Annotated in this window: 153 protein-coding genes, 1 tRNA gene and 6 pseudogenes (1 of these 160 only partly in view); 73 read left to right on the top strand and 87 right to left on the bottom strand. The window is 63.9% G+C overall.

Translation table 11 applies throughout. The features are described from left to right. Positions 1-164: 164 nt before the first annotated feature. Positions 165-1,628, bottom strand: a complete 1,464-nt coding sequence (gene dacB / locus ACODS9_RS05110) for a D-alanyl-D-alanine carboxypeptidase/D-alanyl-D-alanine endopeptidase (RefSeq protein WP_401105700.1) — start codon at positions 1,626-1,628, stop codon at positions 165-167. A gap of 185 nt (positions 1,629-1,813) precedes the next feature. Here dacB and ACODS9_RS05105 point away from each other — a divergent pair, with 185 nt between their 5' ends. Then, the gene (locus ACODS9_RS05105; RefSeq protein WP_046856427.1) at positions 1,814-2,158 is read left to right on the top strand and encodes a YggL family protein; all 345 of its coding nucleotides are present in this window, start codon (positions 1,814-1,816) and stop codon (positions 2,156-2,158) included. A gap of 30 nt (positions 2,159-2,188) precedes the next feature. Here the strand turns inward: ACODS9_RS05105 and ACODS9_RS05100 are convergent, their stop codons facing one another. The 6 genes from ACODS9_RS05100 to ACODS9_RS05075 form a co-directional block, all read right to left on the bottom strand. Next, positions 2,189-5,821, bottom strand: a complete 3,633-nt coding sequence (locus ACODS9_RS05100) for a transporter substrate-binding domain-containing protein (RefSeq protein WP_489093420.1) — start codon at positions 5,819-5,821, stop codon at positions 2,189-2,191. A 1-nt stretch (position 5,822) separates the two neighbouring features. Then, positions 5,823-6,443, bottom strand: coding sequence for a response regulator transcription factor (locus tag ACODS9_RS05095; RefSeq protein ID WP_031315749.1), 621 nt, complete (start codon positions 6,441-6,443; stop codon positions 5,823-5,825). Between the two features lie 279 nt (positions 6,444-6,722). After that, positions 6,723-8,054 (bottom strand): deoxyguanosinetriphosphate triphosphohydrolase, encoded by a 1,332-nt coding sequence (locus ACODS9_RS05090; protein WP_367856613.1) that lies wholly within the window; start codon positions 8,052-8,054, stop codon positions 6,723-6,725. Between the two features lie 78 nt (positions 8,055-8,132). After that, positions 8,133-8,459, bottom strand: coding sequence for a hypothetical protein (locus ACODS9_RS05085; RefSeq protein WP_489093419.1), 327 nt, complete (start codon positions 8,457-8,459; stop codon positions 8,133-8,135). Continuing rightward, entirely contained in the window at positions 8,456-8,830 is a 375-nt protein-coding gene (locus ACODS9_RS05080; RefSeq protein WP_102683128.1) for a phage holin family protein, read from the bottom strand. Before ACODS9_RS05080 ends, ACODS9_RS05085 begins: the two co-directional genes overlap by 4 nt. Positions 8,831-8,839: 9 nt before the next feature. Beyond that, complete coding sequence (locus ACODS9_RS05075; protein WP_367856612.1) at positions 8,840-9,151, bottom strand: ElaB/YgaM/YqjD family protein; 312 nt, start codon at positions 9,149-9,151, stop codon at positions 8,840-8,842. 303 nt (positions 9,152-9,454) lie between these two features. On the opposite strand from ACODS9_RS05075, the gene ACODS9_RS05070 reads away from it, so the two are divergent. The 4 genes from ACODS9_RS05070 (at position 9,455) to ACODS9_RS05055 (ending at position 12,285) form a co-directional block, all read left to right on the top strand. Continuing rightward, positions 9,455-10,663 carry an ammonium transporter gene (locus ACODS9_RS05070; RefSeq protein WP_489093418.1) on the top strand — a complete coding sequence of 403 codons (1,209 nt, stop codon included), beginning with the start codon at positions 9,455-9,457 and terminating at the stop codon, positions 10,661-10,663. 73 nt (positions 10,664-10,736) lie between these two features. Beyond that, positions 10,737-10,973 (top strand): glutaredoxin family protein, encoded by a 237-nt coding sequence (locus ACODS9_RS05065; protein ID WP_046856422.1) that lies wholly within the window; start codon positions 10,737-10,739, stop codon positions 10,971-10,973. 67 nt (positions 10,974-11,040) lie between these two features. Beyond that, a complete protein-coding gene (locus tag ACODS9_RS05060; RefSeq protein ID WP_046856421.1) occupies positions 11,041-11,349 on the top strand; it encodes a hypothetical protein in 309 nt (102 codons plus the stop codon). A gap of 51 nt (positions 11,350-11,400) precedes the next feature. After that, positions 11,401-12,285 (top strand): pseudouridine synthase, encoded by an 885-nt coding sequence (locus ACODS9_RS05055; RefSeq protein WP_046856420.1) that lies wholly within the window; start codon positions 11,401-11,403, stop codon positions 12,283-12,285. Between the two features lie 55 nt (positions 12,286-12,340). Here the strand turns inward: ACODS9_RS05055 and ACODS9_RS05050 are convergent, their stop codons facing one another. The 3 genes from ACODS9_RS05050 to acnA form a co-directional block, all read right to left on the bottom strand. After that, a complete protein-coding gene (locus ACODS9_RS05050) occupies positions 12,341-13,906 on the bottom strand; it encodes a methyl-accepting chemotaxis protein (protein ID WP_489093417.1) in 1,566 nt (521 codons plus the stop codon). A gap of 200 nt (positions 13,907-14,106) precedes the next feature. Continuing rightward, on the bottom strand, positions 14,107-14,883 hold the full coding sequence (locus ACODS9_RS05045) for a CPBP family glutamic-type intramembrane protease (protein ID WP_401105705.1): 777 nt from the start codon (positions 14,881-14,883) through the stop codon (positions 14,107-14,109). A 165-nt stretch (positions 14,884-15,048) separates the two neighbouring features. Further along, complete coding sequence (gene acnA, locus ACODS9_RS05040) at positions 15,049-17,790, bottom strand: aconitate hydratase AcnA (protein WP_489093416.1); 2,742 nt, start codon at positions 17,788-17,790, stop codon at positions 15,049-15,051. A 219-nt stretch (positions 17,791-18,009) separates the two neighbouring features. Here acnA and rlmM point away from each other — a divergent pair, with 219 nt between their 5' ends. The 3 genes from rlmM to pdxB all read left to right on the top strand — a co-directional run bounded on the left by rlmM (position 18,010) and on the right by pdxB (position 20,614). Next, positions 18,010-19,074, top strand: coding sequence for a 23S rRNA (cytidine(2498)-2'-O)-methyltransferase RlmM (rlmM, locus tag ACODS9_RS05035; RefSeq protein ID WP_038705734.1), 1,065 nt, complete (start codon positions 18,010-18,012; stop codon positions 19,072-19,074). A 107-nt stretch (positions 19,075-19,181) separates the two neighbouring features. Beyond that, positions 19,182-19,424 carry a sulfurtransferase TusA gene (gene tusA / locus ACODS9_RS05030; protein WP_023632607.1) on the top strand — a complete coding sequence of 81 codons (243 nt, stop codon included), beginning with the start codon at positions 19,182-19,184 and terminating at the stop codon, positions 19,422-19,424. A gap of 47 nt (positions 19,425-19,471) precedes the next feature. Continuing rightward, complete coding sequence (gene pdxB, locus ACODS9_RS05025; protein WP_489093415.1) at positions 19,472-20,614, top strand: 4-phosphoerythronate dehydrogenase PdxB; 1,143 nt, start codon at positions 19,472-19,474, stop codon at positions 20,612-20,614. A gap of 95 nt (positions 20,615-20,709) precedes the next feature. On the opposite strand, the gene ACODS9_RS05020 is transcribed toward pdxB, so the two are convergent. Beyond that, positions 20,710-20,880: a PA1571 family protein gene (locus ACODS9_RS05020; protein WP_173862435.1), complete on the bottom strand. Its 171-nt coding sequence runs from the start codon at positions 20,878-20,880 to the stop codon at positions 20,710-20,712. Between the two features lie 248 nt (positions 20,881-21,128). Between ACODS9_RS05020 and ACODS9_RS05015 the strand changes: the two genes are divergently transcribed. Further along, positions 21,129-22,901 carry an ABC transporter transmembrane domain-containing protein gene (locus ACODS9_RS05015; RefSeq protein ID WP_489093414.1) on the top strand — a complete coding sequence of 591 codons (1,773 nt, stop codon included), beginning with the start codon at positions 21,129-21,131 and terminating at the stop codon, positions 22,899-22,901. A 309-nt stretch (positions 22,902-23,210) separates the two neighbouring features. Further along, positions 23,211-24,776, top strand: a complete 1,566-nt coding sequence (mqo, locus tag ACODS9_RS05010) for a malate dehydrogenase (quinone) (protein WP_489093413.1) — start codon at positions 23,211-23,213, stop codon at positions 24,774-24,776. A gap of 97 nt (positions 24,777-24,873) precedes the next feature. Here the strand turns inward: mqo and ACODS9_RS05005 are convergent. Both ACODS9_RS05005 and ACODS9_RS05000 read right to left on the bottom strand, forming a co-directional pair. Continuing rightward, a tRNA-Pro gene (locus ACODS9_RS05005) sits at positions 24,874-24,950 on the bottom strand. 82 nt (positions 24,951-25,032) lie between these two features. After that, positions 25,033-25,254, bottom strand: a complete 222-nt coding sequence (locus ACODS9_RS05000; protein WP_023632528.1) for a YgdI/YgdR family lipoprotein — start codon at positions 25,252-25,254, stop codon at positions 25,033-25,035. Between the two features lie 180 nt (positions 25,255-25,434). On the opposite strand from ACODS9_RS05000, the gene moaB reads away from it, so the two are divergent. Continuing rightward, positions 25,435-25,974, top strand: coding sequence for a molybdenum cofactor biosynthesis protein B (gene moaB, locus ACODS9_RS04995; RefSeq protein WP_401105715.1), 540 nt, complete (start codon positions 25,435-25,437; stop codon positions 25,972-25,974). Continuing rightward, the gene (locus ACODS9_RS04990; RefSeq protein WP_489093412.1) at positions 25,958-27,178 is read left to right on the top strand and encodes a molybdopterin molybdotransferase MoeA; all 1,221 of its coding nucleotides are present in this window, start codon (positions 25,958-25,960) and stop codon (positions 27,176-27,178) included. The genes moaB and ACODS9_RS04990 overlap by 17 nt, the downstream gene beginning before the upstream one ends. Here ACODS9_RS04990 and ACODS9_RS04985 read toward each other — a convergent pair. Both ACODS9_RS04985 and ACODS9_RS04980 read right to left on the bottom strand, forming a co-directional pair. After that, the gene (locus tag ACODS9_RS04985) at positions 27,167-28,402 is read right to left on the bottom strand and encodes a glycosyltransferase family 4 protein (protein ID WP_046856410.1); all 1,236 of its coding nucleotides are present in this window, start codon (positions 28,400-28,402) and stop codon (positions 27,167-27,169) included. The genes ACODS9_RS04990 and ACODS9_RS04985 overlap by 12 nt on opposite strands. Before the next feature lie 63 nt (positions 28,403-28,465). Continuing rightward, positions 28,466-29,923 carry a mannose-1-phosphate guanylyltransferase/mannose-6-phosphate isomerase gene (locus tag ACODS9_RS04980; RefSeq protein ID WP_401105719.1) on the bottom strand — a complete coding sequence of 486 codons (1,458 nt, stop codon included), beginning with the start codon at positions 29,921-29,923 and terminating at the stop codon, positions 28,466-28,468. A 273-nt stretch (positions 29,924-30,196) separates the two neighbouring features. Between ACODS9_RS04980 and yegS the strand changes: the two genes are divergently transcribed. Beyond that, positions 30,197-31,084, top strand: coding sequence for a lipid kinase YegS (yegS, locus tag ACODS9_RS04975; RefSeq protein WP_367856602.1), 888 nt, complete (start codon positions 30,197-30,199; stop codon positions 31,082-31,084). Here the strand turns inward: yegS and ACODS9_RS04970 are convergent. The 3 genes from ACODS9_RS04970 to ACODS9_RS04960 all read right to left on the bottom strand — a co-directional run bounded on the left by ACODS9_RS04970 (position 31,068) and on the right by ACODS9_RS04960 (position 33,505). Beyond that, positions 31,068-31,730, bottom strand: coding sequence for a response regulator (locus ACODS9_RS04970; RefSeq protein WP_046856407.1), 663 nt, complete (start codon positions 31,728-31,730; stop codon positions 31,068-31,070). The two genes, yegS and ACODS9_RS04970, sit on opposite strands and share 17 nt — an antisense overlap. Then, positions 31,720-32,616 carry a sensor histidine kinase gene (locus ACODS9_RS04965; protein WP_401105722.1) on the bottom strand — a complete coding sequence of 299 codons (897 nt, stop codon included), beginning with the start codon at positions 32,614-32,616 and terminating at the stop codon, positions 31,720-31,722. The genes ACODS9_RS04970 and ACODS9_RS04965 overlap by 11 nt, the downstream gene beginning before the upstream one ends. Before the next feature lie 376 nt (positions 32,617-32,992). Continuing rightward, on the bottom strand, positions 32,993-33,505 hold the full coding sequence (locus tag ACODS9_RS04960; RefSeq protein ID WP_046857857.1) for a hypothetical protein: 513 nt from the start codon (positions 33,503-33,505) through the stop codon (positions 32,993-32,995). A 338-nt stretch (positions 33,506-33,843) separates the two neighbouring features. Between ACODS9_RS04960 and ACODS9_RS04955 the strand changes: the two genes are divergently transcribed. Then, entirely contained in the window at positions 33,844-34,779 is a 936-nt protein-coding gene (locus ACODS9_RS04955) for a chemotaxis protein CheV (RefSeq protein WP_367856600.1), read from the top strand. 55 nt (positions 34,780-34,834) lie between these two features. Further along, complete coding sequence (locus tag ACODS9_RS04950; protein WP_489093411.1) at positions 34,835-35,638, top strand: MOSC domain-containing protein; 804 nt, start codon at positions 34,835-34,837, stop codon at positions 35,636-35,638. Positions 35,639-35,718: 80 nt separating this feature from the next. Here ACODS9_RS04950 and ACODS9_RS04945 read toward each other — a convergent pair whose 3' ends face one another. Further along, a complete protein-coding gene (locus ACODS9_RS04945; RefSeq protein ID WP_489093410.1) occupies positions 35,719-37,647 on the bottom strand; it encodes a transglycosylase SLT domain-containing protein in 1,929 nt (642 codons plus the stop codon). A 207-nt stretch (positions 37,648-37,854) separates the two neighbouring features. On the opposite strand from ACODS9_RS04945, the gene ACODS9_RS04940 reads away from it, so the two are divergent. After that, the gene (locus tag ACODS9_RS04940; RefSeq protein WP_489093409.1) at positions 37,855-39,786 is read left to right on the top strand and encodes an ATP-binding cassette domain-containing protein; all 1,932 of its coding nucleotides are present in this window, start codon (positions 37,855-37,857) and stop codon (positions 39,784-39,786) included. A 58-nt stretch (positions 39,787-39,844) separates the two neighbouring features. Here ACODS9_RS04940 and ACODS9_RS04935 read toward each other — a convergent pair whose 3' ends face one another. The 7 genes from ACODS9_RS04935 to ACODS9_RS04905 form a co-directional block, all read right to left on the bottom strand. After that, positions 39,845-40,828, bottom strand: a complete 984-nt coding sequence (locus tag ACODS9_RS04935) for a fatty acid desaturase family protein (protein WP_094009906.1) — start codon at positions 40,826-40,828, stop codon at positions 39,845-39,847. Positions 40,829-40,847: 19 nt separating this feature from the next. Then, complete coding sequence (locus ACODS9_RS04930; protein ID WP_489093408.1) at positions 40,848-41,915, bottom strand: GNAT family N-acetyltransferase; 1,068 nt, start codon at positions 41,913-41,915, stop codon at positions 40,848-40,850. A gap of 426 nt (positions 41,916-42,341) precedes the next feature. Further along, positions 42,342-43,637, bottom strand: coding sequence for a histidine decarboxylase (locus ACODS9_RS04925; protein ID WP_489093407.1), 1,296 nt, complete (start codon positions 43,635-43,637; stop codon positions 42,342-42,344). An 81-nt stretch (positions 43,638-43,718) separates the two neighbouring features. Beyond that, positions 43,719-44,501, bottom strand: coding sequence for a 2,3-dihydro-2,3-dihydroxybenzoate dehydrogenase (gene dhbA / locus ACODS9_RS04920; protein ID WP_489093406.1), 783 nt, complete (start codon positions 44,499-44,501; stop codon positions 43,719-43,721). Next, positions 44,468-45,334, bottom strand: coding sequence for an isochorismatase (locus tag ACODS9_RS04915; protein WP_023632374.1), 867 nt, complete (start codon positions 45,332-45,334; stop codon positions 44,468-44,470). The genes dhbA and ACODS9_RS04915 overlap by 34 nt, the downstream gene beginning before the upstream one ends. A 17-nt stretch (positions 45,335-45,351) precedes the next feature. Next, positions 45,352-46,953, bottom strand: coding sequence for a (2,3-dihydroxybenzoyl)adenylate synthase (locus ACODS9_RS04910; protein WP_489093405.1), 1,602 nt, complete (start codon positions 46,951-46,953; stop codon positions 45,352-45,354). 26 nt (positions 46,954-46,979) lie between these two features. Further along, positions 46,980-48,152, bottom strand: a complete 1,173-nt coding sequence (locus ACODS9_RS04905) for an isochorismate synthase (RefSeq protein WP_489093404.1) — start codon at positions 48,150-48,152, stop codon at positions 46,980-46,982. Positions 48,153-48,280: 128 nt separating this feature from the next. Here ACODS9_RS04905 and ACODS9_RS04900 point away from each other — a divergent pair, with 128 nt between their 5' ends. Together ACODS9_RS04900 and basC are read left to right on the top strand one after the other, a co-directional pair. Further along, positions 48,281-52,573 carry an amino acid adenylation domain-containing protein gene (locus ACODS9_RS04900; protein WP_489093403.1) on the top strand — a complete coding sequence of 1,431 codons (4,293 nt, stop codon included), beginning with the start codon at positions 48,281-48,283 and terminating at the stop codon, positions 52,571-52,573. Between the two features lie 75 nt (positions 52,574-52,648). After that, the gene (gene basC / locus ACODS9_RS04895) at positions 52,649-53,968 is read left to right on the top strand and encodes a putative histamine N-monooxygenase (protein ID WP_489093402.1); all 1,320 of its coding nucleotides are present in this window, start codon (positions 52,649-52,651) and stop codon (positions 53,966-53,968) included. Between the two features lie 66 nt (positions 53,969-54,034). On the opposite strand, the gene ACODS9_RS04890 is transcribed toward basC, so the two are convergent. Further along, positions 54,035-56,143 (bottom strand): condensation domain-containing protein, encoded by a 2,109-nt coding sequence (locus ACODS9_RS04890; protein WP_489093401.1) that lies wholly within the window; start codon positions 56,141-56,143, stop codon positions 54,035-54,037. Between the two features lie 218 nt (positions 56,144-56,361). Here ACODS9_RS04890 and ACODS9_RS04885 point away from each other — a divergent pair, with 218 nt between their 5' ends. The 10 genes from ACODS9_RS04885 to ACODS9_RS04840 all read left to right on the top strand — a co-directional run bounded on the left by ACODS9_RS04885 (position 56,362) and on the right by ACODS9_RS04840 (position 67,407). Further along, positions 56,362-56,880 (top strand): sigma-70 family RNA polymerase sigma factor, encoded by a 519-nt coding sequence (locus ACODS9_RS04885; RefSeq protein ID WP_038706138.1) that lies wholly within the window; start codon positions 56,362-56,364, stop codon positions 56,878-56,880. A 120-nt stretch (positions 56,881-57,000) separates the two neighbouring features. Then, positions 57,001-58,788, top strand: a complete 1,788-nt coding sequence (locus tag ACODS9_RS04880; RefSeq protein WP_489093400.1) for an ABC transporter ATP-binding protein — start codon at positions 57,001-57,003, stop codon at positions 58,786-58,788. 2 nt (positions 58,789-58,790) lie between these two features. Further along, complete coding sequence (locus tag ACODS9_RS04875; protein WP_489093399.1) at positions 58,791-60,560, top strand: ABC transporter ATP-binding protein; 1,770 nt, start codon at positions 58,791-58,793, stop codon at positions 60,558-60,560. Beyond that, positions 60,557-61,501 (top strand): ABC transporter permease, encoded by a 945-nt coding sequence (locus ACODS9_RS04870; RefSeq protein ID WP_046855604.1) that lies wholly within the window; start codon positions 60,557-60,559, stop codon positions 61,499-61,501. Before ACODS9_RS04875 ends, ACODS9_RS04870 begins: the two co-directional genes overlap by 4 nt. Beyond that, positions 61,501-62,436 carry an iron chelate uptake ABC transporter family permease subunit gene (locus tag ACODS9_RS04865; protein ID WP_031315945.1) on the top strand — a complete coding sequence of 312 codons (936 nt, stop codon included), beginning with the start codon at positions 61,501-61,503 and terminating at the stop codon, positions 62,434-62,436. The genes ACODS9_RS04870 and ACODS9_RS04865 overlap by 1 nt, the downstream gene beginning before the upstream one ends. Further along, positions 62,433-63,215, top strand: coding sequence for an iron ABC transporter ATP-binding protein (locus ACODS9_RS04860; protein ID WP_023631946.1), 783 nt, complete (start codon positions 62,433-62,435; stop codon positions 63,213-63,215). The genes ACODS9_RS04865 and ACODS9_RS04860 overlap by 4 nt, the downstream gene beginning before the upstream one ends. Further along, positions 63,212-64,174, top strand: a complete 963-nt coding sequence (locus tag ACODS9_RS04855) for a siderophore ABC transporter substrate-binding protein (RefSeq protein ID WP_401108734.1) — start codon at positions 63,212-63,214, stop codon at positions 64,172-64,174. The genes ACODS9_RS04860 and ACODS9_RS04855 overlap by 4 nt, the downstream gene beginning before the upstream one ends. Before the next feature lie 225 nt (positions 64,175-64,399). Further along, complete coding sequence (locus ACODS9_RS04850) at positions 64,400-66,637, top strand: TonB-dependent receptor (protein ID WP_489093398.1); 2,238 nt, start codon at positions 64,400-64,402, stop codon at positions 66,635-66,637. Between the two features lie 222 nt (positions 66,638-66,859). Then, positions 66,860-67,132, top strand: a complete 273-nt coding sequence (locus ACODS9_RS04845) for a CopG family ribbon-helix-helix protein (RefSeq protein ID WP_489093397.1) — start codon at positions 66,860-66,862, stop codon at positions 67,130-67,132. Continuing rightward, a complete protein-coding gene (locus ACODS9_RS04840; RefSeq protein ID WP_050705773.1) occupies positions 67,132-67,407 on the top strand; it encodes a type II toxin-antitoxin system RelE/ParE family toxin in 276 nt (91 codons plus the stop codon). Before ACODS9_RS04845 ends, ACODS9_RS04840 begins: the two co-directional genes overlap by 1 nt. A gap of 32 nt (positions 67,408-67,439) precedes the next feature. Here the strand turns inward: ACODS9_RS04840 and ACODS9_RS04835 are convergent, their stop codons facing one another. Next, complete coding sequence (locus ACODS9_RS04835) at positions 67,440-68,336, bottom strand: LysR substrate-binding domain-containing protein (protein ID WP_489093396.1); 897 nt, start codon at positions 68,334-68,336, stop codon at positions 67,440-67,442. A gap of 120 nt (positions 68,337-68,456) precedes the next feature. Between ACODS9_RS04835 and ACODS9_RS04830 the strand changes: the two genes are divergently transcribed. After that, on the top strand, positions 68,457-69,788 hold the full coding sequence (locus ACODS9_RS04830) for a serine hydrolase domain-containing protein (RefSeq protein ID WP_489093395.1): 1,332 nt from the start codon (positions 68,457-68,459) through the stop codon (positions 69,786-69,788). A gap of 39 nt (positions 69,789-69,827) precedes the next feature. Here the strand turns inward: ACODS9_RS04830 and ACODS9_RS04825 are convergent. Together ACODS9_RS04825 and ACODS9_RS04820 are read right to left on the bottom strand one after the other, a co-directional pair. Continuing rightward, positions 69,828-70,442: pseudogene (locus ACODS9_RS04825) on the bottom strand (methyl-accepting chemotaxis protein); the annotation flags it as partial. A gap of 246 nt (positions 70,443-70,688) precedes the next feature. Then, a pseudogene (locus ACODS9_RS04820) lies at positions 70,689-70,868 on the bottom strand (HAMP domain-containing protein); the annotation flags it as partial. 815 nt (positions 70,869-71,683) lie between these two features. Between ACODS9_RS04820 and ACODS9_RS04815 the strand changes: the two are divergent. Next, a complete protein-coding gene (locus ACODS9_RS04815; RefSeq protein WP_489093394.1) occupies positions 71,684-72,421 on the top strand; it encodes a PA3715 family protein in 738 nt (245 codons plus the stop codon). Positions 72,422-72,797: 376 nt separating this feature from the next. On the opposite strand, the gene ACODS9_RS04810 is transcribed toward ACODS9_RS04815, so the two are convergent. The 11 genes from ACODS9_RS04810 to ACODS9_RS04760 form a co-directional block, all read right to left on the bottom strand. Continuing rightward, positions 72,798-73,583: a hypothetical protein gene (locus ACODS9_RS04810; protein WP_489093393.1), complete on the bottom strand. Its 786-nt coding sequence runs from the start codon at positions 73,581-73,583 to the stop codon at positions 72,798-72,800. 119 nt (positions 73,584-73,702) lie between these two features. Beyond that, entirely contained in the window at positions 73,703-74,752 is a 1,050-nt protein-coding gene (locus ACODS9_RS04805) for a DUF3800 domain-containing protein (protein WP_489093392.1), read from the bottom strand. 32 nt (positions 74,753-74,784) lie between these two features. Further along, positions 74,785-76,542, bottom strand: coding sequence for an SIR2 family protein (locus tag ACODS9_RS04800; protein ID WP_489093391.1), 1,758 nt, complete (start codon positions 76,540-76,542; stop codon positions 74,785-74,787). Positions 76,543-76,605: 63 nt separating this feature from the next. Continuing rightward, positions 76,606-78,357: a UvrD-helicase domain-containing protein gene (locus tag ACODS9_RS04795; RefSeq protein WP_489093427.1), complete on the bottom strand. Its 1,752-nt coding sequence runs from the start codon at positions 78,355-78,357 to the stop codon at positions 76,606-76,608. Continuing rightward, positions 78,357-80,261 (bottom strand): ATP-dependent nuclease, encoded by a 1,905-nt coding sequence (locus ACODS9_RS04790; RefSeq protein ID WP_489093390.1) that lies wholly within the window; start codon positions 80,259-80,261, stop codon positions 78,357-78,359. The genes ACODS9_RS04795 and ACODS9_RS04790 overlap by 1 nt, the downstream gene beginning before the upstream one ends. A gap of 160 nt (positions 80,262-80,421) precedes the next feature. Then, a complete protein-coding gene (locus tag ACODS9_RS04785) occupies positions 80,422-80,973 on the bottom strand; it encodes a YdeI/OmpD-associated family protein (RefSeq protein WP_489093389.1) in 552 nt (183 codons plus the stop codon). A gap of 22 nt (positions 80,974-80,995) precedes the next feature. Beyond that, the gene (locus ACODS9_RS04780; RefSeq protein ID WP_489093388.1) at positions 80,996-82,129 is read right to left on the bottom strand and encodes a pyridoxal-phosphate-dependent aminotransferase family protein; all 1,134 of its coding nucleotides are present in this window, start codon (positions 82,127-82,129) and stop codon (positions 80,996-80,998) included. A 142-nt stretch (positions 82,130-82,271) separates the two neighbouring features. Further along, positions 82,272-83,795, bottom strand: a complete 1,524-nt coding sequence (hutH, locus tag ACODS9_RS04775) for a histidine ammonia-lyase (RefSeq protein ID WP_489093387.1) — start codon at positions 83,793-83,795, stop codon at positions 82,272-82,274. Positions 83,796-83,807: 12 nt separating this feature from the next. Beyond that, positions 83,808-84,641, bottom strand: coding sequence for a quaternary amine ABC transporter ATP-binding protein (locus tag ACODS9_RS04770; RefSeq protein WP_052752609.1), 834 nt, complete (start codon positions 84,639-84,641; stop codon positions 83,808-83,810). Next, positions 84,638-85,489 (bottom strand): ABC transporter permease, encoded by an 852-nt coding sequence (locus ACODS9_RS04765; RefSeq protein WP_489093386.1) that lies wholly within the window; start codon positions 85,487-85,489, stop codon positions 84,638-84,640. The genes ACODS9_RS04770 and ACODS9_RS04765 overlap by 4 nt, the downstream gene beginning before the upstream one ends. 76 nt (positions 85,490-85,565) lie before the next feature. Continuing rightward, a complete protein-coding gene (locus ACODS9_RS04760) occupies positions 85,566-86,534 on the bottom strand; it encodes an ABC transporter substrate-binding protein (protein WP_489093385.1) in 969 nt (322 codons plus the stop codon). Between the two features lie 102 nt (positions 86,535-86,636). Here ACODS9_RS04760 and ACODS9_RS04755 point away from each other — a divergent pair, with 102 nt between their 5' ends. The 4 genes from ACODS9_RS04755 (at position 86,637) to ACODS9_RS04740 (ending at position 89,136) form a co-directional block, all read left to right on the top strand. Then, on the top strand, positions 86,637-87,551 hold the full coding sequence (locus tag ACODS9_RS04755; protein WP_489093384.1) for a LysR family transcriptional regulator: 915 nt from the start codon (positions 86,637-86,639) through the stop codon (positions 87,549-87,551). A gap of 201 nt (positions 87,552-87,752) precedes the next feature. After that, complete coding sequence (locus tag ACODS9_RS04750) at positions 87,753-87,995, top strand: DUF7660 family protein (protein ID WP_052895951.1); 243 nt, start codon at positions 87,753-87,755, stop codon at positions 87,993-87,995. 104 nt (positions 87,996-88,099) lie between these two features. After that, on the top strand, positions 88,100-88,549 hold the full coding sequence (locus ACODS9_RS04745) for a hypothetical protein (RefSeq protein WP_234560955.1): 450 nt from the start codon (positions 88,100-88,102) through the stop codon (positions 88,547-88,549). 272 nt (positions 88,550-88,821) lie between these two features. Further along, a complete protein-coding gene (locus ACODS9_RS04740; protein ID WP_489093383.1) occupies positions 88,822-89,136 on the top strand; it encodes a hypothetical protein in 315 nt (104 codons plus the stop codon). Between the two features lie 240 nt (positions 89,137-89,376). Here ACODS9_RS04740 and ACODS9_RS04735 read toward each other — a convergent pair whose 3' ends face one another. The 3 genes from ACODS9_RS04735 to ACODS9_RS04725 form a co-directional block, all read right to left on the bottom strand. Beyond that, positions 89,377-90,777, bottom strand: coding sequence for an MATE family efflux transporter (locus ACODS9_RS04735; protein WP_046855582.1), 1,401 nt, complete (start codon positions 90,775-90,777; stop codon positions 89,377-89,379). 234 nt (positions 90,778-91,011) lie between these two features. Next, positions 91,012-92,157 (bottom strand): AAA family ATPase, encoded by a 1,146-nt coding sequence (locus ACODS9_RS04730; protein ID WP_489093382.1) that lies wholly within the window; start codon positions 92,155-92,157, stop codon positions 91,012-91,014. Positions 92,158-92,171: 14 nt separating this feature from the next. Continuing rightward, entirely contained in the window at positions 92,172-93,032 is an 861-nt protein-coding gene (locus ACODS9_RS04725; protein WP_489093381.1) for an RNA ligase family protein, read from the bottom strand. 298 nt (positions 93,033-93,330) lie between these two features. Here ACODS9_RS04725 and ACODS9_RS04720 point away from each other — a divergent pair, with 298 nt between their 5' ends. Beyond that, positions 93,331-93,549 (top strand): hypothetical protein, encoded by a 219-nt coding sequence (locus ACODS9_RS04720; protein WP_023630431.1) that lies wholly within the window; start codon positions 93,331-93,333, stop codon positions 93,547-93,549. A 38-nt stretch (positions 93,550-93,587) separates the two neighbouring features. Here ACODS9_RS04720 and ACODS9_RS04715 read toward each other — a convergent pair whose 3' ends face one another. Next, the gene (locus ACODS9_RS04715) at positions 93,588-94,043 is read right to left on the bottom strand and encodes a PACE efflux transporter (RefSeq protein ID WP_489093380.1); all 456 of its coding nucleotides are present in this window, start codon (positions 94,041-94,043) and stop codon (positions 93,588-93,590) included. 116 nt (positions 94,044-94,159) lie between these two features. Between ACODS9_RS04715 and ACODS9_RS04710 the strand changes: the two genes are divergently transcribed. Then, the gene (locus ACODS9_RS04710; RefSeq protein WP_489093379.1) at positions 94,160-95,062 is read left to right on the top strand and encodes a LysR substrate-binding domain-containing protein; all 903 of its coding nucleotides are present in this window, start codon (positions 94,160-94,162) and stop codon (positions 95,060-95,062) included. 71 nt (positions 95,063-95,133) lie between these two features. Here the strand turns inward: ACODS9_RS04710 and ACODS9_RS04705 are convergent, their stop codons facing one another. Next, complete coding sequence (locus ACODS9_RS04705; RefSeq protein WP_489093378.1) at positions 95,134-95,514, bottom strand: termination factor Rho; 381 nt, start codon at positions 95,512-95,514, stop codon at positions 95,134-95,136. 194 nt (positions 95,515-95,708) lie between these two features. Between ACODS9_RS04705 and ACODS9_RS04700 the strand changes: the two are divergent. Next, positions 95,709-95,979: pseudogene (locus tag ACODS9_RS04700) on the top strand (short chain dehydrogenase); the annotation flags it as partial. 243 nt (positions 95,980-96,222) lie between these two features. On the opposite strand, the gene ACODS9_RS04695 reads toward ACODS9_RS04700, so the two are convergent. Then, positions 96,223-96,411 carry a hypothetical protein gene (locus ACODS9_RS04695; protein WP_489093377.1) on the bottom strand — a complete coding sequence of 63 codons (189 nt, stop codon included), beginning with the start codon at positions 96,409-96,411 and terminating at the stop codon, positions 96,223-96,225. Between the two features lie 294 nt (positions 96,412-96,705). Between ACODS9_RS04695 and ACODS9_RS04690 the strand changes: the two genes are divergently transcribed. Further along, positions 96,706-97,806, top strand: a complete 1,101-nt coding sequence (locus ACODS9_RS04690; RefSeq protein ID WP_038706149.1) for a mechanosensitive ion channel family protein — start codon at positions 96,706-96,708, stop codon at positions 97,804-97,806. Positions 97,807-97,823: 17 nt separating this feature from the next. Here ACODS9_RS04690 and ACODS9_RS04685 read toward each other — a convergent pair whose 3' ends face one another. Next, positions 97,824-98,348 carry a cupin domain-containing protein gene (locus tag ACODS9_RS04685; RefSeq protein WP_489093376.1) on the bottom strand — a complete coding sequence of 175 codons (525 nt, stop codon included), beginning with the start codon at positions 98,346-98,348 and terminating at the stop codon, positions 97,824-97,826. Between the two features lie 145 nt (positions 98,349-98,493). On the opposite strand from ACODS9_RS04685, the pseudogene ACODS9_RS04680 reads away from it, so the two are divergent. After that, positions 98,494-99,121, top strand: a pseudogene (locus ACODS9_RS04680) (thiamine pyrophosphate-binding protein); the annotation flags it as partial. 77 nt (positions 99,122-99,198) lie between these two features. Here ACODS9_RS04680 and ACODS9_RS04675 read toward each other — a convergent pair. The 3 genes from ACODS9_RS04675 to ACODS9_RS04665 form a co-directional block, all read right to left on the bottom strand. Continuing rightward, the gene (locus tag ACODS9_RS04675) at positions 99,199-100,206 is read right to left on the bottom strand and encodes a hypothetical protein (RefSeq protein WP_489093375.1); all 1,008 of its coding nucleotides are present in this window, start codon (positions 100,204-100,206) and stop codon (positions 99,199-99,201) included. 504 nt (positions 100,207-100,710) lie between these two features. Continuing rightward, positions 100,711-107,337: a DUF3320 domain-containing protein gene (locus ACODS9_RS04670; protein ID WP_489093374.1), complete on the bottom strand. Its 6,627-nt coding sequence runs from the start codon at positions 107,335-107,337 to the stop codon at positions 100,711-100,713. Between the two features lie 241 nt (positions 107,338-107,578). Next, positions 107,579-108,010, bottom strand: coding sequence for a response regulator (locus tag ACODS9_RS04665; protein WP_489093373.1), 432 nt, complete (start codon positions 108,008-108,010; stop codon positions 107,579-107,581). A gap of 36 nt (positions 108,011-108,046) precedes the next feature. Here ACODS9_RS04665 and ACODS9_RS04660 point away from each other — a divergent pair, with 36 nt between their 5' ends. Beyond that, a complete protein-coding gene (locus tag ACODS9_RS04660) occupies positions 108,047-108,982 on the top strand; it encodes a cyclase family protein (RefSeq protein ID WP_489093372.1) in 936 nt (311 codons plus the stop codon). 78 nt (positions 108,983-109,060) lie between these two features. Here the strand turns inward: ACODS9_RS04660 and ACODS9_RS04655 are convergent, their stop codons facing one another. Continuing rightward, a complete protein-coding gene (locus ACODS9_RS04655) occupies positions 109,061-109,951 on the bottom strand; it encodes a LysR family transcriptional regulator (RefSeq protein WP_489093371.1) in 891 nt (296 codons plus the stop codon). Between the two features lie 127 nt (positions 109,952-110,078). Between ACODS9_RS04655 and ACODS9_RS04650 the strand changes: the two genes are divergently transcribed. Then, positions 110,079-110,909, top strand: coding sequence for an oxidoreductase (locus ACODS9_RS04650; RefSeq protein ID WP_489093370.1), 831 nt, complete (start codon positions 110,079-110,081; stop codon positions 110,907-110,909). Here the strand turns inward: ACODS9_RS04650 and ACODS9_RS04645 are convergent. The 4 genes from ACODS9_RS04645 to ACODS9_RS04630 all read right to left on the bottom strand — a co-directional run bounded on the left by ACODS9_RS04645 (position 110,883) and on the right by ACODS9_RS04630 (position 114,887). Next, positions 110,883-112,538, bottom strand: a complete 1,656-nt coding sequence (locus ACODS9_RS04645; RefSeq protein WP_489093369.1) for an MFS transporter — start codon at positions 112,536-112,538, stop codon at positions 110,883-110,885. The genes ACODS9_RS04650 and ACODS9_RS04645 overlap by 27 nt on opposite strands. Next, the gene (locus ACODS9_RS04640; protein WP_489093368.1) at positions 112,535-113,605 is read right to left on the bottom strand and encodes an HlyD family secretion protein; all 1,071 of its coding nucleotides are present in this window, start codon (positions 113,603-113,605) and stop codon (positions 112,535-112,537) included. Before ACODS9_RS04640 ends, ACODS9_RS04645 begins: the two co-directional genes overlap by 4 nt. 69 nt (positions 113,606-113,674) lie before the next feature. Continuing rightward, entirely contained in the window at positions 113,675-114,103 is a 429-nt protein-coding gene (locus ACODS9_RS04635; RefSeq protein WP_401108635.1) for a cupin domain-containing protein, read from the bottom strand. Between the two features lie 40 nt (positions 114,104-114,143). Then, a complete protein-coding gene (locus tag ACODS9_RS04630) occupies positions 114,144-114,887 on the bottom strand; it encodes an SDR family oxidoreductase (protein ID WP_489093367.1) in 744 nt (247 codons plus the stop codon). A 236-nt stretch (positions 114,888-115,123) separates the two neighbouring features. Between ACODS9_RS04630 and ACODS9_RS04625 the strand changes: the two genes are divergently transcribed. Next, positions 115,124-116,692: a winged helix-turn-helix domain-containing tetratricopeptide repeat protein gene (locus ACODS9_RS04625; protein WP_489093366.1), complete on the top strand. Its 1,569-nt coding sequence runs from the start codon at positions 115,124-115,126 to the stop codon at positions 116,690-116,692. A gap of 44 nt (positions 116,693-116,736) precedes the next feature. Here the strand turns inward: ACODS9_RS04625 and ACODS9_RS04620 are convergent, their stop codons facing one another. Continuing rightward, positions 116,737-117,618, bottom strand: a complete 882-nt coding sequence (locus tag ACODS9_RS04620; protein WP_489093365.1) for a MerR family transcriptional regulator — start codon at positions 117,616-117,618, stop codon at positions 116,737-116,739. Positions 117,619-117,761: 143 nt separating this feature from the next. Here ACODS9_RS04620 and ACODS9_RS04615 point away from each other — a divergent pair, with 143 nt between their 5' ends. The 7 genes from ACODS9_RS04615 (at position 117,762) to ACODS9_RS04585 (ending at position 123,269) form a co-directional block, all read left to right on the top strand. Beyond that, the gene (locus tag ACODS9_RS04615; protein ID WP_217865889.1) at positions 117,762-118,208 is read left to right on the top strand and encodes a PAS domain-containing protein; all 447 of its coding nucleotides are present in this window, start codon (positions 117,762-117,764) and stop codon (positions 118,206-118,208) included. Between the two features lie 104 nt (positions 118,209-118,312). Then, positions 118,313-118,735 (top strand): nuclear transport factor 2 family protein, encoded by a 423-nt coding sequence (locus ACODS9_RS04610; RefSeq protein WP_489093364.1) that lies wholly within the window; start codon positions 118,313-118,315, stop codon positions 118,733-118,735. Then, the gene (locus tag ACODS9_RS04605) at positions 118,732-119,484 is read left to right on the top strand and encodes an SDR family NAD(P)-dependent oxidoreductase (RefSeq protein WP_489093363.1); all 753 of its coding nucleotides are present in this window, start codon (positions 118,732-118,734) and stop codon (positions 119,482-119,484) included. The genes ACODS9_RS04610 and ACODS9_RS04605 overlap by 4 nt, the downstream gene beginning before the upstream one ends. A gap of 6 nt (positions 119,485-119,490) precedes the next feature. After that, complete coding sequence (locus tag ACODS9_RS04600) at positions 119,491-120,738, top strand: NAD(P)/FAD-dependent oxidoreductase (RefSeq protein WP_489093362.1); 1,248 nt, start codon at positions 119,491-119,493, stop codon at positions 120,736-120,738. Beyond that, positions 120,735-121,544: a DUF1365 domain-containing protein gene (locus ACODS9_RS04595; RefSeq protein ID WP_489093361.1), complete on the top strand. Its 810-nt coding sequence runs from the start codon at positions 120,735-120,737 to the stop codon at positions 121,542-121,544. Before ACODS9_RS04600 ends, ACODS9_RS04595 begins: the two co-directional genes overlap by 4 nt. Beyond that, complete coding sequence (locus ACODS9_RS04590) at positions 121,519-122,778, top strand: class I SAM-dependent methyltransferase (protein ID WP_489093360.1); 1,260 nt, start codon at positions 121,519-121,521, stop codon at positions 122,776-122,778. The genes ACODS9_RS04595 and ACODS9_RS04590 overlap by 26 nt, the downstream gene beginning before the upstream one ends. 2 nt (positions 122,779-122,780) lie before the next feature. After that, the gene (locus ACODS9_RS04585) at positions 122,781-123,269 is read left to right on the top strand and encodes a DUF2878 domain-containing protein (protein ID WP_489093359.1); all 489 of its coding nucleotides are present in this window, start codon (positions 122,781-122,783) and stop codon (positions 123,267-123,269) included. A 12-nt stretch (positions 123,270-123,281) separates the two neighbouring features. On the opposite strand, the gene ACODS9_RS04580 is transcribed toward ACODS9_RS04585, so the two are convergent. Further along, positions 123,282-123,818, bottom strand: a complete 537-nt coding sequence (locus ACODS9_RS04580; protein WP_489093358.1) for a DUF3833 domain-containing protein — start codon at positions 123,816-123,818, stop codon at positions 123,282-123,284. 2 nt (positions 123,819-123,820) lie between these two features. Further along, positions 123,821-124,360: a chalcone isomerase family protein gene (locus tag ACODS9_RS04575; protein ID WP_489093357.1), complete on the bottom strand. Its 540-nt coding sequence runs from the start codon at positions 124,358-124,360 to the stop codon at positions 123,821-123,823. Between the two features lie 112 nt (positions 124,361-124,472). On the opposite strand from ACODS9_RS04575, the gene ACODS9_RS04570 reads away from it, so the two are divergent. Next, positions 124,473-125,243: an SDR family NAD(P)-dependent oxidoreductase gene (locus ACODS9_RS04570; RefSeq protein ID WP_489093356.1), complete on the top strand. Its 771-nt coding sequence runs from the start codon at positions 124,473-124,475 to the stop codon at positions 125,241-125,243. Positions 125,244-125,255: 12 nt separating this feature from the next. Here the strand turns inward: ACODS9_RS04570 and ACODS9_RS04565 are convergent, their stop codons facing one another. Both ACODS9_RS04565 and ACODS9_RS04560 read right to left on the bottom strand, forming a co-directional pair. Then, a complete protein-coding gene (locus tag ACODS9_RS04565; protein ID WP_489093355.1) occupies positions 125,256-125,582 on the bottom strand; it encodes a putative quinol monooxygenase in 327 nt (108 codons plus the stop codon). Between the two features lie 113 nt (positions 125,583-125,695). After that, positions 125,696-126,550, bottom strand: a complete 855-nt coding sequence (locus ACODS9_RS04560) for a helix-turn-helix domain-containing protein (RefSeq protein ID WP_489093354.1) — start codon at positions 126,548-126,550, stop codon at positions 125,696-125,698. Between the two features lie 158 nt (positions 126,551-126,708). Between ACODS9_RS04560 and ACODS9_RS04555 the strand changes: the two genes are divergently transcribed. Next, positions 126,709-127,275 (top strand): GNAT family N-acetyltransferase, encoded by a 567-nt coding sequence (locus ACODS9_RS04555; RefSeq protein ID WP_489093353.1) that lies wholly within the window; start codon positions 126,709-126,711, stop codon positions 127,273-127,275. Here the strand turns inward: ACODS9_RS04555 and ACODS9_RS04550 are convergent. From ACODS9_RS04550 to ACODS9_RS04510, 9 genes and pseudogenes are all read right to left on the bottom strand, one after another. Next, a complete protein-coding gene (locus ACODS9_RS04550) occupies positions 127,272-127,883 on the bottom strand; it encodes a dTMP kinase (RefSeq protein ID WP_489093352.1) in 612 nt (203 codons plus the stop codon). The two genes, ACODS9_RS04555 and ACODS9_RS04550, sit on opposite strands and share 4 nt — an antisense overlap. 52 nt (positions 127,884-127,935) lie before the next feature. Next, positions 127,936-128,358: a PA0061/PA0062 family lipoprotein gene (locus ACODS9_RS04545; RefSeq protein WP_489093351.1), complete on the bottom strand. Its 423-nt coding sequence runs from the start codon at positions 128,356-128,358 to the stop codon at positions 127,936-127,938. Between the two features lie 76 nt (positions 128,359-128,434). Next, the gene (locus ACODS9_RS04540; protein ID WP_489093350.1) at positions 128,435-129,280 is read right to left on the bottom strand and encodes a hypothetical protein; all 846 of its coding nucleotides are present in this window, start codon (positions 129,278-129,280) and stop codon (positions 128,435-128,437) included. A gap of 52 nt (positions 129,281-129,332) precedes the next feature. After that, positions 129,333-134,918: a YadA-like family protein gene (locus tag ACODS9_RS04535; RefSeq protein WP_489093426.1), complete on the bottom strand. Its 5,586-nt coding sequence runs from the start codon at positions 134,916-134,918 to the stop codon at positions 129,333-129,335. Positions 134,919-135,041: 123 nt separating this feature from the next. Next, a pseudogene (locus ACODS9_RS04530) lies at positions 135,042-135,125 on the bottom strand (ESPR-type extended signal peptide-containing protein); the annotation flags it as partial. A gap of 326 nt (positions 135,126-135,451) precedes the next feature. Continuing rightward, positions 135,452-136,654 carry an EAL domain-containing response regulator gene (locus ACODS9_RS04525; RefSeq protein WP_489093349.1) on the bottom strand — a complete coding sequence of 401 codons (1,203 nt, stop codon included), beginning with the start codon at positions 136,652-136,654 and terminating at the stop codon, positions 135,452-135,454. 111 nt (positions 136,655-136,765) lie between these two features. After that, on the bottom strand, positions 136,766-140,446 hold the full coding sequence (locus tag ACODS9_RS04520) for a transporter substrate-binding domain-containing protein (RefSeq protein ID WP_489093348.1): 3,681 nt from the start codon (positions 140,444-140,446) through the stop codon (positions 136,766-136,768). Then, positions 140,447-141,073, bottom strand: a complete 627-nt coding sequence (locus tag ACODS9_RS04515; RefSeq protein ID WP_367858921.1) for a response regulator — start codon at positions 141,071-141,073, stop codon at positions 140,447-140,449. A gap of 131 nt (positions 141,074-141,204) precedes the next feature. Beyond that, entirely contained in the window at positions 141,205-142,344 is a 1,140-nt protein-coding gene (locus ACODS9_RS04510; protein WP_489093347.1) for an EAL domain-containing response regulator, read from the bottom strand. A gap of 277 nt (positions 142,345-142,621) precedes the next feature. Here ACODS9_RS04510 and ACODS9_RS04505 point away from each other — a divergent pair. After that, a pseudogene (locus ACODS9_RS04505) lies at positions 142,622-142,962 on the top strand (amidase); the annotation flags it as partial. A gap of 108 nt (positions 142,963-143,070) precedes the next feature. On the opposite strand, the gene ACODS9_RS04500 reads toward ACODS9_RS04505, so the two are convergent. The 10 genes from ACODS9_RS04500 to ACODS9_RS04455 form a co-directional block, all read right to left on the bottom strand. Further along, positions 143,071-145,638 (bottom strand): fimbria/pilus outer membrane usher protein, encoded by a 2,568-nt coding sequence (locus ACODS9_RS04500; RefSeq protein WP_489093346.1) that lies wholly within the window; start codon positions 145,636-145,638, stop codon positions 143,071-143,073. 84 nt (positions 145,639-145,722) lie between these two features. After that, positions 145,723-146,475, bottom strand: a complete 753-nt coding sequence (locus ACODS9_RS04495; protein WP_489093345.1) for a fimbrial biogenesis chaperone — start codon at positions 146,473-146,475, stop codon at positions 145,723-145,725. 74 nt (positions 146,476-146,549) lie between these two features. Further along, the gene (locus ACODS9_RS04490) at positions 146,550-147,152 is read right to left on the bottom strand and encodes a fimbrial protein (RefSeq protein WP_489093344.1); all 603 of its coding nucleotides are present in this window, start codon (positions 147,150-147,152) and stop codon (positions 146,550-146,552) included. 105 nt (positions 147,153-147,257) lie between these two features. Beyond that, entirely contained in the window at positions 147,258-147,905 is a 648-nt protein-coding gene (locus ACODS9_RS04485; protein ID WP_401108579.1) for a response regulator, read from the bottom strand. 57 nt (positions 147,906-147,962) lie between these two features. After that, positions 147,963-151,172, bottom strand: a complete 3,210-nt coding sequence (locus ACODS9_RS04480) for a hybrid sensor histidine kinase/response regulator (RefSeq protein ID WP_489093343.1) — start codon at positions 151,170-151,172, stop codon at positions 147,963-147,965. Positions 151,173-151,253: 81 nt separating this feature from the next. After that, a complete protein-coding gene (gene pvrR / locus ACODS9_RS04475; protein WP_489093342.1) occupies positions 151,254-152,447 on the bottom strand; it encodes a response regulator cyclic di-GMP phosphodiesterase PvrR in 1,194 nt (397 codons plus the stop codon). Continuing rightward, on the bottom strand, positions 152,434-155,259 hold the full coding sequence (locus ACODS9_RS04470) for an ATP-binding protein (protein WP_489093341.1): 2,826 nt from the start codon (positions 155,257-155,259) through the stop codon (positions 152,434-152,436). The genes pvrR and ACODS9_RS04470 overlap by 14 nt, the downstream gene beginning before the upstream one ends. Before the next feature lie 56 nt (positions 155,260-155,315). Next, positions 155,316-156,275 carry a fimbrial protein gene (locus ACODS9_RS04465; RefSeq protein ID WP_489093340.1) on the bottom strand — a complete coding sequence of 320 codons (960 nt, stop codon included), beginning with the start codon at positions 156,273-156,275 and terminating at the stop codon, positions 155,316-155,318. Positions 156,276-156,511: 236 nt separating this feature from the next. Continuing rightward, positions 156,512-157,411: a proline iminopeptidase-family hydrolase gene (locus ACODS9_RS04460; RefSeq protein WP_489093339.1), complete on the bottom strand. Its 900-nt coding sequence runs from the start codon at positions 157,409-157,411 to the stop codon at positions 156,512-156,514. 99 nt (positions 157,412-157,510) lie between these two features. Then, positions 157,511-158,272: a LuxR family transcriptional regulator gene (locus ACODS9_RS04455; protein WP_401108872.1), complete on the bottom strand. Its 762-nt coding sequence runs from the start codon at positions 158,270-158,272 to the stop codon at positions 157,511-157,513. A gap of 172 nt (positions 158,273-158,444) precedes the next feature. On the opposite strand from ACODS9_RS04455, the gene ACODS9_RS04450 reads away from it, so the two are divergent. From ACODS9_RS04450 to ACODS9_RS04425, 6 genes are read left to right on the top strand one after another with little or no spacing between them, the layout of a single operon-like run. Beyond that, positions 158,445-159,335, top strand: coding sequence for a proline iminopeptidase-family hydrolase (locus ACODS9_RS04450; RefSeq protein WP_023631947.1), 891 nt, complete (start codon positions 158,445-158,447; stop codon positions 159,333-159,335). A gap of 3 nt (positions 159,336-159,338) precedes the next feature. Further along, positions 159,339-160,286, top strand: coding sequence for an ABC transporter permease (locus ACODS9_RS04445; RefSeq protein WP_401108561.1), 948 nt, complete (start codon positions 159,339-159,341; stop codon positions 160,284-160,286). Then, positions 160,283-161,137 (top strand): ABC transporter permease, encoded by an 855-nt coding sequence (locus ACODS9_RS04440; RefSeq protein ID WP_489093338.1) that lies wholly within the window; start codon positions 160,283-160,285, stop codon positions 161,135-161,137. Before ACODS9_RS04445 ends, ACODS9_RS04440 begins: the two co-directional genes overlap by 4 nt. Then, positions 161,134-162,120: an ABC transporter ATP-binding protein gene (locus tag ACODS9_RS04435; protein ID WP_489093337.1), complete on the top strand. Its 987-nt coding sequence runs from the start codon at positions 161,134-161,136 to the stop codon at positions 162,118-162,120. Before ACODS9_RS04440 ends, ACODS9_RS04435 begins: the two co-directional genes overlap by 4 nt. Further along, complete coding sequence (locus ACODS9_RS04430) at positions 162,117-163,091, top strand: ABC transporter ATP-binding protein (RefSeq protein ID WP_489093336.1); 975 nt, start codon at positions 162,117-162,119, stop codon at positions 163,089-163,091. The genes ACODS9_RS04435 and ACODS9_RS04430 overlap by 4 nt, the downstream gene beginning before the upstream one ends. Before the next feature lie 34 nt (positions 163,092-163,125). Then, positions 163,126-164,667, top strand: a complete 1,542-nt coding sequence (locus ACODS9_RS04425; RefSeq protein WP_401108550.1) for an ABC transporter substrate-binding protein — start codon at positions 163,126-163,128, stop codon at positions 164,665-164,667. A gap of 36 nt (positions 164,668-164,703) precedes the next feature. Here ACODS9_RS04425 and ACODS9_RS04420 read toward each other — a convergent pair whose 3' ends face one another. From ACODS9_RS04420 to ACODS9_RS04405, 4 genes are all read right to left on the bottom strand, one after another. Next, complete coding sequence (locus ACODS9_RS04420) at positions 164,704-166,851, bottom strand: hypothetical protein (protein ID WP_489093335.1); 2,148 nt, start codon at positions 166,849-166,851, stop codon at positions 164,704-164,706. Next, a complete protein-coding gene (locus tag ACODS9_RS04415) occupies positions 166,838-168,040 on the bottom strand; it encodes a DUF3142 domain-containing protein (RefSeq protein ID WP_489093334.1) in 1,203 nt (400 codons plus the stop codon). The genes ACODS9_RS04420 and ACODS9_RS04415 overlap by 14 nt, the downstream gene beginning before the upstream one ends. Positions 168,041-168,115: 75 nt before the next feature. Next, a complete protein-coding gene (locus tag ACODS9_RS04410; RefSeq protein WP_401108543.1) occupies positions 168,116-168,523 on the bottom strand; it encodes a hypothetical protein in 408 nt (135 codons plus the stop codon). A gap of 40 nt (positions 168,524-168,563) precedes the next feature. After that, on the bottom strand, positions 168,564-169,049 hold the full coding sequence (locus ACODS9_RS04405; protein ID WP_160291250.1) for a DUF2846 domain-containing protein: 486 nt from the start codon (positions 169,047-169,049) through the stop codon (positions 168,564-168,566). Positions 169,050-169,696: 647 nt separating this feature from the next. On the opposite strand from ACODS9_RS04405, the gene ACODS9_RS04400 reads away from it, so the two are divergent. From ACODS9_RS04400 to ACODS9_RS04330, 15 genes are all read left to right on the top strand, one after another. After that, positions 169,697-171,559, top strand: coding sequence for a 3-dehydroquinate synthase (locus ACODS9_RS04400; protein ID WP_489093333.1), 1,863 nt, complete (start codon positions 169,697-169,699; stop codon positions 171,557-171,559). Then, complete coding sequence (locus ACODS9_RS04395) at positions 171,556-172,446, top strand: UbiA family prenyltransferase (protein WP_489093332.1); 891 nt, start codon at positions 171,556-171,558, stop codon at positions 172,444-172,446. The genes ACODS9_RS04400 and ACODS9_RS04395 overlap by 4 nt, the downstream gene beginning before the upstream one ends. Beyond that, positions 172,443-173,204, top strand: coding sequence for an EboA domain-containing protein (locus ACODS9_RS04390; protein WP_489093331.1), 762 nt, complete (start codon positions 172,443-172,445; stop codon positions 173,202-173,204). The genes ACODS9_RS04395 and ACODS9_RS04390 overlap by 4 nt, the downstream gene beginning before the upstream one ends. 36 nt (positions 173,205-173,240) lie before the next feature. After that, a complete protein-coding gene (locus tag ACODS9_RS04385) occupies positions 173,241-174,125 on the top strand; it encodes a TatD family hydrolase (protein ID WP_489093330.1) in 885 nt (294 codons plus the stop codon). Further along, positions 174,122-175,354, top strand: a complete 1,233-nt coding sequence (gene eboE, locus ACODS9_RS04380) for a metabolite traffic protein EboE (RefSeq protein WP_489093329.1) — start codon at positions 174,122-174,124, stop codon at positions 175,352-175,354. Before ACODS9_RS04385 ends, eboE begins: the two co-directional genes overlap by 4 nt. Beyond that, positions 175,344-176,789: an alkaline phosphatase family protein gene (locus tag ACODS9_RS04375; RefSeq protein WP_401108528.1), complete on the top strand. Its 1,446-nt coding sequence runs from the start codon at positions 175,344-175,346 to the stop codon at positions 176,787-176,789. The genes eboE and ACODS9_RS04375 overlap by 11 nt, the downstream gene beginning before the upstream one ends. After that, positions 176,768-177,910, top strand: coding sequence for a hypothetical protein (locus ACODS9_RS04370; RefSeq protein ID WP_401108526.1), 1,143 nt, complete (start codon positions 176,768-176,770; stop codon positions 177,908-177,910). Before ACODS9_RS04375 ends, ACODS9_RS04370 begins: the two co-directional genes overlap by 22 nt. Before the next feature lie 10 nt (positions 177,911-177,920). Continuing rightward, the gene (locus ACODS9_RS04365) at positions 177,921-180,314 is read left to right on the top strand and encodes a hypothetical protein (protein WP_401108523.1); all 2,394 of its coding nucleotides are present in this window, start codon (positions 177,921-177,923) and stop codon (positions 180,312-180,314) included. Between the two features lie 57 nt (positions 180,315-180,371). Continuing rightward, on the top strand, positions 180,372-181,295 hold the full coding sequence (locus ACODS9_RS04360) for a hypothetical protein (RefSeq protein ID WP_489093328.1): 924 nt from the start codon (positions 180,372-180,374) through the stop codon (positions 181,293-181,295). 19 nt (positions 181,296-181,314) lie between these two features. Further along, complete coding sequence (locus tag ACODS9_RS04355) at positions 181,315-182,607, top strand: hypothetical protein (RefSeq protein ID WP_401108520.1); 1,293 nt, start codon at positions 181,315-181,317, stop codon at positions 182,605-182,607. A gap of 3 nt (positions 182,608-182,610) precedes the next feature. Continuing rightward, positions 182,611-184,416: a hypothetical protein gene (locus ACODS9_RS04350; RefSeq protein ID WP_489093327.1), complete on the top strand. Its 1,806-nt coding sequence runs from the start codon at positions 182,611-182,613 to the stop codon at positions 184,414-184,416. A 40-nt stretch (positions 184,417-184,456) separates the two neighbouring features. Next, the gene (locus ACODS9_RS04345) at positions 184,457-185,512 is read left to right on the top strand and encodes a hypothetical protein (protein ID WP_489093326.1); all 1,056 of its coding nucleotides are present in this window, start codon (positions 184,457-184,459) and stop codon (positions 185,510-185,512) included. 84 nt (positions 185,513-185,596) lie between these two features. Beyond that, on the top strand, positions 185,597-186,115 hold the full coding sequence (locus tag ACODS9_RS04340) for a GNAT family N-acetyltransferase (RefSeq protein ID WP_401108511.1): 519 nt from the start codon (positions 185,597-185,599) through the stop codon (positions 186,113-186,115). 3 nt (positions 186,116-186,118) lie between these two features. After that, positions 186,119-187,153, top strand: a complete 1,035-nt coding sequence (locus ACODS9_RS04335) for a GSCFA domain-containing protein (protein WP_489093325.1) — start codon at positions 186,119-186,121, stop codon at positions 187,151-187,153. Further along, entirely contained in the window at positions 187,122-187,811 is a 690-nt protein-coding gene (locus ACODS9_RS04330) for a hypothetical protein (RefSeq protein ID WP_489093324.1), read from the top strand. The genes ACODS9_RS04335 and ACODS9_RS04330 overlap by 32 nt, the downstream gene beginning before the upstream one ends. Here ACODS9_RS04330 and ACODS9_RS04325 read toward each other — a convergent pair. The 3 genes in view from ACODS9_RS04325 to ACODS9_RS04315 are tightly spaced (each overlapping or abutting the next) and all read right to left on the bottom strand, a layout consistent with a single transcriptional unit that may run on beyond the window. After that, positions 187,808-188,677, bottom strand: a complete 870-nt coding sequence (locus ACODS9_RS04325) for a TauD/TfdA dioxygenase family protein (protein WP_401108505.1) — start codon at positions 188,675-188,677, stop codon at positions 187,808-187,810. The genes ACODS9_RS04330 and ACODS9_RS04325 overlap by 4 nt on opposite strands. Then, positions 188,659-189,342, bottom strand: a complete 684-nt coding sequence (locus ACODS9_RS04320; RefSeq protein ID WP_489093323.1) for a hypothetical protein — start codon at positions 189,340-189,342, stop codon at positions 188,659-188,661. Before ACODS9_RS04320 ends, ACODS9_RS04325 begins: the two co-directional genes overlap by 19 nt. Further along, positions 189,332-193,102, bottom strand: partial view of an amino acid adenylation domain-containing protein gene (locus ACODS9_RS04315; RefSeq protein WP_489093322.1) — the end only. It continues 5,256 nt past the right edge of the window; only the last 3,771 of its 9,027 coding nucleotides appear in the window; the start codon falls outside the window, past its right edge; the stop codon is at positions 189,332-189,334. Before ACODS9_RS04315 ends, ACODS9_RS04320 begins: the two co-directional genes overlap by 11 nt.

Genomic DNA, 193,102 nt, shown 5'->3' with positions numbered 1-193,102 from the left:
GAAAAGTGTCAACCATGTCTCCGCACACGTGTCCACCATGTGTCCGGTCCATACACCCGCGCAAAAGAAGGTCGCCGTAAAGGCGAAAAGGTGACTATGCGTCGCCCTCGCCAATGCATGTGCTTACATCAATCAAAACCCACACTTTGAGGACCCAAGCCCGGTCAGGGCATCACCCCAACAGTCCCATTCCCCACCTTCGGCTGCCGATAAAGATCCAGCAACACCTGATCCAGCACCTGCGAAGCCCCCCAAGGCTTTGGATCATTGAGAATGGCCGCCACCGCCCAGGTGTGCCCGTTGCTGTCCCGGCTGAACCCGGCAATCGCCCGCACGGTATTCAGGGTCCCGGTCTTGATATGCCCTTCGCCCGTCATGGCGGTGCGCTTGAGCCGCTTGCGCATGGTGCCGTCCATGCCCACCAGCGGCATCGAACTGATGAACTCGGCCGCGTACGGGCTCTTCCAGGCCGCCTGCAGCAGCGCGGCCATCTCGCGGGTGCTGACCCGCTCGGCACGGGACAGGCCCGAGCCGTTCTCCATCACCAGGTGCGGCGCGGTGATGCCTTTCTTGGCCATCCACTGACGCACCACACGTTGAGCGGCGCGGGCGTCGTCGCCGTCAGCGTCGGTGCGGAACTGCGCGCCAAGGCTGAGGAACAACTGCTGGGCCATGGTGTTGTTGCTGTACTTGTTGATGTCGCGGATCACTTCCACGAGGTCTGGTGAGAAGGCCCGAGCCAGCAGGCGTGCGCTCTTGGGCACGTTCTCGATGCGGTCGCGGCCCTGGATGTTGCCACCCAGCTCGTTCCAGATGGCCCGTACGGCACCGGCGGCATAGGTCGGGTGATCCAGCAGCGCCAGGTAGGTCTGCGAGTTGCAGCCATCGGCGAGCTGGCCACTGACCGTGACGCTGACACCATCGGGCTGCACTACCGGGTTGTAGCGCACTTCGCCGGTGCACTGCTTGCCCGCCACCGCCTTGACCTGGTTGTCGATGCGGATGCTGGCGATCGGTGGTTCGACCGACACGTTGACCTTGCCACCGTCGTTACGGGCGACGAAGCGCAGGGCCTTGAGGTTTACCAGCAACGAGTCCGGCTTGACCAGGAACGGCTTGTTGTCGTCACCGCCGTCGTCGTTGAACTGCGGCAGGTTGGGTTGCACGAAGTGGCTGCGATCCAGGATCAGGTCGCCGGTCACGGTGCGCACACCGTTGGCGCGCAGGTCGCGCATCAGCAACCAGAGCTTTTCCATGTTCAGCTTGGGGTCGCCACCGCCCTTGAGGTACAGGTTGCCATTGAGCACGCCGTTGCTCAGGGTGCCGTCGGTGTAGAACTCGGTTTTCCACTGGAAGGTGGGGCCCAGCAGCTCAAGCGCGGCATAGGTGGTGACCAGCTTCATGGTCGAGGCCGGGTTGACCGACACGTCGGCGTTGAACACGGTCGCTGCGCCCGGTCCGTCCAGCGGCAGCATGACCAGCGACAGGGCCGAGTCCTGCAGCTTGTTGGTCTTGAGCGCCTGTTGCACTTTCGGTGGCAGATTGGTGTTTACGGTGGCGGCCTGCACGGACAGCGACAAGGGCAGGAACAGGCCGGCGAACAACAGTGGGCGGAGCGTCTTGATCATAAATGGACAAACCCTGCGGGCGAGGGAAAAAGATACTGGGGCTGTATGAAGTGATGGCCCCAAGACGAATATAGTGCGCATTATGCCCCAAGCGTGCCCTGCATGGGCCTCGTTCGACGGAAAAGCGCCGTTGTGCGCCGGAAACTGGTAAAGTGCCGCGCGTAATTAATTGAGAGGATTGTTTCATGGCTACCAACCGTTCCCGTCGCCTGCGCAAGAAACTGTGCGTGGATGAATTCCAGGAGCTGGGTTTCGAACTGAACCTGGGCTTCAAGGAAGACCTGTCCGATGAAGCCATCGATGCCTTCCTCGATGCTTTCCTGGCTGATGCCATGGATGCCAACGGCCTGGACTATGTCGGCGGCGATGACTTCGGTCTGGTCTGCTCCGTCAAGCGTGGCTCGGTCAGCGAAGAACAGCGCGCCGCTGTCGAAGCCTGGCTCAAAGGCCGTAGCGAACTGACCAGCATCGAAGTCAGCCCGCTGCTGGATGCCTGGTACCCGGAAAAGCCGATCAACCCGGCTTCCTGATCGATGTCGGCGGTACGCCCTGTACCGCTCTCATCCCGCCTCGGCCAGGTGCTCAAGCTGCCTGGCCAGGGCTTTCTCCACGCGGCGCATGTGCCGCGCCAACGCCTGACGGCGCCTTAGCAGTTCGGCCTGGGGTACGTCCGTTCCCTCCAGTGCCTGGCAAGCCTCGATCAACGACCGTGCATTCAGCATCCTTCCCGCGCTGAGGATCTTGTGTGCCTGCAGCGCAAGCTCGTCACCTTCGTGCCGCGGATCGATGGCCATCAGGATCTTCAGGTCCTGGCGCAGGCTCAGGAGCAGGGTTTCGAGGATACGGTCGCGGTCGGCTAGGTTGTCGCCAACGATCGTGGACAGGCCTTTGAGGTCGAAGCGTGGTGCCGAGCCAAGGCGGCCGTCGCACTGCCGGGCAATGGGTGTGATGGCCCTCAGGCGTTGCCCCAGTACCTGCAGGCCGATGGGCTTGAGCAGGCAGTCATCCATGCCGGCATCGAGGCATTGCTGGCGAACCTCGGGCTGGGCGTTGGCGGTATAGCCGAGAATGGTAGAGCGCGGCCGGTCATGCAGGCGTTCCTCCGTGCGCACTGTCCGCGCCAGCTCGTAGCCATTCATCTGTGGCATGTTGCAGTCGACGATCAGCACATCGAAACAGCCTTCGCGCCATATGCGCAGTCCTTCACCACCATCCTCGGCGCTTTCCTGTTTCAGCCCCAGGTAGTTCAACTGCTGGGCCATCAGCAGCAGGTTTGCCGGGTGGTCGTCGATCACCAGAATCCTCAATTGCTCATCCGGTGGCAGGATTTGCGCCATGGGCCGCGGCAGGGCCGCGACCGGCTCGACGCACTGCAGCGGCATCACCAGGCGCACGCGGGTGCCGACACCTTGCAGGCTTTGCAGGGTCAGCTCGCCGCCCATCATCGCGCACAGGTCACGGCTGATCACCAGCCCCAGCCCGGTGCCGGCCCGGGCGCCGTCGCTGTAGGGGTTGGCCTGCACGAAGGGGGAAAACAGGCGCTGCAGGTCCTGCTCGTGTATCCCGATACCGCTGTCGCGGACCTCCAGGTCGAGCGCCGGCAACGCCGATTCGCCGTCGTTGCGCAGCTTGACGGTGATGCGCACCTGCCCCTGTTCGGTGAACTTGATCGCATTGCTGACCAGGTTCGACAGGACCTGCTTGAAGCGCAGCGGGTCGAGCAGCGCATGGCAGCGTGCCTCGCGGGCAATCACCACATCCAGCACCAGGCCCTTGTGCCGAGCCAGGCCGTCGAAAACCCGACCGACCGACTCGACCAGCGCCGCGAGGTCGACGGGTTCGGGTGCCAGGGACATCTGCCCGGATTCGATCCGGGCGATATCCAGTATGTCGCCGATCAAGCCCAGCAGATCGTTGGCCGAATGGTGGGCGACTTCCAGCGCGGGACGGTCCAGTTTGCCCTGCTCGGCGCGCTTCAAGGCCAGCTCCAGCATGCCGATGAGGGCGTTCATCGGCGTGCGGATTTCATGGCTGATGGTGGCCAGGAACGTGCTCTTGGCCCGGTTGGCGTCATCGGCCTGCTGCTTGGCCAGGCGCAGGTCCTGGACCAGGTTGCGGCGTTCGCTGATGTCGATCCAGCCGCCGATGATTCCTTGCATTTCGCCTACCGAATCGCGGTAGGGCAGGATCCAGTGATAGATCGTCAGGTCGCGGTCTTTCAGGTGCAAGGGGCGATCGAGAATCAAGGGTGTTCCCTGCGCCATCACCCGTTGGTAGTCGTCCTGCACCTGCTGGGTATAGTCACAGTCGCTGTAGGGGGCGTCTTCCAGGCGTTTGCCCAGCACCTGTTCGCGGCTGGCGCCGACGGCTTGCAGATAGCTGTCGTTGCAGCTTTGCAGGCGTCCCTTGCGGTCGCGTACATACATGGGATGGGGCGTGCCATTGAGCAGGGCGCCCATGAATTCCAGCTGGTCGTTCAGCGCCCGTTCGGCCCGCTGACGTTGCTTGATCTGACGACGCAGCCGGGCATTCCATACCAGTGCGAGCACCAACAGGACGGCGATCACCCCGACCACCTGCAGGATCACCCGGCGGTAGCTGCGCCAGTAGGCGTCGTCACGCAGGCCGTGGTCGCGCCAGCGGCTGTTGATCACCCCCAGTTCCTCCGGCGAGATGCTCAGCAACGCTTTGTCGAGGATCGAGCCCAGCTCGCTGGCGTCGGGGGCTGTGGCCATGGAAAAGGCTGCGGGCTCCGTGCCGACCGTGCTGCGGATGACCAGGTCGTTGCTGGTGGCGAGCATGTGGTTGGCGTCGATCAGGGTGGCGATCGCCGCATCCACCGCGCCGCTGCCGAGCAGCACCATGGAGTAATAGGTACTTTCGGTGGTGACCTGGTGGATCCGCGGGTGGCGAGCGGCAAGCAGGGCGGCCACGCTGCTGTCGCGGGGTACGGCGACTCGCTTGCCCTTGAGTTGCTTGAGGCTGTTGGGTTGGTCGGTGCCGGTATGGGTGACCAGCACATAGGCGCTCTCCAGATAGGGGCGGCTGACCTGCAGCGGGTTGCTCCGGCGTGCCTCGGTGGACAGGCTGGCGATGATGTCGGCACGCCCGGATTCGAGCTGGTCGATCATGTCGCCGTCGCCACTGGCGCGGTGGATCTCGAAGCGCAGGCCGGTGCGCAGACGAATGAGCTCGAGCAGGTCGGCGACTATCCCTCGCAGGCGATCATTGCTGTCGAAGAACGTCAGTGGCGCCGCCGTGTCGTTGACCACCACGCGCATGATCGGGTGTTGGCTCAGCCACTGTTCCTCGCGTGTCGACAACTGCAGCTTGCGGTCGGTCAGCAAACTGCCGCTACTGGCGCTCCAGCGTTTGAAGATATCGTTGCGGGTGGCGCTGGACTGCGCGTCAAGCGCGGCATCCACCAGGGACTGGAGGGTAGATTCACCTTCGCGCATGGCAAAGCTGAAGCCCACGGCCTCATGCTTGCCGAAGTTGGCCATGCGCACATGCGGCAGGTGACCCTGGCTGATCAGGTAGTGAGTGGAGATGGTATCGCCAATGAACACGTCGGCCTGTTCGAAGGCCACCGCATTCAGGGCCTGGGTGGAAGACTCGAAGGTCAGCAGCTCGGCCTTGGGGTAGTTGGCGTGGATTTCCCCGGGCGGCAGGTAGTGATACAGCATGCTCAGACGCATGCCCGGCAGGCCGGTGTCCAGCGCGCGGCTCTCGTCCTCGCGGGTCACCAGCACGGGCTGGTCAATGGCATAGGGGCGTGACAGCGCCAGGCCCTGGGTGACGGCTTCATAGCCGTTGGCGCTGCCCAGCAGGTCGATATGGCCGCTCTTGAGTGCCGCGACCGCCGCCGGGCGGCTGGGAAAACGCTGCACACGGACAGGCAGGCCCAGGGCACTGCCGATCAAGCCGGCGTAGTCGGCGGTCAGCCCTTGGTATTCGCGCCCGCCCGTGGCGATGTCGAAAGGGGGATAGTCGGGCGCCGAGGTGCCCAGCACCAGCTCTTTGCGCTCTGCGAGCCAGTCGCGCTGGGCTGCTGTCAGGGGCGGCCGGACCGACTTCGGTGTCGAGCGGCTGAGCAAGGTGTAGGTGCGGCCCAGGTCGACGGTCATGCCGCCACCTTGCAGCGGCGTGCCCAGGCAGAGCAGCAATACAGCGATGTACCTCCACGTCATCATTTCAGACCAGTGCGTTGCGCTTGGCGACGTCGATCAACTCTACCAATGTGCTGGCGCGCAACTTGTGCATGAGGCGCTTCTTGTAGGTGCTGACGGTCTTGTTGCTGAGGAACATGCCCTTGGCAATTTCCTTGTTGCTGCGGCCCTGGGCAAAAAGTTGCAGGACCATCAGTTCCCGGTCGTTGACCTGGCGGAACAGTTCCAGCTCCTGGTTGCTGCCTGTCGGCGGTGGATTGAGTGCCTGGCTGGGGAAGTAGTTGTAGCCGGACAGCACGGCCTTGATGGCGCTGAGCAGCTCACTGAGGTCTTCCTGCTTGCACACATACCCGGCCGCGCCGGAGTGCATGCAGCGCACGGCAAACAGCGCCGGCGATTGCGCGGTCAGCACCAGGACCTTCAGCGGGATGGCCATGGCCTGCAGGCGCGAGAGCATTTCCAGGCCATCGAGCTTGGGGATGCTGATGTCCAGAATGACCAGGTCGGGTGGGGTTTCGCGGATCAGCTGCATGGCGTCAACGCCATTGTCCGATTCACCGACCACCCGGTATCCCTGGTTTTCCAGCAACATCCGTATCGCCAGGCGTATAACGGGATGGTCATCAACAATAAAGACTGAGTGCATATTCAACATTCCAGGCTGCAGGTGAAGGCAGCCGGCACATTAGCTCAGTTGCATGGCGACGGGCAGGGAAGTAGGTGCCAAATACGGGATATAGGAATTAACTTACAGCGCCCGCGAAACTTTGCTACGAGAGATGTAGATATTGGCAGGGTCTTATCAGGAGTTGATAACTTTTGCGATGGTAGGAGGCTGGCCAGTTTATTTACAAAAAAATAGCATAGGAAATTTCATACAAATTAAACATGGGTGGCAAACATTCGTCTGCCACCCTCGGTTTTCCTACTTCGGGCTGGAGCGCCCGGTCATTTCCTGGGCCATTTCACTGGCGTAGCTGTCGGTCATGCCGGCGATGAAGTCGATCATGCGCAGGAATGCGCCATGCAGCGAGCCATGCGGGTCGGGGGCATTGTTACCGATCAGGTCCAGCACACGGCGGCTCTTGAACGACGGCGTGCGCCCACCGTGCTGCTCAAGGGCCGCGCCACAGAAGGTGTTGAGCAGGATCTCCAGGGTCGTGTAGGCGCCGATCTCGTGCAGGGTCTTGCGCTTGTCCTGGAAGATCTTCTTGCGTGCCATGTCCTTGGCCTGGAGCACGCAGCGTTGCGCCGGTCCGTGCATGTGCTCCACCAGGTCACCGGCCAGGCGGCCGGCAAGCAGGGCTTGCTGTTGTTCGACGAAGGCCTGGGCGGCGGCATTGGTCAGGTGCTCGATGGCCTTGCCGCGCAGGATCGCCAGCTTGCGCCGGCGTGACTCGCCCGGGCCCAGCAGGCGGTAGGTTTCCGGCAGGTCGTCACCCACCAGGTCCAGCAGCAGCGCCTCGACCTCGGCGTACTGCAGCAGGTCCATCTCCAGCCCGTCCTCGAGGTCGATCAAGGCGTAGCAGATGTCGTCTGCGGCCTCCATCAGGTACACCAGGGGATGGCGCGCCCAGCGCTGGTGTTCGAGCTGGGGCAGGCCGAGCTTGCCGGCGATCTGCTCGAGCAGCCCCAGTTCGCTCTGGTAGCAGCCGAACTTGTGCTTCTTGTAGCCCAGGGCATCGGCGTGGCGCGCGGCCCAGGGGTACTTGAGGTAGGCGCCGAGGGTCGCGTAGGTCAGGCGCATGCCACCGTCGAACTGGTGGTATTCGAGCTGCGTGAGCACGCGAAACCCTTGGGCGTTGCCTTCGAAATTGAGGAAGTCGCCGCGCTGCTCGTCGCTCATGTCGTCCAGCCAGCCACGCCCGGCCGCCTGCTGGAACCAGTGGCGAATGGCGTCCTCGCCCGAGTGGCCGAACGGCGGGTTACCGATGTCGTGGGCCAGGCAGGCCGACTGCACGATCATTCCCAGGTCGCTGGGTTCGCACCAGTCCGGCAGTTGGTCGCGCAGGGTCTCGCCGACACGCATGCCCAGCGAGCGGCCGACACAGCTGACTTCCAGGGAGTGGGTGAGGCGGGTGTGGATGTGGTCGTTGCTGGACACCGGATGCACCTGGGTCTTGCGCCCCAGGCGGCGGAAGGCGCCGGAGAAGATGATGCGGTCGTGATCCTTGTGGAAAGGACTGCGCCCGAGCTCCTCGGGGCTGTAGAGGGCCTTGCCCAGTCGTTCGCGGGTCAGCAGGGTTTGCCAGTCCAAGGCGTGTTCTCCCATCGTAGAGTCGGGATAGCTTCCTGTGTCCGGCGCGCCCGCGCAAGGGCCGGGCGCGCTCGGGCTTCAGCGGCGGCGGCTGCCGAGGAGCAGGCGGATCAAGGGAGCCAGGCTGGCGCCCAGGCGTACCAGGCGGGTCAGGTTGCCGCTGCGTACGCCCTTGCCGGTGAGAAAGCCCAGGGCGACCACGGCGCCAATGCCCCACAGCGAGCCGTGCTTGACCCCCAGGCCTTCACCGAACGAGCCGCCCATGCCGCGCAGACGGCGGACCGGTTCGAGCAGTTGCCCGGATTCGTGGCGGATCTCCTGGCGGTGCATTTCCATGCGCAGGCGCAGCAGCGCCTTGCGCAGCTCCCGTGGATTACGCGTGTTGGGTAGTTCTGGCAGGCTCATGGCAGCAGGCGCTCCCGATCCTTGGCCAACTCCTCGAGGGTGGCATTGAACGGCGAGGACTCGTCGAACACCGCGGCCTTCAGGCGCAGGCCACAGTACAGCGCGGCGACCCCGTAGAACACGCAAAGGCCGATGATCCCGGCCAGGCGGTAGCTGTCCCACAGCAGCACCAGCACCAGGCCCGACAGGGCGGTCAGCAGCAGCAGGGCGAACACCAGCGCCAGGCCGGCGAACAACAGCAGGCTCAAGGTACGGGCCTTCTGCTCCTGCAACTCGATACCGAACAGCTCGATATGGCTGTGCAGCAAGCCCAGCACGGCCGCGCCCAGGCGCCTGCCGGAGGCGCCCGTGCCGATGGCTTCGTTGTCCATGAAGGTTCCTCAGCGCTTGGCCAGCAGGCCGATCAGCAGGCCGACGCCGGCGGCGATGCCGATGGCCTGCCACGGGTTCTCCTGCACGTACTGCTCGGCGTTGCCCAGGGCCGCCTGGCCACGGGCACGCACCGAGTCCTGGGTCAGTTGCAGGGTTTCACGAGCCTGGACCAGGCGATCGTGGATCTGTTCGCGCAGTTCATCGGCCTGGTCGCCGGCCAGGTTGGCCGTGTCGGCCAGCAGTTTTTCGGTGTCGCGGACCAGGGCCTGGAAGTCAGCCATCAGTATGTCTTGTGCAGTCTTTGCCGATTTGCTGGCCATGAGTGGGCCTCTCCCTGTGGATGTGTGTGGCTATTTCGAGTGATCGGTGGCGCGGAAGGTTCAGCGGGATGTGTTGGTACAGCGCTTGCTAAAAAGCGGTGCGTGTCCGCCGAGGCCTGCGCCGAAATCATGCGCGCTTGATGCGGATACCGCTAAACCTTAACCCAATCCACGACAAACCCAAGAAAAAACCACGCAGGCACCGCCCGGGTCACCGAAACGGGGCAGGGGCCTGGCACCGATGCGGTGCATGGATGCCGGTTCTTGAACTGTCCTGGTGCCTTTTTGCAGGTCTGCCACTACATGGAAAACACTCACAGCGCGATGGACTCCCTGGTCCACGGCTCCAACACTTTGTTTATCCTCATGGGCGCGATACTGGTCCTGGCCATGCATGCGGGGTTCGCCTTTCTCGAAGTCGGCACAGTGCGGTACAAGAATCAGGTCAACGCCTTGTCGAAGATCCTCAGCGACTTCGCCATCTCGGCGCTGGTGTACTTCTTCGTCGGTTACTGGATCGCCTATGGCGTGAGCTTCCTGCAGCCGGCGGCGGCGCTGGCCAGCGACCATGGCTACGCGCTGGTCAAATGTTTTTTCCTGCTGACCTTCGCCGCCGCGATTCCGGCAATCATTTCCGGCGGCATCGCCGAACGGGCGCGCTTTGCGCCGCAACTGTGCGCAACGGCGTTGATCGTGGCGTTCATCTACCCGTTTTTCGAAGGCATCGTGTGGAACGGCAACTTCGGCCTGCAGGCCTGGTTGCAAACGCGTTTCGGTGCGCCGTTCCACGACTTCGCCGGCTCCGTGGTGGTGCACGCCATGGGGGGCTGGCTGGCGCTGGCGGCGGTGCTGCTGCTAGGCGCGCGCCGCGGCCGTTATCGCGATGGCCGGCTGGTGGCGTTTGCCCCCTCGAGCATTCCGTTCCTGGCGCTGGGGTCGTGGATCCTGATCATCGGCTGGTTCGGCTTCAACGTCATGAGCGCGCAGACCCTGCAAGGGGTGAGCGGGCTCGTGGCGATCAACTCGCTGATGGCCATGGTCGGTGGCACCCTGTCGGCCCTGCTGGCCGGGCGCAACGACCCCGGCTTCCTGCACAACGGCCCGCTGGCCGGCCTGGTGGCGGTGTGCGCGGGTTCCGACCTGATGCACCCGGTGGGGGCGCTGGCCACCGGCCTGGTGGCAGGCGGGCTGTTTGTCTGGTGCTTCACTGCCGCGCAGAACCGCTGGAAGATCGACGACGTGCTGGGGGTATGGCCGCTGCATGGCCTGTGCGGCGTGTGGGGCGGCATCGCCTGCGGCGTGTTCGGGCAGGTGGCCCTGGGTGGCCTCGGCGGTGTCAGCCTGGCCAGCCAACTGCTGGGCAGCTTGGCGGGTGTGCTGGTGGCACTGGTCGGCGGCTTTGCCGTGTACGGTCTGCTCAAGGCGCTGCATGGCTTGCGCTTGAACCATGAACAGGAGTTCCAGGGCGCGGACCTGGCGGTGCATCGAATCGGCGCCACCAGCCAGGATTGAGGCAGGTCAGGTGCACGCAGGCGCAGGCGGACCTAGAATGAGCATCCCTTCCTGCGATTTTGCGGATAGACGCATGCTGCCTGAAACCCAATTGTTCGGCACCCTCGGGTGCCATCTGTGCGAAGTGGCCGAAGCCGTGCTGATGCCGTTCGTCGAGCACGGCTTGCTGGTCGAGCTGGTCGACATCGCCGACAGTGAGGCGCTGTTCGAACGTTACGGGCTGATCATTCCGGTATTGCGCCGTTGCGATACCGGGGCCGAGCTGGGCTGGCCGTTCGATGCCGAGCAGGTAGTGGCCTTCCTCGGCTGAGTCGCGCATTGACGGCCCAGGCTTCGCTTCGTATGCTGTATATAAATACAGTATCCCGAGGTAAGCCATGCTCAATGTCGAGCAACTCAAGTACAGCATCAATCACATGGCCCCCGAGCGTGTGTGCGAGGCGGTGCTGGAACTGCGCCTCGATGGCATCGTCACCGACGAGCGCACACCGTTCGGCAAGGTCCATTTCAATACCTGCTTCGCCGAGATCGAGGCGCTGTTCCAGCGCGCCGGCTTCCACCGTCCGCTGGATGTCGTGGGCTACCAGGGGCTGAGCTATGCCCTCTATGATCCGGGCCGCTGGGACGCGGTGCAGGTGCTGCGCTGGCTCAAGGCGCGCTGCGAGCCAGCCTGCGAGGCTGGTTGACGTACGCCGGGTAGGGGATAATGCCCGCCCCCTGCTTGACCGAGCCTGATGATGACCACGCCTTTCGACCCCGCCCAGCAACAAGCCAGCACTGTCTGTCTGCCTCCAGGGCCCTGGGCTACGGTGCTTGATTGCCTGTGCGAGCATTTCAAGGGCATCAGCCGTGAGCAATGGCTCGACCGCTTCGCCCGAGGGCGGGTGTTGAATGCCGAAGGCCAGCCCATTGCAGCGGACACCCGCTATCGTCGGGGCATGCGCCTGCATTATTTTCGTGAAGTACCCAATGAAAAGGTGATCCCTGTGCAGGAAGAAATCCTGCATGTGGATGAGCACCTGGTGGTAGCGGACAAGCCGCATTTCCTGCCGGTGACGCCCACCGGCGAGTACGTCGAGCAGACGCTGCTGCGTCGGCTGATCCGGCGCCTGGACAACCCGCACCTGGTGCCGCTGCATCGCATCGACCGACACACTGCCGGGCTGGTGCTGTTCTCTGCCAACCCGCAGAGCCGTGGCGCCTATCAACGCCTGTTCCCCGAGCGGCGTATCGACAAGCATTACCAGGCCATCGCCGCGGCCATGCCGCAGCATGATTACCCGTTGGTGCACCGCAGCCGTCTGGTGCACGGTGAGCCGTTCTTCCGCATGCATGAGGTGGAAGGGGTCGATAACAGTGAAACTCACGCCTGTGTGCTGGAGAAAAATGGCGATCTGTGGCGCTATGGCCTGTCGCCGGTCACCGGCAAGACCCACCAGTTGCGCGTGCATATGGCGGCGCTGGGCGCGGGGATCTGCAACGATCCGTTCTATCCCCAACTGGTCAACGAGCAGGATGATTACGCACGGCCACTGAAGCTGCTGGCCCATAGCCTGCGCTTCGAGGATCCGTTGACGGGTGAGGTGCGTTACTTCGAGAGCCGGCTGGCGCTCGACTGGTAAAAGCATCGGGGGCCAGTCGCCGCTGCGACTGGCCCCCCGATGGCGTCTACCGATTTCAGCGGTTGAAGCGCTCCACCAGCGAGTACTGGGTACCCGCCGTGCTGGTCAGCTCTTCGCTGAGCAGCGCCGAGCGCTGGGCCTGGCCGGCGGTCTGGTCGGCGAGGTCGGCGATGGTACTGATGTTGCGGCTGATCTCCTCGGCCACCGCACTCTGCTCTTCGGTGGCCGCGGCGATCTGGGTCGCCATGTCGGTGATGTTGGCCACGGCCTCGCTGATGCCCACCAATGCCTCGTCGGCCTGCATGACCCGCTCGACACCTTCCTGGGCCTGGCGATGGCCGGTCTCCATAGTCTGCACCGCGTTGTTGGCGGTCTGTTGCAGCTTGGCGATCAGGGTGTGGATCTGCCCGGTGGATTCGGCGGTGCGCTGGGCCAGCTGGCGGACCTCATCGGCGACCACGGCGAAGCCGCGGCCCATCTCACCGGCACGCGCCGCTTCGATGGCGGCGTTGAGCGCCAGCAGGTTGGTCTGGTCGGCGATGCCCTTGATCACATCGACCACGCCGCCAATCTCGTCGCTGTCCTTGGCCAGCTGGGTGACGGTCAGCCCGGTTTCACCCACGGCAGCCGACAGCCGCTCGATGGCGTCACGGGTTTCGCCGGCGATATTGCGGCCTTGGCTGGTCAGGCGATTGGCCTCCTGCGTCGCGTCGGCGGTGCGCTGGACATGGTTGGCCACTTCCTGAGTGGTGGCGGCCATCTGGTTGACGGCGGCGGCCACCTGCTCGGTTTCCACGCGCTGGCGCTCCAGGCCCGAGGAGCTCTGGTGGGCGAGGGTGTCGGACTGGCGGGCTTGGTCGCTGAGCTGCTCGGCGCTGTCCTGCAGGCGGGTCAGGCAGGTCTTCATCCGTGCGTCCTGGCTGAGCATGGCCATTTCCAGGCGTGCCTGGACGCCGCGGCTGTCGGTGTACATCTGCGCGATCAGCGGGTCGGAGGTGGTCTGTTCGGCCAGACGCAGCAGGCGCTTGAGGCCGCGTTGCTGCCAACCCAGCCCGAGCAGGCCGAGCGGCACCGACAGGCCGGCGGCCAGGGCGAAGCCCCAGGAGTGGCCGAGCCAGTTGCCGATCAGGAAACCGACCTGGCTGACCAGGATGAACGGCAGCCAGTCCTGCAGCACCGGCAGCCACTTGTCACGTTTCGGGATGGCCGACCTGCCCTGGTTGATGCGCTGGTACAGCGCCTCGGCGCGGCGGATCTGCTCGGCGGTGGGCTTGACCCGCACCGACTCGTAGCCGACCACCTGGTTGCTGTCGAAGATCGGCGTGACGTAGGCATTGACCCAGTAGTGGTCGCCCGACTTGCAGCGGTTCTTGACGATGCCCATCCACGGCAGGCCCTGCTTCAGGGTCTGCCACATATGGGCGAACACGGCTGGCGGGACGTCGGGGTGGCGCACCAGGTTGTGCGGCGCGCCCATCAGGTCCTCGCGGGAGAATCCGCTGATTTCGATGAAGGCATCGTTGCAGTAAGTGATCACGCCTTTGGCGTTGGTGGTGGAGATCAACCGCTGCTGGGCAGGGAAAGTCCGTTCTCTCTGGGTAATCGGCTGGTTGTTACGCATTGGCTGTTCAATCCGCAAGGCTTTCGACGGGTATCGGCAAGCCTCTGGTTTTATTGAATGAATATTTAACTGTCTTGATCTGGAGCAATGTGCCGTCAGTGCGGTTGAGCTATCGCAGCCGACCTGATCGCAACCATTGCCTTCAATATTGCAGTTTTTCTTACAAATGATGACGGATAAGTCTGATCATGACGGATTGCTCAGCCCGGGGCCAGCATCGGGTAGCTGAACAGGGCGAAGTGCGCCAGGTTGACGCAGGTGTGGCACAGCACCGCCGCTGCCAGCCCGCCATGGCGATAGGCCAGACCGTATCCCACCCCGGCCAGGGTGGCCAGGTAGAACCATTGCCAGCCACCGGCCAGGTGCGCGAGGCCGAACAACAGCGCGGCCAACAGCAGCGCCAGCCCCTCATGCTTGAACAGACGTTGCAGGCCGCCCTGGATGTAGCCACGGAACAGCAGTTCCTCGGTCAGGCTCACCAGCAGCAGGTTGTTGGCCAGCCATAGCCAGGCCTGGTCCGGCCATTTCGGCGCCCAGGCCACCATCCCCAAGGCCCAGGCGCCGCCCAGGCAGGCGAGCAGGGTAAGGGGCAGGATCAGCGCCAGGCTCATGGCCAGGCCGCGACCGCGCAGCATTACCAGCCAAGGGCAGGCCAGCAGCAGCCACAGGCCGATCAGTGGTTTGTCGAGGTTCAGGTACATGGAGAAGGGCACCGCGCCTTCGCTGAGGACGGCCTTGTCGATGACGCGGGCGCCATGGAAGCCGGGCAGCCAGTGCAGCGCCAAGGCGACGGCGAGAACGACGAAGAGCAGGTGGCCGAGGGTCTGTTGCCAGCGGACCTGGCGGCGCGCCAGCAGGCCGCTGCAGAACAGGGCGAGCAAGGCGGGCAGGGCGATCAGGCCGATACTGCCGTGGGTCAGTGCGAGGGTGTAGCCGAGGCCGAGCAGGAGCAGGGCGATCCAGTGGAGACGGGGCATTGGGTTTCCTTGTGCCGGTGGGTCCATGGAAGGTAGGACTCAGCCAAGCGGCTTCAGGACACCATGCTCTGCAGGAACAACGATATGAAGGCGCAGGCATGGGTGCGGGGCAACCCCGCTCCCACGACAGCCCGCACCAAAGGCGCGGGCGCGAGCAGTGAATTCCTACCCTGCGATCAATTGCCGCAGCACATAATGCAGGATCCCGCCCGATTTGAAGTATTCCACCTCATTGAGCGTATCGATCCGGCACAGCACCTCGATCTGCTCCTGGCGCCCATCCTCGCGGGTAATGCGCAGCGGCAGGCTCATGCCCGGGCGGATCTGCGCATCGGTCAGCCCCAGCACATCGATGCGCTCGCTGCCGGTCAGCCCCAGGCGCTTGCGGTCGTCCCCCGCCTTGAACTGCAGCGGCAGCACGCCCATGCCCACCAGGTTGGAGCGGTGGATGCGTTCGAAACTTTCCGCCAGCACCGCCTTGACCCCCAGCAGGTTGGTGCCTTTGGCCGCCCAGTCGCGGCTGGAGCCGGTGCCGTATTCCTGCCCGGCGATCACCACCAGCGGCGTGCCATCCTGCTGGTAGCGCATGGCGGCGTCGTAGATCGACAGTTTCTCGCCCGTGGGTACAAACAAGGTGTTGCCGCCTTCCTCGCCACCGAGCATTTCGTTGCGGATGCGGATGTTGGCGAAGGTGCCGCGCATCATCACCTCATGATTACCGCGCCGTGAGCCGTAGGAGTTGAAGTCGCGCGGTTCCACGCCCTTGCCGCGCAGGTAGCGCCCGGCCGGGCTGTCGGCCTTGATGTTGCCGGCCGGGGAGATGTGGTCGGTGGTCACCGAGTCGCCGAGCAGGGCGAGGATGCGTGCGTTGCGTACATCACCGATCTCCGGCAGCGGGCCGCCGATGTCATCGAAGAAGGGTGGGTGCTGGATATAGGTGGAATCGTCCTGCCAGACATAGGTCGCGGCCTGGGGCACTTCGATCGCCTGCCATTGGGCGTCGCCGGCGAACACCTCGGCATATTCCTTGTGGAACATGCGGGTGTCGACATTGCTGACCGCCTCGGCGATTTCCTGCTGGCTTGGCCAGATGTCGCGCAGGTACACGGGCTTGCCGTCCTTGCCGGTGCCGAGCGGGTCCTGGCTGAGGTCGACGCGCACGCTGCCGGCCAGGGCGTAGGCCACCACCAGCGGCGGCGAAGCCAGCCAGTTGGTCTTGACCAGCGGGTGTACCCGGCCTTCGAAGTTGCGGTTGCCCGACAGCACCGAGGCGACGGTGAGGTCGGCGCTGCCGATGGCTTGCTCGATGGCCTCGTCCAGGGGGCCCGAGTTGCCGATACAGGTGGTGCAGCCATAGCCGACCAGGTCGAAACCGAGCTGGTCGAGGTAGGGTGTCAGGCCTGCGGCTTTATAGTAATCGGTGACCACCTTGGAGCCGGGGGCGAGCGAACTCTTCACCCAGGGCTTGCGTTGCAGGCCTTTCTCCACGGCTTTCTTCGCCACCAGCCCGGCGGCCATCATCACGCTGGGGTTGGAGGTGTTGGTGCAGGAGGTGATGGCGGCGATCACCACCGCGCCGTCGCGCAGGGTGTGGGTCTGGTTTTCGTGGGTGTAGTCGATCTCGCCTGCCTGGTCGGCATTGCCCACCGCCACGCCACCGCCGCCTTCGCTTTCCAGGCGGCCGACTTCCTTGGCCAGCGGTTTGGGCTGCAACTCGATGAAGTGGTCGAAGGCCTGGCGCACCTGGCCCAGGGCGACGCGGTCCTGCGGGCGCTTGGGCCCGGCCAGGCTGGCCTCCACATCGTTCATGTCCAACGCCAGGGTGTCGCTGAACAGCGGCTCCTGGCCGGGCAGGCGCCACAGGCCCTGGGCCTTGCAGTAGGCCTCGACCAGTTGTACGGCTTCCTCGGGGCGACCGGACAGGCGCAGGTAGTCGAGGGTCACCTGGTCGACCGGGAAGAAGCCACAGGTGGCGCCATACTCGGGGGCCATGTTGGCGATGGTGGCGCGATCGGCCAGTGGCAGGTCGGCCAGGCCGTCGCCATAGAACTCGACGAACTTGCCCACCACGCCCTTCTTGCGCAGCATCTGCGTGACCGTCAGGACCAGGTCGGTGGCGGTGATGCCTTCGCGCAGCTTGCCGGTGAGCTTGAAGCCGATCACCTCGGGGATCAGCATCGATACCGGCTGGCCGAGCATGGCCGCCTCGGCCTCGATGCCGCCCACGCCCCAGCCGAGCACGCCGAGGCCATTGATCATGGTGGTGTGCGAGTCGGTGCCGACCAGGGTGTCGGGGAAGGCATAGGTGCGGCCTTCCTCCTCGCGGGTCCATACCGTGCGGCCCAGGTATTCGAGGTTGACCTGGTGGCAGATGCCGGTGCCCGGCGGCACCACCCGGAAGTTGTCGAAGGCGCTCTGGCCCCAGCGCAGGAAGGCGTAGCGTTCGCCGTTGCGCTGCATTTCGATGTCGACGTTCTGGGCAAATGCGGCCGGGGTGGCATAACGGTCGACCATCACCGAGTGGTCGATCACCAGGTCCACCGGCGACAACGGGTTGATCCGCTGCGGGTCGCCGCCGGCCTTGGCCATGGCCGCGCGCATGGCGGCCAGGTCGACCACCGCCGGCACGCCGGTGAAGTCCTGCATCAGCACCCGCGCCGGGCGGTACTGGATCTCGCGGTCGGAGCGGCGCTCCTGCAGCCAGGCGGCCAGGGCCTTGAGGTCGTCGCCGGTGACAGTCTTGCCGTCTTCCCAGCGCAGCAAGTTCTCCAGCAGCACCTTGAGCGACATCGGCAGGCGCTGCAGGTCGCCGAGCTGGCGGGCGGCGTCGGGCAAGCTGAAATAGTGGTAGGCGCGGTCGGCCACCTGGAGGGTCTTGAGGGTTTTCAGGCTATCGAGCGAGGGCATTTACAACTCCTTGTGCTCCGGTGCCCGGCGACTGCGGGTCGCTCGCCGGTGTCACCGCTCTGGACCAGTCCGCACGGCACGGACCTGGCTGAACAGTCAGGTTAGACCGGTTTGCCGGTCCCGACCCTTTTCTGGACCGATGGGGCGTGTCGCTGGTTCCCGACTTCCTTTATCATTCGCCGCCCTGGCGCCGTCTGCGTCAGTGATGTGGAGTGAGAAATGAATACCCTGTTCATGCATTGCCGGCCCGGCTTCGAGGGCGAGGTCTGCGCCGAAATCAGCGAACACGCCGCCCATCTGGGCGTGCCCGGCTATGCCAAGGGCAAGCCGCAGAGTGCTTGCGCCGAGTTCGTCTGCACCGAGCCCGGTGGCGCCGAACGCATGATGCAGGCGCTGCGCTTCTCGCAGCTGATCTTCCCGCGCCAGTGGGCCCGCGGCACGTACGTCGAGCTGCCTGAGACCGACCGCATCAGCGTGTTGCTTGAGCACCTGGCCGCGCTGCCGGTGTGCGGCAGCCTGTGGCTGGAGGTGCTCGACAGCAACGAGGGCAAGGAGCTGTCGACCTTCTGCCGCAAGTTCGAGGTGCCGCTGCGCAAGGCCCTGGAGAAGGCCGGCCGCCTGGTCGATGACGCCCGCCGTCCGCGCCTGCTGCTGACTTTCATCAGCGGTCGCCGGGTGTTCCTCGGCCTGGCCGAGGCCGACAACTCGGCGCTGTGGCCCATGGGCATCCCACGCCTGAAGTTCCCCCGCGAGGCCCCGAGCCGCTCGACCCTCAAGCTCGAGGAAGCCTGGCACCAGTTCATCCCGCGCGAGCAATGGGACGCGCGCCTGAACGACGACATGACCGGTGTCGACCTGGGCGCCTCGCCCGGCGGCTGGACCTACCAGCTGGTCAAGCGTGGCATGCTGGTGACCGCCATCGACAACGGGCCGATGGCCGAGAGCCTGATGGATACCGGCCTGGTCACCCATCTGATGGCCGACGGCTTTACCTGGCAGCCGAAGCAGACGGTGGACTGGATGGTCTGCGATATCGTCGAGAAGCCGGCGCGCACCGCTTCGCTGATCGAGACCTGGCTGGGCGAAGGGCTGTGCCGCGAAGCGGTGGTCAACCTGAAACTGCCGATGAAGCAACGCCATGCCGAGGTTCGCAAGCTGCTGGACCGCATCGAGGCTGGGTTCAAGGCGCGCAAGGTGAAGGTGTCGATCGCCTGCAAGCAGCTGTATCACGACCGTGAGGAAGTCACCTGCCACCTGCGTCGGCTGGACCTGAAGCCGCGCTGAGGCCATCGCGGCGCAAGCCTGCTCCCACGGTACCCGGCCCTTGTGGGAGTGGGCTTGGCGCCCTTCGGCCGATACGCCACAATGACGAGCATTTTGCGGAGCCTTTCATGACCGATTTCACCCACGACGCGATCCTCGACGCCACCGGCCTGAACTGCCCGGAGCCGGTGATGATGCTGCACAAGCATGTGCGCGAGCTGGTATCCGGCGGCGTGCTCAAGGTCATCGCCACCGACCCGTCGACCCGCCGCGACATCCCCAAGTTCTGCATCTTCCTCGGCCACGAGCTGCTCGGCCAGGAAGAAGACGCCGGAACCTACCTGTACTGGATCCGCAAGAAGGCCGACTGAGCCCGCCGCGATCGCGCTACACTGCGCTCCCCTGACAGGAGAGCGCCATGCTGATAGTTGCCGACGAGAATATCCCGCTGCTCGATGCCTTCTTTGCCGGTTTCGGTGAAATCCGCCGTTATCCAGGCCGGGCCATCGACGCCGCCTGCGTCAAGGAAGCCGACGTGCTGCTGGTACGCTCGGTGACTCGCGTCGATCGGCAACTGCTCGAGGGCAGTCGGGTACGCTTCGTCGGCACCTGCACCATCGGCACCGATCACCTCGACCTCGAACATTTCGCCGAAGCTGGTATCCACTGGAGCAGCGCGCCGGGCTGCAACGCCCGTGGCGTGGTGGACTACGTGCTGGGCAGCCTGCTGACCCTGGCCGAACTCGAGGGTGCCGACCTGGGCAAGCGCGTCTATGGCGTGGTCGGCGCGGGTGAGGTCGGCGGGCGGCTGGTGCGGGTGCTGCGCGGCCTCGGCTGGAAGGTGCTGGTGTGCGACCCGGTGCGCCAGGCCAGCGAGGGCGGCGACTTTGTCGATCTCGACAGTGTCCTCAAGCAGTGTGATGTGATCAGCCTGCACACGCCGCTGCAGCGTGGCGGCGAGCACCCGACCTGGCACCTGCTCGATCAGCCGCGCCTGGCCCGCTTGCGCGCAGGCGCCTGGCTGATCAACGCCAGCCGTGGGCCTGTGGTGGACAACGCGGCCCTGCGCGAACTGCTGCTGGATCGCGAGGATGTGCATGCGGTGCTCGACGTGTGGGAGGGCGAGCCGCAGGTGGACCTGGCGTTGGCCGACCTGTGCACCCTGGCCACGCCGCATATCGCCGGCTACAGCCTGGATGGCAAGCAGCGTGGCACGGCGCAGATCTATCAGGCGTTCTGCCGCTGGCAGGGTTTGCACGAGCAGGTGCGACTGGCCGACCTGCTGCCGGCGACGGGCTTGGCGCAGATCGAGTTCGATGCCAGCGCGGAGCCGGCGTGGACATTGGCCACACTGTGCCGCGCGGTGTACGACCCGCGTCGCGACGATGCGGATTTTCGTCGCAGCCTCAGCGACGACCCGGCCGAGCAACGCGCCGCGTTCGACCTGCTGCGCAAGCATTATCCGGTGCGCCGCGAGATCGAAGGGTTGGCGGTGCGGGTGCGGGGGGAGGCACCGCAGTTGGCGCAGGTGGTCAGTGCATTGGGGGCGGTGTTGGTCTGAGGGCCGTGGTAGCGCGGGGCAAGCCACAGGTGAGGGTGAGCTTCGCGGGCAAATAAAAACCCGGCGCGGGCGCCGGGTTGCACGCAATTCAGGGGTCAGGTCTTGCGGGTTTTCTCGGCCCGGCTGGCTTCCAGGTCCTTGCAGGCCTTCTGGATCATCTGCTCGGTGATGGGTACCTCGCGGCCCTGGGCATCGATGATCGAGCCACAGACCTGATGTTGCGCAGGGGGCTGGGTCTTGGGCGTATCGGTGTGCTGCAAGCTCATGTCCTGTCTCCTCTTTCAGGTTCAAGCTCAAGGTAGCGCTTCGCCGTGACTGGTCTGTGACAGTTTCTTCGGCGTCATGCCGGATCAGTCCAACAGAAACCACGGTAAACCTCCAGTCGCAGGTTAGAACGAATGGGCATAGTCACTATCGTCCTGTTCGATCATGGGACGGCGTCGCATTCCCAGACGTTGCACAGGGTCGACGAGTGGTAGTCTTGGCCTGACCTCAGCACAGAACGACTTTCGCCATGCCCGAGCCGATCTCCCCCCGCCAACGCCGCGCTCTACACCTGGGCTGGCAGTTCGTGCGCCCCTATCGCCGCCAGGCGCTGCTGGCCTTGCTGGCGCTGGTGGTCACCGCCGCCATTACCCTGTCCATGGGGCAGGGCATCCGCCTGCTGGTCGACCAGGGCTTCATGACCGGCTCGGCGCACCAGCTCAACCAGACCATCGGCCTGTTCATGCTGCTGGTGGTGGCGCTGGCGGTGGGGACCTTCGCCCGTTTCTACCTGGTGTCGTGGATCGGAGAGCGCTGCGTGGCCGATATCCGCCGGGCAGTGTTCGACCACCTGGTCTGGCTGCATCCGGGGTTCTTCGAGGACAACCGCAGTTCGGAGATCCAGTCGCGGCTGACCGCCGACACCACCTTGCTGCAGTCCGTAATCGGCTCGTCGCTGTCGCTGTTCCTGCGCAATGCGCTGATGGTGGTCGGCGGGGTGATCCTGCTGTTCGTCACCAACCCCAAGCTGACCAGCATCGTGGTGCTGGCCCTGCCCTTGGTGCTGGCGCCGATCCTGCTGTTCGGGCGGCGCGTGCGCAGCCTGTCGCGGCAGAGCCAGGACCGGGTGGCCGATGTGGGCAGCTATGTCGCCGAGACCCTTGGCCAGATCAAGACGGTGCAGGCCTACAACCACCAGGCGCGTGACCAGGCACTGTTCGGCGACACCGTGGAGGCGGCGTTCGACGTGGCGCGGCGGCGCATCGCCCAGCGTGCCTGGCTGATTACCCTGGTGATCGTGCTGGTGCTCGGTGCGGTCGGGGTGATGCTGTGGGTCGGCGGCATGGATGTGATCGCCGGGCGCATCTCGGGCGGTGAGCTCGCTGCGTTCGTGTTCTACAGCCTGATCGTCGGCAGCGCCTTCGGCACCCTGAGCGAGGTGATCGGCGAATTGCAACGGGCCGCTGGTGCCGCCGAGCGCATCGCCGAGCTGCTGGCGGCGCAGACGGCGATCCTGGCGCCGTCACAGCCGGCGGGGTTGGCGCACGGGCGCGCCAGTGGCGACATCGAACTGAGCGAGGTGCGCTTCGCCTACCCGTCACGGCCCGCGGTGGCGGCCGTCGATGGCCTCAGCCTGCATATTCGCCCCGGCGAGACCGTGGCGCTGGTCGGGCCGTCGGGGGCCGGCAAGTCGACCCTGTTCGACCTGCTGCTGCGGTTCTACGACCCTCAAGGTGGCGCGATTCTGCTCGATGGCCAGCCGATCACCGGGCTGGCGCCGGTCGACCTGCGTCGCCAGTTTGCCCTGGTAGCCCAGCAGCCGGCGCTGTTTCGCGGCACGGTCGAGGCCAATATCCGCTACGGTCGGCCCGAGGCCAGCCTGGCCGAGGTCGAGGCGGCAGCGCGCGGTGCCCATGCCCATGAATTCATCATCCAGTTGCCCCAGGGTTACCAGACACCTTTGGGCGAGGGGGGCGTGGGCTTGTCCGGTGGCCAGCGCCAGCGCCTGGCGATTGCCCGGGCGCTGCTGGTGGATGCGCCGATCCTGCTGCTGGACGAAGCCACCAGCGCGCTGGACGCGCAAAGCGAATATCTGATCCAGCAGGCATTGCCACAACTGATGGCCGGGCGCACCACTCTGGTCATCGCCCACCGCCTGGCGACGGTGCAGCATGCCGACTGTATCGCGGTGATCGACCAGGGGCGGCTGGTGGCGGTGGGCACGCACCGGCAGTTGATCGAGCGAAGCCCGCTGTATGCGCGCTTGGCGGCGCTGCAGTTCACTGCGGGCGACACGCTCTGACCAACGCGCAGCCAGGGGCGCGCACATGCCCCGTCGAAGTGGTAAAGGTGGGGAAATCCGCCATCTTTGCAGGTTGCACCCGGCGACTGTGGCGGATTGTCGCCATCCGTCCGCTCACCTGATGTTGTCCGGGCGCCATGGACCGGGGGCAAGACCATGCTGGCACACTCCCTGCTTTACGGCGCCCCGGGCCAAGGCCCGAGGCGATCGTGCCCCGATTTCGCGAAACTCCTGCCAACCACAACAACAACCGGGCGTGCACACCGGGGGCAACGACTGCCAATCCTTCACTTCAATTGGATTGAGCTAATGAAAAAAATCCTGCTGACGCTCCTGTGCCTGAGTGTCATCGGCTGCTCCAAGCCCGCGGAGCCACAAAAGTCCGTCGATGTCCTGCTGATCGGCGGCGGCATCATGAGCGCAAGCCTCGGGACCTACCTCACCGAACTGGAACCGAACTGGAAAGTCGACGTCTACGAGCGCATGGACCAGGTCGCCGAAGAGAGTTCCAATGCCTGGAACAATGCCGGTACAGGCCACTCTGCATTCTGCGAGCTGAACTACACCAGCGTCGGCAAGGACGGCAGCATCGACATCAGCAAGGCGGTCAACGTCAACGAACAGTTCGAGGTGTCCAAGCAGTTCTGGGCTTACCAGGTCGAGCAGGGCGTGCTGAGCAACCCGCGTTCGTTCATCAACAACGTGGCGCACATGAGCTTCGTCTGGGGTGACGAGAACGTCGCCTTCCTGCACAAGCGCGTCGAGGCCCTGCGGCACAGCTCACTGTTCCGCGGCATGGAGATCACCGAGGACCACGAGCAGATCCGCCAGTGGGTGCCGCTGGTGATGGAAGGCCGTGACCCCGGGCAGAAGGTGGCTGCGACCCGCATGGCCATCGGTACCGACGTGAACTTCGGCGAGATCACCCGGCAGCTGTTCGCCGCCATGACCCGTAACCCGAACGTGCAACTGCACCTGGGCCATGAAGTGCGCGACATCGTGCGCAACGACGACGGCAGCTGGAACGTGGTGGTGGCCGACCTGGCCAAAGGTGGCAAGGAGACTGCGGTCAAAGCCAAGTTCGTCTTCATCGGCGCCGGTGGCGGCGCGCTCAAGCTGCTGCAGAAGTCCGGCATCCCGGAGGCCGAGGGCTATGCCGGCTTCCCGGTCGGTGGCCAGTTTCTGATGACCGACAATGCCGACCTGGTCGCCCGCCACAAGGCCAAGCTGTACGGCAAGGCCTCGGTCGGCGCGCCGCCGATGTCGGTGCCGCATCTGGACACTCGGGTGATCGATGGCAAGGAGGTGCTGTTGTTCGGTCCGTTCGCGACCTTCTCCACCAAGTACCTCAAGCACGGCTCGTTGCTGGACATGCTCAGTTCGCTGACCACCCACAACATCAGCCCGATGATGCATGCCGGCATCGACAACATCGACCTGAGCACCTACCTGATGGGCCAGCTGATGCTCAGCTTCGACGACCGCATGGCGGCCCTGCGCGAATACTTCCCCAACGCCAAGAACGAAGACTGGCAGCTGCTCCAGGCCGGCCAGCGCGTGCAGGTGATCAAGAAGGACCCCGTGCACGGTGGCGTGCTGCAGTTCGGTACCGAAGTGGTGGCCGCCGAGGATGGCAGCATCGCCGCGCTGCTGGGTGCCTCGCCCGGTGCCTCGACCGCCGCGCCGATCATGCTGACCGTGCTGGAGAAGACCTTCAAGGATCGGATCAAGAGCACCGAGTGGCAGGCCAAGCTCAAGGAAATCGTGCCGACCTACGGCCAGAAGCTGAACAACGACCTTGAGTTGACCAACAAGACCCGCGAATGGAGCAGTGCGCGCCTGCAGCTGCTGCATGTGCCGGTGTTGCCGGAGTAAGCGCACAAGCGTGGGAGTAGGCTGGCCTGCTCCCACCGGTGACTGGCCTTTTCGCAGGCAACAAAAAACCCGCGCAAGGCGGGTTTTTTGCAGGATTTGGTCGGAGAGACAGGATTCGAACCTGCGGCCTTCTCGTCCCGAACGAGACGCGCTACCTGGCTGCGCTACACTCCGATGTCCGAAATGCTACTGCATCGATTTTTTCAACGCAACCCCTTGTTGCAAAAAGGAGTTGCGCCAAAAACACAGGGCTGGATCACAGCTCCTTGACGGTACGGATCTGATCTTTGTTGATGCGTGTGCGCTTGCCGTCGAGCTGTTCGAATTCGTAGAAGCCGGAGTCGTCGTCATACGACGGGGTGTCCACCGCCTGGATCTCGCGGCCGTCGTTCAGGGTGATGACGGTTGGCGAGGCGCAGCCGGCGAGGGCGCCCAGGCCCAGGGCAAGCAGGAAGGCGGGAAGGGTCCGTTGGATCATCGTGTTTCTCCAGTGCGATGGTGCTAGATGTCATTAAGACGCAGGGCGTCCACGCAAGTTCCTTGCACAGTGCAGCATAGCGCCATCGCACCGGCATTGACCAAGAACAACGTCGCGGTCGGGGTGCCGTGGCCTGTGATATAACAGCGCACATTCCCTGTTCCCCTGCGACGGACTCCCATGAAAGCCAAGGCAGATACCCCTTTTGTAGCGCTGAACATCGCCGTGCTGACGGTCAGCGATACCCGTACCTTCGACACCGATACCTCCGGCCAGCTGTTCGTCGATCGCCTGAGCGCCGCCGGCCACCGCCTGGCCGAGCGCATGCTGCTCAAGGATGACCTGTACAAGATCCGCGCCCAGGTCGCGACCTGGATCGCCGATGACCAGGTGCAGGTGGTGCTGATCACCGGTGGCACCGGCTTTACCGGACGCGACAGCACCCCGGAGGCCGTGGCGTGCCTGCTGGACAAGCAGGTCGAAGGTTTTGGCGAGCTGTTCCGGCAGATCTCGGTGGCCGACATCGGTACCTCCACCGTGCAGTCCCGCGCCCTGGCAGGCCTTGCCAACGGTACCCTGGTCTGCTGCCTGCCGGGCTCGACCAATGCCGTGCGCACCGGTTGGGACGGCATCCTCGCCGAGCAGCTGGATGCCCGTCACCGGCCGTGCAACTTCGTGCCGCACCTGAAGCAGGCAGCGGCCTGTGACAGCCGTGGTTGAGGTGGCCCGGCCGTTGATGCCGGTGGAAGAGGCCTTGGAGCGCCTGCTGGCGCTGGCCGAGAAGGCGCCCATCGCCGAGACCGAGCACGTCGCGCTGGCCGAAGCCGAAGGGCGCGTCCTGGCCCATGAGCTGGTGGCCGGCCTCGACCTGCCGCCGTGGCCCAACAGCGCAATGGACGGCTACGCCCTGCGCCTGGCCGACTGGCAGGGCGAACCGCTGCGGGTGACCCAGCGCATTTTCGCCGGCCATGCGCCACAACCCCTGGAGCCGGGCACCTGCGCACGGATCTTCACCGGCGCGCCGCTGCCCGAAGGCGCCGATTGCGTCGAGATGCAGGAAAACACCGAAGTGCTCGAGAATGGCCGGATACGGTTCCTCGAACCCCTGGCACTGTCACAGAACGTTCGCCCCAAAGGCCAGGAAACCCGTGTTGGCGAACAGGTGATGAGCGCCGGCACGCGGCTGGGGCCGATCCAGCTCGGGCTGGCCGCGACCCTGGGTTTCGGCACCCTGCAAGTGCGGCGTCGGCCACGGGTAGCGGTGCTGTCGACCGGTGACGAACTGGTCGAGCCGGGATTGCCGCTGGGGCCCGGGCAGATCTACAACAGCAACCGGCGCCTGCTGGTCAGCTGGCTGCAACGCCTGGGCTGCGAGGTGGTGGACGCCGGGATCCTGCCCGACGACCTCGAACGCACCCGCCAGTGCCTGGCCGGGCTGGGCGATGTCGATCTGATCCTGTCCACCGGCGGTGTGTCGGTGGGCGAGGCCGATTTTCTTGGCCTGGCCCTGCGCGAAGCGGGCGAGCTGGCGCTGTGGAAGCTGGCGATCAAGCCGGGCAAGCCGCTAACCTTCGGCCATTACCAAGCTGTGCCGGTGATCGGCCTGCCGGGCAACCCGGCCTCGACATTGGTCACTTTCGGCCTGCTGGCGCGGCCCTACCTGCTGCGTCGGCTGGGTGTGCACAGTGTCGCGCCACTGCGTTTCAGCGTGCCAGCGGGTTTCGATTGGCCCAAGGCCGGGACGCGGCGCGAATTCCTGCGCGCGCGCATCGAGGATGGCCGGGTGCGCATCTACAAGAACCAGAGCTCCGGTGTGCTGCGCAGCGCGGCCTGGGCCGACGGGGTGGTGGAGGTGCTTGAGGGCAGCACGCCACGGCAGGGCGACCCCGTGGCATTCATCCCGTTCAGCGAGCTACTTGGCTAGCACGCCGCCGGGGGCGCCCGCGCCTGCCGGTGCCAGCTGGGTCAGGCGCATGTGCACGTTCTCCAGTTGCTGGGCGGCAACGCTCCAGTCATGACGCTGGCGGGCGAACTGGCGCCCGGCCTCGCTGAGCTGGCACATGCGCCACGGCTGGTTGAGCAGTTGCGTGACCAACAGCGCCAGCTGGCCGCTGTCGTCGCTGCCCAGGTAGTGTTCGCCGTTGTTCATGGCCAGGCCCGAGGCGCCCTTGCTGGTGGTGATGACCGGTAGCCCGGCGGCCATGGCCTCGAGGATCTTCACCTTGGAGCCACCGGCATGGCGCAGTGGCGCGAAGAACAGCGCCGAGCGGCGCTGCAGCTCACGCAGGTCGGGGCGGTAACCTACCCACTCGATGCGTGGGTCGTTCCAGTGCAGCTTCCAGCTGGCCGGCAAAGCGTGCCCGGCAATGGCTAGGCGCACCGCCGGATTGCTCATCCATACCTGTGGCAGGATCTCCTCAAGCGCCCATTCGATGGCCTCCAGGTTGGCGCCGTACTCGAAGTTGCCGACAAAAAGCAGGCGTTGGCTATGCGCGGTAGGGCGCACGTCCTGGTAGTGGTCGCAGTCCACGCCATTGACCACCACATTCACCGGGCGGCCGCTGATCTGGCCGATCAGCTCGGCATCCTGGGCGCTGACCGCCACCACCTCGGTGGGCTGGCGCAGCACCCGTTGTTCCCAGCGCCGATAGCGCCAGCGGTCGAAGGCGTTCAGCGGGCGCAGCCACAAGGGCAGGCGGTCATGGCAGGCGGCGCCCATCACCGACTCCAGGTAATGCTCGCTGAGCATGTAGGGCAAGCCCCGGGCCTGCAGGGCCCTCTCGAACGGCTGGAAGCTGTAGCTGTGCTCGATCTGGATCACATCCCAGGGTTCGTCCAGCAGTTGCTCGAAGCGATGCCGCAGACAAGGCGCCAGGCCGTTGATGATGGCCCGCATGGGATAGTCGATGATGGGGGAGGCGAGCAGGTTGAGCGGGCTGTTCAGGGCTCGCCTGGGCAGTACGATCAGGCGCTCCACCAGGGGCTCCAGGGCTTCGCGCGCGGTGTCGCTCAAGGGGACCTTCGACTGCACCAGCAAGGTGATCCGGTGGCCATGCTGCGCCAGGGCGCGCAGCAGGTGGTATTGCCGGGTCTTGCTGCCGCTGGTGGTGGGCCAGGGCAGGTAGGGCAGGGTCCAGAGTATGCGCATGAGCCCGAATCCTCGCGGTTGGCCGGGTGTCGGCCCTGGATGACAAAACGCGCCCTCTGGCAGTCAGGCAGGTGCTGCTGCCGCCGGGGCGCGTCCATAGATATCAGTAAAGCGTACGATGTCGTCTTCGCCCAGGTATTCGCCGCTCTGCACCTCGATCATCACCAGGTCGATGACCCCGGGGTTGGTCAGGCGGTGGTTGCGCCCGGGCTTGATGAAGGTGGACTCGTTGGTGTCGAGCAGGAACTCTTCCTGGCCATTGGTCACGCAGGCCATGCCGCTGACCACGATCCAGTGCTCGCTGCGATGATGGTGCATCTGCAGCGACAGCGATTCGCCGGGGCGGACCATGATGCGCTTGATCTTGAACCGTGGCCCTTCCTCGAGCACCGTGTACAGGCCCCAGGGGCGGGTCACGGTGCGGTGCAGGCGGTAGGCGTCATGGCCCTGGCGCTTGAGCTGCTGGGCAATCACCTTGACGTCCTGGCTGCGCGCGGCGTCGGCGATCAGCAGGGCGTCGGGGGTGTCGATGACGATCAGGTTGTCCAGGCCGACCGCGCCGACCAGGCGCCGAGGCGAGTCGATGTAGCAGTTGCGCACGTCTAGCAGCACGGTTTCGCCGTTGCAGTGGTTGCCCTGGCCGTCGGCCGGGCGCAGCTCACGTACCGCTTCCCAGCAGCCGATGTCGCTCCAGCCGATGTCGCATGGCACCACGGCCACCTGGGCGGACGGTTCCATGAGGGCATAGTCGATGGAGATATCCGGTACCAGGGCGAAGCGTTCAGGGTCGAGTTCCACCTGCAGGCCACCCGTGCCTTCCTTGACCTGGCTCTGTTCCAGGCAGTCGGCCACGCTGCGCAGGACCTCAGGGGCATGGGCCTGCAGCTCCTGTAGCACGGTGCCGACGCGCAGGCAGAACATGCCGGCGTTCCACAGGTGTCGGCCACCGTCGAGGTAGGCCTGGGCGGTGTCGGCGTCGGGCTTTTCGACGAAGCGGGCGACCTGGTAGCCGCCGTCAGCGATCGGCTGGCCCTGCTCGATATAGCCGAACCCCGTTTCGGCACGGGTCGGTTGCAGGCCGAAGGTGGTCAGCCAGCCTTGCCCGGCCAGCGCCATGGCCTGCCGGACGGCTGCCGCGAAAGCGTCCTGGTCCTGAATCAAATGGTCAGCGGGCAGCACGAGCAGCAGGCTGTCCTCGCCGTGCAGGAGGGCGCAGTGCAGTGCTGCGGCGGCAATGGCGGGGGCGGTGTTGCGGCCCAGGGGTTCGAGAATGAAATCGAGGGCCACCCGTGCAGCGCCGACCTGGCGATATTCGTCCTGGGTGCGGAACACCACTTCGCGGTTGGTCACCGTGAGCACCCGCTCGACCCCGGGCAGGCTGCTGGCGCGGCTGAAGGTCTTCTGCAGCAGGCTCATGCCGTCGGGCAGGCGCATGAAGGGCTTGGGCATCGTTTCTCGCGAGACTGGCCACAATCGGGTGCCGGCGCCGCCAGCGATGATGCAGGGGATCAGAACGCTCATAGTCACAGCCTCGAATCGGTGCGCTGGGGGTAGCGCAATGCAAGGGAATCACGACCTGTCAGGCGTCTGGCGGCGCAAAGTCAATAAAATGACTCTTTCGGGCGGCATCTTCCATGAAGGCCAAATATTTGTCGAATGATGCGCCTGTCGCGAGCGGCTTTCAATGGCAATTGCGGGAAACGGCGGTTTTTGGGCGGGGCATGCAGCAATCCGGGCGCGTTCATGGTCGAGATTGCAGTAGGGCATTTCTGTGCATTTTTCCGGGAGGGCGACATGAGCGAGCGCAAGGCATTGCTGATCCTGCATGGCAAGCAGGCCACCAACGAAGACGTGCGGGCCGCGGTGGGCCAGCTGCGTGAGCGTGGCTGGGAGTTGGACGTGCGCCTGACCTGGGAGGGCGGTGATGCCCAGCGCCTGGTCGGGGAAGCACTGGCGGCGGGCTATGCTCACGTGGTGGCCGGCGGTGGTGATGGCACGTTGCGCGACGTGGCCGAGGCCATGGGCCTGGCGGCTACCCAGGCCAGCCTGGCGCTGCTGCCGCTGGGTACGGCCAACGACTTCGCCAAGGCGGCCGGTGTGCCGCTCGAGCCGCAAGCGGCCCTCGACCTGCTGGACGTACCGGCACGGCCGATCGATCTGGGCCGGGTGGGTGACCAGCTGTTCCTGAACATGGCTACCGGCGGATTCGGCACCCAGGTCACCGCCAATACCTCTGAAGACCTCAAGAAAGTGCTGGGCGCCGCGGCCTACCTGTTCACCGGGCTGTCGCGCTTCAGTGAGCTGCAGGCGGCCTCGGTCGAGCTGCAGGGGCCAGGGTTCCAGTGGCAGGGCGAGTTGCTGGCGCTGGGCATCGGCAATGGTCGTCAGGCCGGCGGCGGGCACGTGCTATGCCCCGAGGCGAGCGTGGACGATGGCCTGCTGGACGTCGGCATCCTGCCGGCGCCCCAGGAGATGGCCGGGGCCTTGCGCGATCTGTTGGCCGGTGAGGGGCTGTTCGTGCGCGCCCGCTTGCCGTGGGTGGAGATCAAGAGCGCCCAGGGGTTGGACATGAATCTCGACGGCGAGCCCCTGCAAGCGGCCAGCCTGCGGTTCGAGGCCGTACCCAAGGCGCTGCGCGTGCACCTGCCGGCGGATTCGCCGTTGCTCAGTCGTCCAGGCTGATGATTTTCTCGCGCACGGCGAACAGCACCAGGCCCGCGACATCGTAGATCTGCAGGCGCTTCATGATCTGCGAGCGGTGGGTTTCCACGGTCTTGATCGACAGGCCCAGGCCGCCGGCGATCTCCCGGGTGGATTTGCCGCGCACGATCAGGCGCAGGATCTCCAGCTGGCGGGCGGTCAGGTTGTGATGGCCTTCGTTGTTCGCTTGGCGGCCGCTCTGGGCGCGCAACAACGCCTGGTTGATCACGGTGTGGGCGATAGCCGGGCTGAGGTAGCGTTCGTCGTTGCGCAGGGCGGTCAGTGCCTGCTCCAGTTCGGTGGCCGTGGTGTCCTTGAGCAGGTAGCCATGGGCGCCGCTCTCCAGGGCGCGCATGATCAGCTCCGGGTCGGTGTGCATCGACAGGATCAGCACCTTGCAGGTGCAACCGCTTGCACGCAGCTGCGTGAGGGCGTCCAGGCCGCTGGTCGAGCGCATGGAAATATCCAGCAGGACGATGTCCGGCGCGAGACGCCGGACCTGCTCCAGCAGCTGGCTGCCATCGTCGGCTTCGCCAATCACGGTATAGCCGGGAATATCCGTTACCAGTGCCCTGACGCCAGCGCGAATCAGGGAATGGTCGTCCACCAGCAATAATCTACAGGTCATCGGGAGCGGGAGTCCTGGCACGTTCTTGGTTGCGGGGTGGCCATGGGAAGAGGGCGTCGATGCGGGTGCCCTGGCCGGGCTGGCTGGTGATGCTCAGGCTGCCCTGCAGCGCCGTCACCCGTTCCTGCATGCCAGCCATGCCGCGCAGGCCGCTTTCTGCTGGTGCCTGCGCCGGCACGAAGCCGCCGCCGTCATCCTGGATCGACAGCGCCAGGCCGGCCGAGGTGCGCTGCAGGCGGACCACCAGGTTGCGTGCGTGTGCATGGCGGAGCATGTTGGTGACCGCCTCCTGGGTGATGCGAAAGGCCGCCATGGTCACTTCTTCGCTGATGCCGCCCAGGCGTTGGTTGCATTCAAGGCTCCAGTGCACCTCGGTATTTTCCAGGGTGCGCAGCAAATGCGCGCGCAGGCTCGCCTCCAGGCCCAGGCTGGCCAGTTGTCGAGGGTTGAGAATGGTGGAAACGTCGCGCACGTTGCCCAGCGTATGGTCCAGGGTGCTGCGCAAGGTAGCGCAGTGCTCCTGCAGGTCCGCCGGCACCCGGCGTTGCAGCCAGTCGACCTGCAGCTTGGCGGCGGTCAGCAGTTGGCCGATATCGTCATGCAGTTCACGGCTCAGGCGCTGACGCTCGCTCTCTTGCACCTTGAGCATGCGCGTGGCCAGTTCCGCCGGGCGCAGGTTGATCGAGCGCGCCCAGTGGCGCAGGTGCCAGCCGACGCCGATCATCGCCAGCAACTGGAGCAACAGCAGGCTGGCCGACAATGGCAGGGTGCGCAGGTACACCACCAGGTTTGCCACCAGCGATGCAATGCACAGCAGCGTGGTCGTCCAGCGGAGCAGGGCAACTCTGGAGCGGCAACGCTGGAGGAACTTCAAGCGTGGGAGCATAGATAGGGAAGCCACTGAGTTATTGCAGTTGAGGGCATTGCACATGCCTGGCCAGAGGTGCTGGTGCCGTGCATTCAATCAAGCACCGGGCACGTATCCAATCACCCGATAATCTGGGTGCGCATGTTCGAATGTGCGCATGTTATCACTTTGATTGAATTTGGTCGCGGGGGGATAACTGCTTGAAACCTCGGATTTTCCGGGCTGTGGCGGGTCTGGCGGGCGAGGCGCTGGCTAGCAGAGTGCCATTATTAAAAGATGTTTCCAGTACGCCTCGATCAACTAAAAAACCCAGCGGGCAAAAACATTTGGAAAAACTTGCCAAACTTTGCAAGTTAAACACTGAGTGGGTTTAGTTGCCGCGCAATTAGTCAGGTTAATGTTGGCGGTCGGCTGCGCCGAGGCTTTGCTCCGCAAGTGCATCCTGGGCGTGGGGGTGGTCGCAGAACGTGCCGGTTTCCTGGCAATCGGCGCACAGTTGCGCTGTCGGTTGGCCCAGGGTGGTGGCAAGCTCGGCCAGCAGTCGTCGTTGCTCTTCGGTGTCCATGTCCAGGCGGCCGGTCTGCGGGTCGAGCAGCTCCAGTTGCCAGTCCAGCAGGGTCAGGCAGGCCGCAAGCGCGGGCAGGCTGGTGCCGTGCAGGTGCTGCTGGGCGCACGCGGGCGCGAGCAGTCGTTGCAGGGCCAGGGCATGGTGGGCCACTTCGAGCAGGTCGAGCGCGACCGCTCGCCGGGCGAGGGTGTCGAGTGCGGCATTGAGGCTGTGGCAGGCATCCGGATCGTTGGTGATCAGCTCCAGGTGCTGCAGGCATTCCTGGGACCTGGCCAGCAGGACCTGCGCATCCTGCAAAAAGGCCGCCACGGCGGCGTTGTGCAGTGGAGTGCTATCCATCATGGCGCCCCGTCTTCAGGGATTGGCCGTACCAAGATGATCGCTCGCAAAAGCCTGACTCCGTTCATGCAGTGAGAATGGCGTCACATTAATGGCTAATGGATATTGCGAACATCAGGTTGCACCCGATTGCTACTAGGGGTTTCCCTGATGCGGTTTCAGGCGGGTCGTTCGTTGCGCACGACGGACGTGGCGGGATGTGGCAGCAGTAAAGCATGATGGTAAAGTGATATCAATCACCCCGGATGGCTTTTTCCATCAGGGGTCAAGCTGTGCCCGTGTCCGCCGATACAGGGGGATGCATTCACTTTTTCCCGACTCACGCCTGGGGGCTTCCAATGGCTGGCATTCTCGACACGGTAGACCAACGCACGCAACTGGTGGGTGAGAACCGCCTGGAAATCCTCATGTTCCGGCTGGCTGGCCGGCAGTTGTTCGCCATCAACGTGTTCAAGGTCCAGGAGGTGCTGCAGCTGCCCAAGCTGACCCTCATGCCGCAACGCCATTCCTTCGTCTGTGGCGTGGTCAACCTGCGCGGCCAGACGCTGCCGGTCATCGACCTGTCCCAGGCGATCGGCATGCGTCCGCTGCAGCCGGGGCCGAACAGCACCATCATCGTCACCGAGTACAACCGCTCGGTGCAGGCGTTCCTGGTGGGTGGCGTGGATCGTATCGTCAACATGAACTGGGAAGCCATCATGCCGCCGCCGGCCAGCGCTGGCCGCCAACACTACCTCACGGCGATCACCAAGGTCGACGAGCAGCTGGTGGAGGTCATCGATGTGGAGAAAGTGCTGGCCGAGATCGTGCCCTACAACGCCAAGGTCTCCCGCGACAAGCTCGAAGACCCGGTGCTGGCCCGCGCACGTGGTCGCGAGGTGCTGTTGGTGGACGACTCCACCGTGGCCCTGGCGCAATTGCGCGATACCCTCTCGCAACTGGGGGTGAAGCTGCACGTGGCCAGCGACGGCCTCAAGGCCCTGCGCCTGCTCAAGGGCTGGGCGGACGCAGGGGAGAATGTCTGCGAGAAGTTGCTGATGGTCTTCACCGATGCCGAGATGCCCGAGATGGATGGTTACCGGCTGACCACCGAAATCCGCAACGACCCGCGCCTGCGCGGCCTCTACGTGGTACTGCACACCTCGCTGTCGGGCAGCTTCAACGAATCCATGGTCAAGAAAGTCGGTTGCGACAACTTCCTTTCCAAGTTCCAGCCCGATCGCTTGGTCGATGTGGTGCGTCAACGCCTGAGCCTGGACAACGCCACGGTGTAACGGCGGTACCGGTCCGGTATAAGCTTGGTGTTTCGACTGGCGCAAGGTGGCAGGGATGTTTCTGAGTGCGTTGTATCGGTACCCGGTGAAATCGGCCCAGGCCCAGTGCCTGCAGGCGTCGGTTGTCGGCCATATGGGCCTGGACGGTGACCGGCGCTGGCTGGTGGTGGAGCAGGAGAACGGCCGCTTCCTGACCCAGCGCGCCTGGCCCCGGCTGGGGCAGGTTGGCGCCAGTTATGGCGAGCAGGGCCAATTGCTGCTCCAGGCGCCGGGGCAGGCACCCTTGGAGGTGCCGGTACCGCCCGCCGACGAGGCCCTGCGCGGCGTCACCATCTGGCGCGACACCTTGCGCGTGCCCGATGCCGGCGATGCCGCCGCGGCCTGGCTCAGCGAGCTGCTGGGCAAGGCGGTAAGGCTGGTGTACTGCCCCGAGCAGCGTGCCCGCTACCTGCCCAGCGGCTACGGCCTCAACAGTGACCGGGCCGCCTTTCCCGATGGTTTTCCACTGCTGCTGATCGGCCAGGCCTCGCTGGATGAGTTGAGCCGTCGGGTGGGGCGCCCCATGGAGATGCTGCGTTTTCGCCCGAACCTTGTGGTCGAGGGGGCCGAGGCCTTTGCCGAGGACCGCTGGAAGCGCATCCGTATTGGCGACATGACCTTCCGCGTGCTCAAGCCGAGCGTGCGCTGCATCCTCACCACTCTCGATCCCGCCACGGGCGAACGCAGCTCGGACCGTGAGCCGTTGACCACGCTCAAGACGTTCCGCGAGAAGGAAGGCGATGTGCTGTTTGGCCAGAACCTGGCGGTGGATGGCGAGGGGGCGCTTAAGGTGGGGATGGCGGTTGAGGTTATCGAGTAAGGCAAGGTGCTGGGCGATAGATCGAGCGCCGCCCGCGCGGCGCTTGATCTCATAGGCGCTGCAGCGCCATTGGCGAACGATCACATATCGTCGAAATACCGCTCATGCCAATCCACCAGCGGCTGCGGTGAATTGAGCTTCTGCCCGTAGATGACCGAATACGACAGCACGTTCTGCACGTACTGGCGCGTCTCGTCGAACGGAATCGATTCGACCCACACATCGAAACTCAGGTGCTTGGCGCCCTTGAGCCACTGGCGTACACGCCCGGGGCCGGCGTTGTAGGCGGCCGAGGCCAGCACGCGGTTGCCGTTGAACTGACTGTGCACCTGGCTCAGGTAGGCAGCACCGAGCTGGATGTTCTTGTCCGGGTTGAACACCTGGGCCGGCGAAGCCAGCGGGATGCTGAACTTGCGCGCGGTTTCCTTGGCGGTGCCCGGCATCAGCTGCATCAGGCCGCTGGCGCCGACGCTGGAGCGGGCGTCTTCCATGAAGGCGCTCTCCTGGCGGGTGATGGCGAACACCCAGCTCGAATGCAGGCCGCGAACCTTGGCCTCGCGCACCAGGGTGTCGCGGTGGGCCATCGGGAAACGGATGTCCAGGTCGTCCCAGTACTGGGCCTGGCTGATGGTGCGGATGGCCGGGAAGTACCAGCGCATGTCGTAGGCCAGGCGGGCCTGGGCGACCATTTCGTCACGGTTGAAGTGGCGGCTGACGTGGTACCACTCGCGGCGCCCTTCGACGATCTGGCCACGGGCGTGGAACTCCAGTGCGCGACGGATGCCGGGGGTGTTGCGGACCTTGTTGGTCACCGCCTGGCTCAGCGCCAGCGGCTTGTTGTTCAGCTGATAGGGCGTCTGCGCCCGGTCGGCGGCGAGGAAGCCATAGAAATCACGCTCGCGGGCGACGGTCTTGTACAGCAGCGGGACCTGCGGGTTGTTCGGCTGGGCCAGCTCCAGGCTGCGCGCCTGCCAGTACTTCCAGCGGTTGCTGCTGGCCAGGTCCTGGGGCAGGCGCTTGGTCAGTTCGTAGGCTTCTTCCCAGCGGGCCAGGCGCAGCAGCAGGCGCAGGCGCCATTCGCTGACGGTGTTGTCGCGCAGTTCCGGGTCGTAGCGGGTCATCAGGTCGAGGGCGCGCGGGTCGTAGCGGCGAGCCAGGGTCAGGCCGATCTCGCGGGCGATGGCGACCTTCTCGTCGCGGGAGAAGTGCATGCGCTGGGCATAATCGTCGAGCAGCGCCATGGCCTGCTCCGGATTTTGCCGGGCCAGGCGACGAAGGCCCAGGCTGACCACGTCGGACATGGCCTCGTTGACCGGTGTGAAGCGCGAAGGCTGGTTGAGCAGCTCGGGCTTCTGCGCCACGTCGATCAGCAGCTTGCCCTGGGGGGCGAGGGTGGTGAGGGTTTTCACCAGGTTGTTGGCCAGGCCGTAGTTGCGCGCCTGTGCCGCAAGCTTGGCGCGCTGCCAGCGCTTGGCCTCGGTCAGCTGGCCTTCGGCGGCCCACATGGCGAACAGGGTGTCGCAGGCAGTGGGCTGGGATTTGCCGACGTTCCACAATTTTTCGGCGCTGGCGAAGCCTTCGGCGCGCTGGCCGTGGGAGAGCTGGTACTGGCCGTTGAGGCAGTCCAGTTCGGTGAAGTTCAACTTGGGGTCGTAATAGCGGGTGAAGGTGTTCCATTCACCGCGCTCGGCCAGCCAGCGCAACCAGCGCAGTTTCATCCAGTTGGCCTGGGGCAGGTCGCCATGGGCCTTGAGGAAGCCCTCGACCTCTTCGTTGCTGGCGCTCTTGAGGCGGGCAGTCAGCTCGTCGTAGGTGAGGTAAGGCGTGAGCGGGTAATCGCGCAGCGCCTGCGCGTAGCGCAGGTAGGGGCCCTTGTCGCCCTTGGCCAGGGCGCGCTTGGCCTCGTCGTAGTATTGACGTTGCTGGGTGATGTCGGCGGCCTGTGCGACGCTCGCGGCGAGGGTGGTCAGCAACAGGCAGGAAGCAATTTGTAACAGGCGGCTGCGCATGATACGTCCGGGCAGTGGAACCATGGAAAGTGACGGCGGAGCCAGCACTGTTGGGTATTACTGCTTAGCTTAGCCGTTTGCCGGTGGCCGGCGAAAGCACTGTGCTTGTATCGAGTTGTTATCCGACGCCCTGTCGCTGCAACGGGCTTTGTGGTGCCCTGAAGGGGTAAGTCAGGTAGAATGCGCGCCCGGTTTTTGGAGATGATCATGACCCTGCTCAAATTCAGCGATGTGTCCCTCGCGTTCGGCGCCATGCCGCTGTTGGACAAAGTGTCCTGGCAGATCGCCCGTGGCGAGCGGGTGTGCATCATCGGCCGCAACGGCACGGGCAAGTCGAGCATGCTGCGCCTGGTCAAGGGCGAGCAGAAGGGCGATGACGGTGATATCTGGCGTGCCCCCGGCCTGAAGATTGGCGAGCTGCCGCAAGAGCTGCCGGTGGCCGACGAGCGTAGCGTATTCGATGTGGTAGCCGCTGGCCTTGACGGCGTCGGCGAGCTGCTGGCGCAGTTCCACCACCTGAGCCAGAACATCCACGGCGACGAGGATCTGGAAAAGCTCATGCACGTCCAGCACGAGCTCGAAGCCCGTGACGGCTGGCGCCTGCAGCAGGTGGTCGAAAGTACCCTCAGCCGCCTGCAGTTGCCGGCCGACAAGACCCTGGCCGAGCTGTCCGGCGGCTGGCGCCGGCGCGTGCTGCTGGCCCAGGCGCTGGTGTCCGAGCCCGACCTGCTGTTGCTGGACGAACCGACCAACCACCTGGACATCGGTGCCATCGCCTGGCTGGAAGAGGCGCTCAAAGGCTTCGGCGGCGCGGTGCTGTTCATCACCCACGACCGTTCCTTCCTGCAGAACCTGGCCGCGCGCATCCTCGAGCTGGACCGTGGCGGGCTGATCGACTGGAACGGCGACTACGCCAGCTTCCTGGTGCACAAGGAGGCCGAGCTGGCCGCCGAGGCCACTGCCAACGCACTGTTCGACAAGCGCCTGGCCCAGGAAGAAGTGTGGATCCGCCAGGGCATCAAGGCCCGACGCACCCGCAACGAAGGCCGCGTGCGCGCGCTCAAGGCGCTGCGCGTGGAACGTGGCGAGCGCCGCGAACGCCAGGGCAAGGCCAATATCCAGATCGAGGTGGCGGACAAGTCCGGCAAGCAGGTGATGGTGCTGGAGGACGTCAGCTTCGCCCACCAGAATGGACCGAAGCTGGTCAAGGACTTCTCCATGGTGCTGCAGCGCCAGGACCGTATCGGGCTGCTGGGTGCCAACGGCACCGGCAAGACGACCCTGCTCAAGCTGATGCTGGGCGACCTGGAGCCCACCAGTGGCAAGGTCGAGCGTGGCACCAAGCTGGAAGTGGCTTACTTCGACCAGATGCGCCATCAGCTGGACCTGGAAAAGACCGTCATCGACAACCTGGCCGAAGGCCGCGATTTCATCGAGATCGATGGCCAGAACCGCCATGTGCTCAGCTACCTCGGCGACTTCTTGTTCAGCCCGCAGCGTGCGCGCACGCCGGTCAAGGCGCTGTCCGGGGGCGAGCGCGCGCGTCTGCTGCTGGCCAAGCTGTTCAGCAAGCCGGCCAACCTGCTGGTGCTGGACGAACCGACCAACGACCTCGACGTCGAGACCCTCGAGCTGCTCGAAGAGGTGCTGTCCAACTACAAGGGCACGGTGCTGATGGTCAGCCACGACCGGGCCTTCCTCGACAACGTGGTGACCAGCACCCTGGTGTTCGAAGGTGAAGGGCGCGTGCGCGAGTACGTCGGCGGCTACGAGGACTGGATCCGCCAGGGCGGTTCGCCGAAGCTGCTCGGCGTGACCGAAAGCAAGGGCGGCAAGTCCGAACTCAACAGCGCCGTGGTACAGGCGCCGGTGGAGGAGGTGGCGCCTGTTGCCGCCGCTGCGCCTGCGGCCGATGCCAGCAAGAAGAAGCTCAGCTACAAGCTGCAGCGTGAGCTGGAGATGCTGCCGGGGCAGATCGATGCGCTGGAGCAGCGGATGGCCGAGGCGCAGGAAGAAGTGAGTGCGGCGGGCTTCTACCAGCGGCCGATTGCCGAGACAGCGGCGGTGCTGGCCAAGATCGAGAAGCTGCAGGGCGAGCTGGACGTGCTGGTGGAGCGCTGGGCCGAGCTGGAAGGCTGAAGCCATCGCGGGGCAAGCCCGCTCCCACGCAGCCCCGTGCTACTTCAGAGGGGGCAGCTCAACCCCGCTGATCGAAGAAATGCCCCATCAGCTGCAACAACGGCCGGCGCCGGTTCTTCACCGCGAACTCCCATTCATGCGTCTGCGACGGCGCATGGCCGAGCTCATGCTCGCCCAGCAGCTTCTGCACCTTGGCCAGGCGGTACCAGGGCACCGAGGGGAAGGCATGGTGGACGATGTGCAGGTTGAAGTTGAGGATCACGAAGCGCGACCACAGCGGCAGGCTCTTGCAGTCGTGGGACACGCCGTCCTGCTCCCAGAACTGCAGGCGATCGGCATCGCGGGCGAGCAGCGGGGCCTCGGCGTGGTGGGGCAGGTTGAGCAGCTCGACCATGAAGAACAGGAACACCCAGGTGATCAGGTAGAACAGCACCAGGTCCAGCAGGTGCCCCAGGCTCCAGGCCAGCACAGCCGCCGCCAGGTAGCCGGCCAGGTACAGGCGGGCGAAGCGGATCTCCTTGAGGATCCGTGGCGAACTGTCGCCCTTGGCCTTGGCGATGAAGGGCGCGCGCCAGTTGAGCAGGAAGTGGTTGGCGGCGATCATCGGGATCCAGTGCTTCCAGACGAACTCCAGGGTGCGCTCCTGCTTCTTGGTCATCACCGAGAAGCGCTCGATCATGCCGCGGTTCTCCGGGTCGTTCAGCGGGTGCGCGGTCCAGGTGTGGTGGGCCATGTGGAAGCGCCGGCGGACCAGGAACGGCAGGGCGATAAGCCAGCCGTTGCAGTGGCCGATGAAATCGTTGAACCGGCGGTTGGCCGAGGCGGCGCCGTGGGTTGCCTCGTGCATGATCAGGTAGAGCTGCACGGTGGCCAGACCTGCCAGCGCCAGGCCCAGCAACTGCAGGGCGGTGGAGTCGGCGAGCCAGAGGTTCCAGGCCACCGCCAGCAGCAGCAGGTCGGCGACCCACAACATCACGGTCCAGGGTTCCCGGGCGCCGTCGGGGATCTGTTTTCTTACACTAAGCCATTGGTCCTTGGTCACTTGCTGAAACTCCGATCGGTTAGCTGGCGGCCCGGGAAGCCGGGGCCGCGGGAAGGCTGCAGAGGTTGTTGGCCAGGTGCGCGTAGGCCAGGTCGAAGCGGGCGATGTCGTCATCGAAACCGTGGCTGCGCGGCGCCACGGCGAAGTCCTGGAACACCAGCTGGATGCAGTCGTAGCGGCTGCCGTTCTCCAGGTGCCAGGCCGGCAGGTAGGCGGTGATCGCAAAGCCCAGGCGGCGCAGGCTGGCCAGCAGCTCCAACTTGTCGGCCAGGATCACCAGGCCGACGTACTCGGCCTGGGAATACTGACGCAGCAGCGCGCCCAGCTCGGTCAGCACGGCATGGGTCGAGACGTAACGGCCGCATTGGCCCGACAGCATCAGCGCGGCGGCCTGCGGGTCGTGGCTGTAGCTGAGTTGGCCATGGCGTTCGGCGCCGGTCGGGCCGCTGAGGTAGGTGTCCGGGTAGCTGCCGGGGGCAACGGCAAGCTGCAGGGCGGGGTAGAGCAGCCTGCGGATATAGTCGGCGGCGCGGGTGGTCACGTACCAGGGGGCGACGTGCGCGAAGCCGGCCTGGGGTACGGGGTGGATGGCGGTCAGGTGATACTCGCGCAGGCCATCGACCTTGTCCGGGCCGCCGTCATGGCCCACCAGCACGGCGGGGCGGATCTTCTTCATGACACCGTGGCTGGCGATGTTGCGGGTAATGTAGAAGCCCAGTTCCATGGACGCTGGCCGATGCGTCTCGAAACCGAGGCGGACCAGGCTGGAGATGGCGCCGGTCCTGCGCGCGTCAGGGTGAATCACACCGTGGCACACCTCCCACGACTGGTTCCACGGGCGGCGGGCGATGCAGCAGCAACCGGCCAGGTTGCCCTCGGCCTCGGCGACGAACCACTGCTGTTGCCCGCTGCTCATCGAGTAGCGGATGTAGGACGCGCTCTGGCAGGGGTGGGTGGTCTGCCCATAGACCTGCTGGAACAGCGCGGCGAGGGCTTCGATATCGGTGGGGTTGGCTGGGCGATAGCGCAGTGTTTCGGTTTCCGGCAACGGCGCAACGGCCGTTTGCGGCGAACGGGTCGCAGTCATGACGCACCTTTTGTCTTTATTGAAGGCGAACGAAGGCAGTGACCGCCCAGGGCAGGTCACGGGCACGTGTCGGTTTTGGCGCTGCGGTCAGTGGCGGGGATGTCGTCGGTTGACGGCGAAGCAGGCGGGGGCGAGCAAAAGGGGTTTGAACGGAGTGTCATCCGTGAGCATGGCCATTACGCAACTCCTGTACATGGCGAGGTTCTTGTCCGAGGCAAACAGAAATCCTTCCCGTTGCCAGGAAACGGACTATAGAGCCACGCCATGGGCTGTCAAACGCGCACGGAGGGTCGCCTGCGCGGCGGCCCGTGTGGGTAGGCCAAGGGGCGGATCAACCCACCCCCGGTTTTTCGGCACGCCAGCTTCCAGGGTCGCGCGTTGTAGGCACAGGCTTACATGCAAACGCCCGTAATGCCGACTCGGCGTTCAGCTATCGCTGCCCTTGGGATGGGCAATGATGCGTACCGGTTCGGCTTTTCCCAGGCCCGGCGCAGGCGCCCGCAGAGGCTGGCCGGCAGTGCTGTAGACCTGGGTGCGAGTGGCCAGCCCATCTACCAGAGCGCCTTGCAATGGTTGCCTGGTCGGTGACTTGCCACGGGCCTTGAGATCGGCGATCACCTCGTCGACCAGGGCATCGATCTGCGTGCTGTCCCGGTGGTGGGCGGTGGTGATCAGGTGCGCGGTGTCGCCCGAGGTGGCCAGGCAATGACGCTTCCACACGCTGGCCGAGGGGCAGGGGAACACCACGGTGATCGAGTTGGGGTTGCGCCAGGCGTCGATCCCCGCCGCCCGCAGCCGGTCCACCGCATGCTGGGCCAGGTCCAGGCAGCGCTGGATACGTTCACGCCAGTCGTCCATGGAGCGGCTGCGCAGGGCTGCCCACATCATCAGTGGCGTGTGGCCGTTGCGCGAGCCGCTGATGGTCTGGTCGCGGGCGCTGATGTAGTCGACCTCCACCGAGATGCGTTCGACGTTGGCGCGCCGCGCCACGACGATGCCGCAGGGCATCGGCGAGCCGATCATCTTGTGCCCCGAGACGCAGATCGAGTCGATGCCGTCGGCGAACGAGTAGGGCTCGGGGGCGTCGACGAAGGGCAGGATCATGCCGCTGAGTGCCGCGTCGGCATGCAGGTAGTAGTCCTCCCGGCGGATGCCGGCCTGGGCCAGGCGTTGCTGGATGGTGGCGATGTTGTCAGTGGCGCCGCGCAAGGTGGTGCCGATGTTGGCGAAGATGATCGGGTGGCGCTCGCCGTCGGCCGCGATCCGTGCGACCAGGTCGTCGTAGTCCATCTCGCCGTTGGCCTGGGATGCCACCACCTGGGCCTTGATGCGCAGCAGGCGGACGATCTTGGCCACCGAGTAGTGGGTGTCCTGGGAGTAGTAGAGCGTGGCGTCGGGGAACAGCTCGCGGGCCAGGTAGCAGCCGAACATGTTGCCTTCGGTGCCGCCGTTGGTGACGTAGCCCCAGCTGTCCTCGAAGGGGATGTGGAACAGTTCGGCGAAGAAGCGCATCACCTCGCGCTCGAAGTCGAAGGAATTGAGCAAGTAGTTGCTGTACTCGTTCCAGTCGCCGCAGTTGTTGATGGAAAAGCGCATGAAACGGTGCAGCAGGCTGTAGTCGAAGTCGGCGGATTCGGGGTAGCCGACATTGAAGTACTGGTGGGTGAGGCAGTAGCGCCAGAACGCCTCGAGGCGTGTGTGGTCGGCAGGTGAGAATGTCATGTCCAGCTCCATGGAGCGCGCCCGGCCGACCAGGGCCGGGCGCGTTGCGGGTGAAAGTCCTTGTCGGTGGCCGCGTCGGGCTCAGGCGGCCAGGGTGGCGCCGCCGTCGACCACGATGTCCTGCAGGGTCACGTGGCCGGCCTGCTCGGAGGCGAGGAACAGCACCACATGGGCGATGTCATCGGGCGTGGCGATCTTGCCCAGGGGCACGCCGAGCTTGAACTGCTGCGGCAGGCCGTCGATCAACTGCCGTTCCGCCGCCGGATCGCCCAGCATGCCGGCCAGCATCGGCGTGCGCGTCGAGCCCGGCGAGACCACGTTGCAGCGCACGCCATAGGGCGCAAGCTCCAGGCCCACGCAGTGGCTGAGGCTGACCAGCGCGGCCTTGGAGGCGCAGTAGGCGGCCATGTTCAGGCGCGGCACATGGGCGGCGTTGGAGGCGACGTTGACGATGGCGCCGCGGCGCTGGCGGCGGAACACCGGGGTCCACTGGCGCATCAGGTAGAACGGCGCGCTGGCGTTGACGTCGAGGCAACGCTGCCAGTCATCGCAGGACACCTCGTCGCTGAGCCCGAGTCGCAGCACGCCGGCCACATTGACCAGCACATCGAGATACTGCGCCTGTTCCTTGAGCCGGTCGCAGACCCGTTGCACGTCGGCCGGGTCGGTCAGGTCGACATGCAGCAGCGGGAACGGCACGTCGGCCTCCTCGCAATCCAGGCCGATGACCTCGGCGCCTTCCTCTGCAAAGCGCTGCGCCACGCAGCGGCCGATGCCGCTGGCGGCACCGGTGACCAGCACGCGCCGGCCAGTGAAGCGGGCCATGGCCATCAGGCGGCCCCCCGCGCTTGCACCAGCGACCACCAGCCATCCAGGGTCGGCGCGTTGGCCAGTTCCTCGAAGCTGACGGCGATGCCGCGCTGCTTGAGCTCGGCGGCCAGTTTCATCACCTGCAGCGAGTCGAGGCCGTAGAAGATCAGGCTTTCCTGGGGATCGAGCTCGCTGTCGTCCTCGATCATCTGGCGCACCCGGCCGTGCAGCCAGTCACGGGTGGTCACGCCCGCCGGCTGGGTCAGCAGGGTGGCGGTATCGGTGACATGGCCGCAGCGGGTGGCCACGTACTTCAGGGCCAGGCGGTGCTCTTCCTCGGAGAAATCAGCCACCGCGTCGCCCACCAGGAAGGCCTGGATATCGTTCATGAAGGCGTCGGCGGCGGTGATCATGCAGCCGATATGGGCGTACACGCCGCCGATCAGCAGTTGGTCCCGCTGCCAGCCGCGCATGCGTTCGAGCAGGTCGGAGCGCTGGAAGGCGCTGTAGCGCCACTTGGTCAGCACGGTATCGCCCGGCTGCGGTGAAAGCGCGTCGATGATCGGTTGCTGTTCGGGGCTGGCCGCGGGCAGCCCTGGGCCCCACATGGCGTTGAGCAGGGCGCGGTCCTCGGGCGGCTGTTCATGGGGCTGGGCGGTGTAGACCACCGGGATGCCTTGCGCGCGAGCCCACTGGATCAGCCGCGACAGGTTGTCCACCAGCGCGGTGAGCAGGGCGCCGTCCGGCTGGTAGAAGCGCAGGAAGTAGCGCTGCATGTCGTGGATCAGCAGCACGGCGCGGGCCGGGTCGGGTTGCCAGGTGGTCTTGTTGGCCGGGTAGCTGGCCGGTTGCGGCATGGGGTAGTCGTGGATGGTTGGAATGGTCATGTCGGGTCCTTGGACGGTCAGGCGGTCGGGGCGACGGCGAGCAGCGCGCGCAGTTGCTTCTTGTCGATCTTGCCCACCGCGGTCAGCGGCATGGCGTCGATCAGCCGGATCCGGTCCGGGAGCTTGTATTCGGCGATGCCCAGGCCCATCAGGTGGCGGCGCAGGGCGATCGGCTTGAGTTGCGGGTTGCGCGAGACGATGAAGGCGCAGCTCTTCTCGCCGAGCAGTTCGTCGGGCAGTGCCACCAGGGCGGCATGGGTCACGTCGGGGTGCATGACGATCAGGTTCTCGATTTCTTCCGAGGCGACCTTCTCGCCGCCGCGGTTGATCTGGTCCTTGACCCGCCCGACGACCCGCAGGTTGCCGTCGGTGCTGCGCTGGACGATGTCGCCGGAATGGTAGAAACCGTCCTGGTCGAACACCTGGGCGTTGTGCTCGGGGCTCTTGTAGTAGCCGCAGAAAGTATAAGGGCCACGGGTCGCGAGCATGCCCGGCTCGCCGTCGGCGACCGGCTGGCCCTGCTCGTCGAGGATGCGCACCTCATCCAGCTCGCTGATCGGCCGGCCCTGGGTGGTGAATACCTGCTCGTCGCTGTCGTCCAGGCGGGTGTAGTTGACCAGGCCCTCAGCCATGCCGAATACCTGCTGCAGCTTGCAGCCCAGCACCTCGGGAACCTGGCGCGCCAAGGCCTCGGCGAAACTGGCGCCGCCGACCTGCAACAGGCGCAGGCTGCGCAGTTTGGCAGCGTGTCCGGGGGCGGCCTGCAGCCACAGGGCCACGGCGCTGGGCACCAGGGCGGCCATGGTCACGGCATGGCGCTCGATCAGGGCGAAGCAGTGCAACGGCTCCGGGTTGGCTGCCATGACGATGCAGCCGCCGGCGTGCAGCACGCCCAGGCCACCGGGGGAACTGAGGGTGTAGTTGTGCGCCGCCGGCAGCGCGCAGAGGAAGCGCGTGTCGCTGTCGAGGGCGCAGATCTGCGCGCTGGCCCGCACGCTGTAGGCGTAGTCGTTGTGGGTGCGCGGGATCAGTTTGGGGGTACCGGTGCTGCCGCCGGACAGCTGGAACAACGCCACCTCGCCGGACGGGCTGGGCGCGTAGTGGGTGCCGCGCACATCGGCGCTGGCGCTCCAGTCGTCGAGGGCATCGAGCATCAGCGTCAGCTTCGGGCGCAGGCCTTCCTTGGCCAGGTCGTCGAGGAACGCGTCATTGCGGAATACCTCATGCTCCGCCGAAGCGATCAGCAGGGCCGGCTGGATCTGCCGGGCAAAGGCGCCCAGCTCGTGCTGGCGGTGGCTGTACAGCGCATTGACCGGGGCGATGCCGGCCTTGAGCAGGGCAAACAGCACGATGTAGAACTCGGCGACGTTGGGCAGCTGCACCAGTGCGGTGTCGCCCTGGCCCAGGCCGTGGGCGGCCAGGCGCGATGCCAGGTTGGAGGCACGGCGATCCAGTTCGCCGTAGCTGATGCGGCGCTCGCCGCAGAGGATCGCCGGGGCTTGCGGCTGCACGGCGGCGCGAGCGATCAGCAACTGGCTGAGTGGCTGGTCGTTCCAGTAGCCGGCGGCGCGATAGCGCTGCGCCCGGTCCGCGGGCCAGGGGGTGAATTCGATGGTCATGGGCATCTCGGAAAGCGGGTTTGAGGTCAATGGTCCAGGCCACAGGCACGCAGCATGGTGCCGAGCTTGGTCTGTACTTCGTTCCATTCGCTGTCGGGGCTGGAGGCCTCGACGATGCCGGCGCCGGCGAACAGGCGCACGCGCTGGCCGTTGAAGGTGCCGCAGCGGATGGTCACCACCCACTCGCCGTTGCCCTGGGCGTCGCACCAACCGACCATGCCGGTGAACAGGCCACGCTCGAAGGGCTCGACGAAGCGGATCAACTGGCGGGCGCGCTCGGTGGGGTAACCGCAGACGGCGGGGGTCGGGTGCAGGCGGCAGGCCAGTTGCAGGGCGTCGATATCGGCCGAGGCCAGTTCACCGTCGATGCGCGTGGACAGGTGCCACAACGCGGCGGTGCTGATCAGCGAGGGCCGCTCGGGGACCTGCAGGCGGCTGCACAGCTCGCCGACGCGCTGGGCGATGTCCTCGGTGACCAGGCGGTGCTCGTAGTGATCCTTCTCCGACGCCGCCAGCCATTGCGCATTGGCGCGGTCGGCCTCGGGGTCGGCCATGCGTCGCACGGAGCCGGCCAGCGGGTTGCTGACGAAGGCGCTGCCTTGCTTGTGCACCAGCAGTTCCGGGCTCACCCCCAGCAGGGTGGAACCGTCGGCCAGGGGCACGCGGAAGTGGTAGCCCTCGCGGTTCAGTGCCTTGAGGTTGGCCTGCACCTGGGCCGTGTCCACGGGCGCGGCAAAGTGCAGTTCGCGCTGCACCGAGAGCACGGCCTTGCGCACATCGCTGTGCTGGAAGTTGACGATGGCGTGACGCACGGCGCGCTTGAAACCGTGTTCGTCGGGGATGTTGGCCTGGTTGAGCAGAGCAGGCAGCGAGCCGGGCTGTACAGGAACCGCGGCGCGCGCCTGCCAGGTATAGGCCTCGGGCACGTACAGGCTGGAAGCCTGGGTGGTGTCGAACGGGATCGCGCCGACCACGATGGGATTTTCCTGCCCGGCCTGGCGGGCGCGTTCGAAGGCCTGGTCAATGCTGCGGCGCAGTGCGCCACTGGCCAAATGGCTGCCGTGGGCCGCGATGTCGATGCGCTCACGCAGGCCGCTGACGCTCAGCTCGCGCTCGCCGGATGTGAATGAAAAGCTCGAATCCTCTTGGTTGAGCGGCATGGTGTCCCTGTCTTGCAAACGCAGGGTGCCTGTCTTCATGGGTTGCCTCCTTGGCGATGGGTGAGAAAGAAAACCTTGAAATATAATCATTCTCGTTAGTAAATATGAGGACGCGAAACACATGGATTTGTCAACTACGCGGGTAAGCGATGAGAGAGTTAACTTCGATGCAGGCCGCCTGTTGGATCGGGCGGGATGCACATGCGGCACTGGGTGGCGTCAGCGCGCACCTGTACGCCGAGTTCGATGGCCGGGCCATCGATGTGGCGCGGCTTGCCAACGCACTTGAGGGGCTGTACCGGGCGCATCCGATGCTCAGCCTGCGCATCGACGGGCAGGGGCTGCAGGCCATCGACGAAGCACAGCGCGCCCAACTGGAGCTGGAGGACTTCAGCGATCTGGATGGTCCAGCCGTGGAGCGGCGCCTGCTGGAGAAACGTCGCCAGTGGAGCCACCAGCGCCTGGACCTGGGTGCTGGCCAGGGTGCGCGCTTCGGCCTGAGCCTGCTGCCGGGCAATGCCAGCCGGCTGCACGTGGACACCGACATGATCGCGGTGGACCCGTCGAGCTTCCGGGTGCTGATGGAAGACCTGGCTCGCCTGTACGATTCGCCTGAAAGCGTTCTGCCGACCACGCCGAACTACTTCGACTGGCTGGACCAGGTGCGTGCCGATGCCGACCTGCGTGCCGCCCGCAGCCGCGACCGCGCCTGGTGGCGAGCACGCCTGGCGCAGATCGCCCCGGCGCCCTCGCTGCCCTTGCTCCCTGCGGGGCCGGCACGCAGCGAGCGCTTTGCCGCTCGCCTTGAACCTGCGCAGTATCGTGCCTTGCAGCACGCGGCGCGCGCACAGCGGATCACCTCGTCGGCGTTGATGCTCGGGCTGTTCGCCACCGCCCTGGGTGAGCACACCGGCGATCGGCGCTTGCGCCTGAACGTCCCGGTATTCTGGCGCGAACCGCTGCTGGAGCCTGTGCAACGCATCGTTGGCGAGTTCGCCAACCTGGTGCTGGTGGACGTCGACTTCACCGGTGTCGCCAGCCTTGCCGCGCTGTGCCGGGACCTGCATCGGCAACTGGTGGAGCGTCTGGCGCACAGCGCCTATCCGGGCGTGGACCTGATGCGCGACCTGTCGCGCCATCACGGTACGCCGCAACTGGCACCAGTGGTGTTCACCGCAGGGCTGGACCTGCCTGGCGGCGAGCTGTTCTCCGAGCGGGTGAGCCGGGTGTTCGGGCCGATGGACTGGGTGATCTCCCAGGGCCCGCAGGTGGCCCTGGACGCACAGGTGGCGCGGGCCGACGGTGGCCTGCTGATCAATTGGGACGTGCGTCTGGACGCATTGCCCGCTGACTGGGTCCAGGTACTGTTCGAGCGCTTCAACGCCCTGGCTGTGGCGGTGGCTGCCGACACGGGCGCGCTGCACCAGCCATTGGCGATCGCGGCGAGCCGGGATCGACCACTGAACGCCCTGCAACAGGCCTACCTGCTGGGGCGTGGCGAGCATCTGCCGCTGGGCGGCGTGGCCATGCAGGAATTCCGCGAGTATCGCGGGCGCATGGACCTGGCGCTGCTGCGCAGCCGCCTCACGGACATGGTGCGCCGCCACGACAGCCTGCGCACCCGTATCGATGCCCAGGCATTGATCCAGTCGACAAGCGACCAGGTGCAGGTCAACCTGGAGGTGATCGACCTGCACGGGTTGACGGCCGACCAGGCTCAGGCGCAGCTCGAAGTCCGTCGCGAGGATTATGCCCATGCGCTGTTCGACCTGGTCGGGCCGCCCTGGAGTGTCACCGCCTTCCAGTTGCCACAAGGCGAGTTGGTGGTGTTCGTGCGCTTCGATGCGCTGATTCTTGATGGACGCTCCATCGCGACCTTGATGGTCGAGCTGTTCGACGGCCACTGCCAGCCGCTGACGGCCAGCGAGCCGACGGCGGCCGGCATCGACCAGAGCGAGGTGCGCAAGGCCGATGCCGAGTATTGGAAGGCAAAGCTCGCCGAGGTCGACGGCGCGCCAAGGCTGCCGTGGCGCCAAGCCTTGGACAAGGTCGGCGTGGCCCGATACGCCCGCCAGCGCCAGGTAATCCCCGCCCAGGCGTTCAAGGCATTGAGCCGCGCCGGTGCGCGTGAGGGGCTGTTCAAGAACTCGACGATCATGGCCGTGGTGCTGGAAGTGCTCGGCCACTGGCTCGACGAAGGCAGCCTGTGCGTGGCGGTGCCGGTGGCGCCGCCGCAGGACGGCGCGTTTGCCAACCGCTCCAGCTTCATCGCCATCGATTGGCAGCGCGGCCTGCCCAGCCTGGCCGAGCGCGCCAAGCGCCTGCAGGCCGATGTGCTGGAAGGCTTGCAGCATCTGGCGTTCTCCGGCGTGGACCTGGCCCGCCTGCTGTACGACAGCAACGGCCCGGGCCCGGCGCTACCGGTGGTGCTGACCAACGGCCTGTCCTGGCCGGTGGGCGCGGTCGATGGCCCGATGTCCCTGAGCGCGGGCCTGACCCAGACGCCGCAGGTAGCCATGGACATCCGTTTCTGCAACACCGCCGAGGGCGGGTTGGCGTTCGAGATCGACTATGCCCGCGAAGCAGTCGATGGCCGCTGGGTCGGGCGGTTGCTCGCGGCCTTGAACCAGGCGGTGGCGCAATTGGCCGGGCAGGCTGCATTCGAAGTCCACGCACGGCAGTTCATCGACCTTGGCCACTACCGCCTGAACAGCAGCGAGGCGCAGGCCGAGCCGGTCGATTTCCTTGGGCGCATCGCCCACAACCTGTTCGGCCCGGACAATGGACGCATCGCCTTGCTGCATGGCGAGCGGCGCATCAGCTATGCCGAACTGGGGGAGGGTGTGAAGCGCATTGCCGGGGCATTCCAGGCCCGCGGGCTGCGCTCCGGTCAGGTGGTCGCCATTTGCCTGCCACGCGGTCCTGAGCACACCATGACGACCCTGGCCTGCGCGCTGAGCGGGTTGGTCTGGGTACCGATCGACGCGGCGGCGCCCGAGGAGCGCCTGCGCTATCTGCTGGACAACTGCCAGCCGGCACTGGTGGTCGACGCCGTCGCGCCACTGCTGGCCAGCCCTCCGGCAGCCCTGGACCTGACGGGGCTGGCGGCCTTGTCGGCGAGCACCGCGCCGGCCTACTACCTGTACACCTCCGGCACCACCGGCAAGCCCAAGTGCGTGGTGCTGAACAACCGCGCCACCGCCAACGTCATCGGCAGCACCTTGGCGCAGTGGCAGGTCAGCCGCGACGATGTGTTCATCTCGGTGACCCCGCTGCACCACGACATGTCGCTGTTCGACGTGTTCGGCAGCCTGTGCGCCGGGGCGGCGCTGGTGCTGCCCGAGCCCGGCGAGGAAAAGGATGCGCTGCGTTGGAACCAGTTGGTCAGGCAGCACGGCGTGAGCCTCTGGTGCTCGGTGCCGGCCATCCTCGAAATGCTCCTGGCCTGCCGTCAGGGTGATGGTCTGCGCAGCCTGCGCCTGCTGGCCCAGGGCGGCGACTACATCAAGCCGGCGGTGATCGCCGAACTGCGCGAACAACTGCCCGAGGCGCGGCTGGTGTCCCTGGGTGGCCCGACCGAGACCACCATCTGGAGCATCTGGCACGAAATCGGTGAACAGGACCGCGACAGGGTGCCCTATGGTCGGCCACTGCCGGGCAACCGCTACTGGCTGCTGGACGAGCACGGCGCGCATTGCCCGCAGGGCGTCGCCGGGCGTATCCACACCAGTGGGGTGGGCTTGGCCTTGGGCTACCTGGAGGACGGCGAGCTGGTGCAGAACGACTTCGTCAATGTGCTCGACGAGCACGGCGCGCCAGTGCGTGCCTTCCGTACCGGTGACCGTGGCCGCTACCGCGAGGACGGCGTGCTGCTGTTCGACAGCCGGGTCAATGGTTACGTGAAGGTACGCGGCGTGCGGGTGTCGCTGCCGGACATCGAGATCGAGCTGATCCGCCATCCGGCGGTGCAGCAGGTGTTGGTAGTGGACTATGGCGACACGCAACAGGGCGAGGCCTGCATCGGCGCGCTGTATGTAAGGCGCCATGCTGCGCCGCCCGGCGCCGTGGCGTTGCGCGAGCATGCCCGGGCCCTGCTGCCGCAGTCCCATGTGCCCACGCGGTTCGTCGAGGCCGACGCCTTGCCGTTGACCGCCAACGGCAAGCCGGACCGCAGGCTCGCCCGCGCCTTGCTTGAAGGTGACAACGAGCAGGCGCCTATACCGGCGGCTGTGCCCAGCGACCCGCAGCGTCATGCCCAGGTGCTGGCGATCTACCAGCAGGTGCTCGGCGCCACGCAGCCGGCCAGGGATTTCCTGGCCATGGGCCTGCGGCCGCAGCACCTCAAACCGCTGGCGGCGCGCCTGGGCGAAGCCTTCGCGGTGCGCCTGTCGCCCGCGCAGTTGCTGCCGTGCCGCACGGTGGAAGAGGTCGAGCGCCTGCTCGTCACCGCCCCCGTGTGAAACCAGCGGGCTGAATCAATCGCCCCGGGCCTGGCCCGGGGCGCCAATCATCGTTCTTGGGAAATCATCGAGCATATGGACATCGCACACCTGGATATCGCCGGCATCGGCATCGGACCGTTCAACCTGGGCCTGGCCGCGCTGCTGTCACGCCACCCGCACCTGAGCTGCGCGTTCCTCGAGCGCAAGGCGCAGTTCCGCTGGCACGAGGGCCTGCTGCTGCCCGGCACCACCTTGCAGGTGCCGTTCCTGGCCGACCTGGTGACCCTGGCCGACCCCTGTCACCCGCTGAGCTACCTCAACTACCTGCACCAGCACGACCGCCTGTTCCAGTTCTACTACTACGACCACTTCCAGGTGCCCCGGCGCGAGTACGACCACTATTGCCGCTGGGCGGCGGGCCAATTGCCGGGCTGCCATTTCGGCGAGGAGGTCACGGGCGTGCGCTACGACAACGCCAGTGAGCGTTTCGTCATCGACAGCGTGTCGGTGTCGGGCCTGGAGCGGCGCTACAGCAGCCGCGACCTGGCCATCGGCCTCGGTACCCGGCCATGGTTGCCGGCCTGGGCGCAAACCCGCACCCAGGCGCCGTTGCTGCACTCGGCGGAGTTCGGCAAGCGTCAGGGCGAGCTGGAGCAGTGCCGGCGCGTGGTGGTGGTCGGTTCCGGACAGAGCGCCGCGGAGTGCGTGCTGGCACTGTTCAACGCACTGACCCCGGAGCAGGTGGAGGCGGGGGCGTCGATCCACTGGATCACCCGCTCGGGAGGCTTCCACCCCATGGAGTATTCCAAGCTCGGCCAGGAGTGTTTCACTCCGGCGTACATGAACTACTTCCACACCCTGGCGCGGGACAAACGCCGGGAGATCGTCGCCCAGCAGGGCCTGTTGTACAAAGGCATCAGCTTCTCGACCATCGGCGCGATCTACGACCTGATCTACGAACGCTCCATCGGCGGGCGCGAGCCTGGGCTGACGCTGCTGTCCAGCTGTGACGTGGAGACGGTCGAGGACCTGGCCTCGGCGGGGCTGCGCATGACCTTCCGGCACAGCCAGCTGGAGCAACGGGCAACGCTGGAAGCCGACGCGGTCGTCGCGGCGACCGGCTACGCCCATGCCTGGCCGCAGTGGTTCGAGCAGCTCAAGGGTTCGGTGCTGGCCACCGACGCGCACGGCGACTGCATCGTCGGCGAGGACTTCACCGCGCAGCGTTGCGATGGCGGCAGTGGTCGGGTGTTCGTGCAGAACGCCGAGATCTTCCAGCATGGCGTCGGCTCGCCGGACTTGGGGCTGGGGCCGGTGCGCAATGCGGTGATCGTCAACCAGTTGCTGGGGCGGGCGCAGTACCGGGTGCCGCAACGCTCGTCGTTCCAGCGCTATGGGTTGCCGGAGACCTGAGAGGGCGCAACCACGGGCTTGACCTGCTCCCATGCTTGGGAGCGGGTCAAGCCCGCGATGGGCGCGTCAGGCCAAGCTGATCGAAGCCAAAGCCCGCCGGCCGCCATCCGCCTCGGCCAACACCCCGAACGCCGCCGAAATCATCGCGCACAGGCGCTCGACCTGAGCACCGCTGTAGCGATCGCTGCGGTAGGTAATCACCAGGCGCAGCGAGCGCTGGCCATCGAACACATCTTCCATGATCTCGAACTGCAGGCCGAACATCGACTCGCTCTTGTCCGGATCGATCTGCTTGTAGCGGATAGCCCGGCCATGGGGTGCCTGCAGCGCGCCATTGAGGGCATTGTTGGCATGGATCTGCACATACACATCGAACATCAGGCCCTCGGCGGGGGTCATGCCCAGCGCCTGCTGGATGGTCTCCATGGGTACGTCGGCATAGGCCATCGAGTCGTTGATCATCCGCGTCACCTCGCCCAGCAACCCGGCCAGCGACTGTTCGGGGGCGAACTGCACGCGGTGGGCGACCATGGTGGTGAAGTAGCCGACGGTGTCGAAATACGCAGGGTCGGTGCGCCCGGACGCCGAGGTGCCGATCACCAGGTCCGAGAGGTTGCCGAGCTTGTGCAGCGACAGGGCGATGGCGGTGTAGATCACGCTGAACAGCGATGACTGATGCAGTCGGGCACTGGCGCCCAGTTGTTCCAGCATGCCGGGTTCGGGACGCAGCTCCAGCCAGCGCGCACGCGTGGTCGCCTGGTCGGCGGGCAGCAGCGTGGCGTCATCGCAGGCGGGCAGGGCGAGACCGCGGGTGGCGTCGCGCAGCAGCTCGGTCCAGTACGCCAGGTGGCGCGGGTTCGGGCCCTGGGCACTCTGGGCCAGGGCGAATTCGTGGAAGGTGCGCGCCGCCGCGGGCCATTGCGGCGCCCGGTCCTGGGCTCGGGCCAGGTAGGCCTCGGCCAGTTCGGCCATGATCACGTTCAGCGACCACTCGTCGATGGCCATGTGGTGGACCAGGAACGACAGCACCTGGTGGCCACTGTGCGGGTCACGCAGCATGCGCAGCCTGAGTGGCAGTTCGCGGGCCAGGTCGAAGCGGTGCTTCGCCTCGCTGGCCAGGCTCGCGCCGGCGCTTTCGGCGCTGTTCCAGAACCACTTGAAACGGCCCAGCTCGGCCAGCGGCACGATGCGCTGGCAGGCGTCGTCGCCCTCGCCATGGTAAGTGGTGCGCAGGCTGGCATGGCGCTCCAGCAGGTCGGTGAAGGCCTGCTGCAGCAGCGCTTCGTCCACCGGGTCATGGAAGTCCAGGGCAAAGGGCAGGTTGAAGATGGTGCCGTAGTCGAAGGCCGCGCAGGCGCGCCACAACGAAGCCTGGGCCAGGGCCATCGGCGCCTGCTGGATATCCCCGGTCTGAGCGCTGGCCTGGCTGGCTTGCCCTTGGCTCAGCTTCGCGCGGCTGGCCAGCGCCGATGCGCTGGGCGAGGCGAAGAAGTCGCTGAAGCGCAGTTCGATGCCATGCTCGCCCTGCAAGCGCCCGATGATCCGGGTGGCCAGCAGCGAGTGGCCGCCCATGTCGAAAAAGTCATCGTCGAGGGTCATGCCAGGCTCCGCCAATGCCTGGCGGAACGCGTCGAGGATGCGTTGCGCGATGTCCGCCGAGGGCGCCTGCGACAACGGTTCGAGCACCAGTGGTTGGTCGCCGGCCTGGGCGTCATAGGCGGCGCGGATGCGTTCGAGCAGGGCTTGCGGCGACTGACGCAGCACCGCATGGCAGAGCAGACCGAGCGCAGCCTGGTGATCGCCGGCCAGCAGCAGGGCCTCGAACGGCGGCTGCGTGGTGGAATCCCAGGGCGCCGCCTGACGCGCCCGCAGCAAGGCGTCCATGCCCTCGGCCGTGCTCCGTTCGATACGCAGGCACGGGTACCAGCCGGGTTCCTGGGTCTTGTACAGGTCGCCGTCGTCGCTGAAGTGGTAGCGGCTGTTCAGGCCCGGCGTGGCTTCGACCACCGCCTGCACGGCCAGGGCCAGCAGCGAAAGGTCGGCCGTGGGCCCAAGGCGCCAGGCGCCCAGTTGCCGGTGCAGTTGCTCGGGTTGCTGCTGCTGGGCGAACCAGGCGAGTTCTTCGTGTTCATCCAGGACCTGGGGCGAGGGTAGGGTGGTGTTGCGTTCCAACATGGTTAGCTTCCTGCTGTTCGATCGATCAAGGCCCGCGTCGGCCTTCACTGCCATCCGTGGATCGCGGTGAGTGGCCGCGCAGAGGGTTCGCACCACCGGGGTGCATTGCGTGAATCCCGAGGATTCGTTATGGTGAGAAAGATGCAAATAATTATCATCTAGATTGGCGTACGTCAAAGGAAGCCGTCTGGAATGCACCACGCTCAGGGAGAGGTACCGTGGACAACGGAACGTTCGCGCTTCGTCAACAGCTGCAACAGCTGTATCAGGATCATCACGGCTGGTTGTGCGAGCTGCTGCGCCGCAAGCTGGGCAACGCGGTGGACGCGGCGGACCTGGCCCACGATATCTACCTGCACCTGATGAACAAGGGCCAGGTGCCGACGGCGGAACAATCGCGCTGCCACCTGACGCAGATCGCCAACGGCAAGGTCATCGACCTGTACCGCCGCCGCCAACGTGAAACCCGCTACCTCGAGGACCATGGCCTGCAGCCCGAGCCGCGGGTGCCGTCGGAAGAGGCGCGGGCGCTGGTGGTCGAGGCCCTGGGCGCGATCGACAGCGCCCTGCAACGGCATTCGCCCAAGGCCCGCCAGGCCCTGCTGCTGTGCCGGCTCGACGGCATGGCCCATCGCGCCATCGCCGCCGAGTTGCGGGTATCGGTGTCCTCGGTCGAGAAGTACATCGCCGCCGGCGTGCGCACCTGCAGGCGCTATCGCACCGGCAGTGGCGCCTGAGCGTGGGCATTCTTTTTTGCGGGTTTGCCCGCCTCGTGCGGAATACAGGTTGAGAAGGACTGGCGGGCTGGGCGCCCAAGTGGCTGCCCGGCCTGCTCTTCGTGCTGAAAAGGAGCATTCATGAGTGTTGAACAAGGGGTGGCGGTGCAGCAGCCCGCCAAGGGGCCGGTCGCCGCAGTGCTGGCACCGATTCGCGGGCGCTTGATCGTCGCCGGGTTGCTCGCCGCGCTGGGCGCCATGCTCAGCCTGGCGCCCCTGGCCGCGATCGCCGAGGTCGCCCGGCTGGCGTTCGCCGAAGGACAGGGCGTCGCGCAGGCCTGGCCGGTGATCGTGCTGGGGCTGGGCTGCCTGTTCGTCGGCATGGCCCTGATTTCGCTGGGCGACCTGGTGGCCCACCTGGCCGACAACCACATCACCGGCACGCTGCGCCTGGCAATCATCCGCCGCCTGGCACGGGTGCCGCTGGGCTGGTTCACCAGCCGCGCCTCCGGCGAGGTGAAGCAGGCCATGCAGGACGATATCGGCATCCTGCACAGCCTCACCGCGCACTTCTACACCACCCTCGGGCGCAGCGCCGGGGCAGTGCTGGCATCGATCGTCTACCTGTTCGCCATGGACTGGCGCATGGCGCTGGTGTCGATGCTGCCGTTCCCGCTGTTCTTCCTGTTCTTCGCCCGTGCCCACCAGGCCAGCGCCCGCAACATGCAGGCCTTCGGCGCCGGCATGGGGCGGATCAACCAGGCGGTGGTCGAGTTCATCAACGGCATCCCGGTGGTCAAGGCCTTCGGCGGGCAGCGCAAGGCCCATGGCAGCTACCGCGAGGCGGTGGACGCCTTCGCCGCGGCCTTCACCGACTTCACCCGGCCGCTGGTCAGCGCCATGGCCAATGCCAACGCGATGATCGCGCCGGTGTCGGTACTGGGCGTGGTGCTGGCGTTCGGCACGCTGTTCGTCGGCCTGGGCTGGATCACCCCGGTGCAGGTGCTGCCGTTCGCCCTGGTGGCGCCGGGCATCTGTGCGCCGCTGCTGTTGCTGGCCTATATCACCCACGACCTGAACAACGCCACCGGTGCCGCCCAGCGCGTACAGGCGCTGCTGAACACGGCGGTGCTGGAGACCGACGGCCAGGGCGCCGGCAAGCTGCCGGCCGATGCGCGCATCGAGGTGCAGGGCCTGGGCTATCACTACGACCCGCGCAATCCGCTGCTGAGCGAGGTGTCGTTCACCCTGGAACCGGGCACGGTCACGGCGGTGGTCGGCGCCTCGGGCGCCGGCAAGTCGACCCTGGCGCGCCTGCTGCTGCGCTTCTTCGACCCCAGTGCCGGGCGTATCACCCTGGGCGGGGTCGACCTGCGACAGATCGACAGCGCGCAACTGTACCGGCGCATCGGCTTTGTCCTGCAGGACGTGCGCCTGATCCATGCCAGTGTGCGCGAGAACATTGCCCTGGGCCGGCCTTCGGCGAGCCAGGAGCAGATCGAGGCGGCGGCGCGGATTGCCAATATCCATGAGCGCATCCTCGCCCAGCCGCGTGGCTACGACGCGGTGATCGGCGAGGACGTGCAGTTCTCCGGCGGCGAGCTGCAACGGCTGAGCATTGCCCGCGCGGTGCTGCTCGACCCGCCGGTGCTGGTGCTCGACGAGGCCACCGCGGCGGCCGACGCCGAGAACGAAGTCAAGCTGCAACAGGCGCTGTCGCGCTTCGCCCGGGGGCGCACGCTGCTGGTGATCGCCCATCGGCTGGATACGGTGATGCACGCCGACCAGATCCTGGTGCTGGACCAGGGCACCGTCGCCGAGCGCGGCAATCACGACGAACTGCTGGCCCGTCGCGGGCTGTATGCCCGCTTGTGGGCCGCCGGCGGCTATGCGAAGACGCGGGCGACCGCGCAGGTGGAGGAGCACTGATCATGTTGGGGACTTTCGTTCGACTGCTTGGCGACGACGCCGTGTTCCTGCGCCGCTACATCCGCCTGGCGCTGGTGTATGGCGTGCTGTGCGGGCTGACCATCGTCACCCTGGTGCCGATCCTGCGCCACCTGCTGGGCAACCAGCTGGAGGCCGCCGGCCAGTGGCTGGCACTGCTGGCCTTGGGCGTGGTGGTGTGCTGGTACCTGCGGCGCCGGGTGGAGAAGGCCGGCATCGCCGTGGGCATTGCCGTGCTGCGCGGTGGCCGCCAGCGCCTGGGCGAGCATGTCGGCACGCTGCCGGTGGGCTGGTTCAATGCCGCCAACACCGCGCGCCTGAGCCATGTCACCACCCAGGGCATGATGGAGATCGCGCAATTGCCGGCCCATGTGTTCACGCCGCTGTTCACCGGGGTGGTGACGCCGTTGGTGATCCTCGTTGCGCTGTTGCTGGTCGACCTGCGCCTGGGCCTGGTGGCCCTGGTCAGCCTGCCGCTGCTGGCCCTGGTGATGCTGGCGACAATGCGCCTTGGCCAGCGCGCCGACCAGCGCTACCAGCGCGACACCGCGCAGACCAGCCAGCGCATGGTCGAGTTCGCCCAGGCGCAGTCGGTGCTGCGTGCCTTCAATGGCGAACAGGGCGGAACGCGCTTCCTGGAGCAGGCCGTGGCCCAGCAACAACAGGCGGCACGCAAGCTGATCCAGCTGTCGGCGCTGTCGTCGGTGCTCAACGTCTGGGCGGTGCAGGCCAGCTTCGCCGCGTTGCTGGTGGTCGCCACGCTGTGGCTCGGCGAGCAGGCCGGCGCGGGCTTCGACAACGCAACGGTGATCGGCACCCTGGTCGCGCTGGTGCTGGCGACCCGTTTCATCGACCCGCTGCTGGATGTGGCTGGCTACAGCGAGGTGCTGCGCGGCACCCGCGGCCAGTTGCAGGCGGTGGCCGAGCTGCTGGCCGTCGAGCCGCTGCCCGAGCCCGCCGCACCGCAGGCGCCGGCCGACGGTTCGGTGCAGCTGGAGCAGGTCGGATTCCGCTACGGCGACGACCAGCCAGAGGTGCTGCGCGAGGTCAGCCTGGACATCGCGCCCGGCAGCATGACGGCGCTGGTCGGCGCATCGGGTTCGGGCAAGACTACCCTGGTGCGCCTGATCGCCCGTTTCTTCGACGTCACCCAGGGCCGGGTCAAGGTCGGCGGGGTGGATGTGCGGCAGATGTCCGCCGAACAGCTGGCCGGGCAGATCAGCCAGATCTTCCAGGACGCCTACCTGTTCCAGGGCAGCATCGCCGACAACATCCGCCTGGGCAAACCCGACGCCAGCGAGGCCGAAGTGCTCGAGGCGGCGCGGCTGGCCGGGGTGCAGGAGATCCTCGAGCGTCTGCCCGAAGGCTTGCACACGCCGGTGGGCGAGGGCGGTGCGCGCCTGTCCGGCGGCGAACGCCAGCGCATCTCGATTGCCCGCGCGCTGATCAAGGACGCGCCAATCCTGCTGATCGACGAGGCCACCGCGGCGCTGGACGCCGAGAACCAGGCGGCCATCGCCGAAGCGCTGGCGCGGTTGCGCGGCAAGCGCACGCTGATCGTCATTGCCCACCAGCTGTCGACGGTGGCCATGGCCGACCAGATCGTGGTGCTGGACGAAGGGCGTATCCGCGAACAGGGCGCCCATGCCCAGCTGGCTGCCGAGGGTGGCTTGTACGCGCACTTCCTCGAGCAGCGCCGGGCCGCCAAGGGCTGGCGCATCGGTGAGGCCGCAGGCGATGGAGTGACCGCTTGAGTCGGTTGTTGCTGCCAACACTGTTGTTGCTGCTGTGTGGCGTTTCACTGATGGTCGGGGCCAGCCAGATGTCCTGGTCGGCCTTGCTGTCGGCCTCCGACGATGCCTGGCTGACCCTCACCGCCAGCCGCCTGCCACGCCTGGCGGCACTGGTGCTGACGGGTGTCGGCCTGTCGATCTGCGGGGTGATCCTGCAGCAGATCGTGCGCAACCGCTTTGTCGAACCGGCCACCTGCGGCGGACTCGACGCGGCCAAGCTGGGCATCCTGGTGGCCCTGACCGTGCTGCCGGGTGCCGGGGCCACCGGGCGCATGCTGTTTGCCCTGGTGTTCTGCCTGCTGGCGAGCCTGGCGTATGTGGCAATCATTCGCCGCATACGCTTCACCAACCTGGTGCTGGTGCCAGTGATCGGCCTGATGTACGGCAGCGTGCTCAGCGCCATTGCCGAGTTCTATGCCTATCGCCACAACATCCTGCAGAGCATGCAGGGCTGGCTGCTGGGCGATTTCTCGCGGGTGATCGAGGGCAACTACGAGATCATCTACCTGATCCTGCCGATCGTCGTGCTCACCTATCTATATGCCCAGCGCTTCACTGTGCTGGGCATGGGCGAGGGCATGGCTACCAGCCTCGGCCTGAACTACGCGGCCACCGCGATCCTCGGCCTGGTGCTGGTGGCGGTAACGGTGTCGGCCACGGTGATCACCGTGGGCGCGATCCCCTTCGTCGGCCTGGTGGTGCCGAACCTGGTGGCACTGCGCTACGGCGAGAACCTCAAGCGCACCTTGCCCATCGTCGCCATGTGCGGCGCGGCGCTGCTGCTGGCCTGCGACATTCTTGGCCGGTTGTTGATCCACCCCTACGAAGTGCCCATTGGCCTGACCGCCGGCAGTGTCGGCGGTGTGCTGTTCCTGGTACTGATCCTGTGGAAGTGCAAATGATGCGCCGCGCCGCCTGGTTGTTGCTGCCGGCCCTGGTGCTGGCGTTCCTGTTGCTGGGCTCGGGCCTGGACTTCAGCTACGTGATCCCCAAGCGCCTGGTGCGCCTGGGCGCGATCGTGGTGGCCGGGGTGTGCATCGCCTTGTCCTCGGTGATCTTCCAGACCCTGGCCGGCAACCGTGTGCTGACCCCGGCGATCATGGGCTACGAAGGCATCTACCTGCTGTTCCAGGCCGTGCTGGTGCTGTGGCTGGGCACCGGCAGCGTGGCGCTGCTCGGCGCGCAGGGCAACGCGCTGCTGTCGATGGCGTTGATGCTCGGCTACTCGTGGCTGCTGCAGCGCTGGCTGCTGCGCGAGGGACGCGGGGATGTCTACCGCCTGTTGCTGCTGGGGTTGGTGCTGACCATGGTGCTGGGTACCTTCACCCAGTTCATCCAGCTCAAGACCAGCCCGGGGGAGTTCTCGATTCTGCAGAGCCTGGGCTACACCAGCTTCAACCGCGCCCAGCCGGCCCAGGTGCTGTACTCGGGCCTGCTGGTGGCGGCAGTGGCAGTGCTGGTGGCGCGCGGCACGCGGGTGCTTGACGTACTGGCGCTGGGCCGCGACCAAGCCATTGCCCTGGGCCTGGACCATGGCCGCTGCCTGCGCCTGCAGATGGCGCTGATCGCCGTGCTGGTGGCGGTGTCCACCAGCCTGGTGGGGCCGACCGCGTTCATGGGGGTGTTCGTCGCCAACATCGCCTACGCCCTGGCACGCAGCGCCCGGCACCAGGTGACACTGCCACTGGCCTGCGCCGTGGCCATCGGCATGTTCCTGCTCGCCCAACTGCTGGTCGAGCATCTGTTCAACTACCGGACCAGCGTGAGCATCCTCGTCAACCTGGTGTGTGGCGCGTACTTCCTCGCGCTGATGGTCCGTACCCGAGGCACCCCATGATCACCCTCGAACACCTGCACAAGGCCTATGGCGACAAGACCGTGCTCGAAGACGTGAGCCTGGCTTTCCCGGCTGGCCAGGTTACCTCGCTGATCGGCCCCAACGGCGCCGGCAAGAGCACCTTGCTGATGTGCATGGCCCGGCTGCTGCCGGCAAGCCGCGGGCGCATCCTGCTCGACGGCCAGGACATCGGCCGCATCGCCATCGCCGACTACGCCCGGCGTGTGGCCACCCTGCGCCAGGTACTGGACTTCAACCTGCGCCTTACCGTCGAGGAACTGGTCGCCTTCGGCCGCTTCCCCTACAGCCGCGGCCTGCTGACCGCCGACGACCACCAGGTAATCGACGAATCCCTGGATTTCCTGGGGCTGCAAGCGCTGCGCCGCGCCTACCTCGACGAACTCAGCGGCGGCCAGCGGCAGATGGCCTTCCTGGCCATGACCATCGCCCAGCGCACCGACCTGCTGTTGCTCGACGAGCCGCTGAACAACCTCGACATGAAACACGCGGTGCAGATCATGCAGGCGATCCGCAGGCTCTGCGACGAGCAGGGGCGCACGGTGATCCTGGTGGTGCACGACATCAACTTTGCCGCCAACTATTCCGACCACATCGTCGCCATGAAGCAGGGCGCGGTGCACAGCCACGGGCCGGTCGCCGAGGTGGTCACCGAGGCCAACCTGCGCGCGCTGTTCGGCCTGGCGTTCGAGATCCTGCCCAGCGCGCAGGGTTTCGTCTGCAACTACTTCAACCCATCACTATCGAGAGAGCTGGTATGAACGGAATCTGCAAGATACTCCTGGCCGCCGCCGTGGCGGCCGCGTTGCCGGGCTGCGACCAGGCCCCGCCGGAGCAGGCGCGCGCCGCCAGCGCCGACTACGCCCCGGTGAAGATCGAGCACGCCCTGGGCACCACGCTGGTCGAGCACCAGCCGCAACGCGTGGTGGCCTTCGACATGAGCGAGCTGGACACCCTTGACCAGCTCGGCGCGCCGGTGGTCGGTATCGCCAAGGACTATGTGGCGGGCTTCCTGGCCAAATACCGCGATGACCCCAAGGTGGCGGACGTCGGCACCACCATCCAGCCTAACCTCGAACGCCTGCACGCGCTCAAGCCCGACCTGATCCTTATCTCGCCGCTGCAGGCTCAGAGCTACCAGGAACTGAGCCAGATCGCGCCGACAGTGCACTACGACATCGACATGGACAATCGCCAGGGCAATGTCATCGACACCGCCAAGCAGCACCTGCTGACCGTCGGGCAAATTCTCGGCAAGCAAGACTTGGCCCGGGAAACCGCCGCGCGCATCGATGCCAAGGTGGCCCAGGTGCGCAAGGTGACCGACGGGCGCCCGGAAAAGGCGCTGGTGGTGCTGCACAACAACGGCGCGTTCACCGCCTACGGTGTGCGTTCGCGCTACGGCTTCATCTTCGACACCCTCGGGGTCAAGCCGGCCAGCGACGATATGCAGGCCGGCCTGCACGGCCAGCCGATTTCCAACGAGTTCATCCACCAGGCCGACCCGGACATCCTCTACGTGATCGACCGCACCGCCGTGATGGAGCGCCGCGCCGCGCTGGACCGCGAGACCCTGGACAACCCGCTGCTGCGCCAGACCAAGGCGTGGAAGAACGGCCATGTGGTGTTCGTCGATCCGCAGACCTGGTACCTGTGCACCGCCAGCGTGACTTGCCTGGAGCGGGTGGCGGACGAGGTGGTGAAGGGATATCAGGGCTGACTTCCTGAAAGGGGGCTGCTGCGCAGCCCATTCGCCGGCAAGCCGGCTCCCACAGAAACTGCAGCCAGGCGCGATTCCTGTGGGAGCCGGCTTGCCGGCGATGAGGCCGGTACAGATGTGAAACCGATAGTGGCCAAGTGACTGTAATTTCTGTTGAGGGATTCGCCGACTCGTACGGAATGACTAATGAGAAACATTACCATTCTATCCCGAAAGGAATCCCTCATGCCTCCACTGCAACATCCCCAGGCACCGAAACTGCCCCGCAGGGCCTTGCGCATGGCCGTGCTGCTGGGCATGGCCGCCATCGCCGGCAACGCCTTCGCGCAACCGCCACGCAGCACCTCCTCGGCACAGCAGCAAACCCCCGATGTAAAGGAAGAGGGCCTGACCCTGCCGGAAACCCTGGTGCAGGAAACCCGTGACGCCCTCGGCGCCCCGCCACCGGAATATGCCGGGGGCCAGGTCGGCTCGGGCAGCCGGGTAGGGCTGATGGGCAACAAGGACTTCAGCGAAACCCCGTTCAACGCCATCAGCTACACCAAGGAATACATCGAGAACCGCCAGGCCCAGGACATCGGCTCGGTGATCGGTGCCACCGATCCGTCGGTCTACGTGCCGAGCAAGCGCGGCATCTTCGAGACCTTCTTTATCCGCGGCCTGTACAGCACCGGCAACGACATCACCTTCAACGGCCTGCCGAGCATGGCGCCGAACATGCGCGGCTCCACCGAGCTTGCCGAGCGCATCGAGGTGCTCAAGGGCCCGTCGGCGCTGCTCAATGGCATGCCGCCAGACGGCAGCGTCGGCGGCAGCATCAATATCGTGCCCAAGCGTGCCGGCGACGAGCCCCTGGCCCGGTTGACCGCCTCCTACGAGTCCGATGGCCTGGCTGGCATGCATGCCGATATCGGCCGCCGCTTCGGCGACCAGAAACAGTTCGGCGTGCGCTTCAATGGCGTCTACCGCGACGGCGACACCCCGGTGGACGACCAGCAGCACCGCATGCAGCTGTCGTCGCTGGCCCTTGACTGGCGCGGCGAGCGGGCGAGGGCGTCGCTGGACTACTACCACCAGCGCGAACGCATGGACGGGGTCAACTATTTCGGCATTGCCTCGATCAGCCCCGGCGTGACCCACCTGCCCAAGGCCAAGAAGGGCGATCACTCGCTGGCCCCGGAGTGGGGCTACACCGTCAACGACACCGACACCGTGGTGCTGCGCGGCGAGTACGACCTCAACGACTCGCTCACCGCATTCGCCGGCTGGGGCCATCGGGAAGGGGGCTACAACGCGCTGATGACCAGCGGCATGCTGCTCAATGATGCCGGCGACATCTCCGCCACACCGATCCGCTCGGCTCGAGATGGCGAGCAGAAGTCCGGCGAAGTCGGCCTGCGCGGGCGCTTCGCCACCGGCACGGTCGACCACGCCTGGTCGCTGGCGGCAACCCGCTACGACTCCGAGAACAGTTTCAAGGACAAGCGCCTGTCTTCGAACATCCGCACCAACTACTACAACCTGGACTATGGCCCGCGCCCGGAGATCGGCGAGTACGGCAACGTCACCTCGCGCATGCGCGCCCGGCTGAGCAGCGAAGCCTTGCTCGACACGATGTCGTTCCTCGATGACAAGGTGCAGTGGACCGTCGGCGCTCGCCACCAGAACGTGCGCGCGTCGAACTACAACGGTAACCACCAGCGTACTTCCAAGCCCTACGATGAAAGCCGGGTTTCACCGGCCACGGCCTTGCTGGTCAAGGTCACCGACGAACTGTCGCTGTACGGCAACTACATCGAAGGCCTGAGCCAGGGTGGCATCGCCCCGGACAACGCGCGCAACGCCGGCGCGATCATGGCGCCGTACCAGACCAAACAGTACGAACTGGGCGCCAAGCTCGACCTGGGCACCTTCGCGCACACGGTCAGTGTCTACCAGGTGAAGAAACCCAGCGCCTATACCGATCCGCTGACGCAGATCTACGGCGTGTACGGCGAACAGCGCAACCGTGGCCTGGAATGGTCGTTCTTCGGCGAGCTCGAACCGGGCCTGCGCCTGCTGGGCGGTGCGTCCTACACCAAGGCTGAGCTGACCAAATCGATACGCAAGGAAAACGAAGGCAACCAGGCCACCGGCGTACCCAAGGTGCTGGCCAAGCTCGGCGTCGAGTATGACCTGCGCGAGATGCCCGGGCTGACCCTGACCGGCAACGCCAACTATGCCGGCCGGCGCTACGCCACCGATGCCAACAACCTGTCGCTGCCGTCCTACACGATTTTCGATCTCGGGGCCCGGTATACCCTGAAGATCTCGGACAAGCCGGTGACCTTCCGCGCCACCGTGCAGAACGTGACCAACAAGGCCTACTGGATCGGCTCGTGGAACGGCGGCGACGGCAGCGGCCTGTCCGGTGGGCTGGGCACGCCGCGGTCGTTGTTGTTCTCCACCTCGGTGGATTTCTAGCCAACTCCACACTGGCTGCGTGGGAGCGGCGGTGAGCCGATGTGACTTGCCCCGCGACCACCAGCGCAGCCGGTGCCAAACTTTCCAGAACCTTGACGACGTTAAACTATTCACTATGATTAACTTTCAATCGAAATGCTGAGCAACTGCTGAGTCCGGACACCCATGGAGGTGCTCATCACCGGCGGAGCTTTCAGCCAAATCCAGTGAGGAGCGCCCATCATGGCGAGCACCGTCAAAACCCGCTCTGTCACGGCTCACGTGCCCGTGCAACTTGCCGAGAAGGTGGATCTGCTGGCCGAACGCCTGGAACGTTCCAAAAATTGGATCGTCAAGCAAGCCCTGATAGCCTGGATCGACCAGGAAGAAGAGCGTAGCCGGCTGACCCGCGAGGCCTTGGCTGACGTTGATGCCAACCGTGTGATCGACCATCAGGCCGTTCAGGCCTGGGCCGATAGCCTCGGCACGGATACATCCTTGCCCGTGCCCCGCTGATGGACTTGAAGTGGACCAGCAAGGCGCTCTCCGATATCGCCCGACTGTACGAGTTTCTCGCCGCAGTCAACAAACCGGCTGCCGTGAGAACCGTCCAACAACTCACCGGCGCTGCCTCAATGCTATTGGCCAATCCGCGTATCGGTGAACGATTGGAAGAGTTCGAGCCACGGGATGTGCGCCGGATACAGATCGGCCACTATGAGATGCGTTACGAGATCGCGGACTCAACGCTCTTCTTGCTACGCCTCTGGCACACCCGTGAGGATCGGTAGCCCCGCGACCACCAGCGCAGCCGGTGCCACGTTCACAGTGCGTCCGGAAACTCTTCGCGCAGGCTGCTCCCCAGCCAATCCATGAACCACAACGCATCGGCACTCGGCGGCTGGGGTGGCGTCAGCAACTGGTAGCTCTCCAGCGCCACGGCCTGGTCCACGCAACGCACCAGGCTGCCTTCGCGCAGTTCACGTCCGACCAGCACGTCGGTGGCCAGGGCGATACCGTGGCCGCGCTGGGCAAGGTTCAGGACGATATCGTTGCTGATATGCGAAGTATCGGCCTTGACCCGCACCCTCAGGCCATTGGCGGCGAACCAGCTGTTCCACCAGGTGCCGTCATCGACATGGATCAGCCGCAAGGCGGGCAGGTCGGCAGCGCTCAGCCCTGCGGGCAATTGCGCCAGGTAGCTCGGCGCGCAGACCGCGAACACCTTCGGACGGATCAACACCTCGCGTACACCACTCAGCTCACCCGGCAGGCCGAAGGCGATGCCCAGGTCCGCCTGGCGGGCATCCACGCTGGTGAACGTGGCATTGGGCTCGATGGCGATCCTCAGGTCCGGGCGCAGGCTGCGCAAGGTGTCGATGCGTGGTGTCAGCCAGCGTGAGGCGAACGCCGGCACACAGAGGATGCGCAGCCAGCGCTCGTCACCACGTTGCCCCAGGCGCGCACCGGCGTCGGCGAGGATCTGCAGCGCCTGCGCTGCGGCCTTGTAGTAATGGGCGCCGGGCAGGGTAAGGGTCACCCCGCGCGGGGAGCGTTCGAGCAAGCGTACACCCAGCCAGTCCTCGAGGTTCTTCACATGCCGGCCGATCGCCGGCTGGGTCACGTGCAGCGCCTGGGACGCCGCGACATAGCTGCCCAGGCGGGCAGCGGCCTCGAACGCACGCACGGCGTTGAGCGGGGGCAGGCGATCTTCGGCCATGGGCATTCCTTGGTTGTTAGTTTTTTTAATAGTGAAGGCAAATTTATTGTGCTTTTCCCGCTGGCTCAAGTTGCAGACACTCGGGGCAGCGTATTTCCGCGCTTTTCGAGGAGCCCTCCGATGCGGCCAATAACAATAAAGAAGTCGTTCAACGGTCTTTCCATCCTGGCATTGGCACTCGCCGCACTGGCCGGTGCGGCGCAGGCGGCCGACAGCCAGGGGGCCTGCGGCGTGCCGGGGCTTGAGCCTTGCCCGCAGCCTTTCGACAAGGTGCTGCCGGCGGCCAAGGACATGCTCACCTGGGACCAGGACACCCGGGTCGTGGGCTTTCGCAACACCTATCGCCTGTACGGCGGCGATGTTTTCGCCCCGCGCGGCGCCACGCCATACCCCTTGCCGCAGGCCAGTCACAAACTGAGCGACGTGCAGTACCAGTTGGCCGGCAAGACCCACAACCTGGCGGACTACCTGGCCAACCAGAGCGTGACCGGCCTGCTGGTGCTCAAGGATGGCAAGATCGCTTATGAGCACTACGGCAAGGGCAACACCCCGCAGACCTTGTGGACATCGCGCTCGGTGGCCAAGTCGGTGGTCAGCGTGCTGGTGGGCATCGCCGTCAAGGAAGGCAAGATCCATACGCTGGATGACAGGATCAGCCGCTATGTCCCGGAGCTGGAAGGTTCCGAGTGGCAGGACGTGACCCTGCAGCAGCTGTTGCAGCACACCTCGGGCGTCGTCTGGGACGAGAACTATGCCTCGAAGGATTCGGACTTCTCGCACATGACCCAGTGCGAGGCCACCGCCGATCCCTATCACTGCGTGCTCGACCTGGTGCGTTCGGTCAAGCGCAAGCCCGGGGTCAAGCCGGGCGAAGTCTGGTCGTACAACACCGGCGGTGCCTGGCTGGTGGGCCGGGTGCTGGAAAACGCCACCGGCATGACCATTGCCGAGTACCTGCAGAGCCGCGTGTGGAGCCGCTATGGCATGCAGCAGGCCGGGGTCTGGCATGCGCTGGTGCCCGGCAAGGTGGACATGGGCGGCCACGGTTTCAATGCAACATTGCGTGACTGGGGACGGTTCGGCCAGTTCGTGCTGAGTGGTGGACAATTGCCGCAGGGCGAAAAGCTGCTCCCGGACGACTGGATCGCGCGTTCCACCCACTGGACCCAGGCCAAGGGCTCAATGACGGCCGCCGCGCCCAAGGGTCAGTACGGCTACCAGTGGTGGTACAACGCCCCGGCCCCGGACAGCGATGCCGAACCCAAACGCACTGCCACCAGTGACCAGACGTTCTGGGCCCTGGGCATCTTCGGCCAGAGCATCGCCATCAACCCGGCGGAGCGCCTGGTGGTGGTGCAGTGGTCGACCTGGAAGAACGCCGAGAGCCCCGGCTCGCTGTATGACGAGCAGGCGGTGTTCGTCAACGCGGTGGCCAAGGCGCTGAGCCAGTAGCGCCGGGCGAGGGCAGGGCGCCGGCAAGCGCCTGCCCAGTCACACCCGAAACCGCGACACGCTCGCCTGCATGCCCTGGGCAATCTCGCCCAGGCGCTGCGCCGCCGTGGCCAGCTGCCGCGTGGTGTCGGTACTGTCCCTGGACATGCGGGCGATCAGTTCTACCTGATGGGCGACATCCTGGCTGGCCCGGGTCTGCTCGCCGATGGTCTGCGAGATTTCTTCGACCACCGACGCGGCGCGGCGGGCGCCTTCACGAATCTGCTGGATCGAGTCGCCGGCCTGGGTGGCCAGCTCCACGCCAGCGCGGACCCGGGTGACGCCGGTCTGCATGCTGTCGACGGCGTTGCCCGTGCTTTGCCGGATGCGTTCGATCATGCCGGTGATCTCCCGGGTCGACTGCGCCGTGCGCCCGGCCAGGCCGCGTACTTCATCGGCGACCACGGCAAAACCGCGCCCGGCCTCGCCGGCACGAGCGGCTTCGATGGCCGCGTTCAAGGCCAGCAGGTTGGTCTGCTCGGCGATGGTGTTGATCACCTGGATGATCGAGTGGATTTCTTCCGAGCTTTGCCCCAGCACGGTGATGGTTTCAGAGGAACGGTTGACCGCTTCGTCGATCCCCTGCATGCCGCCGACCACGTTGAGGATGACCTCGCCGCCGTCGCTGGCCAGGCGCTCGGACTGCCCGGAGATGGCCTGCGCATCGCGGGCGTGGTCGGCGATCCGCGCCAGGTTGGCAATCATCTGCTCGGTGGCCGAGGCCATGCTCACGGCGCTGTCGGACTGCTGGCTGGTGCGTTGCACCAGGCTGCTGGAAGCCTGGCCCAGTTCATCGGCCACCTCGCGCAGCAGCAAGTTCTCTTCATGGATGGCCTTGATCATGTTGCCCAGGCTGTCACGCATGTCCGCCAGCGAACGCAACAGATGCCCGGTTTCGTCACGGTCGTGGACCTCGATCGCGGTGGTGAGGTCGCCCTGGGCGATCCGCTCGGCAACCGCCATGGTCTGGCTCAACGGCCGCAGGATGGAACGCAGCAGCAGGAAGGTGCACAGCGCCAACACCAGGGTTGCCAGGATCATCCCGCCCACCAGCACGCTGATACCCTGGTGCAGGGTGGCGGTGCTCTGTTCGCGGCTCTTGTCGGCATTGCCGGCGATCAGGTCGCTCAGGGTGCTGTTGCGCTGCTCCAGCTCCTTGAAAGCAGTGACAAAGGCCGGCAACTGAGCCTGGGCCTGTTCAGGCGACTGTAACGCCAGCTGGATGATCGACGTGGCGCTGGCGATGTAGTGGTCGAGGAGGGGGCCCAGGTCACTGATAGCCTGGTGCAGGTCGGCGTCCAGGGGTAGCTCAAGGTTGCTTTGCACGACACTGCGGAACCACTTGGCGTGCTCGTCGAGGTCGGCCAGCACCTGGTTGGCGGTGTCGGTATCGCCCGGCTTGACCAGCAGGGCGGCCAGCACATCGGCGCGCAGCGCATCGTGCATCATGTCGCCTTCCATGTGGTTGCGCAGGGCGGCCATGCTGGCCTCGCTGCGCTGCAACGCCTGGTTCTGGTCATGCTCGGCGAGCAGGCCGCTGCCACCGAGCAACAGGGCGGCGAGGATGCTGACAAGACCGAACCCGATGGTTTTCTGGCGAATGTCCATTTTCGAACAGGCTCCGTGGGGTGGGTTTGGTGAGCATAGATGGTTGGAGGTATTTCGCAGGGGGAAAAGGACGGCGCTGAGGTGCGTTGAGGAGATGCTACATATAACTCAACTAAATGAATATTTAGTTGAGTTATATGTTTTTGCCATAAAAAAGTCGGGCAGGGCGTACGGACGTTTGCTGACGTCAGAGACCCTGTGTAGTGTGCATCCAGCTCACTTACCCTCAAAGGAATGAGACATCGACCATGCGTAGATTCACCGCTTTACCGTTGTTGTTTGCCCCCATGATCGCCTGGGGCGACTGCACGCAGAACCTGCAAACCTGGGCCCAGGCCTTGCACCCAACACTTGAGCTCGCCAGCGACTTTGCAGTCTGCAAGGTCAATCCGGCAGATACCAGCCAGGTCTTGGCAGCCTTGCCGTTGAAGGTGAACGTTGATGAATACGGGCAAGGCGATTACAGCCTGGATGTACTGGTGGCCGATGCCGCCAGCGGCAAGATCATTGCCCACCATTACCAGGAGGCGGCGATCGTCTCCGACGCAGTGCAGTTTTCAGGCCTGACGCTGGACACTGCGCGCTATCAGGTGGCACCAGGGCTACGAGCATTTGGCGTACGCATTCGTCACACAGGCTCGTCACGGGTCAATCCGTTCAGCAGTGAAACCCTGAGCCTGTACGTGAACGACGGTTCGCAACTGCGGCAGATCATGGGGCACTTGGTTGTGAGCGAGAGTCACGGCGAATGGGATGGTGTCTGCGCTGGAGAATTCGGTGAGATCAAACGGACGCTGGCAATGGGAAAACCCGGCAAGGACGGTTTCAGCGGATTGCGGGTTACCGAGATATCGACCGGGAGCCAGAGCATTCCCAAGAGCACTGATGACTGTCAGGAAATCGAAGGCGTCACGCAGACGAAAAGGTTCAGCCTGGATTATGACGGCGGCCGGTATGGAGTGCCGAAAGGGTTGAGGTTCGAGTGAGTGGATTGAAAATGGGCTTGGTGGAGGCTGGAATCTGGCCTCCCTCTGGGCGTACTGCTCAGTGCGAACCTGCGCATAATGTATATTATGTTAAATTGCGTATTACGGGAGGTGACCTCCTAAGTCGATCACCTGTGGTTTGTGCCTGCCATCAAGCTCGAGCTGCCGGCGCTATCTCGACAACTGCACAGCGTCCCTTCGTTCGTACCTTCTGCACCAGTCGCGCCCTGTTGATGAACACATCGATCTGACAGCTGCCTGTCTGACTGACCCTTTCGGTTCACCCGGCGCTCATCAGAGCGTCGGTGATGTTCAGTGGTCGGCGGCGGCTTCCTGGTTCTTGAGTTCGTGAAACCGCAGCTCCTTCGCTTCTGCATCAGAGCGCTAAAGCTCTCAGCAGCAACGCAGACCATTTTATTGAGTCATAGACGAGTGCGGTGATGACTGGCTTTGTCCCGTGAACATCGCCCATATCGGATCTCAGCTTTTGCATCACATATGCAGCTTGATTCAGCGAGCCTTCGATGTTGGCAGCAAGCGGCTTGTAGTCAGCTTCAGACCAGCCGATTTCCACTAGCTCTTGAACCAAGCGATTCTTCACATTGAGTGCATCCACCGATCGTTTCACTCTCTCCTGGAATGAGGCTTTACCAGCATCCCCCAGGTTGTACCTGTCGTAGATGTTGGCGGTTACCGTGTCCAAGGCGCCACAGGCGGCCGATAGCGCCCCGCTTAGGTCTCCATCACGAAGTCTGCTGGATGCCTTTTGGATATCTGCCCTAGCCTGCTCAGGAATTGACGCGAGCTCTGCAGTGTCGAAGATCTCAACGGGAATCAAAGCTGTCCCAGAAAACTTCCATCCAACTCGGGAAAGCACGCGTTCCAGCTCTGCAACCACATCATCCTTACGACGCATCATTTCCTCGCAGCAGATGGAAACAAACGCACCACGACGCGTTTCGTCCATCCTACCCACCTGCTTGTCGATCTCGCTCAACAGCTGAGACTTTGTCGCGCCATTTTGTTGCTTTTGTTCCAGATGCGCTAATAAGGACATGTCGATATCCCCATATCCAACGATCTGTTTGATGTCACCAAAGCTGAATCTTTCAGTGAGCGTTGAGCGAACAGGCGCCCAGGGGATCGTGCTGTTTGTTGTCATGTGAACTCTCGACTGTTAAGTAATTTTAAGTTTCCGGAGCTTCGCTAGAGCATCATACGACTAGTAGAAATCATTGAGCATAGAGTTGATAGACAGCAGATCGATAGGCCCTCTGTTTTTCATCTGGGAAAATGCTTGGCGTAGTAATCAATTAAAGCTGACGCTTGTGTGCTTTTACGAAAAGCCATTTGTCCCTCAATGTCTAGTGAGGGAAGCATGTAGATGATCTGATCCTCAGCATACAAGGCCATCACTGTCTGAGGATCAAGACCATCGCTTATACGATTGCTCAATCGTTGGGTCATCTCTATCGCCGCACCGATCATGATGTCGGCAAGCTGTACAGCTGGGCTCCTCTTGGAGTCAACTTGGGTGACTGCGGTGAGCTTCAGCGGAAATCGGATACTCGCAATTTGTGACTGACGAAACTCTGCATCCCCAACGTGATCGATCTGTCGCTGCAGAATATCGTGGTAAGTCAGTAGGTTTTTTGACTGATCATGCTCCACTCGGTATGGGCCGTTACTCATGGCTTCCATTCGGGTGATGAGGGCGATCAAAATTACCAATGCGATGTCCGTAGTTACGCCCGGTGTAGCTATCGCTCCCAAGCATTCTGGTGCGCCAAAGCGGGCCAATGGCCCCATTACTTCGGGAAACTCCTGCCACTTTGTTTGTTGGGCACACGCAACAAGCTTGGCCAGTGCCGCGGGAGTCTTCAGCTTCATTGCATCCTGGAAAGCTCTCTCCAAGGACGCCATTGCCTGATGGCCTAGAAGTTGTGGACCGATGTAATAGAGGATAGAAGCTAACGAATAGTTTTGACCATTCTCGTAAAAGTCAATGCCTCTCTCGTAGTAAAAAGGCTCCACTGCGTAATCGAGAAATTTAAGCAGCAGCAAAAAGCGTTTATCGCACACATGAGTGACGCATTTGTGATGATTCAGGATGTCGCGCATCAGGGCCAACAAGCGAGGATGATTGCCCTTACGTCGAGACAGTGCTCGGTACTTTAACTCAGCCGCTTGTAGCCTTGGGAAATGTTCGCGAATCAGTCGAGCAGCCTCATCGTCTTTGATCGCTGTGGCTGTGGCTCCTTGGAAAGGTTGCTCTTGGTTCAGCAGGTCGAAACCTGTGTAGCCACTCTCGTCAATGCGGTAACATTCCATTGCTTACCTCCCTGGTAGCTAAATCGTAGGAACTAGTAATGCACTCGCTGGAGCGCTTCAAAGAATTTTTCCAGATAGGCGTCACTGCCGAATCCAAATCCAGACTCGGCTAACGGGGTACGGAATTCAGCAATAGCCATCTCCTCAGACAACCGCCTTCTGGCCGACGAAACCATCCCTAAGCGTCCGTAAATCCAGCGCCGGAATTGATTCGCCTTGATCCCATCACTCAATGACATCTCATCAATGTCTCGGTACTTAAGAAACTGAAGGAGGCAGAACAGCTCGAAACGCTCATACAACTGGGTTGGATCTGCAACGCCGGCAAAACTTGTAGACCAGGATGGTACGAGTATTTCCGCGAGTCGATCATACATTGATCTCGAAACTCTCCCGCCTACAGACGTCCATGACCGGGAGCCGGTAAGGTCTTCTAGGTGGTAAGGTGAGAGCTCCTCCGTGAGGGGGATCCTTACGTTTGTTCGATTGGCTATGGGATGTTCCATCAGTGCATACAAGTCAGTTAAGCGCCCTGCCCTTGTGAGTCCCAGACCGTATCCGTAAAAGACGAGAGCAGCCGGGTAGCGCTTTAGCTCGATCCAGTCTTGATGCCCTACACGTCTCTCGTAGGCCTTAGATAGCAGAGTCTGGATCACCTCCAGCATTAGGCGATGTTCATGCTGGTAGCCCCAGCGTCCAACGACACCGGCGATACGTACCAACGGATCAGATGCGGCTTCGTAGCGCAGCACCCAGTCTCCAAATTCCCCAGGCCCGTCACCGTCTGAATTGTACATCTCAGCCAAATGAGTTGTGGCGCGCTCGACCTCGTTGACGACTAGGTCATCGAACTGAATGCGATAATCAGGTTTGGACAGGTATCGCTTCGCCATGGAAACCGTAAGCTCCACGCTGGACGGGTTGGGCTGACGGGATTGTGTGATGGTTGAGACTTTTGAGCTGAGTGCCTGGAAGAAGGTGTCAGCGTCCGGGGCAATCGCCGTATTAGCCTTTCGATGGGAAACCAACTCTTGGGCGCGCTCTGACAGCTTCCCTCGAGTTAGCCAGAAGGAGGAGTAGCGTCTGTTAGGCGCACGCAGTATTGCCGCACGAAGAGCTCGATCCCATTCCCCCGACCAGCCGGCAACGATCAGGCCGAATTCATCAAAAATTCTATCGAGCAAGCCATCGAAGACTTGGGGATATTCGCTTAGCTCGGAGTCTGTGTTGAGAATGCGAGCATCCTTGAAGTCGCCGTGAAGCTTAAGTATGTAGCAATCCGTGTGGGTCAGTGGTTCAGCGCCAGCAAAACCATCAGCCGAACTCACGACGGTTGGCTCTATACCCACATCACGCAGCGCATTCTCCATTAAACGATCGAAATTAGTTGTGATGATCACACGCACGTGGCCGGTCTTCACCAACTCTGCGATCGCACGGTGAGCCGGCGTTGGCAACTTGAGGCCTTGCTCTCGCTCAACTTCGGACGGTTTGAGAAAACTCTCAATGATGGCTTGCCGTTCTTTAGGCGTACTCGCCAGCTCTTCCAGCAACGTTGAATAGTTAGGCTCCCGATCGCGCTGCTCGACGTACCAGCGATGCCAGTCATCTTGCTCTCCAGCACCAGCGGCAATCCCCGCCCGCCTGACTAGCTCCAGGGTTATTTCCCAGCCTGTAGGGATTCCCGCACTCCGTGAAACTCCCGACCCCAATAGCACCGCATAGACGCCGGGATTCTCAAACATCGAGAAAGCGAGCTGGGTGGTGGAGTCCGTGTTGGTGATGCTCATTTGAAAATCCTTGATCAGTAAGCGTCGGGTTTCGCACTACGCTTGCGCTAGTCAGCACCGGTTTTAGGCGAGTTCAAACCCCAACCCAGTAAGCCTTTCTTTCTCTGCAGCCTTCAGTTTTTTCACCGCCCAGATGAGCATATGGCGTGGACGTGAGCTCGCCACGTATGCAAACCTCGCGCCTTCGGAAGCTGGGTCGGCGAGCCACTCTAGCCAATGGGAAAGGTGAATGCCTTTTTGAAGTGATGACACGACCACAGTGGCATCATGGGATTCGCCCTTGACTTGGTGGATGGTCTCGTAACGCAAACCATCTACAGTGGCTTGCTGAGCAACTCCTTCGCGCAGACGTACACTAAGGGTTGTGTCTCCTTGATTAGGTGGAGCTCTGAGGCTAAGGTCTCTCAGCGACTCAAGCTCTGTTGTAATTTCAGATAATACGAAGGACTGGTCTGGGAGAGATCGCATGGCTCGTTTAGCGACGACTGCCCACTGTTTCCAAGTCAGTTCCAGATTGCAAGCGCCAGCAGCCACTAAATGCTTTAAGCATTGGTGAATGAATTTCCGCCAGGCAAGCTTGGATTCGATCGCTACCGGGCAGTGGAGGCCTGATCTCGTTACTTGCAGGGAAAGCTTATCTGAAAACCATTCGGCAAATAGTGCTACAGCGACGTTCAACTCCTTTTTGCTCCCGCTGCTGGCGGCGACGCATGCCAGTGCCAGTACTTCAACGCCCTTGAAATTGTCGCCTTTGCGAAAGCGTTGCAGCGTACTGTGCCCGCGAGCGACAACGACAACTTCTTTGTAACCACTGGTGATCTCGATGATTCTCGGAAGAAGCTCTGAAGGACATTTCGCATATTGCAGCAGAAGTGGCTTAACTGGAGCAATTTTGGAGTTGCCCGAGATACGATCGATTCGCAGCAAGTCACAGCAGAGATCCACGATGGGTTGCCCGCTTCTCCAATTCGCTGAGAGTGGCAGCTCCGCAAAACCGAGCTCGGCAAGGAGCGCCTTCACATTGTTTGGATTAGATTTTCTAAACCCGTAGATCGATTGGTTTAGATCGCCTACGAAATGGAATTTAACGCCAAGCCCGTGGAGCTTCCGTACCATCGCTAGTTGCTCTGCTGACAGGTCTTGACACTCGTCGACAATGACCAGTGGAAATCGCTTCGCCAGACGCTGGAAATAGCTAGCGAGAGCGGGCCTCTGAAGCGCTGCCAAGGCAATCATGTCCACATCTTTGTAAGTCGCGAAACCCGCCGCCCAGAAACGCTTCTTCGTGTCTATCAGCTCTTTCCGAGCAATCTTACTGATTGCAGCGGCGTTGAGCTGTTTATCTCTAGTCCGTTCGCCGGTCGAGAACGTGAACCCTTTGGTCTCTAGGTCGTAGTTATACTTACAGGCGGAGATCGAACGGCCACAGATCTTACCGCGAGTATGGAAGATGTCTGCTTTGTTTTCCAAGATCCTGATCCGACTGTCCCCCTCCTTCCCTGGAAATTCAGTAACCTCGCTTGCGATGTTTGCGACCATTCGCGAGAGGACAAAGCTGTCGAAGGTTGATACCAAGTGAGGAAAACCCAGCGGTTCTCCTAGGTACCGTACCAATCTATCCTTGAGCTCGTCCGTTGCGCTATTGGAGAAGGTCAAAACCGCTATCCCAGCAGGGAAGCCAGTCCACTCCTCAACGACCTTGGCTACCATGGCCGCGACGACCTCTGTTTTGCCACTGCCCGGGCAAGCGTTGAGATACACATGCTGGTCGAGAGGTGCGCCAATGTAAGCTTTCTGCTCGACAGTCAGCTTTATCATTGAGCGGGGGCCTCCTCGAGTCCGCAAGCCCAGAGAATGGCATCACGGATATAGGCCGGTACGACGAACTCGCCTTCCTGCTTCTCAAGCTCTTCGGCAAAAGCCTGCGCATATATCCCTTTGCCGATACTTTTGGAGTCGATGCGGCTTAGCAGCTCAGCTGCATAGCCCGCTCGTTCGAGGCTTGTCATCTCGTCAAAAATGAGCTTCGCGGTTTTCCGTAACTCTGGAGCCACTGTTCCCTCCTGGGCGGGCCAGAGGTCGGCGGCTATGGAGAGCATCATCCCCAAGTTCGCGCCTTCCATGGCGATATCGTATTCAAAGGTTTTGTACCTGCCGGCGTAGAGACGACCGAACTGCGATTGGCCAATTTTGGCGGTATAGACGAGAGCATGGTTCTCGCCATCCCGTAGGTCGTCGTCATGCGGCACGTAATCAACCGTCACCCTCTTACCGCCTTCACCGTCGACCTCGATCGTTTTGGGTGGATCTTTGTCGGTTAAGCCCGCGCAGCGTACCGGCACATTTTGACCTGCGCTCTCCTCGCTCACGTCACAGAACAACTGCATGAAGTGCTTGAAATAAATTCCGCCTAGGTTGATAACAGATACACCGTAATCCTCCAGCGTGTTCTTGCCATCACCGTACTGGGCGAGCACCCTGCGCGCCAACACTGGGATTACCATCGCCTCAGCTATGCCTTCAACCAGGATGGAGCCTTTGGAAAAAAGTAGATTGGATTTGGTGACATCGAGCCACCGATCGATAAATTTCTGGCTGGGCTCTTGAAGTCCGCATTTCCGCAACGGGGTTGCGACTGGAGTGCCTGCATTTGAGAGATGGATGATTTCGTTAACTGACACTGCCGATGAGATAACCGTGGAGTGGGTAGTGATAATCACCTGGATGCCTTTTTCTTTGGCCACAGTGCTGAGGTGCTTCAGCAGACGTATCTGAAGTTGGGGATGTAAGTGAGCCTCGGGCTCTTCAATCAGCAGGAGGCGCAGGTAGGTTTCTTCCCCCCGCTCCTCCTCCACTTCTAACGTCAGCTCAGCCAAAATCGAGGCAATGTAGAGCAGGTTGTTGTAGCCAAGACTGTTTTCTTCCAGAGACCGGAACTGGGTAGCCTCGGCCGCGGCCAAATTCGGGAAGTAGAGTAATCGTAGGCCTTCCACGATGCGAGAGAAGCTCACCTCCGAGAACTGAATGAGTGTGTTCTGGGACAGATGCATCCCTAACGCTGCCTTCAGGCTTTTGCCAATTCGTTCGTTGGCTTGCTTGATGGCGTACTCGTCGCTCTCGGAGAGCTCCTGGTTGAACGCGGCAACTCGTTCCTCCAGGGGATGCAGTTTCCCCTCCTTACGAGCTGTTTCAAGCTCCTTGCGGCAGAGCGCCTTCAAAAGTCGGGCTAGCCGGGACTGGCGCCCATCTCGGAGTTTTGTTTCTGCATCTCGCAGAGGTGGTAAGTAAATGCAATGGATGAGATCAAGGGTCTCTGTTTCCAGCGCTGTAGCTCGTGCAAAACCGCCGTAAAGTTGGCTTTTGAATCGCCCCCGAGATTCGAGATTGAGCGCGCTGAACGTGAGTTTTGCTTCCTCTTGATTGCCGCACCAATCCCTGAAGGCGATGAAGTCATTCTCATCTAGGTCAGAAAAAGTGGCTTGGATATCAATCCTTGGTGCCGCTACTGCTGCCTCGTGAAATCCACGATGAAAATCTCTTTCGTTGATCAGACGTTTGCCTGATTCGGAATCATTGAAAAGCTGGCGGACGGCAGCAATGACCCCTGTCTTGCCCGCGCCGTTCTCGCCAACAAGGACATTGAGACCGTCGTGGAATTCGATCGTGAAGGGCTCTCCAAAGCACTTGAAGCCATGAATGTCTAACGTACGTAGATACATGAGAATCCTTTCTTAATCCTAAAGTTTTTGCTCGTCGCAACACGATCAACTACGCAGGCATGCAGGTGACGTATCGACTCCACATTATCTATAAAATGGCGAGCCATTAGGCACGATGGCGCTGGTTGTGCCCCTGGATATTCCCTAGCTGCATCACAGGTCAATTTTCCGCCTCAGGCGCCCGAAATGCTTTGCTGTAGTAACCAGATGAGTCGAAACAGCAAACCGCCTTCTTACCGGCCGCAAGCATCTCGCAGGCATCCCCAATTCGCTTTTCACGCGTCTTGAGTTGCTTCGCTGAAGTAATCCAGTGGATCCAGTCCACCCGCGCGAGGGTCGTCGTAGTGTTCCAAACCTTTTGAGCCTCAGGTGTGGCTGCCAAGGCTTTCTCGAAATCCGCTGGCATATCAGGCTCGGGCTCCTTCTTCACCGGGACTAGTTCGAGGGTAACGATATCGCCAACAGCCACCCCCGCCGCATCGAGCAACTCGCTACTGACCTTCAACCAATGGCTCAGCTGCCCGTCTGGCTCAAGGGTAGCCCGGAAAGGATGCCCATTGATCGTGCCGTCAACAGTCGCCCTTCCCCGCCTCGGAAGCCGTTCACTCGCATCCCTCGGAAGCACTACGAACGCCCACAACCTGCCATCACCGGGCTTTGCCGGACGAAGAAGCTTAGCTTCGAATCGCGACCGCGCATCCTCTGCTGTCATGGCAGGTTCTCCAACCGTGCGCTCAGTTAACCATCACCTCGTCCAGCGCCTGCTCCAGGGTGCTGATCGTACGCTCGATATTGTGCAGCTTTTCCAGCCCAAACAGGCCGATACGGAAGGTCTGGAAGTCGGCCGGCTCGTCGCATTGCAACGGCACGCCAGCGGCTATCTGCAGGCCGTGGCTGGCAAACTTCTTGCCACTCTTGATATCGGCATCATCGGTATAGCTCACCACCACACCAGGGGCCTGGAAGCCTGCTGCGGCCACGCTCTTGATGCCTTTGCGGGTCATCATTGCGCGTACCCGATCACCCAAGGCCTGTTGTTCGTCGCAGACCTTGTCGAAACCGTAGGCCTGTGTCTCTTTCATCACTTCGTTGAATCGCGCCAGGGCATCGCTGGGCATGGTCGCATGGTAGGCGTGGCCGCCCTGCTCATAGGCCTGCATGATCTGCAGCCACTTCTTCAAGTCGCAGGCGAAGCTGGTGCTTTGCGTCGACTCGATGCGCTCGAGGGCCAACGCGCTGAGCATCACCAGGGCGCAGCAAGGTGAGGCGCTCCAGCCTTTCTGCGGTGCGCTGATCAGCAGGTCGACGGCGCATTTGTCCATATCAACCCAAATCGCGCCGGAGGCGATGCAGTCCAGCACGAACAGGCCACCCACCGCATGCACGGCGTCGCCCACGGCTCGCAGGTATTCATCGGGCAGGATGATCCCTGATGAGGTTTCAACGTGGGGGGCGAAGACAATCTGCGGTTTCTGCGACTCAATGGCCGCCAACACTTCTTCCAGAGGGGCCGGGGCGTAGGCAGCGTGGCGCCCCGCTTCAACCGGGCGGGCTTTGAGCACCGTTGTGGCCGCCGGGATATTGCCCATCTCAAGGATCTGGCTCCAGCGATAACTGAACCAGCCGTTGCGTAGCACCAGGCATTGCTGGCCGGTGGCAAACTGCCGGGATACCGCTTCCATGCCAAACGTGCCACTGCCCGGGACCACCGCAACCGCCTGGGCGTTGTAGACCTGTTTCAGGGTGGTTGAAATGTTCTTCATCACACCCTGAAACGACTGGGACATGTGGTTGAGCGAGCGGTCCGTGTAGACCACCGAATACTCGACCAGCCCCTCGGGATCGATACCGGGATATATCTTCGACATGGTGTGGCTCCTTTGGCAGAGTTGTCCTTGGCATCGACCCTGCCCTAAGCCATTGCAAATGACAAGATGCATTGAGAGCCCGGCGATAAGGCCCTCAATTACATACCAGCCTTCTGAGCGCCGCTCCTGCTGCCTCCATCGCTCATAGCAGCTCGGGGAAGGCCACGCCAAGCAGGTCGGGATCTTTCAGGATCGATGCACTGCTGGCGATATCCGGTGCCAGCCAACGGTCCTGGGCATAGGCCGGGACCCGCTCGCGCAACAACCGCCAGGCAATGCTGGTACCGGCGCCGAAGCGCTGCTCCTTGAGAAACTCGAAGGCCTGGGCCGCCAACAGGTACTCGATGGCGAGGATCTGCGTGCAGTTCTCCAGGGCGCGGTGCAGCTTCAACCCGGCATTGGTGCCCATGCTCAGGTGATCCTCCTGCAGGCCGGAGGTGACGTAGTTGTCGATGACGGCCGGTTGAGCCAGCTGACGGTTTTCGGCACACAGTGAAGCGGCCACGTACTGGACGATCATCATCCCCGAATTCACCCCCGGCTGACTGACCAGGAAGGCTGGCAAACCGCTGACCAGCGGGTTGATCAGGCGATCGAGACGGCGCTCGGCAATCGCCCCAATTTCGGCCACCGCAATCGCCAGCAGGTCGGCCGCCATGGCTACGGACTGGCCGTGGGGATTGGCCTGGGAAACCACCCGATACGACTCGGGTGTACCCAGCAACATCGGGTTGTCGGTGGTGGAGTTGAGTTCGGTCTCGATCTGCCGCGCCGCGTGTTCCAGTTGATCGCGCGCGGCGCCATGCACCTGCGGGATCGAGCGAATGCTCAAGGCGTCCTGGGTGCGGATGCCATGGCTGCTGGCAATGATTTCGCTGCCCTCGAGCAGGCGCCGCAAGTTCCTGCCCACGCGCTGCATGCCAGGGTGCGGTTTCATTGCGATGATTTCAGGGTCGAAGGCATCGAGCTGGCCGCGCAGGGCCTCGAAGCTCATGGCGCCGATCACATCCGCCCATTGGCTCAGCCGAGTGGCATCGTCCAAAGACAGGCAGCTAAGGCCGGTCATGCAAGGGGTACCGTTGACCAGGCACAGACCATCCTTGGCACCCAGTTTGATCGGCGCCAGGCCGACCTCGGCCAAGGCTTGCTGCGCCGGCACGATCTGGCCGCGATAGCTGACCTGGCCGACGCCCAGCAAACTGATGCTGATATGGGCCATGTGGGTCAGATACCCCACCGACCCCTGTTTCGGCACCTGCGGGGTGATGTGCTGGTTGAGCAAGGTCAGCAGCGCCTCGACCACCTTGCGCTGAAGGCCGGAACGGCCCTGGCAGAAGTTGATGATCGCCGCGCACATGATCGCCCGGGTCTGCTCGTCCGACAGCGCGGTACCCACGCCGCAGGCATGGCTGAGCAAGGTGTTGTGCGACAGCTGGCTGAGCTGTTCGTCCTGCAACGAGACATTGCACAAGGCGCCAAGCCCGGTGTTGACGCCATAGGCGCGGTCACCGCTGGAAACGATGCGCTGGACAATCGCCTGGGCGTTCTCGATCCGCGCCCAGGCCGACGGGGCCAGCTCAAGCTTCGCGCCATGCCGGGCCACAGCCACCACGTCCTGCCAGCGAACGGGCGTGTCGGCGATGATGATCTTTTCGGCAAACGACATACACGCGGGTCCTTATAGCGAAGCTACGCGACGCTGCACGAAACGATCGACGTATTCGTCCGCAGGCTGGTAGAGGATTTCTTTCGGCGTGCCAACCTGGATCAGGCGGCCGTCCTTGAGAATGGCAATGCGGTTGCCGATGCGCACCGCTTCGTCCAGGTCGTGGGTGATGAAGACGATGGTCTTGTGCAGGGTCTTTTGCAGTTCCAGCAACTGGTCCTGCATTTCGGCGCGAATCAGCGGGTCGAGCGCACTGAAGGCTTCGTCCATCAGGATGATGTCGGTGTCGGCAGCCAACGCACGCGCCAGGCCCACACGTTGGCGCATGCCGCCCGACAACTGGTGCGGGTACGATTTTTCGTAACCCTTCAGGCCCACGGTATTGATCCAGTGCAGGGCACGCTCCGTGCACAGGGCTTTGCTCTCGCCACGTACTTTCAGGCCGTAGGCGACGTTGTCCAGCACGGTGCGGTGCGGCAACAGGCCGAAGCTCTGGAACACCATGCTGATCTTGCGCCGGCGGAATTCGCGCAGGGCCTGCATGTCGTACTGCAGAATGTCTTGGCCGTCGACCAGAATCTGGCCGCTGGTGGGGTCGATCAGGCGGTTGAAGTGACGCACCAGGGTCGACTTGCCCGAGCCCGACAACCCCATGATCACGAAGATCTCGCCGCTGCCGATGGACAACGACAGATCGTTTACCCCCACCACACAACCGGTTTCGGCCAGGACCTGCTCTTTGCTTTTGCTCTGGCGGATCAGTTTCAGGGCATCTTCGGCACGCGCACCGAAGATCTTGAAGACGTTTTTGACTTCGATCTTGTTCATCGTCTGCTTGGCGCTCATTTGCCCACCCCATGCCGTGGCCGGCCATAGGCCTGGGTAATGCGGTCGATCACGACCGCCAGAATCACAATGGCCAGGCCCGCTTCGAGGCCGCGGCCCACGTTCAGGGTCTGGATGCCGACCAGAACGTCTTCACCCAAGCCACGGGCACCGATCATCGAGGCGATGACCACCATCGACAGGGCCATCATGGTGGTCTGGTTGATACCGGCCATGATGCTCGGCAACGCCAGTGGCAGCTGCACGCCGAACAGTTGTTGCAGGCGATTGGCACCGAACGCGTTGATCGCCTCCATGACCTCGCCATCCACCTGGCGAATGCCCAGGTCGGTCAGGCGAATCAGCGGCGGTGCGGCATAGATGACGGTGGCAAAGATCGCCGGCACCTTGCCCAGGCCGAACAGCATCAGTACCGGGATCAGGTACACGAAGCTGGGCATGGTCTGCATGATGTCGAGCAGCGGCATCAACACCGCCCGCAGGCGGTCGTTGCGCGCCGACAGGATACCCAGCGGAATGCCGACCAGGACCGAGATCAGCGTGGCCACCAGCATCAGCGCCAGGGTCTGCATCAGCTTGTCCCAGAGCCCTACCGCACCGACCAGGAATAGCAAGCCGACGATTATCGCGGTGGGTACGATTCTGCGGGTGGCGTGCCAGGCAATACCGCCGACGATGGCCAGCATCAGCCACCAGGGTGTAGCGCGCAGTAAACCTTCGAGATTGACGATGGCCCACAGCAGGGTGTCGGAAATGTGCCGGAACACGTCACCGTAGTTGGTGACCAGCGCATCGACCCAACCATTGACCCAGTCGGCAATGGAAAACGTGAAGTCTTTGGGAAACATGGAGTTCTCTCGAGCAAGTGCGTGAAGCGGACTGCTGTGTGGCATGCCCGGCAGGCGCCGGACCGGCCCACACCCTTCAGAGTGCCGCGTCTACCTTTTTGGCTGCGTCTTCGCTGACCCAGCTATGCCAGACTTCGGGGTGCTCCTTGAGGAACGCCTTCGCCAGGTCCGCCGACTCGATGCGGTCCCTGGTCATGCGCGCCAGGTTCTGGTTCAGCAGATCGATCGGCAGGTTGACCTTTTCCAGCACCGCCACCAGTTCCGGTGCCTGCTCGTGGAAGGTCTTCGACACGCCCACCTTGATGGTCACGGATTTGTCCACGCCTGGCATTTCGTCCAGCTTGACCAGGTCGGCCTGGCCCATCAGCGGGGTTGGCGACCAGTAGTAGAAGAGGATCGGCTCGCCACGCTTGTAGCTCGAGAGCACGGCGGCATCCAGTGCCGGGCCGGTGCCCGGGCGGAAGTTGGTGTAGGTGTTTTCCAGGCCATAGCTCTTGAGCATCTGGCTGTTGTCCAGCTCGCAGGTCCAGCCGGCCGGGCAGTTGTAGAAGCGCCCCTTGTCCGGTTCTTCCGGGTCCTTGAATACCTGGGCGTATTGCCCCAGGTCGGCAATGCTCTTGAGGTTCGGTGCCTTGGCTTCGAGTTTGCGCTTGGCATCGCCTTCGATCACATAACGCGGCACATACCAGCCTTCGACCGCGCCAACCACCGGCGAGCCGACACCGACGACCTTGCCTGCGGCCTGCGCCTTGTTCCAGACCTCGCTGCGCCCTACCCACTCCTCGGCGAACACCTGGATATCGTTGCTGCTCAGGGCGTTCTCCATGGAGATGGAGTTACCCGGCAGGCTGTCGGTGTCACAGCCATAGCCATTTTTCAGCACGAACTGCATCACCTCAGTGAGCAGCATCCCGCTTTCCCAGTTCAGACCGGCGAATTTCACCGGCTTGCCAGACTCGCACCAGCCGGCGGCCTGGCTGGCGCCAGCGCACGCCAAGAGCCCTAAGGAAAATGTCGTGGACAGCAGAGCTTTTGTAATTGTCATTGTGACGCTCCCAAACAAGATGATCACTGCGCAGGAGAAATATTTCACAACGATAAAAAAGGATAAAATAATAAGTCCTGATGCATCACCACGGAAAAAACTATGAAGTTCACGCTCAGGCAGCTTCGCTACGCGCTCGCAGCGGCCAAGCACGGAAACCTGACCACTGCCGCCATGGAGCTTCATGTATCACAGCCTTCCATCTCGGTGGCCATCACCGAACTGGAGGAAGTGCTGGGCCAGGCAATCTTCATACGCCAGCGTGGTCTTGGCATATCGCTGACTCCCTTCGGTCGTACCGTCATGGTGCAAGCGCGTCGCGTGCTGGCAGAGGCCCAGACCTTTGCCGAGATCAATGCCGATGCAGGCGAGTGTGTCGGGGAACTGGTGGTGGGCTGTTTTGAAGATCTGGCGCCCTATTGCCTGCCGCAGATCGTGCGACGGATGCAGCAGTCCTGCCCAAGGGTCACGGTCGATATGCGCGATGGCAGCTTCGATTATGTGGGCAAGCGGCTCAGTGAGGGCGCGATAGAGCTGGCCATCACCTATGACCTGGGTTTACCGCCAAACACCCAATGCACCCAGCTGTGTCAGCTGACCGCCCAGGTGCTGCTGTCGGCCGATCACCCGTTGGCCAAGGCGCCGCGCGTCAGTCTCAAGGCGCTGGCCGAATACACCCTGGTCGTCACCGATCAGGTCCACAGTTGGCAGCATGTGCTGGATCTGTTCAGCTTCTACGACATTTCACCCGCGGTTGTGCACCGTGTACGCACTTTTGAGTTGCAGCGCAGCCTCGTCGCCAATGGCTTTGGCGTGGCGCTGATTTATACCCGGCCATTTGGTGACCATAGTTACGATGGCCAAGCGCTGGTGTGTCGGCCGACTCAGGAGAAACTGCCAACCCATAGCATCGTACTGGCGCATGACCAGCGCTACCCGCTGACGCCTTCGGCCGAGGCGTTCAAGGAGCTGGCGGTGGCATGGTTCGCCGAGCGACCGTCGTTTGCATCCGAATGAACAACAGCTGGGGCGCATGTCACAGGAGGACGGCTGATACTCAGCTGAGGAGTGTCTTCATTGGGTCGATTGCGGTCAGTCACGACCGGCTGCTTTCGACCCATAACTGTCATCGGTGAATGGCCGCAACCGACCCTTAGCGGCCATTCATAATCTGAAAGACAATGCCTACCTGCGTATACCTTAGTGAGGGAGAAACTTGTGGACCTTCATGAACAATTGGCCGAGGTCATGGACGCGACGACCTTCTTGGCTTTCGTCCACGCCCTAGCGGCTGATAAACGCGCAAGCAACGATTGGGAGAATACCAGCGTTGAAGCCTTCCTGGATGCCGCAATAGCTTGGGCCGAAGTCAGTGAATTTGGTATCCGCCAAGGGCTTTCACCTTCCAACCCGTGGGCGCAGTTCGCTACATTTCTTTACTGCGGAAAAATTTACGAATAAGTGAAGAGCAATTCCGCTTCTGTTGTGTGTTTGCGAGTGGTCTATCGCCAGGACGCCTTGAAAGCTCTCTGGTAGGCTTCAAAGCCTTGATTAAAGGAGCCAGTATGCGTATCACCCAAGATTTACGTGCAAACGAAATCCTCAGGCTTGAGCATCTCTTGGAGGGTTTTAACTATTCGGTCTGGGTCAACACCTATGGGCCCTTTGACCTGGATAGGACGCTTGAAGAGCAACTCGCTTTTTCCACCGGTAACGAAGTGATCATCGGCGGGCAGTCCTGCGTGACCGCAAGCGAGGCTCGCAGTGAGGTTACCGAGCAACTGCTGCACGCCGGGGATGGCGGTTACGGCCCACTGGATTTGGATGCAAAACGCTCCGAAATCCTGAGTCTTCTTGAGGACCTGTTCACGCATGTGCGCCTAGACCAGGCCAGCACCCTAACTTCATTTTGGCTAACCAAGGGCCATCCGGCATACCCAGTGTTCTGGGACTTCGCTTTCGATATTCAGCAGGGTGGGAAAAGATGGATTCTGATGGGCAGTAGCAGCGACTAGGCTGGGATAGCTAAGCTTTCTGAAGACTTGGCCAAGCTTGCTGCTATGACCGCCATGGGCCGATAGCGGTCATCCGCAACTGCTGCTTCCTACCTAAAGCGACCCTACATGGAGGGCGGCAATCGGCCAAACTCAACCGGTGGCAACGGGCAAAAAAACATCCAGCTGGAGTCACTGGACACGTATGCCGTCAGTCGCTAGCCTCGACGCTACCGACATTCCGGTGTTTCACAAAGACTTCACATAGCTAAAAGTCAGGAGCCGACACAACTTTGGCCTACGAAATTCACATTGTCCGATCGACGGAAATAGCTCTTGAAGAATGGCGATTATTTTGCGCCACTGACCCATCATTGAAGCTAGAAAACGAGTTAACTCGCAGAAATCCTGTGACCGGTGAGACCATTGTTTTCAGCGGGAAGAATACGGCAACTTGGACCTCTCCACTAACACATCAACAGTATCTCTTTGACTATCGAAGGGGGATGATTTCCTTCGTTTACAGTGATGCAGCGATCATAAAGGGCAAGGAAATTGCGGAAGCACTTGCAGCCAGTGTTGAAGGCGATGAAGGCGAGGAATATTGAACATATGCTTGATGTCGCATCTCTCGCCTCCTATCAGCGAATTTCACCTGCTAGCTGCTGACAGGCAGCTTTGGGTCGGAAGCTGCCATTCAGTGCAGACGAAAAAGCTTCAAGATCAAGCCTGACGCCTTCTCACCGTCTGCTTCGTAAAGGTTACACAATGCAGCCTGATCGGCGAGTTTGTGCAGGTTAAAGTGGTTGTAGAACGCTTGGCCTAGTCGCTGATGCTCGCATTCAGGCTCACAATGCGTTCTCGCTAGCTGAATGAGACTCCAGGTGAAGACGGTTTTCGGCCCCCCGAATGGCTTTGGCGATTCGCCAGAAGTAAATTAAGCCAATCAAAAGTTCGAACACCGAACCAATAACCCAGCAGGTTATTAGCGACGACGGGGCGTCACGATTGCTCATGGCGACGCAATAGATCAACGGAATGCTCATGCACCACATCAGCGTCAGGCGCACGACCAGTGAAAATCGGGCCATGCCAATACTCTCCAGGACGGCGGCCCCGGTCATCGAGAAGACAAAAGCGGTGGAGAATGTCCACAGCACGCGTTGTGTATCGATGGCCAGGGCCATGGTCTGCGCGTTTTGTCCCAGGTCACCAAATGCCCTGAGCAAGACTTGCGGCACAGTGATTTGAACGGTGGAAACCAGCAGGACGTAGAGCAGTTCAATGATCACCGTGACCCGCAGGATCATTGCCAACTCGGTGTAGCGCCCCTTGCCCACTGCAGTGGCACACAGAATGCTGCAACCAATGCCTAAACCAATGATTGGGATGATGCCTAGGTAATTCACGGTTAGGTTGACGTTGTTTGCCGCTAGTGCACTGGCACCCAGTACCGCCACAATCCAGATGAACGCAGTGTTTCCAAGCTGATCCACTCCGGCGGATAGGCCACCGGGAACACCTCTACGCAACCGGAAAAACAGCTGCGGCACTAGGTGCTCGCTGCGGGCAATGAAGATGTTCATCACCTCAAGCCAGACTTCTCGAGGCAGCATTACGGCATAGCATGCCAGCATGGACAGCGTGCCGATCAATGTACCTACAGCGGCCCCAGTCATGCCCATTTCGGGCAGCCCGAACTTGCCGAAGACCAGGCCGACAGTGAAGATCGAGTCGACTACTTGACCGATGATTCCCACTATAAGTGTTTCGCGGGTGCGACCAACACCGTTGAAAAACGAGGACAGCGCCGTGTCGATCGTCATTACGCCACCGAAGAGCGCCGCCCAGAGCATGTACCGCGACTCCAGGTTGACAATCTGCGCTGGTCGAGAGCTGAGTTGTGGAATCATCGCGATCAGCGGGGCTGCGATGAACAGCAGGGCCCCACAGGCCATACCAAGGAGCAGCCCCAGTGCAGCTTCACGCGAAGCTGCACTGAGCCCTGATCGACCATGCGCCTGCGCAATAAAGGAACGTGCCACCCCCACGGTGCTACAGAAAAACGCGATGATCGCCATGCTTGTGAATACCGCTGGTCCAGACGCGGCCAGCGTATCTTGTGAGTAGTGCGCCAGGCATAGTCTGTCGACCAGCATCATCAGTAAATTGCCGACCATCGTTCCCATCAACGGAAACGAGACAGTGAAGATTCTTTTCGCCACTCCTGAGTCAAACCAGTGCCGCATATTCACATTCCTTTGTTTAGCAGCTACCGCGAGGGCACTTAGTCAGCGCTACGCCAGTGTTAAATAATACCTGACCGATATACCCCCGCCTGTGGCGATTTTCCCACTAGAGCGGACAAGCTGCCAACTGATCGCTTTTCGCCGTTAAGACAACTCCGAACAAGCCCGTCAGATCGAAAAGGCGAACTAAAGTCAGAAGAGTGCGAAACTTGTCAATAATCTTCTGATCGATGCTCAGCCCGTCACCACCTCATACCTCACCCGATGCGCCTCGGTCGGCAACGGCACCTCCCACTTGAACATCATCCGCCGTATATCGTCATTACGCAGCGACGTATCGCGTCGCTGGTTCCGCCGCATGATCTCGTCCTCCGGCCGCTCCAGGTAGACGATCTCCACCTGCGCCCCATAGCCGTACAGCAAGTCCAGCGTCCGGCTGCGCATCTGCGCCGACAGGTGCGTCGAGTTCCACACGAAGGGTCTGCGCTCGCGCAACAGCGCCTTGGCCCGGTCGATGGCGTAGTGCGCGGCCGCGCCTTCGTTCTGGCCGTGGCGCAGGCCCAGGGCCTGGCGCGCGTCGTCGAACGACACCACTGGCAGGTCCGGGTGGTGTCGGGCGGTCCAGGTGTCCTTGCCGCTGGCCGGCAGGCCGGAGAGCATCACCACCTGGGAGCCCTGGGGCTCGTGCAGCGCATAGTCAGGGTGCACGCGGGCGCCACGCAGGTACTGAATGCGCGTGTAGTCGTCGGCAAACGGCCGTGGGCCGTACAAACACCCCTCCTCTGCGGCCAGTTCGCGCCACAGTTCGATAGCGGTCAGCACATCGGCCTTGCCGGCATAGTGGCGGCCCTGCATGTCGGCCTCAGCCACCGCGCAGAGCATCCACACCGGCAGTTCCCACGACAGCTTGTGCAGCAGAAACTCCGCGCTGCGTCCGCTGCGGTCGCCCTGCAAGGCAAAGAACGGCAGTTGATGCACCGTGATGATCCGGCAGATCTGTTCGCGCAGCGCGAACGGCACGCCGGCGCGCCACAGCAGCAGACGCGCATCCACCGCGCCCCGGCGCGAGTGGCCGGGTTGGCCGATACGCCCGGTCTGCGGGTCGATGACCGTGGTATCGGGCTTGGCGATGTCATGCAGCAGGGCTGCAAAGAACAGCACGAAGCGCTGCTCGGCGCTGGCGTCGCGGTAGGCGCTCTGCGCCAGCAACGCTTCGACCACCAGGCGGGTATGGACCCACACATCGCCCTCGGCGTGATAGGTCGGATCCTGCGGGGTGTCGGCCAGGCGTGCCAGGGCCGGGATGGCCGCCAGGCAGGCGGCGCAGTCCATGTCGTGCCCGGGGTCGGGCACCAGTTGTAGCAGTTGGCGAATATCCATCTCAGGAAGCTCCTTCAGTAGCCGCGGCGTTCGCCGTGCCAGTCCAGGGACAGGCGCGGTGCGTAGAGATCGACGCCGGCGGCCAGTTGATTGGGTATGAACGGTTGGTTGGCATGGTGCTGGTCGGCGTCGAGGATGGCCTGGACAAAGTCCTGGCGCACCCACTTGAGCCGGCCCAGGGTCTGGCGCTCGTCTTCGAGCTTCAGGTACAGCCCCTCCATGCGGCTCGAGCGGTCGCATTGGCGCCAGGCGCGGGCCAAGTCGAGGCCTTCGCGGCGTACCACCTGCTCGAACACTTCGCGCCAACGCACGGTCTTGGCCAGCGAGTCGCCGAGCAACGCCATCAAGTCGGCGTAGCGGCGCGGTGCCGGGCCTTCGTACAGCACCGGCACCGAAAGCACCGGGCCGTCCGCGAGCAGGTGTCGGCGCGCCGCGGTGGACAGGAACTGGCCTGTGGCGCGGTCCCACACGTCGAACTCGCAGAAGTAATGCGGCAGATGGTCGTAGAACACCGAGTGCTTCTTGTGCAGCCACTCGCCATACAGCACGAAGCGGTCTTCAAGACGCTCGAGCAACCAGTGCTCGTGGGCCACGGCCCACTGCTTGAACAGGTTGAACTGGCGCTCGCGGCCGCCGCCGCTGAGGTAATGGCCACGCGATTGCAGGCGTAGCTCGCCACCGTTGGTAAAGCTGATGCCGGCGTTGGCGCCGTCGAGTTTCTCTTCCACCACCAGCCATTGGCCGACCAGCGAGCCATAGGCCACCTGGCCGGCATCGCTGTCGCCGTCCTGCAGGCGCGAGCCTTGTAGATGCGCTGTGCGGGGGTATTTGAGCAGTTCGAGAGGATGTGCGTCGGCACGAAAATCCATGTTCATGGGTTTCTCCTTGGAAATAGGGAAAAACCGACGACAGGATCAGGCAGGTACGAGGATGAAGCGCCGCCGCGCGCAAGAACGGGCAGCCATCAGGCACGATGGACCGTCGTCGGTATCAGGCGTGTTTGATGGCGCAGGGCACTGGCTTCACCACTTTGGCAAAAGGTTGCGGGGATTCGAGGGCGCATATTCAACAGCAGGTATCGGTCGCGGGTCAAGCCCTCGATAGCAGCAATGTGATAGCATCTGCGCGCCCCTGGAGGGGCAATCTTCTGATATCCCGCAAGGAATACGCTTCGTGAAAGACTTCGTCATCAGCGTCAACAACATCGTCCTCTACGTCTCCCTGGCCGTTATCTGGCTGTTCGCCCTCATCACCCTGTTCACCGGCGGATTCCTGCCAGCCCTGGGTGTGTTCGTGGTCGGCAGCCTCGGCTGGTGCATCGTCTCCGGCTTCTGGTTCGTCCAGTCGGCCACCTACGAAGAGCTGCGCAAGCTCAACGCCAGCAAGGACTGACGCATCCGGGCGGCTCGGCACCTCGCCTCGCAGCCGCCCTACCCTCGCCCCGCACAAGCCTCGGCCGATACCTCGCCCTGCGCCGAGACTGGCACATCGAACACGCGGTCGAACGCCCACTGAAACACCAGCGCATAAAAGAAGAAGAACACGAACAGCCCCAGGTCGGTCACCAGCGCCGCCCACCAGGAAATCTGCAGCCACCAGGCCACCAGTGGCACCAGCAACAGCACCAGCCCGCCTTCAAACCCTGCCGAGTGCAGCAAGCGCCTGCCGAGGGTGCGGGCACGGTTCGGCTGACGGCGCTCCCAAAACTCGAACAGATAGTTGTACACCACGTTCCAGGCCAGCGCGCTGGCGGACAGCATCAACGACAGCGCGCCGGCATGCGCCAAACCGTTGTCGTAGACCATGGCGATGGCCGGTGACAGCATGGCGACGGCGATCGCCTCGTAAAGAACGGCCTGGACGATCTTGCGGGCGGGACCTTGCATGACAGTGCACCTGTGGGCGGTGAAAGCGGATGCCGCCACGTTAGCGCTCGGTGAACGCCACGAAAAATGAGATAAATTGAGCGGGCATCAATCCAATTCATCCCACGAGGTGGTCGGTGTTCTCTTCGCTTCCGCTCAACGCGTTGCGCAGCTTCGAGGCCGCGGCGCGCCTCACCAGCTTCAAGGCCGCGGCCGAGGAGCTCTCGGTCACGCCGGCGGCCATTTCCCACCAGGTGAAGGTGCTGGAGACCCGGCTTGGCACTTTGCTGTTCGAGCGCAGCGCGCAGGGCGTGAGGCTCACCGAGCAAGGCGAGCGGCTCTATCGCGAGGTCCATGGCGCACTCCTGGATATCAGTCGTAGCCTGGAGCACTTCCTGCCCGGCACCGCATCACAGTCCCTGACCCTGTCCACTACGCCCGGGCTGGCCGCCGCCTGGCTGATTCCGAGGTTGGGCGATTTCTACCGTGCTTTCGAGGCGTTCAACCTGCGCATCGACACCGGCAACGAACTGGTCGACCTGCTGCGCGATTCGAGCATCGACCTGGCGATTCGAGCCGTCAGCCATACCGACCCGAAGCTGTTCAACCTGCCGCTGATGGAGGAGCGTTTCGCGGTCTATGCCGCACCTGAGGTGCTCGCCACCATGGCAGTTGAACAGCTCCAGTTGATCGACCTGCGCTGGCAGGTCCCGCAAGGCTGCTCGATCAGTTGGCAGCTTTGGTGTGAGGCGGCGGGCTGCCAAGACTGGCTGGGGCGTGCACGCATGCGCGAATTCGATGACGAGCATTTTGCCTTGAGTGCCGCCGTTGCAGGCCAGGGCCTGGTGCTCGCGAGCAATGTACTGGTGGCCGATAGCGTGCAACGTGGCGAACTCGCGGCCTTCCGTCCCGACGTCAGCCTGCCGGGGCCGCGCTACATGGCGGTCTGCGTACCGGGCCGGGAACGGCAGCCACACATGAAGGCGCTGCTGGCCTGGTTGGCCGAAGTGGCCGCAGCGACGATGACGGATGTGCGTTGAGTGACGCCTGTGGATCAAGCATGGCCGCCCTCCTCCAAGCCCGGAACCGTCACTGGCCGGTAAGCGCCGCATCAGCCTTTCCTGCGCAACGCCTCGACCAGTTGCGCCTTGGTCATGCGCGAACGCCCCTTGATATCCTTGCTGCGCGCCTCTTTCATCAGGCTTTCCTTGGTCTGAGTCTCCAGTGACGCACCTGACTCACGCGCATGGCCCTGACGCGTTTTCGCCGCCCGCTTGGCCGAGTCGGAGCGTGCGGTCTTCTTTTCGCTCGACGAAGTCTTGCTGCCCGACCCACCGGCCTTGTCGCCGCCGCCGGACTGCTTGTTGACGGTAGCCCAGGCGCGGGACTCGGCCTCGTCCTTGGACAGGCCCTTGTGGTCGTAGCTTTGCTCGATGTGTTCGGCCTTGCGCTTCTGTTTCTCGGTGTACTTGTCTTTGTCTCCACGGGGCATGTCGCTCACTCCTGAGTGGGTTTGGCTGAACGGTTGAAGCCACTGCCGCTAGCGAAGTGCGATTGACAGGACGAGTGGTCGGTCACCGCAAGGCAATGCCACTGGTGATCTGCGCCTGAACTTTCGCGCGCTCCCTGGCTTCCCCTGCATAGACCCGTCACCACAGCGTGCAGGAGATCCAACCCATGAGCGCTTTGATCGATCCCGCCACCGGTATGAAACCGGGAGAACGCTATGCCGTGGAAAACCTCGAGCGGGTGCATCCGTTCACCGGCTTCTTCCTCGACGGCAAGTACTATCTGGGGCCGGAACTGCTGACTGCCGTGGGGTGGTTGGAGGGGCGGCGATTCATCTATGACAACCTCGATGCCACGGGCGAGCCCATGTTCGCGGATCGCTTCGCCGGCGAGATCAAGGACCTGGTGTTGACCTTGGTCGATGGCACTCCCCTGGAAGTGGCGCGCCTTGAACATTGGCCTCCCGACGAGGGGGCCGGTGAAGTCGAACCGTACGGGCAGCGGCCATCGACACCTGAAACTCCAGCCTTCGCAGTGACGCAGGGGCGGCGTTTGGTAGCGGGTGTCGAGCGCCTGCAAAGCCACCCCGCAGCCGTCCTGGCGAGCGCCCTGGCTCTGGGATTTCTGGCGGGGTGGGTGCTGGCGGCAATTGAACGCAGGCGTCGCTAAGCGTACCAGGCGCAGGCGCGCCCTACCCCGGTCTGCGCCTGTCGCTGACAGCCATCTCAGGCTTGAAGATCAGGGTAAAGCTGCCGGTCAGGCGCGCACGCAATTCCTTGGGCATGGTGTATCCGAAATGGATCAGCCATACGCCGTCCCCCAGCAGAAAGGTATCGCCCCGATACCGCTTGACCTCGGTTTCGCTGATGCCGATTTCCATTGCCACTTCCAGATCGGTAGGGGTGGTCACCATTTACAAAGGCCTCGGGCAAAATTTTTATTGGAAGGTAAACAGCGCGTGTTCGACTTGAATAAGGGCGCTTTACCCCCCGGGTGTTCAGGCCAAGTCGCAAGTGTCGGACGAATGGCAGCTGTTGTGACGCGGTTGAGCGCTGGCAGGGTCAAGACGTTCCGAAAACCCGGTCGTGAAAATCCGATCGACCTCTGGCCGTACCTCGAAGTCCCATGAAAGGACGCTGCACATCACCGAGGGCAACCAGGAGGCGAGCCACTCATGAATGACCGCATCATTGAACTGTTCACCGATACCACACTGTTCGGTATTTCCATCCTCAATCTGCTGCTGGCGTTGGGCGTCGCCACCCTTACCTTTGTCGCGGCGCGGGCGGCGATCAGCTTCGTGCAGCGGCGGGTTCGGCGCTGGTCGGAACACGACGGCGCGTTCAGCCAGGTGCTGGCCAAGGTGCTCGACGGCACCAGCAATGCCTTGCTGCTGCTCGCCTCGCTGCTGGTGGGCCTGGGCATGCTCGATTTGCCCGAGCGCTGGCTGGCCCGGGTCGGCAGCCTGTGGTTTGTGGTGGCGGCGCTGCAGATCGGCCTGTGGGCCAACCGCGCCATCGCCCTGGGCCTGCGCCGCTATTTTGCTCGGCACGGCGGCGACGGGCTCAACCAGGGCAGCGCGCTGGCCACGCTGTCCGCCTGGGGCGCGCGGGTGCTGCTGTGGTCGGTGGTGGTGCTGGCCATGCTGTCCAATCTCGGGGTGAACATCACCGCCTTCGTCGCCAGTCTCGGGGTGGGTGGCATCGCCGTGGCGCTGGCGGTGCAGAACATCCTCGGCGACCTGTTCGCTTCGCTGTCGATCGCCGTGGACAAGCCCTTCGAGGTGGGCGACTTCATCGTCGTCGGCCCCCTGGCCGGCACCGTGGAGCATGTCGGGCTGAAGACCACGCGCATCCGCAGCTTGGGCGGCGAGCAGATCGTCATGGCCAATGCCAGCATGATCAGCAGCACCATCCAGAACTACAAGCGCCTGCAGGAGCGACGCATCGTGTTCGAGTTCGGCTTGTCCTATGACACCCCCACCGATGCCGTGAAGAAGGCACCCGGCATCATCGAGGAGGCGATCAAGGCACAGGGCCAGGCACGCTTCGACCGCGCCCACCTGCGTGGCTTCGGCAAGGAGGCGCTGGAGTTCGAGTGCGTGTATATCGTCAAGGACCCCGGCTACAACCTGTACATGGATATCCAGCAGGCCATCAATTTCCACCTGCTTGAGCGTTTTTCCAGGATCGGTGCCAAGTTTGCCGTGCCGGTGCGGGCGATCAAGGTCACCGCGCTACCCCAGGAAGACATGCTGCGCTTCAAAGAGGCCTGAATGCCGTTCGCTGGTGATCAGCGCCATAGCGTCATCAGGGCGCCTCGTGCGCCGGTCACAGGATCTTGCGCTGGCCTGGGCACGGCGGCGATGCGCGCCAGCGCCTGGTCGTGCGCGCCGTCTTCGGGCCGTTGGATGGCGTACTTCTCCTGCCCCAGCGGGTAAGCCCCCACCACCAGGAAGTCCTCGCTGTGCTCGACACAGCAATGGCCGGTGCCAGCCGGTAGGACCAGGACATTGCCCGCTTTCACGGTTAACGTCTGCCCATCCGTGCCGCCCAGTCTCACCCGCGCCTGCCCGCGGGAAACACCCAATACCTCATGGGCATTGGGGTGGAAATGCTGATAGTCGAAGATGCCGTCGCGCCACAACGGCGTCCATTGGTGAGCGGCGAACAACGCCTCGAACGCGCTGGCGTTGTCATCGGCCGGTGCAAGGCGCAGGCGGTAGAGCAATACGGCGAAGCGGCTGTTCGGCGTCGCGCCGTCATCGGCGAAATGCAGCGTCCTCTGCGGCTGGGTGGTGCTGTCGAGGGTAAACATGAGGGCCTCGCGATGAAGTTGGGCAATACCCTTGAGAATGCGCTGCCAGTGTCGAGGTTCCTGCCGGGCGACCAGGTACACCCAGTGAAACTTTCGCCTTCGCGATCCAGTCCAGACCCTATCCATCACTGACAGGGACACGACGATGACAACGACGGTAGGTGACTTCCTGGTCGAGCGTTTGTACCAGTGGGGCGTGCGGCGTATCTATGGTTACCCGGGCGACGGCATCAACGGTGTGTTCGGCGCGTTGAACCGGGCCAACGGCAAGATCGAATTCATTCAGGCCCGCCATGAGGAAATGGCCGCGTTCATGGCCAGCGCCCACGCCAAGTTCACCGGTGAGCTGGGTGTATGCATCGCCACCTCGGGCCCTGGTGCTTCGCACCTGCTTACCGGGCTGTACGATGCGCGCATGGACCACCAGCCGGTGCTGGCCATCGTCGGCCAGCAGGCCCGGGCGGCGCTGGGCGGGCACTATCAGCAGGAGCTGGATTTGCTGTCGATGTTCAAGGACGTCGCCGGGGCGTTCGTGCAGCAGGCTTCCACTCCTGCCCAGGTACGCCACCTGCTCGACCGCGCCGTGCGCACGGCCGTGGGCGAGCGCCGGGTAACCGCCATCATCCTGCCCAATGATCTGCAGGACCTGCCCTATGAAGCGCCCGCCAGGGCCCACGGCACCGTGCACTCCGGCGTCGGCTACAAAGCTCGGGGCGGGCGTGGCCAAGGCGCTGCTGGGCAAGGCCGTGCTGCCGGACACCCTGCCCTGGATTTGATGTGAAATCTCCCCAGCGTCGTCGAAGGCTTCGCGACAACCCAGCTTACGCTAGTGCCCTAGACCTCTATGACATCACGCGTCTACACGAGCAAAGCGCTGTGCGCCTAGAGCCGGCACTGCCGAAAACCCGCCACTTTTCTTAAAGCTCATGTTGTGAACAAAATTCTTCATCGCGTCTGATGGATCAATCGCCTCAAGGTTCAGGCCATCCACTGTGGCCCGGGAAAATGCAACGCTGAGGATAGGCTGATCTTCCATGTGCCCTGTTGAACTGTTGAGCACGTTATCCATCGCAGTGACGATGACCAGGTCGTCCGGGAGGATGGCCAGTAGCTCACGACCGACTCTTAGCGCGCAGCTGCAGACATAATCCTGGTGAAGCTCATTGAAACGTCCCGCGGGCATCGCCTTGGTTGAAAGCTTGCCGCTTTTGAGCAGCGATTTGATCTCGCTGGGGATGACATGCGAGCCGTGGATGGCAAGCTTGGCCTCCAGTACTCCACCTTCATGGACGGTCATCTGAATTGATGAGCCGAGGTGGGAAATTTCCTCGAAGGACTCGAAAGCTTCAATAGCATCGAGTTTCGCCTGGCGATCGCCATCAAGGATTCGCAGTGCAATGTCGCGTTCTTCGGCCCAGTCGGTGTGGGCAGCCTTCCACTCATCAAAATTCGCTTGGAACACTCTCTGGTCTTCAGCTGCTGCAGTAGCGATTTTGGCTACCAGAGCTGCACGCTGTCGGTTCTCCAGCTTGAAGAGCTTGGCCCAGAAGTTAGGACTGTAGGTCTCAGATGCGTGCTGCGCAGCTTGCTCAAGCGCTCCAGTTTTCAAGGGCTGCTTGGGCTCTGGCTTCGATAGGATTTTCTTCCATCTAACTGGTTCGGCGCATTCTTTGTGCATCGATAGAAGGAGGTCGATGTGGTTTTCATAAACCTCAACCTCGTACGCCGCTTGTTCCAAGGCCTCCATTTTGGCGAATGCCTTTCGGCGACTCTCGAGCTCACGCTGCCGGCGATGGGCATTGCGCTCCGCCCGCCTGGCCGATGCCTGCAAAGATCGCACTGTTCCCTTCCATCCCATCACGATGCTCCATTTCGTCTGAATGATGGCACATTAACATAAACACTAGCCCGGTCTGAACCGACCTCCTACGTGGATCCAAACTACTTGCGCTAACAAGCGAAGCGCATTATGTTGTGTTATGACAGAATTCATAACACCATATGATGTGTTCTGACTGTCTGTATGTTTTGCGGCTTATCAAAACCTCTTGTACCTTTTAGTGCAGAACGAAGGAGATTCCGTATGACAGATCGCCGCCCTCTCAACCCTAACGTGAACGTTCCAAAGCCTGGCGGTGGTGAGCAACCACGGTCTCGCAACAAGGACGGTCAAGTCCGCGATAAACGGAGCGATGCAGGCAAACCGCGCGGAAAATGACGGCTTACAGGTCAGCAGCATGCGGCCTCACTGCTGACCTGCTCTGTTTTCTCGAACCTGCCGGGTGTGTGCAGTAACGCAATCCGGAGCGCCACTCCTAAACGCCGAACAAAAAAAGGGCGCCATCACAGCGCCCCTCAGGTATCACTCAAAGTTTCGCGCTATCGCCCTTTCGATACGCTGACGGCCTGCATGGGCGAGCTTACCGACTCCTGCTTCCTTGGCCACCGCATACACCAGCCCCTCACCAACGTGCCCGTGCTTGGTCATTTCCTCTACCAGGGCACATAGTTCCGGCAAACAAATCTCTGCAAGCGGGCGAGTCGAATCGTCATCACCCGGCCTGCGGAAGACGACGCTAGCGTTAGAATGGAGATGAGCAGGCCAGAAGAAGGTTCCAGACTGCTCCTCTTCATGGGAGCGGAATCGTGCCCTTGCTATTTGATCGACGCGATCTCGGATGCGGGAGCCCGTTCTGACCCACCCATGAGCGCGCGCGATACGCCGTGCGAGCGCCATATCCAGCACAGGCCCCTCTTCTGCCACCACGTGGGCAATCATCTTCTCCAAAGTAGCCGTGTAGCTCGCTTCGAAAAATTGGTCTGGATCAACTCCATCAACAGCCTCGGTAGGATCGGCCTCCTTGTATACCAAGTGCTCCACCTGAATATGAGGAGTGATCACCTCCTCAATGACTTGAGCCGTGGCTGCTCTGGCGTACCTCAATTCAGGCAACGCGCCAGTAGGATCATTGGCTTCCGCGGAATGGCTCGAAGCGACAACAGCAACCTGATCCACCACCTCGATAACTTCAGCCATAGCGGCATCGACTTTCAGACGCTCCGCCTCTTGCGCTGCATCAATAACTGCTTGCTTGGCCCTCGACTCAGCGAGCAGCTCCATCAATCGTTGATGAACATTTTCCGCAGTCCCGACAGCATCTACCCACCAGTCGGTAGACCAGATCCGAACGATCTCCCACCCAAGCCCACGCAGCACAAACTCTCGCAGCTTGTCACGATCACGCGCGGTAGCACTTCGGTGGTAAGTAGCGCCATCGCATTCGACGCCGGCGAGGTATCGCCCTGGAGAATCTGGATGTACAACCCCCAAATCTACTCGGAAGGAAGAAACGCCGATCTGGGTCTGAACCTGCCAGCCCTTTTTGGCCAAGGCAGCAGCGACCGCTTCTTCGAACGGACTGTCGAATCCACCTACGCTGCCAAAGTTAGCCTCTGCCAAGGCCCGTGGCCCCCGCTCCGCGAACTCAAGGAAATGCTTCAGGTCACGTACCCCAACAGCTTGCGTGCGGGCGAGATCAATGTGCTCCGGGCGCAGAGTCGAGAACAGCACCAGCTCCTGACGAGCACGCGTGATGGCAACGTTGAGTCGGCGCTCGCCACCCGGACGGTTCATCGGGCCAAAGTTCATCGACATAACGCCAGCAGCATCTTTCCCATAGGTGGTCGAGAAATAGATGATGTCTCGCTCATCGCCCTGCACACTTTCCAGGTTCTTCACGAACACAGGCTCGAGCTCAGATTCAGCGAAATACGAGTCGAGCGACGGATCTTTCCGGCATGCCTCATCCAGCATGTCCATGATGAGTTTCTGCTGCTCGCCGTTGAACGTGACTACACCTACGGTGCGCCGACTCTCGCGGAACGCTGGCGACTGAAGCCGAGTTACGAGGTCAGCGACAAGCGCTCTGGCCTCGATGAGGTTGGTACGTGAACCGCCCTTGTCGTATACACCTGCCACTGGGCACAGCCGCACGGCCTTGTCAGCAGTGAACGGCGATGGGAAAGTCACCAGCTTCGAACCATAGTAACGCTGGTTCGAGAACGCGATGAGGCTCTCATGGCGGCTGCGGTAGTGCCAGTTCAGGTTGCGCATCGGGAGGTTAGCGCTGATGCATTCATCCAGGATGCTCTCGAGATCGGCTTCGACATCCTCATCATCAGCCGTAGACTCGGCACGGTCGAAGAACGAGGTCGGCGGGAGCTGTTTCGGGTCGCCCACCATCACTACCTGCTTTCCTCGCGCCATCGCACCAATCGCATCCCAGACCGGAATTTGAGAGGCCTCATCGAAGATCACCAGATCGAACGGAGTCGAAGCCGGCGGTAGGTACTGAGCGATCGAAAGCGGGCTCATCAACAAGCAAGGGGTCAGCTTCGTCAGCGCTTCGGGTGCTCGAGTCATCAGCTCCCTTAACGGAATGTGCTTAGTCTTCTTGCCCATTTCGTGGCGCAGCAGGCCCCACTCAGAAGAACGGCTCACGCTGTCCTGGCTCGGCAGGTCGGCGCACAGCCGAGCGCGAAGCCAGTCCTTCGTCAGCTCGGTAAACTTGTCATCCAGTGCGCGGAAGTCGCGAATGCGCTGTTCGTGCTCGACGCTGACGAACGTCCGAATGACCTCCTCATTGTCGACAGTGGTATTCAGCCACCAGCGAGCGTAATTCACCTCCAGGACGCGGCGGACTTTTCCAGAAGTGATTGCCCCGCTTTCCATGGCCTGAACAATCGGCGCCATACCAACGGCGAAAGCCTCATCGCGCACCTTCCGCCAAGCGCACCATGCCTTGAGTCGGGCCTCGGAAGAAACCACGGTTTCGCAGTTTTTCTTGAGGTCATTCAATGACAGGTGAGCGGACTCATCTGCACCTGCTTCAGTGAAGTGGCCTATCGAAGTCAGATGCGATGATCGCTCCTGAAGCAGCTCAAGTTTGTCACGCAGAGCAACACCAGCAAGTGCGATCGCGCCTTCCGGCTCCAGAAGCGCGTTGCCATCACCCAGGAGTGTTTGCAGGGGAGCTTTGTATGCAGCAATCTGCTCCGGGTTGAGCGCAAGCTTCGCAACAGCAGTCGCTAACTGCCCCTGGAACGCCACGGCCTGGCGGGCTATCTCGAGCTTGGTCTTCAGGTCAGTCCAGACCGGCACCAACTCCCGCAGGTCAGCCAAGTCGGAAAGATCACGCTCAACCGCTGCTCGCTGCTTCAACAAATCGAAGTCACTCTTCAACAACGATCCACAGCGACCCTCTTCTACTTCGGGGTGATCATCAACAAGGCGACCGCGCTCTTCGATATCCCGACGCTCGGCCTGGAAGCGCAGCGCTGCGTTAAGGTGATCAATGTTAGTACCCTGACCGCTCCATAGCTGTTGCGTGCTCGCTTTAAGGTCGGACAACGCGGCCATATCCCGATCAAGGCGAGTCAGCGTGCGAAGCCGCCGGAGCTCCTCCTTCAATGCATCTCCCAGCTGGCCTTGCTCGACCAACTGGAATCCATCATCGATCCAGTCCGAGTCTGCTTGCTGGAGCCGAATGGCCTCTTGAAGCTTGATCGACGTCGAGAGCTGCTCAGCGTCAGACTTTGAGCCTTGCCAAACGGCAACGCACTCATGCCCGGGCTCAAGCTCATCAATAGCGCGGCGGAGGGCGCGGATTTCTGCCCAGGTGGCCAAATCTTTACCGTGATCGGCCTCGCCTGCAGTGGTTTGAGACGGGGCTAGCAAACCCGCGATACGACGCTTTCCGAACCAGGACTTTGGCCAGAACGACTCCTCAGCCTCCTTCCACTCACGCAGCAACAGATCGATGTCGAGCGACTCGATCGTATCGCCATATGTCGCACTGAGCTGCTGCTTGAGTTCCACTATTTGGCCAAGCAATGCCACCGCCTGAGCAAGCACATCGATCACACTCTCCGGCCAGGCTGGGCTGAGCTCACCGAAGGTGGTACGACGTTGCTGCAGAAGCTCGATACCCTGCTTGGCATCGGCCACAACGCGAGAAGGCCAGAGCGGCGAAAGCTTAGCGTTGAGCTCTCGGTGTTGTTCAATCCACGTACAGCCATCGCTCAGCCTTTGAGAAATGGAGCGGGCATCAGGCCGCAGCGCGAAGCGCCAATCTTGTCCTGCTGCCGCGGGTAGTGTCTGGGAAAGAACTGACAGCCCCTCAAGTGCAGTCGGGGTGTATTCCGAAGCTGGAAGCCCAGCCAACTCAACGAACCGATCAGTCGCCCGCTGCACATCCAGTACGGCAGGCAACACATCGCGAGCTGCCTGCACGAACTGTTGTTGCCAATGGGGTGACCATTCCGCCTGACCAACCGCGGCTAACGCATTGCCAGCAAGCTGACTGTATCCCACAGCCTGCGCGTTCACTTCGAGGCGATCGCCCAACTCACGAAGCTCTAGCATGGCTTTCTGGTCGTGGGTGTCAGGCGAAGCCCAACCAACAGGCGCGACAGCTTCATCGCCACCCGAGGTGACCGTGCCAATCGCATCGTAGATGGTGTAACCGTTGCGATGGCGCCGGTGCAGTCGCTCGACGTAAATGTTCAGACTATCGCGCAGCGTGGCAAGGCGCTGCGCTTCAACCTCCCATGCCGCGGAATCTACTTGCCCCTTGGCTTCCCAGGCTGATTGCAGTTGGGCGAGAACGTCGGTTTTTCGAGCCTTGCTCGAGTGAAGCTCAAGACAGAACTCACCCAGGCCAATCTCACGCAGTCGGCGGTACACGACATCCAGCGCCGCGATCTTCTCCGAGACAAACAGCACGCGACGCCCTTGGGCAATCGACTGAGCGATCATGTTGGAGATCGTCTGGCTCTTGCCAGTACCAGGCGGGCCGATGAGCACGAAGTCTTTGCCTTTAGCTGCTGCCATCACTGCCGCGAGCTGAGACGAGTCGGAAGGCAGCGGACAGAAAACATCCGTTGGGCCGTAATCACGATCCAGCGACTGCGCTTCTGGGAACGCGGTGTCCGAAACGAACGAGTCGCGCGGTGTATCAAGGAGGTGCTGAACCACTGGGCTCTGCCGCAGGTGCTCGGCGTTCTCTGCCAAATCCTTCCACATGAGGTACTTAGCAAAAGAGAACATCGACAGCACGACATCCTCGTTCAGCTCCCAGCCAGGAATGTCCTTGATAGCATGACCAACCTTGTTCCAGATGCCGGAGATATCCAGACCTGAATCGTCCCGCGGCAGCTCGTGCTCCAGGGAGCCCAATCCCAACTCGAAGTCTTGGCGGAGCATCTCAATCAGCGTCGGGTTGAAGCGTGGCTCATCATCATGGAGCACCATGGTGAACCCGGATCGAGCACTCCTACGCTCCAGCGTGACGGGAACCAGAACCAGAGGGGCCTTGTACTTCTGCCCTGCCCTGTCTTCACGCGTCCAACTCAAGAAACCGATGGCCAGGAAGAGGGTGTTTGAACCACCTTCCTGCAGAGCTGTACGAGCTCCCCGGTAAAGCTCAGTGAGTCGCATATCCATTTCGTTGGATTTCAATGCAACGAACACCTCTCTACGCTTGAGGGCGTCTTCCGCATGCCGGCGGCGAACATCCTCATGTTCACGTTGCTCGTAAATTGCAAGCTCCCGCGGATCAGCGCCATCCATGAGGTCTGGACGGGTTAGCAGCTTCAACGACTGACCACTGGCCAGTACGTCCTCAAGAGCACCAGGATCTGGCGACTCAAGCTTCAGCGCCCGCTTGCCCGTCTTGAAGTTCAGGAGGTTGTTTCGAAGCGAGAGATCCAGGAGTTTTCGCTGCCACCGGCCAAGCCGATCTGCAGGATCGAGTTTTGAAAGGTCTTCGACTACCACCTCGTGGACTTCATCTGGAATTCCGGCCCCGTCCTCGACTAAGAGGGCTGGAGAATCATCCGCAACCTCATCAGCAATCCGTGCGATTTGAGCTTCAGCACTTGCAAGCGGTTTGATCCGCTGCAGCCGAGCCCGGCGAATGTCGAGCAGCATTTCAAATTCGCTGTCCGCGTCTTCGGCAATCTGTTTTTCCCCCCTCTCGACTGCATAGGAGAAGGTCGGGACAAGATTCTGGGTACTGAGCGTTGTTTCAAAAAGAACGAGTTCCCGCAGCCTCACCCGCTTGCGTACCGCCGTTACATCATCGACAAGGGCGGTAGTGAACTCCTCTGGCTTCATCCACAGCCCCGCGAAGGCGTGACCGCGGGTGAAAACGATGACGGGATTGAGCCCGATTTGCTCCAGGGCAGCGCAGAACAACAGGGTAAGATCCATGCAGGTAGCCAAGCCGGTATCGGCAATCTGGCTTGGGCTTCGCACCTTTTGACCGGACTGTTCAAAACTCGCCGGCGGCAATGCATAGTCGAGCTTCATCCGAGCGACGGCGCTCCAGACCGCAGACGACAGCTGCCAAGCTCGCTTCGCGCCACCCTCATAGCCATTCAGCGAAGAGGACAGTTCACTTTGGCGAAGCAACTCAGCCGTCTGCTTCAAGAGTCGTTCAACTGCCGGATCATTCGGCTGAACGAAAGCAGCCGTCATGTCAGGAATATGCCGCAAGCCACCCCACTGATTTCGGGGCAGAAGATCGACGACTTGCTCAAGACGGGAGACCTCTTTTCTGCCTCTCTCGGCTTCTTTGTCATCCACCTCGAGGACGAAGGTGAATGTCGACAGCTCAGCTTCGGTCAGACGACTAAGCAACGGGCCATCCAGAACCAAGTCGAGTCCAGGAATGATCCGGAAGCTATCTGCCGCAATTTCGTCGATCCGCCAGAGCTTGGCCTTGAACACCTCAGGCTCTGAGGTCAATGTCAGGGTTGCATTGACGAACCTGTCTTCGGTCTCGTTCGCGATACGAAGTTCGCGAATCACGGGAACGGCGTTCTGGAAGTCGGCAAGGTTTAGCTTCGCCACCAAGGTGGCCAGGATCTTGACTTCTTTAGGCGGGATTTCTTCTTGAGCTGTGAGGGGCTGAACGATGTCGTCCATGCGCAACCTTCCTTGTCGTTATGCCCAAGGGAGTGCCGGAATTGGCCGGCCAGAGGGCCCCTCTTGAGCTAGTGGCGGGATGATAGCGCTTCCAGCTACAGTCGTAATGAGCCTTTGGTCGCGCTTAGACGATCGCTAACCATTGAAAGGTTTCAGCAATAAACAAAATGGCCTATCGGTGTGCCGGATCGCTTCCCTGAAAAGGCACTGAGCGTTTCGAGCCGGTTGCGCATATCTGGGCTCAGCGCAAGCAGTCATGGCTGTACTTGCGGAGTAGGTTATTCACGTTCAGCGCCAGCGCCTCAAGTGTGAAGGGTTTTGTTAGTACCGCTATGATTCCTCCGGGGAGGCCAATGTCTGTTACAAGCAGATCGATGCGGGTATCTGAGCGGAGTAGTTGAAGACCGGTAAGGCTGTCAGTCGCCTCAATGACAATGTACCCGCAGCTACCCAAGGCCTCACTCACAAATATGCGCACTGAGTGTTCGTCGTCTACCACCAGTACCGTCTCGCCTGACGAAACCATTGCCGACTCAGGCAGTGGCTCAGAGCGAGTTACAGCATCGATCTCGGCATCGTGAGTAGGTAGTTGAAGATACACCCGGGCACCACGTCCCTCCTCCGACTTTATCCTGACCTGCCCTCCTGATTGTTTGGCGAAGCCATAGATCATGCCCCTGACATCCCAACCCGTTCAGGAGCCCACAAATTGCACTATTTCAAACCCCTACTACTCACCCTGGCCCTGGCCAGCACCGCCCAAACCACCCTGGCCGCCGATTGGCAATCCTCTCCCTACGGCCCAAACGACGAAATCGGCGCCGCCAACCTCCTCACTCCCGAGGTGGTCAAGCAAGCCATCAGCCTGGTGAAAACCGGCAAGACCTACTCCCTCGCAGTCCCCGTCAGCAAGGACTTGCCCGCCTTCCGCCACCGTAGCTTCCACCTCTACAACATCCAGCCCGGCGAACAGGCCGGCCAGACCCTGGGCAAGAACAAGTTCAGCTTCAACGATGAACTGGTCAACGGCTGGACCGGCGTCGGTACCCAGCTCAACGGCATCGGCCATATCGGTATCGACAACGTCTACTACAACGGCAACAAGGCCGCCGACTTCGTCACCGTCGAAGGCGTGACCAAGCTTGGCGTGGAAAAAGTGCCGCCGATGGTCACCCGTGGCGTGGTGCTGGACATGACCGCGTACTACGGCAAGGCCATCGTGCCGGGCGGTACGTCGTTCACCGTCAATGACATCAAGACGGTGCTGAAGCAACAAGGCATCACCCTGCGCAAGGGCGACGTGGTGCTGTTCAACACTGGCTGGCTGGAACTGATCGGCAAGGACAACCAGCAGTTCCTCGCCACCGAGCCGGGCATTGACCTGCCGGCGGCCGAGTGGCTGGCCGACCAGGGCATCGTCGCCTTCGGCGGTGACACCTGGGCCTCGGAGGTCTACCCGAACCCAACCGGTGAAGAGTTTCCGGTCAACCAGTACATGCTGGCCAAACGCGGCATCTACAACCTGGAGCTGATCGATACCCGGGCGCTGGTGCGCGACAAGGCCTTCGAGTTCCTGTTCGTACTGGGCCAGCCGCTGTACAAGGGGTCGACCCAGGTCAATATCAACCCGGTGGCCATCCACTGAGTGCGAGCCGTTGCACGCCCTGCCCGCTGCCTGCCGCTGCCAATTACGCTGTGAAAGCCCGTTCTGCAAAAACAGCTATCAGCGCTGCTCCCGTGCGAAGTCGATGAACGCTTTCAACGCCGCGGGCACCTGGCGCCGGCTCGGGTAGTACAAGTGCAGCCCTGGGTAGTAGTGACACCAGTCGTCCAGCACTTGCAGCAGTTGGCCGCGTTCCAGCTGTTCCTTGACCATGTCCTCGAAGACATAGGCCAGGCCAAGGCCTTGCAGGGCGGGCGCCAGCATCAGGCTCAGGTCGCCCAGGATCAACGGCCCCTGGACATCGACTTCCAGTTGCATGCCGCCACGTTCGAACTCCCACCGATAGAGCGCGCCACTGGGAAAGCGATGCCCGATGCAGGGCAGGGTTTTCAGGTCCTGCGGGTGGTGAGGGATGGGATGACGCTCGAAGAACGCGGGTGAGCCGACCACCACCGAGCGCAGGTAAGGGCCAATGGGCAACGACACCATGTCGGCCTGCAGTCGCTCACCCAGCCGCACTCCCGCATCGAAACCGGCTCCGACCATGTCCACGAAGGCGTCGTCACTGACGATTTCCAGCCTCACATCCGGGTAGGCGATCAGGAAACGGTTGGCCAGGGGCAGGAGTGCAAGTTCGGCAGCCGCGCGGCCCGCCGTTATCCGCAGGTTGCCCGATGGCTTGTCGCGAAAGGCATTGAGGTCCTCCAGCGCATCGGCAATGTCGCGAAACGCAGGTTGCAGCCGGGCCTGGAGGCGTTCTCCTGCCTCGGTCAAGGCCACGCTACGGGTCGTGCGGTTGAACAAGCGCACACCCAGACGTGTCTCCAGCTGCCGCAAGGCGTGGCTCAGCGCCGAGGGCGTGAGCCCTAGCTCCAGCGCGGCGCGGCTCAGGTTGAGATGCCGGGCAATGCACAGAAACAACGACAGGTCAGCGGTACTGGTCGGTTTCATTGATGAATGCAGCTCAAAGGCCCATGAAAAATTAGTGGGATTATCACATGAATGGCCGGGGTTTAAAGTTCGTTCAACTCATCGAGAAGGCCCGCATGGTGCAGGGTCGGATACAGGAGGAGTTGAAATGCGTACCTGGCTCATTACTGGCGCTTCCCGTGGTTTCGGCACCTTGATCGTCCAACAAGCCCTGGCGGCTGGCGACGCGGTCATTGCAACGGCACGCAACCCTGACGACATCGAGGCTCGTCTGGGCAAGCACGCCAACCTGTTGGCAGTGCGCCTGGATGTGACCCGCGAGGAGCAAGCCCACGCAGCCGTCGCTGCCGGCATCCAGCGTTTCGGCAAGATCGATGTGCTGGTCAACAATGCAGGGTTCGGCGTATTGGGCGCGGTCGAGGAAACCAGCGCCAGCGAAACCGAGCGGTTGTTCGCCACCAACGTCTTCGGCCTGCTTAACGTGACCCGCGCCGTGCTGCCCCATATGCGCCGCCAACGCAGTGGCCACGTCATCAACATCTCGTCGCTCGGTGGCTACCACGCCTACATGGGCTGGGGCGTGTATGGTTCGACCAAATTCGCCGTCGAAGGCATCAGTGAAGCGATGCAGCAGGAGCTGGCGCCCTTGGGCATAAAGGTGACGGTTGTCGAGCCCGGCTTCTTCCGTACCGACTTCCTGGATGAACACTCCCTGGTGAAAACGGCGCTGGAACTGCCGGACTACGCCACCACCGTCGGCGCCATGCGTAGCCATGCACAAGCCGCCAACCATGCCCAGCCCGGCAACCCCGAGAAGCTGGCCGAAGCCCTGATGGCCCTGGCCAATGCCAGCCAACCACCGCTGCGCCTGGCCCTTGGCAGTGACGCCGTCGCACGTATCGAGGCCAAGAACAGCGCAGTCGAACGGGAGCTGGCGCAATGGCGGGAACTGTCACTTTCCACTGATTTCGCTTCGTAGGTCGTTGTGGTCGCGCTGGACCTGAACCGGATACTTCGCTTCAGGTCCAGTGGCATGACGCGCAAGCAGAACCTTGATGCACACCAGCAAAGGCGCCGCGACAGCGAACAGCAGTACCACGGCAGTGAACGCCACATCGAAGGCGATTACCGCCGACTGCCCCGACACGGCGCGCCCCAGCAGCGCCAGCGAAACCCGGCCGGCCGCGAGGGTGTCCAGCCCCCTGCCCTGCAGCATGGCAACCGTACTGCCGAGCCGTTCGATGACCGTGGCGGCGCCGGCCGTGACATGGGCGCCCAGCACTGCCGCATTGTGCGCCAGCTGCTGGTCGATGAGCGTCTGCAAGCCGGCGACGCCCATCAGCCCGCCCAGTTGGCGCCCGACGTTGAACAGGCCGATCCCGCTGGCGAGGTTTTTAGGCGCCAGCTTGCCGAAGGCGATCAGAGTGATGGAAAGGAACAGAAAGCCCAGCCCCAGCCCGCGCAACAGCACGCCGGCCATCATGTCCGGCGCGCCACTTTCACTGGTCGAACCCGAGAGCATCCACATCGCCCCCATGATCATCAGGATGCCGAAGGGCACCGTGGCGAATGGCGCCACGCCACGGGCCTGGATGAGATAGGCCGCCAACAGCAGCGCGCCGATGAAACACGCGCCACTGGGCAACAGCAGCAAGCCGGCGTCGGTGGGGGTGAAGGCCAGCACCGACAGGGCAAATGCCGGGATCAGGTAGGCACTGCCGAACAACGCAGCCCCTGCGACGAAACTCACGATGAACGCAAAGGTGAAGTCGCGGCAGCGGAACAGGCTGAAGTCGAGCAGGCCCTGGCGGTTGCTCAACAACTGATGACCGAGGAACAGCAGCAATACCGCGACGCCGACTGCCGTGGCCCCGAGGATGTGCGGTTCTGCGAACCAGTCCCAGCGGCTGCCCTGGCTCAGCACGTAGGTAAGGCAGCCGAGGCTGGAAAACGCCAACAGCATGCCCACGGCGTCGGGCCTTGGGGCGGCAGGCAGCGCGACGTTTGGCACGCCCGCGACCAGGAGCACGCCTGTCGCGGCCAGGGCCAAGGGCAGGACGCTGAAGAAAATCCAGGTCCATGACTGGCTGTCGATCAGCCATCCTTGCAAGGCTGGCGTCAGGGTGGCGGGCGCAACCACCGCGCCCATGGCGAAAAACGCCTGGAGTACAGGCTGCTGGCCTCGTGGGCAGACGAGAAAGATCAAGGCCTGCCCGCCCACCAGCAACACGCCGCCGGCAAGCCCCTGGAGCACGCGAAGCACAGTCAGCAAGTCAAGGCTGGCGGTGAAGGCAGACACACCGCAGGCCAGCCCCACGACCAAGGTCGCGACGATGATCACGTTGCGTGGCTGGATACACGCCAGAAACCAGGCCGCACTCATGAAGCCGATGAGCTTGCAGGCGGTGTAGCCGACATCCAGCCAGGCGAATTCGTCCGGCGTTGCGTGGGTATCGCCCAGCATGTCGTTACGGCCAAGTACCAGGACGCTGCTGGCGAAGGCCTCGGTCAGTACGGCAAGGATGATCCCGACGATCAGCAGCAGCCCCTGCAGCGATCGGCCTTCGATCGATGCAGCGTTCTGTGCGCCAGGGCCGGGAGCGCTCACGAGCCGCCTCCGGCTGCAACCTCGACCCGCGCCGACAGCCCGGGCACGATGCGCCCCGGCAACGGGTTGTGCACCAGGCGAATTTTCACCGGCACGCGCTGCACCACCCGCACGAAATTGCCCGTTGCGTTGTCCGCCGGCAGCAGGCTGAACGCTGCGCCGCTGCCTGGTGCGAAGCTGTCGACCACGCCTTCGAGCGCGCCGTCCGGATAACCGTCGATCGTCACCTGCGCCCGCTGCCCCGGCTGAATCTGCGCAACCTGGGTTTCCTTGAAGTTCGCCACGACCCACACATCCTCTACGGGGACAAGGTCCAGCAGTGCCCCGCCCGGGGTAACGAAGCGCCCGACGCGCACCTGGCGGTTGCCGACGACACCCGATACCGGCGCGCGCACCACCGTGTGTTCCAGCTCGAGCCTGGCCAGGTCGCACGCGGCCTGGGCCTGGGCGATCGTCGCCAGGGCCGACTCACGCTGGGCCATCAGCACGGCAATGCGTTGCTGCTGGGCCTCGAGCGTGGCCGACGCGGCCGCTACCGTGGCCTGGGCGCTGCTGCGTGCAGCATCGGTCTGGTCGACCACCGACTGGCTGACGGCACTGAACACGATCAGCTTGCGGCTGCGTTCGTGGGTCTTGTTGGCCAGCCCGCGCTGCGCGAGCGCCGACTGCACGCTGGCCTCTGCCTCGCGGATCTGCGCGCGTTGCAGCTGGGTCTGGGCCTCGACATTGGCCAAACTCGCCCCGGCCGCCTTGAGGTTGGCCTCGGCCTGCGCGAGCTTTGCCCGATAGTCGCGGTCGTCAATCCGAAACAGTACCTCCCCCGCCTGCACGCGTTGATTGTCCTCGACCTCGACCGCCACGATATAACCCGCCACCTTGGCGGCCAGCGAGGTGACATCGCCGCGCACATAGGCATTGTCGGTGTACGTCGCACTGCTCGAGCGGGCAATGGCCCACCCTGCGGCCAGCACCGCCAGGGCGACGATGCACAGAACGATGCCAATGCGCCTTCTGTTGTCGGGCCTGGTGCTGTCGCCCGTGGAGACTGGCTCCTCGTGGGTGTTCATCATCCGGGTTCCTGTGCGCTGCCCCCGGCGACTTGCCAGCCACCGGGGTGCCTTGAGTGGTGACGTCGCTTACTTCGCGCTGGGGGTCACCAGCACGGTCTCGGTGGTGTCCAGCACGAACACCGCCATCAACCGAGCAGGCCGGGTGTCACTGGCATTGGCACTGACGGCGTGGAACGCGCCGGGTGCCTCGTACCAGTTCTCGCCTACCTTGTAGGTTCTTTCCGGCTCGCCGTTGACGCTGCTGCGTATCTCACCTTCGAGCACGGTTGCGTAGATGAAGGCGGACTTCGGATGCCGGTGGGAGGGTGACGACGCCCCCGGGGCGTAGTCGACGATCACGCCGCGCATGCTCTTGCCGGGGACATTCGGCAATGGCTTGTCGAACACGACAGTGACCTTGCTGGCCGGGCGCTCGTCGGCCAACGCCGGGTTGATGGCTGCCGCGGTGAGTGACAGTGCCGCGACTACCACGGCGCCGAGGATTCGACTGGACATGATGGACTCCTGGGTTGTTTGAAGTGGGAACAGCTGTCTGTCAGGAACGCGCTAGCCAGTCCTCGAAGCGAGTCTTGCCCAGGCGCGCCGCGCTACCCGGTGTCAGCGACTGGTCATCGAGCTCGGCGCCGAAATAGCGGGCATGCACGTCCGGGATGACTTTGCGCGCATCGCCGGTCAGGCGCAGGAAGCGTCGGACCAGCTCGTCAAGGGGCATGGCCTCTGGGCCGGCCACCTCGACGGTGTGGTTGGCCGGCGCCGCCAGTACCACCTCGAGCAGCGCCGCCGCCACGTCGGCCGAGGCCATCGGCTGGATCAGCGCCGGCGACAGGCGCACCTCATCAGCCACGGTGGCCGCCTGGGCGATGCCGCCGACAAATTCGAAGAACTGCGTGGCCCGCAGCACGGTGTAGGGGATGCTCGAGCCCTTGATAATCGCCTCCTGGGCGACCTTGGCGCGGAAGTAGCCGTTTTCCGGCAGGCGCTCGCAACCGACGATCGACAACGCGACATGGTGGCGAACCCCGGCCGCCGCCTCGGCGGCCAGCAGGTTGCGGGTCGATGTCTGGAAGAACTCCAGCACGGCCTGGTCTTCCCAGGACGGCGCGTTGGCGACATCGACGACCACGTCCGCACCGTCCATGGCCGCGGCGAGCCCTTCGCGGGTAATGCTGTCGACCCCTGTACTGGGCGCCGCCGCCACGGCTTCATGGCCGCGCTCACTCAGGCTTTTGACGAGTTTCGAGCCGATAAGGCCGGTGCCTCCAATGACAACGATCTTCATGGGGTCTCTCCTGTTCTCGACCGCAACCGTTGCCGTCGATGCAGGATCAAGATGCGCTCCGGGCCCTTGGGAGTCTTTGCAGGGAGGCTGTATTTACCTTCAAGAAAGCTTGGTTTTGCGTCCAAGCCCGTGCGGACAGTGCAGGCCGTTTCGCGCTGCCGTATCATCGACGGCGACACTTATGAAGCAATCGCCTCGGACACGATGCCTAAGGCGCTCGGCCAGGGGACAAGACGTTGCAATTCGTGTTTGAAGACTACGTGCTCGATCAACAGCGCCGGGAACTGGCCCTGCGCGGCCAGGTGGTGACCATCGGCCCGCAGGTCTTCGATCTGTTGTTGCTGCTGGTGAGCCAGCGTGACCGGGTGATCAGCAAGGACGAGTTGCTGCAGAAGGTCTGGAGCGGGCGGGTGGTCTCCGAGTCGACGGTCACCAGCCATATCAATGCCGTGCGCAAGGCCATCGGCGACTCTGGCGAGGCCCAGCGCCTGCTGCGCACGGTCGCCCGCAAGGGCTATCGCTTCGTCGGTGAAGCCCGGGAAGTTCCTGGCCTCGAACAGCCCCCCACTGAGCCCGCCGGGCAGACCGCGGAGCAAAACCTCAGCCTGCCGGACAAACCGTCCATCACCGTCCTGCCCTTCCACAACCTGAGTGGCGACCCCGGGCAGGACTACTTTGCCGATGGCATCGTCGAAGACATCATCGTTGCCCTGTCGCGCATCCGTTGGCTGTTCGTCATCGCCCGCAACTCCAGTTTTACCTTCAAGCACCGCCCAGTCGACATCATCGAGGTGGGGCACACCCTTGGAGTGCGCTATGTGCTCGAAGGCAGCGTGCGCAAAGTGGCGAACAGAGTCCGTATCACCGGCCAGTTGATCGACGCCACCAGCGGTACGCATATCTGGGCGGAACGCTTCGAAGGCCTGCTCGACGATATCTTCGAACTCCAGGACCAGGTTGCCGAAAGCGTGGTCGGGGCGATCGCGCCACAGCTCGAGCGCGCCGAGATAGAGCGGGCCAAGCGCAAGCCCACCGACAGCCTATGCGCCTATGACTACTACCTGCGCGGCACCGCGAAGCTGCACATCGGCACGCGCGAGGCTGTGGAGCAGGCATTGGCGCTGTTCTACACCGCCATCGAGCTGGACCCGGACTTCGCCTCGGCCTACGGCATGGCTGCCTGGTGTCATTTCTGGCGCAAGCTCAACGGCTGGATGGCCGATCGCCCGCGTGAGATTGCCGAAGGCGCGCGGCTGGCCAGGCTGGCAGTCGAGCTCGGCCGCGACGACGCCGTTGCCCTGACTCGCGGCGGCCATGCGCTGGGCCACCTGGCCAGGGACCTCGATCAAGGTATCGCCCTGCTCGACCGCGCCCGCCTGCTCAACCCCAACCTGGCGCCGGCCTGGTTCCTTGGCGGGATCCTGCGCGCGCTGCGCGGCGAGGCCGAGGTGGCCATCGCCAACCTGGAACACGCGGCACGCCTGAGCCCCCTGGATCCGGAAATGTTCCGGATGCACGTGGGCATGGCCCTGGCCCATTTTTTTGCCGGGCGCTTCGACTACGCCCTGGGCTGGGCCGAAAAGGCCTTGGGCAATCTGTCCAGCCTGCTGGCCGCCACCGTGCTGGTCGCGGCCAGCCAGGCGCACCTGGGGCGGGAGGACGAGGCCAGACAGGCCATGACCAGGCTGCGTGAGCTGGACCCGAACCTAAGGGTTTCGCAACTCAGGGACTGGCTGCCGATCTATCGGGATGAAGATCTTGCCCTGCTGGCTGAGGGACTGCGTCGGGCAGGGTTGCCGGAGTAGGTGCCGATACCGGATCAAGCGCTTGCTGGCCCTGCGCCCTGCTTTCAGAGATCCAGGGCTCCCCTGAGCAAGGCGTTGAGCATCCCCGCCACATCATCCCCCTGCTCGTCCAGCACACGCAGCGGGATGCCTTGCAACGCCGCTTGCGAACCCGCCACCCCGGTCAGGGCCAGCGGGCAGGCAATCTCCATCTGCAACGTGCGCAGTCGCCTGGCCAGGCCGGCGCTCACCGGCCCCTGCACCGTGATTACCAGCGCCGCCGGCTGGGTCGCCGCGCACACCAGGGGAAGCTCCTCCAGCGGCTGCCCGCAGCCGAGCACGTCGACGCGCTGTTGCTCGGTGCTCAGCAGCAGGCCGGTACACAGCAACGGCAGTTCGGCATGCCCCTCGGTACCGGCCAGCAGCACCCTTGGCGCATCGGCCTGGTTCATCTGCAGGCGTAGTAGCAGCCGGGCGCGCAGGAAGGTGTCGAGGAACACCCATTGGCTGCGTTCCCCGAAAGCCCTGCCTGCCGCCATTTCCTGCCACACCGGCAGCAGCACCTCACGCAGCACGGTGGCCTTGGGCAGGAGCGTGAACAGCTGGCCATGGACACCTTCCAGCGCCCGTGCATCGAATGCCATCGCGGCCCGTTTTACGGTGGCGCGCCAGTCGTGGAAGGCCGAATCCTGCTGCACGGGCACCTGGCGCTGGGCGGCGAGCATTTCGCCGACCTTGCTGATCGGCAGGCCGTTGGCTGTCCAGTGCAGGATGTCGCGGATACGCTGAACGTCGCCGGGCGTGTACAGGCGATGGCCGCCTTCGGTGCGCTGCGGGCGGATCAGCCCGTGGCGCCGCTCCCAGGCACGCAAGGTCACCGGATTGATGCCGGTCAGGCTGACCACGTCGCGCATGGGCAGTAAATCGGGTGAGGTGGCTTCGGTCATCACGAGGGTTCGTCGCAGAGGTGACACATTCTAAACCCATAGGCTCTTTCTGCGGGGAGCGCAGGTAGGCCATTATGTAGCGAATCGCGCCGGCGCTTCGCACAGTACCGGCTTACCGTTCAGGCTTTTTACGGGTGGCCGCAATGATCAACGCAAAACTCCTGCAACTGATGGTCGAGCACTCCAACGATGGCATCGTCGTCGCCGAGCAGGAAGGCCACGACAGCATCCTGATCTACGCCAACCCCGCCTTTGAGCGCCTCACCGGCTACTGCGCGGACGATATCCTCTACCAGGACTGCCGCTTCCTCCAGGGCCAGGATCAGCAGCAGCCGGGTATCGCCGCGATCCGCGAGGCGATCCGCGCGGGCCAGCCCTGCCGCCAGGTGCTGCGCAACTATCGCCAGGACGGCAGCCTGTTCTGGAATGAATTGTCCATCACCCCGGTGCGCAACGAGGCCGACCAGCTGACCTACTACATCGGCATCCAGCACGACGTTTCGGCGCAGGTCGCCGCCGAGCAAAGGGTGCGCGAGCTGGAAGCCGAGGTCGCCGACCTGCGTCGTCAACTGGAGGCGGCTGGGCGCTGAGCAAAATATCTGTACAAGAACGTTGACTTGTACAGATTTAATCGTAGGCTTCCAATATACCTGTACAGAAATACCAAGTTGTACAGGATTGCCCGGAGCCGAGCATGTCAACGTACTTGCAGCAATTCGCCGAGCGCTTTGCCCAGCTCGATGGGGACCACCTCGATGCGCTGGAAAACCTGTACAGCGCAGACATCACTTTCCGCGACCCTCTGCATCGGATCGATGGGCTGAAGGACCTGAGGGCCTACTTCGCCCAGCTGTACGCCAACGCCCATGACATCCGCTATGTCTTCGCCGGTGCCGACGAGGTGATGTCCGGGCAGGGCTACTTGCGCTGGACCCTGCAGTTTCGTCACCCGCGGCTGGCCGGCGGTCGCCCGGTTTCCCTGCAAGGCTGCAGCTACCTGCAATGGCGGGACCGGGTGTATTTCCACCAGGATTTCTTCGACGCCGGCGCCCTGCTCTACGAGCATATTCCGCTGATGGGCGGGGCGATTCGCTGGCTCAAGGGGCGGTTGGCATGAGCCGCTGCTGGTTGACCGGTGCCAGCAGCGGCATCGGTGCGGCGCTCGCGCAGTGCCTGCTGGAGCAAGGCCACCAGGTTGCCCTGGGCGGGCGCCGGACCGAGCAACTGGTGCCGTTCGCCGAGCGCTTTCCCGGGCAGGTGCTGCTGGCCAACGGCGATCTGGACGATCCGGCGCAGGTCGCGCAGATAGCAGACCGCATTCGCCAGGCCTGGGGCGCCCTGGACATGGCGATCTTCAACGCCGGTACCTGCGAATACCTGGAGCCCGGGCGCTTCGACCCGGCGCTGGTCGAGCGCGTGATGCGCACCAACCTGCTGGGCCTCAGTCATTGCCTGGCGGCCGCCCTGCCCCTGCTGCGGGCCGGCGCACGTCCTCACCTGGTGGTGATGGGCAGCTCGGTGACCTGGCTGGCCCTGCCACGGGCCGGTGCCTATGGCGCGTCCAAGGCCGCCGTGCGCTACCTGGTGGAGTCGCAGCGCATCGACCTGGCGCAAGCCGGCATCGACGTCACGCTGGTCAATCCAGGCTTCGTCGACACGCCGCTGACCCGGCGCAACGATTTCCCGATGCCGCAGCTGTGGTCGGCCCAGCGCGCCGCCCGGCATATCGCCAGGCGGCTGCCGCGCCGGCCGCTGGAAATCAACTTTCCGAGCCTGTTCACCTGGGGATTGCGCCTGTTCGGGGCGCTGCCGGCGCGGGCGCGCCTGGCATTGGGCCGGCGTCTGGCGCGCCGAGAAGCGGACTGAGCAACCATGCGTATAGCCATCATCGGCAGCGGTATCGCCGGCCTGACCTGCGCCTACCTGCTGTCGCGCAAGCACGAAGTGACGGTATTCGAGGCCGCCGGCTGGGTCGGCGGCCACACCCACACCGTCGACGTGGTGTGGCGCGGTGAGCGGTATGCCATCGACACGGGGTTCATTGTCTTCAACGACTGGACCTACCCGCATTTCATCCGTTTGCTCGAAGAGCTCGGGGTCGCCTCGCAGCCGACCCAGATGAGTTTCTCCGTGCATGATCCGCGCAGTGGCCTGGAATACAACGGGCACGACCTGAACACATTGTTCGCCCAGCGCCGCAACCTGCTGTCGCCGGGCTTCTGGGGCATGCTGCGCGATATCCTGCGTTTCAACCGGCAGGCCCTCGCCGACCTCGAACAACAGCGTATCGACGCCACCACCACCTTGGGCGCGTACCTTCACGAGCGCGGTTACGGCCCGCGTTTCATCGAACATTACATCGTGCCCATGGGCTCGGCGATCTGGTCGATGTCCCGTGCCGACATGCTCGGCTTCCCGCTGGCGTTCTTCGTGCGCTTCTGTCGCAACCACGGCTTGCTGTCGGTGAACCAGCGCCCGCAGTGGCGTGTCGTCGCGGGCGGTTCGCGCAGTTATGTCGCCCCGCTGTGCCGCCCCTTCGCCGAACGCATCCGCCTTGACTGCAAGGTGCACCGGGTCGGCCGCGACGAAGGGGGTGTCACCCTGGTCAGCGACGCCGGCACCGAGCGCTTCGACAATGTGGTGTTCGCCTGTCACAGCGACCAGGCGCTGGCGTTGCTGGAAGCGCCGAGCGTGCACGAACGCTCGGTGCTGGGTGCCATCGGCTATGCCGACAACGACGTGGTGCTGCACACCGATACCCGCCTGCTGCCGCGCCGCCGCAACGCCTGGGCCAGTTGGAACTACCGCCTGGGCGGCCCGGAGCAGGCGCCGGCCGCGGTGACCTACAACATGAACATCCTGCAGGGCCTCCAGGCAGCGACAACCTTCTGCGTCAGCCTGAACCAGACCGCGCTGATCGACCCTGCGCAGATCCTCGCCCGCTTCAGCTACGCCCACCCGCAGTACAGCCTGGCGGCATCCGCCGCGCAGGCCCGGCAGACACAACTGCAAGGCCAACAGCACAGCTACTTCTGCGGCGCCTACTGGGGCAACGGCTTCCACGAGGACGGCGTGGTCAGCGCGTTGCAGGTGGCCAGGCATTTTGGAGAGCAGCTGTGAACAGTGGCCTGTGCCTGGGCTGGCTCAGTCATCGGCGCCTGAGTCCGCGGCCCCATGCCTTCCGTTACCGGATCGGCTTGTTCTACCTGGATCTGGACGAACAAGCCTGGCTGATAGGCTTGTCTCGCTGGCTGGGGCGTTGGCGCCTGGCCCCGCTGTGCTGGCGGGAAACCGACTACCTGCCGGCGCTCACCCGCCAAGGCCAGCCGCTGGCCCAGGCCGCGCGCCTGCTGGTGCGCCAGGCCACGGGGCAAATGCCCGACGGGCCGGTGCACCTGCTGACCCAGCTGCGCTGCTGGGGGCTGTCGTTCAATCCGGTGAGCTTCTACTTCTGCCATGACCGCGCCGGGCACCTGGCGGCGATTCTGCTGGAGGTGCGCAATACCCCGTGGCGCCAGCGCTTCCACTATGTGCTGCCGGTGCAAGGCGACCTGGTGAAAACCTTCGCCATGGCCAAGCGCTTTCATGTGTCGCCGTTCATGCCCTTGGACATGGACTATCGCGTGGGCTTTCACCTGGGCCAGGCACAGGTGCGCATCCACATGGAGAACTGGCAAGGCAGCCAAAAAGTGTTCGAGGCCGACCTGGCCCTGAAGCGCCAGCCGCTGGATCGCAAGGCCGTGCGCGACTACGTGCTGGCCTTCCCCTGGATCAGCCTGCGCACCGTCTCGGCCATCTACTGGCAAGCCCTGCGCCTGTTCATCAAACGCACGCCCATTCACGACCACACCGCCAGCCGGGGCAACCTGGCGCTCGGCCACCCTTGCGAGGACCCCGATCATGTCGACTCCCACCCTGAGCGTTAGCAAGTCCGCGGGCCTGGCGCCACTGCTCGGCGGCTTGGCGCGCAAGGCCGTGCTCGCCCAGCTGGGCAAGCTGCGCCATGGCCATCTGCGCCTGCTTTGCCACGGTCGGCAGTGGGCGTTCGGCGACCCCGGCAGCACGCTGCAGGCAGAGGTAGAGATACTCGATGACGCCACCTGGAGCCTGGTCGCCGGCAATGGCTCGATCGGCGCGGGCGAAGCCTACATCCATGGTTATTGGCGCAGCCCGGACCTGGCATTGGTCACCCGCCTGTTCGTGGCCAACCTCGATGTGCTCGACGCCCTCGAGGGTGGCCTGGCCCGCCTGGGCCACCCTGCCCTGCGGCTGCTGCACCGGCTCAACCGCAACAACCGGCGTGGTGCCCGTCGCAACATCCTGGCCCATTACGACCTGGGCAATACCCTGTTCGAGCAACTACTGGACCCGACCATGATGTATTCGGCCGCGCAGTTCGAGCATCCTGGACAATCCCTGGAGCAGGCGCAGCGGCGCAAGCTGGAGCGCATCTGCCAGAAACTCGAGCTGAGCCCGCAGGACCACCTGCTGGAAATCGGCTGCGGCTGGGGCAGCCTGGCGATCCACGCCGCCACCCGCCACGGCTGCCGGGTCACCACCACGACCCTGTCGCAAGCGCAGTACACCTACACCCTGCAACGGGTGAAGGCCCTTGGCCTGGAGCAGCAGGTGACGGTGCTGTGCGATGACTACCGCGACCTGACGGGCACGTTCGACAAGCTGGTCTCCATCGAGATGATCGAAGCGGTGGGCCACCGCTACCTGCCGGTGTACTTCCGCCAGTGCGCGTCACTGCTCAAGCCCGATGGGCTGATGTTGCTGCAGGCCATCACCATTCGCGACCAACGCTATGCCCAGTCGCGGCGCTCGGTGGACTTCATCCAGCGCTACATCTTCCCCGGCGGCGCCCTGCCTTCGCTTAGTGTGTTGCTGGACACCGCCAGCCGCCGCACCGCGCTCAACCTCGTGCACCTGGAAGATTTCGGCGCCGACTACGCGCTGACCCTGCGGCATTGGCGCGACAACTTGCGCCACGGGCGCAGCACGTTGGCTGCACTGGGCTACGACGAAACGTTCCAGCGCCTGTGGGAGTTCTACCTGTGCTATTGCCAGGGTGGTTTCGAGGAACGGGCCATTGGCGTGGCGCAACTGCTGTGGGCCGCGCCCCAGGCGCGGCGGGCACCGTTGCCCGGGCAATGACGATGCCTTCTGGCTGGCTGATCACCAATGCGCTGTGGCTGCAGATCGGCTGGTGGGCTTGCGTGCTGGGCGCAAAGGCTCCCTGGCTATTGTTGCTGGTGCCGCTGGGGCTGGCCGTGCACCTCAAACTGTGCCCGGCCCGCGGCGCCGAAGTCGGCGCACTGTTACGCGTGACCTTGGCCGGTTGCATGCTGGATGGCCTGCTGGGGGCGATCGGCTTGTTTCGTTTCGAGGCATGGCCACTGCCCTTGTGGCTGGCGCTGCTGTGGCTAGTGCTGGCCAGCGGCTTGCGCCACAGCCTGGCATGGGCGGGGTGGCCGTTTTGGCGCGGTGCGGCGGTCGGTGCGCTGGGTGGGCCGCTGGCGTACGTGGGCGGTGCCAGGCTGGCCGATGTCGCCTTGCCCCTGGGGCTCGTGGTCACGGGTTTGCTGCTGGTGCCGGTCTGGGCCCTGGCCCTCCCCTTGCTGGTGCGTCTAGCGGTGCGTCGTTGAGCGCCTGCGGAATCACCGCGCATGCTCCGGCAGGCGCCGGAAGAACAGGGTTATCTGGCCGATCTCCACGCCCAGCTTGCTCATGCGCGAGCGGTTGATCAGGGTGTCTTCGTCCATCAGGTACATCCAGTCGTCCAGGTCCACTTGCCAGTGTCTCCCGTCGACCGGCAGGTCCAGCTGGTAACGCCAGCGCAACGCATTGCCGGCCACCTCGCCGCGGGCCTCGCCGATCACGTCGCCCGCGGTGCCACGCCAGCGACCAGGACCATCGGGCACCAGCGTCCAGGTGCGCTGCTGTCGGGTACCGTCGCTGTAGAGAAACTGCTCGTCGAGGATCAGCCGCTCGCCGTCGCGGCGGCTGTCGATACGTACATGGAAACGTTTCACTACCTCCCCGGAACGCTTCTGGAACATGCCCCAGGCCTCTACCGGACGTGAGAAGAAAGCCGCCAGGTCCAGCTTGGGTTGCTCGCCGGCGTAGTGCTCGACGCCGACGTTGCCGCAGCTGCCCAGCAACAGGCACCCGGCCAACAACAATGCTTTGTACATGTTCAGTGTCCTCGATCGTTGCCGGCCAGGCCGAGCAGGCGCTGACGCAGTTGCGGATCCCGGGCCCGCGGGTCCAGCCAGATGGCGAAGAAGGCCTGGGCAAAAGCCACGTCGGCCACTTCATGGCGCAGCCGGCCATCGATGTAGAAGCGGCAGCCCTTTTGCGGGAGATACACCCCCGTGATGCGCATACCGGGACGCACATCCACGAATGCCGCTTGCATCTCACGGGACCATGCGTCGAGCTGTTGCGCCGTGACGCTGCCGGCGCCAAGACGGCGCATCTCTTCCACGCTGGCCTTGACCAGCGTTTCACGGGACAACGACCGGTGGTAGGTCAGCTCCAGGGCGAATGGCCGGCTCCAGTCCAGCACCGGTCCGTCGGCCCACAAACGGGCGCTGTACAGGCGCAGGCCGAACCAGGTGAACTCGCCTTCACCCAGACGTTGCGCCGCCGGAAGCGTGGCTCGCCAGTCCGCGCCGACCGCGGCGAGCGACATCAGCAGCAGGCAGAGGCAGGCCAATCGTCCGGTAGAAACCATGACAAACCTGTACAGAAAACAAATTCTGTACAAGATTATGGCTTTGTACAGATAAATTCCAATGCTGTATAGAAATTAAGGGCAGCTCGACTCATGTCAGGGAGCACCTCGGATGAGCCTCATCACCAACTTCCCCAGCCCCGCAAATGTGCTGGTCTGCGGCGCCAGCCAAGGCATCGGCCTAGCCCTGTGCGAACAACTACTGGCACGCGAAGACGTGGGCCTGCTGATCGCCGTGTCGCGCCAGGCAACCCGCAGCTCCCTGCTCGATACCCTGGCCCTGACACATGGCCGCAGGTTGATGCGCATCGACTGCGATGCTCGGGATGAACAGGCTTTGCAAGCCCTGGCGGCGCAGGTCCAGGCCAGCTGTGCGCAGCTGAACCTGGTCATCAGTACCCTAGGCGTGCTCCACGAGCCTCCGGCACGCGCCGAGAAGTCGCTGGCGCAACTGGACATGGCAGGGTTGCAGGCCAGCTTCGTCAGCAACTGCTTTGCCCCTGTCCTGCTGCTCAAGCACCTGCTGCCATTGCTGCGCCAGCAGCCGGTCACCTTCGCCGCCCTGTCGGCCCGGGTCGGCTCGATCGGCGACAACCACCTTGGCGGCTGGTACAGCTATCGCGCCAGCAAGGCCGCGCTCAACCAGCTGTTGCGCACGGCCAGCATCGAACTCAAACGGCTTAATCCCGCGTCGACAGTCCTGGCCTTGCACCCCGGGACTACCGACACCCAGCTCTCGCGCCCCTTCCAGGGCAATGTGCCAATCGAAAAGCTGTTCACGCCAGCGTTTGCCGCCCGTTGCATCCTCGAACTCGTCGGCCGCCATGGACCATCACAGACCGGTACCTTCTGGGCTTGGGACGGCCAGCCGATTCCCTGGTAACTCGCAGGCTTGTCAGGGATGGGGCGCAACGACGCTGGACACTGGGTCAAGGAAGATCAGTTGCAATGGCTCCGCCAGCAGTTGGTCAGCCTGCTCGGCAAAACGTTGAAAGTGTTCGGTGGCCAGGTGGGTGTCCAGGGCCTGTTGATGGTCGAACGCTTCGCGCATGTAAAACGTCCCGGGCTCATCGCTGCGCTCGAACAACATGTAGTCACGGTTGCCGGGCTCGGCCCGGGTCGGCTCGATCAAGGCCAGCAAGGCCTCTTTCAGCGCTCCCGCCTGGCCTGGCTTGGCCTTGAGGATGGCAAGGGAAACGAGGGGATGGTCTTGTGTGTTCACGTCAAGCTCCTGGTCAGTTGATTGCCAGCCAGTCTGGCGTGCCCGGCGCCTGGGAAAAACCGGCTGTACGCGTGAACACTTTCCTTACAACAGTGAAAATGCCCGGTCTCGATTCACGCCTGCCCTGCTTCCTTCTGTTCCTGGAGGCGATAGCGAGACAGCGAAACACCGGTTTGCCGCTTGAAGTAGCGGCACAGGTAAGAGGCATCGACAAAGTTCAGCTCGTCGGCGATCTGGCCGATCGCCAGATTGCTGTAGGAAAGCAGTGCCTTGATTTCCTGGGTCACCTGCCGATCTATCAGGCCTTTGGCGGTGTCGTTGAAAAACGCTTTGGTCAGCTGTGACAGGTAGAACGGCGTGATGCTCAGCGCGTCGGCATAGAACTTCACATCCCGGTGCCTGGTGCAGTGCTTGCCGATCAAGTCCCAAAATTGCCAACTGAGCATTTCCTTGCGGCTGAACGCCCTGCTGCCTTTGTATGTAGCTGGAAGCTGTTCGGCAATCTTCAGGAAAAGGTTCTGCAGTTGGTTGCGCAGCATGACGTGCCGGTAAGTCGGGCAGCACTTCACGATATCCCGCATCTGCGCCAGCCATCCTTCTATCAACGGCCTGTCATCACTGGCCGGGACGCAATGTGGATTTTCATGCAAGAAGATGAACAGGGGGTTGGGCAGTTGGTAGGCGACCTCCGCAGCGAAACCTTTTGGCATCAGGCAGAAAAATACCTTGAATCCGCGTGAGCGACGTTTGAGCAAGGCAATAGTGTCTTCGGCCACCAGCAGCACATCACCGCGCCGGAGCGCATGCTCCTTGAAGTTGAGCGTGAAGCGGGCGCTCCCGGACAGGCAGACCAGCAGCGTCAGGTAGGTGTGGCCGAACGAGAGTGGCACTCCCAGCCCTTCGGCCAGGGTGGTATCACCCATGCGCGGGGGATCGTCAGCAGTAAAAAGTTGCGGAATATGCTGCATAACCTCTAGATGCCAGGACCTGAAACGGGATAAATCCTATCACCCATTGGTCATCCAGTTTCGAAAAGTACCGAAATCACCGAGGTACTGATGTGTACCGAACCTGCCTTCCTCCCTACTCTCTGCTCCCCACTTGATCAGCCAACAGAGAACATGAGATGAGCCTGGAAACAACCCGACTGCTGCTGCGCCCTTGGCGGGACACCGACGCTGCGGATCTGTACGAATTCGCCAAGGACCAGCGAGTCGGCCCCATCGCCGGTTGGCCCCAGCACACCAGTGTGGAAAACAGTGCCGAGATCATTCGCACGGTCTTCAATCACCCTGAGGTCTATGCCGTCGAGTTGAGGGAAAATCGCCGTGCGGTAGGGTGCGTCGGTATCCTTATCGGTGGCGATAGCAACTTCGAGATCAGTGCGCAGGAAGGCGAAATCGCCTACTGGATCGGAGTACCGTACTGGGGCCAGGGCCTGATTCCCGAAGCCGTGCGGGAAGTGATGCGACACGCCTTCGAACCCCTGAAGCTCAAAGCGCTGTGGTGTGGTTACTTTGCCAACAACAGCCAGTCCTTTGTCGCACAGTCGAAGTGTGGTTTCCGTCATCACCATACTGAAGAGAACAAGTACAACCCGTTCCTCCAGGACTACCGCACAGAACACATCAGCCGCATTACCTATGAGCAGTGGCTCGAGGATACGAAAGAAGGCACTTTCCGAGCAGGTTAATCAAACAGGCTACGGATCTCTGATACCAACGCCTGTGTCGCCTCTTCAAGGGTTCCTTCGTTACGACATAAAACCCACCCTTGATCGGCAACCACCCGCTCGAACGCTTGGGTGCACGCGACATGCTCTTCCAGTGCGTGCATCACCGTGCTGCTCAAGCCGCGCGATCGCGCCGCTGCCCTCCTCCACGAGACTTCAGGGTCGGTGACAACGCCTACATGCAGGTCCGGCACCCGCACGTTGCGTTCGATGTTCAACCGCAGGATCTCGGCAAACGGCACCAGCCGGCGAAACGCCGCATCGGACGGGTACCAGCGATCGATCAGGATGATGCTGTCCGTCGGCTGCTTGGCCAGCACGTGCCGGGAAATCCAGGCACGGCTGTCCGCCAGGCGCTCACAAACCTTCATTTCCAGGTCCCGGCAGGGATTCCTGACGAACTGGTTGACCAGGACCATGGTTTCGCCCCGGTAGGGATCGCTTTTCTTCTCGCAGATGCGGATCACCTTCCTGTTGTCCGCCCGCAGCGCTTTGGTGACGGCTTCCAGCAGCGTGGTCTTGCCGGTGCCCTTGGGGCCATCCAGGGAAATGAACAGCGAACGACTCATGCTTCACACAACGGTTGAATTCCTTCACGAACAGTCAATGAACCGGGCTCGGTCACATCAGGCAGTAGAACTCACTGACCTCTGCGACGATCTCCCGGGCGGCATTGTACAGCCTCGCCTCGGGTGTCAGGGCCATGGAGCGGGCTTCCAGCACATAGCGCTGGCCGGCCTGGAAATGGGCGTAATCGAGGGTGAGGTAGCATTGGCGAACGGTGGTGCCGCCCAGCATGCTCATGCCTCCTCCACCGTTCGTTTCATAGTCAAAGCGCACCACCAGTTCGTGGCTGCCAGGGCTGACCTGGAAGAAGCGGCCTTCCTCCAGGCGCTGCTTGTCCAGGCGTTCGGCCAGCAGCACGCGGTCGTTGGGGAATGGCAGCGAAAGGTCGACCCAGGCCATCTCGGGGTTGGCGGCTGGCATGGGGGCCTGGCAGCCCGGGATGACGGTGATCAGCAACAGCAGTAGCAGCCGGCGCATGGTGGCGGCTCCTTTGGGGCATGGATTAAGGATAGCGCCCTAGCCGATGAAGCATGCGCTCACCTGCTCACCCCTGTCATCCGTCATTGCCCGTCCCCACTTGAAGCGGGTATTCCTGGCCCATCAACCTGCCCTTGCCATACCAGACAATTCCGCCCTGACTCAGTACCAGTCCGTTGGGGCCAAACTCGAAGACACTGCCAGTAGAGCTGTTGAAGACGAAGCGACTGTCATCCATCTGCATCAGCCTGTAGTGGGTGTTGGCAGGAGGCAGTTGTTCCTTGATGCGTTGCAGGTAAGTCGGCGCCAGGCGAGTAAACAATTCCGCAGCCTGGGCACGAAATTGCGGGATCGTCTGGCCTGGGCTGCGCTGAAGCTCCACGGCGATCAAGGCGAAGATATCGGCGTTGGCACGGGCCACGGCCAACTTGATCGACAGAGCCGAAGTCAGCAAGGCGTTATCGATCTGCAGCGCTGACTTCTCGGGTTGTCCGATGGCCGCCGGTACCGTGACGGGGCGCATGAACTCGGCCACGTTGACCGCCGACAGCGCGGTGACCGCCAGGTACGCGGCACAGGCAGAGGCTTGTCCAGGCTGATCGCCGTTGACCAACAGTGAGAAGGGACTGCCCTGGCGAGGCAGTGACTGTGCATCGATCCCCTGCTGCTTGAGCAACGCGTTGACCTGCTCCTGTCTGACTTCGCCTCGGGCCAAGGCGCAAAGTTGCTCCATCATTAGAGCCTTGCGCGGCTCGTCGAACCTGGGCGATAGCTGGAAAATGGCATCCTGGATCACCGGTAACGCCGGAACGCGAAGCGAAACACGGGGGGTAGCGGTCGACCTGTCAGCCACGAACCTGTCGTAACCGGCCAGCGCCACCAGCACGATGACAACGGCAACGAAACTGGACTTCATATTCATGATAATCGCCTTCAGAAGTTGAATTGAGACGTGTGCAAGCCCGATCGACGGGTTACCACTGATAACCGACACCCAGCGCCACCCCCACTTTGCGTTGGGTGTCGGTGCTGCCCTGTAGCTTGGTCACCCACCTGCCGTTGCTCGACATGTGCGACACACCGAACGCCAGTGACGCTTGGCCTCGGTAGCTGCTCACCGCCGCTACCGTCATGCTCGAGCCTGGTGAGTAGGACTGCGGCAGGCTGGCCATGGCCATCGCCCCGGCAATCCCCGCACTGAGAATCTCGTCCTGTTGCTTGAGGTCGTTCTTCAGCTCCATGTAGCGCTGGTCGGTGTAGGCGTTGGCGCCACTGGTGATGTCCGCCACGGATGCGCTCAGCTGATCGAGGTTGACTGCATCCGTGCCGCGAGTGCCGGCCGCGACGTTGGTGATCTGACGTTCGTCTCCCACACTGCCGACCGAGACGCTGTTTTCGCGGTCCGCCACCGCGTTCGTGCCCAGTGCCGTGGCATTTCTGGCCGACGCCTTGGCCCCGTTGCCCACCGCCACGGCGTTTTCCGCGAGGGCCTGGGACCGGGTGCCGAGCGCCGCGCTGTTCTTGCCCGAAGCCACTGCCTGCGCACCACCGGCGACTGCATCGACACCCGCTGCCTTCGGCTTGGCAGGCGCGCCGGTGTTGTTCACCTGGAACATCCCGTCGGTACCGTTCTGGAGGCTGGCGACATCGTTTGCCACGGCGGTGATGCGGCCATCCTGCTGTCCCGCACTCACACTCAGGTTGGCGATCGAGTCATCCGTGTATTTGTTGGCTTGTGCGACCGCGCCGTCGAGCTGGCGCACGTTGACCGCGTCATTGGCGTTCCTGCCGTCGGCGACGTTGCTGACCGTCCGGGTTTCACCGTTGGCAGCGTTGCCCACCGAAACCGTGCCCGAGGTCACATTGCTGGCCCCCGAATAGACGCCGCTGTAGGTTTCAGCGCCGCGCCCGCCATCGCTGGAGCCGCTGCCAAGGGCAACACTGCCATCGGCTGAAGTGGTGGCGCCGTTGCCTACCGCCACCGCGCCATTGCCCGATGCCTGGGCCTGGGCACCCAACGCCATCGCATCAGTACCGGTGGCCGCGGAGTCGGCCTTGATGGAATTGACGTGCAGGTACTTGATGCCGCCGCCCGAGCCGATCAGGGTTTCCAGCCCTCCGACACGACCGTCCAGATTGCTGATAGCCGTGGTGTTCTGGTCCACCTGGTCGCCGACCTGCTTCAGTTGCGCCACGTTGACCGCGTCGTTGTCCTGCGTACCGGCGGCCAATCCGGTGAGTTTGCGGCTGCCCGTTGCCGTGCCGATGCCAATCTCGCCCACCGACGTCTGCGCTGCGGCCAATCGGTAGGCGCTGTAGCCCGTCTCGGAGCCTACGGTCGTCACCGAGCTCGAACCCAGGGCGACGCTCATGGCCTGGCTGGCATTGGCGCCCGCCCCCAGGGCGACCGATTGTTCCGCCCCGGCCTGGGCCGTGCTGCCCATGGCGATACCGGAAGCCATCAGCACCTGGGCGTTGCGACCGATAGCGATGCCGCCGGCGGCGGCCTGGCCGACACTGGCCTGGTTGCCCATGCCGATGCCGTTGTCACCGTTGACCACGGTGGCCGGGCCGACAGCGATCGACTCCGCGCCGCTGGCGAGGGAATCCACCAGGTTTGTCGAGTTGGCGTGGAAGTACTGCGTACCTGACACGCTCAACGAGCCCATCGCCCCGATCAACTGGCGCAGGGTCACGGCGTCATGCGCTTCGGTGCCGTCCGCCACGTTGGTGATCTGTCGATAGTTACCGGCCTTGCCTACGGACACCGAGCCCAGCAAGGTGGCGTCCGATGTGTCATAGACGATCGCCCCGCTACCGGCGGCGATCGTGCCGGTAGCGGGGGCCAGAGCGCGATCTGCAATCGAGCCCTCCCCCAGCGCAACGCCGCCCGCCACCTGGGCCAGAGTCGAACGCCCCAGTGCCAGGCTGCCCTGTCCTGCAGCGTTGGCGCCCGAACCGACAGCCAGTGAACTGGCGCCTGCGGCGACGGACTGCGGCCCGATCGCCACGCTGTCCAGGCCGGTTGCGCGGCTGTCGGCCAGCGTCGAGTTGGCGTGGAAGTACTTGATGCCGGCGCCGTTGTTGACGAGGTCGTCTACCTGGGTCGACAGCCCATCGACGGTGGTGTTGGTGGCAAACAACTGTGAGCCGTTCACGGCGTCGGTGCTGGTGGCGTTCAGTGTGCCAGCCGCGACATTGGTCAACTTCACCGCAGTGCCTGTCGGGTTGAAGGTCACTTGGGTTTTAGTGGTGGCATCGTCGTACTTTACGGCTACGGCGGCAGTATTGGTCACGCTGGTGTCGAGGTTGGCCAACGCCGCGCCGACGTTGCTGCTGACCTGGGTACCGGCGTTGGCACCGGTGACACTGATGCTGTTGGTGGCATAGCTGGGCGCGGTCCAGACGCCGGTGTTCGCGTCCAGGAGCGCGCCGCCACCCAAGGCCAGTGCGGCGCTTTGGCCGACCTGGTTCAGCTGGCTGACGTTCACTGCATCTGTCGCGGCGGAGCCGGCGGTAAGCCCGGTTATACGCCGGCCATCGGCACCGTTGGCGATGTTCACTTCGCCGCCCGTCGCCGCACCGCCGACGCCATAAGCCATGTTGGCCAGCGTCGTGCCAGTGGCCGATGAGCCTGACCCCAAGGCAATGCTGTTGTCGACGCTGGCCATGGCGCCATTGCCCAGTGCAACACTGCTGGCGCCTGCGGAGAGAGCTGCCGGCCCCATCGCCACGCTGTCCTGACCGGTTGCGCTGCTGTCGGCGAGAGTCGAGTTGCTGTGGAAGTATTTGATGCCGGCACCATTGTTGACGATGTTGTCGACGGTCTGGTTGGTGGCGAACAGTTGGCTACCGTTGACGGCATCGGTACTGGTGCTGTTCAACGCACCGGCCGCGACATTGGTCAACTTGACCGCAGTGCCCGCTGGGTTGAAGGTCACCTGAGTCTTGCTGCTGGCATCGTCGTACTTCACCGCAACCGCCGCCGTGTTGGTCAGGCTGCTGTTGAGATCGGTCAATGCTGCGCCGACACTGCTACTGACCAGCGGCCCAGTATTGGCACCGGTCACACTGATGCTGTTGGTGACATAGCTTGGCGCGGTCCAGGCACCGGTGTTTGCATCAAGCACTGCGCCGCCACCCAGGGCTGTAGCCATGTCCTGGCCGGCTTTGTTCAGCTGGCCAACGTTGACGGCGTCCGTTGCCGAACTGCCTGCGGCCAAGCCGGTGATGCGACGGCCATCGGCCCCGTTGGCGATGTTCACTTCGCCGCCCGTCGCCGCACCACCGACGCCATAGGCCGCGTTGGCCAGCGTCGTGCCGGTGGCGGATGAGTTGGAGCCCAGCGCCACGCCGTTTGCCACGGTCGCGCTCGCAGTCGGGCCGATGGCCACGCTGTCGAGCCCCGTCGCGGTGCTGTCGGCAAGCACAGAATTGCTGTGGAAGTATTTGATGCCGGCACCGTTGTTGACGATGTTGTCGACGGTCTGGTTGGTGGCGAACAGTTGGCTACCGTTGACGGCATCGGTACTGGTGCTGTTCAACGCACCGGCCGCGACATTGGTCAACTTAACCGCAGTGCCTGCCGGATTGAAGGTCACCTGGGATTTGGTACTGGCGTCATCGTATTTCACCGCAACCGCCGCCGTGTTGATCAGGCCGGTGTTGAGATTGGTCAATGCTGCGCCGACGTTGTTGCTGACCAACGGCCCTGTGTTGGCACCGGTCGCGCTGATGCTGTTGATGGAATAGCTGGGCGCTGTCCAGGCACCGGTATTTGCATCAAGGGTTGCGCCTGCGCCCAGAGCAGTCGCCGTGTCCTGACCTGCTTTGTTCAACTGGGCAACGTTGACGGCGTCTGTCGCCGAGCTGCCTGCCGCCAGTCCGGTGATGCGGCGGCCATTCACGCCATTTGCGATGTTCACTTCGCCCCCGCTCGCCGCACCGCCAACGCCATAAGCCGCGTTAGCCAGTGTCGTGCCGGTGGCGGATGAGTTGGAGCCCAGCGCCACGCCGTTTGCCACGGTCGCGCTCGCAGTCGGGCCGATGGCCACGCTGTCGAGCCCCGTCGCGGTGCTGTCGGCAAGTACAGAATTGCTGTGGAAGTATTTGATGCCGGCACCGTTGTTGACGATGTTGTCGACGGTCTGGTTGGTGGCGAACAGTTGGCTACCGTTGACGGCATCGGTACTGGTGCTGTTCAACGCACCGGCCGCGACATTGGTCAACTTGACCGCAGTGCCCGCTGGGTTGAAGGTCACCTGAGTCTTGCTGCTGGCATCGTCGTACTTCACCGCAACCGCCGCCGTGTTGGTCAGGCTGGTGTTGAGGTTGCCCAGCGCCGCACCGACAGTACTGCTGACCAATGGGCCGGTATTGGCCCCGGTCACGCCGATGCTGTTGGTCGAATAGCTTGGCGCTGTCCATGCCCCCGTGGTCGTGTTCACTGCCGCGCCGCCCCCCAGAGCAGCCGCCGTATTCTGGCTGTTGGCAAACAACTGGCTGCCGTTCACTGTATCGGTACTGGTGGCGTTCAGGACGCCGGGCGCGACATTGGTCAACTTCACCGCAGTGCCTGCCGGGTTGAAGGTCACCTGGGATTTGGTACTGGCGTCATCGTATTTCACCGCCACAGCCGCGGTGTTGGTCAGGCTGGTGTTGAGGTTGCTCAGTGCCGCACCGACGTTGCTGCTGACCAGCGCGCCGGTATTGGCACCGGTCGCGCTGATGGTGTTGGTGGAGTAGCTGGGCGCTGTCCACGCCCCGGTGGTCGCATTGAGAGTCGCACCGCCGCCCAAGGCTGTAGCCGTATCCTGGCCGGCTTTGTTCAGTTGACTGACGTTTACGGCATCCGTCGCGTTGGCTCCGGCAGCAAGGCCGGTGATCCGGCGGCCATTGGCGCCGTTGGCGATGTTCACTTCACCGCCCGCTGCCGCCGAGCCACCGACACCATAAGCGAGCGTGCCCAGCGTCGAACCTGTGGCTGATGCGTTCGAGCCCAATGCCACACTGTTGGCGGTGGCGACGGATGCCAGTTTGCCGATCGCCACACTGGAAGTAGCGCTTTCCTCTGCCGTCGATTGAGCGCCAAGCGCGATTGAATTGTCCGCTTTCGCCTGGGCTCCACGGGTTGTATTACTCCCGATGGCGATCGCACCTTCGGCCGAAGCTTTCGTCGAATTGGCCACAGTAAGCGCGGAGGTGCCAGTGGCGTTGGCGGCGGAGCCACCGATAGCCACGCTATTGAGGCCGGTCGCATTGCTCCCGAATCCCGCCGCGGTACTTGCGATGCCCGCTGCAACGGACTCCAAACCCAACGCAGTGCCCCACTTCGCGGCGCTGGCGAGAAAGCCGAATGCGGCTGCACCTTCCCCGCTGGCTTTGCCAAAGGCCCCATAAACAGTGCCCCCACGGGAATCACCGCCATCGGCACTACAACCTGCAATGGCTGAATAAGTACCAGTGCCATTCACAGGTTCAGTGGTACCACCTGGATTGGTTCCCCGGCCGATAGTGACTGAGGAGCCGCTGACACAGCTACCAGTTGACGCGTACGTCATTGCATGCCCTGGCTCAGACCATCCGAGACTCACGGCGAGTACCACCACACCGAGAGTATGTACCTTTCCCTTCAATGGAGAATACGAGCCTATTTTCCGCTTAGAAGGTTCCGAAGTTCCTCCTCTTGTAGACTTGCCGGCAAATTCCGAAGCAACAACCCAGCAACAGATCGATCTATTCCAGACAACCGAAAATACTTTATTCATTACAATACTGGCGGCAAGCCAGCCTCCGACACCCGCGTCATCAATGGCGTGACGACGTTCGCGCTCAATTCGATTGCGGGTAAGAGCAGGCATCACAACGGAATCAAGTGAGTGTATTGTCTCGGCTTGCTCAGTGAATAAAGTTAGGAAATTTCCCGCTATTTGTAGGAAATTTCCTGCAGAAAACGCCGCCTATCTTAAATAGTTGGCCAGCACGGAAACACCTGAGGCAGGCGGTATAGGTTACTTATCATCATAACAGTCGAGTCATAAGCGCACTTATGACTTGGTTGAGAACACAATATCGCGCTTGTTTGGCGACCCACTCAAGATCCGGATGTAACGCCTCTCTGCAGCCCCAGCCAGTTCAAAAGACTCGCCGCCGACATTGGCCGCGCGCACAAGTATCCTTGCCCTTGAGTACAGCCAAGCTCCACCAGTGCCTTGCGCTGCTCTTCGGTTTCAATCCCCTCGACCACCACCGCCATGCCCAATGCCTCGCCCAGCGCCAGCGTGCTGCTGATAACGGCGCGGCGGCGTGGCTCGCTTCTCAAGCCGCGGACGAATTCGCCGTCGAGCTTGATTTCGTTGAAGGGCAACTGACACAGCCGCTGCAGTGATGAGAACCCCGCGCCAAAATCGTCGATGGACAAGCCACACCCCATCATGCGCAGACGCACCAGGCATTCCAGGCTGATCGCAGGCGCTTCGAGCAGCCCTGTCTCGGTCAACTCGAACGTCACCCCGGTGCCGGGCAAGTCATGCTCAACCAACAAGGCCTGGATCCTGCCCGTGAGTGTCGGATTGACCAACTGGCTCGCATGCAGATTGAAGGCAACATTCAGGGCAAACCCCTGGTCGATTGCCTGGCGCTGAAGTTGCAAGCCTTGTTCCAATTGCTGGAACAGCAAATCGTCCATCCATCCGCATCGTTCGATAACCGGCATGAACGCCGATGGCGGCAGTACGCCCTTGAATGGATGGTGCCAACGGGCCAGGGCCTCGATGCTGCACACGACGCCCGTCTTGAGATTGAACTTGGGTTGAAAGTACGCATGCAATTGATGGCCAGCGAGTGCCTGGCGAACTTCATCTTCGGTGGCCGGTACAACAGGCAGTACGCCCGACTCATTGATGGGCTCATTCAAGTGTCTGGCCAGCAGAAGTTTTAGCGCCCCAGGTTGCAAAGGCTTGTTGACATCGCCCCTCAGCGCCATGCCCAGCAGCGAAACCAATTGCCCGAGTACGGCGTGGGTATCGGCTGACAGCGCACTGCTGATGATGATCGACCCCGCCCGCCCGGTTCTGCCCAGATCCTGCAAGAAATCCATGGTCCCCGTACTTTCCATGGGCAAGTCACACAGCGTGATATCCAATGGACCGTTCTTTTCGAGCACGTTCAGTGCGTGCGCGCCATCGGCGGCCACGAAGACGTTCTGGCACCCCGATTGCCGCAGCCTGTTGGCCATCGTTGAAGAACGGGAGAAAGACTCGCCAAGAACCAGAATGCGCAACGGAAGCATGGGCATGGGCGCGGCTCGCAAGGAAAGTAATGAGCCAATTATCCGTACCTGGTTGACTGACTTCTTTAGGAAACGTCCTTGGCAATGTAGGAAATTTCCGATGGCGACAACCCATTTCTAATCAATGACGTCGCCCACATGCCCGTCGACAGCTGGCGGGGCAGCCATGTTTTGCTCCAACTCAAGCGCCAGTCGTTCCATTGCCTGCTGCACGGCATCCACCGCCTCAGTCAGCCCATCAGCCGCGGGGCTCACACAGATGGCCTCCAACTGCTCGCAGCACAGAATCAGGTTGCCCGCCTTGATGATACGTGCGCCCCCCTTGACCCGATGGGCGAGAGCGGACAGCCCCGACAGGTCGTGCTCACCGAACAGTTTGATCAGCTGCAACATATCCTCTTCATTGCTACTGGCCAGGTCACTCAACAGCTTGCTGATCACGACATGATCGCCACGGGTCAACTGCCGCAGGCTGCTCAGGTCGATGTCGCGCTCGACATCAAGGCTCAGGGTGCCATGCACCGATGATTCGAAGGTGGTCTGCACCGAAGCCAGCCTGGCACTCAGATCCCCTAGGCTGATCGGCTTGAACAGACAATCGTCCATGCCCTCGCCCAGGCAGCGGTCTTTTTCCTCAGGCTGGGCATTGGCCGTGAGGCCAAGGATCAAACAAGGCTTGGCACCCGAGTACTTTTCTTCGTCACGAATGGCCCGTGCCAGTTCGTAGCCGTTCATCACTGGCATATTACAGTCGGTGATCACCACATCGAAGTGACCTTTGCGCCAGGCACGCAGACCATGGGCACCATCCTCGGCATCGCTGACGCCATGCCCCAGGTAGGACAACTGCTGGGAGAGCAGCAGACGGTTGGCCGGGTAATCGTCGATCACCAGAATGTTCAACACACTCGCCTGTGCTGTCAGTTCCGCCGCAGGCTGCTCGTCAACAGGCATGGGTTGCAGAATCAAGAGATCGAGCTGGATGTCCACTTGCGTGCCTTTGCCCGGCACGCTGATCAGATGCAAATGCCCATCCATCATTTCACACAGCGTACGGCTGATGACCAGACCTAGGCCCGAACCGCCCCGGGCCGACTGATGATTGTTGCGGGCCTGGCTGAATGGGTTGAACAACAGTGCCTGATCTTCGCTGGAAATGCCGATACCGGAATCCTTCACCTGAACATGAAGCGCCAGGCGCTCACCACCCGCTCCAACCACAGCCTGCACACTCAAGCGCACTTCGCCTTCGTCGGTGAACTTGATCGCGTTGCTCAACAGATTGGACAGGATCTGCTTGAAGCGCAGGGGATCGATAAGCACATCGCGGCAGGCCTTGAGATCGAAATCCAGCAGCAGTTGCACGCCCTTCTGTCGTGCCACCCCTTCGAACATGCGCACCACCGACTCCACCAGTTCACGCAGACTGGCCCGCTCCGGGATCAGGGACAGACGGCCGGATTCAATCCGTGCGATATCGAGAATGTCGCCGATCAGGTCGAGCAACCCGCGTGCCGCCCCCGAGGCGACCTCGATTGCGAAGCGGTCCATGACGCCCTGGTCCGCCTTTTTCAATGCCAGTTCGAGCATGCCGATCACGGCATTCATCGGTGTACGGATTTCATGGCTCATGGTCGCCAGAAAGGTGGTCTTAGCCCGATTGGCGTCGTCGGCACACTGCTTGGCATTTTGCAGCTCGTCCAGCAAACGCTGACGATCGCTGATGTCGATCCAACCAGCGATAATGCCCATCACCACGCCTTCACTGGTGTGATACGGCAGCATCCAGTGATACACCGTGTGGACCACGCCGTCGCTGTGGATGTAGGTGCGGTCCTTGATCCACCGCGTTCCACTCTCCATGACCTTGACGTACTCGGCCTGGAATGTCTCGGCGTCGGCGCGGCCAACCACCGAGCTGTCGCTGAGCCGCTGGCCCATCACGGCTTCGCGTGGAAGCCCCAAGGCTTCAAGGTAGGCCGTGTTGCAACTGATCAGGCGTCCTTCACAGTCACGGACGTAGATTGCGTGGGGCGTGCCGTCGATCAACGCGCGCATGAACTCCATCTGGTCGTTGAGCGCCAGTTCGGTCTTTTCGCGAATGGATACCAGTTTGCGCAGATGAACGATCCACATCAGTGCCAGCATCAACAACAAGGCGAAGATGACAAAACCCTGGATGACCGCCGAGCGACGATTGCGCCAGCTGTCGTTGTCGATCACCACATCGTGACGCCAACGGCGCGTCAATTCATCCAGTTCCTCCGGAGGAATGCTGCGCAGCGCCTTGTCCAGAACGGAGTACAGCTCAAACGCCCCCCGGTCGGTGGCGAAACTGGTCTGGACCGATTGCGCACCGACAACATTGGCCACTCGCAGGCGCTCCCGGTACTGACGCAGAATCAGGTAACGCCCGTTGATCAGGGCATTGATGGCGCCGTCCGCCTCACCGCTATCCACCAGCGCCATGGCCTCGGCGGCAGTTGCCGTATCGACCAACTGGATGTCCGGAAACTTTTCGCTGATAAATCCCCGTAGCGCGTTACCGCTGCGCAGCGCCAGGCGTTTGCCGGCCATGTCTTCCAGGGAACGCGCGCTGCCCGCTTCGTCCCGGGTGATCAGGACGAACGGGCTGGTCAGGAATGAGCGGGTAAAGCGCAGTTTTTCCTCACGAACGGCAGTAGGCGTGAACGCCGCGATAAGGTCCGCCTTGCCCGCCTGGATCAGCCCCACCAGCTCATCCATCGAGCTCCCGCGCAGAACATCGAATTGCAAGCCCGTGCGCTGGCTGACCTTGGCCAGCACGTCGGCACTGATGCCCCGGAACTCACCCCGCCCATCAAAAAAGGAGACCGGTACAAGGCTGTCGTTGACCGCCACCGTCAGGCGGGGATGCGCTTGCATCCAGCGTTGTTCGGTCGCCGTGAACTGCAACGGATCAAGGCCGACGACATTCAGGTCTCCTGCCCCCCAACGGTGCAGAATCGTCATGCGCTCAGTAATCGGGATCGCCTCCAGCGCGGCATTGAGGATGTAGCGCAATTGGTTGTTGCGCTGATTCACGGCGAACGAAAAATGCGTGCTGTACGCGCCCGGCAAGGTCGTCAGCAGGACATCATTGAGGAAGTACTTGCCAGCCACGTAGTGCGTGCTGATGGCATCACCCAGATAGGCCTCAGCCTGATTGAACGCGACAGCGCCGATCCCGTTCTGCGCCAGTGTGTGGAGCTGCAACTGAGCCCTGGGATAGGCGGCGCTGACCATTTCCGTCGACTGACCGTTATCAAGCATCGCCAGGCGGCTGTCAGCCAGGTCCGCAGCCACAGCCCCAGCGGAGCCGCTGCGCGTCACCAGCACGGACGGCGTCTGCACATAGGCGCTGGTGAGCGCCAGCTCCGGATCGGTTCCATCGAAGCTGTTGACGGTGCCTACCAGGTCCAGGTCGCCATCCCTGAGTGCCTGCATCGCCTCGGCGCGGGATTCATAGCGAAACACTTCGATCCTGATGTGCAGCATGCCGGCCAGCAGCGCGGCATAATCGGCCGTGATGCCCTCGTAGTCCTGGCCATTGGTGATGATGTCGAAGGGGATGTATTCCGGCACCGATACGCCCAACCGCAGCGTGCTTTTGTTGCGTAACCAGCCCCAGTCCACCTCCTCCAGCACCACCGAAGGCAGTTCACCCTTCGAGCGGCCAAAGAGGTTCAAGGTTTGCTGAGCGGCTTGCGCCGGCGCAAGGCTCCCCAGCAGGCCGAGCAGGCAGCCAGTCAGTGCGAGGCAACGCAGAAGCGTGCTCATTCAGATCAGGTTGTTGCGTTTGGCGAAATCGGCCAGGTACACGACCGACTTGACGTTGAGCTTTTCAATGAGACGGGTTTTATAGGTGCTGACGGTCTTGTTGCTCAGCAACATGGCATCACCGATCTCCTTGTTGCTCAGGCCCCTGGCCAGTTGCTGCAAAATGATCAGTTCTCGATCTGACAGGCCGCGGATCATCTCTAGTTCCGTGGCATCGATATCACTGCGGCGTACCGAATTCCCTGCCAGGTTGGGAAAGAAGGTGTAGCCGGCCATCAGCGCCTTGATCGCCTTGCTCAGCTCGCTCAGGTCATCGGTTTTCGAGATATAGCCGGCAGCCCCCGCCTTCAGGCAGCGCATGGCGTAGAACGTCGCGGACTGTGAGGTCAGCACCAGGATCTTGCTCGACAGTTTCAGGCCGCAGATCCGGTTGATGACTTCAAGTCCGTCCAGGCTGGGCATGGCTATATCCAGCAAGATAAGGGCAGGCTCATGCTGGCGGGCCAGTTGTACGGCATCGACACCATTGGCGGCCTCTGCCACGACTTCGAAATGCTCACGCTCAAGCAACATCTTGACGGTCGCCCGAATGAACGGGTGATCGTCTACAACCAACGCTTTATGCATTTGAACCTCACTGCAGTACGCACAGAAAATGTTCGCGACAAAAGGGCCATGCATCCTGAAATTATGGACCACACCACTGACTTGCGCCCGGCGTGCTGGCTGTCATGTCGAGCTGTCTCGAAAAGCGAAACCTAGCGCTCAGGCGGTGAATCAGGCGCTTGCAACCAGCGTAGAAACCGCGGGGCTTCCATCGGGTCCGCCAGATGGAAGCCTTGCCCGAACGAACACCCCATCTCCAGCAGCCCATCACGGATAACCTGGCTGCCGACACCTTCGATGACCAGGCTCATGTCCAGTACCTGGGCCAACGCGACAGTGCTGGAGACCATTGCCCGAGTGCGAGGGTCCTCGATGGCTCGGACAAGCTGGCCGTCGAGCTTGAGCTGGTTGAACGGCAGCTGGCAGAGCAACATCAACGAAGAAAAGCCCATGCCAAAGTCATCGATCGACAAACCGCATCCCAGCCTGCGCAAGCGCAAGAGGTTCTCCCAGGTGGCGCGCGGGATATCAAGCAAGCCGTTTTCCGCCACTTCGAACAACAACGTCGCGCCAGGGAAATCGTGACATTCCAACACCTGTCCAATGTGCTCGATCAGGCCATCACGGGCCAATTGCGAGGCGTGAAGATTGAATGCCAGCTCCAGGGTCAGACCCTGCCGGCGCAAGGTACACAGCAGGGCCATCCCTTGCTCCAGCAGTTGCTTGAGCATCTCATCGAGCAGGTCGTAGGCCAGCACCGCGGCCAGAAAATCCTTGGGCAACAACAGCCCTCTGGCGGGGTGTTGCCAGCGAACCAGTGCCTCTGCCCCGGCTAACGCGGCTGTCTTCATATTGAATTTGGGCTGAAACCATGCCTTGAACTCCCCCCGAGCCAGCCCCTGTCGCACATCCCTTTCGCTGGGTAGCCGAGCGTGAGGTGACGGTTCGGCCCGCGGCGGTTGCTGCCGATGGGCATAGCGACCTAGCAGGTCCTGCAACCTGTGCACCTGTGTGGGTTTGCTCAGGGCTCCCAGCATCTGCAACCCGGACAGGCAGCTCAACTGCTCGAGTGCTCGACGTATTTCCGGCTTCATTTCGCCGCACAGCACAACCGCACGAGCCAGGCCACTCTCTCCTGACCGGGAGAGGAATTCCAGGCAGTGGACGGCGCGATTGCCCAGGCCGCAGAGGACAATGTCCACGCCGCCATCCCGGGCTATCTGGGCCAGGGCCCGCTCGCTGTCATCCGCCTGCAGAATGTCGTGGATGCCCAGATGCCGTAGCGCCTTCACCAACGCGTCACGCTGAGACGATTGATGTTCCAGGACCAGGACGCTAAGGGAGCCCATCTTTCCAGTTACTCTGCTAATGGCTTGAGATGAAATGTTCGCGATTCCGCATCATTGAAAACGAAGGACTTTTCTCGGCAATTTGTAGGAAATTTCCTAGGCGCAAGCTTGGATGGATGCAGGAGTGCTTTCTGATAGTAGTGTTCGAAACCTGAATGATTTCCAGTAAGCCACAAAGCCTTTTCACCGTATCCAGCAACGGCACAGCAACCAAGGGGATTGGATGGATGGACTTGAGCTGGATGCAGTGCTCTTCCCGACCGTTGCCGACGTCGGGCCGGCGAATGCCGACATCGATCCGCAGTCAGCGGACATTGCATGGCGCAATGGCACTTGGGTGGCCAACGGCAACCTGGCGATCCGCTCCTGGACGTGCCGACCGTGACCGTACCGATGGGTATCATGGCAGACATAGGCATGCCGGTTGGGCTGACCTTTGCAGGTCGTGCCTATGACGACTCCAAGCTGCTGCGCCTGGCCTCGGCATTCGAATCCACCGGGACCAGGCGCATGGGCCCGCCTCGCCCCCCCGCCTTATCTGCGACCGGTCAAGGTGTCTGACAACGCCGCCCAAAAAACTCAGGCCTGCCGGGCAAAACCCGGACAGGCCTGAGGAAGGGAAAACTATCGGTCGTTCCTAGTGCTGTCGCCTTGCCCGCTCGTCGTCGACTATTTGCCGCAGCGCAGCGGCATCCGCTCGTAGTGCAGGGCCTTGTCTCGCTCCGGCAGGACATACGCAGCCTGGCACTGCTGATTACCCCAGCGAATGGTCAGGGTGCCCTGCTCCTGTTCGACCAGCGCCAGTGCCTTGCCGCTCGGGTCGGAGATGGCCAACTGCTTGCCGCTGGCATCCTCCAGCGCGGCGCCGAACGGAATCCGCTCACCCTGGCCGTCGAGCAACTCGAACTGCACCCTCCGCCCGGTCTTGCCGGCATAGCGGGCCACCACCACGGCGCCGCGACGCGGGACCAGCTGCTGGGACGCGTTGTCGATCTCGATGTCGGCACCCAGGTCTCGGGTGTCCAGGCTGATCCAGTTGACCCGGTACGGCTGCGCGCTGGGAATCACCGCATAGCCGTTACGCCCGGTCTTCACGCCGCTGTAGCTGCTGACCTTGGCACCGCGTACGCCTGGCACCTCTACCAGGGCAAAGGTCTCACCCACGCTCTGGCCCAGGTTGACCCCGCCCGGGTGGGCCACCACTGCTCCGGCCAGGTTCAGACTCTGCGAGTCATAGCCCCGGCCCTGGCTGTAGCCCAGGCTGACATCGGCCACCGCGGTACGGGTGCTGAGGTTGGCCGAGGCCGAACGGCCGCCACTGTCGCTGCTGCCCGCCTGCAGCGAATAGGAGGTGTCGGCGCTGTCACTGAGATAGCCGTTAATACCGGCCTGGATGCTGCTGCCGCGCTGCTGCGAGCTGGTGGTGACGAAGGCGCGTGGCGCCCGCGGGCGGCTGCCCAGCGGGAACGACACCGACAGGCTGAGCTGGTTGTCGCTACTGGCCCGGCCGTCGCCCAGGTCGCGGCTACGGCTGAGGGTGAGGTTGTAGCTGGTGTCGCCCCAATTGTTGCTGTAACCGGCGGAGAAGCTTTGCGCGCCACCGCGATTCCAGTAACGCTGGTCACTGGCGTTGAGGTAGACGCTGCCCAGTTGGCGGTTGCTGCCCAGGCTCTGGTTGATGGTGAGGTCGGTGCGGGTCTTGGAGTTGCCCGTGCGCCACAGCAAGTCGCTGCTCAGGTCCTCGACATGGCTGGCGAGGCTGCGGTAGCCCTCGGTCGAATAGCGGTAGGCGGCCAGGGTGAAACTGGTGGCCGTGCCAGTGAACGTCTTGGCGTACAGGGCCCGCAGGCTGTTGCCGGTGTTACGCACGCCCTGGGCCTGGCTGCTGGAGTGGGTCACATCCAGCGACACCGCGCCCAGCGAGGTATTGCGCCCCACGCCAACAGCCAGCGCGCGGTACTGCTCGGTGGCCTGCACGCCGAGGATACCGGTCAGGTTGCTGTCGATGCCATACGCCAGGTTGGCGCTGAGCATCTGCGGCGTTGCCAGCCCCTCGCTGTTGCTGTTGTAGCGCCCTGCCGAGACGCTGTAGCGCACCTGTCCTTCGCGGACCATGATCGGCAGGCTGGAGAACGCCTGCTGGCTCGTCCGGCGGCTGCCGTCGGCCTCGATGATGGTGATCTGCAGGTCGCCATTGGAGCCGCTGGGGTAGATGTCGCTGATCTCGAACGGCCCAGGTGGCACGTTGGTGGTGTAGAGCAGGTAGTTGTCCTGGCGGATCTCCACCGTGGCGTTGGTCTGCGCCACGCCGCGGATGATCGGCGCGTAGCCGCGCTCGCTGTCGGCGCGCATGCCGTCGTCGGACTCGAGCTTCAGGCCACGGTAGCGGACGCTGTCGAACAGCTGGGCGTCGCTGAAGATATCGCCGGCGCTGAACTGCCCCTTGAGCCCGATGACGTCGTGCTGCAGGTAGCTGCGGTTGCTGCGAAACGTACTCGCGCGGCCACTGCCACTGCTGAAGTTGGACTCGTTGCGCAGACGCCAGCCACCGAGGTTGAGGCCGTTGCGCAAGCCCAGGTTGCCGTTGTAGCGGGTGCTGGACGCGTCGGCGTTGCGGCTGCCGCTCAGCTGGTAGTTGATGAAAGCCGCGGGCACGCCGTTGTCCCACAGCTGCGGGTCGACGTAGCCGCGCAGGCCGCGCTGCATGGCGACCTGCGGCACGCTGACAGCCAGGCGCAAGCGGCTGGCATCGAAGCTGACCACGGCCTGATCGATCAACGCCGGCAGATCCTGGCAGGCCTGATCGGCGCTCAGGTCGAGGCGGCCCTGGGCGTGCAACTTGTCCATGTCGATGCCCAGCTGCTTGAGCAGCTCCAGGTTCAGGCAAGGCTCCACGCGGCCGCTGCCTGGCTGGCGCTGGAAGTCGATATCGCGCCGTCCCACCAGCACCTCGTTGCTGTACAGGTCGACCCGGTAGTTGCCAGGCAGTACACGGGCACCGGCCAACAGCAGTTGCAGGTCCACCGAGGATGGCGCGCCTTGCAGGAACGTGGTGTTGAACGCCAGCAACTGAGGGTCTGCATCGGCCTGCACCACCGTGTCGGCCTGCGCGCCGGCAGCCTGGATGGCCAGCGACAGCGCGGCGAACTTCAGCGGTGCGGGCGCGTTGAAGCGCCCCCGAACGCGCACAAGGGGGCCCGCACCAAGGTCGGGGCGCTTGTCGAACGGCAGAAACATGCGAGGAAACCTTAATCATCCGTGGCGAACAGCGGGCACGGCAAAAGCGCCTGCGCCGACGTGCGTTGACGTTGCTCGGGGGCTTTACAGCGAAGCGGCGGGTTCGACGGCCGTGGCCTTGCTGGCGCTTTCCGGCAGCAGCTCTGCCCGATACTCGCTTTGCGCGCCATAGTCATTGATGCTGTGGAACGTCAGGCGCGCAGCGCCAGCCGCCAAGCCCTGGGCCAGGGCGAAGGTACGGGCCTGGCCGGGGGCGATCATCGCCGAGTCGGCCGCCAGCGTTTGCTGGCCGTTGGCGGTGACAGTGATGTCAGCCATCGATACGTGGTACGCACTGGGGTTGCTGACCGACAGCACGGTGGCGCTGCCCTGGCGCGTCAGGCGCCAGTCGAGCGCCTGCGGTGCCTCGAGCGCATCGCCTTGCAGCCCGACGGGCCGGAAGAACACCTTGATGCGCTGGCGCACCGCCAACTGCAGGGTGTTGGCCTGCTGGCTGGCTTGCGGGATTTCCTGGACATTGAGCCAGACCACCGATTCGCGGTCCTGGGGCATGCCCGCACCTTCATACAGGATGCGCAGCAATTGCTGTTGCTTGGCCGTGACCCTGGCCAGCGGTGGCGTCACCGCGAAGGGTACGCTGCGATCCAGTCCGGCATCGGTGTCGATCCAGGACTGGACCAGCACATCCTGGCCACCATTGCGCACGGTCACGTTGGCTTCCTTGTGGGTGCCGTCGAAAACCACGCGGGTAGCGCTCAGGGAGATACCTGCCAGCGTCGGGAAAGCCAGGCACATGCCCAGCACACCCAGGCAGGCGCTGAATTTAAAAGGCAACATGGCGTTTCGTCCCTCGTGTCTAAGTGGACGCCGAGGCCCGCGGGCCTCGCACGTACTGAACCCTGGGTGACGAATTACTCGTACTGCAGGATAAATGGCAGGGTCGCATCACCGCGGCCGGCGGTGGCGCTGCCGGCGGCGCCAGTGGTCACGTAGGCTGCGGAGAAGGTCAGGCTGGTGTCGCCACCTGCGGTACCGGCACCATGCATGCCGCCCTGGATGGTGGCGGAGGTCTTGCTGCTCAGGTCGATTTTCGCGCCGGTGCTGTCGAGCAGTGCAATGCCGACGTTCTTCGCCGCGCCGCTGCCCGGGGTCAGCGCCAGCACGCCCTTGCCGGTGACGATGCCGGAGCCGCCGAGAATGGTCGGGTCAAAGACCATGGACACCTTGGTGCCCTGGTTGCAGTTGACATTGAGGTTGAACGGCTTGCTGGTCACACGTCCCGCAGCCGGCGCTTCGGCGGTGCCCATGTCCTTGATCGAAACGCTGCCCATGTCGACTGCAATCATGCGATCGGCATCGGCGCCGTCGACCGAGCAGGCATCGTTGTTGATAATGCCGCTGAACGTGATCTTGCCGCTGCCGCCCTGCACGGGAGCGGGCGCCTCTGCGGCGAAGGCGCCAATCGAAGTAATAAGGGCGGAAAGTGCAAATGCGGAGAAGGAATAATTTTTCATGCTGATGTCCTGGTTTGTAAGGTGCTGCAGTCAGTTGCCTACGCACATTAATGGCACCAGGCCTGCATCAACATCAGACGATCCTTATAACCCATCTGGCGCAGTTCAATTGAACACGCGTCGCTCCAGGCAATAAGCCAGGAGTGCCTGGTCACTGTCCACTTCAAGTTTGCGCATGGCCGAAATTTTTTGCGCGCTGATGGTCTTGGGGCTACGGTTCAGGCTTTCGGCAATATCACCCACCGTTTTGCCGGACACGAACAAACGCAACACTTCGCGCTCGCGCAGCGACAAGGTATCCAGGCGTTGATCGGTATCCAGCCCGGAGTCGATCACCGATGCCTTGGGCGGTTGCGGGCTCAGGTACGGTCGCTTGCGCTGGATGGCCTTCAAGGCCCGTTCGATCTCGGTATGCAGGTGGTTCTTCTGGATCACCCCCACTACGCCAAGTTCATGCAGGCGGTCGAGAATCATCGAGCTGGAAATCATGGTCAATACCAGCACCTGCACCGCCGGATAATGCCGCTTGAGATAGTCGATCAACTTCAAGCCGTCACCATAAGGTGAATCGTCCGGCATGTTGTAATCGGTAATAACCAAGTCCACGGGTTGTTGTTGCAACAGGGTGATCAGCGCTTGCGAACTCACGGCCTCACCCACCACGCAAAAGTGCGGATCGCGCTCGACCAACTCACGCACGCCAAACAAGACGATCGGGTGATCGTCGGCGATGATGACCTTGAGTTTTTCCATATAACCTCGGACCTTTTGAATTGACGGCGCCCGCTTGGCAAGCAGCGTGGCGTGATCTTACTTGAGGACGTCAGTCATTGCTTGCAGGCGTTGGACCACCTGCGCTATGTGCTGGTGCATCAATTCATCGAGTGCCTCGCTGGCCAGTCGTACTTCGAGTGCGTTGCAGCGCTGCGCCAGGTTGGCCGCCTGCACCGCGCCCAGCGCTCCGGCCACGCTGTGCAGCTGCCTGCCCAGAGCCTGGGCGTCGCCCTGCTTGAGGGCCGCCAGCAGGGCCTGGATATCCTGGGTCATCGTCTCGACGAACAGGTCGCGCATGGCCGGCGACAGGCTGAGCGGCGCATCTTCGCCATCCGGCAGCGCCGTGGTGGCTGGCACCGGCTCGGCTTCGGGCATCGCGCCTTGCCAGGTGGGCAGGCACAGCTTGAGCAACTGGCTGCGCAAGGTCTGCAAGCTCAGCGGTTTGACGATCCAGGCGCTCATGCCCACTTCCAGGCAGCGCGCGCCCTCCTCGCGCATGGCGTTGGCGGTGACGCCGATGATCGGCAGCGCCGATGCCTGCTCACGCAGCGCGGCGGCCAGCTCATAGCCGTTGAGCACCGGCATGTTGACGTCGGTCAGCACCAGGTCGAACAAGCCTGGTTGCCAGGCCTGCAGGGCCTGTTCGCCGTTGCTGGCAGCCACCACGGTGCAGCCCAGTGCTTCGAGTTGCTCCTTGAGGATCGCCTGGTTGATGGGGTTGTCCTCGGCCATCAGGATCCGCAGCCCCAGGTCGGTGGCGATGCCCGGCTGGCGGTCCGGCGTCGGCGCACCCTGGCCCTTGGCAATGCGGGTCACCGCCTGGGCGATGGCGTGTACATCGTGCATGTTCATCAGCCAATCATTGTGATGGGTTTCCACCGATCCGGTCCCGTGGCAGCGAATGCGCGGGCCCGGCCAACTGAACCCCGCCGCGTCCGGCAGCACATCGACCAGCACCGCCCCAGGCGGGACCGCGCCTGACGCCGCCGGAGCCAGCTGCGCCTCCAGGCCCAGGCGATCGAGCCAGTCGCAGTAATGCTGGGCCAGCTCCGGTATCGGCGCGCGCACATACACCGGCAACGGCAAGGCCTCGCCGCGCGGTAGCGCGGGCAAGGCCGGCTCGACCACCGGCAGGGTCAGGCGCAGCGTGAAGCTGCTGCCCAGGCCCGGTTCACTGACCACCTGCAACTGGCCGCCCATCATCTCGCCGAGCCACCCGCAGATCGGCAGGCCCAGCCCCGCGCCGCCCTCGTTGGAGGCCTCGTGCACCTGATAGAACAGCTCGAACAACCTGGCCTGCTGCGTGCCGGACAAACCGATACCGGTGTCCGCGACCTGCCATAGCAGGCTGACCTGGCCATCGGCGCAGGCCAGTACCTGGGTACGCAATACCACCCTGCCGCTGTCGGTGAACTTGATGGCGTTGCTCAGCAGGTTGTTGAGGATCTGGCGGATGCGCATCGGGTCGCCGAACACTCGCCGTGGCAGCGTGGCGTCGCAGCAGCCATACAGCAGCAGCCCCTTGCGCTCGGCGAAGGCAGCATAGGTGCGCAGGGTGTCCTCGATCAGCTCCAGCGGGCAGAACGCCACGGGTTCCAGGGCCATCTGGCCGGACTCGATCTTGGACACATCGAGCACGTCGCTGATCAGCTGGAACAGCGTCGCCGAGGAGCGCTGGATGGTTTGCAGGTACGCTTGCTGGCGTGGCGCCAGTGGCGTCAGGCCGAGCAGTTCGAGGGTGCCCAGCACGCCATACAGCGGTGTGCGGATTTCATGGCTCATGGTGGCCAGGAACAAGGTCTTCGCCTCGTTGGCCGCGGCCGCCTGGCGCCTGGCATCCTCCAGCGCACGCGCATCCTCGACGTGTCGCGTCACATCATTGAAGGCGTACAGGCGTACATCCTGGCCTTGGTAGCGGGTAGCGACGAAGCCGACTTGCAAGTGCCGCCCTTCGATCTCCAGTGCATGCTCGCCGGCCTCGCCGCCGTCCTGGTCGTAGTCCAGCGCCGCGACCAGGGCCGCAGTACCCTGCCATTGCTGGGCAAGCTGGTTCTCCACCAGCACCTGGTGATCCGCGCGACGCACAACACACAGGCCCGTCGGTGCGGTGTCGATTACCACCCGGCTGAATGCCTCGCTCTCGGCGATGGCGGCATGGGCACGGTGCGCCGGCAGGATGACCTGGCGCCGGTACCAGCGGCTCGCGCCCCAGCCCAGGCCGGCCAGGCAGGCGATGCCCAGACCAAGCCCCAGCAGCGACCCCAGCGCGTAGTGAAAGAAACTCTTGTAGCCGATGGTGTAGATCGCCATCCAGGCCGGCCCCTGGTGGTTGACCAGCTTGAATACCAGGCCGTCGGGCCTGAGGCTGAACCCCTCGCGCAGGTACGACTCGGGGCGCAGCATGCCCGAGAGGACCTGCCCGGAAGGTGTGACCAGGGTGAAACGGTCATACACCGACCAGTCCATGGTGCGCTGGAAATCGTTGGCCTGAGCCAGGTCAATCACCACCACGGCCGTGGCTTGGGTACCTGCGCCCTTGATGTGCAAGTGCCCAGGTAACAGGTTCAGGTGCGCATAGGCCATCACCCGGGCGGCGACCACGCCGTTGCCGGGATGGTCATAGGGGCGCCACTTTACCGCCGTTTCATCGCTGTCGGGGGCCTGCGCCCTGATGATATCGAGCATCTGCCCCAAGGGCTCGTGCATGGGCGTGTTGGCGCTGCGTTCACCGATCGCCGGCACAGCAACATCGAAGCCGCCCCGGCGGTTGAACAGAAAAGCCTGCGGCGACTGGAAGTGCGAAGTCGACCAGAACGCGCTGTAGTAGGCGCTCAGGTGCGCGCCCAGGGTGAGCACCTTGGCACTTTCGCCGCCGTCCCCGGCCTGGCTGCCAAGCCTGATATCGAACGGCAACGCAAACGGGCTCTCCTGGCCGCGGAACAGGCTGGCGCCCTCCCCCGTGCCGGGTTCCACCCGCCACACCTGTGCGATGTCATGGGTCAACAGTTCGCCACGCAGGCTGCGCTGGCGCAGGCTGGTCAGAAACAGCTCCTGCTCCTGGACGTTCTCCATGAGCCGGGCAAAGTGAAAGCGCACCATGTCATGGTGCTCCTCGATCAGCCGCTGCAGCGACCAATAGGTGGTGGCCACCAGCAGCACCGCCACCCCGACCAGCACCATCATGCCTTTGCTCAGGCGTGACGAGCTGCGGGCAAGGTTTTCCAGAAGTACATTGGACTGTTTCATCAAGGTTTCCGTAGGCCGGCAGGTGCGGATATGGGTGGAATTCTACCTCCATGGCAAGGCACTGACCTTGCGTCAGTTCGATCAGTAGCCCGTCGCCGGGCCATCGGCTATCAACAGGTGCAGGAACTGCTCCGGCGACACCGCAGGGGAAATCAGGAAGCCCTGCACATGACTGCACTCCAGGCGGCGCAGCACCGCCAGCTCCTCGGGCATTTCGACCCCTTCGGCGACCACGTTGAGGCCGAGTCGACGACCCAGGGCGACGATACTGGCCAGGGCCGAGGCCAAGGTGTCGTTCTGATGGCAGCCCTGCACCAGGGCGCGGTCGATCTTGAGCTCGGTGAACGGGGTCGACACCAGGTTCATGTACGAACTGTAGCCTTGGCCGAAATCGTCCTGCGACAGGCCGAAACCCTTGATGCGCAGGCGGCAGGCGCCGGCGTAGTAGTTGCTGACTTCATCGGGCACGGAGCACTCCATCAGTTCGAAGCAGATGCTTGCAGGGATGCCCTGGTGGTGCAGGACGAACTCCAGCAGGCGGTCGGCCAGGTCATGGCTGTTGAGCAGATGCGTCGGCAGGTTGATCGACACCGGGATGTCGTAGCCACGCTCGCGCCAGTGGGCCTGGGCGTCCAGGCTCTGCTTGAGCATCAGCCATAGCAGGCGCTCCTCCAGGGTGAAGGCCTTGAGCGCGGGCAGGAACGCCCCCGGCAACAACACCCCCTGCTCGGGATGTATCCAGCGCACCAGGGCTTCGGCGGCGACGATGCGGCCATTGCCCAGGGACTTCTTGGGCTGGAACCAGGCCTGCAGGGCGCGACTGTTGAACGCCTCGAGCAGTGCCGGGCGGTCGCGCTTGACAAGCGGCGGTAGCGCCTGCGCCGGGGTGCGGTGCTGAGCCCTGAACCGCGTGACCACGGCGCGCAGTGCCTCGGGAGTCAGCGGCTTGGACAACAGTCCGACCACGTTCACCCCCAGGTGCTTGGCCGCCAGGCTCGCAGCCATCAGCATCCGCCGCGACGTTGCGCTCATGATCGCCAGGCCCGTGCGGCCCGGCAATGCCGCCAGGTTCTGGATGAACTGCACGCCATCCATGCCCGGCATCAGCAAGTCGGTGAGGACCAGGTCATAGTCACGCTGGCGCAGGCGCGACAATGCTTCGTTGCCGTCGCGCGCGGTGTCCACGCGCAACTCGCCCAGTTCGTGAAACAGTTGCTGCAGATACCGGCATTGGAACGGATGGTCCTCGACGATGAGGATCTCAAGGGCATTCATGGGCGTTTCCTTGGTAGGCGGCCAGGCAATGGAACAGCGCCTGCAGGGTGAAAGGCTTGACCAGGCAATGGTTCATCCCGGCAGCCAGGCACAGTTCTTCCTCGCCGCGCAGGGCATTGGCCGTGGCGCCGACGATAGGCGCCACGCAGCCCTGTCGACGGAGGAGCCTGGCCAGTTCATAGCCGTTGAGGCGCGGCATGTTGATGTCGCTGAGGATCACGTCGAACGCGCCCTGCTCCCAGCAACGCAGCGCCTGCTCGCCATCGCTGGCCAGCACCACGCTGCAGCCGAGCTCCTCGAGCTGGTCGCGCAGGATCAGTTGGTTGATGATGTTGTCTTCGGCCACCAGGATGCTCAGGCCGAGCCGTCGGGTGCGCGGACTCGGGGTGCCCGCCTCGTTGTGGGTCAGCCAAAGACCCTGGGCCTGGCGGACCGCCTGATGGATCGCCGCAAGGTGGCTGAGGTTGACGTACCAGCAGTCGCCTTCCTGGCGCGGCTCGCTGCATCCGTCGGCGCTGGCCAGTATTCGCCGCCCGGGCCATTCGGGCTGCAACACGGCGCCTAGCTTGCCGGGGTGGGCCTCGAGCAACAGCCCGCTACCGGTCATCACGGCCACCGGCCCGGCCTGGGCTCGCGCGCCCCAGCGGCGCAACCAGCCGGCCAGGCTTTCGGCCAGCTCAGGCAATGGCGAAACCACATGGATGCGTTCGGCCAGCAAGTTGCATGGCAGGCTATCATCGATGTCGCGCAGGGTTTCCTCAAGCGGCAGCAGCAAGCTGAAGCTGGTGCCCAGGCCGCGCTCGCTGACCATGCGCATCTGGCCGTTCATCAACTGGGTCAGGCGCTGGCAGATTGGCAGCCCCAGGCCGGTGCCGGCCACCACATGGGTATTGCCCCCGGCCTGGTAGAACGGATCGAAGATGAACGGATGGTCCTCCTGGGCGATGCCGCGGCCGGTATCGGCCACCTGCCAGGACAGATACGAACGCTCGGCGTCGCGGTGCGAAAGGCGCACCCGCAGCACCACGCGGCCATGGTCGGTGAATTTCACTGCGTTGCTCAGCAGGTTGTTGAGGATCTGGCGGATGCGTGCCTGATCCCCCTGCACGCGCAACGGCAACTTCGGGTCGAGGCAGGCGTGCAGTTGCAGGCCCTTGCCCAGGGCCGCCGCGCTGTACCCCTGGATCACTTCGTGGACCAGTTCCAGGGGCGAAAACTCGCTCAGTTCCAGCACCAGTTGCCCGGCCTCGATCTTCGAAACATCCAGCACATCGCAGATCAACTGCAGCAGGGCCGCCGACGATCCTTCCAGCGCGCGCAGGTAGTCACGCTGCTGGCCATCGAGGGCTGTGCGCGACAACAGCTCCAAGGTGCCCAGCACGCCATAGAGTGGCGTGCGTATTTCATGGCTCATGGTCGCCAGGAACAGGGTCTTGGCCTCGTTGGCCGCGTCGGCGGACTGTCGGGCCGTTTGCAGCGCCGCTTCCACCTGCTTGCTCGCGCTGATGTCGTTGAACGCGCACAACAGCACGTCCTCGCCTTTGTAGCGGGTCGGCACGCTGCTGCGGTGCAGGTGCCGGCCAGTCGAGGTCATGAAGGTTTCGTCATGGGTGGCGTGCGGGGCGTCGAACGCCTGGCGGATCCAGCCCGGGCACAAAAGCGCACGGTCCAGCTCGCTGCCCAGCCATTGCTGCGCCAGGTGGTTCTCCAGGACCATTCGCCCGTCGCTGCGGCGCAGCACGCACAAGGCCACTGGCGCGGCCTGGATGACATCCCGGCTGAACGCCTCGCTTTCGATCAAGGCCTGGATGCGGTGCAGAGTCGGGGTGATCAGGCGTTGCTCGAGGCGGCGCAGCAGTAACAGGATCAGCGTGATGCTCAGCATGCAGAACGACAAGGCGCCGAGTAATTGCTGCCACAGCCCCTGGAGCACGTCGAGCAGGTCGATCGAATACACCAGCTGCCAGTCCGACGACATCAGCTTCTTGCGGATCACCAAGCGATCCGGCAGCAGGCCGTCCCCCACGAAGCCAAAGAAACTGTCACCCTGGTAGCCCGGCAGCGAGCGGCTCAGGCGGGCGTTGGGCATGTTGCTGAACACCAGCATGCCGTCGGCGTTGAGCATCATGAACTCCCCGGCGCTCTGCTCCCTGAGGGCCATGGACACCGCCCGGCTGTCCATTTCCAGGCCCAGCCAGCCGGACTGCGGGTCATGTTCGTCCAGGCGTTTGAAGATGTACAGGTGTGGCGCCTGCGGGTCGCGATCGGTCAGCCACAGCTCCTGCAGCACCGGGCCATCGCGTTCGTGCAGCGCCTGCAGTTGCTCGAGTACGCGGCTCGACAGCGCCGAGGGGCGGTTGCTGGCACTGAACAGGCGCAGCTCCTGGCCATGCGCGCCACTGCCGACGTACAACAGGCTGACCTGCTGGGCCTTGAGGTAGTCACACATGCGCCGCGTCAGCCAGAGGCTCCATTGGTTGCCCGGCCCCGCCCCCACCTGCAGATGCAGCTCGGCGAACGATGGCACGTAGGCCAGGGGCTCGGCTTGCCAGCCCTTGCGCACGGCGGACAGGCTCAGGCTTTCGAGCAGCGCTTCGCGGGTGGTGAAGAAGGTATGCGCTTCGGCGATCGCACTGCTCATGTAGCCGCGCCGCTGGGAGATGTCATTGTTGAAGGTGAACAACAAGAAGTTGTAGGCGCCACCGAGAATGCCGGTGGACAACACCAGGGCGAACACCCGTAGCAGGCGTCGCACGGCTTCGGGGCTGGAAAGCAAGGGGCTGATCTGCAACAGGTAGCTTTTTAATCTCATCCGCCGAATCTAGGGCCCGGAGTGGCGAATGGACATCAGACGATCCTTAATGGCGCCTACAGGTAGCTCATGATGAAGGTCACTTCGCTGTTGGCGCTGCCCGGGCGCAGCGATTCGGTCGCCAGCCGATAGTAGCTGGCCGTCAGGGGAATCACGAAGTTGCCGCCATTGACGTTGTAGCCGCTGAAGGTGCGCGAGGTGTTCAACGGTACCGGCACGCCATTGTCGTCCTTGATCTGCAGGGCGATGCCCGCGGCGGACGAAGCGCTGTTCAGTCCTACCACGCCTTGGCCGGCGTTGATAATCGGGGTCAGTGCCTGCAGTTGGTAGTTGACCTTGGCAATACCCTTGGGGCAGTTCTCGAGGCGGATATTGAAAGGTACCGCACGGCTGCTGGTACCGGGGGGGCCAAAGTCGGCCAGCTTGTAATCGTCACCCATGGCCACGTTCACATTCGGCGTTTCACAGGAGGCCGCCACGACATTGATGGGTTTGGTCAATGAAAAGTCGACGTACGTCTGGGTACCCCAGAAAATGCTCCCCAGTGCACCCGACTTGACCAGGTTGCTGGGCGCCAGGGTGCCAGCCTTGACGACTTCCAACACGATGTCGCCTTCGATCAAGTATTCGCCGGCGTCCATTGGAGTCGACGCCCGCACGTAGGCGAGGCCATTCGACATTACATACTTTACCCTGAATGCCAGCCCGGAGGTGCCGATTGGAAACACCGATGCCTCCGGAGCCGGCGCTGTACCGCGGCCTGCGGCTAGCTTCAGCCCCCGCAGTTCGTTGGTGGTACAGGAGAAAACGGTACGGGGCACCGTCTGGGTTTCTGTATAGAGCAACGTATTATCGGGTGCGTCGCGCGGCAGGGTGATAACACCGGGGCCGCTAAAGGTGATGTAACGCAGGGCATCCGAGGCGCAACTGGCATGGGCCAGCCCTGTTACTGCGCAAAGAAAGGCGAGGCCCAGGCCGGTGGCTGCCTTGGCGAAGGGAAAAGTGCCGTGGTTCATGCTGGTTGTGTACCCCGAAGGACTGTTGCGCAAAAGTCCTAGGTTAAAGGGCTTGCCCTCGGATACCCCATCAGACGAATCCTAATGCGCCAACTGCCCCGAGGTCGCATCCAGAGCAAGGGATCCGACGCGCGCACTGAAGACCCTGGTACTCCCAGAAAAAACTCAGGCCCGCCGGGTTGAACCCGGACAGGCCTGAGGAAGGGAAACTGTCGGCCGGCTGGCGGCCGTTGAAGCTACAGACTCTCGTCGAGGAACTTGACCACGGTGCCCATGCACGCCACCCGTTCTTCCACATGCGGCATGTGGCTGGAGTTTTCGAACAGCGCCCAGCGGATGCCCGGGATCAGGTCCAGGTACGGCTTGACTACCAGCGGCGTCGCCTCGTCATAGCGCCCGGAGATCAGCAGGCTCGGCACGTTGATCCGCGGCAGGCGGTCGACGATGGTCCAGTCCTTGGTGCTACCGATGATGTGGAATTCGTTGGGCCCGGTCATCGCGTGGTACACGGTCGGGTCGGCCTCCACCTGGGCGAAGGTGCGTGCCACCTCTTCCGGCCAGGGCTTGAGCCGGCACACATGGCGGTCGTAGAACACCTGGGTGGCGGCGATGTAGTCGGCTGCGGTGTAGTCCCCTACGGCCTCGTGACGCAGCAGGGTTTCCTGGACGTCCTTGGGCAGTTCCTCGCGCAGGCGGTTGGCCTCGCGCACCCAGGTGCGCATGTCGGCCGGCGAGTTGGCGATCACCAGGCAGCGCAGGCCCCTGGGCTGGCGCACCGCGTGCTCGCTGGCGAGCATGCCGCCCCAGGACTGGCCCAGCAGTGCGTAGCGCTCGCTGATGCCCAGGTGCTCGAGCAGGTTGTCGAGCTCATCCAGGAACAGCTTCACCGTCCAGAACGACGGCGGCATCTGCGGCAGGTGAGTGGAACGGCCGTTGCCCAGTTGGTCGTAGTGGATGACCGGGTAGCCACCAGCGGCAACATCTTTATAGGCATCGACATAGTCGTAGGTGCAGCCCGGGCCGCCGTGCAGGATGACCAGCGGGGTGCGGCCACAGGCCAGGTCGCCGGTGACGCGGTACCAGGTCTGGTAGTCGCCAAAGGGGGCAAAACCTTCACGCGATTGGGTGAGTTCCATTTCATCCGGCTCCATGTGAATCATGGAACACACGATAACCCTATGCGCAATGCGGCATAACTAGAGAGTTCGCTAGGTTTTCGGTTTTTTTTGCCCCTTTCACGGGTCGAGCAGGCGGTAATGCACCGCCCGGGCGACCGCCTGGACGCGGTTCTTGGCCCCGAGCTTGTGCATGGCCGAGGTCAGGTGCAGGGAAATCGTCGCCAGCGAGCGATTGAGCTTGTCGGCGATCTCCCCCGCCGTCAGGCCCTCGGCGGCCCAGCGCAGGCACTCGGCCTCGCGACGGGTCAGGCGGATGGCGCGGGTGGCCGACTCCTTGGCCAGCAATGGGTGGGCGGCCTCCTGCAAGGCATGGGCGATCAGGCTGAAATCGGCAAGGTGTTCCCGGGCGTCGTCCAGGTCGCGCTGGCTGGCCTGCGGGCGCAGGCCGGTCAGGGTCGCCAGGCCGCCGCGCGGCAGGTGGATGGGTACGGTTACCCCGCAGGTCAGTTGCGCATCGTGCAGGTAGCCGACCACCGGGGCATGGCGCCTGTCGATCAAGCGCTGCAGGACGGTCTCGCCCTTGGGCAGGTACGACCAGACAAAGGGGGCGATGGAGGACACGGCCACCTGCTGCACCGGATCGATCTGGTAGAAGCCCTCGGAGCACCACAGGTCCTGCCAGTCTTTCGGGGTCTGGCGCAGCCTGACCACGGACGGGGTGATCAGCTCGCCGGTGTGGTCCAGCGGTACCGGGCTGTAGTCATACACCAGGGCGTCGAAGCCCAGTTGCGCCGCCAGGTCGGCGACGCTGTCCATCTGTTCGTCCAGGCTGTTGCCTGACGCCAGACGCGAATTGAGTTCAGCCACCTTGGCCTGCATACCTGACACTCCCTGTGATTCCTTTTGGATTTCCATCTCGAAGTCCGGCACGTAGAATGCCACGGCTTGGCGCGGGACTGCCATACAAAACCTATAGGAAACACTAGCTTGTAGGCGACGAAATCTCCTGCGCTAGTTATAGCCCCAAGCCATGGCCAACAGGAGAGTAGCGATGTGGCGTGAGATGCAACCTGACCAGCGGTTCGATGTAGAGGTCGATGGCCACAACGTCGTGGTGTACAGCTTTGGCGAAGGGGACGAGGTGCTGTTGTGCCTCAATGGCGGGCCGGGGCTGCCCTGCGACTACCTGCGCGACGCCCATGCCTGGCTCAAGGACAAGGGTATCCGCGTGGTCGCCTTCGACCAGCTGGGCACCGGCGCCTCCGACCGCCCGGATGACGACAGCCTGTGGAACATCACCCGCTACGTGGCCGAGGTCGAACGTGTGCGCCAGGCCCTGGACCTGGGTCGCGTGCACATGCTGGGGCATTCCTGGGGCGGCTGGCTGGCAATCGAGTACGCCATTCATCACCCGCAGTCGCTGAAAAGTCTGATTCTCGAAAACACCGTCGGCGATATCCCGCACCTGATCACCGAGCTTGAACGCCTGCGCGGCGCCCTGGGCAGCGAGACCGTGGCGATGATGCAGCGCCACGAGGCCCTGGGCACCCTCGACCATCCCCAGTACCAGGCGGCCATCACCCTGCTCAACTACCGCCACGTCTGCCGCCTCGAGCAGTGGCCGGCGCCGATCCAGCGCTCGCTGGGTGACTGGAACATGGGCCCGTACAGCACCATGCAGGGCCCCAACGAGTTCCTTTATATCGGCAACCTCAAGGACTGGAACCGCCTCGAGCAGATGGGCGAGTTCCGCATGCCGGTGCTGATCACCACCGGCCAGCATGACGAACTGACCCCCGCCTGCGCCATGCGCATGAACCTGGCCCTGCACGGCCGCGCCGAGCTGCACGTGTTCCCCAACAGCAGCCACATGCCGTTCTACGAAGAACCCCAGGCCTATTTCCCGGTGTTGCTGGACTTCCTGCAGCGCAACCGGGGTTGATCGATGAGCCTGGCACGTTATCGGTTCGTCCTGATCCGCCCGTTGCAACTGCTGCCGGTACTGCTGGGCATCAGCATCATCACCTTCGTGCTGGTGCGCTCGATCCCCGGCGACCCGGCGCGGGTGCTGCTGGGCGCGCGCAGCACGCCGGATGCGATCGCGAAGATTCGCGCCCAGTTCGGCCTCGACGAGCCGATCTGGGTGCAGTACCTGTATTTCCTCAAGAACCTGCTCAACGGCGACCTGGGCAAGTCGCTGCTGTACAAGGTCGATGCCCTGCCGCTGATTGCCGGGCGTATCGAGCCGACCGTGTTGCTGGTGCTGGGCAGCGTGCTGCTGGCGTTGCTGATCGCCGTGCCGCTGGCCACCCTCGCCGCCCGGCACAAGGGCGGCTGGGCCGACAACCTGATCCGCCTGTTCACCACCGCCGGGCTCGGTCTGCCGGCCTTCTGGCTGGGGCTGATGCTGATCTTGCTGTTCAGCGTGCACTGGGGGCTGTTCCCGGTGTCCGGCTATGGCCGCACCTGGCCAGACAAGCTGCACCATTTGGTGTTGCCGTGCCTGACCATCGCCCTGGCACTCTCGGCGGTGCTGGTGCGCAACCTGCGCGCGAGCATTCTCCTGGAGCTGCAGGCCGACCACGTCACCGCCGCCCGCGCCCGCGGCCTGGGCGAAGGGGCGATCCTGCGCCGACACGTCCTGCCCAACGCCATGTTGCCCACCATCAACCTGCTGGCGGTCAACATCGGCTGGCTGATCAGTGGCACCGTGGTGATCGAAAGCCTGTTCTCGCTGCCCGGCGTCGGCCAGTTGCTGGTGCGCGGCATCTTTACCCGCGACTACATGGTGGTCCAGGGCGTGGCCATGGTGCTGGCCTGCGCCACGGTAGGAGTGAACTTCATCGCCGACGTGGTGACCACCGCCCTCGACCCGCGGGTGAATATCCAATGAGCCAGAGCCCCGCACTGGCGGTGCGCTGGCGCCTGGCCTGGCACCTGGGCAATGGCCGCCTGACGCTGTACTGCGGCCTGGCGATCGTCCTCGGCTGGTGCCTGCTGGCCTTGTGCGCGCCGTGGATCGCGCCGTTCGACCCACTGGCGCAGAACGCCGACCTGCGCCTGGCCGCGCCCAGACTTGGTCACCCGTTCGGTACCGACAATTTTGGCCGCGACATCCTTTCACGGGTGATCTGGGGCGCGCGCATCGACCTGCAGATGGCGCTGATCGGGGTGATCTTCCCGTTCCTGCTGGGCACCTGCATCGGCGCGGTTTCCGGCTATGTCGGCGGGTTGCTGGACAACGTCTGCATGCGCCTGGTCGATATCGTCCTGGCCTTCCCGTTCCTGGTGCTGATGCTGGCGATCATGGCCATCCTCGGCCCGGGCCTGGGCAGTTTCTACATCGCCATGGCCCTGGTGGGTTGGGTGTCCTATGCGCGGTTGATCCGCTCGCAGATCCTGGTGCTCAAGCAAGGCGATTTCGCCCTGGCCGCCAGGAGCCTGGGGTTCAGCCACCGACGCGTGCTGTTCGGCCACCTGCTGCCCAATGCCCTGTTCGGCTCGGTGGTGTTCTGCATGTCGGATGCCGTGCTGGTGCTGCTCAACGGCGCGGCCGTCAGCTACCTGGGCCTTGGCGTGCAGCCGCCCACTCCGGAGTGGGGCACCATGGTGGCCGAGGGGCAAAGCTTCATCACCAGCGCCTGGTGGATCTGCACTTTCCCGGGCCTGGCCGTGGTGACCCTGGCCATGGGCTTCAGCCTGCTGGCCGACGGCGTCGCCGAGCTGCTGGGAGACCGCACATGAGCCCTGCCCTGCTCCAGGTCCGCGAACTGAGCGTCATCGCCCGCGCCGGCCAACGCGATGTCACTCTGGTCGATCGCCTGTCGTTCGACCTCGGCGAGGGCGAGATCCTCGGCCTGGTGGGCGAAAGCGGCTCGGGCAAGACCCTGGCCTGTCGCGGCCTGATGCGCCTGCTGCCATCGCCCAATCTGCGCCTCGAAGGCCAGGCCGTGCGCCTGGCCGGCAACGACCTGCTGCGCCTGGACGAAGCCGGCATGCGCCGTATGCGCGGTCGCGAGCTGGGCATGATCTTCCAGAACCCCAGTAGCCACCTCGACCCGCTGATGCGCATCGGCGCGCAGATCGCCGAGGGCATCCGCCTGCACCAGGGCGCCTCGCGGCGCGAAGCGCGGGCCGAGGCCATCGAGGTGCTGCGCCAGGTCGGCATCCCCGACCCGAAAACCCGCGTCGACAGCTATCCCCACGAGTTCTCCGGCGGCATGCGGCAACGGGCGATGATCGCCGTGGCCCTGGGCTGCAACCCCAAGGTGCTGATCGCCGACGAGCCGACCACGGCGCTGGACGTCACCGTGCAGGCGCAGATCCTGCGCCTGCTGCTCGAGCTGCGCGACCGCCGCGGCCTGTCGATGATCCTGATCAGCCACGACCTCGGCGTGGTGGCGCAGACCTGCGACAGCATCGCCGTGATGTACGCCGGGCGCCTGTGTGAACACGGCGCCAAGCAGGCCCTGCTGAGCCAGCCGCGCCACCCCTACAGCGCCGGGCTGCTGGCCTGTCACCCCGCGGCGCGGCGCCACGCGGGGCTGATGAACACCATTGCCGGGCAACCGCCGCTGCTCGACGCCCTGCCCGCAGGGTGCCGCTTCGAACCGCGCTGCCCGCAGGCCACGCCTGACTGCCGGGCACAATTGCCGGAACTGCGGGTGATCGGCCCCGGCCATCGCCTGGCCTGCCATACCCCGCTGCTGACCGGAGGCCTGTCATGACCACGCTGTTGCAGGTCAACGACCTGCATGTGCAGTTCCCCGCCCCGGGCGGCGGCCTGTTGAACCTGCGTCCACGCAAGGTCAACGCCGTCAACGGCGCGTCGCTGAGCCTTGCCGCCCACCAGGCCCTGGGCCTGGTGGGCGAGTCGGGTTGCGGCAAGAGCACACTGGCCCGGGCCATCCTGCAACTGACCCCGGCCAGCAGCGGCCAGGTGCTGTTCGACGGCAGCGACATGCGCCAGGGCAACCGCCTGGATATCGAGCGCCTGCGCCGCGAGACCGCGATGATCTTCCAGGACCCGTACAGCGCGCTCAATCCACGCCAGCGCATCGGCCAGATCCTCGCCGAGGTGCTGCAGGTGCAGCGCAAGGTGCCCGCCGCGCAGATCCCGGCCCGGGTCACCGAACTGCTCGGCCTGGTCGGCCTACGCGCGGAACTCGCCGAGCGCAAGCCCGGTTCGCTCAGTGGCGGCCAGTGCCAGCGGGTCGGCATCGCCCGGGCGCTGGCCGTCGAGCCCCGGCTGATCGTCGCCGACGAGTGCGTTGCCGCCCTCGACGTGTCGATCCAGGGGCAGATCATCAACCTGCTGCTGGAACTGCGCCAGCGCATGGGCCTGGCCCTGCTGTTCATCACCCACGACCTGGGCGTGGTACGCCACCTGTGCGACCGGGTGGCGGTGATGTACCTGGGGCGGATCGTCGAGGAAGGCCCGGTGGCCGAGGTCTTCGACGACCCGCGCCATCCCTACACCGCCGCGCTGGTGCAGTCCATCGCCGACATCGACCCGGCCCGGCGCCTGCCGCAGCACCCGCTGGCCGGCGAGCCGCCGAGCCCGCTGCAGCCACCGTCCGGCTGCGCCTTTCACCCTCGTTGCCGCTACGCGTTGCCCCAGTGCGGCGCAGATATTCCCCCCAGCCACGCAGAAGGTGGCCGCTACCATGCATGCGTCCACCCGCGCCTGCCGTGCTGACCCACCCCACATGACCATCAAACGGAGCTTGAGCATGAAACCCACCGCATTGAAGTTACTCACCGCCGCCGTGCTGGCCGCCAGCACCCTGGCCGGTGGCATGGCCCAGGCCGCCGGCGTGCTGACCATCGGCTGCCGCGAGGAGAGCACCACCTTCGACCCGATCAAGAGCGCGCAGAACCGCGACAGCTGGGTCTTCGCCAACGTCTACGACGTGCTGGTGCGCGTCGACAACAGCGGCACCAAGCTGCTGCCGGGCCTGGCCGAAAGCTGGAAGGTTTCCGACGACGGCCTGACCTACACCTTCAAGGTCCGCGCAGCCAAGTTCTCCGACGGCTCGCCGCTGACTGCCAGCGATGCGGCGTTCTCCCTGCTGCGCATCCGCGACAACCCCGGCTCGCTGTGGTCCGACTCCTACAAGATCATCGACAAGGCCGAAGCGCCGGATGACCGCACCCTGGTGGTGACCCTGAAGAACAAGTCGGTGCCGTTCCTCGCGCAACTGGCCACCGCCAACGTGTCGATCCTGTCGAAAAAGGCCATGGACGCCATCGGTGAAGAGGCCTACGCCCAGGAGCCGGTGACCTCCGGCGCGTTCAAGGTCAAGGAGTGGCTGCGCGGCGACCGCGTGATTCTGGAGAAGAACCCCTACTTCTGGGAAGCCGACAAGGTCAGCCTGGACGGCGTGGAGTGGATCTCGATCCCCGACGACAACACGCGCATGCTCAAGGTCCAGGCCGGCGAGCTGGACTCGGCGATCTTCGTGCCGTTCTCCCGCGTCGACGCGCTGCAGAAAGACAAGAGCCTGACCATCCACATCGACCCGTCGACCCGCGAGGACCACCTGCTCATCAACCATGAGAAAGGCCTGCTGGGCAAGGTCGAGGTGCGCGAGGCCATCGACCTGGCGATCGACAAGAAGGCCCTGGTGGAAACCGTGACCTTCGGCCATGGCGAGGCGGCCTACTCGTACATTCCAAAAGGCGCGCTGTACCACAACGCCAACAACCCGCAACGCCCGTTCGACCCGGCCAAGGCCCGTGAACTGCTGAAGAAGGCCGGTGCCGAGGGGCTCAAGGTCAACTACGTGGTCAACGCCGGCAACGAGGCCGACGAGCAGATTGCCGTGCTGGTACAGAAGCAGCTGGCCGATGTCGGCATCACCGCCAACCTGCAGAAAGTCGACCCGACCCAGAGCTGGCAGATGCTGGTCGATGGCGACTACGACCTGTCGGTGATGTACTGGACCAACGACGTGCTCGACCCGGACCAGAAGACCACCTTCGTGCTTGGCCACGACACCAACCAGAACTACATGACCCGCTACCACAACGACAAGGTCAAGGACCTGGTGGCCGCGGCCCGGGTGGAGACCGACCCGGTCAAGCGCGGGCAGATGTACCAGGACCTGCAGAAGCTGGCCAAGCAGGACGTGCACTGGATCGACCTGTACTACAGCCCGTACATCAACATCTCGCGCAGCAATATCCAGAACTTCCTGCAGAACCCGTTGGGCCGTTTCACGCTTGAGGAAACGGTGAAGCAGGATGCTGGGGTGAAGACTGCACAGAAGTGAAGGTCAGGGGGCGGCTGATGGCCGCCCCTTTTTGTTTCACACCTTGGCCTTGCGCCGCCGCAGCCACACCCAGGCAACCCCCGCCAATACCACCAACCCCACCGGTAGCGCTTGCGCCTTGTACGGCCGCAACGCCGCCCGCGCGGCATCCAGCTTCTCTGTCACGTAGCGTTTGTTGGCCTGGTCGAACCGGGGCGCTTCGCACTGGTTGCCGAAATCCTCTGCCCACTGCACAAACGGCCCCTGCTGGACGTAGCGCTTGTACAGCGCGCTTTCCTGCTCGGTGCCCGGCACCCAGCCCGCCGCCGTGCACAGCACCGCGGCGAAGGCCTGGCTGCTGCGCGGCAATTGGTCCGCGGCCTGGTTGGCCAGGTCAGCGGCGACATAGCGGTAGTGGTAGCGCTGGTCGGGCTTGGCTTCGGTCGCCAACTGGCGCTGCACCTCGCCGGCACCGATGAACGGCCCGGGCTGCAGGGTGGCGCTGCCCAGGCTGAAGCTGCCGCCCAGCCAGGCATAGTCCGGCGCCATTTCGTAGCCGAGGATCTCCATGCCGGCGCCGCGTGCCAAGGTGGCCGCGGCAAACAGCGCCTCGGCACGGCCCGTGGGTGTCCAGCGCGAGACGGCCTCCTGGCGGTGCTGGCCGTAGGCCTTGGCATCAGCCTGCAACTGCGCCGTGGCGAAGTAGCCGGGCGCCTCGTCGTAACGGCCCTCGCGCAGCAGGCGCCGGCCCAGCAGCTCGCGCAGCTGCGTCGCCACCGGTCGCGGTACATAGCCGCCCTCTTCCACCTTGGGTGCCGGTGGCGCCGGCACATGGGCATCGACATAGCCCTTGAGCTCGTCCAGGGTCAGCACGCGGTCGGCCACGTTGGCCGTATCCTGCCAGTAGATCTCCTGGCTGCGGTACAGCAAGTCGAAGGCCTGCAGGTAGTCGCCACGCTCCAGCGCCAGGATTGCGCCCTCGCCTTCGACCCGGCAACCGGGCTTGACGCTTTCGTAGTCCCAATCGGGTGTCTGTCTCGAGCCCCACGACTCTTCGCGGGGGAACGCCGCGGCGGCCTTGGCGTAGGCAGCGGCTGCCTGGGCCTTGTCGCCATCGCGCAAGGCCAGCTTGGCGCGCAGCCACCAGGCAAGGCCGGTATCGCCAGCCTGCTGCAGATAACTCCTGGTCGCGGCATAGTTGCCTTGCTGGTAGGTCAATGCAGCCAAGCGGTCGGCGTCTTCCAGCTTGTCGCCGACACTGGCCTGCAGCAACCCGGGCAGGCGCCGGGCCTGGGTTGGCGGCTGGCCGTCATAGTCCCAACCGAGATGGCTGAGCAGATAGGCGGTGAGCAGCTTGCGTGGCATCGGTTGTGCCAACTGCGTCTTCAGCTGTTCATCGGGCAGGCTCACCAGTTCGTTGGCAAGCTGCCTGAGCGAGCTGTAGCCACTGCCCGAGCCCAGACGGCTCTGGCTGGCATACAAGCGGATGGCGTTGTTCCAGTCGCCGGCGAGCTTGGCCAGGCGGGCCTCCTCGCCAAGGCTGGCAACCCCCAGTTCCAATGGGTCGCTGAAGCCTTCGGCGCTGAGCGCGCGGGCTTGCTGGAAAGCCTCGCGCGCCTGGGCTTGCAGGGCCTGCGGGGTCTGTTGCGGGTCATCACTGGCCTCGAAGCTCCGGGCCATCAAGGCCCGCCCCTGCGAGTAGGCCGCCCAGGTGCTGCGCAGCTTGCGTTGTTCAGCTGGCAGGGCCAGCACCTTGGCGAAATAATCCGCGGCCAGGGCGTGCTCGTCTGTGTCGAAAGCCACCGCGCCGGCAATGTACAGGCGCAGTTCATCCGGCAGTTCGGCGCCCTGCTCCAGCACTTGTTGCGGATCCGCCAGGGCACGCAGTTGCGCGACCTTCTCGCGCAGCGATTGCGGTAGCTCGCTTGCCTCGATACGGCTGCGCTGCTCACGGTAAGGTCGGTCGTTGTCGTCACTGTCCCAGTAAGGCGTCAGGGTCACATCGGTGGCGGGCTTGAGGCCTGCGATTTGCTCGCCGAGGCGATTCACCTCGAAACCGAAATTGCCTTCCGGCAACTCGGCCAGGGTGTGCGCTCGGTCGCCGAGCAACTGCATCGGGAAGTCCGGGCCACAGGCCAGCGCCGGAACGGCCGGCACGCTCAGGGACAGGTACAGCAGGTGCCGGGGCCAGTTACGGGTAGACATTCCATGCTCCTTGATCGATTCCATGGCAGCGCGCCCAGCCGAGGACGCGCCGGCCGCCAGCGGCAAGACGCGCGCTGGACTGGCGGTTGAAGGTGAGTTGTTGCGGGGGTTGCTGCAAGCGGTAGCCGTTGAGCCCGTCGGCGGCGTCACAGGATGCGACGTCCAGTTCCACCCGCGCAGGTATCGGCAGGTCGAGATTGCCGACGTTGACCAGCGTGATGTCGCGCAGCGCCGCCTGCCCGGACAGTTCCACCCGCCAGTGGCTGGCGAGCGCGTCGCCTCGCGCCACCGCCTTCAACGTGGTCAGGCTCCAGGCGCGGCGGTCGCCGGGCAACGGCAGGCGGAACCAGATCAGCCCGGCCAGGTGCGCAGGTGGCTGGTTGCGCAATTGCCTGCCCAGGTCCGCCAGTTGTTGTGGATCGGCCAGCAGTTCGCGGCGTTCGCCACCACGGTTCAACGGTGTTTCGCTTTCCACAACGGGCGCACCGCCGGTATCAGGCAGCAACGCGACGCCATAGGCGGGCAAGGCCAGGTAGAACGGTTTTTCGCTGACTTGGCCCCAGCGTTCGGCCCATTGCCTGGCCTGCGCCGGATCGAACAGGCCGCGACGCGGGTCGCTCACTGCGTGCACCTGCAAAACACTGCTGTCCACCGCCTGCAACAGCGCCGGCAGCTGCGGGCTGTCGAGCCAGGCGGGCAATGCGGTGATGCTCAGCTTCAGGCCCGGCGGCAGTTGTGCGCGCAGTTTCAGAAGAAATTCGCCATAGCCCGCAAGGCGGACGCTGCCGCTGTCATGGTCGATCTCCAACCCCTCCAGGGGCACACCCGCGGCCTGCCAGTCCGCCAGCAGGCGCGCCATTTGTGGGCCTGCCTCCTGCAGGTTGAGCGTCGGCAACTGGCCGTCCAGGCGCACAACGGCGATCACCGGCCTGCCATCGGCCTTGAGCCGTGGCAGGTCGACCAGCGCCCTGCTCCACCCGGCCTTGGGCTGCGCTTGCAAGGCCAGCACGCGCAAGGTCGAAAAGTCGGCGCGGCTGTCCGCCAGGGCCTGCTCGTGGGCGGGTTGCCATTGGCGTTGCCAGATATAGAGCTGCTGGTCGAGCGGCGGTGCGGGCTCAGGCCGGCAGCCGGAGAGCGCTCCGAGCACGACACAGAAGAACAGGTGACGCAGGGACGGGGTGGCGGGCATGCAATCCTTTGTCTGGCGCGTTGGGCTGCCGGTGGCGAGGTGGCGATATTACCTCAACCCGGCACGCTATCGCGCTCAGCGCCCGCCAATCAAGCTATCGACCCGTTCACCGGTCGCCAGGTCTTCGATGACGAAACCGAACCAGTCATCGCTCTCCACACGTTTCATGCCGTACTCACGCCCGGCAACCAGTGTGACATCCCGGAAAATCGACGGCGTGGCCCGGGTGTCGATCCAGCGCTTCACTTCCAAGCGATGGGGCCCGGGCGTGAGGCGATACTCGCGGCGGGAGGTGTAGACGATCCACCAGGTGTCCACGCCATCCACCGTGGCGATGGTGAGGAACTTGTCGATCGCGCGGATCTTGGCCGTTTCGTTGTCCGCCAGCCCTTGCGCGCCTTTTTCGACATAGGCCGCGCAGCCGCTGGCGATCGCGCAGGTCAGTAGCAACAAGCCGTTGCGGGCAAGACGCAGACATTGCATAGGGACATTTCTCACTCGTAGGTTTCCAGGCGGCTGCCTGTCACTGCGCCTGCAGCGCGTTGTCGATGTACATGCTGTCGCGCATTTCCCGCAGCGCGGTCGGCGCCGGCACCTGGCCAAGGTTCGAAGACACCCCCACATTCAGCCCACCGGGGCCGATGCCCGGGGCGAATTGCATGCCACCTCCCAGCCTCAGGTAGTAGGCCTGGCCGTTGCGCAGGTCCAGGGTGCCGTTGACGTTCAAGGGGTAGAGGTCCAGGGCCCAGCGGGTGGCAACCTGGTGCTGGCCTTGTGGCAGGTAGAAGTAGGTGAAAGAACGGTTCTTCACTTCACTGACCTCCTTGCCATCGATGACCAGCGTGGGGCTGCGCCAGTAAGGGGCAACACCGGTACGGTAGAGGTAGACCAGCGCCGCGTCTTGCTTGAGGGGTGCGACCTCGGCGAACTCGGCACCGTTGTGCAAGGTGGTGCAGGCACCGAGAAATAGCGTTGCAGCTAAAGAAGCGGCGGTTTTCAAGCGTGCCATGGGGTTCCTTGGAGGGCGTGCGGTCCGTCGGGGGGTGGCAATCTAACATCGCACGGCATCGGCGACAACGCTGGGTGGCGCACCTCGCTCGAACTACAGATGGTGTCCTGCCAGGGGTGGAGTACGGATGTACTCCTTGCTCGAATGGGCTGAGATTGCCATCGTTCAGCGGGAAACGAGATCTGACGCTTTTGTCGGTAATCGCTGTGCAGGTTGTATGAAGACTGTAAGTAAAACGTTTTGTGTAACTACACATCATTTTAATTAGTTGCGCACTAGTTAGAATACTATCTAGTCCCCACCTCAACTTAAAAGCCGGAGAATACAAGCAGCGGATAAAAATAAAATGATTATCATTCAGTCAGTGAATATCCATAACCATTCCGGTTAATCATTTATATATATTCACGATTAATAATTCGCAAGCATTCTAATGCACGCCTAAAAATCACGAGTTTCATCTAACCCTTCGCCCCACATTTACTTGCAAAAGCGAAGTGGCCGACTAGTTTTGTGTTTGTCTTCGCCAACATCATAAATACAACTCCCCCGCCATTTAGTTCAGAGGAGTCCATGTCCTCGCGTCCATGGGGCGTGACGTTCGATTGCTGAAACGGAAATCAGTCAAATAACAAGAGGGACGCTTGATGAAGCGCAGCCGCGGGTATCGTGCGCTCTCGCAAAGAGGGCCGGGCAAACATTTCTGGTTGTCAGTACTGTGCTTCTCAGGCCTGGTGATCGCCAGCTTTGTATTATTCGAACAACAGATCCAGAACTTCCTCTCCCACCTCGAACACTTCCTGCCTTCGACCCCCGCCCAGATGCTGACCCTGGCGTTGCTGCTGATCAGCTTACTGGCGCTGGACGTGGTACTACCCGTGCCGTCGAGCATGGTCGCGCTGCTTGCGGTGGCGACGCTTGGCAGCGTTGGCGGCTACCTGGTGATCTTCATTGGCCTGTGCCTGGGTGCCGGGCTGGGGTATGCGCTGGGGGCCGGGTATTTTCGCCTGCTGTCCAGCCGCCTGGGCTTGCACCAGCGCCAGCCGGGGCAACTGGCGTATCGGCTGGGCACGCTATCGTTGATCTGCCTGCGTGGCGTGCCGGTGCTGGCGGAAACCTCGGTGGTGGCGGCCGGCATGCAGCGCTATCCGCTGCGCGCCTTCATCCTCGTCACTACCCTGGCCAATGCCGGCCTGGCACTGGCCTACAGCGCCATCGGCAGCTTCCTGGTCGCGCAGAACGCGCTGCTGGTGACCCTGCTCGCCGGCATGGTCCTGCCCGCGCTGTTCATCGCCGGGTACAGCCTGTTCAAGGCCTTGCGCAAGGGTGAACCACTGCGCGGACGTTTCACCGTCAGTTACGACTACCCCGTGGTGTTCACCGAGCACCTGTTCGATCCGCTCAACACCTGCCTGCATCGCCAGCTCACCGCACAGCAGCGTGGTCGGGTAACGGTGCTGGTCTTCGCCGATGAACAGTTGCTGCGTTGCGCACCGCACCTGCCGGGCCAGATCGACGCCTACTTTGCCGCCCATGACGCGGACCTGAACCTGAAAGCCGCGCCCATCGCCGTGCCGGCCGGTGAGCTGAGCAAGGACGCACAGGTATTGCAACAGCTGTACAGCGACATGCTGAGCCATGGGCTCGACCGCCATTGCTTCGTACTGGCCCTGGGCGGCGGCGCCGTGCTGGACGCGGTGGGCTACGCCTGCGCCACCTTTCACCGGGGCATGCGCCTGATCCGCATCCCCAGCACGGTACTGGCACAGAACGACGCGGGCATCGGCGTGAAAAACGGCATCAACGCCTTCGGCCAGAAGAACCTGCTCGGCGCCTTCTACCCCGCCAGCGCGGTGATCAATGACTTCCAGCTGCTCACCACGCTTGCCCACCGCGACCGCATCGCCGGCCTGGCCGAGGCCGTCAAGGTGGCGCTGATCAAGGACCGCGCCTTCTTCGAGTGGATGGAGCGGGAGGCCGACGCCCTCGCCCACTTCGATCATCCTGCCAGCCGCTACGCCATCCGCCGTTGCGCCGAGCTGCACCTGGGGCACATCACCGGCGCTGGCGATCCCTTCGAACGCGGCAACGGACGCCCCTTGGACTACGGCCACTGGGCGGCGCACAAGCTGGAAAACCTCAGCCAGCACCGCCTGCGCCATGGTGAAGCGGTGGCGGTGGGCATGGCCCTCGACGGGCTCTATGCCAATGCCCTGGGTCTGTTGAGCGATGCCGACAGCGAGCGCGTCATCAGCCTGTTGCTCAGGCTTGGCTTCAACCTGTGCCCACCGGAGCTGAGCCTGAAAGATGCGCATGGGCGTTCGCGGGTGTTGCTCGGGCTCGAGGAGTTTCGCCAGCACCTCGGCGGCCAGCTGTCCATCCCCATGCTCAGCTGCATCGGGACATCGGTCGACCTGCACGAGATCGATGACGCCCTGATGGAACAGGCGCTGCTGCGGCTGGTCAGCCAGCGCGCGCCCCTCACCCTGGGCGAGGGCTGCGCGCAATGAACCCGATCGCGCCGGACCTGAAAACCTGGATGACCGTTGGCCGGGTTTCCAACCTGCCCACGGTGTGGACCAACACCCTGGCCGCCGCCCTGCTGGCCAGCAGCGCCGGCGCCCTGGCGCCACCCTCCTCGCTGGTGTGGCTCCTGCTGCTAGCCATGCTGTCGCTGCTGTACCTGGCCGGCATGCTGCTGAACGACCTGCTGGACGCCGATTGGGACCAACAGCACAGCAACGCCCGCCCCATCACCCTCGGGCTGGTCAGCCGACGGCAGGTGCGCCTGGCCATCTACGGGTTGCTGCTGCTGGCCGCGACCGCGGCGCTCGGCCTGAGCCGCCTGGTCGAACAGCCGCACTGGCTGCTGGGCAGCGTCACCCTGCTGGTGGGCTGCATTCTCGGCTACAACCTGCTGCACAAGACCCACGTCCACAGCGTCTGGTTGATGGGCGCATGCCGCTCGGCGCTGTACCTCACCGCGGCGGCCAGCCTGGCGGTGCCGGCGCAGCCCATCTGGCTGTGCGCGATCCTGCTGGGCGTGTACATCAGCGGCCTGACCTACCTGGCACGCCAGGAGCACCTCAACCAGTTGCTCAGCCGCCTGCCCCTGCTGCTGATGCTCAGCCCGCTGGCCCTGGCGGCCTACGCCGACACCCTGTGGTTCTGGCCGGTGTTGCTGCTGTGGCTGGGCTGGTTGGGCTGGCACTACTGGCTGCACCTCGCCGATCCGCGGCGCCGACAAGTACGCGCCTTCATCGGCGCGGGGCTGGCGGCCCTGCCGCTGTTCGATGCCCTGGTGCTGGCGGTGGCCGACCAGCCCCTGGGCAGCCTGCTGTGCGTCCTGGTGTTCTTCCTGCTCCCACACCTCCAACGCTGGATCAAACCGACATGAACAGTCATATCGCTTCGTCGCCAACGGCGGCGCTGGACATGCGCCACGACTGCCTGGCCGAACGGCTGCAGGCCTTGGTCGCGCAACTCGATCAGACCGAGTTGCAGTGGTGGCACCAGGCGCAGGAACGCCTCGGGCAGTCGCCGGACGCCAACACTGCCGCCCTGCTGAGCAGCCAGTGCAAGCGCCGCATCGGCGACCGGGCCATGCCCGACGATGAGGGTTGGAGCCAGCTGCAACTGGCACGCGCGCTGCTACTGGCACAGGTCCTCGACCAGCAACCCCAGGCCGGGCAGCTGCCTTTGCTGCGCCAGTTGTTCCTCTGGGGCGACGACCAGGAAAAGGTCGCCCTGCTCAAGGCCCTGGACTGGCTCGACAGCCGTGGCGCGTGCCTGGAGCTGGCCTTGCAGGCCGGGCGCACCAGCAACAGCCAGGTGTTCGCCGCCCTCGCCCTCGACACCCTCTACCCGTCCCGCCATTACCCGGAGCGGGCGTTCCACCAGCTGGTGCTCAAAGCGCTCGGCATGGGGCTGGACGTGAGGCGCCTGCGCGGCCTGAGCGAGCGCCAGGGCGTCACCCTCAACCAACTGGCCCTTGATCTGCTGGATGAGCAACTGGCTGCCGCGCGCCCGGTTTCCGGCGGTCTGTACCTGGCGATTGCCTTCAACCTGCTCAGCCCGGCGCAACACCAGCGGCTGCTCGGCCTCAGCCGTCAGCAATGCCTGCCCCCCGGCTGGCATGAGCACCTGGCCACCTGATACCCGACGATGCCTTCTCCCTGACGAGGATTCACCATGCCCAAGTACTTCGACCCGCATATCCATATGGTCAGCCGCACCACCGACGACTACCAGAACATGGCTGCCGCCGGCATCACCGGGGTGATCGAACCCGCGTTCTGGCAGGGCCAGGCCAGGACCAGCCTCGGCAGCTTCGTCGACTACTTCGACACCCTGCTGGGTTGGGAGCGTTTTCGCGCCAGCATGTTCGGCATCCATCACTTCTGCACCATCGGCCTCAACCCCAAGGAGGCCAACGACCTGTCGATCGCCTATGAGGTACTCGAGGTCCTGCCGCGCTACCTGGTCAAGGATGGGGTGGTGGCGGTGGGTGAAATCGGCTACGACGACATCACCCCCGAAGAAGACCGCTTTCTCGCCGCGCAGCTTGAGCTTGCCAAGCAATTCAACCTGCCGGTGCTGGTGCACACGCCACACCGCGACAAGATCGGCGGCACCAAGCGCACCCTGGCGGTGATCCGCGAAGTCGGTATCGCCGAACACCTGGTGATCATCGACCACCTCAACGAACTGACCCTGCCGCTGGTGCTCGACAGCGATTGCTGGCGCGGCCATTCCATCTACCCCAACACCAAGATGTCCGAGCAACGCATGGTTGCGCTGCTGCAGCAGTACGGCACGGAAAAAATGGTGGTCAACAGCGCCGCCGACTGGGGCATCAGTGACCCGCTCAAGGTGCCAAAGACCGGCCAGGCGATGCTGGCCGCAGGTTTCAGCGAGGCCCAGGTCGAACAGGTGCTGTTCCACAACCCGGTGGATTTCTTTGCCCAGAGTGGCCAGCTGGACAAGGCCCTGGTCAGCACCCCGCTGCCCATCGACCAGCGTCGCCAGTGGCAGGAAAACTCGGCCCTGCGCGGCCAGGATCCGGTGGTCAAATGAGCGCTGGCCGGGGTTGGAGCGCCTCGCAGCTCGGCTACTGCGGCAACGTGCACCCGGCACCTGACCTGGCCGCGCTGCGCGCCTCCATCGAGCAGCACTTCCAGGGCGTGCGCAGACTGCGCGGGCTCGACGTGCAAGACAGCGGGCTGTGGATCAGCGCCCGCGCTGCTTCCGAGTTGCGCCAGGCGCCGGCACGGCAGGCGTTTCTCGACCTGCTGCAACGCAGCGGGCTGCGCCTGACCTCGCTCAACGGCTTCCCCTACGGACAGTTCCATGAGGGCGCGGTGAAGGCTGCCGTCTACCTGCCCAGCTGGGCCGAGCCGCAACGGCTGGCGTACAGCCTGGAGCTGGCGCGGCTGCTGGCCGAGGCCCTGCCGCCGGACTGCCGGCAAGGGGTGATCTCCAGCGTGCCGCTGGGCTACGCCGCCCACTGGAGCCCGGCGCTGCAGCAGCGTGCCGAGGAACAGCTGCGCCAGCTCACCTCGGCGCTGGCCCGGCTGCACCAGGAAACCGGCAAGAAGATCATGATATGCCTGGAAATGGAGCCGGACTGCGTGCTGCAGACCACCGACCAGGCCATCGCCTTCTTCCACCACTGGCAGGCCAGCGACCCACATCATGAGTACCTGGCACTGTGCTTCGACGTCTGCCACCAGGCGGTGATGTTCGAGGACTGCCGGCAGTCCCTGGAAAGGCTGCGCCAGGCCGGGGTGCCCATCGGCAAGATCCAGCTGTCCAATGCGATGATCTGCCGCCTGCCGGCCCAGGACATTCGCCGTTGCGCCCAGGTACTCGAGGTGCTTGGCGGCTTTGCCGAAGCCACCTATCTGCACCAGGTGCAGGCGCGCGACAGCCAAGGCCACCTGTGCGCCTGGGCGGACCTGCCGGCTGCGCTCGCCGCCTGCCTGGCGGAGCCCGGGCGCTACCGGGAGTTGCGGGTTCACTTCCACATCCCGCTGTTCAGCGAACACCTGCTGCTGCCGGAGCTCGGCGCCAGCCAGGCCGCCCTGGCGCAGACCTTCGATTTTCTCGCCGCGCACGAGGACATCCGCCCCGTGCTGGAAGTGGAAACCTACAGCTGGGGCGTTCTGCCTGCGCAACTGCGACCCACCACCGCCCCTGCCCAGCAACAGGGCATCAGCGACGAGTTGCGTTGGGTCGAGGAGCAGTTGCGCCAGCGTCGCCTGTTGCAATCCCACGCACAGGAGGTGTGTGCCGATGCCCTCTGAACAGCCCCGCCAACCGCTGCTGCTGATCAACGTGGTCGGGTTGACGCCTGCGCTGCTGGGCACGGCAACGCCGCACATCAACCGGCTGTTGCAAAAGGCCAGGATGGCCAGCCTGCAACCGGTGTTCCCTGCCGTCACCTCCACGGTGCAGGCCTCGATCCTCACCGGCCTGCCACCGGCCGGGCACGGCATCGTCGGCAATGGCTGGTACTTTCGCGACCAGGCCGAAGTGCGTTTCTGGCTGCAACCCAACGCCCTGATCCAGGGCGAGAAGGTCTGGCAGACGCTCAAGCGCGAGCTGCCGGGCTTTCGCTGCAGCCAGTTGTTCTGGTGGTACAACATGTACGCCGACGTCGATGCCGCCATCACCCCGCGCCCGCACTATCCGGCCGATGGCCGCAAGCTGTTCGGCCTGTACTCGTCCCCGGCAAACCTGCATGCGCGGATCGAAGAGCAGATCGGCGCGTTTCCGTTCCCGGCGTTCTGGGGGCCGGCTGCCGGCATCACCTCCAGCCGCTGGATCGTCGATTGCGCCATGGCCGAGTTCCAGCTCGATCGCCCGGACCTGCAGCTGGTCTACCTGCCACACCTCGACTATTGTCTGCAGCGCCTGGGGCCAGGGCACCCTTCTATCGTCGACGAAGTGCGGGCCATCGACGCCGAGGTCGGCCGCCTGCTCGGCTTCGCCAAGACGCAAGGCGCGGCCGTGATGCTGCTGTCGGAGTACGGCATCGAGGCAGTCAGTCAATCGGTGTCCATCAATCGCCTGCTGCGCGCCGAAGGTCTGCTGCAGGTGCGCCAGTCACTGACCTGGGAACTGCTCGACCCCGGCGCCAGCGCTGCCTTCGCCGTCGTCGACCACCAGATTGCCCATGTCTACGTCCGCCAGGCCCGCGACATCCCTCGGGTCAAAGCCCTGTTGCAAGGCCAGCCCGGCATCGAGCGGGTGCTGGACAGGACCGAGCAGCAGGCCTGGCAACTGGACCACGCGCGCAGTGGCGAACTGGTCGCCGTAGCCGCCGCTGATCACTGGTTCGACTACCGCTACTGGCTCGACGATCGCAAGGCACCGGACTTCGCCCGCACCGTGGACATCCACCGCAAGCCCGGCTACGACCCACTGGAGCTGTTCATCGACCCCGCCATCCGCTTCCCCAGGCTGAAAGTGGCGCGGCGCCTGCTGCAGAAGAAACTCGGCTTTCGCTACTACATGGACCTGATCCCGCTCGACACCTCGATGGTGCGTGGCAGCCACGGCCGTCTGCCCGCCAGCGCGCAAACCGGGCCGCTGCTCATTACCGATTGTGATCTGCCGTTGCCGGGCAGCCTGCCGGCGACAGCGGTGAAGCAACTGCTCCTGCAGCATTTTCTGGGGCACTCATACACCGACCTGGCCAAAGCCAAGGAGCTTACATGCGGCGAGCCATCTCAATAACCGTCCTCAGCGCACTGGCCGGACTGGCCCAGGCCGAGGGTACCACCCCCTTCGATTGCAACCAGTTCATGCAGTTTGGCGGCAACGTCGACCAGGCCCGGCAGACCTTCGCCCAAGGGCCGGAAAGCATGAGCTGGAACTGGTTCGTCTGCCTGAACCAGCCGGTCGAGTCGAACAGCCCCAATCGGGTCTGGGAAACCCTCAAGCCTTCGGACCAGGTCTACCTGAGCAATGGCGCCGCGCCGCTGCCCTGGGGCCAGAGCGAGCCGGTGCCGGCCGCGGTGCTGCAGGCCGCCCAGGCCCAGGGCCTGAACCCCGACCGCACGTTCCACAACCTCAACGCCGTGCAGCAGGTGGACGGCCTGATCCTGGAAATGGGCGGCGCGGTACCCACCGCGCAACAGGGGCAACCGGTGCGTTTCCAGCTGTTGATGGGCGAGGACACCTTCGACTACATCGTGCAAAAGCAGGTGTACAACGTGAACGGCCAGGCCGCCTTGACCAGCAACCTGGCTTTCCCCTCCACCGCCTGGGAGCTCAAGGCCGCCTGGCTGTGGATCGGCAATGACCCGGATTATCAGCAGCAACTGCAAGGCGATGGCTACTACATCGCCCAGGCCTACTACCAGCAGGACAACGGCCAGTACCAGGTCGGCTACGCCGCGCTCAGTGGCCTGCACGTGGTCAACAAGCTGAACCCGCAATGGGTCTGGACCACCTTCGAGAATCGCAACAACGGCAAGTACACCGTGACCAACGCGATTCCCCCGACCCCGATGAGCAACAGCACCGGGCCGACCCCGGCGGCGCAGACTGCCAACACCACCTTCCAGGCCAAGTACCCGGCACTGGCGCAATACGAGCTGATCGGCACCCAGTCCGAGACCAATCCGAAGCTGCTGGCCAACTCACAGCTCGAGTCGGCCTTCCAGAGCCAGTCCTCGTGCTTCGCCTGCCATGGCACGGCGGCCTACTCCAAGACCAAGGGCTATTTCAATTTCGCCCAGAAGCAGCAAGGCGGGATTGTCTATCCGACTGCCGAAGTGCCGGCGTCCGAGTTCGCCGGGTACAACAAACTGGACTTTGTCTGGTCGCTGAAACGCGCCCAGTGGCAACGCTAAGGAGCATGACATGAGCGTACTGAACTTCCCGCGCATCTACCTCGGCGGCCACATGTACTGGAGTCCGCCGACCGCCAACAACAACGACATGTACCCGCTCTACGACGCCTCGAAGATGCGCTTGAACTGGCGTTTTCTCGAGTACTACGGGATCAACCCGGCGAATGCCAGCAGCAAGTTGATGCCATGGGTGATCGCTCCGCAGGTGCTGCTCGAGGCCCCCACCTATGTGACCCAGGTGCCGGGCAACGTCGCGCAGAATCCCAGCGTGATGATCCCCGGCGAGTGGAACCTGTTTGGCGACAACGCCTGCGGCACCGTCAACTACACGCCGGCAGACCACACGATCCCGGCGACCGCCTCCGTGATCACCGGCGGCGAGCTGCCCGGTGGCGGCTATGTCAGCCAGGACCCGCTGATCAACCAGACCTACAACCTGCTCGGCAACCCGTTCGGCAGTGACGCCCCCACCCCGGCGCGCTTCGTCGACGTCAGCCCCTGGCAGAACACCTTCACCGCGCTGTACTTCGACCGACTGGTGCTCGGCGACGCCCAGTGCGGCCTGACGCTCAAGCGCGAGCACCGCATGCTCGACCGCTTCCTCAACTTCAACTGGGCCAACCTCGGTGGCCTCATCTATGTAACCACCACCTGGCAGACCTGCTTCCCGAAAGAGAACCTGAGCTGGGCAATCGGCAACTCGCAACTCCTGCAAAACCTGCAGCAACAGATGGAACAGCAGAAGGCCAAAGGGTTGATGTTCCGCTTCTCCACCTACCTGACCTGCTACGACAAGAACGGCATCTTCAACGACCAACCGCCCATCAATACCCATTCCACCGCCCCGGCGGATCTGGCCAATGTGCAGGCGATGTACCAGAAAGGCCTGGACAACGTCGGCAGCATCTTCTTCAACCCCGCCTACAGCCGCACCGCCGGCACCTTGGGATTGTGGTTCGACGACGAGTTCCCTACGGCGCCGGCCGGGCGGCGGCTGGTGCCTTGCAAAGCGGTGCAACTGCAAAAGAACGGCGCTGACGCAGGCCCGATGACGCTGGGGGTCATCTCGGCGCAGGTGCATGACGACACCCTGTCACTGGACTTGCTCAACGGGTTCCCCAGTTATGCGCTCGACCCGAAAGCCCAGATACCGGTGGCGGCGAAGTTCGACGCCGGCAGTTACCAACTGGGCATACGCCAGGGCGAGCAGTTCACGCCGCTGGCCAGTTTCGGCTATGACGACTATCAGCAGGCGGCCTTCGACAAACGCTCGGGGATCCTAGACCTGCCGTTGAGCGCCGAGGCGCAGAAACAGCTGCAAAGCGGATCGCTGGAGCTGCAACAGCAAGGCACCACGCCCGTGCAGGCGGCGACCCAGCAGATGTGGACCGCCGAAGTGGTCGAGAGCGCCAGTTTCATCGACGTCGGCGACAGCAAGACCTTGCAGATCATGGTGCAGTACGACGGTCTGCCGGCGCCGGCCGGTACCGTGCTGACGGTGGCCGAGTACAACAACGCCTACATGATGTGCACCACCGACTACTACCTGGCGTTCAGCAACCCGGCCGACTTCACGCTGTTCCTGGACGACCCGAGTGATCGCGCCAACAATACCGCCAACCTGCCGCAGTTCGTCGGTACCCCGCCGCTCACCCGCCAGTTGAGCGAAGGCACTGGGCGCCGGCTCACGGCGACCCATCTCGCCGGCCCGGCCAGCGGTATGGATTCAGTGAGCTACCAGCAATACCTGCCCACGCCTGGCTCGGTGGACCTGAGCCCCAGCCTGGCGTTCGCCAACCCCATCCAGGGCCAGGGCACGCTGCAGCTGCAGGATGAGCCAAAGGGCAACGTGCAGTACAGCACCACGCAAATCACCACCGACGCCAACGGGGTTGCCCTGCTGACCGTCAAGGCCGTGGCACCGGGCTTTCCGACCTTGCGCTTCTTCGTGCATGAGGGCAAGCAGCCGCCGCAGGTTCCGTTCAGCTTCAAGTTGTCGCAGGCCTATACCGACTTCCTCGCGCCACTGCGCGTGCTGCCCCAGGAGCCGGAGATACAGCAGGCGTTCGTCGATGCCTGGAACCAGGTCTACAAGCAGCAGAACGCCGGCCAACTGATCTGGGAAAGCTTCATCTACCCGCTCATCCTGCAGCCGTTCTTCTACATGTACCCGATCATGAACAAGTACATGCCGCTGAACTCCCTGGCGCGTATTGAAGGCGCAGTCGACCAGCTCATCGTACTGATCAGCAAGGAGTACCAGGAAGAAAGCACCCTGGCGATGCCCATCACCCGGGACATGCCGCAAAGCCGCCGGGCGGTGCTGGAGCTCTGGGCCCAGGCCCTGGTGAAACGCAAGTACCCACCCATCCCGCTGAGCATGAGCGACTACCCACAAGGCTGACCGGCAGGACTGCCGGGTGACGAGGCTGTCACCCGGCACACTTCACAGGAGTGTCCCATGAACACCCGCATCCTCGACCGACTGTTGCTGCTTGTCATTCTGCTGTGCCCCTCGCTGGTCGCCCAGGCCGACGACAGCGCCGTCTACTTCACCATGGGCGTGCACAACACCCTGGGGTGCGATGCAAGCAACGGCAACTGCATCGCCAAACGCGCACCGAGCGACCCGTCCGATCCGTTCTTTCCGGCGTACTGGATCAGCGACTGGACGATGTACCGGGTGATGCACAACTACCAGCAGAATCCGCCGCCCTACAGCAACCCGCCGGCCACCCTGGCCCCGGCCGACTACACCGTGTCCCGTGGCACCAGCTACTACGACACCACCTACATTCCAGCGGATGGCGACGGCTTCGGCGCCATGATGGAGCACTACGAGAAGTACTGCCTGCCGATCTTCCCGATCAAGAACAACAACTACACCTGCTCGTTCGTGTCCCTGGGCAACAAGGCCTACTTCCTCACCTACCCGCAGGACCGGCCCAAGGACATGCCGGCCTGCTGCATGTTCTCGCCGATGAACCACCCGCCTCGGCAGGATTTCATCAAGCACCTGCCCTACAGCGCCACCCGCAGCCAGCACCTGGACGCCAGCGTGCAGGCCTATGCCCTGGACCTGGACTCGCCGCAGGGGCCGATCCTGTTCGGCTATGCCTTCTACAACAAGGCCACGGGCCAGCCGCCCTACCGGCAACCGCAGTCGTTCTACTTTTCCGGGGACGCCAGCGTCGCCAACGCGCCGATCGTCAGCCAGAACTACACCGGCTTTCGCATCGCCAAGCCCGACCCCGCCCAGACCTGGGCGCAGGTCGCCGCCATGTGCCCGTCGAACCCGCCGCCCTGCCAGCTGTTCGAGCCGCCAGCGGCGCAGAGCAACGGGCACAAGGCGCAGTGGAACAAACTGATGCAGCGCAAACCCTGAACCACGACGAAGGATCGCCATGAAAGCCATACTGCGCTTATCCGTGATAGCCCTGGGCCTGGCCAGCCTGCCGGCATTGGCCAGGGAACAGGCCATGCCCTCGTCCCTGGCCACCCAGCTCGATTGCCAGCCGCCCAGCAGCGCTCCGGCCGCCAACGCCAGCCAGGACCAGTTCGATCGCTACAGCTGGCAGCTGTTCATTGCCTTGAACTGGCCGGCCCAGGACCGCCAACGCGGCAACCCGGACTGCACCAGGCAGCCTGGGGACGCCGGCTACACCGTCTGGCAGACCTACAAGAGCGTCGACGAGATCTTCCTGCCCGGTGGCGCCAATCCCGGCCCCTGGAACACCCCGCAGGGCGCCAGGAGCCTGGGCATCATCAACATCGCCGCGCTGAAGAACAGCTCGCTGGTCAACGCCATCGACCAGGCGGTCGGCGGCTGGCTGATCGACCAGGCCGGCAACCCGACCTACTACGATATCTCGGCCAACGAGGCGTCCTACGACTACATCGTCGCCAACCAGTTCTACAACGCCGATGTGGTGTCCAGAGCAGCCAACATCCAGTTCCCCTATGGCGTCATCGAGATCAAGTCGAGCTGGCGCATCCTCGGGCCACATGACAACGCCAGCCGCTACCTGACCATGCTGGCGCGGGTGGCCACCTTCGATGACCAGAGCCGGCGCAATGGCGTGACCGAGGCCTACCTCGGCTTGGTGGGCCTGCACGTGATCACCAAGGCCAAGGGTTATCCGCAGTGGATCTGGTCGACCTTCGAGCAGATCGACAACGTGCCGCCCAAAGCGCTGGTGGGCGGCCAGTGGGTCGACCAGCCTGCACCCGGCACCGCCTACTCCTACTTCAACGCCGACGCGCCCGCCGCGAGCCTCAACCAGTCGCCCTGCGACTGGCAGACCCAGGGTACGCAACTGGTCTGCGTGCCCAAGCCCGGCACCACCTTCCAGACCCCCAACCCGTTGAACCGCGTCACCCCGATCGCCGATGTCACCCAACAGGTCAACGCCGCCTACCGCGCCGACCCCGGACTGCAACGCAGCGTGCTCAAGTACTACCAGCTGGTCACCACCCAGCGCCCACTGATGCCCGACAACCCCGGCAATCCACTGGGCCAGCCGACACCCGCACTGGCGGCCAATGTCACCATGGAAAGCTACATCCAGCCCAACAGCAGCTGCATGAACTGCCACTCCATGGCCACCGCGGTCAGGAGCCCGTACAAGTCCGACTTCTCCTACCTGTTCAAATTCGCCCATGCGCCCCTGGGCAAAACCATCAAGGACGAGGATTGAACCATGAGCATCCTGAATGGCCCACGCCTGAACTTCTGGGGTGGCATCCGCACCGATGTCAGCCTGCCGAACAACTCGCCGACCATCCCCTTCGATGGCAACGATGAGTGGCCGATCTTCGACCTGACCACCTCGACCCTGGCGCCGGGCGCCCAGTCCTATAGCGACGATCAGTTGAACAGCATGCTCAACGCGCCGAACGGCAACTACTACACCGCGGGCGGCTGGAACCACTACGGGCAGCACCTGGTCGATCTGCAGAACGCCATGATCAGCTCGCAGGGCAGCCCAGGCAGCGTCAGTACCAGCGGTGACCTGGTGGGGCAACCGGTGTACCTGCTTGGCTCGCTGGACCCGGCGACCGGCCAGCCAAGCAACTCCGGCCCGATGATGGTGGACCTGGACCCGACCTCCACGACCACCACGCAGATCTTCGTCGGCGGCCTGCAGATCGGTGGCAACAGCGATACCCAGCTGCTGATCCGCTGCGACACCGTCTGCAGCAGCCTCGATGTGAAGAAGCGCGTGCTGTTGCCCGCGTCGATGGACGCGCCGGGCTCGTTCCGCCTGAGCGGCACCTTCCAGCTGACCTTCCCGCTCGCCAGCATCGTCAGCTGGAACCGCGACAGCCCTGGGCTGCGCGCGATCATCCAGGCGCCCGGGGCGACCGGGATCGTGTTGCGCTTCGTGATGTTCGAGATGTGCCCGGCGATGACCACCGCGCAACTGGACGCCGACTACGCCGCGGGCCGATATACCCCGAACCCGAGCATCGGTCGGGTCATCGGCACCCTGGCCCCGGCTTTTGCCAACGAGCCCGCCAACTGCCAGCCCGGACGCCAGCTGGTCAACCAGAGCACCGGCGGCACCGCCTACGCCGAGCTTGCCGGCAGCGGCCTGCTGAGCGTCGACATGGTCAACCTGATTCCGAAGCAGACCTTCAGGGCCGTGCGCGACGACATCACCAGCCCCATCGGGCCCAACGCCAACTACGGGCCGGTCACCTTCACCGCCGGTACCGTACCCCTGGCCACGCTCGACCCGAACAGCGACCTGCTGTTCAACTACTACGTGTATGGCGGCCTGGTCGACTTGCCGCTCGACGCCAGCCAGCAGCAGGCGACGAAAACCTCGGTGCTGCACGTCGACGCTCCCAGCGCCGTCGCCGGCACCCTGTTGCATGCCTGCGAGTCGGTCTATCGGGTCTACGCCGACCAGCGCAATGTCTACACCGAGGACTACCCCGACGGCCTGTCGATCACCCTGCAGGTCCGCTACCTGGGCGGCCCGGTAACCACCCTGAGCAAGATAGCGCTCGACACCGGCCCTTCCGGCCCGGTCTACGGAGCACCGGAGAACTGGGACTTCCTCGACGTGCCCGACACCTTGGACGTCGAGGCCGGCCAGCTCGCGGTCAACCTGCCGGTCAAGATCAAACCCGGTACCGACGCGCAGGCCGGGTTCGTCGCCCTGAGCTACTCCGTCAACGGCCTGGCCGCCGGCAGTTTCTTCACCAACTTCCGCAAGTTCGCCAGTACCGACTTCGGCATCGCCACCGGCAGCACCATCACCTGGCAGCAGGTGTACCCGAATGTGCTGCGCTTTCACTACCTGGCCTTCCCTGCCATGTCCCGGTACGTACCGCTGAACCAGCCCAACGCGGTCATGGCGGCGAAGGGTCCGATCCTCGCCCGCACCGCCAATGCCTACAAAGGCACCACGCTGTTCATGCCGGTGGTGCGCTCGATGTCGCCGAGTCAGCGGGCGCTGCTGCGCGCCTACCTTACCGGGCAGCCCTGGCAGCTCTGACAGTAGCCGCTACCCACCTTCGCTCACGGAGAGAAACTCGATGCCCGCACCTGTACATGTACCAAAGCATCCACGCGAAACGCTGCGCCCCAGCACCCTCGTAGCCGAGGGGCTGCTCAACCCGCGCGGCATCTGCCTGCAGGCCGATGGCAGCCTGCTGCTGGCCGAGGCCGGCTCCGGCCTGCCCGAGCAGCCCTTCAGCGGCCGGATCAGCCGACTGCGACCGGACCCGGCCTCACCCGGCGCCTATCTGCCCCGGGAAACCCTGGCACAGGGCTTTCGCGCCATGAACATGCAAACGCGCATGTGGCGCGACGAAATCATGGGGTTGTCGGACATCGCCTGCGGTGACGGACGCTGCCTGGCCAGCCAGACCGACTATGTCGAGGGCTCGAGGTTGCTCGACCTGCAGTTCAACCCACCCGAGCCGGTGTTCCACAGCCGCGGCAACCTCAACGCACTGTGCTTTCACCCAACCCGACGCAGCTGGCTGGCGGTCAAGCCCGATAGCAACCAGTTGGTCGAGTTCGTCGATGGCCAGCAGGAGCGCGTGTTGGCGTCGTTGCCCGAACTGGAGCAAGGCCAGGAGGCCGTGCCCGTCACACTGGTGTACGAACCCGACACGGACGCGGTGCTGATCAGTCTGTTCTCCGGCGAGCTGCACGGTGACCCGCTGCGCAAGGGCATCGACTTTGCCGACAGGGCCGGACGGGTCATCCGGGTCTGGCCAGCCCATGGACGCATCGAGGTGGTTGTCCAGGGGTTGCAACTGCCCACCGGCCTGGCCCTGGATCGCAGCGGCAACCTGCTGGTGCTGGAGCTCTGCGACAGCGTGCAGCAACCTTTGACGCCTGACTGGCAAGGCGAACCGCAGCATGGCGGCTTCACCCGTTTTTCAGGCAGGCTCCTGCACTGCAACCTGCAGACCGAGCAGGTGACGGTGCTTGCCCAAGGCCTGGATACCCCGTCCAACCTGTGCCTGGTGCGCGATGGGGTGTTGGTCAGCGAAGGCATGGGGCTGCTGGGGCGGGCACTGCCCACGCCAGGGGGCGAGGTGGTGCCGTTGGCTGGCAGAGTGCGCTGGGTGGGGCTTTGATAGGGCGTACATCCTAGCCTTGAACATTCCCGGCGTCCGGCGTAAAAAACTCCCTGCCCTCCCCAATCCCGCAAGGAGCACCGGATGCTGGAGCTGCACACCGACCGCCTCTACCTGCGCCCGCTGAACGAAGCCGATTGGCCACTGTTCCTCAGGCTCCACCGCGAGCCTGACACCATGCGCCATGTGTTCGACGAACTGCCGGAAAGCGAAGTGCGCCGTGGTTTCGAACACCGCCTGCCGCAGTGGTCGCCCGAAGCGGAACATTGGCTGTGCCTGGTGATGGTCGACAAGGCCAGTGGCTGCGACGTCGGCGTCACCGGCCTGCGCGTGCTGCGCCCCGGCCACGCCGAGGTCGGCTACCTGCTGCTGCCGCAATGGCACGGCAAGGGCCTGGGCAGCGAGTCGCTGCGGGCCATTCTGGCATTCGCCGCCGACAGTGACCTGAAGTCGCTGGAGGCCACGGTCACCGACGGCAACGACGGCTCCTGCCGGCTCCTGGAAAAGTGCGGTTTCACCCTCGCCCGCCGTGTGCCCCAGGCCTACCTGCTGCGCAATACGTTGCACGACGACCTCATCTACACCCTCGACCTGCACGGATAGCCCATGAACCCCTATCAATGCCTGCAGCCCCGCGCCTTCTGGCGCACGGCGATCGCCGAGCAACCCGCCGAACAGGTCGGCGAACTGTGGTCGCCCGCCTTCGAGATCGAAGCCAAGGATGCCATCGTTACCGCCGGCTCCTGTTTTGCCCAGCACATCGGCCGTGCCCTGGTGGCCCGGGAAATGAACTGGCTCGATGCCGAGCCAGCCCCGGCCGACTTGCCCGAGGACCAGCGCAGGGCGCGACAGTACGGAGTGTTCTCGTTCCGCACCGGCAACCTCTATACCCCGGCCATGCTGCGCCAGTGGCTGCAATGGGCGCTGGATGATCAGCCCCAGCCTGGCGAGACCTGGGCGCATGACGGACGCTTTTTCGACCCGTTCCGTCCCACCGTGGAGCCCGCCGGTTTCGCCAGCGAACAGGCGTTGTTCGCCTCGCGCCAGGCAACCCTGGCGGCGATCCGCCTGGCGGTGCGTCGCGCCAAGGTGTTCGTCTTCACCCTGGGCCTGACCGAGGCCTGGGTCCACCGCGACACCGGCGTGGTCTATCCGCTGTGCCCCGGCACCGTGCGCGGCGAGTTCGACCCGCGGGTCCACCAGTTCCGCAACTTCGGCTTCACCGACACCTGCCAGGCCATGACCGACGCCATCGCGCTGATGCGCGCGGTGAACCCAAGCCTGCGCCTGTTGCTCACCGTCTCGCCGGTGCCGCTGACCGCCAGCGCCACCGGCGAGCACGTGCTCAGCGCCACCACCTATTCCAAGTCGGTGCTGCGCGCCGTGGCCGGCCAGTTGTGCCAGGACCTGCCCGAGGTGGACTATTTCCCGTCCTACGAGATCATCACCGGCACCCCGTTCAAGGGCGCCTTCTACCAGCCCAACCAACGCGAGGTGACGCCCGAGGGCGTGGCCTTCGTCATGCGCCAGTTCTTCGCCGGCCTGGCTGCCGAGGCCGCGCCCGCGACAAGCGTCGCCACCCCGTCCGTAACCTGTGAGGACCTTGTCTGTGAAGACGCCAGGCTCGACTACTACGCCTAGCTTCCTGCTGCTGGGCGATTCCCATGTCGCGGTGGTCGGCCTGGCCGCCAGGGCGCGGGGGCTGGCGTTCGGTGGTGGGCCACTGGGTGCCGGGCGCGATTTCGGCGTGGATTTCTTCAGCCTCGCGGCTGACGACGTGGCAATGCGCGACGCCGAGTTGGAGCAACTGTATCGCCAGGCCCTCGCCCAGCTCGACGCCCCCTGCCTTGGGCAAATTCCCGGCCCGCTGGTGTGCAGCATAGGCCTGAGCCTGCACTACCTGGCCACCACCCAGAACTGGTTTTGCTACCAGGGCCCGGATGGTGAGTTCGACCCCGGCTTCCTCGACGGGCCGCTGTTCGCAACGATCATCGACACCCTGTCGCGCCCCGCCCTGGCGTTCTACGAACAGGCACTGGCCCTGGGCGTCAAGGTGTACGCCGTGCTGCCACCGCAACGGGTGCCGCCGATGGCCGACCGCCGGGTGTTCATGGCCGCGCAGACACTGCTGATGGAGCGCCTGCGCGGGCTGGGCGTGGAGCTGGTCGATGTGCGCGCAGCCGCCAATGACGACCGGGGGCTGCAGCGGGTCGAGTTCTGTGAAATCGATGATCCGCTGCATGGCAACCTGGCCTTTGGCGAGCTGGTGCTCGATCAGTTGTTGCGGCAGATGGCCTAGGCCCGCGGCCGCCCGCCAAGAATCGTCACCCGCTCGCCATAACGTGAATGCGGGAAGTAATCCCACACCGCATGGTGCTGGGTGCAGCGGTTGTCCCAGAACACCAGGGTGCCCGGCGCCCAGCGTACCCGGCAACTGAGCACCGGCTCCCGGGCCACCAGGTCGAATAGCATGTTCAACAGCACCTGGCTCTCGCCGGCCGCCAGCTGCACGATATGCGAGGTGAAGCCCGAGTTGACGAACAGCGAAGGCCGCCCGGTCTCGGGGTGGCGCACTACCACCGGGTGCTCGGTCTTGGGCAGGCCGGGCGGCGGCGTGTAGCCCTTCCACGGGATCTCGCCGTCATGGATGGCGGTCAGGGTGCCGAGAAATGCCTGCATGGCCGGCGACAGCATCTCCAGCGCCAGGTGCATGTTGGCGAACAGGGTGTCGCCGCCCGTGCCGATGGCCGGGGTTTCCTTAACGTACAGCATCGAACCCATGGACGGCTCCAGGTCGGCGGTGCCGTCGGTATGCCAGGTCTCGCCCGCGACGAAGCGCGACTGCGCATTGGCGCGGATCACCACCAGCTCCGGGTCGTCGCCGTCGATGTCTTCCAGCGGCAAGGCACGCAACTCGCCGAACAGGCGACCGAAGGCCTTGTGCTGCTCGACGCTGAGCTGCTGGTCGCGAAACACCAGCACGTGGTTTTCCAGGAACGCCCGGCGAATCTCCAGCAACTGCGCCGGCGGCAAGTCGCGCGACAAATCGACCCCTGCGATCTCGGCACCGATGATCGGCGTCAGCCGTTCCACGCTGATGCTGCGGTACGGCGTGCGCTGGGCGCCGGCAATCCGTTCGATGGCGCTCAATCCGTGTTGATCCATGCTTCCCTCCCTGATGCGTATTGATTGGTTTGGCTCGCCAGGCGCAGTAGCCCCGCTGCCAGGTGCCTGGCCGGCGCCATGCGCTGCTCGGTCGAGGTCGCGCAGGCCCAGCTGCAGACCCGCGCAAAGGCGCCGACGACACTGGCGCACGCCTGTTCGTCAGCGTTGGCATAGGCGCGGGCGGCGACCTCGCTGCTGGCCGCTGCATTGGCCGTGGCGAACGCGTGGGCATTGGCCTCGGTGCTCAATTGCGCGTAGTGCCGGGCGAAAGCCTCGGCGTCACCGAACTGGCCGGCGATCATCGCCTGGTTGCTCGGCGCCTGGCCGTAGTCCAGGGCGCTCTCATAGGCCTGGGCGTAGGCCGCTTCGGCGTCATAGGCCCGGCGAAACGCGGGCAACAGTACCGGCCTGAGCGCGGCGCGCCACTCACCGACACGCCCGCGCAGCCCCAGGCCGGCGCGTTGGTGCAGGCGTTGCAACGTGAGCAGCGCCTGGACGTGCTCGGGCAGTGCCTCGGCGAGCAGCGGCAACACCACCTCGGCCTGCCACCGGTGCAGCAGGCGCCAGTACGCCTGCCGCTCCAGCGGCAGTGGCAATGGCCCGGTCTGCAACACCCGCAGCAATGGGCTGAGCCACACAGGTGGCGTGATCTGTTCAGCCAGCATGGGTAGCCTCCCCCTGCGCTTGCAGGTCGGCATTGATCGCCTCGGCGATCTGCCGGGCCCAGGGGCCGGCGACGATGCCATAGTGATCGGTATCCAGCGTCGCCCAGTCGCTCAGGCCCGGCAGCAATGCCTGCCAGGCCTGGCGCAGGTCCTGCGCCTGCCAGCCGCTGCCGATGCCGTAGGGGTTGGGCCGCGTGGCGATGAACAGCCGCCCGGGCGTGTCCGCCAGCATGGGCGGTACGTGCCCCAGCATGCTCGCCAGGTTGTTGCGACAGCAGGTCACCAGGCGCTCCAGATAGCGCGCGCCGTCCGCCTCGCCATTGCGCTGGGCGAATTCCCGTTCGAACACCTGCTGGATCTGCGCCTCGTCGATCTGCTGCAACTCGGTGCCGGCATCCGGCGCGGGTGGATCGACCAGGTACAGCGTCGGCGCCTCGCGCCCGGCTTCAACGGCCAGGGCGCAAAGGGCCTGGGCCACCCAGGCGCCGAAGGACCAGCCCAGCAGGCTCCAGCGTGCACCGGCGGGCAGTTCGGCCTGAATCGCGTCCAGGTACAGCTGCGCGCGGGCCTGCAGCGAGAGGTTGGGCAGCGCCGGCTGGCTCAGTACCGGGTCGGCGATCACCCGCACGCAAAGGTCCGGGTGCAGCGCCGTGGCCAGCTCGCGGTAGGCCTGGACGTCACCGCCGACCGGGTGGATCAGGTACAACCATTGACGGCCGCCCCCCTGCTGCCAGGGGTCGATGCGCAGCGCCTGGCGCCATGGGTCGCCGTCACCCTTGGCCTGCCCCGGCTCGTCGGCAACCAGGGCCAGCACCTCGCCCAGGCTGACCTGCGGGCTGAACTGCGACAACTGCACGACCTGGCCGGTGGCGCCCTGCAATTCATCGATCAGGTCGAGCAGGGTCAGCGAGTCAGCGCCCAGGTCGTACAGCGATGCATCGTCCGCCAGCGCGTCCACGCCCAGCCACTGGCACAGACAGCCACGCAGGCGCTCGGCCAGGTCGCTCCCGCTCGCCTGCACCACGCCTTGGGGTTGCGCCGCCGCCACGCCATGACGCACAGGATAGAAGCGCCGGGCGGTTTCCAGTGACGTGGTCGAGACCAGCAGCTGGGGCAGCTGCGCGGCCATGGCCCGCTCGAACACTTCGCAGCCTTCCGCCGCCGACAGCCCGACCTTGAGGTGCTGCTGGTGCGCCGCGTCGCTGCCATGGGTGCGGGTGGCCATGCCGATATCGCACCAGATATCCCAGTTGATGCCCAGGCGCAGGCAGCCTTCGTCGGGCGTTGCGCGGTAATGGGCAAAGCCGTCGAGCACGCCGCTGGCCGCGGCGTAGTCCAGGTGCCCCACGCCACCGAACAGTGCCGACATGGACGAGCAGTACAGCACGAAGCCGGGCGACATCCGTGCGATCAGCGCCTCCACGGCGAGCAGGCCACGGGTCTTGGCGGCCATGGCGGCGGCCATCTCCCGGGCGTCGCGATGCCGGATCAGGCTGCCGGCACCGACCCCTGCGGCGTGTATCACCCCGTCGAAGTGCCCGTAGCGGCAGGCCAGGTCCTTGAGTACCTGGGGCCAACGCGTCAAGTCGGCGAGGTCGGCCTGCACCCAGTCGACCCGCGGGTGATCCATGTCCCCCGTCGGCGAACGCGACAGCAGCACCACGCGCCGCCCCTCGGCGTGCAGCAGGTGCTGGCACAGGGTAAGGCCGATGCCGCCAGCACCGAGGATCAGGAACGTGCCAGTGTGCGCAAGGCTTGGCGCCGGGGCCGCCGGCAGCGGGCTGGGCACCAGCCGCGGTTGCCACAGGAAGCCGTCGCGCAGGGCCAGGCGCCGGGGCAACGCCTCGGGCTCGCCCAGCAAGGGGGCCAGGGCGCTGGCGTGCTCGCCCAGCGCCGGGCTCGGGAGGTCCAGCCAATGGCAGCGCAGCGGGTATTCCTGGGGCGCGACTTCGGTCACCCCCGCCAGGGCCGCCAACTCCGGCCGTGCCACCGCGCCCTGCACCGGGCACGCCTGCCAGGACAGCAGCCACAGGCGCAGGCTGGCGTCACGCGGCGCCTGGCCCCAGGCCTGCAGCAGGCTGCCGGATGTATCCAGGCAGGCCCATTGCGCCGTCGCCAGGCTGCGTTCGTCGACCGCGCCGCTCACCGACAGGGGCAAGGCGTGCAGCCAGTCCAGCGCCCCTGGCAGTGCATCGAACAGGCGGCCCAGTGCCTGGGCGTCGCACACGTCCAGTTCGAAACGGTCGGCAGCAAGCTGACGGAAACCCTTGCCCGCCCGCACGTGCACGACCCGCTGGCAGGCTTGGCCCAATGTCGCGAGCACACCTTCGTCGGCGGCGTCATGCGCGCATACCACGAGCGTCCGCTGGCCCTTGTGCACGGCCGCCGTGCCCAGGCGGCGCACGCGCTGCCATTGCCGCTGGTGGAACCAGTCGGCCAGAGGCTTGCGCTCAGGCGTGGAGTGCCCCTGGAAACGGTAGGTTTCCAGGTCGAAGGCGGATGGCGGCAGGTTCCAGGGCGGCGCCACCGAACGGCTCGGCCACTGGATCTGCGCACCCTCATACCAGGCTGCCAGCACCGCCTGGGGCGCATGCTCGCTGGCCAGCAGCCGGACCGACGAGGAACTGACCTCGCGCACCGCCGCCAGCGACAGGGCATCGCCTGCCTGGTAGACCATGCCGAAACGCCAACGACCCTGGCGACGGCCGCCCTGCAGGTGCCGCAGCAGCGCCGGCACGTCACCGGGGTTGGCCCGCAGCCAGTCGCCGACAACGCTGATATCGCGCTCCAGGGCCGTGCGGCTGTGGGCCGACAGCAGCAACAGTGGCGCCACCGCTTCGTGCACCTGCGGCTCGGCCTGCAACGCGCCGACGATCACATGAGCGTTGGTGCCGCCGATGCCGAAACTGCTCACCCCGGCCATGCGCCGCTGCCCCTGCGGCCAGGGTTGCGCCGTGGTCGGGATATGGAACGGCGAGCGCGCCAGGTCGATCTGCGGGTTGATGGCGGAGAAGCCCAGGTTGGGCGGGATCACCCCGTGGTACACCGCCAGCGTGGCGCGGATCAGCCCGACCACGCCTGCCGCCGCGCCCAGGTGGCCGATCTGGCTCTTCACCGAGGCCAGCGCGCAACTGCCCGTCGGCGCCTCGCCGAATGCCTGGGTCAGCGCGGCGACCTCGACCGGATCACCGAGCAAGGTGCCGGTGCCATGGGCCTCGACGTAGCCGATGGCGCCGCCGCTCACCCCGGCCTTGTCCAGGGCCCGGGCGATCACCGCGCCCTGCCCGGCCACCGACGGCGCGGTGTAGCTCATCTTGGCGCGGCCATCGTTGTTCAGCGCCGAGCCTTCCACCAGCGCGTAGATACGGTCGCCATCGGCGCGGGCGCGGGCCAGTGGCTTGAGCACCACCACTCCGTAGCCGCTGGCGCCGAGGGTGCCGCTGGCGTCTTCGCTGAAGGGCCTGCACAGCCCGTCGCGGGAGAAGATGTGCTGCGAACGGTGGCGGTAACCGTCGGCCAGGGTCGGGTCGATCAGCACCCCGGCCGCCAGCATCAGGTCGCTGTCGCCCTGGCGCAGCAGGTTGCAGGCCAGGTGCACGCCGATCAGCGAGCTGCCGCAGGCGGCCTGCACGCTCAGCGCCGGCCCGGTGAAGTCCAGGTGGTAGGCGGCCTTGGTGGCGAGGAAGTCCTTGTCGTGGTGCAGGGCCAGCTGGAAGCCGTCCGGCAACTCGCCGGCGCCCTGCTCGCGCAGCATCTGCTG

Source organism: Pseudomonas sp. FG36 (assembly GCF_057809275.1).
This window is presented reverse-complemented; position numbering and strand designations above follow the sequence as displayed.

Bases quoted from the DNA above. Each gene is read 5' to 3' on its own strand.
- ACODS9_RS04955 (WP_367856600.1), top strand. From the start codon at position 33,844: ATGGCTGGCATTCTCGACACGGTAGACCAACGCACGCAACTGGTGGGT.
- ACODS9_RS04755 (WP_489093384.1), top strand. From the start codon at position 86,637: ATGAAGTTCACGCTCAGGCAGCTTCGCTACGCGCTCGCAGCGGCCAAG.
- ACODS9_RS04450 (WP_023631947.1), top strand. From the start codon at position 158,445: ATGTGGCGTGAGATGCAACCTGACCAGCGGTTCGATGTAGAGGTCGAT.
- ACODS9_RS04880 (WP_489093400.1), top strand. From the start codon at position 57,001: ATGAGTGTTGAACAAGGGGTGGCGGTGCAGCAGCCCGCCAAGGGGCCG.
- ACODS9_RS04490 (WP_489093344.1), bottom strand. From the start codon at position 147,152: ATGAAAAATTATTCCTTCTCCGCATTTGCACTTTCCGCCCTTATTACT.
- ACODS9_RS05105 (WP_046856427.1), top strand. From the start codon at position 1,814: ATGGCTACCAACCGTTCCCGTCGCCTGCGCAAGAAACTGTGCGTGGAT.
- ACODS9_RS04320 (WP_489093323.1), bottom strand. From the start codon at position 189,342: ATGCTGGCTGAACAGATCACGCCACCTGTGTGGCTCAGCCCATTGCTG.
- rlmM (WP_038705734.1), top strand. From the start codon at position 18,010: ATGAATACCCTGTTCATGCATTGCCGGCCCGGCTTCGAGGGCGAGGTC.
- ACODS9_RS04445 (WP_401108561.1), top strand. From the start codon at position 159,339: ATGAGCCTGGCACGTTATCGGTTCGTCCTGATCCGCCCGTTGCAACTG.
- ACODS9_RS04980 (WP_401105719.1), bottom strand. From the start codon at position 29,923: ATGAGCGTTCTGATCCCCTGCATCATCGCTGGCGGCGCCGGCACCCGA.
- ACODS9_RS05095 (WP_031315749.1), bottom strand. From the start codon at position 6,443: ATGCACTCAGTCTTTATTGTTGATGACCATCCCGTTATACGCCTGGCG.
- ACODS9_RS04430 (WP_489093336.1), top strand. From the start codon at position 162,117: ATGACCACGCTGTTGCAGGTCAACGACCTGCATGTGCAGTTCCCCGCC.
- ACODS9_RS04855 (WP_401108734.1), top strand. From the start codon at position 63,212: ATGAACGGAATCTGCAAGATACTCCTGGCCGCCGCCGTGGCGGCCGCG.
- ACODS9_RS04435 (WP_489093337.1), top strand. From the start codon at position 161,134: ATGAGCCCTGCCCTGCTCCAGGTCCGCGAACTGAGCGTCATCGCCCGC.
- ACODS9_RS04560 (WP_489093354.1), bottom strand. From the start codon at position 126,550: ATGCAGCATATTCCGCAACTTTTTACTGCTGACGATCCCCCGCGCATG.
- ACODS9_RS04650 (WP_489093370.1), top strand. From the start codon at position 110,079: ATGCGTACCTGGCTCATTACTGGCGCTTCCCGTGGTTTCGGCACCTTG.
- ACODS9_RS05080 (WP_102683128.1), bottom strand. From the start codon at position 8,830: ATGGACAACGAAGCCATCGGCACGGGCGCCTCCGGCAGGCGCCTGGGC.
- ACODS9_RS05045 (WP_401105705.1), bottom strand. From the start codon at position 14,883: ATGCCCCGTCTCCACTGGATCGCCCTGCTCCTGCTCGGCCTCGGCTAC.
- ACODS9_RS04930 (WP_489093408.1), bottom strand. From the start codon at position 41,915: ATGACTGCGACCCGTTCGCCGCAAACGGCCGTTGCGCCGTTGCCGGAA.
- ACODS9_RS04350 (WP_489093327.1), top strand. From the start codon at position 182,611: ATGAGCATCCTGAATGGCCCACGCCTGAACTTCTGGGGTGGCATCCGC.
- ACODS9_RS04965 (WP_401105722.1), bottom strand. From the start codon at position 32,616: ATGCTCCCACGCTTGAAGTTCCTCCAGCGTTGCCGCTCCAGAGTTGCC.
- ACODS9_RS04370 (WP_401108526.1), top strand. From the start codon at position 176,768: ATGCGGCGAGCCATCTCAATAACCGTCCTCAGCGCACTGGCCGGACTG.
- ACODS9_RS04555 (WP_489093353.1), top strand. From the start codon at position 126,709: ATGAGCCTGGAAACAACCCGACTGCTGCTGCGCCCTTGGCGGGACACC.
- ACODS9_RS04830 (WP_489093395.1), top strand. From the start codon at position 68,457: ATGCGGCCAATAACAATAAAGAAGTCGTTCAACGGTCTTTCCATCCTG.
- ACODS9_RS04840 (WP_050705773.1), top strand. From the start codon at position 67,132: ATGGACTTGAAGTGGACCAGCAAGGCGCTCTCCGATATCGCCCGACTG.
- ACODS9_RS04860 (WP_023631946.1), top strand. From the start codon at position 62,433: ATGATCACCCTCGAACACCTGCACAAGGCCTATGGCGACAAGACCGTG.
- ACODS9_RS05070 (WP_489093418.1), top strand. From the start codon at position 9,455: ATGGAAAACACTCACAGCGCGATGGACTCCCTGGTCCACGGCTCCAAC.
- ACODS9_RS04335 (WP_489093325.1), top strand. From the start codon at position 186,119: ATGAACCCCTATCAATGCCTGCAGCCCCGCGCCTTCTGGCGCACGGCG.
- ACODS9_RS04850 (WP_489093398.1), top strand. From the start codon at position 64,400: ATGCCTCCACTGCAACATCCCCAGGCACCGAAACTGCCCCGCAGGGCC.
- eboE (WP_489093329.1), top strand. From the start codon at position 174,122: ATGAGCGCTGGCCGGGGTTGGAGCGCCTCGCAGCTCGGCTACTGCGGC.
- ACODS9_RS04805 (WP_489093392.1), bottom strand. From the start codon at position 74,752: ATGGAATGTTACCGCATTGACGAGAGTGGCTACACAGGTTTCGACCTG.
- ACODS9_RS04685 (WP_489093376.1), bottom strand. From the start codon at position 98,348: ATGTTTACCCTCGACAGCACCACCCAGCCGCAGAGGACGCTGCATTTC.
- ACODS9_RS04500 (WP_489093346.1), bottom strand. From the start codon at position 145,638: ATGTTTCTGCCGTTCGACAAGCGCCCCGACCTTGGTGCGGGCCCCCTT.
- ACODS9_RS04570 (WP_489093356.1), top strand. From the start codon at position 124,473: ATGAGCCTCATCACCAACTTCCCCAGCCCCGCAAATGTGCTGGTCTGC.
- ACODS9_RS04545 (WP_489093351.1), bottom strand. From the start codon at position 128,358: ATGCGCCGGCTGCTACTGCTGTTGCTGATCACCGTCATCCCGGGCTGC.
- ACODS9_RS04455 (WP_401108872.1), bottom strand. From the start codon at position 158,272: ATGCAGGCCAAGGTGGCTGAACTCAATTCGCGTCTGGCGTCAGGCAAC.
- ACODS9_RS04670 (WP_489093374.1), bottom strand. From the start codon at position 107,337: ATGGACGACATCGTTCAGCCCCTCACAGCTCAAGAAGAAATCCCGCCT.
- ACODS9_RS04470 (WP_489093341.1), bottom strand. From the start codon at position 155,259: ATGAGATTAAAAAGCTACCTGTTGCAGATCAGCCCCTTGCTTTCCAGC.
- ACODS9_RS04550 (WP_489093352.1), bottom strand. From the start codon at position 127,883: ATGAGTCGTTCGCTGTTCATTTCCCTGGATGGCCCCAAGGGCACCGGC.
- ACODS9_RS04875 (WP_489093399.1), top strand. From the start codon at position 58,791: ATGTTGGGGACTTTCGTTCGACTGCTTGGCGACGACGCCGTGTTCCTG.
- mqo (WP_489093413.1), top strand. From the start codon at position 23,211: ATGAAAAAAATCCTGCTGACGCTCCTGTGCCTGAGTGTCATCGGCTGC.
- ACODS9_RS04725 (WP_489093381.1), bottom strand. From the start codon at position 93,032: ATGAACATGGATTTTCGTGCCGACGCACATCCTCTCGAACTGCTCAAA.
- ACODS9_RS04765 (WP_489093386.1), bottom strand. From the start codon at position 85,489: ATGTTTCCCAAAGACTTCACGTTTTCCATTGCCGACTGGGTCAATGGT.
- ACODS9_RS05060 (WP_046856421.1), top strand. From the start codon at position 11,041: ATGCTCAATGTCGAGCAACTCAAGTACAGCATCAATCACATGGCCCCC.
- yegS (WP_367856602.1), top strand. From the start codon at position 30,197: ATGAGCGAGCGCAAGGCATTGCTGATCCTGCATGGCAAGCAGGCCACC.
- ACODS9_RS04360 (WP_489093328.1), top strand. From the start codon at position 180,372: ATGAACACCCGCATCCTCGACCGACTGTTGCTGCTTGTCATTCTGCTG.
- ACODS9_RS04615 (WP_217865889.1), top strand. From the start codon at position 117,762: ATGATCAACGCAAAACTCCTGCAACTGATGGTCGAGCACTCCAACGAT.
- hutH (WP_489093387.1), bottom strand. From the start codon at position 83,795: ATGTCGTTTGCCGAAAAGATCATCATCGCCGACACGCCCGTTCGCTGG.
- ACODS9_RS04865 (WP_031315945.1), top strand. From the start codon at position 61,501: ATGCGCCGCGCCGCCTGGTTGTTGCTGCCGGCCCTGGTGCTGGCGTTC.
- dacB (WP_401105700.1), bottom strand. From the start codon at position 1,628: ATGATCAAGACGCTCCGCCCACTGTTGTTCGCCGGCCTGTTCCTGCCC.
- ACODS9_RS04770 (WP_052752609.1), bottom strand. From the start codon at position 84,641: ATGAGCGCCAAGCAGACGATGAACAAGATCGAAGTCAAAAACGTCTTC.
- ACODS9_RS04730 (WP_489093382.1), bottom strand. From the start codon at position 92,157: ATGGATATTCGCCAACTGCTACAACTGGTGCCCGACCCCGGGCACGAC.
- ACODS9_RS04375 (WP_401108528.1), top strand. From the start codon at position 175,344: ATGCCCTCTGAACAGCCCCGCCAACCGCTGCTGCTGATCAACGTGGTC.
- ACODS9_RS04655 (WP_489093371.1), bottom strand. From the start codon at position 109,951: ATGAAACCGACCAGTACCGCTGACCTGTCGTTGTTTCTGTGCATTGCC.
- ACODS9_RS04910 (WP_489093405.1), bottom strand. From the start codon at position 46,953: ATGACCATCGAATTCACCCCCTGGCCCGCGGACCGGGCGCAGCGCTAT.
- ACODS9_RS04365 (WP_401108523.1), top strand. From the start codon at position 177,921: ATGAGCGTACTGAACTTCCCGCGCATCTACCTCGGCGGCCACATGTAC.
- ACODS9_RS04815 (WP_489093394.1), top strand. From the start codon at position 71,684: ATGCGTAGATTCACCGCTTTACCGTTGTTGTTTGCCCCCATGATCGCC.
- ACODS9_RS04440 (WP_489093338.1), top strand. From the start codon at position 160,283: ATGAGCCAGAGCCCCGCACTGGCGGTGCGCTGGCGCCTGGCCTGGCAC.
- ACODS9_RS04420 (WP_489093335.1), bottom strand. From the start codon at position 166,851: ATGTCTACCCGTAACTGGCCCCGGCACCTGCTGTACCTGTCCCTGAGC.
- ACODS9_RS04535 (WP_489093426.1), bottom strand. From the start codon at position 134,918: ATGACGTACGCGTCAACTGGTAGCTGTGTCAGCGGCTCCTCAGTCACT.
- ACODS9_RS04580 (WP_489093358.1), bottom strand. From the start codon at position 123,818: ATGTACAAAGCATTGTTGTTGGCCGGGTGCCTGTTGCTGGGCAGCTGC.
- ACODS9_RS04675 (WP_489093375.1), bottom strand. From the start codon at position 100,206: ATGGGATGGAAGGGAACAGTGCGATCTTTGCAGGCATCGGCCAGGCGG.
- ACODS9_RS04525 (WP_489093349.1), bottom strand. From the start codon at position 136,654: ATGCCCATGCTTCCGTTGCGCATTCTGGTTCTTGGCGAGTCTTTCTCC.
- ACODS9_RS04540 (WP_489093350.1), bottom strand. From the start codon at position 129,280: ATGAATATGAAGTCCAGTTTCGTTGCCGTTGTCATCGTGCTGGTGGCG.
- basC (WP_489093402.1), top strand. From the start codon at position 52,649: ATGGACATCGCACACCTGGATATCGCCGGCATCGGCATCGGACCGTTC.
- ACODS9_RS04400 (WP_489093333.1), top strand. From the start codon at position 169,697: ATGAAGCGCAGCCGCGGGTATCGTGCGCTCTCGCAAAGAGGGCCGGGC.
- ACODS9_RS04970 (WP_046856407.1), bottom strand. From the start codon at position 31,730: ATGACCTGTAGATTATTGCTGGTGGACGACCATTCCCTGATTCGCGCT.
- ACODS9_RS05000 (WP_023632528.1), bottom strand. From the start codon at position 25,254: ATGATCCAACGGACCCTTCCCGCCTTCCTGCTTGCCCTGGGCCTGGGC.
- acnA (WP_489093416.1), bottom strand. From the start codon at position 17,790: ATGCCCTCGCTCGATAGCCTGAAAACCCTCAAGACCCTCCAGGTGGCC.
- ACODS9_RS04630 (WP_489093367.1), bottom strand. From the start codon at position 114,887: ATGAAGATCGTTGTCATTGGAGGCACCGGCCTTATCGGCTCGAAACTC.
- pdxB (WP_489093415.1), top strand. From the start codon at position 19,472: ATGCTGATAGTTGCCGACGAGAATATCCCGCTGCTCGATGCCTTCTTT.
- ACODS9_RS05050 (WP_489093417.1), bottom strand. From the start codon at position 13,906: ATGCGTAACAACCAGCCGATTACCCAGAGAGAACGGACTTTCCCTGCC.
- ACODS9_RS05065 (WP_046856422.1), top strand. From the start codon at position 10,737: ATGCTGCCTGAAACCCAATTGTTCGGCACCCTCGGGTGCCATCTGTGC.
- ACODS9_RS04620 (WP_489093365.1), bottom strand. From the start codon at position 117,618: ATGACCGAAGCCACCTCACCCGATTTACTGCCCATGCGCGACGTGGTC.
- ACODS9_RS05020 (WP_173862435.1), bottom strand. From the start codon at position 20,880: ATGAGCTTGCAGCACACCGATACGCCCAAGACCCAGCCCCCTGCGCAA.
- ACODS9_RS05075 (WP_367856612.1), bottom strand. From the start codon at position 9,151: ATGGCCAGCAAATCGGCAAAGACTGCACAAGACATACTGATGGCTGAC.
- ACODS9_RS04780 (WP_489093388.1), bottom strand. From the start codon at position 82,129: ATGTCGAAGATATATCCCGGTATCGATCCCGAGGGGCTGGTCGAGTAT.
- ACODS9_RS04800 (WP_489093391.1), bottom strand. From the start codon at position 76,542: ATGAGCATCACCAACACGGACTCCACCACCCAGCTCGCTTTCTCGATG.
- ACODS9_RS04925 (WP_489093407.1), bottom strand. From the start codon at position 43,637: ATGACATTCTCACCTGCCGACCACACACGCCTCGAGGCGTTCTGGCGC.
- ACODS9_RS04345 (WP_489093326.1), top strand. From the start codon at position 184,457: ATGCCCGCACCTGTACATGTACCAAAGCATCCACGCGAAACGCTGCGC.
- ACODS9_RS04610 (WP_489093364.1), top strand. From the start codon at position 118,313: ATGTCAACGTACTTGCAGCAATTCGCCGAGCGCTTTGCCCAGCTCGAT.
- ACODS9_RS04495 (WP_489093345.1), bottom strand. From the start codon at position 146,475: ATGTTGCCTTTTAAATTCAGCGCCTGCCTGGGTGTGCTGGGCATGTGC.
- ACODS9_RS04465 (WP_489093340.1), bottom strand. From the start codon at position 156,275: ATGAACCACGGCACTTTTCCCTTCGCCAAGGCAGCCACCGGCCTGGGC.
- ACODS9_RS04915 (WP_023632374.1), bottom strand. From the start codon at position 45,334: ATGACCATTCCAACCATCCACGACTACCCCATGCCGCAACCGGCCAGC.
- ACODS9_RS04605 (WP_489093363.1), top strand. From the start codon at position 118,732: ATGAGCCGCTGCTGGTTGACCGGTGCCAGCAGCGGCATCGGTGCGGCG.
- ACODS9_RS04515 (WP_367858921.1), bottom strand. From the start codon at position 141,073: ATGCATAAAGCGTTGGTTGTAGACGATCACCCGTTCATTCGGGCGACC.
- ACODS9_RS04960 (WP_046857857.1), bottom strand. From the start codon at position 33,505: ATGGATAGCACTCCACTGCACAACGCCGCCGTGGCGGCCTTTTTGCAG.
- pvrR (WP_489093342.1), bottom strand. From the start codon at position 152,447: ATGAATGCCCTTGAGATCCTCATCGTCGAGGACCATCCGTTCCAATGC.
- ACODS9_RS04835 (WP_489093396.1), bottom strand. From the start codon at position 68,336: ATGGCCGAAGATCGCCTGCCCCCGCTCAACGCCGTGCGTGCGTTCGAG.
- ACODS9_RS04945 (WP_489093410.1), bottom strand. From the start codon at position 37,647: ATGCGCAGCCGCCTGTTACAAATTGCTTCCTGCCTGTTGCTGACCACC.
- ACODS9_RS04355 (WP_401108520.1), top strand. From the start codon at position 181,315: ATGAAAGCCATACTGCGCTTATCCGTGATAGCCCTGGGCCTGGCCAGC.
- ACODS9_RS04520 (WP_489093348.1), bottom strand. From the start codon at position 140,446: ATGAGCACGCTTCTGCGTTGCCTCGCACTGACTGGCTGCCTGCTCGGC.
- ACODS9_RS04590 (WP_489093360.1), top strand. From the start codon at position 121,519: ATGTCGACTCCCACCCTGAGCGTTAGCAAGTCCGCGGGCCTGGCGCCA.
- ACODS9_RS04665 (WP_489093373.1), bottom strand. From the start codon at position 108,010: ATGATCTATGGCTTCGCCAAACAATCAGGAGGGCAGGTCAGGATAAAG.
- ACODS9_RS04640 (WP_489093368.1), bottom strand. From the start codon at position 113,605: ATGAACACCCACGAGGAGCCAGTCTCCACGGGCGACAGCACCAGGCCC.
- ACODS9_RS04890 (WP_489093401.1), bottom strand. From the start codon at position 56,143: ATGTTGGAACGCAACACCACCCTACCCTCGCCCCAGGTCCTGGATGAA.
- ACODS9_RS05055 (WP_046856420.1), top strand. From the start codon at position 11,401: ATGACCACGCCTTTCGACCCCGCCCAGCAACAAGCCAGCACTGTCTGT.
- ACODS9_RS05015 (WP_489093414.1), top strand. From the start codon at position 21,129: ATGCCCGAGCCGATCTCCCCCCGCCAACGCCGCGCTCTACACCTGGGC.
- ACODS9_RS04905 (WP_489093404.1), bottom strand. From the start codon at position 48,152: ATGAAGACAGGCACCCTGCGTTTGCAAGACAGGGACACCATGCCGCTC.
- ACODS9_RS04690 (WP_038706149.1), top strand. From the start codon at position 96,706: ATGAATGACCGCATCATTGAACTGTTCACCGATACCACACTGTTCGGT.
- tusA (WP_023632607.1), top strand. From the start codon at position 19,182: ATGACCGATTTCACCCACGACGCGATCCTCGACGCCACCGGCCTGAAC.
- ACODS9_RS04790 (WP_489093390.1), bottom strand. From the start codon at position 80,261: ATGTATCTACGTACGTTAGACATTCATGGCTTCAAGTGCTTTGGAGAG.
- ACODS9_RS04585 (WP_489093359.1), top strand. From the start codon at position 122,781: ATGCCTTCTGGCTGGCTGATCACCAATGCGCTGTGGCTGCAGATCGGC.
- ACODS9_RS04900 (WP_489093403.1), top strand. From the start codon at position 48,281: ATGCAGGCCGCCTGTTGGATCGGGCGGGATGCACATGCGGCACTGGGT.
- ACODS9_RS04575 (WP_489093357.1), bottom strand. From the start codon at position 124,360: ATGGTTTCTACCGGACGATTGGCCTGCCTCTGCCTGCTGCTGATGTCG.
- ACODS9_RS04480 (WP_489093343.1), bottom strand. From the start codon at position 151,172: ATGAAACAGTCCAATGTACTTCTGGAAAACCTTGCCCGCAGCTCGTCA.
- ACODS9_RS04410 (WP_401108543.1), bottom strand. From the start codon at position 168,523: ATGCAATGTCTGCGTCTTGCCCGCAACGGCTTGTTGCTACTGACCTGC.
- ACODS9_RS05085 (WP_489093419.1), bottom strand. From the start codon at position 8,459: ATGAGCCTGCCAGAACTACCCAACACGCGTAATCCACGGGAGCTGCGC.
- ACODS9_RS04395 (WP_489093332.1), top strand. From the start codon at position 171,556: ATGAACCCGATCGCGCCGGACCTGAAAACCTGGATGACCGTTGGCCGG.
- ACODS9_RS04325 (WP_401108505.1), bottom strand. From the start codon at position 188,677: ATGGATCAACACGGATTGAGCGCCATCGAACGGATTGCCGGCGCCCAG.
- ACODS9_RS04485 (WP_401108579.1), bottom strand. From the start codon at position 147,905: ATGGAAAAACTCAAGGTCATCATCGCCGACGATCACCCGATCGTCTTG.
- ACODS9_RS04705 (WP_489093378.1), bottom strand. From the start codon at position 95,514: ATGCCCCGTGGAGACAAAGACAAGTACACCGAGAAACAGAAGCGCAAG.
- ACODS9_RS04425 (WP_401108550.1), top strand. From the start codon at position 163,126: ATGAAACCCACCGCATTGAAGTTACTCACCGCCGCCGTGCTGGCCGCC.
- ACODS9_RS04950 (WP_489093411.1), top strand. From the start codon at position 34,835: ATGTTTCTGAGTGCGTTGTATCGGTACCCGGTGAAATCGGCCCAGGCC.
- ACODS9_RS04635 (WP_401108635.1), bottom strand. From the start codon at position 114,103: ATGTCCAGTCGAATCCTCGGCGCCGTGGTAGTCGCGGCACTGTCACTC.
- ACODS9_RS04735 (WP_046855582.1), bottom strand. From the start codon at position 90,777: ATGCGGCACTGGTTTGACTCAGGAGTGGCGAAAAGAATCTTCACTGTC.
- ACODS9_RS04785 (WP_489093389.1), bottom strand. From the start codon at position 80,973: ATGACAGCAGAGGATGCGCGGTCGCGATTCGAAGCTAAGCTTCTTCGT.
- ACODS9_RS04600 (WP_489093362.1), top strand. From the start codon at position 119,491: ATGCGTATAGCCATCATCGGCAGCGGTATCGCCGGCCTGACCTGCGCC.
- ACODS9_RS04385 (WP_489093330.1), top strand. From the start codon at position 173,241: ATGCCCAAGTACTTCGACCCGCATATCCATATGGTCAGCCGCACCACC.
- ACODS9_RS04390 (WP_489093331.1), top strand. From the start codon at position 172,443: ATGAACAGTCATATCGCTTCGTCGCCAACGGCGGCGCTGGACATGCGC.
- ACODS9_RS04810 (WP_489093393.1), bottom strand. From the start codon at position 73,583: ATGACAACAAACAGCACGATCCCCTGGGCGCCTGTTCGCTCAACGCTC.
- ACODS9_RS05100 (WP_489093420.1), bottom strand. From the start codon at position 5,821: ATGATGACGTGGAGGTACATCGCTGTATTGCTGCTCTGCCTGGGCACG.
- ACODS9_RS04460 (WP_489093339.1), bottom strand. From the start codon at position 157,411: ATGGAACTCACCCAATCGCGTGAAGGTTTTGCCCCCTTTGGCGACTAC.
- ACODS9_RS04760 (WP_489093385.1), bottom strand. From the start codon at position 86,534: ATGACAATTACAAAAGCTCTGCTGTCCACGACATTTTCCTTAGGGCTC.
- ACODS9_RS04415 (WP_489093334.1), bottom strand. From the start codon at position 168,040: ATGCCCGCCACCCCGTCCCTGCGTCACCTGTTCTTCTGTGTCGTGCTC.
- moaB (WP_401105715.1), top strand. From the start codon at position 25,435: ATGAAAGCCAAGGCAGATACCCCTTTTGTAGCGCTGAACATCGCCGTG.
- ACODS9_RS04340 (WP_401108511.1), top strand. From the start codon at position 185,597: ATGCTGGAGCTGCACACCGACCGCCTCTACCTGCGCCCGCTGAACGAA.
- ACODS9_RS04940 (WP_489093409.1), top strand. From the start codon at position 37,855: ATGACCCTGCTCAAATTCAGCGATGTGTCCCTCGCGTTCGGCGCCATG.
- ACODS9_RS04985 (WP_046856410.1), bottom strand. From the start codon at position 28,402: ATGCGCATACTCTGGACCCTGCCCTACCTGCCCTGGCCCACCACCAGC.
- ACODS9_RS04695 (WP_489093377.1), bottom strand. From the start codon at position 96,411: ATGGAAATCGGCATCAGCGAAACCGAGGTCAAGCGGTATCGGGGCGAT.
- ACODS9_RS04405 (WP_160291250.1), bottom strand. From the start codon at position 169,049: ATGGCACGCTTGAAAACCGCCGCTTCTTTAGCTGCAACGCTATTTCTC.
- ACODS9_RS04845 (WP_489093397.1), top strand. From the start codon at position 66,860: ATGGCGAGCACCGTCAAAACCCGCTCTGTCACGGCTCACGTGCCCGTG.
- ACODS9_RS04715 (WP_489093380.1), bottom strand. From the start codon at position 94,043: ATGCAAGGTCCCGCCCGCAAGATCGTCCAGGCCGTTCTTTACGAGGCG.
- ACODS9_RS04745 (WP_234560955.1), top strand. From the start codon at position 88,100: ATGCGTATCACCCAAGATTTACGTGCAAACGAAATCCTCAGGCTTGAG.